This window comes from Flavobacterium sp. 245 (genome assembly GCF_004362055.1).
Taxonomy (GTDB): Bacteria; Bacteroidota; Bacteroidia; order Flavobacteriales; family Flavobacteriaceae; genus Flavobacterium.
In genome coordinates this window covers 1-230,686 of the sequence record NZ_SNXB01000007.1, presented here as the reverse complement: position 1 = coordinate 230,686, position 230,686 = coordinate 1, and the positions used below count along the sequence as shown (strand labels likewise).

Below are 230,686 nucleotides of genomic sequence, written 5' to 3'. Positions count from 1 at the left end.
TGAGAGCTTTTGTAGAATATGCTTTTCAAGAATTAAATAAAAAAGCCGATTTCAATGCAGGAATTGCAGTTGTACAGCCTATTGACAGAGGATTAGTGAATATGATTAATGATCAGGATGGTCTGTATACTTTATTCATGAAAGGTGTTAAAAAAGGTGAGGAAATTCAGGAAAAAGAATTAATTACAAATATTGTAAAAGCTGTTGATCCTTATGCTTCTTTTCAGGAATTTTTGGCTTTAGCCAAAGAAGAAGAATTAGAATTTATTATTTCTAATACAACTGAAGCTGGAATAGAATATATCGAGTCTGATAAGCCTTCTATGCAACCTCCAGTTTCTTTTCCTGCTAAATTAACCGTACTTTTGTATGAAAGATTTAAGCATTTTAATGGTGATAAATCGAAGGCGCTAACAATTATTCCTTGTGAATTAATTAATTATAATTCAGATACTTTAAAGGAAATTGTTTTGAAATATAGTGATGATTGGAATCTGGAAGCAGCATTCAAATCATGGTTAACAGATGATTGTTCTTTTCATAATACCTTAGTAGATAGAATTGTTCCGGGTTATCCAAAAGACCAAATTGAAGAATACAACAGTCAGCTTCTTTATAAAGATGATTTGATTGTAAGTGCCGAAAGTTTCTTTTTATGGGTAATTGAAGGAGATGATAAATTAAAAGCGAAACTTCCGTTTGAAAAAACAGATTTAGATGTGAAAATTGTGGCTGATATGCAGCCATACCGTACGCGAAAAGTTAGAATTTTGAATGGTGCGCACACTGCAATGGTTCCATTTTCATTGCTTTACGGAAATGAAACTGTAAAAGAAACTGTTGATAATGCTTTTACAGGCGAGTTTGTAAATAAAGCGGTTTTTGATGAAATCAATGAAACTCTAAATATGGATAAAGCGGAACTAGCAAGTTTCTCTGAAGAAATATTAGACCGTTTCAGAAATCCTTTCATCAAGCATTTATTGTCTTCTATTGCTTTAAATTCTATTTCTAAATTTAAAGTTCGTGTATTGCCAAGTTTAACGGATTATGTTGATGTTCACAAAAAACTGCCTGTTCATTTAACTTTTGCATTTGCGGCTTTAATTCGTTTTTATAAAGGAACTTGGAAAGGTGAAACTTTGCCAGTTCAAGACAGTGAAGATATTGTTTCGTTCTTTAACGGACTTTGGACGTCAGATGATTATAATAAAATAGCGAGATTGACTTTGCAAAATAAAAGTTTCTGGGATGAAGATTTGACTGAAATTCCTTCTCTTACAGAATCAATTGCCAAAGCTTTAGAAGAAATTGATGCCAATGGCGTAGAGCAGGGTTTCATCAATTTTCAAAAACAATTAAATTAAGAATTACATACAATAGTTATGGCAACTCAAAAAAAATTAATAAAAGTCAACCCAGCAGATAACGTAATTGTCGCTTTAACCGATTTGGTACAAAACGAACAAATTATGTTTGAAGGAACCACTGTCTCACCAACAACTGATGTTAAAGCAAAACATAAAATCGCAGAGAAAGATTTTTCAATTGGTAATGATATTATAATGTATGGTGTTTTGGTTGGAAAAGCTGCTAAACCTATAAAAAAAGGAGAAGTAATTACCACCGAAAATGTAAAACATCAAAGTGAAAAAGTTTTTGGTAAAAACGGAAATTTAGGTTGGACTCCACCAAATGTAGATCGTTGGAAAGATAAAACTTTCAACGGATACCACCGTACTGATGGACAAGTTGGAACCAAAAACGTTTGGTTGTTTTTTCCATTGGTTTTTTGCGAAAACAAAAATATCGAAAAACTGAAAGATATTTTTGAAAACGAATTAATGCCCAAAAAAGAAGTTTCTTATAAAAATTTGTTACGCTCTTTAATTGAAGAAAAAAGCGTAGAAGAAGTTTCGGATAAAAATTTAAATGAAAATCTTTTAGATAATGTCGAAGTAAAATTTATCAATCATCAAGGTGGTTGTGGAGGGATTCGACAAGATTCAGAATTGTTGGCAAAACTGCTTGCAGGATATGTGAACAACCCAAATGTTGCAGGTGCAACTGTTTTAAGTTTAGGTTGCCAAAATTTGCAAGTTGATATTTTTAAAAAGGCATTGAAAGAAATGAGTCCGAATAGTGATAAAGAAATTTTGATCTATGAGCAACAACAAATTGGAACTACTGATCAAATGTTTCAAATGGTGATTAAAGATTCTTATGAAGCCATTAAAAGAGCCAACAAAATTGAACGCAAACCTGCTCCTCTTTCAAAGCTAAGTATTGGTTTAGAATGTGGAGGGTCTGACGGATTTTCCGGAATTTCTGCTAATCCGGCATTAGGAATTGTTTCAGATATTTTTGCAGCTTTGGGAGGGAAAACAATTTTGGCAGAGTTTCCAGAATTATGTGGCGTTGAGCAAGAATTGATGAATAGATGTGTGGACGAAGAAAAAGCTGATAAGTTTTTAACTTTAATGAAAGCTTTTGAAAAATCAGTTGTAGATGCAGGTTCAGGGTTTGATATGAATCCATCTCCGGGAAACATCAAAGACGGATTAATTACAGATGCAATGAAATCTGCTGGCGCAGCTAAAAAAGGTGGAACCTCACCTGTTGTAGATGTTTTAGATTACGGAGAATATATTTCAAAACCAGGATTAAATCTTTTAAATACGCCAGGAAATGACGCAGAATGTACCACAGGATTGGTTGGATCGGGCGCAACAGTTGTTTTATTTACCACAGGTTTAGGAAATCCGATGGGAAATCCGATTGCACCCGTTGTAAAAATTTCTTCGAACACGGCATTAATTGATAGAATGTCTGATATTATCGATGTAAATGCCGGAACGGTGATTACTGGTGAAAAAACCATTACCGAGGTTGGAGCAGAAATAGTAGATTACATTATAGAATTGGCGAGCGGAAACGTGGAAACAAAAGCAGACCAGTTGAAACAAGATGTATTTATTCCTTGGAAAAGAGGAGTTTCTTTATAAGATAAAAAAAGGACACATACATGTAGAGACGCACAGCAGTGCGTCTCTTTTTTTTATATCATTTTTTCTGCATCGAATTACACGGACTTTTACTAATTATTGAATCGAGAAACAATTCTATAAACAGTAGCACAAGTAGTCACAATTATAAAATTCGTGCAATTCGAGGCTAACTTAAAGCACTATCTAAGAATAGCGATGGCTATTATGACTTTATCATTAATGGATTTTATATTTGCTTATATAACTTATAACGTAAAAAAAAAGACGCACTGCTGTGCGTCTCTAAATGTTGAAGATGTATCTTAAAAACTAAGAGCTGGTTCTTGACGACGATTTACGAATATGTAATTCTGGTGCGAGAACCACCTTTTTTTCGATTTTGATTGTATCAGTTTTGTCTACCTGTTCTAAGAAAACTCGGGCTGACATTTTTCCCATTTCAAGAGGTGATTGATCAACAGAAGTGATCGACAATTCCATAAATTTAGTAAAAGGTTCATTACTGAAACCTGCAACACAAAACTCTTTAGGAATGCTTATATTTCTTTCTTTAAGTACTTGAATGGCTCCTAAAGCGGCAAAATCACTGGCAGAAAATAAAGCGTCAGGAGGAGTATCCAATGCCAATAAAACATCAATAGCTTCTTTTCCAGCATCAACACTACTTTTAGTATGAATTACGTATTCTTCTTTAAAGGTCATTCCGTTGTCAAGCAATGCTTGTTTATAGCCTAAAAACCTGTTTTTGAAAATCTCAAGAGACTGATCTCCTGAAAAGTGTGCAATTGCACGGCAACCTTCATTTATTAAATGTTTGGTCGCCACATAACCACCTTTAAAGTCATTAATAGTTACAGAGCTTACTCCGTCAATATGTTTGCTTCTGTCAAAAAAGATTAGCGGAACGTTTTTTTCTAAAACATAATGAAAAGCACCGTTATTTTCGTCAGTCACATCAGTAACCGACATCATAATACCATCAACCTGAGCGTCAATTAACGTGTATAGATTTTCATTTTCTCTTTTTGGACTCTCGTGTGTTTGGCAAATAATGACCTGATAACCATGCGGATGAAGTTCTTCTTCAATTCCCCTGATAACAGATGCGAAAAAGTTGCTGTCAATACGAGGAACAATTACACCTATATTATTACTTCGTCCACTTTTTAATGCCAAAGCAAGTTTGTTTTGCTTATAGTTCATCGATGCAGCGGTTTTAATAACCAGATCCCTTGTGCTTTCTTTAATTTTAGGATTATTATTTAAAGCTCTGGAAACAGTAGCGGCAGTGATATTCAATTTCTTGGCAATATCATAAATGGTTATTTTTTCGCTCATTCAAAAAGGTTTTCAGAATTAATTTAAGACAAAAATACATTTTTTTTATATATATCAATATTTTTTGTTATCGATTACATAATTAATAACTAAAACGTTTGCAACTCTACAATAATAAAAAATTATGTGTTTTTTTACCATAAGTGTAATTATTATTGCAAATAAAAATTAAATATATAAATTATTTCTAAATAAATTTGTTCTGTAGAAACAAATTTTATACTTTCGTGTAATCGATTACATAATGCTAGGCGATTTGCTGGCTTGAATTATAAATTACTGCGTAAATGATTACAAATAAGAGTATAGCGTTAAAATCAATCTCATTTCTTGGAGCATTTTCTTTGCTGATACTATCATGCGGAAAACAAGTTTCGAGCGTTTCTGAAACGGATCCATGGAAAAAGATGGAATTAATTGTAAAAAGCATGCCAGAAACGCATTTTGCAAATAAGACGTATAATATAAATGATTTTGGAGCCATCGCAGACGGAAAAACGATGAACACGCTGGCTTTTGAAAAAGCAATTAAAGAATGCGCTGCAAATGGCGGAGGCAAAGTTTTAGTGCCAAACGGAAAATATTTAACAGGGCCAATTCATTTAGAAAGCAATGTTGATCTGCATTTAGAAGATAAGGCCGAAATTCTTTTTAGTACTAATTCTAAAGATTATCCTTTGATTCATACTTCATGGGAAGGAACAGAATTGATGAACCATTCGCCTCTTATTTCTGCAAGAAATAAAACGAATGTTGCGATAACCGGAAAAGGAATTTTAAACGGGCAAGCAAATAATACAAATTGGTGGCCATGGTGCGGCAGTAAAAGATATGGATGGGATAAAGGACAGCCATCACAGCACGACCCTTTAAATCGTGATAATTTAGTTGAAATGGCAGAAAAAGGTGTCCCGGTTGCCGAACGTATTTTTGGTGAAGGACATTATTTGCGCCCTAATTTTATTGAGTTTTTTGAATGTAATACGGTTCTAGTAAAAGATGTCACAGTTGTTAATGCGCCCTTTTGGATTTTGCATCCGCTAAAATCTAATAATGTAATTATTGATGGCGTGACTGTAAATAGTCACGGACCAAATAATGACGGCTGTGATCCTGAATATTCTCAAAATGTAATTATTAAAAACTGCACTTTTAATACCGGCGATGATTGTATTGCAATTAAATCGGGACGTGATGCTGATGGAAGAAGAGTTGGTATTCCGAGTAAAAATATCATTGTTCAAAATTGCAAAATGATTGACGGCCACGGTGGCGTTGTTATGGGAAGCGAAATAACGGCCGGTGTAAATAATGTTTATGTTGAAAATTGTGTAATGGACAGTCCAGAATTGGATCGTGCCATCAGAATCAAAACAAATTCGAAGCGTGGCGGCACTACCGAAGATATTTACGTTAGAAATATAGAAGTTGGAACCGTAAAAGAATGTGTTCTGAGAGTGACAATGTTCTATGATATATATGGAAGTCAGGTTGGAAATTATATTCCGACAATTAAAAATATCAGCCTTGAAAATGTAAAGGTTAAAAATGGAGGAAAATTTGGGATCTTAGCTGATGGCTACAAAGAATCACCAATTGAAAATATAACATTTAAAGATGTTACAATCACAAAAGTAGATTCGGTTTATTCTCTGAAAAATGTAAAAAAGGTAAATTTTATAAATACCTACATCAACGGAAAAAAGATGGAATCAATTAAAAATTAAACCACTTAACTACACTTTTAACCAAACCAATTTGTGAACTTTCAATAATTATCAAATGAAATAAAAAGCAGTTTTGTTTTTTTATTTTTCGAAAATCTTGGTTAGTAATGATTTGATAATTTTTTATGAAAGTTGTTTTTTGAAGTTGTTAAAAAAGGAGTTTGATCCAGTATCGAACTCCTTTCTTAACTAAAAATTAAAAGCTCAGAAATGAAAAATAAAATGTTGTTTTTATTGCTGCTTTTAAATGCTGTGACGGTTCAGAGCCAATACAGTATTGATACTTCATACACAGTTAAAAGTACTTACAATAAATTGATTAAAAAGTATCCTTTTATTACAATCGCTACAGAGAAAAAGGATAAAAACGTTACTCAGATAAATGATCTTGTTTATAATCAAATAGAAAACAGAGCATTGCATTTAGATGCTTATTTTTATACTCCAAAAAAAGCAAATCCAGCTGTTATTATGATACATGGCGGTGGTTGGAGATCTGGAAATAAAAGTCAGATGCAGATCATGGCGCAGGAAATTGCTTCAAAAGGGTATTCTTGTTTTCCGGTTGAGTACAGATTATCTTTAGAAGCAAAATATCCAGAAGCAGTTTATGATGTCAAAAATGCCATTAAGTTCATAAAAGATAATGCTAAGAAATTCCATGTTGATCCTAATAAAATTACGGTTTTAGGATGTTCCTCAGGTGGCCAAATGGCAGCTCTTATTGGCACAACAAATGAGAATACGGCTTTTGAAGATTCAAGTTTTAAAAGTAAATCTTCTTCAAAAGTTAATGCCATTATTGATATAGACGGAATTTTAGCTTTTAAGCATCCAGAATCTCAAGAAGGAGAAATGGCATCGTTTTGGTTAAAAGGAACTTATGAAGACAATCCTGATAACTGGAAAAAGGCATCAGCTCTAAGTCATACGGATAAAAATACGCCTCCGATTCTCTTTATAAACAGCAGTTTCGATAGATTTCATGCCGGAAGAGATGATATGATTGCGATTCTAAATCAGTATAAAATTTATAATGAAGTAAAAACGATTAAAGATTCTCCGCATTCATTCTGGTTTTTTCAGCCTTGGTTTGATGAGATGATGCGTTACACAATACCTTTTTTAGACAAAATATTTAAATAATAATAAAACGAATGAAAGCAAAAATTAAAATAGCAACCTTATTCCTGCTTGGTTTTACAGTTGCAAATGCTCAAAAATCTGAAGACAAAACGGCTAAAACGTACGCTGAAGTTTCGGCTAAAACAGATGGAAAATGGGAAGGTCGCAAGTACATTGGTGGCACAGTTTTTAAAAATGTTGACCGATTAAAACTGGCTCCAGAACACACAGATCACTCATTTGATATTCGTTACGAAGGTCCAGGATGGGAAAATAACCGTATTGGTTATCGTTTGTATTTAGATTGGAGAAATGCTATTGATATTTTCGGGAAGAAAACTTCTGATATAATTTTGCCAAAAGTGGGGCAGGACAATTTTGACTCTTATCACGAAATGAGCGATTGGGGAGCGGATATTTTGAAAGCCGGAAAAGGAATCGGAATAGGGTCTATTGACCGTTATTTAAATAATGAAAAACTACACTTTCGTGAAGTAGATTCGACAATTGCAACGGTTTCTAATAAAACCAACGAGTCTTCAGTAAAAGTAAATTATTATGGCTGGAAAACAGCTTCTGATAAAATTGATTTTACATCGACTTTGACTATTAAACCAGATGATCTTTATACAAAACATACGATTCAGGCTTCAAAAGAAATTAAAGGAATTTGTACTGGAATTGTAAAGCAAAAAAACACTGAATTGCTTAAAAAAGAAAGCAAAAATAAAAAATGGGCTTATTTAGCAACTTATGGCGAACAGTCTTTAGTTCCTGATAAACTTGGAATGGCAATTTTTTATGAAGTAAATACAATTGAAAATATTGCAGATACAGAATTGGATTATCTTTTAGTATTTAAACCATCAACAAAAGAAACGTCATTTTATCTTTTGGGAGCGTGGGAACAAGAAAAAAACGGAATTAAATCTCAGGCTGATTTCGTAAAGTACTTAGATGAAAAATTAGAGATTTTGAACAAAAAAGGTAAAATTTAAACATATTTTAAAATGGAAAATACTAGAAAACTTGCATATTTTACATCTTCAGTTGTGGCTTTTTTTATGCTTTTTGCAAGCTCAAAAGCAATTTCACAGGAAACAGCTGCTAAAGATATCGTGATTTCAAAGAATTCAAAATGGTCAGATAAAATGGCTTTGACTTTGATGAAACGACATCCTGAAGCGTATATGATTGACGACTCAAAAGCACCAAAATGGGATTATGTACATGGCTTGGTTCTACATGGTTTTGAAGAACTTTATAAAAAGAACCCAGATCCAAGATATCCAGTTTATGTAAAAGGTTATGTTGATGCATTGGTTCAAAATGACGGAACTATTAAATCATACGAATTGGATAAATACAATATCGACATGGTTGTTTCTGGCCGTTTGCTTTTTAATATTTACGAAACCACAAAAGAAGAAAAATATTTGAAAGCAATGCAATTGCTTCGCAAACAATTATCAGAACAACCAAGAACACCAGAAGGTGGATTTTGGCATAAAAATATTTATCCAAACCAAATGTGGCTTGACGGATTATACATGGGCGAACCATTCTACGCGCAATACACGGTTACTTTTGAAAACGGAAAATATTTAGACGATGTAGCAAAACAATTCGAAGAAATTCAGCTTCACGCAACAGATCCTAAAACAGGATTATTATATCATGGCTGGGATTCAAGCAAAAAAATGCCTTGGGCTAATAAAGAAACGGGAAATTCTCCAAACTTTTGGTCGAGAGCTTTAGGATGGTACGTTATGGCTCTTGTTGATGTTTTAGACTATTTCCCAAAAGAGCATCCAAAACACAAAGAATTAGTTGGATACCTTAATAATGCAGCGGCAAGTATTGCAAAATTTCAGGATAAATCTGGTTTGTGGTACCAAGTGACTGACAAAGTAGGAAAAGAAGGTAACTATCTAGAAGCTTCTGGATCTTCAATGTTTGCTTATGCTTTTGCAAAAGGAGCTAATAAAGGATATTTGCCTGCTAAATATAAAAAAATAGCCAACAAAGCTTTCGACGGATTAACAACAAAATTGATAAAAGTTGATGCTGATGGCGGTATTACTTTGACTCAGGCTTGCCAAGTTGCTGGTTTGGGCGGAACTCCCTACAGAGATGGTTCTTACGAATACTATGTAAAAGAGAAAAAGAAAGACAATGATCCAAAAGCTACTGGACCATTTATTTTAGCAGCTTTAGAACTAAACAGATAAGTTGCAATCCTAAACAAACCCGACAGGTTTTTAAAACCTGTCGGGTTTAATTTGAAAAGTTAATTATTTTACAAATGAAAAATATAAAATTCCTCTTTCTTTTATTATCAACCATGTCTGCACAACAAAATTTTTCGCAGGTTTGGGTGCCTGATAATGGAGACGGAACTTATACAAATCCGATCATACATGCTGATTACTCAGATCCAGATGTTGTAAGGGCAGGAGATGATTTTTATATGACGGCATCTTCGTTCAATTGTATTCCAGGATTACCAATTTTACATTCTAAAGATTTGGTAAACTGGAAAATCATTGGACATGCTCTTAGCAAACAAACGCCAACAGAAACGTTTGATAAAGTACAGCATGGAAACGGAGTTTGGGCACCGAGCATAAATTTTCATAATAATGAATTTTATATTTATTATCCAGATCCAGATTTTGGAATCTATATGATAAAAGCCAAAAAAGCAGAAGGACCTTGGTCTGAACCTGTTTTAGTTAAAGCCGGAACAGGACTTATTGACCCGAGTCCGTTATGGGATGATGATGGCAAAGTGTATTTAGTTCATGCTTTTGCAGGAAGTCGTGCAAAAATTAAAAGTTTGCTCGTCGTTTGCAGCATGAATGCGGAAGGAACAGCCACAAACAATGATGAAGTAATGGTTATTGATGGCCATGATGGCGAGGGAACAATTGAAGGACCAAAGTTTTATAAAAGAAATGGTTATTATTACATTTTTGCTCCTGCTGGAGGAGTTTCTACAGGCTGGCAGACGGTTTTAAGATCAAAAAACGTTTTTGGTCCGTATGAAAAGAAAAAAGTTTTAGAACAAGGAAAAACAGCTGTTAACGGTCCGCATCAAGGTGCTTGGGTGCAGACACAAACAGGTGAGGACTGGTTTATACATTTTCAGGATAAAGGAGCATACGGAAGAATAGTTCATCTACAACCAATGAAATGGGAAAATGATTGGCCAGTAATGGGGCAGGATTTTGACAAAAATGGAATTGGTGAACCTGTAACAACGTATAAAAAGCCAAATGTTGGCAAGAAATATCCAATTGAAACTCCAGCAGAATCGGATGAGTTTAATTTGCCAAAATTAGGATTACAGTGGCAATGGCAGGCTAATGCTCAAAATAATTGGGGATTTCCTACGAGTTTAGGATATTTTAATTTGTATTGTCTTCCAACAATTAAAGACAGCAAGAAAATTTTTGAAGCGCCAAATTTGCTTTTGCAGAAATTCCCTGCTGAAGAATTTACAGCAACTGCAAAAATAACTTTCAACACCCGATTAAATGGCGAAACCACTGGTTTGATTATTATGGGTTTAGATTACAGTTATTTGAATCTTAAAAATGATAATGGTAAATTGTACATAAATCAGAAAACTGGAACTTTTGATAAAAAAATAGAGGAGACTGAAACAGCTCCAATTTTGATTTCTAACAATACAATTTATTTGAGAGTTAAAATTAAAAAAGGAGGAATTTGCAGTTTTTACTACAGTTTAGATGATAAAAAATACCAAGCTATAGGAAATGACTTTACATCAAAAGAAGGAAAATGGATTGGAGCCAAAGTTGGTCTTTTTGCCTTGAGCGAAAAAATTACAAATGATTCTGGGAACGTTGCAGTAGATTGGTTTAGAATTACTAAATAAGATGAAAATGATTCAATTTAGAAAAACAATAGGGCTTCTTTTATTCGCATTAAGTTTTGGATTGAATGCGCAAAGTAATTATAAAAGCTGGCCGGATGTAATTCGTAAACATGATGCTTCGTGGTTTGCAACAGAAGAAGCCAAAAAAGTAGCAGAAAATGTTTTGCTTTATCAAAGAGATATTGGTGGATGGCCAAAAAATATTGCCATGCAGGATGAATTAACTGCAAAACAAAAAAAAGATTTAACGGCGCTTAAAAAAACGGCCATCGAAACGACAACAGACAATGGCGCAACCTGTCAGGAAATGCTTTTTATGTCTAGAATGTATGCGCAGGTAAAAGATGAAAGATATAAAGAATCGTTTTTAAAAGGGCTAAATTATTTATTAGAAGCACAATATAATAATGGTGGCTGGCCTCAGTTTTATCCGCTAAAAAAGGGGTATTACACGCATATTACCTACAATGATGATTCGATGGTAAATATTTTAAATGTGATGAAGCAAATTAGTGAAGAAACTGATTTCTATAGCATCAAACCATCAAAAGAGATTGTTCAACAAACCAAAAAAGCATTTGATAAAGGAATAGATTGTATTTTAAAAACACAATACAAACAAAATGGTGTTTTAACAGCATGGTGCGCCCAACATGACGAAGTTACTTTGGCTCCGGCAAATGCTCGTGCCTTTGAGCTGGCTTCATTAAGTGGCTACGAATCGACAAAAATTGTATTGCTTTTAATGTCAATTGAAAAACCTTCACGAGAAATTATAACGGCAGTAAAAAGTGCGGAAGAGTGGTTTGAAAAAACGAAAATCACCAATTTAGAAGAAAAAAGAATTCTAAACGACGACGGGAAAATTATAGATAAAAAAATGGTTCCAGCAACAAATGCTGGGCCAATTTGGGCGCGTTTTATGGATCTTGAAACTAATGAGCCATTTTTTTGTGACCGTGACGGGATCAAGAAAAAATCGTTGGATCAAATTGGTTCTGAAAGACGAAATGGATATTCTTGGTATTCTGATGCGCCAAAAGAAGTGTTGAAAAAATACCCTGCTTGGGCAGTTAAAAACGGAACAAAGGTTGCTGCTTCGGATAAAAAGAATGTTACGTTAATTACGGTGGCACAGGATGGTTCGGGTGATTTTACAAAAATTCAAGATGCCGTTTATGCGTGTCCGGCATTTCCCTATGAAAAAGTAACTATTTCAATCAAAAATGGAATTTACAATGAAAAAGTTAGAATTCCTGAATGGAATACCAATGTAGCTTTACAGGGAGAAAGCAAAGAAAAAACGATTATAACGTTTGATGATAATTTCTCAAAAATTAATTTAGGAAGAAACAGTACTTTTTATACGTATACAGTTTTGGTCGAAGGAGACGATTTTTCAGCATCAAATTTAACGATAAAAAATGCTTCGGGAGATAATGGGCAAGGTATTGCATTATCAATTGTTGCCAATCGTGCTAAAGTTTCAAATTGCCTGATTTTAGGAAATCAGGATACTTTATATCTCTCAGGAAAAGAGGCTAAACAGTATTTTGTAAATTGCTATATAGAAGGTACAACTGATTTTATTTTTGGAAGTGCAACGGCCTTGTTTGAAAACTGTGAAATTCACAGCATAAAAAATTCTTATATAACCGCAGCGTCAACACCAGAAGGAACTCCTTTCGGGTTTGTTTTTAAGAATTGTAAATTAACGGCTGAACCCTCTGCAGATGCCGTTTACCTAGGAAGACCTTGGCGTATTTTTGCTAAAACGGTTTTCTTAAATTGTGAATTAGGAAAACAAATCAGACCAGAAGGATGGGAAAATTGGTCAAAACCTGAAGCAGAAAAAAAAGCTTTTTATGCCGAATATAATTGTACTGGTGAAGGTTTTCAGCCTAAAAAAAGAGTATCATGGTCGCAGCAGTTAAGTAAAACTGAAGCTGAAAAATATACATTGGAAAATATTTTGAAAGATGACTTATCAAATTGGTATTCAAAATAAATTCCAATTTTCAAATGTAATTGCAATGAACTTAAAACACTTACTATTTTTATTGATTTCTACGTTTTCTTTTGCTCAAAACAGCGAATTTCCATCTTCAAAAGTGGATTCGATTGTTAAAAGGATTCAGTTGCCGGTCATTCCTGCCTATCAAATAAATGTTGTAAAACTAGGAGCAAAAGGAGATTCAATTTCAGATAGTAAACCTGCGTTTGATAAAGCAATGGCACTCTGCAAAAAAAATAATGGCGGAACGATTATAGTACCAAAAGGAACTTATAAATTAAATGGCCCAATTCATTTTGCAAGCAATGTAAATCTTAAAATAGAAAAGGGAGCGAAAATAAAATTTAGCGATAATCCAAATGATTATCTTCCAATGGTTTTAACAAGCTGGGAAGGGACGATGCTGTACAATTATAGTCCGCTAATTTATGCTTATAATTGTTCAAATATTGCCATAACAGGTGAAGGAACTATTGATGGAGAAGGAGGAAAAACGTGGAAAACTTTTAAAGAAAAAGAAGGAAAAGGAAAAGATTTAAGCCGTGAAATGAATCATAAAAGTGTTTCTTTAAAAGACAGAAAATTTGGAGACGGTTATTTCTTGCGTCCGCAGATGATTCAGTTTTTTAACTGCAAGAATATTTTAGTCGAAAATATTCGCATTGAAAATTCCCCTTTTTGGTGTCTTCATTTGCTTAAGTCACAAAGTATTACAGTTCGTGGTATTAGCTATAAATCTTTAAACCATAATAACGACGGAATTGATCCAGAATATGCAAAAGATGTTTTAATTGAAAATGTGACTTTTAATAATGGCGATGATAATGTTGCTATTAAAGCAGGAAGAGATCATGAAGGAAGAGCCAATACAGCAACACCAAGTGAAAATATCGTAATCAGAAACTGTAATTTTAAAGGACTTCATGGTGTTGTTATAGGCAGTGAAATGTCGGCTGGAGTTCAAAATGTCTTTGTCGAAAATTGTAAAACTATTGGTTATTTAAAACGAGGTATTTATTTGAAAACCAATGCTGATAGAGGTGGTTTTATTAAAAACATTTTTGTTCGAAATATTCAGTTAGATGAAGTTGAAGATTGTCTTTACATTACCGCTAACTATCATGGAGAAGGAAAAGGTTTTCAATCGGATATTTCGAATATTCATTTTTCGAATATAACCTGTAATAAGGCAACAGAATCTGGAATTGTAATTCAGGGATTTCCTGATAAAAAAATTCGAAATATCAGTTTGAATACTATCGAAATTAAGGAAGCAAAAAATGCAATTTCAAATGAGAATGCCGAAAATGTTTTAATGACAGATGTTTTTATAGGAAAGAGAGCGACAGTACCTTCGGCTGTTTCTAAAAATTAGTTTTTTGAATTCCAAATTTCCTAAGATTTATTGATAGAGGAGCACTGCAATGCGTCTACAAAAAGAGAATCTGTAAAATGAATATCTTAAAACCAAAAACTTACGACAATCCATAAAAAAAATAAGAAACCAAATGAAAAAACACATATTCTTAGCTTTATTTATCACCACTTTTTGTTTTGCACAAAAAACAACAGTTTATTGTATTGGAGATTCTACAATGGCTAATAAAAAAGATCCAGATCGTAATCCGGAACATGGTTGGGCTCAAGTATTACAGCCTTTTTTTACTGATAATATTATTGTTGTAAATAAAGCGGTAAATGGCCGAAGTACAAAGAGTTTTATAAATGAAAAACGTTGGGATTCTATTTGTAAAAAGCTCAAAAAAGGCGATTATGTTTTTATAGAATTTGGTCATAATGACGAAAAAATTGAGGATTCTACACGTTATACAAATCCTCATACTGCGTATCGATATAATTTAATTCGTTTTGTGAAAGAAACACGAGCAAAGGGCGCAACTCCAATATTACTGACTTCAATTGCAAGACGCAATTTTAACGAAAAAGGAGTTCTAGTCCCTACTCATGGTGATTATCCTTTAGAAACCAGATTGGTTGCACAAGAATATAAAGTGCCTTTTATTGATTTAGAATATTATACAGAATTGCTGGAACAATCTTATGGACCAGAAAAATCAAAACAATTGCATTTGCATTTTAAAGCTGGTGAGAACGGATATTATGATAAAGATAAAGCAGATGACACGCATCTTTCTTTAAAAGGAGCAACTGCAGTAGCACAGATTGTAATTGATCAAATCAAACTTCTAGAAGAATCTTCAATTGAAAAATTAAAAAAACAAATTAAATAAGGTTTCGTTAGCGGGTTAAATATTTTTGAGTTTTATGTTCTCCCGGTTCATAATTCTTCAAATCTCCTAATCTATAACTTTAAAAACTTTTGGTGGTAAAGTAAAATGGTATTTCAGAATACTTTTGCATTTTCAAATTATAGATGTTTGAATTGTAGAGATTTAAGAAAATAATTAAAATGCATTATTTCTTTAAATGCAGTCTCATGATTTTTATGAGGTATTGTTTTTTAAAATATTTAAAAGTTTTTTCTGTTAATTCGTTTAAATGCCGGATATTGAGGAATCAATATCCGGTATTTTTTTACTGCTCTTTCTTTAAGGAATTAATTTCTTCTGCAGAAACCTTTATTACAGTTCCATGGCGGGTTCCAGCAGGAAAACTAACTTGTTCTGAAATATCTTCCCAGCCTTTAGAAGTTTCTTTTACTGCACCATATTTTTTTTGTGTGTATTTGTCAAAATAAACAATCCAATTATTATCTACTTGTATTGCTGTAGGCCCCTCAGCCCAATAATCACCAGTAATTGCTTTGCTTGCTTGGCTATAAGGCCCAGTTAATTTTTCACTAGTAGCAACTTTAATGTTTTTCTTAACTGGATTGCGTGTTTCATCTTTTAAATACATAACAAATTGATTTCCTTGTCTGACTATAGAAGCATCAATTACATTAAATCCAGGTTCATATAATAATTTTGTTTTTGCAAACTTTTTAAAATCTTTAGTTGTGGTATAATAGATTCTATGATTATATCCTTTTTCTTCTTCAGATTTTGTTTCCAGAAATTTGTCTTCAATTGTAGAAGCCCAATAAATCATATAAATTTTTGCTTTTTCGTCATATGTAATTTCTGGTGCCCAAGTATTTCTGGCTTTTTTTTCATGAGCCATTACCGGAATAAATTCTTGTTTTGACCAATGAATTAAATCTTTTGAAGAAGCATATCCAATTCCTTTATCGGTCCAGCTTACCGTCCAGACCATATGATACAATCCATCTCCGCCTTTAATGACACATGGATCTCGCATTAATTTGTCTTTTCCTACTTCTGGTGTTAAAAATGAAGTGTCATTCTTTAAAGCTGTCCATTTATAGCCATCTTCGCTATAAGCCAAATGCAGTCCATCTTCGCCATTTCCTTTAAAATAGGTAAACACATATCCATCAGGTTTTAAGGTGTAATTGTTTGCGATAAGCCATTTTTCGCAAGCTTTTGGCCACGATGCATTTGTTCCTTTAACGCCTAAGCCAAAACCGTGGCCACCGTTTTCATACAAATGCATTTCTGCTAGAACTTTTTCTTTTTTTAGCGCTAAATAGTAATTAATACTGTTTTCTACAGGAACAGCTTTATCGTCTGTTGCATGCACTAAAAAGGTCTTTGGTGTTGAAGCTGTTACTTGTTTTTCGTTTGAATATTTTTCGGTTAATTCAGAGCCGGCATTTTTTCCTAATAAATTATCTTTAGAACCTTGATGGGTAACACCTTCCTGCATTGAAATTACAGGATAAATTAAAATCGAAAAATTTGGTTTGGCGCTGGTTGTGTCAGAAGGCGTATAAACTTTATCATTAAAATGTGTAGATAGAGTAGAAGCCAAATGACCTCCAGCAGAAAAGCCCATGATGCCAATTTTATTTGGATTCAGTTTCCACTTTGAAGCATTTCTTCTGACAAGTCTTACGGCTTCTTGCGCATCTTGAAGTGGCGCAACGGTTTTATTTTTCATGATTAAATCGCTCGGTAATCTATACTTTAAAACAAAAGCATTTATTCCTAAACTATTAAACCATTCGGCTACTTTGTAACCTTCTTTATTGATTGCCAGCATTCCGTAACCGCCACCGGGACAAATGATAACGGATGTTCCATTTGATTTTTCTGGATCAGCCAAATAAACAGTAAGGGTTGGCAATGTTACTTTTCGGACTCCTTCTGAAAGTTCGTTTTTGCGATCAACTTCTTCAAAATATTCTTTTGATACAATTTCATCTGGAATTTTATCCCATAACGGAATTTCTTTTTTCTGCGAAAGCGCCGGAATTGCGAGTGACAAAAAAATAAAAAGCAATGAAGCTTTCAGAGGGTTTAAATTATTTGATTTTTTCATAAAATTCTATTTCAACAATGCGCAATTGACCGGCCGCATCAACCGATGTTTTATCTTTATATAAATCTAATTCTTTTGTTGGATCTACTTCAACAATTTTTGAAAATCCATCTTTTTCAGTATTGGCACCAATTAATTCAATTGTGATTTTTTCGGCTAAAACGGGTTCCATCGGTATAGTGATATAGCCTAAACTTTGAGTTGTATTTCCTTTAAAAACTTCTTTTCCGTCCGCTAAAATTCGGATTGGGTAAATTTTTGTTCTCCAGCCTGTAAATTTTATGACAGCTTCATTAATTATTGATGGTTTTGCAAGCGTGTAAGTTATAGCTCCAGTAGCAATGTTTCCATCATTTCTCCACTCGGTTAATTCGTTGTCGTCATAACTTTTGTAGGTATCATTGCTGTTTGATGGTGAAACGGCATTTAAGATGTTTATAGGAATTCTTTTTTGTGTATAAGATGGTGTTTTTGGAGTTGGTCCGCGTTCTAAATTTGAAGGCAGATCTTTCCCCGGCAATTCTTCTGAAAGACCATTTACAGAATTTACAATTTTAGTTTCAAAGGACAATGCCGCCGATTTTAAACCATTTGAGTGTGCCGAAATCGTTACTTTTCCGGCTTTCGCCAATGACTGGATTAAAACTCGGTTAACACCATTTTCAACTGGAATTTCTTTAGAAAGAATATAATTTTTTGGACCCTGAGCAATACCGCCAAGCCAAGTTGCTGGACCGCTCATAGAAAACGAAATCATATTATTACTTACCGGACAGCGATTTCCGTCTTTATCAAGTACTTCAACTTCAATTAAGGCAGTATCAGCGCCATCGGCAAGTATTCCTTTTGGCTGAGCAATTAATTTTAATTTGATTTGAGATGGTGCGCTTGTAGTTATTTTTTCGTCTTGACTTGAAATGCTTCCATTTTCATCATAGCCAATGGCTTTTATTGTTCCCGATTTCCATTTTATATTTTCAAAAGTGAATAAAAAATCACTGCTTCTTTTTCCAAAACCTTGAGAAATTCCGTTTACAAAAAGCTCCACTTTCGGTGCTGTAGAAACTACGTAGATATTTTTAACAATGGTATCAGTGTAATTCCAATGCCCCATAATGTGCGTGCGTTGTTTCTCGATATCGACCCAGCCATCCCAAATAACTTGATGCGCCCAATAGCCATCTTTTGGAATACGCATAGCATCAACTTCACCGCTCGTTCTATAATTCGATTCGCCTCGATGATGCGTATTGGAATCAGAAAAAATAATGTTTACACCGCCAGAATTAACTCGTTTTCCAGTTCCGGGTCTTTCTTTGTAATAATCGTACCAGCGTACAATATTTTCAATAGCGTGTCGGTCTTGATTATGATTGTAATCTGTTGCTGGATTTCCGCGATATAAAGGTCCGTCGCCTTCTTTATGAAATGGCGGTGAAAACTCGTCCCAATATTTGCGCATGCCCTCGTCTCTTGAATATTCAGTAGCCCATAATGGTTTTCTTGCACTTTTATTAATGTAAAGCATTTCTCCACCATATTCTGCTTCTTGGCTGTCCAGCATTTCACGGGAACCAATAGCGCGTCCGCCAAAAGGATCATAAGTATCTCTTAGGCTTTTCATTTCGTGCATATGTGCTTCGCTGATCGATTCGTTGCCGCTTTCATAAAAAATAATACTCGGATTATTTCGATTATAAATAATGGCATCGCGCATTAAATTTACGCGTTGTTTCCAAGTATCTCCCTGAGCATCTTTTTCGGCGTCGCCGGCTGGCATTGCTTGCAATAATCCAACTCGATCACAAGATTCGATATCTTGTTTCCAAGGCGTAACATGCATCCATCGAACTAAATTTCCATTTCCTTCAACAATTAATTTATTGCTAAAGTCACTTAGCCATGCAGGAACTGACATCCCAATTGCAGGCCATTCATTGCTGGTTCTTTGTGCATAACCTTTTACTTGTAAAACTCTATCATTGAGCCAAAACTGACCTTCGGCGAAAGCTGTTTTTCTAAAACCGGTTTTAGTTGAAACTTCATCAACGATTTTTCCGTCAATTTTTAAAATGGTTTTTACGGTGTATAAATAACCATATCCCCAACTCCAAAAATGTAAATTATTAAGTAGAGAATTAGCTTTTAAAGTCTTCGTTTCATTTGGATAAATTGTTGTTTTTTCACCTGAAAATGAAGCTACTTTTTTACCTTCTAAATCTTCAACAACTACATTATATTCGATTGTTTTTGCCGATTCAAATTCGTTGCGGATTTCTGTTTCAGCATTAATAACGGCACTTTCGGACTGAATATCAATTTTTGAAGGATAAATATAAATTCCTGTAGTTTTTAGATTAGAATAGAGTGGAAGTGTCTGATATAATTTGCTGGTAATATGTAGAAAGACATTTTTTGGAATGCCGCCATAATTTGCATTAAAATTAATGTTATTCCATTGATAAGATGCGCCAGTTGCTTGTTCTTTGTATTTCCAGTCATTATCAATTCGTAGCGCAACAATATTTTCTTGTGGAAAAGGCTTAATTAAATTTGAAATATCAAAACCAAAAGCCATTACGCCATTTTCATGCATTCCAACTTTCTGACCGTTGATGTAGATGATCCCGGCTTGGCGAATTCCTTCAAATTCTAGGAAAATTTTTTGGTCTTTGATTCCTTTGGGAAGTTTAAACTTTTTTCGATACCAGACAATTCCCGTTGTAAGATGTTCAATATCTTTCTCAAAAGCTTCTTCCTGATTGTAGGCGTGCGGAAGCGTAATTTTTTTCCACGAATTATCATTAAAATCAAGAGACTCTGCATTTTTAGAGTCTCCTGTTTTTAGTTTCCAATCGGAATTGAAGTTGTATTTTTCTCTCTTAAATTCCTGAGAAAATATCGTAGTTTTAAAAAGAATTAAAACAAGAAATAAGAGTATTTTTTTCATTATTTCATTTTATAGATTTCAGAGCCAGCCAGTAAAAAACATCCTAAGCCATAATCTTCAAAATCAGGAATTTTATCATAAGATAAAGGCTGACCATCTTTAGGTTCTTTTCCAGTTGATTGTAAAAATCCTAAAAATCCGTTACTATGCAAACTTTCTGTAGTCATTGCGTTCCATGCTTTTTGAACTGCTGGCAAATAGGTTTCTTTTTTCAAAATACCACTGTTGATTCCGTATGCCATTCCGTAAACGAATAAAGCAGTTCCAGAGGTTTCTTTTTCGCCAAAATTTGTTGGATCATGTAAACTTACATTCCAGAATCCGTCAGGTCTCTGAATTGGCAATAAAGCGGCCGCCATAGCTTTTAAATCTTTCACATATTGCTCTCTGTGCGGAGCGTTTTCAGGAATAATGGTAAGCACTTTTGCTAAGGCACCAATTACCCAGCCATTTCCACGGCTCCAATAACAATCTTCACCATTTGGCTCTTTATATGGAGGATCAAAATCGGCATCACGCCACCATAAACCGTCTTTTGGGTTAAATAATCCGTTATCGCCGTGTTTGTTTCTTGAGTACATGTACATTTGATACATTTTTTCAAAATAGCGGTTGTCTTTTTCAAGAACTCCCATTTTTGCAAAAACAGGCATTCCCATTTGAATAGCGTCAATCCAAGACCAATCGTCTAATTGAGGCGTATTTAAAAGCATATTGATGTTTGCTTTTGTGTTTTTTAATTTTTTAGCCTCTGGCTCCAAATTGTACAAATCAATGTAGGTTTGTGCAGCACAGTAATTATCTGCATTACGAGTTGTGTTTCCTCCATTGAAGCCCCATTTGTGAAATTCGGACCATGAATAAGCATAATCATAATAAGCTTCTTTTGGGAAAATTTCGTGAAGCGCCATCAATCCTTCATAATACACACCTCGTGTCCAAATGTTGCTCGGGCGTTCTTTATTGGTAATAATTGTTTTTCCTGTTTCTGGCCATTTTTGCATAAAATAATCATTGGCTAAAATCATTTGTTTTAGAACTAATTTTTTATCAAATGGCTGTTGCGCGCTTATTGTACACGTATACAAAAAGCATATTGAGAAGAATAAAGCTAATTTTTTCATTTTTTGTATTCCTTAGTTAATAGTTAGTTTTGCTGTTTTAATGGTGTAATTGTTACGGGACCTAAAAGTCCAGAAGGCATTGGAGCCCATTTTGTGGCATCAAATTTTTTATAATCTTTGTCAACCATATTAATTTCATAGAAAATTTTCCATTCTTCGCCTTTTAATTCTTTGTCTCGAATTCGGTTTGCAGAAAGATTGGTAACCTGAATTTTCAAGATATTTTTCCCTGATTTTAATTTTCCGATATTTAATTGATAAGGAACCGACCATGCAGTGCCAATAAATTCCCCGTTTAACCAGACTTTTCCGCTTTCGCGGACATCTCCCAAGTTTAAAGCCCAATTTTCCGTCTTAGCATTCGGATTGTTAAACTCTAATGTATAAGTTGCTGATCCCGAAAACGCTTCGGCTTCTGGACTTAATTTTGTCCAAGATTCTAAATTTGAAATAGTCGCGCTTAGAGGTAATTGAGGTCCGCCTTTGTCGAAATTAATTTTCCAGTTTCCTTTTAACGGAATTGCATCTGCAATTGCTTCATAATAATTCCATTTTTTCTGCGAAGCTGTATTTTCGGTCTTTAAAAAATAAGATTCTCCAGGCGCTATTTTAATTTTAACCAATGTTGTGTTGGCCGATTTTTTTACAATTGCATTTCCAAATTCTCTGGTTAGTGGATTTAAAATCACAACTTCTTTATTTCCAGCTTGGATCGGAATAAAATCATCAATAGTTTTAGATGTGTGATTCACTAAATAGTAGATTTTTTCGCCGTCAACAGTTCTTCTTGTAAATTTTAAACCTGTATTTACAAGTGTTTCCGGATATATCTGCGCGCTTTCTAAAGTCGAGAATATGTCAGAAGCTGGTTTTACAATTTCGCTGTTTGCAGTTAAAAGATTCTGAAGTTCCTGTTCTTGTTTTTTATAATCATTAAAACCAGGAACAGATTCTGGAAGGCTTTCAAAAATGATATTTGCTCCCGCTTTTTTCAATTCAATCAGCTTTTGTAAGGTAGCAAGTGGCATTTTCTTTACTGGCGGAATTACTAAAGCTTTAAAAGTTGTCCCCGAAAGCTTAATTTGTCCGTCAACAACTTTAGCTTCAGCAATGAAATTATCAGAGATAAAATCTACGCCATAGCCTTTATTCATTAAGTTTTTAGTCGAATTATAGAAAGAAGTTGGATGAAGCCATTCTTGAAGTGAATGTATTTTGAATTCAAAAAACAAAGTTCCTTTTTGGTATTTGTCCCAAGTATCAAAAATTGGCCAATAAAGCAGGATTTCATTATCTGATTTACCTTGCTGTAACATTGACTGACAATTTGAAATATAAGAGAATAGAGAAGGAGCATCTTCCCAAATACTGTTATTGGCGTTGAAATTTACTGATGCGTAAAATTGCCATCCCGGCCAAGCAGCTCTTTCTGGCGAATAGGTAGAACCATGCAGAAAAATATGATTGATGCCACTCAGCATTAAATCTTCAGCTTCTGGTTTACATTGCGATAAAGCAGCTTTAAAGTGTTCTCTAAGCCAAGTAAAAGTCTCAGAAGAAACTAGATTTTTCCCAGAAATATGCGCAGCCGATGATGAAAATTTAAGCATAACCGGATCAGCATCGCCTGCACGAATGTCTTCTTTTTCTCTTCTAAATCCTGGAATGTCAAATGGCATAGAACCAAAAGTCTCACATTCTGGAATATCTGCAGCAGCGTATAAATCAATCAGATTTCCCGGTGATCCATGCGCCTGAAGTTTTGTTTTAAAGTTTTTTGAATTTGCCCATTGCGTCCACGGCTTGTCAAATTTATTCAGTAATAAATCGCCGATAGTTTGTCTGTAATCACTTCTAATGCGGTTGCCAATTTCACTGTCGGTTTCATTTAATAATAAAGGCAATTCTTTTTTTAAATCATAACCACGAAGTTTTTGAAATTCTTCGAAAAATTTAGGCGTAAAATCGGTTCCGTAAACTTCATAACTATCATTAAAAATGGCTCTTATTTTTCCTTCTCGCCCTTTAAAAGCATTATTAAACGGAACCACATAAGCATTTAATGCCTCCTCAGAATAATGGTCTAAAGTAAAACCGCTTCCGCCAGGCGCCGCTCTTTTTACTTGCTGTCCTGTTTTTCCGCTAAAAACAGCATACAAAGTATAATCTGTTTTTTTTGCTTTCCATTTTAATTTATTTGGTTCTGTCTGACCTGGAATTGAAATAGATTTTCCGTCAATACCTTTGTCTTTAATTTTCGTCTGATTCTTTTTTAACTGATCTGTTAAATTGATGTACGAACCGTCTTTTCCATAAGCAACTACATATAACAGATCCGCTGGATTTTTTTCTTTCTTATTTTCAACAGTAATATTTCGGTCAAATGTTTCGTCTTTTTTCAGCTCATATTTTTCAATAATCAGTTTTGTGGCAGCATTTTGTACTGTAACGTGTGATCCTCCGTATGGCCATCCTGTTCCTAAAACCATGTCAACCTGCATATGAAGGCTGTCGGCAACATGAATGGTGTAGTCCAGCATTTCCATCCATTTAGGAGAAAGATAATCAATGAAATTATTTTCTTCTCCTTTAACACCATATATAGGAGTAATTTCTACACCGCCAATTCCTGCATTATGAAAATCTGTAAGGCTTCTTTTTAAGTTTGGCTTATCGACTGCGCTTCCCATCCACCACCAGCGCGCCCATGGCTGATTTATATTCGTAGATTTTGGCCAAGGCGAATTTTTTTCCTGGGCTGATGAACTTAAAATCCAGCATAGGGACAAAATAAAAAGGCAGTTTGTTTTGGTTATTTTCATTACTTAAGGTTCAATAGTTTTATAAATGGGTTACTAAATTACTTACTTCAAATAACTATAGAATCATATAATAGTAACTTTTTTACTGGTTGTAATAAGGTAAAAGTATTAGTAGAAACTTAATTTGCTATCCTGTGGCGTCCTGTTTTATATCATTTTATTAAAAATCAAAAGAGTAATAATTTGTGGTATTTTTTTCTCAATTCGCATTTTTGACTTTAAATTACTATCAAATGCAAAAAAAATATTGAAGAAAATTTCAGATAATATATTTGTAGATTACACACTTATTCAGCCTTGTAAATCAGGCAGTTGAGGCGTTTTTGAGTTAAAAAAAACATAATTTTTTTTATAAGAACCTGAATGTTAACAGGATACTACAGGATGCTGTGCCCCCTTGTTCTAAATAAATTTGGATAAACTAATTAATTAACCAAATTTAACTTTTATGAAAAACAAATTTAGTCTTTTGCTGATTTTGGTCATGTTTGCGCTGTTGCAGACAGCAGGTTATGCGCAGAACAAAGTGGTTAAAGGTACAATCACTGATGCGGCAGGACTGCCTATACCAGGAGCAAATGTACTTGTTAAAGGAACAAAACAGGGAACAAGTACTGATTTTGATGGTAGATACTCTATCAGTGCAAATCCAGGACAAGTATTAGTTTTCTCGTCTACGGGTTCAAAAACTGTTGAAAAAACTGTTGGCACTTCTTCAGAAATTAATGTTAAGCTTGTTGAAGAAGTTTCTCAACTTAATGAAATTGTTGTTGTTGGTTATGGAACTGCGAAGAAATCGGACGTTACTGGATCAGTTTCAAGTATAAATGCACAGCAATTAATGAACAGACCTGTTTCAAGTGCAACTGAAGCACTACAGGGTAAAATTGCCGGAGTAGATATCACAACAAACGAACGCCCAGGATCTCTTGGTACCGTACGTATTCGTGGTAATCGCTCTTTAACAGCAAGTAATGATCCTTTGTATGTTGTAGATGGTGTGCCATTAATGTCTGCGTCTGCAATTGAAACGTTAAATCCAAGAGATATTGAATCGATGGATATTCTTAAAGATGCTTCGGCAACAGCGATCTACGGATCTCGTGGTGCAAATGGAGTTATCATTGTAACAACTAAACAAGGAAAAGCAGGCAGATTTACTTTAAATTATGCTGGTACAGTTACTACTTCTGAAATTGTTGACAGATCTCCATCAATGAGTGCATCTGATTTTATTACTTTCAGACGTTGGGCAGCATACAATCTTGATCCAACTAAATATGCTAATCCTGCTACACCGACTCTTGCAAATGATAAATTGATTTTTGACAGTGCATTAGATGGTCAAACATCGAGAGATAATGTATTAAAAGGTTGGTCAAGCGGTACATTTGATGCTTCTAAAGTAACCAATACAGACTGGACAGATTATGTAACTCAAGGAGGAGTTAGCACGGAGCATGTTATTAGTGCTAGTGGTGGTTCTGAAAAAGTAAATACTTATGGTTCTGTTGGTTATTTAGATAATCAGGGTACTCAAAAAGGACAATGGTACAAGCGTTATACAGCAAAACTGACTTCAAATATTACACCAGTTGATTGGTTTAAAATGACTGCTTCTTTTAATGTTTCATGGAGTGAGCAAGATTATGGTATGTCAACTTTAAGTGCAAGAAGCGGTACATCGCCAGATGCAATTTATGGTTCGGCTAAACAAATTTATAATATTGCTGTTCCTTATGATGCAAACGGTAATTTGATTATCAATCCGGGTGGTGAGTCAGGTGTTTATACTATTATGGATGAGTGGAATAAGAGTACACAACAATCGCAAACAATGCGTGTTTTAGCTAATTTTTCTGCTAATTTAGATTTTGGTAAAATGTCTAAATCATTAGAAGGACTTACATATAAATTAAATTTTGGACCAGATTTTCGTCATTGGAGAGAAGGTGTTTATATTGATGGAACATCATCTCTAAAAGTTAATTCAAACGGTAGTGCAGGTGTTAATTATGCTCGTCTTCAAAACCGTCGTGATTTTTCGTGGACTGTTGATAATATAATTAATTACGATCGTACCTTTGCTGCTAAGCATAAAGTTGGTGTAACTTTATTGCAAACTGCATCATCTTGGAATATTGAAAATTCTGCTATGAGTGCTAATAATATTCCTAAACCTTCGTTTTTATGGAATGCAATGGGTTCAGTAGATGCTACGAATGCGTCTAATAATGCACGTATGAGTTCAGGTCTTACAGAACGTGCTATTAGTTCTTATATGGCTCGTGCAAATTATGGTTATGATAATCGTTATTTATTAACGGTTTCAGGACGTTGGGATGGAGTTACGCAATTATCTGAAGGACATAAATGGGACTTTTTCCCTTCTGCAGCATTAGCGTGGCGTATCAACAATGAAGAATTCTTGAAAAATGTTGATTGGGTTAAAAATCTAAAACTTCGTTTAGGTGTTGGTACTTCAGGTAACTCTTCAGTTAATCCTTATGGAACACTAGGAAATATTAGTCAAATATTCCTTCCTTTTAATGGAATGAGTAATGTAATAGGTTTTACAACAAATGAGCCTTATTATACCGACAGTCAGGCTGGAATGCCTAATAAAAGCTTAGGTTGGGAAAAAACGACACAATACAATCTTGGTGTTGATTTTAGTTTCTTGAACAACAGAATTAGTGGTACGATAGATGCTTATAAATCCAATACAAATGACTTATTGTTAAGAGTAGATATACCGCCAGTATCTGGTTATCCTTATATTGTTTCAAATATTGGTGAGACAAAAAATCACGGGGTTGAGGTAACGCTTAATCTTATTCCAATTCAAACTGCTAGCGGATTTACATGGGAAACTAATTTAAATGGTGCATGGCAAAAAGATCAAATTGTTGGATTAGCAAATGGTAAACAGGATATGGTAGGTAATTCATGGTTTATTGGAGAATCTATCGCTGTTCGTTATGGTTACGATACTGAAGGTTTATGGCAAAACACTCCAGAAGATCTTGCTGAGATGGCTAAATGGAATGCTAACGGATATAAATTTACACCAGGTAACGTAAGACCTAAAGATCAAAATGGTGATTATAGAATGGATGGTACAGATCGTACAGTTATAGGCAACAGTAATCCTAACTGGACAATGGGATGGAATAACAATTTTACCTATAAAGGATTTGATTTAGGAATAAATCTTTATGGTCGTACAGGATATACTGCTTCTTTAGGAGGTGAAGCTTTGACAGCTCATGCTAATCAACGTGAAACTGATTACTGGACTCCGGATAATACGGATGCTGAATTTCAAAAACCAATTTTAGGTCAAGCAACTTCAGGTTCAGCAGATCCTTTTTCTGGACTTCTTGGTTTCCAAAAAGCTTCTTTCGTGAAAATTCGTAATATTTCTTTGGGTTATAATTTATCTAAAGATGTTGCAAATAAAGTTGGATTGGCAAACATGAAATTTTATGTTCAAGCTGTAAATCCAGGAAGTATTTATCAGTCTTTAGATTGGTATGATTTTGATACTGAAAAAACTTATTTCAATCGCAGTTTTGTTATGGGTGTTGAAGTTGGTTTTTAATAAATTAAGGCGAATTGAAGTATAACAATAAAAGTAAAAAAATGAATAATATAAAAAATATAGGAATCGGTCTTTTATTATTGACGGGGGTATTTTTTACTTCGTGTTCGGAAGACTTTCTAGACGAAGAACAAACAAATGCGTATTCCACAGCTTATTTTGATACACCTGAAGGTCTTCAGGCATTAACAGCATCTCTTTATGGTAATATTCGTTGGCATTTTGGTTTTGAATGGTCTTATGGAACTACACTGTATGGTACTGATGAGTTTACCAATGCAAACGACCTTACTAATGAAATGTGGAATACCTATGATAACCGTTTTGGCCCAGTAGGTGCATCAACTGCAACTGGAGCTGCAAATGGAAATGCAACTAATCCGAATGCCGTTTGGGATGAAATGTACTATGGTATTGCATCTGCTAATACTATTATCGCTAAAGCTGAAAATGTAATTCCAGATTTAAAAATCAGAAATCGTTGCTTAGCACATGCTTATTTTTTAAGAGGATTTAATTATTATAAACTAGTTGCGCAATATGGAGGCGTTGTTCTTCAAACTAAGCCTATTGAAGGAGTTGTTCGTAACTATCAGCGTGCTACAGAGGAGCAATGTTGGGAACAGGTTGTATCTGATTTCCGTCAAGCTTACAGTCTTTTTGAAGGTGAAGTTTTTACTTATGGAAAAGGAGTTACTTGGACAAAAGCAACTGCAGCTCACTTTTTAGCAAAAGCATTATTATTCCGTGCTTCAGAGCGTAATGATACTTGGAATGCAAAATACAAAGATGCAGATTTGAAGGAGGCTATTGATGCTTGTTCTTATGCAATTACAGCTCGTGGTCCATTAACCCCTAACTATAGCGATCTTTATGCAAATTGGACTGGAATTGACTGTCCAAATGAGCAATTGAACGAAATCTTAATGGCGGCTGGTCATAATGGTGACGCTGCAACAGTAGGTCGTTTCGGAAACCGTACGTACAACTATTTTGCTTCTCAATTTTCTAGTTATTCAGGTGGATGGGTAAGACGTGGTGTTTGGATTGGAAGTATGGACTTTCAGCGTTGCCGTCCAACAGAGTACACTTATGGAGTGTTTGATCACGTAAACGATGCTCGTATGTGGAAAACTTTTAGAACTGTTTATGGTGCTAATACTGTAATTGCGCCAAATCCTTCAGGAGTAAAAGTGGGAGATCCAGGAATTGTAATGATTTTAAATACTAAAAACGACAATACGTATAACGGTGCTAAATTTGGTGCTAGTGTTCAAGCTCCAACTTGGACAGATGCAGCTGGACGTTTGCCAGAATGGAATACAGGTGCAAGACAAACTCCTACTTCTGGAACTTTAGCAGTTAAAAAAGGACAATATGTGCCAAATTCTTTAGTGTTATATCAAAACGGAACTTATGTTGCTCCAACTTTCAAAAATCAGCCAATTTGTAACTTCTTTGCGGGTATTAATAAAACAGATTGTGGATCTCGTACTGCTGAAAGAGGTGATTCACACCGTGATGTAATTATGGCTCGTTTAGGTGAGACTTATTTGATACGCGCGGAATGTTATTCTCGTCTTAGTCAATATGGAAATGCAATGCAGGATATTAACGTAGTTAGAGCGAGAGCACAATGGAAGGCGGGAGAAAATAGATCATACTATAATGATGGTTCACAGGCATTTAAAGTTAATCCTTTAAATACAGGAACTTCGGCTACAGCTTTTACGGCTTCTAACTTAGATATGAATACGTATTATTTGTCTAATCCAACAATTGCGGTTACAACTGCAGCTTCAGATTTAAGATTGACTTCTTTTCCTAATAATTTACCAGCTGAAGACGAAGCGGTTATAGCTAAAGTTGGAGCTTCATCTGATAAAGAACGTGCAATCAACTTTATTCTTAACGAGTCTACTCGTGAGCTTTTAGGAGAATGGCAACGTTGGGAAACACTTTCTCGTACTGGAATGCTTATTAAACGTGCAAAAGCGTTTAATGCTGAAGCAGCTACAAATATTAAAGTTGGTAAACACGAACTTCGCCCAATTCCTCAAACATTCATTGATGGATTGTTGAATGATGATGGTTCTAATTTATCGCCAGCACAAAAAGCAGCTTGGCAAAATCCAGGTTACTAAACTTTTTTTAATTTTTGTTTTTGAAAACCGTCTCATTTTTGAGACGGTTTTTTTTTGTTTTCAGCACAAAACAATCGAAATGATAGTAGTAAAAAGTGCGTGTCAGCTTATTTTTGTAAAATAAAAATGCAATCGATTACATTTTTTAATTCGAATTGTCATAATTTTCAGATATTTGTTTTATATTCGATAAAAATTTTTGAATAAAATTATGGTATGTGAAAAAAAAATATTGTTTAATTCGCATATTCGTATTTAGAAGTTTCTCCATTAATTCCCTTTGAAAATCAATGCTTTGAAGGATTTTATGGTTAAAAAAATCTTAAATTGAACTTGTAAAACTCTGTAAGATAGAATAATACTAAATTACTTTACAGGACACTACAGGACAGTACGAAATTAACTTCTAAATAAATTTGAGTAACTAATTAATTAACCAAATTTAACTTTTATGAAAAACAAATTGAATGTGCTGTTGCTGATAGCCATGATTGCATTATTCCATGCATCTGGTTACGCACAGAACAAAGTAGTCAAAGGTACTATTAAAGATGCTGCAGGATTGCCAATTCCGGGTGTCAATGTACTCATCAAAGGAAGCCAGAATGGAGTAAGTACAGATCTGGATGGTAGTTACTCTATTAACGCTGCTACTGGAAATGTACTTGTTTACAGTTTTATCGGCTTTAAAAAACAAGAAATTACAGTAGGCCCGGCAGCTGTTTACAATGTCGTACTTAAAGAAGATGATAATTCTCTTGAAGAGGTAGTCGTTGTAGGTTACGGTGTAAAAAAGAAAAAGGATCTTACGGGTTCAATTGTAAGTGTGAATGCCGAAGAAATTGCATCTAGACCAGTTGTAAATGCGGTGCAAGCCATGCAAGGAAAAGCTGCGGGTGTAGATGTTTCTTCAAATGAGCGCCCAGGAAGTGTGGGAAGTATTACCATTCGTGGAGCTCGTTCTATTTCTGCTTCAAATGCACCGCTTTATGTAGTTGATGGTATTCCTTTAAATTCAAGATTGGTGACTGATCCTACTACAGGCAGAATTAGCGTTGATGCTAATTCAGGAGGTATCGACTTCTTAAATCCAACTGATATTGAAACAATCGACGTTTTAAAAGATGCTTCTGCAACTGCTATTTATGGTTCTCGTGGAGCAAATGGGGTTATCATTGTAACAACCAAAAAAGGTAAAAACGGAAAATTTACTTTAAACTATGATACGTCGATAATGACGGAAACGATTCATGAAAATGCACCAATGATGACGGCAGGAGAATATATTGAATTTCGTCGTTGGGGAAGATATTACTCTAATCCATCTGCTTTTCCTAAAGGAGATGCGCCAAATATCGAAAATGATAAATTGATTTTCTTAGCTTCTGCAGATCCTTCTGCTTGGGCAAATGTTGAAAAAGGATGGAGAGATGCAAATGGTAATCTTACTGCAACTTGGGATGGTTCTAAAGTGGCTACTACAGATTGGACAAAATTTGTAACTCGTACCGGAATTACGCAACAACATACAATTGGCGTAAGCGGTGGAACTGAAAAAATGAAGGCGTATGGTTCTTTTGGGTATTTAGACAATACTGGAACTTTATTTGGACAAAGCTATGTGCGTTACAGTGGTACTGCAAATGTTGATATTACTCCAACTAAATGGTTTTCAATGGGTGTGAGCCTTAATACTAGTTATGGTGTTAATGAATACGGACAATCAAACGTGGGAAGAACCGCAGTTACCAGTTCAACAGGAATTTATGCAACAGCCCGTACAAACCTTCCTTACGCAGTTCCTTATGACAGCAACGGAAACAGAATTGATAACCCAGGTGGAGATTCAACGATCAGAACGCCTGTTGATGAATATAAATTATCTCAGGATCAGCGTGTAACATTACGTGCTTTTGGTAGTTTGTATGCTCAGTTTGATTTAGGTGCGATTTCTTCAAAACTTGACGGATTAAAATACCGTATTAATTTTGGTCCAGATCTTACCTCTTATCGTGATGGAGTTTATTTAGATGGTAAGTCAGCGATTCGTTCTGGAACTAGTTTTGCTTCGCTTACAAACGAAAAATCAATTTCATATACTTTAGATAACTTGATTTTCTACAACAAAACATTTGGAAATCACAGTTTTGGCGGAACATTATTAATGAGCCAGACAGAATATCATAATGAGAACAGTTCAATGTCTGCAAATGATATTAAAAACCCTGAAAACAAATGGAATGCTTTAAATCCTGCGAATGTTACACTTGCTGGATATTCTTCTGGTTTGACTGATACAGGTTTATTGTCTTATATGGGAAGGGTAAATTATTCGTATTCAGATAAATATTTGTTTACTGCTTCTGGACGTTTTGATGGGGCTTCACAATTGGCGGCAGAAAACAGATGGGCATTTTTCCCAAGTGCTTCGGCTGCGTGGGTTATCAACAAAGAAAAATTCTTGGAAAATGTTTCTTGGATCAACCAATTAAAAATGAGAGTTGGTTATGGTGTTACCGGAAATGCTGCTGTTCCTGCATATGCAACACAGCCTCCATTAATTGGTATCGTATATCCTAACGGATCTGGTGTGGTTAACAATACGTCTTTAGGAAATGTTGATTTAGGCTGGGAGCAAACTGCTCAGTTTAACTATGGTATTGATTTCGCATTGTTTGGCAACAGAGTTTCAGGTGCTTTGGATTATTTTACAAGCAGAACAACTGATTTGTTATTAAAAAGCAGTGTGCCAACGGTTATTGGAGTTAAAGATACCTACCAAAACGTTGGAGAAACAGAAGGAAAAGGTGTTGAACTTACTTTGTCAACTGTAAACGTTACAACTAAGGATTTTGAGTGGACAACGAATATTAGTGCTTCTTATCAGCAAAATAAAATTGTATCGCTTCAAAATGGTACATTTGATGATATCAATAATAATTTATTTATTGGAGATTCTCAAAACGTAATTTATGGCTTCGAATCAAATGGAATTTGGAAACCTGAAGATGCAGCCGAAATGGCAAAATTTAATACCGCAGCAGGTTCAAATATTTTCTCTTTTGGTAATGCAAGACCAGTAGATCAAAATGGGGATTATAAAATAGATGCTAATAATGACCGTGTTATTATTGGTTCAAAAGATCCAAAATATATTTTGGGGATGACGAATACTTTTAGCTACAAAAACTTTGAATTATCATTCTTTGTATATGGACGTATGGGCTATTTATATGATACTTTAGGTGAAAATGAAGGAGCAAAAGGAAGCCAGAGATCAATTGATTATTATACAGATAATAATACAAATGCAGAATATCAAAAACCAATTTATTCAGCAGGTACGGGAGATCCTTATTACCCAATTTTAGGATATCGTAATGGTTCATTTTTGAAAATGCGAAATATTTCTCTAGGATATCATTTCGATAAAGAATTAGTGCAGAGCCTTGGACTTTCTAAATTGAGATTATACTGCCAGGCAACAAACCCAGGCATGATTTTCACAAAAGTAAAATGGACTGATTTGGATACGCAGACAACGGCGTCAAACAGAGGTATAACTTTAGGGTTAAATGTAGAATTCTAAATAATTAAAAAACATCATTATGAAAAATTATAAAAAACTATATATCAACTTAATGCTTGTTGCAGCACTGACTTTAGGAAGTTCTTGCAGCAAAGATTTTCTTGACGAAGAGTTGACAACGGCTTACAGTTCAGATTATTATAAAACCGAAGCTGGAATTCAGGCTTTGGCAGTAGGAACTTATTATCAAGTATTTGCTGCAGAATTTCAGGGAGAAGTACCGCTTACAGCAACAGAATCTGGAACCGATGAATTTCACGCTGGAGGTGACCCTTCAAACTGGATTTGGAACTCTTATTCTTCTGGTTTTAATGCTTTTGTAACAGTTTCTAATGCGAATACTGTTGCTGCAAATACACATTGGGATAATTTGTATATCGGAATTGGGAATGCAAATCAGTTAATTGAATCGGCAACAGATATTGTTTCAACAAATGATGCCATCAAGAAAACAGCTCTAGGCGAAGGTTACTTTTTAAGAGCTTTTAGTTATCTGCATTTAGTAAGTCAGTATGGCGCTGTTCCTTTAAAATTAAAAACAAGCTCTACAGTTGAATTAGAATTCACAAGAGCATCACCACAGGAAGTTTTAAATCAGGTAATTGCTGATTTTACTCAGGCTTATAACTTGTTAGGAAATGCGGGTGCTCCTGCAAAAATCACTAAAGATGCGGCAGCGCATTATTTAGCAAAAGCATATTTAACTCGTGCAAGTGAAATTAATGACGCTTGGAATGCAGCGACAAAAACAGCCGATTTACAGCAGGTTGTTACTTTATCTGATGAGGTAATTTCGCGTCACCCATTAGCAGCTAATTATGATAATTTATGGTCATATACAACTGCTGACGGTGCTAATGAAAAACTTCCGGAGTTAATTTTGTCAGCACAATTCAATGCAAGTCCATTAACAACGGGAGGAAATCAACAGCATTTGTATTTTCTTTCTACTTACGACCAATTGCCCCAAATGAAGCGTAACCTTGCCGGCGGAAGACCTTTTAGCCGTTTGGCGCCAACTTATTTTGTATATGATGCTTTTGATCATGTTAACGATTCTCGTTTCTGGAAAAGTTTCCAGACAAAAAGTATTGTCAATAATGCGTCAGGTGCTGTTTATAAAAATGGAGATTTAGGAATTATGTATATTGTAAATGCAGCTACAGATACACGCTTTGCAAAAACTAAAAATACAGATGCCATAATTTATCCAAAAACAGGAAAAACAATTCCAAGTGTGTATGTGGCGTATGCGGCAGATAAAGTTGGTCTAATGGCCGATGTAAGATTTCCTTCTTTAAGCAAATATATGGATGGAAACCGAATCGATTTGAGTAATATAAAAGGATCTCGTGATATTACATTGGCGCGTTCTGGCGAAACATATTTAATGGCTGCAGAAGCTAAAATTCGTCTGGCAAAAGCTGGAGGTGCTACATTTGCAGATGCATTGCCTTACATTAATACTGTTCGTACTCGTGCAGCTTATAAAGCGGGTGAAAACCGCGCTGCTTATGCTGATGGTTCAGCTGCATATACAACTACAGGACAAGCGGGAATTCCAATTTCTTATATTCCTGAAAATTCGTATTATGAGTCAAATAATATTGCAGTTTCAACTACAGCAACAAGTTTGACAATAAGCAGTGTTAATGCATTGCCAGCAGAAGACATGGCCGTAATTGCAAAATTAGGTTACGCAACTGATTATGACAGAATGCTTTGTTTGGTGCTTAATGAACGTACGAGAGAATTATGTGGAGAATTTCTTCGCTGGGAAGATTTAAGCCGTACTAAAACATTAGTTGCCAGAGCGAAAGCTTATAATATTGAGGCAAATGCAAATATTCAAGAATATCATAATCTGCGTCCACTTCCTCAGACTTTCCTTGATGGAGTTTACGCAAGCGGAAGACCTTTGACTGCAGCAGAAAAAGATGCTATGCAGAATCCAGGTTATTAATATCAAACTTATTTTTTGGTTTTTTATGTTAGGAACCGCCTCATTTTTTGAGGCGGTTTTTTTTATTATATAGCAGGGTACAACAGGATAGTTATCAGTTATTTAATAATTAGATTTGATCATCATTTTAAGGATATTGGTTTTCGTTAATATGGTAATGGTAAAATTAAGTGGTTTTGATTTTACGAAGGCAGTAACTTAAGGTTGCTGCCTTTTTTGGTTTTTACAATTCTTCAGTAAAACAGGGAAGCACAGGATACCGATATCGTTTTAGTGCTTTATCTTTAAAGTTTTAGTATTAAAATTATATTCCGAATGATTTATTTAAAGAAATTGCTGTTAATATTCATTGTTTTAGGATTAAAACTAACGGTCATTGCTCAGGTAAAACTGCCTGCTTTGGTTGGTGATAATATGGTTTTGCAGCAAAATTCCAAAGTGAATCTATGGGGATGGGCGTCTCCAAATGAAAAAATAAAAATCCAATTAGGCTGGCAGAATAATCCCGTTGACATTATTGCAAATACTGATGGAACTTGGAAAACGGCAGTCAATACCCCAAACGGAACCGAAAAGCAATATGATATTGTTATCGAAGCTTCAAATAAAATTATTCTTAAAAATATTTTGATTGGTGAAGTCTGGATATGTTCCGGACAATCGAATATGTATTTCCCTGTTGGAAAGGAAGAAGGAACTTGGAAAACGGGAGTAAAAAATTATGAAGAAGAGATTCAGGATGCAAATTTCCCTTCACTCCGATTATTTACTGTACAGACAAAAGCTTCTCAAAAGCCTTTAGATGATGTTACAGGAAATTGGAATGTTTGTTCTCCTTCAACTATTAAATCTTTTTCCGCTGTTGCTTATTTCTTTGGAAGAGATTTATGCCAAAATTTAAAAGTTCCAATCGGATTGATTTCAACTTCTTGGGGCGGAACAAAAGCCGAAGCTTGGACATCGCAAGCGGTTTTAGAAAGCAATCCGGATTTTCTGCCAATTTTGGAACAAGATGCAAAAAACGAAAAATTGTTTCAGGAAAAATTAGAAACATATTATGCTGATTTGAAAAAAGAAAGGTTAGGAAATAACAATGATATTTCTAAAACCGAATTGAAAAAACCTAAGAAAGAGGAAAATAAAACCTCGTATGTTTTATACAATGCAATGCTTCATCCAGTAATTAATTATACGATGAAAGGGGTAATTTGGTATCAAGGTGAAAGCAATGCAGAAAAAGCTTTTTTGTATAGAAGCCTTTTTCCAGCGATGGTAAAAAGTTGGAGAAGTGAGTGGAATCAAGGTGATTTTCCGTTTTATTTTGTTCAGATTGCACCACACAAAGGACAAAATCCGGATATTAGAGAAGCGCAGTTAATAGCCTCAAAAGTAATTCCAAACAGCGGAATAGTAGTTACAACCGATGTTGGAAATGCTACAAATATTCACCCAATTGACAAACAGACTGTTGGTTATCGTTTGGCTCTAATTGCAAAAGCAAAAACTTACGGAGAAGGTAAATTAGTATATTCAGGTCCGGTATATAATCATATGGAAATCAAAAAACAGCGCATACAGTTATTTTTTGATGATGTTCCTAACGGATTTAAAAAGAGCAATGAAGATTTAAAAGAATTTGAAATCGCAGGAACCGATAAAGTTTTTTATCCGGCAACGGCTAAAATTGATAAAAAAACAATTATAGTTTCTTCGCCAAATGTAAAAGAACCTGTTGCCGTTCGTTTTGCATGGAAAGCGGTTCCGGAACCAAATTTATTTAATACTGAAAATTTGCCGGCGTCGCCTTTTAGAACTGATGATTGGGTAACAGAAAATGAAAAGAAAAATTAGTTATAGTTTGCCATAAATGATAAAACTGATAAAAATAAAAAATCTGCTAATCTGCAGACTCTGCGAGAGAAAAAATAACGACAAAAAAATCAAATGAAAATTAAACCAAAATATCTTTTTTTAATCCTAATCGCTTCATTGTTCAGCGTAACAATGACAGCACAAAAAGACAATCAAAAAGATAAAAAACATATTGCGCCAAAACCATTATTTCGTGATCCGATTTATGATGGAGCCGCTGATCCAACAATTATTTGGAATGAAAAAGAGAAAAAATGGTTTATGTTTTATACCAATCGCCGTGCTAAAGATTCAACTGCAAAAGGAATAACTTGGGTTCACGGAACAAAAATTGGTATTGCCACTTCAGTAGATGGTGCAAAATGGACGTATAAAGATACTTGCAACATTAATTACAAATTAAAAGATGTGACGTATTGGGCGCCAGATGTCATCAAATACAAAAATAAATATCATATGTATTTGACAATTGTGCCCGGAATTTTCACCGATTGGTACCATCCGCGTTCTATTATTCATTTGACCAGTACAAATTTAATGGACTGGAAATTCGAATCAGAATTGAAATTAGCCTCAGAACGCTGTATTGACGCTTCGGTTTTTCAATTGCCTAACGGAACCTGGAGAATGTTTTACAATAATGAAAATGACGGTAAATCAATTTATTATGCAGACAGTAAAGATTTGTACAATTGGACAGACAGCGGAACGAAAATTGTAAAAGATAGAGGTGAAGGCCCAAAAGTTTTTGTTTGGAAAGGAAAAAACTGGATGATTTCTGATTCTTGGAGAGGTTTAAATGTTTATTCTTCAGAAGATTTTTTAAATTGGAATCGCCAAGAAAAAAATATTCTTCAAACTCCCGGAACTGGTGAAGATGATAAAGTAATTGGAGGTCATCCTGATGTAATTGTAAATGAAGGGAAAGCATATATTTTTTATTTCACACATCCTGGCAGAACTCCAGAGAATAAAGGCGTTGATAGTTATGAAACAAAAAGAAGTTCTATTCAAGTAGCAGAACTAGAATATATAAATGGCGAAATTATCAGCAACAGAGACAAGCAGGTTCAAATCAATTTAAAACACTAAAAAATGGCAAATAAAAATACAATTCGAAATGCTTTCAAAATGCAATTAAAACCAGGTTTTGAGGCTGAATACAAAAAAAGACATGACGAAATCTGGCCAGAATTATCGGCTTTGCTTTCAGAAACTGGAATACAGGATTACAGTATTTTTTTAGATGAAGAAACACTAGCCCTTTTTGCAGTTCAAAAAATAAGCCCAGATTTTGACTTCGATTATTTGCCAAATCATCCAATTGTAAAAAAATGGTGGGCCTACATGGGCGATATTATGGAAACAAACCCAGACAATTCGCCGGTTGCAATTGGCTTAAAAGAAGTTTTTCATTTGGATTAAACGATTGTTTTTTAACCTGAAACCTGAAACTTCAAACCTGAAACAAAAAGAAAAAAAATGAAAACAAAATATTATTTGTCAATAGCTTTTGCAACCGCAATTTTAGCAAGTTGCAATGCACAAAAAGTCACGTTAAAAAACACTTCTAATCTAGCAGTGCCTCAAAAAGCAATCAGCATAAAAAGAAGTCAAATTTCGGCAAAATATATTGCCAATAGTTTTCCTATTCTGATCACTAAAAAAGATACAATTCCCGCACAGCTGAATGATTTGGACGGTGACGGAAAGTGGGATGAACTTTTCTTGGTAACTGATTTTGCTCCAAACGAGAAGAAAACAGCAACATTAAGCTGGTCATTGAAAAATCCTAAATTTCCAATAAAAACAAGTGCAAGATTCGGAAAAAGAGAAGCGAAGGATTTGCCGGTTCAGCCAGCGACTGAGGAGGTTTTAATGGCTAATCAGGTGCATAAAAAATTAGGTTTCCAGAAATATCAGACGGATGGTCCAACTTGGGAAAATGATAAAGTTGGTTTCAGACATTATCTGGACGGCAGAAATTCAAAGGACGTCTTCGGAAAAAAGATCCCAGCCATTACACCAGAAAATGTTGGTATAAACAGCAAAGGCGCCGTTGAAGATAATTACCACGTAATGTACGATTGGGGAAGAGATATTTTTCCTGTTGGGAATTCTGCTGGTTTAGGCGGTTACGCCTTATTGATAAATGATAAAATCAATAGACTTGGAATTTTGACAAACGACACTTTGAATAACGTCGAAAAAACAACTTTCAAAATTGTGAGTGAAGGTCCGGTTAATTCGGTTTTAAGTTATAAATACCAAAACTGGAAAGCTTCTGGAAACGATTATCAAGTTCAGGAAACAACATCAATCTGGCCGGGAATGTACGGTTATGAAAACACTGTTTCCATCAGTGGACTTAAAGGTGGAGAAACTTTTCTTGCAGCAATTTCGAATTTGAATAATAAAAATCCGCTTCAGGTTGTTGAGGCTGGAGATTGGGTTTGCTTCATTCAGCATGATTATTTGACATACAATCGTGAATGGATTTTGGGAACAGCAATTTTGGTTCCGAAAAAATTATACAAAGGTTATATTGAAGCACCAAAAACAGGTCAGTTAACAGATTCTTATTTGGCTAAATTAACAATCGAAAACAATAAAAAAATCAGTTACTATGCGATTGCGGGCTGGGAACTGAGTGCCGATAAAAATTTTAAAGATGCCGCTTATTTCAGCAATTATGTAACCACTTTGGCAAAACAGCTTTCTGCCAAAATTGAGGTGAATGTTCAAAAGTAGTTTGATGGTTTTGGATACAATAATTTTTATTTTTAAATGATAAAAAACAAATCAAAGTAGCAGGTAAAGCAGATGAAAAATCAATATCTAAAGGGACTGATTTTAACGTTATTAATAGCAATTCTTATAGTAAATGCATCATTTATTATGAAGGACAACGATATTAATGAGGATAAACTTGCTCAAGATTTTACTAATGCAAATGGCCCGTCGCCCTTTATTTTATGGCAATGGATGAATGGCTGTGTGACCAAAGAAGGAATTACTTATGACTTGGAATCGTTTAAAAAAGCAGGAATAAAAAATGTCCAGCAATTTTTGGTAGGCGGATCTGAAGCGGACATTACAAATCCTAATATTACTATTTTGGGTGATCAATGGAATGATTTAATGAAATTTTCATTAGAGGAATGTGAAAGATTAGGAATAGATTTTGGAACTCATAACAGCCCCGGCTGGTCAGCAAGCGGCGCTCCAGGCCTAAAAGCTGAAGACGCTATGCAAAAACTGATTTGGTCCAAGACAGTCATTTCTGGCAAAACAGCTAAAGGAAGTGTGATTACAAAAGCGACAATAGAATCTAAATGGAATTTTTACAGAGATATTTGCTTGATTGCGGTACCAAAAGAAGCAAAAAATATAACTCAAGATAAAATTATAATTATCACGGAAGGTCTTGATAAAGATGGGCGATTAAATAAGAATTTACCTGATGGTCAATGGGAAATACTTCGATTTGGGCATACCACTACAGGTGCAATGAACATGACGGCTCCCGTTTCAGGACAGGGATTGGAAGTAGACAAAATGAGCCGGGATGCACTTGATAAATTTTGGGCGCTATATCCTGAAAAATTAATGGATTTAGCAGGCAAACATGCAGGAAAAACTTTCAAACGAATCGAAATAGATAGTTATGAAGCCGGATTTCAGGATTGGACTCCAAAAATGGCAACTGAGTTTAAAAACCGAAGAGGTTATGATTTACTTCCGTGGCTGTTAGTTAAAGCAGGTTATGTAGTCGATTCTAAAGACAGTACCGAACGTTTTAAGTATGATATGCAACGTACGATTAACGAATTATATGCTGATAACTATTATGGATATCTGGAGGAATTAATACATAAAATACCGGGCTTAGAATTTTTATGCGAGCCTTATGGTACGGGAAAGAAAAATTTTGATGAAACTGCTATTCGCGGTATTGGCGATATGGTCATGTGCGAATTTTGGACAAAACCTGCCACTTGGGGATGGGAAACTCTTTTGCCTGTTTCCAGTAATGCACATGTAAACGGTAAAAAAATTGTAGCAGCAGAAGCTTTTACCGGACAGCCACAATACGCTTTTCAGACTGATTTGGCCGATTTGAAAGCGACGGGAGATCAAGCATTTTGCGAAGGAGTAAATCTTTTTGTACTACATGCAAGCGCTCACCAGCCTTGGCCTCAAGTGAAACCAGGAATGACAATGGGATGGTGGGGAACACAATTTGGACCGTCGCAAACTTGGTGGGAACACGGAGCTGCGGAATGGATAGAATATGTATCGCGATGCCAACTGCTGCTTCAAAAAGGATTATTTGTCAGCGATTTATGTTATTTACAGCTCGAAAGACAAAAGAAAACCTTTATTCCGGAAGGTTATAAAGGAGATATCTGTAACGAAAAAGAGATATTGAATCGTTTCTCCGTTAAGGATAATAAAATCGTACTTCCAGACAGCATGACTTACAAAATACTGATCCTGCCAAATGATTGTAAACTAGAACCAAAACTGGCCCGTAAAATAGAAAAATTAGTTTTTGAAGGTGCTGTTATTGTAGGAAACGGTTTTACAGGAAGTCCCGGTCTAAATAAAGCGGTAGAAAATAATCTTGAAATAAAAGGCATCAATGAACGTTTGTTTGGTTCAGTTGAAGAAAAAAAATCAGAAAAAAAAGTACTGAACGTTGGCAAAGGCAAAGTTTACAGCGGTTATTCTGCGCAGGAAGCACTAGAATTAGAAAATATTTCAAAAGATGTCGAGCTTTTAAACAATGAAAAAGAGCTGAATTGGATTCATAGAAACGACAAAAATGAGGATTATTATTTTATTTCCAATCCTACAGCAATTGACAAATCATACCAAATAAATTTCAGAGTAAAAGATAGGATACCAGAACTTTGGGATCCTGTTACTGGAAAAATAAAAGATGTTCTAATTTGGTTAAATGATAAAAATAAAACTTCAATCAGAGTTGATTTAGAAGCCAATGGTTCCCGTTTTATTGTTTTTCGCAAAAAAAGTGATGCGCAGTCAAATGCTGTTAAAGAAATTTCCCTAAATGGAGAAGAATTAAAAACTAGTCTCCCTTTGACGGCAGACAATCAATTGATTTTAAATAAAAAAGGATCTTATAAAGTAAGTTTTACAAACAGCAAATCGACAGTTATTAAACAGAATAATGAGCCTGAAACTCTTTTTTTGAACGGCAATTGGAATGTTAGTTTTGAGGAAAATCGAGGAGCACCATCATCGGCTAATTTCGAAAAATTGATTTCCTGGCCGTTACATTCTGATTCTGGTATTCGCTTTTTTTCTGGAACCGCATCTTATAAAAAATCATTTCAGCTCAATTCAAAACAGCTTAAAAACAATAAGCGTGTATTTTTGGATTTAGGAATGGTTAAAAATACGGCTTCAATAACAGTAAATCAGAAAAAAGTAATTCTTATATGGAAACAGCCATTTACTGTAGATATAACCAATTATTGTAAATCAGGAGAAAATCTACTCGAGGTAGGTGTCACCAATCTTTGGCCCAATCGTATTATTGGTGATAAATACGAACCCGAAGATTGTGTTTGGGGCCCAATTCGTGATTTTCCCTATGTTAAACCTGCCCCTGTAATTGGAAGAAATCTGCAAGTAGTACCAGAGTGGGTCGTCAACAAAACGCAACGCCCAAGTAAAAACCGGATCACTTTCTGCACTGTTGGTTTTTTCGAAAGAGAGAGTCCATTATTAACTTCAGGATTAATTGGGCCCGTTAAAATTAGTATTGAAGATGTCTGGAATTTAAAAGAATAGAATATATAAAATTTAGAATGGACATACCAGACTACTAAATATATTATGAGCAAAAGTAAAATTTAAACTAACACACTAACCACATGAACTATAAATCAACCATTTTAGCAATGCTTGTGTTTGCATCATTTACAAATGCAAACGCTCAAAAAACAGATGCGACGGCACCATTGCATTTAATGCAGCCTGATTATCCAACACCATATGTTATTCCGCAAAAGGAAGATATAAAAGTGGTTTTAGACAGGGTTTATAATTTTTTAGATAAAAATTCGGCTTCAAAAATTGTCGATGCAAATACTAAAGCCGTTATTACAGATTATAAAAAAGGCAATCAAGATATTGTTTTTGAACCGGGTGCTTTCAGGCTGACTAGTTATGAGTGGGGTGTTACGTACGCCGGAATGCTTTTGGCTTCAAAAGCTACAGGTGAAAAATATTACGCTGATTATTCAAATAAAAGAATACAGCTAATTGCTGATATCGCCGAAAATTATAATGAAAAAAACATCAAGGATAAAGACATGCTTAAAACGCTGCATCCTGAAGCATTAGATTTTGCCGGTGCGCTTTGTGCAGCATTTATTAAAGCCAAAAAAGAAGGTTTAAAAGCCAATATTGATCCTCTGGTAAACAACTACATCGACTTTATTAGCAACAAACAATTTCGATTAAAAGACGGAACTTTAGCAAGAAACAGACCGCAGGACAATACACTTTGGTTAGATGATATGTTCATGAGCGTACCTGCATTGGCACAAATGGGAAGTTATACTGGAAATGCAAAATATTTTGACGATGCTGTAAAACAAGTCAATCAGTTTTCTGAAAGAATGTTTAATAGCCAAAAAGGCATTTATATGCACGGTTGGGTCGAATCAATGCCGGTTCATCCGCAGTTTCATTGGGCAAGAGCAAATGGCTGGGCAGTTATGACAATGGTTGAATTATTAGAAGTTTTGCCAAAAAATCATCCGGGTTATCCTCAAGTTTTGGCTCAATTGCAAAAACATATCGCTGGACTGGTTCAATATCAGGACGGAACAGGTTTTTGGCACCAATTGTTAGACAGAAATGATTCGTATTTAGAGACTTCCGCAACGGCAATTTATGCGTATTCTATTGCCAGAGCCATAAATCGTGGTTATGTTGATAAAATGACGTACGCTCCAGCAGTTTTATTGGCGTGGAATGCTGTAGCGACAAAAGTAAATGATAAAGGTCAAGTTGAAGGAACCTGCGTTGGAACCGGAATGGGTTTTGATCCTGCATTTTATTACTATCGTCCGGTAAATGTTTTTGCAGCTCACGGTTATGGTCCGGTTTTATTGGCCGGAGCCGAAGTTATTTTACTTTTAAAAGATAGTCAGTTTCAGATCAATGACAGTTCTATTCAATTGAAAATTGAAGGGAAAAATAACTTGCATAAGTAAGGCAGAGAGTTAAAAGTTAAGTGTTTGGTATTAGGTGTTAGCCGTTTATGCAACATTCGAATTAATCTCGCAAAGGCGCGAAGGCGCAAAGTTTTAAATTGAATTGCCTCTAGCTTTAGCGGGAGATAAAAATTAAGTAAAACTAAGTGGCTTTAGCTAAATTATTAAAAGTAAAAGGAAGCCTTGTGTCTTCGTGGCGAAATTAATTGCAGAAAAAAAACTTTGCGCCTTTGCGAGATTAATCGACAAAGAAATTAAAAAAAACTTATGAAATTAAAAAGATCCATAAACACGCTTTTTCTTTTTTGTACCCTAACATCATTTAGCCAGATTGGAACCCGATTTCCATCAGAAAAAAAGATTATTAAAGATCCCGTTACAGGTATCGATTTAATCTTTTTAACTACAAAATCGGCAGGAGATTCAAAAACATATCCAACACACCCACAATGGACTTCCGATGGAGAATGGCTAATTTTTAGAACTAAAAGAGCCAACGGGGATGCAATGGCCGTAAACGAGAAATCAGGTGTAATGGTTCAGGTAACCGAAGGCGGTTACACTGGAACATTATGCATGGCGCAAAAATCGATGAAATTGTATTTTATGCGAAAAGGCGATAGCGATAAAATGCAGATTATGGAAGTGAATCTGGAAGCCGTTTTTGCAGATAGTGAAAAAGGAAAGATGAAACCTGTGTCAGCTTATGAACGCGTTTGCGGAACAACAAATCCAGAAATGGGAGCGTCGGGTGACATGGCTTTGGATGCTGATGAAGACCGAGTTTATTTCAGAATAGGAAAAGAAGAAGCCGCAAGACATTTAGATCCGAATGTAAAAATTGAAAAGAGTTTTGGACCAAGAAATATGGGCGCGGGACCCGGTGGCATCAGCAGTATGAATATTAAAACCGGCGAAGTGAAACATGTAGTTTCAGTGCCATTTCAAGTTGGACATATTCAATCTAATATCTGGAATCCGGGTGAATTGGTTTTTTGTTGGGAAACCGGAGGAAAATCTCCACAACGCACTTGGACCGTAATGGCCGATGGATCAGGTTTACGACCTTTATATCCTGAATCTGATTTTGAATGGGTAACGCACGAAGTTGTAATTTCTAAAGATGAGGTGGCAATGGCAATTATGGGACATCGAAAAATTGATATTCAAAAAGAAGCTCCAGTTGAAGTTACTTCTAGTACCGAAGTTCGAAATCCTCAAAATCCGGGTCAGGAAAGCAATTGGGGAAACTCAGGAACGAGAGAAAAACCTACTGGCTTGGCAATTGTAAATTTAAGAACGCGCGAAATGATTATTGCCGGACAAACAAAAAGCGGCAGCGGTTTATGGCATGTTCACGGTTCTTCTGACGGAAGATGGGCAGTTGGTGATGACTTTTCAAGAAGTTTATATTTAATTGACAGAAAAACAAATGAAATGATGATGCTGACAACGGGACATAAAGAAACGGCTGCAGATCACGTTCATCCGACTTTTAACAGAGACGGAACAAAAATTGAAATTCAATCCGCGATGCTTTCTGAAGATAATAGAACACTGAATATCTGTATTGTAAATGTTCCAAAAGAATGGTTGAAAAGAAAGTGATTAGTAAAGAGTGATTAGTAAAGAGTGATTAGTAAAGAGTGATTAGTAAAAAGTGATTAGTAATTAGTAAAATGTTTAAGAAGAATTATTTGGTTTTGAGATGTTTAATTATCTGTATTTTCTTTGTAGGCAATATAGCTGTTTCCTTTGCGCAAGAATTAGGAAAAATGGATGCCATTTATTCTGGCACACCTTGGTTTGACCAAAACGGAAATATTGTAAGCGCACATGGCGCATGCATTTTAAAAGAAAAAGATACTTTTTATTTGTTTGGGGAAGCACACAGCGATACCAGCAATGCCTTTGTAGGATTTAATTGTTATTCTTCAAAAGATCTGTACAACTGGAAATTTGAGCGTCAGGCGCTTCCGGTACAGGAATCTGGAAAATTGGGACCAAATCGTGTTGGTGAACGAGTAAAAGTGATGAAATGCCCAAAAACAGAGGAGTTTATAATGTATATGCACGCCGATACTTTAACGTATAAAGATCAGTTTGTAGGTTATGCTGTTTCAAAAAACATTGAGGGACCATACACATTTAAAGGCCCGCTTTTATTTGACGGAAAACCAATCAAAAAATGGGATATGGGAACTTTTCAGGACACTGATAATTCGGGATATATTCTGGTCCACGGTGGTGAAATCTATAAATTAAGTGATGATTATAAATCGGTTACAGAAAAAGTAAATGAAAATATTACAACCGGATTTGAATCTCCGACGATGCTGAAAAAAGATAATCGATATTATTTTATTGGCTCGCATTTGACAAGTTGGGAGAAAAATGACAATTATTATTATACCTCAAATTCAATTAAAGGTCCTTGGGAATTTCAAGGTTTAATTGCACCAAAAGAAACGCTGACATGGAATTCGCAATCGACTTTTGTTTTGCCAATTCAAGGCTCAAAAGAAACTAAATATATGTTTATGGGCGATCGCTGGTCGTTTCCAAAGCAGGCATCTGCAGCAACTTATGTTTGGCAACTTTTGACAATTTCAGGAAAGTCACTTTCTATTCCAGTTTATCAGGAAACTTGGCAAATTGATGTGGAAACCGGAATTGCATCTGTACCAAAAAACAAGAATAAAATTCTGAAAAATACCAGTAAGGAAATTAAATATTCCGGAAAATGGAATCATACAGATAATGGAAATATGCAATTAGAAAGTAAATCGGATGACAAAAATGCTTCTTTTTCAATAAAATTCAAAGGCCAGCAAATTGGTTTTTCAAGTTTTGTGGGAACTGAAAATGGATACGCTAAAGTTGTTTTAACTGATGAAAAAGGAAAAATTGTAACGACTTCAATTGTTGATTTGTACAGTAAAAATGCAACTGAAACATTAGTTTACAAATCTCCAATTTTTAAAAAAGATAATTATATTTTGACAGTTTCCGGTACGGGAGAAAGACCAAATTGGTCGGATAAAAGAAAATCAAATTATGGAAGTACAGGATATTATATTTCTGTTACTCAAATTGAAATAAAGAAATAAAATAAAAATAAAAACAGTTTACGATGAAAAAGTTTTTGACTTTGGTTTTATGTGTTTTGGGAATTTCCCAAAGCTCATTTTCACAAAAATACAGCGCTGATAAATTTCCTGATGGAACCGAAATTCCGGTTTGGTTTAAAACCTACACGAAACTTCAATTGAAGGATTTAGGAAAAAAATACACAATAACTGATTTTGGCGTTAGCAAAGACAGCACAAAAGTGCAGACTGCTGCGATTCAGAAAGTGATTGATAAAGCAGCTGCAAATGGTGGTGGCGTAATTGTAATTCCGAAAGGAGTTTTCTTGAGCGGTGCTTTATTTTTCAAGCCAAAAACAGCTTTGTATGTCAGCGAAGGCGGGGTTTTAAAAGGTTCTGATGATATTGCCAATTATCCGATTATGCCATCAAGAATGGAAGGCCAAAATCTGGATTATTTCCCGGCTTTGGTAAACGCTTATGGCGTTGATAATTTTTCAATTTCAGGAAAAGGAACAATAAACGGAAATGGAAGAAAATATTGGGATGCTTTCTGGGCGCGCCGAAAAGAAAATCCAAAATGTACTAATCTTGAAGTTTCCAGACCAAGATTGGTTTTTGTATGGAATTCAAATAATGTACAATTTCAGGATGTCAAATTGATCAATTCTGGTTTTTGGACGAGCCATTTTTATAAATGCAATAACATAAAAATACTGGACACGTATATCTTTTCTCCACACAAAAAAGGCGATGCTCCAAGTACAGATGCAATTGATCTTGATATTTGCAGTAACGTACTTATAAAAGGCTCGAACATGTCTGTAAATGATGATGCTATAGCCTTAAAAGGAGGTAAAGGACCTTACGCAGATCAGGATAAAAATAATGGAGCAAACACGAACATTATCATTGAAGACTGTAAATTTGGCTATTGTCATTCGGCATTAACTAACGGAAGTGAAGCGATTCATAATCGAAACATAATTATGCGCAATTGCGAAGTTGATGGACCGTCAATATTGCTGCATCTTAAAATGAGACCTGATACACCACAGCTTTACGAGTTTATTAGACTTGAAGATATTAAAGGACAAACCAAAAATGGTCTGGCTATTTTAGCATGGAAACAGTTTTTTGATTTGAAAGGGCGTCCTGATGTTCCATTATCGTATGGAGATAATGTTACTTTAAAAAATATTGATCTTAAATGCGAAATGTTTTATAAAGTGGAAAACGACCCAAATGTTCGTTTATCTAATTTCACTTTCGAAAATCTAAAGATTGAATCTGCTAAAGCTGATATTGATAAAAGCTTGATAAAAGGAGTGACTTTTAAAAATGTTTATGTGAATAAAGTTTTAGTTGATTAGAAGGTTCTAAGGTACTTAGATTCTGAGGTTCTAGGTTTTTTTTTGTAAAAGTGCACAATGATATGGTTACCAACATTGTAGAGACGCACAGCAGTGCGTCTAACACAAAGTAACCTCAAAGCTTGTAAGGAATGACAAACCAGCGCGAACCAGTTTAATCGGTAAAATCCGCGACGCAATCAAATTTCCTATAATATAATTCTAAAATGAAAAAAATACTGCTATTAATTTTCTCGATTTCATCCATAAATGGTTTCTGCCAAAATAGAATTGCAACGGAATTCCTAATTTCAGATTCTAATAATGCAGTAAATATTTTCATCGACAAAAATACAGACCCCTTAATTGTTTGGGCGGTAAATGAATTTGCAGATGATGTCAAAGAATTAACCGGAAAACGACCAAAAATACTTCAGGCAAATTCATTTTCTAAGAACGGAATTTATATAGGAGAAGTTTCGGATAAACTGTTTAAAACGAGAAAAGAACAAAAAGAACTTTCTAATCAATGGGAGAAATTTTCCATCAAAAAAGAAAATGATAATCTTGTAATTGCGGGTTCTGATGTTCGCGGAACCGTTTATGCGATTTTTGAAATTACAGAACGTCTAGGCGTATCTCCGTGGAAATGGTGGGCAGATGTCCATCCCATAAAACAGGAAAAACTTTCCTTAAAACTTTCAGAGCAAAAAATAATTTCGTCGCCTTCAGTTCAATATCGAGGCATTTTTTTGAATGATGAAGATTGGGCATTACAGCCTTGGGCTGCCAAAACATTTGAACCAGAAACGGGAGATATTGGTCCCAAAACTTACGAGAAAATTTTTCAATTATTATTGCGCTTAAAAGCCAATACGATTTGGCCGGCGATGCATCCTTCAACAAAAGGCTTTTTTACAATTGCCGGAAATAAAGAAATGGCGCAGAAATATCATATCGTGATTGGTTCGTCTCATGCTGAACCGATGCTTCGAAATAATGTTGATGAATGGAAACCCAAAATCTACGGTGATTACAATTATTTTACGAATAAAACTCAAGTTGATAAATATTGGCAAGATCGTTTAGATGAGTTGAAAACGGCTCAAAATGAAACGATTATGACACTTGGAATGCGAGGCGTTCATGATAGCAAAATGGAAGGCGCAAAGGATTTGAACGAATCGATTTCAATGGTAGAGAAGATTATTGTGAACCAACGCGAAATGCTTTCCAATACTTTCAAAAAACCTTTGTCAGACATTCCGCAGGCTTTTGTTCCGTACAAAGAAGTTTTAGAATTATATGACAACGGACTTAAAGTTCCGAGTGATATTACTTTGGTTTGGCCTGATGATAACTACGGATACATTCGTCGTTTGAGCAATGAAGAAGAGCAAAAAAGAGTAGGAGGAAGCGGTGTTTATTATCACATTAGTTATTGGGGAAGGCCACACGATTATCTTTGGCTGAGCACGATGCAACCCGGTTTGATTTGGTACGAAATGAACAAAGCCTATCAAAACGGAGCAAAAAAAATGTGGATTGTAAATGTTGGTGACATAAAACCGGCAGAATATGACATAGAACTTTTTCTGGATATGGCTTGGGACGTCAACAGTATTAAATATGATGGTCTTAATCAATATATGAAAAACTGGGCTTCCAGAGAGTTTTCGCCAAAAATTGATGCCGAAGCAAGTGCGATTTTTGAAGAGTATTATCGTTTGGCATTTCTTAGAAAACCAGAATATATGGGTTGGAGTCAAACGGAGCCAACAACGCCGGTAAAACTATCCGATTTTTCAGAAAAAGAAATTTGGAGCCGAATAAAAGCTTACAATGTCCTTGTTGAGAAAGTGGACAGTCTTTCAGCATTTATTCCGCAGGAGCGAAAAGATGCCTGGTTTCAATTGGCTGTTTATCCAGTAAAAGGAGCCGCTTATATGAATCAAAAGTTTTTATACTGGAATTTGGCAGCAATTACTTCAGATGAAAAAGAAAAAGCAAAATACGAACTTTTGGCTTCAGAGGCTTTTCATAAAATTGAAGCACTTACTGATTTTTACAACACCAAATTAAGCGAAGGAAAATGGAATAAAATGATGTCGATGCATCCTAGAAATTTACCTGTTTTTGATTCGGTTAAAAAGCCTGAATCAGTTTTAAAAGTGCAAAAAGAAACCGCAAACAGAATTGCAATTCAGGCCAATGCATTTGTATCTCAAAAAGACTTTAAAAATTACAGTTGGAAAACAATCAACGGTTTAGGTTATAGCAATAATGCTATTACTTTATTCCCTTTAAGACAGCAGTATTTTAAAGAAGCAAAACCCGCTGTCGTTTATGAATTTGAAATCCAAAACGCAGGTGAATATGATATTGAGCTAAGAATATTGCCAACGCATGCCAATAATTTTGACCATGAAGTTGGAATTCAGGTTGATGGAAACACTTTGCAATCTTTTAAAACCAATACAAAAGACCGTGACAAAACCTGGAAAGAGAATGTTTTAAGAAACAGTGCAATTGTGAAACTTTCTGCTTTAAAAATGGAAAAAGGAAAACATAAAATCAAGATAGAGGTAAACCAGACCGGTATTGTGCTGGATCAGCTAGCAGTTTATCCGTCAAGCGAAGGAAGTTCTTACGAAATACCTCTAAAATAGGCATTAAATGATGAGTATGAAGCAGTAACAACTGTGAAAAATAAAAAATATTCAAAAAAAATAGATTTCTAAATTTTTGTAATCCGTTGATATAGAGATTCCAAGAAAACAGGTTAAATTATTATTAACTTAAATCGCCAAAACAGTTATAATTTTAACATTAAACGTGCGTTATAGTTCGAGCAAACATTTATTTTTGCGCCTTAATTTAACAAGTATAAGCATGAAAGATCTATTAGTAAAAATCAACGCCGAAATTGACACATTTAAAGCAGAAGCTGAATCTTTAACTGAAAAAGGTATCAAAGCTGCTGGACCAAGAGCTAGAAAAGCTACTTTAGAAATTGAAAAACTTTTAAAAGAATTCAGAAAAGTTTCTATCGAAGAATCAAAAAAATAATACATTTTGTATTTCAAAAACAAAAACCTCGTTTAAGTAATTTAAACGAGGTTTTTTTAGTTATGAATTATGAGTTATGAATTATAAGTTGATTTTGACTTTGTATTTAACTCATAATTTATAATTATTTCGGGGTTTCAATATAATCTTTCAAATTACAATCCTTCACTTTCTTAAGACTTTCTGCAACTGTTAATGCGTTTAAAGTGGCACCTTCTAAGCCTGTATGCGTGTGATCTTTTGGAAAAAATGCTTTTACTTTTTCTTTTCCAAAAGCTTCATATTTTAAAGCAACAATATCATTTAAATCGATAAACGGAACTTTTTCTTTTTCGGCTGCAACTTTGGACCAAATTACATAAGTATCGGTTCTGCGTTCCGCTTTGTCATTTGGCCATTCGTTTCTTGGCGTCAAACTCAAAACAATCGGAATAGCACCTTTTTCTTTGGCTTCTCTGATGAATTTCTCCATATACCACCCAAAAGTATGTACGATTTCTTTTGAACCGTCTGGACGCGTTACTTCTTGCGTTTCATCACCGTTTCCTTTTAAGGAGCCTCTGAATTTTTCTTTGTCAATATCACCGGCATCGTTATGTCCAAACTGAATAATAACGAAATTTCCTGGTTGTAATTGGTTTTTTACTTCGTCCCAAAGACCTTCATAAACAAAAGTTCTGGTGCTTCTGCCACCTCTTGCTTTATTGATTACTTCAATTCTCGTAGTGTCGCAATATTGCGGAAAAGGAACGCCCCAGCCAACTGCATCAGGATTATTGTTGTTATTGGCCATTGTGGAATCGCCTATTAAAAACACTTTTTTCTTTGGCGGAAGTACAATTTTTGGGTTTGGCAAAATGTAGTTTTTTAAAGAATTTTTGCTCGTTTTTAATTCATTAATAATAACAGAAGCCGATAGTACAGCGCCTTTTGCAGAAGTATGTGTATGATCTTTTTTGTAGAAATAAGTTCCGGTTACTTTTGCTTCGCCGAGTTTCTCCATTTCAACAGCCATTTTTTCATTCAAATTGATGAAAGTAATTTTTTCCTTTTCAGCAATTTGTCTTGCCCATAAACCGTATGATTTATCGTTTCTTGGAACTTTTCCTTCCTTCCAGTCGTTTCTCGGAATTGGCGAACAAATTATTGGAATGGCACCTTTTGATTTCGCTTCGCGAACTACTTTCTGAATGTACCAGCCGTAGCTGTGAACCGTTTCATGTTTTTTGGTAATGAGATTGTCGATTTCCTGTGTTTCATTTCCAATTCCTTTTATCGTTCCGCGTGCTCGAATCGTGTCATTAATTGGCCCGTCGTCATTATGTCCAAACTGAATCAAGACATAATCGCCCTTTTTAAGTTTATTCAAAACTTCAATCCATAAACCTTTGTCCTGAAAAGTTCTAGAGCTGGTACCGCCCAAAGCATGATTTTCAATATTGACTTTTGTAGTATCTAAAAATTGCCCAATATAATCTCCCCAGCCCCAAAGTCCCCCGGTTCCATCACCTTTGCCATTTTTTACGGTTGAATCGCCAACCATATAAACGGTGGGTTTATTATTTTGTTTGAATGTAAAATTGAAAAACAAGACTGCTAGAAATAAAGCAGAAAGTATTTTAATTGATTTCATATTTTGAATTGGTTGTTTGTTGGTGGTTGATAGTTGATAGTTGATAGTTGTTTGTTGATAGTTGATAGTTTTTTTGTTTTAAGACGCTAAAAACGCCTAGTTTGTCATTTCGATGAAGGAGAAATCCTCGCAAGTAGCTCGACAAAGATTGGCGATTTAGTTTGTCAAGCTACTTACGAGGATTTGCTATGTCAGTCGCTATCGTTCGAGTCTCCTTCGTCGAAATGAAACACTGTATGTTATAGGCAAAGATTAAAACCTGAAACTTGAAACCTGAAACTAAGAAAACTTAAAACTAAATCTTATCCCTAAAATCAAACCACAAATTCATCTTAATTCCGTCATCGCCACTTTTAATTCTGATGTTTGTTGGCTGACTTTGTGGGCCTTGCTGTTCTAAAGGTTTGAAATCTCTCATGGCCGGAATTTCATACATAAATGAAATATCACCTTCTGGAAATGCCGGTTGCGGATTACTTCCTGGAAAACCATTTTTAGGCAAATCAGGCGTAAATAATCTCAAGAATAAATTATCAGATTCGCTAAAAACCTTAAATGATGAAGCGCCTGCTTTTAGATTTGCTCCCAATAAATTCGCATGATAACCTTTAAATTCTGGATAAACTAGGTTTTCAAAACTTTCTCCCGTAATCGTATTGTTATAATCCTTCTCCCAAATTCCGTAAGTCGTTCCTTTAATTCTGTTTTTCCAAACATGATAAGGCCCTCTTCCAAACCATTTTATGCCAGTAACTTCTTTTTCAGGGAAACTGAAAGTAATTCCGAAAGAGTTGATTTTATCTTCAAAGAAAGCACCGTCGAATCCGTCTGCACCGTTTGCTCTTTCATTTTTTAAAACTATCATTTCCATTTTAAATCTTCCGTCTGGTTCCATTGTCCATTTGATAGAAGAGATGCCGCCAACGTATGAAACTGTACAAACCGATTTATCACCTTCCTGAGAAACCTGAATGTCTTTCAATTTAGCTTTCATTCCAATTGGGCGTGGCCCATTTGTTAACGGAATTGTTGCTGTTCCGTTTTTAACTGATGTAATTTCTCCATTCGAAGCGTTTAAAACAACTGTTACATTTCCTCCTTTTAAAGTAACGTCAGTTCCTGTTTTCACAGCCGATGCTTTTGCTTTTGTATTTTGAACCGCTAAAAATTTATTGGCATAAAATAAAGCTTTGTGAATAGGCCAAGTCCAAGTATAAATTTCTTTGCCAAACTGATCGTAAGCCGAAATTGATAAAACATCACCTTCAGAAAAATTATTAGGAACAGCAAACTGAATTTTGCGTGTTTCTCCTGGATCAATACTCGGAATCTCAATTTTCCCTCCGCTTATTTCTTTGGCAGTTCCAGTAGTATAAAGCACATTTTTATCCGATTGTAATACTTTGAATTCCATTTTGCAGGTATTCAAATTACTGAAAAGATAATCGTTTTTGATTAAGAATGAACCATCAAAACCTTCTGTAACTTGTTTTGGCTGAAACTGAATTGGCGCCCAAACTTCTTTTACCGTATAATAGCTTCCTTCTCTTTCACGATGCGGCCCTAAAATTCCGTCTGCAGCAAGAGAACCTTTCGAATCAAATTTTACATCGCCCGTCCAATCTGATCTTTTTACCGCTTCGTCTAACATCGCCCACATAAATCCTCCTGCAAAAAGCGGACTTTCTTTATAGCGGTTCCAGAAATCTTCCAGCGCAGCGCCATGTCCGTTATCATAAGTACCGTGCATAAATTCGGTTGGAAAAAATACATTTTCGCCGGCGTTAAAACGATGCATTCCAGTTAAGTAAGTCGGGTAGTGGTGCGTATCCCAGCCATTAAAATCGGCCCAAGGATGAATCACGATTCTCTTTTGTGGATCAAGATCTTCGAAAACTTTATCGGTGTCATAATTCCAGCCTCCTTCATTTCCGTTATCCCAAATAATTACAGATGCATGGTTAACATCGCGCGTGATCATTTCAGTCGCTAATTTCTTTCCTGTTTCTGTATCGTAAGAGTTTTGCCAGCCCGCCAATTCATTTAGAACAAAAAGACCAAGAGAATCACAAACTTCCAAGAAGTGCGTATCCGGCGGATAATGCCCACGAACGGCATTCATATTCATGTCTTTGATTAATTTCCCGTCCAGTTCACTAATGCGCTTGCTGGTGCTTCTTCCGCCTTCTGGCCAAAACGAGTGACGGTTAATTCCTTTCATAATGATTTTGGTGCCATTAAGATAAATTCCGTCTTGTTTTTTAAATTCTAAAGTCCTAAAACCAATTCGTTTGTCATATTGATGAACGGCAGTTCCGTTTTGTTTTAAAACAAGTTGCAACTCATATAAATTTGGATTTTCAGGATTCCAAGGTTTTATGTTTTTCCATTGTGCTGCAATAGTTTCTTTAGCCGTTTTTGCTTTAATTGGAAAAGTAAAAGTTTGGAAATTTTCTCCGTTTAAACCTATTAAAGTGGCTTCTAAAGTGGTATTTTTCGAAACGTTTTTCAAGTTAACATCTACTGTAATTGAACCGTCCATTTTTGGATTTACAGCAATATTTTCAATATGCGTTTTTGGTGAAACTTCTAACCAAACCGGACGATAAATACCGCCAAACAGCCACCAGTCCGCTCTTCTTTCTGCCGCATTTACTGATTTGTTTGCCGAATGTTTCCATACATGAACTTCTAAAGTATTTTTTGAACCATATTTCAGCAGTGATGAAATATCATACTTGAACTCATAAAAACCACCCTGATGAATCGCTCCAGCCAGTTTTCCGTTTACTTTTACTTCCGTATCCGTCATCGCACCACCAAAGGCAATTAAAACATCTTTGCCTTTATAATCAGTCGGAACTTCAAATTCATATTTGTATAAACCTTCTTCTTTGCTCGGTTCTTTTTGGTTCAATTCTTTGTACCAGCGACCATAGGTATATTCGCCAAAACCTTCTAATTCCCATTGCGACGGAACATTTATTTTTGACCAAGTTTTACTTTTGTTTCCGTCAGTACAATAAAAATCCCATTGCACAGGATGTTCAAAATCTTTTCCTGAAAGATAAACTTTATCGGTTTGTTGTGCATGACTGTTTTGGGTCAGAAAAAGCGAGAATGCAAGAATTGAGAGATTTTGGATAGTGTTTTTTAGTAGCATAGTAAAGTAATTCTTTGATGGTTAATTGCCATCGGGTTTAACAATTTCAAATCGGGCGCTCATAGGCAGTGTCCAGCTTGAAATGAAATTTGGTTTCTTCGGATTATAATCTGGTGTTTCTTTTTTGATATGTTTTTTTAGCGGAATATCAAGTTCACGAATGCCACTTAAAACGCAAAGCGCAATTTCGTTAGCTCCAAATCCATTAAAATGAGTATTGTCGTCTAATGCTTTTTCCTGTCCTGGAAAAGTATTGGCTGGATATTGTACAAAAGCTTTTCTTGAAGGTTCGTCGCCCCAAGTTTCATACAACTCGGTTGTCATTTTTGTAACATCAATTAAAGCGATATTATTTTTTTGAGCAACAGCTCGCATGGCTGCAGGAAATTCGCCGTGCGTTTCTTTTAATGTTCCATTTTCATTGAAAAATCGGCGTTGTGTTGGTGTTACTAAAACAGGAATTGCACCTTTTTCTTTAGCCGAGTTTACAAACTCAGTTAATAAAGTAGAATAGGAACCCCAAGCGCCATTGCCTTCACCTTTTATTTTTTCGTCATTATGACCAAATTCCACAAATAAATAATCTCCTTTTTTAATTAGGGAAAGTATTTTTTTTAAACGATTTGCACCTTTAAATGAACTTAGAGATGAACCAGAATACGCATAGTTTGCAACCACAACATTGCTGTCAAAATAATTGGTGATAAACTGTCCCCAGGAAGCCCAAGGTTCTACGTCCTGATCTGTAACAGTTGAATCTCCTGCGAGATAAACAACGGTTAAATTATCTTTTCGTGTGATTTTAATGCTTTGTATAGATGCTTCGCCAAGAAATTCAATTGTCAGTTTATGATCCCAGTTTAAAATTTCTTTTTCACGGTCCTTTAAACTGATATTTGTTTGATCGTCAATTTTGATATTTCTGACATTAACATTAAAAGTCTGCGTTATTTTTTGTCCTTTTTTTACCACTAATTCGTTAAGCATTAATCGTCTCGATTCTGCTTTTATTGTAACTTTTGAATCTTTTTCGGCGCTTCCCATTGTAACTTCAACCTGATAATTTCCCTCAGGAACTGCAGTTGAAAAGTAGGTTGGTTTTGTAATAGAAAATGAATTTGCATTGATTTTTACATTCGAAGCCGAATTAAAATCAAATCCATAACCTTTTGCATCAGTATAAGCTAAAGCATTGTTTATTAAAGTACTTTTTTTACTTTTTGTCGAATTTCCAAATACAAAAAACTTTGATTCGGTATCGTTTTTTATACTATCATTTTTAATTTCTGAAGAAGAATAAACTGCATTTTTGACAAGCAGATTAGAATGCATAGCAAAGAACTGATTCGGCATTGCCAAACAAATAACCATCGATAAGAAAGTACTGATTTTTACCAATTTTTTGAGATTTTAATTTATTTGATTTTCAAATCTAACGGTTCATTTTTGATATAGTATCCTGTACTATGATGTTAAAAAGAATTTAAAAATGCTAAAAATTAATATACTTTTTATATTTAACAAATCAGGAAGGTACAGGATAGTATACCACAAAAAAACAAAGAAATTGCATCATAATTATTGAATTGATAAAAAAAGTCGGTTTTAATTTTATTTAATTCTTATTTGGATTCAGCCATTTTTACTGCTTTATGAAAACAAAAAAACATTTTTTTACAAGGGTTTTAACTTTACTGCTTTTCTGTTCTGTCCTGACTTTTGGACAAAATAAAGAAGTTCGCAAACTGAATTATGCGCCGGAGGAAAATAGTTTTGTTTTAAAAAATGGAACTCGAAAATTCAATCGAGCATTGTATGGTTCGAATACCGGTTTTAGAGTTGAAACGGGTGATTTGCCTGAGTTTGCAATGTATATGCCGGGAATGGGCGGGAATTTTAAGCTCGGAATTGTGAACGGAAAAGAGAGTAAATGGATTACCCAAGCTTCTAAAATTGATACCAGATATATTTTAGGTACAATGCATTATACAATTGAAGATGCTATTTTAGGAAGTGGCAAATTATTTATTGATGTAGTGGCTTTAAAAGAAAAAGAAGGTTTTATTGTCAAAGTTTATGGAAATGCAGTTTCTAAGAGCAACAATATTATTTGGGCTTTTGGTGGCGCAACGGGAAAGAAATTCAGTCGTGATGGGGATATTGGTGCCGATCCGGAATCCGTATTTTATTTGCAACCTGATTATTGTCTTAATAATAAGTACACTTTACAAAAACAGTCATTTTTGCTGGAATATGGTTCTGAAAGCAACAAACAGAAAACAGGAAATAATAAAAGTTTAAATGGATTTTTTCCCGAATCGAAAGTGCTTTTAGCAAACGCAAAAAATCAAAATTCGCCTTTAGAATTATATAATTCAAGTGCAGAAAATTTGCCGGTAATTACAGGTAAAACAAACAGTATTTCTGAAAAAGCAATTTATTGGCTTTTTTCTCCAGAAGAATTAAAAACCGCTGTTTCTCAAATAGAAATCGCGTTACTCTATGAAAAATCGCTTCAGGAAACGCAGGTTTTAGCGAATAGAGTTAAAGTTAAAACTCCGGATCCTTATATCAATAATTTGGGAGCAGCGCTTGCAATTGCTTCTGACGGAATTTGGGAAAACCCAGCCTATCTTCATGGTGCAATTGCATGGAGGATGTACTTAAATGCCTGGCGTGGTGCTTATACCGCAGATCCGCTAGGATGGCACGACAGGGCGAAAACGCATTTTACAAGTTACAGCAATTCGCAGGTAACGTCGCCAGCAAATGGACCGATTGTTTTTGATGAAGAAAAAAATCTAGCACGTCAAAAAGAAGAAATAGGAACTTCAATGTTCAGCAGTGGCTATATTTCACGAAATCCAAATAAAAAGACGGTAGCGCATCATTATGATATGAATTTGGTTTTTATTGATCAAATGTTGCGTCATTTTAAATGGACGGGAGATATTACTTTTTTAAAGGAAATGTGGCCAACAATTGAACGACATTTAAATTGGGAAAAAAGAAATTTTGATCCTGACAACGATGGACTTTATGATGCGTATGCCACAATTTGGGCGAGCGACGCTTTGCAATACAGTGGTGGCGCTGTAATTCATTCTTCGGCTTATAATTATTATGCTAATAAAACGGTCGCTGAGCTGGCAAGAAAAATTCAAAAAGATCCAACGCCTTACGAAAATGAAGCGGCTAAAATTTTAAAAGCTTCAAATGAACAGCTTTGGCTTTCTAAAAAAGGAATTTTTGCTGAATATAAAGATGCTTTAGGAAACAGATTATTGCACGATTCTCCGGGAGTCTGGAGTATTTATCACACGATAGATTCAGAATTGTCAAATCCTTTTGAAAGTTATCAGATGCTGAATTATGTAAATAATCAGATACCGCATATTCCAATTGCTGCGGACGGTCTTGATAAGAAAGATCTTTATGTCATTAGTACCACAAATTGGCAGCCTTATACGTGGTCAATTAATAATGTGGCTTTGGCCGAACAATTGCATACTTCACTGGCTTTCTGGCAAGGTGGACAACCAGAAAAAGCATTTAAAATGTGGGAAAGTGTTTTGGTCGAAAGTATGTATTTGGGGGCTTCACCGGGTGGTTTTGAACAGCTTTTGTATCAGGATGCGATGCGTGGCGAATTGTATCGCGATTTTGCTGACCCAATTGGAATGGCCTCTCGAACTTTGGTTGAAGGACTTTTCGGAATTAAGCCTGATGCAGTTGAAGAAGTTTTGACAATCGAGCCTGGTTTTCCTAAAGAATGGGAAGAAGCTTCTTTAAAAGTTCCGGATATTTCGATTGCTTTCAACAGAAAAAACAGACAAGACAATTATCATATTGAAAATCATTTTGCGTCAAAAATGAATTTGAAATTAATTCTGAATGCCTATTATGACGGAATTGAAAGTATTAAAATAAACGGAAAAAATGTATCATGGAAAGCGATTCCGGAAAGCATTGGAAATCCAAAAATCAGTATTGAAGTTCCTTATAATGGGGTTTATAATATTGTTGTCAATTGGAAAATTGGCACTTTAGCAACTGTATTTACTCAACCGTCATACAATTCCGGCGATGCATTAAATATTCTTATAGGCAAAGGCGAAATTGTTTCAGTTTATGATCCGCAAGCTGTTTTGGGCGAAATTAAAAAATCGGAAAGAACTTTTCAATCAACTGTAAATGGCGAGGGAAACAAAACCTTTTTTATACAAGTAAAACAGGGTGATTTTTCTTGGTGGAAACCAATTGAATTTAATTTAAAAGGCAAATTAGAAGCAACGAAAGTTGCAAACTGGGATCTTCCTTTGGAGAAATCACAGCGTTCAGAAACTATTTCGCTTTCTTCTTATTTCAATGCAAAAGTTACAGACATTTTTGCAAACGAATATTTATCTCCAAGACCGCAGGCGGTAACTTTACAGCTTCCAAAACAAGGAATTGGAAATTGGTGTTATCCTAATATTTCGGTAAAAATTGACGATAAAGGGTTACGCGAAAAAGCAAAACAAACGGGTGAAATTAAAACATCAAATGGGATTCCGTTTAAAACGCCTTCAGATGAAAATCAGAAGAATATAATCTTTACTTCGATGTGGGATAATTATCCAAAAAGCATTGATATTCCGTTAAGTGGAAAGGCTTCGCAGGCTTATTTTATGCTTGCTGGAACAACAAACCCAATGCAAAGCCGAATTGCAAATGGAGAAATTACAATATATTACACCGACGGAACTTCAGAAGTTTTAGTATTAAAAAACCCAGAAAACTGGTGGCCAATCGAACAAGATTATTTTGTTGACGGATTAGCTTTTACGACTGATGCGCCCAAACCGCCAAGAGTTTATTTAAAAAACGGAGAAATTTCGAGAGATTTTAAAGATTTCACCGTCATAAAAGGATTTACAAATTATGGCGTTGATGGCGGTGCAGCAACAATTTTAGATTTGCCATTAGATAAAAATAAAACATTAAAAAGCCTAACGCTGAAAGCGATTGCCAATGATGTGGTGATCGGTTTAATGAGTGTTACTTTAATTAGATAATAATTTTAATTAGAAAATGTGTCAATTTGATAATTAGACAATTGTGGAATGTGAGATGTTAAATGTAAAACTAGCCTTCGACTCCGCTCAGGGTGACAGCTGTTTTTAAGAGAATCTTTTTCCTTTGTCAGGCTGCGCGAAGTCGAAGCCCTTTTGAACCTCAAACTTGAAATAAAAAATATAATTAATGAGTGCAAAACGGAATTGTTTTTTATACTTTTCTAAAGCTATCCTTGTAATAGGGATGTTAAGCTGTTTGCGCTCTTACGCTCAAATCAAAACGGATGGTTCTGATCAATTAGCTGAAAATTTGCAAAAAGCGGCACAAAATATAGTCCCAGATGTCGTCTACATACAAACCAGCAAAAATATTTATGAAACAGAGGAAGATGTTTGGTTCAAAGGATATGTTTTGGATGGGCAATATTTCACACCTTCAATGCGCAGTAAAATATTGTTTGTGCAGTTAATTGAAGATAAAACGGAAAATGTAGTTTGGGAGAAAAAGTATGAAATTGAAAATGGTTTTGTTGATGGGCATCTTTTTCTTGAAAATTCTTTACCAGAAGGAAATTATACGCTGGCTGGTTATAGCGCTTATTCGTTTCTGAAAGAACCCAAAGAATTTTATGCGCTGAAAAAAATAACAATTGTAAAAGCAATCAGCCAGAGAAAAAATGTAGGTTCTTCAGAAAAAGATAATGTGTTGCATTTTTCTACTTTTCCAGAAGGAGGGAAGCTGATTTCGGGGATTCAAAGTCGTTTAGGATTTAAAGCTGTAAATTTAAAAGGTTTGCCAGTAGCTGTTTCAGGTACTTTATTTGAAGATAATGTGCCTTTGCTAAAGTTTAAAAGCGGTCATGCGGGTATGGGGGCGATTAGTTTGACTCCTCTAAGAAATAAAAAATATCACATTCAATTAAATGAACCTGAGCTTGCGACAACTTTTACGATAGATACAATACATGCAATAGGTAAAGCGCTTAGTTTAATCAAAAACACTAATGAAGCTTTGGTTTTCAAGGTTTCGCAAAGTGATGTTTTGCAAGAAGAAAAGGTATACCTGCGATTACAAGTGCGTGGAATAGTTTATAGTATTGCTGTGGGAATGCTGAAAAAAGAATTAATGATTAAAATTCCTTTGAAAGAGATACCGAAAGGAATTGCAGAAGTGACACTTTTTAATAAAGATTTATTGCCAATAGCAGAAAGACTGGTATATGTAAATCTTGAGCAAAAGTTAACTATTAAACCGGAATTGGATAAGATCGATTACACTAAAAGAGAACGCGTAAATTTAAAAATAAAAGTAACGGATCAAAATGATCAGGCAGTAATAGCTCATTTAGGAGTAAGTATTTATGACGGTTTGTATCAAAATAAGCAAGATGCAAAAAATATTCAAAGTCATTTTTTGCTTTCCACACAGCTAAAAGGAAATATCTACAATCCGGCATATTATTTTGACGAAGAAAATAAAGATCGAAAAGAAACTTTAGATGTATTAATGCTTACTCAGGGATGGAGAAATTATGTTTGGAACGAAGAGAATTTAAGAGACTTCAGCAACACAATGACACCTATACTTTTTGATGAGGTAAAAGGTAAAGTTCAATTGGAAAAACCGGATAATAAACAATCCACAACAGCAACGCCAAAAGGAGTAGTTGTATTTGCAGCAGATGATGCCAAAGGTAAAGATCTTATAACTACAGATGAAGAGGGAAGTTTTACTATTACACCCGATCATTTGAAAAAAGGAGAAAATGGATATACATATCTTAAACTGATGGCCTTGCCAGAGCCTAAATATCTAATGAATGTAAAAAAGGTCACGTTTGAGCAAATTAATAAAAACCGAAAAAACAAAACTGTAATTTATCCTTTTCCAGAGATTGAAAAAGTACATACTGATGAAAGTTCGCCATTTTCTGAACGCGAAAAAGTAAATAAATTAAATGAAGTCTTGATTGTTGCAAAAAAGAAGATGTTTCGCGACAAGTATATTGGAAAACTGGATAGTTTAGCGAAACTTAATAATGATTATGTGTGTTCTTTAAATGTTTTAAATTGCCCCAACTGGGTAAAACATGGAGGAGAAATAACAAAACCAGTAGAAGGTAAACAGTACAAAATATTTACCGGCTCTGTTACTACAAATACGATTTATCATTATAGGGACTATACCGAAGATGAGTTATTAAAAATGTTCAATTTAGCCAGTGTAGAAGGTTATTATGGTAAAAAAGTGTTTTATGAAGCTGTTTATGATGATGTGACAATAACTGATTCGACTCCGGATTATCGTAATACTTTATTTTGGAAATCGGATCTAGTTACCAATCAGGAGGGAGAGGCTAACATAACTTTTTTCTGTTCAGATATTAAAAGTCTTTTTACGGGGACTATTGAAGGAGTGACAGGGGACGGTTTACTAGGAACTCAAAATTTCAATTTGTTAGTTAAAAAATAAAAATAAGATGTTTGCAGATTTATTATTGAGTTCAAAAAACTTCTCAAAAAAAGTAAAAAAAAGATGAAGAAAATAGTATTTATATTATTCATAATGGCTCTGGTTTCTTTTATTGGAAAAGAAGAATCGCGTTTTTCTTTAAAGGGAAAGACAAATAACTTGGAAAACGGAACAGTCCTCTATTTAAAAGATAATTTAACCGAAAAAATTATTGATTCGGCTATAATTACGGATAACCAGTTTTCATTTGCTATAAAAACAGCCAAGTTTCCTTTACGAGTTTTATTGTATAATAAATCATTTTCGCAGTGGAGGGATATTTGGCTTGAAAATAATCAAATGTTTTTTGATGCTTCGAAAGGTGATTTTAAAAATGCGAAAGTAACCGGTTCTGAATCCGAAAATTTATCTCAAAAACTTTATGAAAATATAGGTAGATTATCGTTTGAAGAAAAAAATGCACTTGAGAAAAAATTTGTAAAAGATCATCCAAACAGTATCGTTAGTGCTTTTATCTTATCTGTTTTTGTTGCAGACTGGGGCAAGGATTATTCAAAAGAATGTTACGATAGATTTTCTGAAGATATAAAAAAATCAGAGTACGGAAAAAGAATTTCAAACTACATCACGCTAAATCGTGATGTTAAAATAGGAGATCAATATTCCAACTTTGTAATGAAAGACAAAAATGGAAATCCAAAAGAATTTTCTCAATTAATTGGAAAAGTGACGCTGTTAGAGTTTTGGGCTTCTTGGTGTGGACCATGCAGAGAGGAAAATCCAAATTTAGTAAAAACGTACAAAAAATATAGATCAAATGGATTTGCAATAGTAGCAATTTCCTTAGACAAGGATGAGAAAAAATGGCTCGCCGCAATCGAAAAAGATGGGTTGCTATGGGATAACTTTTGTGATTTTGGGGTTTGGGAAAGCACACCTGCATTGATGTATGGTGTCTATGCAGTTCCTGAAAATTTTCTGATTGATAAAAATGGAAAAATTGTGGCAAGGAATATTAGAGGAGAAGAGCTAAATAAAAAATTAACTGAACTAGTAAATGATTAAAATATAGTTTGATATAATTGTCAAAACGCAATTGTAAAAAAAAAGCCTTTTGATTTTATAATCATTTGCATATATAATTTATTAAAATCTGAAAACATGAAAAAATACGTTGTTGTTGGTGTTTTATTATTTTCCATTCCCCTTTTCGCTCAAAAAATCGATCGAAAAGCATTGGTAAATCGTCACAATGTTCAAATTACGGCAATTGATACTTTAGCGTCTTTGACCGTTGGAAACGGCGCTTTTGCATTTACTGTTGATGCAACGGGACTGCAGACTTTTCCTAAAACATATCAAAATGGAATTCCCTTAGGAACGGAGTCGGAGTGGGGTTGGGATAGTTATAAAAACACAGAGAATTTTAAATTTTCTGAAACTTTAAAAGACTATCAGCAGTACGGAAGAAATGTTTCCTATACGGTACAGATAAAAGAGCCTAAAAGAAAAGTTGATGCCATAAATTGGTTTAGACAAAATCCGCATTTATTGCAATTAGGAAATTTAGGTTTTGAAATTTTGAAAAAAGACGGAAGTCAAGCAAAACCATCAGATATCAAATCGATTTCTCAAAAACTGAATTTATGGACGGGAGAAATTGAAAGTTATTTTGAGGTTGAAGGAACTCCTGTAACCGTAGTAACTGCTTCGCATCAAGAAAAAGATGCGATTGGCGTAAAAGTAAAATCAGATTTATTACAGCAAAAACGTTTAAAAATTAGTTTGAAAATTCCGTTTCCTACTGGAGATTGGGCAGATTTTGGAACCAAATACGAAGGGACACAAAACTATACAAGCACATTAAAGCAAAAATCAAAAACAGAAGCTGTTGTAACGCACGTTATGGATAGTATTTCATATAACGTTGATTTAATGTGGAAAGGAAATGCACAAATTAAAAAAGCGGCAGATCATTATTTTGTGGTCGAAGCTTCAAACACCAATACATTAGAATTGAGTTGTCTTTTTGCTTTGGCAGAAAATAAAACTGAAAATTCTTCTTTTGAAACTATTCAAAACAGCAGTATAAAAGGTTGGGAGAATTTCTGGAAAAGTGGTGCAGCCGTTGATTTTTCAGGAAGTACAGATCCGCGCGCAAAAGAGCTGGAGCGACGCGTTGTTCTTTCGCAGTATTTAACGAAGGTACAATGTACAGGAAAAGTACCGCCTCAAGAAACTGGTTTGACGTATAACAGCTGGTATGGAAAACCACATTTAGAAATGCATTGGTGGCACGGTGTTCATTTTGCTTTATGGAATCGCCCAGAATTGCTGGAAAAAAGTCTTCCGTGGTACCAAAAGGTTTTTGATAAAGCCAAAAACATAGCCAAAAGACAAGGTTTTGAAGGCGCAAGATGGCAAAAAATGACTGACCCTGATGGAAATGAAAGTCCATCATCTGTTGGTTCATTTTTGATTTGGCAACAACCACATTTTATAACTTATGCCGATTTAATTTACCGCGCAAAACCAACAGCCGCAACCTTGAAGTTATACAGTGAACGCGTTTTTGCAACCGCTGATTTTATGGCTTCGTTTGCTAATTATGATGCTAAAAACGATCGTTATGTTTTAGGTCCGGGTGTGATTCCAGCACAAGAACGCTTTAAGGCGATGGAAACTTTTAATCCAACTTATGAATTAGCATATTGGAACTGGGCATTGAAAACGGCAATTTCATGGAAGCATGGCTTAAACCAGAAAGTGCCTGAAAAATGGGAAACCGTTTTGGCTAAATTATCAAAACTTCCAGTTTCAGGCGATGTTTATCTGGCGACAGAAAGCGCAACGGATTCGTATACAAATCCAGAATTCAAAACAGATCATCCATCTGTTTTAGGAACTTTCGGAATGCTTCCTGAAACTTCTCTTTTGGATAAAAAAATCATGAAAAACACTTTTGACTTGGTTTGGAAAACTTGGTCTTGGGATAAAACCTGGGGTTGGGATTTCCCAATGACGGCCATGTCGGCGGCACGTTTGCAAATGCCGGAAAAAGCAATTGACGCTTTGTTTATGAATGTGACTACAAACACGTATTTAAAAAACGGACATAATTATCAAGCAGAAAGATTAACATTATATCTTCCAGGAAATGGCGGATTATTGACTGCAGTTGCTATGATGTGCGCCGGCTGGGACGATTCAACCGAAGAAAATCCAGGTTTCCCAAAAGACGGAACATGGAAAGTACAAAGCGAAGGATTTAAAAAGATGTTTTAGTTTTTTTGGTTTCTCGCAGATTTTACACATAAAGCGGATTTTTTTAATCTCGCAGAGGCGCAAAGTTTCATTTTAATTTTTCTTTGCGTCTTCGCGACTTTGCGAGATTAAAAAACAACATACTCACATTTTAAAATACAATATGAAAAATAATAAAAACTTTGTAGTAATACTGCTTTTCTTAAGCCTAAATATATTCAGTCAAAGGCAAATGGAAAATCTCGATCGAGGCGTTATTGCCGTCAAAGACAAAGGTCAGTTTTTTGTAGGCTGGCGCGTCTTAGGAACCGATCCTGATAATCTTTTTTTTAATTTGTACCGAAAAAGCGGTACTAAAAAAGCAGTTAAACTAAACGACAAACCCATTTCTGGAGCGACTAATTTTCTCGACACAAAAGCAAATGTTGAGGAAGAAAATACTTGGTTTGTAAAAACGGTTTTAAAAGGAAAAGAATCTGACGCAAAAGGAAGTTTTACGATTCCAGCTTCAAGCCCTGACAAAGATTATTTATCAATTGTATTAAAACCAATTGAAGGTTATACGGCAAATGATCTTTCGGTTGGAGATTTAGACGGTGACGGAAAATATGATTTGATTGTGCACATGACTGGAAAGGCACACGACAATTCGCATACAGGAATCACAGATCCGCCTATATTTCAGGCTTATACTTTAGAGGGGAAATTTTTATGGCAGATTAATTTAGGAAAAAATATTCGCGAAGGTGCGCATTATACGCAGTTTATGGTGTATGATTTGGATAGTGACGGAATTGCTGAATTGGTTTGTAAAACGGCTGATGGAACAACTGACAGTCAGAATAATGTTGTTGGAGATGCTTCAAAAGACTGGGTTGACCGAGATCCAAATTCGGGAACTTATGGGAAAATTTTGAAAGGACCAGAATACCTTTCTGTTTTTGATGGAAGAACAGGAAAGCTTGTTACAACTGTAGATTATATTGCCGAAAGAGGTGATCTTGCCGGCTGGGGAGGACATGGCGGAAGCGGTGGAAATGATACAAAAGGAAATAGAATTGATCGTTTTACTGCTTGTGTGGCTTATTTAGATGGAATTCATCCAAGCGTGGTAATGTGCCGTGGTTATTACGGAAGAACAGTTTTAGCAGCTTGGGATTTTAAGAACGGCAGATTGACTTCGAGATGGGTTTTTGACAGTAAAGATTCTGAAAATCCGTATTCAGGAATGGGAAACCATAATCTTACCGTTGCAGATGTTGACAATGACGGTAAAGACGAAATAATCTACGGATCAATGTGCGTGGATGATAACGGAAAAGGATTGTATACAACAGGTTTTAGACACGGAGATGCCATTCACGTTTCAGATTTAGATCCTGATCTTCCGGGCCTTGAAGTTTTTGGGATTCATGAAATTGAAAATGGCACAACGGGGCCAGGAGCTACCATTTTTGCAGCAAAAGACGGGGAAGTTTTGTTTACGGGTTCTCTAAATGAAGATGTTGGAAGAGGCGTTGCAGACAATATTGATCCTGAGTTAAGAGGAGCGCAATTTTGGTATTCAGGTTCGCCTGATTTATACGATATGAAAGGAAAAGTTGTTGGAAAAGCACCAAGCTCAATTAACTTTTTAATTTATTGGGATGGCGATACTTCAAGAGAAATTCTGAATTCAAATTATATTGATAAGTATAATAAAGGAAGATTGTTTACCGCGACGGGCGCAGTATCGAATAACGGAACAAAATCGACTCCGGCGCTTTCTGGAGATATTTTGGGCGATTGGCGTGAAGAATTAATTTTACGATCAGAAGACAATAAAGAATTGAGAATTTATTCGACGACAATTCCAACCAATGTAAGACAATATACTTTAATGCACGATCCGCAATACAGGTTGAGTATTGCCTGGCAAAATGTAGGTTATAATCAGCCTCCGCATACTAGTTTTTATATGGGAAAAGACATGAAGCCGGCGCCAAAACCGAATATTTCTTTGGTGGTTAAAAAATAGTTTTCTTTTAGGTGCTAAGATTCTGAGATACTGAGGTTCTAAGGATTTTTCGCAAAATGTTTTATTGTAGAGACGCACAGCAGTGCGTCTTTCGTATTTTATGAACGTATGATTTGTCATTTCGAGGAACGAGAAATCCTCGCAAGTAACTCCACAATCAAAATCGCCGATCTTTGTAGAGCTACTTGCGAGGATTTCTCGTTCCTCGAAATGACAAGCGATGCTAAAAAAAACTTAGAACCTCAGTATCTTAGAACCTTAGTCCCTTAGATAGAATTTCGATCAATAAAATTAAAAGGTACTTTCACTTCTCCTTTTTCTTTATTTAAAATCATACGAGCTGCGGTTTCACCCATAACGTTGAAGTCGGTTGACATTACGGTGATGCCTAATAATTCTTTTAGAGGCGTGTCGTTATAGGAGATTACCCCAATTTCTTTTCCTAAAATATATTCTTCATCGCGAATTTGTTTCATTAAATTCACCAAATCCGATTCTTCGATTGTAATAAATAAATCACCTTTTTTCAGAATCATATCGTCGTAAACTTCACTCAGAATCTCAAAATTGATTTCGTGCTCCACACAAAATTTTCTGAATCCGTGCAAAATCCTTCTCGGGTAAGGATAAACCGCTTTTTCAGGATAGACTAAAATAAGCCTTTTATATTTTGTGATTTTCGAAAGACCTTCTTTTAAAGCATTATAAATATCATTCTCAAAATCCTGATAAATTTTGATGATTTCGCCTTCCATTCCCAATTTGATATTGTCCATAATGACTAATTTCTCCTTTGGGATGCGTTCGATCGCTTTTACAACATCATCAGTAAAACTTAAATGTTTCAATTCGTCTGTTTTAAAGTGCGTTGTGATGACATAGTAATCATAAGCACCTTCAAATTTATCAAGAAGGTTTAAAAATAAGGTTTCGTCACAATGATAAATATGCAAATCAGTATGCGCATTTGCACCAACAGTATTGATAAATGAACTGTAGGTTTTCATTTTATAAGCGCTCAATTTATTGAATAGAAAAAGTACATTTACCTTCGATTCCAGCTTTGTTCGGGTAATATAATAGCCTTTTCCTCGAATAGAAGAAATGATTTTTCGCTCTTTTAAGATATTATAAGCCTTTTCGACAGTATCACGAGACATGTAAAACTCCTCGCTGAAACTGTTGATAGAAGGTATTTTTTGATTTATTTTCAGATTTCCGTTGGCAATATTCTGCAAAATTGAATCTACAATCTGCTTGTATTTTGGAACCCTTGAATCTTCATCAATTTTAATAAGTTTAATCATTTTGCAGGTATTGAAAATTATGCTGAAAAAATTACAAGCATAATTCTGAATTAAAATTTGGATATAAAGCTTTACTTAAAACCTGACAAAGTGCCGTAATTGCTACTTTTCTCACAAAATATCTCAAATTAAATAAGGCTAATTTTATGTTTTTGGAGATTTACGTAATTATTACAAATTGATGATATAATAATTACGAAATCGATTGCTAAAATAGAAATTTTAAATTTATTTTTCTACTTAAAAACCATTCTTCTTCGCAATATTCTTTGGTTTTAACATAAAACCTAAAATCATAAAGGATAGTACAGGACAGTTTTCTTTTTTACATTCTCTTATTTTACAAAACCAGATTAACTATCAATAACCACAAACTAAAATTATTAAATGGAATCATTACTCGGTATTATTTTTCACTCCATTGGAGGTTTCTCTTCGGGCAGTTTTTATATGCCTTTTAAGAAAGTAAAAAATTGGGCTTGGGAAAGCTACTGGCTTATAGGAGGTTTTTTCTCTTGGCTTATTGTACCGCCAATTGCTGCTTATTTAACTATTCCAAATTTTACTGAAATTATCGCGGCGGCTGCTCCATCAGTTAAAGCATTAGCATTTGTAATGGGATTGATTTGGGGAGTAGGAGGACTTACTTATGGTCTTGGAGTTCGTTATTTAGGAATGTCATTAGGAAACTCGATTACTTTAGGTTTCTGTTCTGCTTTCGGTGCTTTGATTCCACCAATCTATTATCATTTCAATGCCGTAGAAGGTAAAGAATCAATCAGTGATATGTTTGCGAATTCAGGCGGACAAATGGTTTTGGCTGGAGTATTAATATGTATTATAGGTATTGCAATTTTGGGAAAAGCAGGAATGCTTAAAGAAAAGGATTTTGCAACAGGCCATGAAGATAAAGACAAAGATTTTAGTCTGGTAAAAGGACTTATTATTGCCATAGTTTCTGGTATTTTAAGTTCGTTTTTCAACTTCGGAATTGAAGCCGCAAAACCAATGGCTGATGTTGCCAATGAGGCTTGGAAATTAGCAAATCCAAATCAAGGCGAGTTTTTATTCCAAAATAATGTAAGTTATATCATTATCCTTTGGGGTGGCTTGACAACTAACTTTATATGGTGTATTTATCTGAATTTCAAAAATAAAACCTTTAGCAATTATACTGATACCAAAACACCAATTTCAAAAAATATCTTGTTCTCAGCAATTGCAGGAACAATGTGGTTTTTGCAGTTTTTCTTTTATGGTATGGGGGAAAGCAAATTAGGCAATGGTGCAAGTTCTTGGATTTTGCACATGTCGACCATCATTTTGACAGCCAACTTCTGGGGATTTTATCTGAAAGAATGGACAGGAGTTTCTAAAAAGACAATGAGAACTTTTATGTGGGGAATTGGATTAATCATGCTTTCGATTGTTGTAGTCGGAATTGGTAATTCATTATAAATATAAACTAAAATCAAAACAACCAAATGTCGAATATAAATACAAATAATATGAATTTTAAGCATGTAAGCTATCTTTGGGATGACGCTAAAGCGGCAGCATTGGCAGGTGATGAAGTAGCGCTTTTTATTTATCGCTCTAATTTATTAGGAGCCGATTTAAGATTGACAAACTACGGAGGAGGAAACACTTCTGTAAAAATAACAGATAAAGATCCATTAACAGGCGAAAGCTCTGAAGTAATGTGGATTAAAGGTTCTGGTGGAGATATCGGGACATTAACAAAATCAGGCTGTGCAGCACTTTATTTAGACAGATTGCGCAATCTTGAAAATGTCTACAGAGGTATTGAGTTTGAAGATGAAATGGTAGAATTATTCAATCACTGTATTTTTGATTTAGCTTCAAAAGCGCCTTCTATTGATACGCCTTTACATGGTTTCTTGCCTTTCAAGCATATTGACCACTTGCACCCAGATGCTGCAATTGCAATCGCTGCTGCGAAAGACGGAGCAAAAATTACAGAAGAATTATTTGATGGCGAAATAGGCTGGGTTGGCTGGCAGCGCCCAGGTTTTGACCTTGGACTTCAATTAAGAAGCTGTTTGGAAGAAGCTGAGAAAAAAGGAAAAAAACTTCGCGGTATTATGCTAGGATCTCATGGTTTATTTACTTGGGGTGATACTGCATACGAAAGTTATATTAATACGCTGGAAGTAATCGAGAAATGCGCTGATTATCTTGAAAGCAATTACGGCAAAAAACGTCCCGTTTTTGGAGGCAAAAAAATTGAAAGTCTTCCAGAAGCGGATCGTAAATTAAAAGCAGCAAAAGTAGCGCCAATTTTAAGAGGTTTCTGTTCGTCAGAGCGTCAAATGATTGGACATTATACAGATGATGCAAGAGTTTTAGAATTCATTAATTCTAATGATCTTTCAAAATTAGCACCGCTTGGAACTTCTTGCCCGGATCACTTTTTAAGAACTAAAATCAGTCCGCTGGTTTTAGAATTAGATCCAAACGAAGATTTGTCTGATGTTGATGCAATTAAAGCAAAACTAACACCGGCATTTGAAGCGTATCGTGCAATGTACAAAGAGTATTACAATGCATGCAAAAAATCAAATTCACCTGCAATGCGTGACCCAAATCCGGTTGTGATTTTATATCCTGGAGTTGGTATGTTCACTTTTGCAAAAGATAAAACAATGGCGCGTTTGGCGTCAGAATATTATATCAATGCTGTAAACGTAATGAAAGGTGCTGAAGCAGTTTCAGAATATACTTCATTACCGCACCAAGAAGCATTTGATATTGAATATTGGTTATTGGAAGAAGCAAAATTACAACGTATGCCAAAACCAAAAGCATTGTCAGGAAGAGTTGCTGTAATTACAGGTTCTGCTGGCGGAATTGGTAAAGCTATCGCTAAGAAATTTGCGCAGGAAGGTGCTTGTGTGGTAATCAATGATATTAATGAAGAGCGCTTAGAATCGGCTAAGGCTGAGTTTGTAAAGTTGTTTGGTAAAGATGCTGTTTCAAGTACTTTATTGAATGTTACAGATCCTGACAGTACTGAAAAAGCATTCGATGAGGCTTCTCTAGCTTTTGGAGGTGCCGATATTGTGGTAAACAATGCCGGAATCAGTATTTCTAAATCTATTGCAGAACACACTTTAGAAGAGTGGGACAGATTGTATGATATCTTGGTAAAAGGACAATTTATTGTTTCTAAAGCTGGAATCGAAGTAATGCGCAAACAAGGTTTTGGTGGAGACATCGTAAACATTGTTTCTAAAAATGCAGTGGTAGCGGGTCCAAATAATCCTGGATACGGTTCAGCAAAAGCAGCTCAGGCGCATTTAACACGTTTAATGGCTGCAGAACTTGGGGCTGATAAAATTCGTGTAAACACAGTAAATCCTGATGCTGTAATTTCAGATTCAAATATCTGGTCTGGCGGATGGGCAGAAGGACGTGCAAAAGCATACGGGATAACAGTTGAGGAACTGCCTGCTTACTATGCAAAACGTACATTATTAAATGAAATTATATTGCCAGATGATATCGCAAATGCGTGTTTTGCTTTCGTTGGTGGTTTATTAGGTAAATCTACAGGAAATGCTCTAAACGTTGATGGTGGTGTAGGAATGGGCTTTTACAGATAGATTGTTTAGTTTTTTTAAGTTTAAAACAAAGGTGGTTTTTTGTAATCTAACGTTCGGGAATTTTCGAACGTTAGATTTTTTTAAAATTTAAGAATTAAAAAAAACGCAATAAAATAATTAAGATTAACCAAGAGCGCAATCGATATAATGTGTTACATTGTGCGCTATTAAAATAAAATGCTATGTTAATTGAATCAAACAATATTGCATCTCATAACGAGGGATTGCTGAAAAAACATCAAAACAAATTTGCTTTTACAGCATCAGAAATAGAAAATGCAGAATCGATTATTCAAAAATTAATTGATTTTCAAATCGCAATTCCTTCTTGGGCTTTAGGAACTGGAGGAACTAGATTTGGACGTTTTGCAGGTGGAGGAGAACCTCGTTCATTAGAAGAAAAAATTGAAGATGTAGGTTTGCTTCATAAATTAAACAATGCTTCTGGCGCGATTTCGCTTCATATTCCGTGGGATATACCAACAGATTATAACGCAATCAAAACGCTTGCAGCGCAGCACGGATTAAAGTTTGATGCCATGAATTCGAACACGTTTCAAGATCAGGCAAGTGCAGAACATACTTACAGATACGGTTCATTGCAAAACGTAAACAAAGCAGTTCGTAAACAAGCAATTGCGCACAATATCGAGGTTATTAAACACGGAATTGAATTAGGATCTGATTCATTAACAGTTTGGTTAGCTGATGGATCTAATTTTCCTGGACAATTAAACTTCCGCAAAGCTTACCAAAATACATTAGAAAGTTTAGAGGAAATCTACGATGCATTGCCTTCAAACTGGAAATTATTTTTAGAATACAAATGTGCTGAACCAAATTTCTACTCCACAACTGTGGCCGATTGGGGACAGTCATATTCATACGTTCAAAAATTAGGAGACAAAGCAAAAACGCTTGTTGATTTAGGTCATCATTTGCCAAATGCAAATATTGAGCAAATTGTTTCTATTTTGCTTATGGACAATAAATTAGGTGGTTTCCACTTTAACGATTCAAAATACGGAGACGATGATTTAACTGCTGGAGCTTTGAAACCTTATCAATTATTCTTGATTTTCAATGAATTAGTTGAAGGAATGGACGCAAGAGGCATGAATCATGCAAAAGATTTAGGCTGGATGATCGATGCTTCTCACAATATTAAAGACCCTTTAGAAGATTTATTACAATCTGTTGAAGCGATTATGATTGCTTATGCACAGGCACTTTCTGTTGACAGAAAAGCTTTAGAGCAGGCTCAGGAAGAGAATGATGTAGTTAAAGCACAGGAAATTCTTCAAAATGCTTTCCGTACAGATGTTCGTGCATTAGTTGCAGAAGCTCGTTTGCGTTCAGGAGCAGCTTTAAATCCAGTTGAATTGTACCGTAATCTTGCTGTTAGAAGTAATTTGATTGGTGAAAGAGGATTAAAAACAATGGCAACAGGATTGTAATAATTATGAGTTATGAATTATGAGTTATAAGTTGAAAAACTATTGTTTTTAATATCACTTCGTTGATTAAAAAAATAAAAAAGACTTCGCTTAACAACCCATGAATTTTTCGAACAAAAAGCATAACTCATAACTCATAATTCATAATTTATAATTAAAAAAAATGAATGTAGTTGCAATTTTTGATATTGGTAAAACAAACAAAAAGGTTTTTTTATTTGATGAAAATTATAAGATTGTTTGGGAAAAATCAGTAAATCTTGATGAAACCACAGATGAAGATGGTTTTCCCTGTGAAGATATTGATGTTCTAAAAAACTGGATACTCGACCGATTATCAGAAATAAAAGAACTGACCAACTATGTTTTAAAAGCAATCAATTTTAGTACATACGGCGCTAGTTTTGTGTATATTGACGAAAACGGAAAAGTTTTAACTCCTCTGTATAATTATTTGAAAGATTATCCAGAGGAATTAAAAAAAGGGTTTTACAGTACCTATAAAGGTGAAGAGAAATTTGCAGTCAAAACGGCTTCACCGGTTTTAGGAAGCCTGAATTCAGGAATGCAGATTTACAGACTTAAAGAAGAAAAACCAGCGCTTTTTGAAAAAGTAAAATATTGTCTTCATTTGCCCCAATATTTAAGTTTTCTTCTGACAAATGAGGCTTTCGCCGATATTACAAGCATTGGGTGTCATACTAATCTTTGGAATTTTAAAAAGATGAAGTACCACAAATGGCTTAAAAATGAAGGTATTTCAGCTAAAATTCCGCCTTTGCATTACGGAAAAGATGTCTTGAAAAAAGAAGGTGATTTAGCCATTGGAGTTGGTCTTCATGACAGTTCATCGGCAATAATTCCGTACACGATTAATTTTACGGAACCTTTCGTTTTATTATCGACCGGAACTTGGAGTATTTCACTAAATCCTTTCAATAATAAGCCTTTGACTTTTGACGAACTGAAGCAGGATTGTTTATGCTATATGCAATACACTGAAAAACCAGTAAAAGCCGCACGATTATTTTCGGGCAACGAACATGAAGTGCAGGCAAAAAGATTAGCTGCGCATTTTAATGTTCCGTTTGACACTTTTAAAGATGTTTATTTTGACAAAAAGATTGTAGCGACTTTACGATCACTCAATTTTCAGATTATTTATCCAAAGAAATATGATTTTGATATTCTAAAAGAATGTCCTTTTCAAAAAAGAGATCTTTCCTTATTTAAGGATTATGAAACGGCCTATCATCAATTGATGCTCGATCTTGTTGAACAACAGGTTTTTTCGACTAACTTAGTGATACACAATAGCCCTGTCAAGAAAATTTTTGTTGATGGAGGTTTCAGTAAAAATTCCATTTTTATGAATCTGCTGGCAGAAGCTTATCCTGATATTGAAGTATATGCGGCATCGATGGCGCAGGCGAGTGCATTAGGCGCAGCGCTTGCAATTCACGAAAACTGGAATCCAAAACCAATTCAGAATGATTTAATCGATTTGAAGTTTTATAAGCATTAGAATTTATTGATAAAGATTAATCTGGTATACGTACGAGATTACATTTTTAAGTTTTTTTATTCAGCAACGAAAATTTGCTCGCAAAGACGCAAGTCGCGAAGTTCTATTAAAAAGACTTAAAAAAGAAAAATCTTTGTGACTTTGCGACTTTGCGAGATTAAAAAGTCAAGGATAAATTAAAAAACTTTGTGATTTTGGTTGTTATACAGAATAGAATAAAATAATAAAAAATGAAAATTGGACTTTTTATACCGTGTTATGTCGATCAGTTTTACCCAAAAGTTGGAATAGCAACCTATGAACTTTTGCAAAAATTAGGTTGTGATGTTCATTTTCCAATGGGTCAGACCTGCTGTGGCCAGCCAATGGCAAACAGCGGTTATGAACATTTAACGAAAGGCTGTAACGCAAATTTTATCTCCAATTTTGCCGGATTTGACTACATTGTCTGTCCTTCAGGAAGCTGTGTTTTACATGTAAAAGAGCATTTACACGACGACAAATTAGAAATTGTAGCAACTGAAATGCGCAAAAAAGTCTTTGAACTGACAGAGTTTATTACCGATATTCTGAAAATAGATCACATACAAGGAAACTTTCCCTATAGAGTCGGAATGCATCAAAGTTGCCACGGTCAGCGTGGTTTGAAGCTTTCGCAAATGACCGAATTAAACGCACATTTTTTTTCAAAACCACAGCAGTTGCTTTATAAAATAAATGGACTGGATTTGGTTTCTTTATCCAGAAAAGACGAATGCTGTGGTTTTGGCGGAACTTTCTGCGTTACCGAAGAAGCCGTTTCTGTAAAAATGGGGCAAGACCGAATCAAAGATCATGAAAACCAAAATGTAGATTATATTACAGGTGGCGATATGTCATGCTTAATGCATTTAGAAGGAATTCTGAAAAGGCAAAAAAGCAATATAAAAACCATTCATATTGCTGAAATATTGAATACAATGTCAAGCGAAAAATAATTTTAAACACATAGAAACATAGGTTTCATTGTGTTTAAAAAGATAAAAAAAACGATTATATCATTTACACATAGCTATGTTTTTTTTAAAAAGTGAAACGCCTTTTTTTAAGCTGTAAAAACTATGTCTCTATGTGTTTAAACAAAATATGCCGCATGAAAAAAATAGCATTTTCTTTAACTCTTTTACTCTCAATCATTTTTTTATCGTTTAAGAAGAATCAATCTTCGGTAACTTTAGACGAAGTTGCCGTAAAAGCACCTTTTGAAATGCCAGCGATTAAAATCCCGAATTTCAGCAATTGTAAAGAATTTTCGATTGTAGATTTTGGCGCTGTAAAAGGAGATAAAAACAAAACATCTGAGGCAATTTCAAAAGCGATTTCAAAAGCCAATAAAGCTGGCGGAGGAATTGTTGTGATTCCGGAAGGAGAATGGCTGACCAAGAAAATTCATTTTAAAAGCAATGTAAATCTGCATTTGAATAAAGGTGCCGTTTTGCTTTTTTCTGAAGATCCAAAAGATTATCTGCCTGCCGTTCGTTCCACTTGGGAAGGATATGAATGTTACAATTATTCACCGCTGATTTATGCCTATCAATGTAAAAATATTGCTATTACAGGCGAAGGCGAATTAAAAGCAAAAATGGAGGTCTGGACCAAATGGTTTGCGCGTCCAAAAGCGCATATGGAAAGTTTGAAGAGATTATACTATTTGGCTTCCTATAAAAAACCTGTGGAAGAAAGACAAATGGTAAATGATACGGCAAATTTACGTCCTCATTTTATTCAGTTCAATCGTTGCCAAAATGTTTTAATGGATGGCGTTAAAATAACGAACAGTCCATTTTGGACGATTCATCCGTTTTTATCAAAAGATGTTGTAATCAGAAACCTTCATGTGTATGCCCACGGACATAATAATGATGGTGTTGATCCAGAGATGTCTCAAAACGTATTGATCGAAAATTGTGTTTTTGACCAAGGCGATGATGCGATTGCGATTAAATCGGGATGTGGTATAGATGCTTGGAACCTACACACACCTTCAAAAAATATTGTAATGCGCAATTGTACCGTAAAAAATGGTCATCAATTAGTAGCCATTGGAAGTGAACTTTCGGGCGGCATCGAAAATGTGTTTATTGATAACTGTACCGTTGTTGATGGCGCAAAACTAAATCATCTTTTGTACATTAAAACCAATGAAAGAAGAGGAGGTTTTGTAAACAATATTTATATGACAAACATTACATCGGGTAAAATTGACGCGGGAATTCTAGGTATAGAAACCGATGTTTTGTACCAATGGCGTGATCTAGTCCCAACGATTGAAAGACGCTTGACGCCAATAAAAAATGTACATCTAGAAAATATAAAAGCAACCAATGTGAAGTTTATTTCTAGAATTCAAGGTCAGAAAGAGCTTCCAGTAGAAAATATTTTCTTGACTAATGTAACTGCTGATAATGTCCAAGGAGAGAAAGCAATTCATGAAAATGTAGTGAATTTTGTCAGTAAAAATTAAGAGTAAAAACAAGCTCGTTTATAATAAACTTTTTAAAAGATGTCTTCAAAAAAAACAATAGAACATAGTGAAGCCGCCGCACGTTTTAATAAAGATGTTAAACGAGTAGACTGGCATGATGAAACGCTTTGGTTTGTGCGCGAAAAGCGTGATAAAGCCGCTTATCAAATTCAGGATTGGGAATTACTGCGTGAAACAGCTTCTAAAATCAAGAATAATGTGCTTTCTAATATTCACGATTATTTGATTGAATTTGAGGCAAATGCACAAAAAAACGGAATAAAAGTGCATTGGGCAGCCGATGCAAAAGAACATAACGAAATTGTGCATTCTATTTTGGTACAGCACAATGTACAGCAAATGGTGAAATCAAAGTCAATGCTTACAGAAGAATGCCATTTGAATGAATATTTAGCCGAAAATGGTGTCGAAGTTATCGATTCCGATTTAGGAGAATATATTGTACAGCTTCGTAAAGAACCGCCGAGTCATATTGTTTTGCCGGCAATTCATCTTAAAAAAGAAGATGTAAGCGAAACTTTTCATGAACATTTAGGTACCGAAAAAGGAAATTTTGACCCGCAATATTTAACCGAATCAGCGCGACACCAACTTCGTGATACTTTTTTAACCCGAAAAGCCGCTTTGACCGGAGTTAACTTCGCCATTGCTGAAACGGGTGAAATTGTAGTTTGTACCAATGAAGGAAATGCAGATATGGGCGCACATTTAGCAGATGTTCACATTGCCTGCATGGGATTTGAAAAACTGATTCCTAAAAGAGAACATTTAGGTGTTTTCTTGAGATTATTGGCTAGAAGTGCAACGGGACAGCCTATTACGACTTTTTCAAGCCATTTTAAAAAGCCAAGAGACGGCAAAGAAATTCATATTGTAATTGTTGATAACGGACGAAGCACACAATTAGGAAGAGAAGATTTTAGAAATTCGCTAAAATGCATTCGCTGTGGCGCGTGCATGAATACGTGTCCGGTTTACAGAAGAAGCGGTGGACATAGTTATCACAATGCTGTTGCAGGACCAATTGGCTCTATTTTGGCACCAAATCTCGACATGAGCAAAAATGCCGATTTGCCATTTGCTAGTACGCTTTGTGGCTCGTGTACCAATGTTTGTCCGGTAAAAATCGACATTCATGATCAACTATATAAATGGCGTCAGGTTTTGGTGAAGGAAGGATATACGCCAACATCAAAAACCATTGCAATGAAAACAATGGCAACCGTATTAGCCAATCCGACGGTTTTTAATATCGCTGGAAAATCGGGCCGATTTATAATGAAAAATGCTCCCGGTTTGGTCAATAATAAAATGAATAAATGGTACGATCAGCGCGAAATGCCTGCTGTTCCAGAAGAATCATTTAGAGATTGGTACAAGAAAAATTCAAGAGAAGCAAAAGAGAAAAACAATGAGCAGTAAAGCCGATATATTACGTAAAATAAAACAGAATCAGCCGGAATCTGTAACTGCTTTGCCAGACTTAAAAGTTTTAGGGTCTGAAAAGTTTGATGTTTTAGAAACGTATAAAACCGTACTGAAAAATATTGGTGGCAATCCTGTTGAAGTTTCAAATTATGATGAAGTGATTTCCTATATCAAAAAGCATTATGATATAGAAAAACGCTTTGTTACAACGCTTCCAGAACTTTCAGAAGTTGCAACTTTAGACTGGACAAATGACGATCCGCATTCGCTTAAAAATGTGGAATTGACTGTTATAAAAGCGCATTTTGGTGTTGCCGAAAACAGCGCACTTTGGGTTACTGATGATATTTTAGGACAGCGTGTTTCTCCTTTTATTGCACAATATTTGGCTATTATAGTAAACAAAGAAAATATTTATCCAACAATGCATCAGGCTTATGAAAAAATAGGAAATCAGGATTATGGCTTTGGAACTTTCATCGCCGGACCTTCAAAAACGGCTGATATTGAGCAGTCTTTGGTTTTAGGTGCGCATGGCGCGAGAGGTTTGATTGTTTTTTTATTGGGGTAAAATTTCTGCTCTAAAATATTATGAACTGTGTAAAGATCTTTTCGATTTTTATGCAGTTTTTTTGTTTTATCACATATAGAATCATTTCATTCTTTCTACTAATTATCGCATCGATAGCGCAGATTTGTAATCTGTGCCCGCAAAGAGAATCAATAAAGCTGATTGTTAATTATGATAAATTCTTCGCATCGATAGCGCAGATTTGCAAATCATGTTCATTTACTTTGTAAGGCTACATATGGTTTTATTTTATGTGATGTTGTTAGAGATTTTAAAAAAATCACTTCCAAGAAAATAGTTCAAACTATAATTGATGAGCCAGAGAGCAGAAGGGAATGGATGTTGGAGTATTTTCGGAAGGCCTGTGAAAATTTTAAAAACGAACAGAACTACAAAGTTTGGCAAAACGGTTATCATGCTGAACATATTTATAGCAACAAATTCATTAAACAAAAAATAGATTACATTCACAATAATCCTGTAAAAGACAGAATAGTAACTTTACCAGAAGACTATTATTTTAGTTCGGCACGAAATTATTCAGGTTTAGAAAATGATTTAGAGGTCGTTTTATTAGATTTGTTTTGAAAAAAACTTTAGTTTTTTAGAACGGCGAGAACAAATTAAAGGTTTTGATTTGCATTGTGTCCAACCTTTGTGGGCACAGATTGCAAATCTGCGCTAACGATTGTGGATAGATCTGCGTGATCGGATAACTATCGTAAATATTTGATAATGTTTAAAAAAAATGTATGACAAAACTAATTATTCGTTTTTTTCTAATATTGACAGCAAGTGTTGTTTTATTTAAGTTTAATTATTTGGATAATTATGACTTAATAATTGAATTTTTGTTAATCATTGGTTTAGTTTTAAACTACAGAAAAAATGAAAATACTGTTGAAGCTCTTTCTAACTATTTTTATTGGCCGATAATGATGTTTGTAATTTTTTTGTATACCAAGATTAGTCTTTTCAGTTTTATTGATGCGTTTATAATTCTTTTAGGTCTTAAAACGTTTATTTTATTTTTGAGTTATTTCAAATATAAAAAAGTAGCTGTTGTTAGTTCATATTTAAGCAAGATTTGGATTTTTACATTTTATTTGTATTTGACTGAAATTATGCTTAATAGCACTCATGGTTTTAAAAGTTTATTTTATTATATCGGAATAATTTCATCAATTGAAACGATCTTAATTATTTTGAAAAATAGAGAATGGAAATTAAATTGTATTAGTGTCTGGTAACCAGAAGACTATTGTTTTAGTTCGGCAAGAAATTATTCAGGTTTAGAAAATGATTTAGAGGTCGTTTTATTAGATTTGTTTTGAAAAAATCTTTAGTTTTTTAGAACGGCGAGAACAAATTAAAGGTTTTGATTTGCATTGTGTCCAACCTTTGTGGGCACAGATTGCAAATCTGCGCTAACGATTGAGGGGAAAATTTTAGTTTCAAAATATACTAAACTGTGTAAATATCTTTTTGACTTTGCGCCAGCAATTTAAAAACTAAAAAGCCATTTCCTTAAGAAATGGCTTTTGCTTCGGCTAAGTTTTTTGATCTGTATTTATTGAAAGTGATAAAAATAATAGTTACAATTACAAGTAGTGCAAAATCGGCAACTCCTAATAATAATTGTGTTTTTACTTCAAATAAATTAGCAAATCCATAGCTGAATATCGAACTGATCATGTACATCACACCGCCTGTAAGTCCGCTTGCGATTCCGGCATTTTTTGAAAAACGGCTTAGACAATATCCATAAATTATATTGAAAATAAAACCGCCGGCAATATGAATTCCGATTATAAAACCGATTAATGTATAAATGTTACTTCCAAAAGAAGCGGTAAAAATCATCAGCAATACTAACGTTATTTGAACGCCAAACGCAATGCTGACTTTTTGAACTAAAGGCTTTTTAATCAGCGATTTTGCAATTATACCGCCAGTCATTAATGAAAAACCAGAAAGCAACGAACTGTATCCTGTTGTAATTGCAGAATAACCCAAAACGCGTTCAATTATAAACGGACTCGATAAACTGTAAACGACAACCATTCCAAACGAAATTCCAATAATAACCAGACCTAAGGTAAAATCGGCCGTTTGAAGCATGCCTTTGTACGTTTGTGCAATTAATTTTAGTTTAAATGGATGATAATGTTTTAAGGATTCACCACTATAAATTAGTTCCAGAATTAAAAATACTAGCGACAAACCACCAAGGAAATAAAAGTTAGATCTCCAGCCAAAACTGTTTTGCAGATAACCGCCTAAAAACGGTGCCATAATAGGAGCACAAGCCCAAATGATGGAAAACATACTAATGTAACTTTTTAGTTTTTCGCCGGTGAACAAATCAACAAAATAAGCACGTTTTCCCACTACGATAAGTGCAATCGTAATTCCTTGAATAATTCGCATGGCATAAATCACATATATATTAGGAACTAATGCGATTACAAAACTGGTAAGCGAAAACAAGGCGAGCGACGCAAGACTGATTTTATAACGCCCAAAACTGTCTAATATGCTTCCTATAAAAAATTGGCTGATACCAACGCTGAACATAAACACTACCAGTGAAAACTGCACAGCCGAAGCTGAAACGTTCAAATCGTTTGCCATTGCGGGTAATGACGGTAAATAAATATCTGTAGCAAACCCAGATAGAGGGATCAATGCTAGGGCAAGTAGGGTACTAAATCCCTGATGGTTTTCTTGTAAAATTCTCATTTTTCTTTTTTTATTTGTTTTTAATGTGGTTCCATAGGATTTTTTAGACCGAACGGTCTAAAAAATGATAAAAAAAATATATTATAAAACATATTTTTTAAATTCGGTTTTGATGCTTTCCAGCACAATCATCATTTGGGAGTGATCGCCGGTAATTTTTTCACATAAAATAGCTCCTTCAATCATAGCAAAAGTTTTTATGCTAAAATGCTGTGCATTAATTGCTGCGTTTAATTCTTTATTATTTATTCCGTCTTCAACTAGGCTATAAAATCTTTTTTGGGCCGAAAAAATGGCTTTTTTTACATGCTCTTTTACAATTGGATTGGTATCATCGGCATCTGTTCCAAAGTTTAGTATGGGACAGCCGTCAATCATTGTTTCATCATTTCCGTAAACATCCAATAAATTGAAAAGTCTTTCCTGTGCCGATTTGCCTTTTGATACTGCAGTATCTAATTTGCTTGCAAGTCGAGTTCTAAGATAGAGAAAGGATTCAATACAGATTTCTTCTTTATTTTCAAAGTTCCCATAAATACCGCCTTTGGCAAGTTTTGTAACTTCCATTATGTCAGTGATAGAAGTACCCGCCATTCCTTTTTTATTAATAATAGGCGCCGATGCTTCTATGATAAATTGTCTGGTTCTTTCTGCTTTGCTCATGATCTTCTCATTTTGACACTGCAAATTTAGACCGTTCGGTCTTTATTTGCAATTATTTTAACTTTTTATTTTAAAATGGTAAAGCATTTTTATAAAAGTTATCTGATTTTTGAAGTCTTGATTTTTAATTTATATTTGTTTAATTAGATAGTTTTTTGATACAAATTTCAATAAAGGAAAATGGGATTAATTTATAAAGTTGAAAATGCAGCGCTCTTAAAAACAAGAAATGAGATTTTCAAAGAGGTAGGAATTCCTGCTTTATTGGCAAATGGTTTTGAGCCAGATCCTTATAAAACTTCGTGGCATGGCGAATATGACAGAAGCATTCGTGGATATATTTACCAATTTTCCAGAATCTCGCAAGAAAAATATCTTGAGCGAATTGAAATTTCAATTATTAGTGGTGAAAAATGGATTAAGATTTTTTTAAATATTTTCGAAGTAAAACCAAATTTAAGTTCGTTGTCTCTTTTGAAGGATTTTGACGGTCTTAAATTTAGCGAATTGGCTTTTAGAATGACTAAAATCCGATTACGAAGTGATGAGTACATGGGCCCGCCATTGTTTTATATGTTGTTTTTGCCAGAGCATAAATTAGGGAGTTTTTATACCAAATGGGGGTATAACAGAAAAACAGAAAAATTAAGGAAATTAATAAAATCTGATATGGAAAACATAGATGGTTTTATAGAAAGATGGCATCAATTATTTTTTCCTATTAAAATAGATTGGCAAGGGAATCTTAAATAATATTTTAGGGTGCTATAAAAGGTGTCTCGTCCTGAAAAAAGTTTATATGTATGCCAAAAAAGAAGTTAGAAATTTATATGCTACACGTGCACGAGCGAGATGCTCGCTCCAGCAGGGAAAAAACGTTCCAATATTTTATCAGCAAACCTGTATTAAAAATTAAAACGTAAGATTTAATCTTACACACCATTCATAAAATCAAAATTTTATGAATTGATTTTTGCAAAATTGCCATAAATAGGCTTATAATTGTGCTTTCTACACAAATTCACAAAAAAGCATACTATTTTGAAGTATTTTGTTCTGTATTTTATACTGCTGTTTGGTTTCACTTCGCTGAGTTTTGCGCAGGATAATCCGGTGAAATTTCTTGATATTTCTGATGGTTTGTCAAACAATTCGGTGACAACCATTTTTCAGGACAGCGATGGTTATCTTTGGTTTGGAACTTACGATGGGTTAAACCGTTACGACGGTTATAATTTTAAAGTTTTCCGAAACCGAATCAACGATAAAAAATCACTTTCCTTTAACGCCGTTTATAATATCGAAGGCGATTCTCAAAAAAACATTTGGGTGGGAGGGGCAAACGGAATCAGCATTTATAATAAATCGACAGCTGCATTTCATCCTGCGGAATATTTTTCATCTAACAAAAAGAAAATTCTAAACGATATTATTCACCAGATGCGCTCGGTTTCGGGCAATCTGTTTTTAGTTGCTTCTCAAAGTTTAGGATTAATCCGTTTTGAAAATGATTCTTTTGTAGGGAAACAAATTCCGCTTACTGTTTTGGGCAATAAAATCAGCATCAATAATTATGATGCCATTGCCATTCAGGAAGATCAAAAAAACAAGCATTCCTGGATTTATGTCCGCAATGTTGGGATCTGCAGTTACAGTTATCAGTCAAAAACTTTAAAAGCGGTTTTCTCCATTTCAAAAGAAGTAAAAGCAATGAAATTGGCTTCTGACGGTAATCTTTGGCTTGGAACTGATGAAGGACTTTTTCTTTTTAATACCAAAACAGGAGTAATTTCAGAAAACTATTTTTCAAATAAATGCAGCGTAACCGATATTCTTGTCGACAAGAAAAAGGAAATCTGGATTACGACAGACGGTTGTGGTATTTACAAAGTCATTGGAACAAATAAAAAAGCGATTCCGTACAATAGTGTAAATGAAAACCAGCTGGCAAAAAGTAATTCGGTTTGGAGTTTATACGAAGATAAAGACGGCAACAAATGGTTTGGTTCGCTTCGTGGCGGTATTAGTATGCTGAGCAACACGCCAAAATATTTTAAAAGCATTCGCTACAATGCTAAAAATCCTGCCGAGAACTTTATTTTATCGTTTTGCGAAGATGAAAAAAAGAATTTGTGGGTAGGAACAGATGGCGCCGGATTGAAATATTGGAACAGAAAAAATAATACGTACAGTAATTACGGCAATAAACTTTCAAGTCCGTTTATTACTGGAATTATTCGGGATAATAATAACGAAATCTGGCTTTCAACTTGGGCTGGAGGCGTCAACAAAATTAATCCGAAGAATAATTCGGTTACGCAATATTCGTGTTATAATCCGTTTACGAAACAAATTGAAAAAAACATCTGGTTTGTTTACAAAGATTCAAAAGCAAATATTTGGGCAAGCGCAACAAATGAAGGTGCGCTGTATTTTTTTGACAGAACAAAAAACAGTTTTGAGCTTTTTGACAAATCGGTTACCAACTTGCAATGTCTGACCGAAACCAGCGACGGAAAACTTTGGGGCGGAAATTATACAAGCTTGTTTTCGATTGAAAAAAAATCGAAGAAAATCAGTAAAGTTGCTATCGGAAATCCAATTAGATGCATTCACGAAGATAAAGACAAAAACCTTTGGCTGGGAACGCAGGAGGGAGGACTTTTATTATTTGACCGAAAAACGAATACGTTTAAAAGGTTGACGACAGATGATGGTTTGCCATCGAACACCATTTTAAGATTACTTGAAGATAAAGAAGGCAATCTCTGGATGAGTACGTATAATGGAGTCTGCAGATTTGATAAAAAGCGAAAAACCTTCCGTAATTTTTCTGTAAATGATGGTTTACAAAGCAATCAGTTTAGTTTTAATGCCGGAACTGAATTGTCTGACGGAGAATTTCTTTTTGGAGGAATCAACGGATTCAACATCTTTTTTCCTGAAGCAATCAAAGGATTTAATCAGAAGAATAATTTATTGCTGAGCGATTTTTATGTCAACAATCAAAGTATAGAAGAAAGCAAAGTGGAAGTTTCGGAACCAGATTCTGGAAATATGAAAAAGATTAGTCTGGATTATGATCAAACGGCTTTGTCACTAGAATTTGTGGCAATTGATTACAATAATGCGGACAAAATAAATTATGCTTATTTTTTAGAAGGCTGGGACCAGCAGTGGAATTATGTGGGTCAAGCCCGAAAAGCAAATTACTCCAGATTACCCGAAGGAAATTATACCTTTAAAGTAAAAACAACCAATTTTAAGGGAGGCTGGAACAAAGAAGTCAATCTTGTTTCCATTCAGGTTTTACCGCCTTGGTACAGAACTTGGTGGGCTTATACGCTGTATTTACTAGGCATTGCAGGTGCACTTTTTGTTTATTTGGATTATGAGAAAAATAAAGAAGCTTTAAAATATAAGGTCAAAATCGCCGAATTAGAAAGTAAAAAGGAAAAAGAAATTGCCGAGAAACAATCGTCAATGTTTACCTATATCTCACATGAGTTCAGGACGCCGCTTTCGCTGATTATTAATCCGCTTAAAAAAGCAGTTCAGAAGGAACGTGTAGAAAACGGATCTTCGGGAAGCGACTTGGCTATTGCACATCGAAATGCAAGACGTTTATTGAGTTTGGTTGATCAGCTTCTACTTTTTAGAAAAGCAGAAAATGATGCCGATTCATTGCGATTGTCGCCAATAAATGTCAATAAACTTTGCAACGAAGTGTATCAATGTTTTGTAAATCAAGCAAAAGATAAAAATATTAGGTACAATTTTAATATTCCCGATAATGAAATTGAGATTATTGGCGATTATGAGAAAATCGAAATTTCATTATTCAATTTAATGTCGAATGCTTTTAAATACACTCCAGTTGGCGGTGAAATTAGCTTGAAATTAACCGAAACAAACTCCGATGTTGAAATGGAAATTTCAGACAGCGGAGAAGGAATCGATAAAGCTGATATTGACGTTATATTCGAGAAATTCAGACAAATTAATTCAAAAGTGTCCATAAGTACCGGTTTTGGAATTGGACTTTTTATTGTGAAATATTTTGTAGACAAACACAAAGGAAAAGTAAGCTGCAGCAGTGAAATTGGAAAAGGAAGTAATTTTAAATTGACATTCTTAAAAGGAAGCAGTCATTTTGAAAACGCTGTTATTTCTAATGATGTGCAGCAGAGAAGCCAGCTGTTTGATGAACTTAATATTGATGATATCGAAGAGAATAATACTGCAAATAATCAGATGTCAGAAACTGATTTTCAAACGGTAATGCTTACCGATAAACGCACTGTTTTGATTATTGATGATAATGATGATATCAGAAATTATCTGATTAAATTGTTTTCAGAAAATTACATTGTTTACAGCGCTGAAAATGGGGAAGAAGGTTTAAAACTGACCAAAAAACATATGCCTGATTTGGTAATCAGTGATATTACAATGGAGCAGATGGATGGTCTTGAATTGTGCCGAAAAATAAAAGAAAGCAATGATTTGTCGCATATTCCGGTTATTTTATTAACGGCTTCAAAAAATCCAGAAACACATTTACAAGGAATCAACGATGGTGCCGATGATTATATCATGAAACCTTTTGATGATGATATTCTTGCGGCGCGTGTAGAATCGTTATTACGAAACCGAAGCAATCTCCGGACTTATTTCTTAGACAGTATTACGCTAAGAGAAAATACACAGAAAGTTCCGGCTGAATATCAGTTTATCTTGAAAAAGTGTATTGACATTGTAGAAGCCAATATTCATAAAAAAGATTTTACTATTAAGACCTTCGCTCAGGAAATGGGAATGAGCCACAGAACGCTTTATACAAAAATCAAGATTATTTCAGGTCAGACATTAAATGCTTTTATTCGATCACTTCGAATTCGAAGAGCGGCAATGTTGATGCTTACCGAAGATATGAATATTGCGCAGGCAAGTGCCGAAGTTGGTTTTGAAGATCCTAAATATTTTAGACAGCAGTTTGTGAAACTTTTTGGAATGACGCCTTCAGAATATATCAAAAAATACAAGAGCTCATTTAACTCCGATTTGAATATTATTGGTTAAATCTTTAAACACATAGAAACATAGATTTTATTTGGATAAAAAAGAATACAAAAAGAAACATGTTTCTAACACATAGCTATGTGCATTTAAATAAGTGAAACGCCTTTTTTTTTTAAGTTACTAAAACTATGTTTCTATGTGTTAAAATTAATTACGCTCAACAATTTCAGTTAAAAAATCATTTATCAGACTTTGCATTTTCTTAAAGACTCAATTGCATTTTGTAGCTGAGAGTGCTTTTTTTTGAAAAATTTCAAACGTTTTAGTCTTTAAATAAAGAATATTTCAACAATTGCAGAATCTTTAAAAATACATGGTTATTTTTTAAGACTATGTAAAATTTGATACAAAATAATAATTAATTACAATTTTGACCTCCTTTTTTTTCCATTTTACCCCTCCTTAGAAGTGTGTTTTAAACATTTCTTTGCACTTATAGTAATAGTTAAGTTGTATTACTGTGTAAAATTATAAGTGTTATTTTTTTGATAAGTTTTTTAATCTGTTTAAAGAATTGAGCCTTCTTTAAAATGTGATTGTAAGAGTTGGTTTTACGTATTTACTTATCCGGCCCGCGAAAAAAAACGCGGGCCAAAAAATAAAACTTTACTATTTAAGAGGAAAAAAAATAAAAAAAGAATATTAATCAAACTTTACTAACATGACAAAAACCAAACCACCGATTTTTAATTGTCTGTTTTCTTTACCAAAAAAGAAAGCAAGATCTAGCGCTTCAAAATTGAGTACAGCTCATTTATTGCAACATTCACTTTACTAATAAAACAAACGAACCGACCTAACCTTAAAAATTAAGAAATGAAAAAAAATATATTTTTATTTTTTCTTGCCCTTTTTGCCATCTTATTTACCGGATGTCAAAATAACGAATCAGATTTTGCTGCATCTGATAATCCTACAGTAGTAGTGGCGACTAAAGAAATTTATGGCGCGCCAAACAGAAAATTTGAAATCAAAGCGGCTCTTGCAGATGATTTAGGATTGAAAAGTGTTCAAATTCAGATTCCAGAATTATCGCTTGATAAAGTAATTGCATTCGGTACAGATCCTTTGTTAAAAAGCTATGATTTGAGCTATTTTTTCGAAGTTCCATCTACTAGAGGTACATCTGAAGCTTTCAAAATAAAATTGATCATTACAGACGTTTCTGGAAATGTTGTTAATGAAGAAATCAATTTACGTTTAGACGGAGAATTTGCTGCACCGTCAATCACGATGGTTTCACCAAAAGAAGGAGCAGTTATTTTGTTGTCAACAAGCAACAAAATGCCTTTAAATTTTGTAGTTAATGATGATTCAGGTATTGATTATGTTCAGGTGCAATGTGCTGCATTAGGAATTAATGAAACGGTTCAGTTAACAGGATCACCTCAGTCTTATACATTCAACAAAACATATACATTGCCAGTAACTGCTGCAGATTATGTTTTGACGATTACAGCTAAAGATAAATTTGCAATTCCGAATACAGGATCGCTAAATGTAAATATTGTGGCTACAAATGAATATCCAGCAATCTTTTTATGTGATCAGCCAAAAGGAACAAACCTTACTACTGATGCAGTTGGTGTGCCGATGTATTTCCACGAAAAAAACGGACAGGATTTCGAATTCAAATATTATGCGGATAAAGACAATAAAGAAGTTTATTTCTTAGGTCAAGAATCAGATTTTGCCCCACATTGTTTTGGTTTAAATCCTGCTGGAGAATTAGTTGATGATGTTGCTTCAACGCCAATTATTTTGCCAACAAAAGGTTACTATAAAATTAAAGTGAATCCGAATACTTTAAAATATACAGCTGAGAAATATACGCCTTCAAGCAAAGTATGGGTTGATATTGCTAACGGATTATGGCACGATGATGCTGCATTAAGAAAACCTTTCGTGAGTGTTTGCGGTGGCGGTATTAAAGATGCAAACTGGGATACTTGGAATGCTTGGGTTATGACGGGACTGCATTTGAGCAATAATTCGGCAAATCCTTATCAATTAGTTGGTGAATACACTTTAACAGGAACTTTAGAAGCAACTTTTACAGGCCAATGGTGGGATCCTTCTTGGAGATTAATCAAAAACGGAATCTGTACCATGTCGCCGGGAGAAAACGGAAATGCTAAATATCCTGCAGCTGCCGGAGTTTATAAAGTAGTTCTTGATACCGAGTTAGAAAGAGTATTTATAACAAAAAAATAGTGACGACTTTGTTGTGACATTTAATTAATAAAACAGCTTAATATGAAATTTAAATATATAGGATTTTTTATTGCCCTAATGTGTACTGCGGTATCATTTGGACAAATAAAAATAACAGGTACTGTTAAAGATAAAGGCGCAGTGCCAATTCCGGGAGTAAATTTACTTGTGAAAGGAACATCAACAACTACATCAACTGATTTTGATGGAAATTTTACAATCAGTGTTCCAAATAAAAATGCTCAGATCGAATTTTCTTTTGTTGGTTTTGCCAATAAAGTAATTTCAGTTGGAGATAAAACTTCTTTTGATGTTGTATTAGAAGAATCAAGTCAAGCCTTAGATGAAATTGTGGTTGTAGGTTATGCTGCTGTAAAAAAGAGCGATGTAACGAGTTCAATTTCTTCAGTAAAAGGAAAAGAACTTCAAACAATGACAGTAGGTAACGTAGCCGAGTCTTTGCAAGGGAAAGTATCTGGAGTTCAGGTTACTGGAGCTGGCGGACCTGGAGCGCAACCAAGAGTTTTGATTCGTGGTATTTCGACAGTAAACTTAAGTACAGATCCGCTTTATGTGGTAGATGGAATTCCGATGGGAACAAGCATCAACTTTTTGAGCAATAACGAAATTGAATCGATGGAAGTTTTAAAAGATGCTTCTGCGAGTGCAATTTATGGTTCTCGAGCTTCAAACGGAGTTATCTTGATTACGACTAAAAAAGGAAAAGCAGGTAAAACAAGATTCAACTTTGACATGAGTTCTGGTATGCAAATGATGAATAATCCATACAATATGGCTGATGCCGAAGGTTATGCAACAATGATGAATACGGCAAACAAGAATTCTGGTTATGCTGATTATTTGCCAAATCCTTCTCAATACAAAGGAAAAACAACAGATTGGTGGGACGCAGGAATTAGAAAAGCAAGCCCTGTAACCAATGCTTCTCTTGGAGTAACTGGAGGTTCTGAGAAACATACTTTCGCAGTAAGTTTGAACTATTACAACTCTGAATCGATGTATGAAGTTGGTGGTTGGGAAAGAATCACTATGAGAATTGCAAACGATTTTAAATTCTCTGATAAATTCTCTGCAGGAATTACTTTAAACCCTCGTTATGAAACGTATGGTTCGCCAGGAAACTGGGCAGATTTTGACAAAATTGATCCAATTACGCCAATTTACAAACCGGCTGATCAATTAAATGGTACAGAAAACGAATACAGCATTTATGCACGTTCTCCTTCGTATATCTGGAATCCAGTTGCGGCTGTAAAACGTTATGATGATTTTACAGATCAATACAACTTAAATACGAATGGTTATTTGCAATATGCTCCAATCAAAGGTTTAGTGATTCGTTCACAGGCTTCTGTTGAAGTTGGTGATATCGTAAGAAATAAATTTAGTCCAGACTTTGTTATTGATGCTGCACACGAAAAAGCAGAAATTAATAGTGTTGAAAAATGGAATACTACTGATGTTAACTGGTCTTGGCAAAATACAGTTACCTACACCAGAACATTCGCAGAAAAACACAATGCGTCTTTAATGATAGGTAATACAATGGAAGAATACAACCAAAGTAAGGTTTGGGGTTACGGAGAAGGAGTTCCAAACAACTCTGATTCGATGAGAGAATTAGATGCTGCTACTAAAAACCGTAACAGCAGTGGTAACCGTACGTCAAATTCTTTGATGTCTTATATTTCTCGTTTTTCTTATAACTATGACGGAAAATATTATTTTACAGGTACTTTCAGACGTGATGGTTCTTCAAAATTCATGGAAAACAACAAATGGGCAAATTTCCCTTCTGCATCGGTTTCATGGAGAATTTTGAACGAAGATTTTATGGAATCTACAAAAGATGTTTTGAGCGATCTTAGATTTAGAGCAGGTTGGGGTAAAGTAGGAAATCAGAACTTGCCAAGCGCAGTTTATCAGTCAAATATTGGGCAAGGGTTTTATCCTATCGGAAGTGATATTGTTGATACTTCTTATCCTTCTACAATGGCAAACAAAGACATTAAATGGGAAACTGTTGAAGATATTTCGTTTGGACTTGATTTCGGATTATGGAAAAATAAACTTTCTGGATCTTTAGAATATTACCAAAAGAAAACTAATGATATGCTTTTCTTAAAACAATTTCCAACTTATAGTGGTTTCCCTGGATATTCTACAATGTGGACAAACGTTGGTTCTATGAAATCTAATGGTGTTGATTTATTAGTTTCATATAAAGATAAAAAAGGCGATTTCTCTTATGGCGTCGATTTGACTTTTACAACTGTAAATGTAAAAATGTTGAACTTATCTGCTGATGGTGAAAAATTATACGGAGCAAGCAACAGAACGTTAACTGTTGAAGGAAATGAGCCTGGATATTTTTACGGATATGTTGCTGATGGATTGTTCCAAAATCAAACAGAATTGAATTCTCATACTGATGAGCACGGAACAAAGTTACAGCCTTATGCGCAAGTGGGTGATGTTCGTTTTAAAGATATTAATGGAGATGGAAAAATAGACGATAAAGACAGAACTAAAATTGGTACGCCTTGGGCTGATTATAACGTAGGACTTAATTTGACTTTTGCTTACAAACAATTTGATTTAGTAGCAAATTTCTATTCTAGCCTTGGAAATGATTTGGTTAACCAAAATATTTCAGATTTATACAATGGTGCAAGTTTGACAAACAAAGTAAGTGATTTGTCAGAAGTAGCATGGCACGGAGAAGGAACATCAAGCCGTATTCCTCGTTTGTCTAAAGATGATAATAACGAAAACTTTACTAAATTCTCATCTCTTTATGTTGAAGACGCTTCATATGTACGTATGAAAAACTTACAGGTAGGATTTTCATTTTACAACAAATTTGGTTTAGATAAATTAAGAATCTCATTGTCTGGACAAAATTTATGGACTTGGACAAAGTATTCAGGTGTTGATCCAGAAGTAGGGGGAGATGTTTTAGGATCAGGTTTTGCAGGATGGAATTATCCAGTACAGCCAACAATCTTGATGGGTCTTAATGTAGCATTTTAATAAAAACGATCATGAAAAAAATAATAGTATCAATAATCACTTTTTCTCTACTAGCAATTTCTTGCAGCGATTTTATTGAAAAAGAACAAAGAGGAACTCAAACCTTAGAGAATTACTTTCAAACGGCACAAGAGTGCGAAAATTATACCAATGAATTAACGCGCAGATTGTTAATTCCGAATGACTGGTGGACATTACTTGCACCGAGAGTAACTAACGAAATGTCGACTGATGATGCCTGGATGGGAAATACAGGACAAGATAGCGGTGCGCACAGACCATGTTCGCAATACATCATTACACCTGATAATATGGGTGATATGAACAGTATTTACACAGCGCATTATTATACCATTCAGTCGGCTAATCTTGGATTAGAAAAAATGGCTTTATCGCCAATTACTGAAGCTCAAAAAAACCAATATATGGGTGAATCTCTTTTTGTGAGAGCCTATTGTTATTATGAGTTGGTAAATCTTTTTGGAGGAGTTCCTGTATATACAAAATCTCTTGGAACAGGCGATTTGACTTTACAGCGCAGTTCGGCAGCAGATGTTTACAAACAAATTGAAGCTGACCTTAAAGAATCGGCTTCAAAATTAGAAACTATTCCAGTTAACAGACAAGGAAGAATAAACAAATGGGCCGCTTATGCATTATTGGCTCGTGTAACATTGTTCCAAGAAAAATGGGCTGATGCAAAACAATATTCAAACAAAGTTATTACGGAAGGTCCTTATGCACTTGAAGCCGATTTCTTGAATATTTGGAATGTAAACAATCATAACGGAGTGGAGTCAATTCTTGAAGCGCAGACTTCATCAGTACAGGATAAAAGTTTAGGTTCGATGCTTCCTACTTTAGCAGGAGCAAGAGGCGAAGACAAAAAGAATTTTCCAAGCAATGACGCTGCTGACGTTCTTGACGGTTGGGGATGGTGTATGCCAACAAGTGATTTAGAAAATGCTTATTTGTCTGAAAATGATGTAATCCGTCGCAGAAGTACTATTACAAAATGGGGTGAAGCAGCTTACGGTGATGAGGTTTTAAACCCAACGCACAAATTCAGCTTAAATGATAATAAATCAGGACGTATCTGTCGTAAATATTATATTCCAATTGCAACGCGCCGTTCATTAGATAAAAAAGATGGTCACTTGCCATTAAACATTCCGTTGATTCGTCTTGCTGAAATGTATTTGACAAGAGCCGAAGCAAGCTATCATACTGGCGGAGATGCTTTAGCAGATATCAACATCATTAGAGCACGTGTAAAATTAGATCCTAAAACAGGACTTTCAGGGCCAACTTTATTGAGACAAATTTATAAAGAACGTCGTTTAGAATTAGCTTTTGAAGGTATGCGTTTATATGATATTCGTCGTGAAAAAGATCCAACAACAGGAAGACCTGTAATTGAATCTTTGATGGGACCAAACGGAACTTTTGTTAAATACAACTTGAGTTCAACTGACCCTTATGAAACTACAAACTTGAGAGAACCTCAGGACAAAGGAATCAATTTCAATCCTGCTAAAAACTTATTATGGCCAATTCCTCAGTTGGAAATTGACTTAAGTGGCGGATTAATCACACAAAATCCTGGTTATTAAAATGAGATTTAATAACCAAAATAAAGTAAGTCTGCTGTGTGCAGGCTTACTTTTCGCAAGCACCATGTTTGTGAGCTGTGATTCTGAAAAATCAGATAATTCAGGTTCAGAAAGTACAGTGGCCGAATTGAATGTAAATCTGGACATGAACCTTCAGACTATGGAAAGTTTTGGAGCTTCTGATGCTTGGCAGTGTAATTTTATTGGAAAAAATTGGCCTTCTGATAAAAGAAATAAAATAGCCGATTTATTATTCAGCCGAGATGTTGATGCTGATGGAAATCCAAAAGGAATCGGCTTGTCATTATGGCGCTTTAATCTTGGAGCAGGAAGCACTGAACAAGGTGACGCAAGTGATATTACTGATGAATGGAGACGTACAGAATGCTTTACAACTGATGGTGTAAGTTATAATATGAATAAACAAGCCGGTCAGGTTTGGTTTATGAAAGCAGCAAGAGAGCGTGGTGTTGAAAAACTTTTGGCTTTCGCAAACAGCGCGCCAGTGTATTTGACGCAAAATGGAAAAGCGCACGCCAGCATTAAAGAATTTTATAATTTGAAAGATGGAAAAATGCCAGAATTGGCTGATTTCTGGGCAACTTCATTAGATAAATTAAAAACAGAACATGGTTTAATAATCGATTACGTGAGTCCGTTTAACGAACCACAATACGAATGGGACGGTTCTGGTCAGGAAGGTTCACCTGCTACAAATGCAAATATTTACAGTTTTGTAAATATTTTGTCTCTAAAATTGCAGTCAAAAGGACTTGGTGCTCAAATTGTTGTTGGAGAAGCTGGAGCTTATGAACCGCTTTACAAAACAGTTTCTGGAAAAGAAAGCAGATCAAATCAAATTGATTATTTCTTTGCATCAAATTCTGCTAAAAAAATCACAGGTTTAAGCAATGTAAAGAAAACCATTTCTGGACACAGCTATTGGCAAGCTTGGCCTTTAAGCGAAATGATTTCGTCAAGACAAGCTGCAGCTTCGAGAATTCAGTCTGTTGGTGGTGTTAGCCTTTGGTCTTCTGAATATTGCGTTTTAGAGAGTCCGGGAACAGCAGAATTACCAGGTGGAGCAGGTTCAGGAAGAGACTTAGGAATGCCTCTTGCACTTTGGACAGCCCGTATTATCAGTACTGATATTGCACTTGGAGGCGTAACTTCTTGGCAGTGGTGGACAGCAATAAGCCGTGGTGATTACAAAGACGGTTTAATTCATGTTGATGACAATGCAAGCAATGGAGCTGGAAATGCTGATTATTGTAAAAACGATGGTTTCATCAGAGATTCAAAAACATTATGGGCGTTAGGAAACTTTTCATTTTTCGTAAAACCGGGAATGGTAAGAGTTCAAATTCCAAGTGTTGATAATGCAACAGCTTTAAACGATGTCATGGTAACGGCTTACAAAGATGCAGCTACTAAAAAACTGGTAATTGTTGCAGTAAACATTAGCAAATCGGCGAAAGCCTATAAATTGAATCTTGCAGGAGGAGCTTTGGCTGATAATAAATTGACTCCTTATACAACTTCTGAAACTTTAAGTTTAAAAAAAGGAACTGCGGTTGATGCTGGTAGTTTAGAAATTCCAGCTAGGTCTGTGGTGACTTATGTGGGAACTTATAAATAAAGGTTCTGAGATGCTGAGGTACTAAGGTACTGAGGTTTTGAGAACGTAAAAACTTTGTCAAAGTTGTCTAAAATTAGTAGGATTACCACAATATTGTCATTCCGAGGAACGAGGAATCTCCACGAGTAGCTCGCCAAAGATTAGAGATCTAGATTATGGAGTTACTTGCGGAGATTTCTCCTTCGTCGAAATGACAATTTTGAGGATAATAGAAATAAAAAAATTAAATGAAAAAAGTATATATCTCACTTTTTCTGGTAATGAGTTCGCTGTCATTTGGACAACGAACTGCGGTTATCAGTACAGACAAAGTCGTTCAGACTATGGACGGTTTTGGAGGTTCTGATGCGTGGAGAACGCAGTTTGTGGGAAAAAATTGGCCCGAACAAAAAAAGAATGCCATTGCCGATTTGCTTTTCAGTCAAGAAATTGATGCTCAGGGAAATCCTAAAGGGATTGGACTTTCGATCTGGAGATTCAATCTTGGCGCTGGAAGTACAGAGCAAGGGGAAAACAGCAAAGTTTCAGACGAATGGAGAAGAAGCGAATGTTTCTTAAATGCTGACGGAACTTATGATTTTTCAAAACAAGAAGGGCAAAGATGGTTTTTGCAGGCAGCTAAAAAACGCGGCGTCGATAAATTCTTGATTTTTACCAATAGTCCGCCGGTTTATATGACAAACAATGGTTTGTCTTTTGCCTCTCAAAAGAATAAACTGAATCTAAAAGATGGTGCAATTCCAAAATTTGCCGATTTCTTAGTTCAAAGTATTCAAGGATTGGAGAAAAAAGAAGGAATAAAATTCGATTACGTTAGTCCGATAAACGAACCACAATGGGAATGGATGCCAAAACATGGTGATACGAACAGTCAGGAAGGAACTCCGGCAACCAATCAGGAAATTTATGATTTGACCAAATCACTTTCAGAAAAACTGAAAGCTAACAAAATGAATACTGAAATTGTAATTGCCGAAGCAGCACAGATTGATTATTTGTATGAAAATGTAAATAAAGAAAATCGCGACAATCAAATTGATTTCTTTTTTGGAAAGACAAAAACTAACGTTTCGAAATTCTCTAATGTAAAAAATGTGATTCTTGGCCATAGTTACTTTACAACGTGGCCTGTTGAAAAACAGGTTTTAAGCAGAAAATTAATTGCAGCAAACGTAAAACAGAATCCAGGTTTAAGATATTGGCAGTCTGAATATTGCATTTTAGAAAATCCGGGAGAAAATGAAATTCCGGGCGGTTCAGGCGGCGGAAGAGATTTAGGAATGCAGACGGCGCTATTTGTGGCACGCTTGATTCATAATGATATTGCGGTGGCAAATGCGGCTTCATGGCAATGGTGGACTTCTATTACACGAGTGGATTACAAAGACGGTTTGATTTATTTGGATGACGGAAAAAGCAAAGGCGGAACGGAGCCAAATTATGTGAGAAACGATGGAGAATTTCACGATTCAAAACTGCTTTGGGCTCTAGGAAATTATTCGCTTTTTGTTCGTCCAGGAATGCAGCGAGTTGATGTTCCAAATCAAAATGAATTAGATGCTGCAAATGATGTTATGTTGACAGCGTATAAAGATGTTCAAAACAAAAAATTAATTGTAGTTGCTGTAAACTGCGGAAAATCAGCTCAAAAATATAAGTTCGATTTATCAAAAGGAACTTTAAAAAACAATGAGTTTACTCCGTATATAACTTCTGAAACTTCCAATTTAAAAAGAAGTGATGTTCAGAAAATTGACAATCTAGAAATCCCTGCAAAATCAGTAGTGACGTTTGTGGGAGAATTACAAAATTAAAATTGTTTCAAGTTTCAGGTTTCAAGTTGATTCCGAAACCTGAAACTTGAAACCTGAAACAAAAAAATAATAAAACATGTTAACTAAAAAAAGCTTAATCCCCGTTTTACTCTTTTCATGTTTGTCTGCGAGCAGTCAAATATCGTTTGGAGATTCAAAAAAAATTAATGACAGCTGGAAGTTCAATCTTCAGGAAACTCCAGATGCAAAAAACACAACTTTTGACGACAGCAAATGGCAGCAAGTAAATGTGCCGCACGACTGGAGCGTAAAAGGACAATTGAGTCCAACTTTAGCGAGCTGTCAAGGATATTTGCCTGGTGGAATTGCTTGGTACAGAAAATCAATCAATATTCCGCAAAGCAAATCGGGTGAGAAAGTGTATTTGTATTTTGAGGGTGTTTACAACAGAAGCGAAGTTTTTATCAACGGACATTCATTAGGGAAACGTCCAAACGGATATATTTCTTTTGCTTATGATGCAACTCAATTCGTGAAATACGGTGGTGAAAACACTATTTCTGTTCGTGTCGATCACAGCCAAAGCGCCGATTCAAGATGGTACACAGGTTCAGGAATTTACAGAAACGTTTGGGTGGTGTATGCAAATCCGGTTCATATTGCACAATGGGGTGTTTATGCGTATCCAGAAGTTAAAAAAGGAGCAGGGACTTTGAATGTTGAGGTTGATGTAGAGAACGGTTCTTCTTCAAAATCATCTTTAACAGTTGTAAATGAATTGTTTTCAAAAGACGGAAAATCAGTAGCAAAATCAACCTCTAAAATTGATGTTGCAGCAAATCAAAACGGAAAAATTTCGGCTAAAATAAATGTCAAAAATCCACAATTATGGGATTTAGAAAATCCGAATTTATACGAGCTTAAAACAACAGTTTTAAAAGACGGAAAAGAAATTGACAAAACAGTAACTAAAACAGGTTTTAGAAATTTCACTTTTGATGCAAATAATGGTTTTGCGCTTAACGGAAAATGGATGAAAATGAAAGGTGTTTGTTTGCACCATGATGCCGGAGTTTTAGGAGCAGCTGTTCCAAGAGAAGTTTGGAAAACGAGATTAAAAACACTTAAAGAAATTGGTGTAAATGCCATCCGTACAAGTCATAATCCTCAAGCGCCAGATTTCTACGAACTTTGCGACGAATTAGGTTTATTGGTTTTAAACGAAGCTTATGACGAATGGGAATTTCCAAAACGTAAATGGCTGGAGGGCTGGAATTACGGAACTCCAGGTTTTGAAGGCTCATTTGACATTTTTAAAGATTACGCCGAAAAAGATTTGGAAGATTTTGTACGTCGAGACAGAAACCACCTTTCCGTTTTTGCATGGAGTATAGGAAATGAGGTTGATTATCCAAACGATCCGTACTCGCACCCAGTTTTAGATAAAGGTAAAGATGGTTTCGGCCAAGCGGCTTATGGAGGTTATAAACCAGATGCGCCAGATGCAATGCGTCTTGGAGTGATTGCAAAACGTTTAGTTGCAGCAGTTAAAAAATACGATAAATCGCGTCCTACAACAGCCGGATTGGCGGGTGTTGCAATGTCTAACGAAACGGAATATCCGGGAGCTTTAGATATTACAGGATACAATTACACAGAAAGTAAATACCAGACAGATCATAAAAAATATCCAAACAGAGTAATCTACGGAAGTGAAAATGTTCACGATATGGATCCTTGGTTAGCAGTAAAAAACAACAAACATATTTTCGGACAGTTCTTGTGGACAGGAATTGATTATTTGGGAGAATCTGGAAGATGGCCTTCAAGAGGATTTTATTCTGGTTTAGTTGATTTTGCTGGCGTTATCAAACCTCGTGGCTATTTCCGTCAGTCATTATGGTCAGATAAACCAATGGCATACGTGGGAACTTATCCGTTGACAAATGATAAAGATGTTTCTAAAGATGCGTGGGCAATCTGGAATTACGAGGCGGGACAAAAAATTCGTGTAGTTTGCTATACAAATGCGGCAAAAGCACGTTTAGAATTGAACGGAAAAGTAGTTGGCGAAACAAAATTATACGACGAAAAGACCGGAATTATTTACTGGGATATTCCATTTGCTTCAGGAAAACTGGAAGCAATTGGTTTAGATGCAAATGATAAAGAAGTAAGCCGTTATGCGATTGCTTCAACACAACAGCCAGTTGAATTGACAATTGCCGAAAAAGATATTACAATCAGTAAAGATAAAGGTGTTGCTAAAATCATGGTTCAGGTAAAAGATCAAAATGGTCTTCCGGTTATGCTTTCAGATAATGAAGTGACTTGTACCATCAGCGGTCCTGGAACTTTATTAGGACTTGAAGCTGGAAATAACAGCGACATGACTGATTATTCAGATAATATTCAAAGAGTTTTTCACGGACATATTGCAGCTTACGTTCAGGCGAATGGTGATGCACAGCCTATCAAAGTTACTTTTACAAGCCAATGGTTAAAACCTGTAGAAGTGATGATTAACGTGAAATAAGGCATTTTCTACAATAGAAAATTATTAGTTAGTTATTTTAAATTTTCAATTAACCTGTCTGCTTTATTGGTTAGTAGGCAGGTTAATTGTGCATTATAACAAAAAGTTTTATATATTTACAAGTGTAATATTCACATTTATTTAAGTCGAAAATGAAAATAAAAAATAGAATTGCCCTTGCTTTAGGAATTGTTTTGGTATCGGTTTCTTCAAATGCACAGACCAAAACATTTGGAAAAGAAGAATTTAAGCAATGGGCGCAAACACCGCCAATGGGCTGGAACAGCTGGGATTGTTACGGACCAACTGTAGAGGAACACGAAGTAAAAGCCAATGCCGATTATATGGCAAAAGAGCTTAAAAAATATGGATGGGAATATGTTATTGTTGATATCAGATGGTTTGTTGAAAATGACAAAGCGGGCGGTTACAACCAGACAGATCCGCGTTATGTAATGGATAAATTTGGAAGATATTTGCCGGCAGTCAACAGATTTCCTTCTGCAAAAGATGGACAAGGTTTTAAGCCTTTAGCCGATTATATTCATAAAAAAGGATTGAAATTCGGGATTCACATTATGCGTGGAGTTCCTAAAAAAGCGGTTGAAGAAAAACTGCCAATTAAAGGCACAAACGGAATTACAGCTGATCAAATTTACTCAACAGCATTACAGTGCGAATGGCTGAGAGACAATTACACTGTCGTGGCAGACAAACCTGGTGCGCAGGAATATTATGATTCTATATTTGAATTGTATGCGCAATGGGGTGTTGATTTTATTAAAATTGATGATTTGTCAAGACCTTATCATGAAGGTGAAATTAACTTGATTAGAAATGCAATCGACAAATGCGGACGCAAAATTGTTTTAAGTACTTCGCCGGGAGAAACGCCAATTTCTGCAGCACCGCACGTAACAACACACGCAAATATGTGGAGAATGGTTGACGATGTTTGGGATACTTGGCCACACATCACACATTTAATGGATGTTGCTCAAAAATGGTATCCTTACATCGCGCCGGGAACATGGCCAGATTGCGATATGATTCCGCTTGGGCGTATTTCAGTGCGTGGAGAACGCGGAGAAGATAGAATGACGCGATTGACAAAAGACGAGCAATATACTTTAATTACGTTTTTCAATATCTTTAAATCGCCTTTGTTTTTTGGAGGAGATTTGCCAAGCAATGACGCTTTTACACTTTCACTATTAACGAATAAAGAGGTTGTGAAAATGCACAATGAAAGTACAGCAGTAAAACAGCTTTTTCAGAAAGACGGTAAAATCGCTGTAACTTCAAAAAATGCAAAAGACGGAAGTGTTTATTTGGCTTTATTTAATATTTCAGATGCAACTTCAGAAAAAGTTTCGGTAAATCTTGCTGATCTAGGACTTTCTGGTTCAGTTGAAGTTTTAAATATGTGGACAGGTGAAAAATCTAAATTATCTTCAAAAGAAATTGCAGCAGATCTAAAAGCACACGCTTCAGTTTTATATCAATTAAAAGGTAAAAAATAATGAAAACATTTTTGCTTCGCTGTCTTTTTAGCCTGATTTTACTTTTCACGATTATTTTTATAACGTCGGGATTTGGCGTAAAGCCAATGGATGAAAAACCAGATAAAGTATATTTATTTGCGTATTCAACTTTAAAGAATAATGGCAAAAACGGACTTCATTTTGCATGGAGTACAGATCAGAAAAATTGGTTTTCAATTGGTCCGGAATTTAGTTTTCTGAAATCAGATTTTGGAAGCTGGGGTCCAACTGGAAAAAGCATGTCTGAACCTTTTTTGATTCGAGATAATGCTGGGCTTTTTCACTGTTTCTGGAGTGTAAAAGACAACGTTTTTGCACATTCTGAAAGTAAAGATTTAGTGAATTGGGGAAGACAAAATTATATTCAGGGAATGAAAAATTTTGTTGGCAAAGGCGAAGACAAATCGGTTATTCAAAATGTGCAGGTAAGTCAAAAAGAAGGTCAATATTTGGTACACTTCAGCGAAAGCGGAAAAAATTACTTCACTGCAACAAAAGATTTCAAAAATTACAGTCCGACAGCAATTGACGCAAGTGTTTCTTCACTTAAATTGAAAAGCGAAATCACTTTGCAAGGTGTGGTTTTGCAGGGAACATTGCATCAAGTTGACTGGAGTTTGGTCGATTCCATGATTAAAAACATGGAATCGGTTAAGTTTAGAGATAAAAAAGACAATACTTCTCCAAAGAGCGATAGTCTGCTATTTGCAGGCTTAAAACCAGTAAAAGCCGAAATTAAAATAGATGGTCAGCAGTCAAAAAAAATCAGCAATATGCTTACGGGAATTTTTTTCGAAGATATCAATTATGCTGCTGATGGCGGTTTGTATGGCGAACTGATTCAGAATCGTGATTTTGAATATGCACTTCACGATAAAAAAGAAAGAGACGAAAAATGGAATGCGACGATGGCTTGGAGTGGTGATTTTAAAATTGCTAAAGAAAATCCAATTCATACCAACAATCCAAATTATGCAATAATTACGAAAGGAAGTATCAGTAATTCTGGCTTTGACGGGATTGCAGTAAAAGCTAATGAGAAATACGATTTTAGTGTTTTTGCTAAAGGAACAAAAGCAACAGCTCGATTAAAATCTTCGAATGGAGAAATTTTAGCCGAAACAAGTTTTACGCCGACAGCTTCTTGGAAAAAATTGAATGTCGTTTTGAAAGTTTCAAAAACGGTAAATGATGCGCATTTAGAAATTAGCACCAATGGTGAAACTGCTGTTGATATGGTTTCGCTTTTTCCTCAGAAAACATTCAAAAACCGCAAAAACGGACTTCGTTTAGATCTTGCTGAAACCATTGCGGCTATGCATCCTAAATTTGTTCGTTTCCCAGGCGGATGCGTTGCACATGGCGATGGACTTCACAATATTTATAAATGGAAAAACACAATTGGTCCGCTTGAAAGCAGAATTCCAATGCGAAACATTTGGAATTATCATCAATCAATGGGATTAGGATATTTTGAGTATTTTCAGTTTTGCGAAGATTTAGGTGCAGAGGCGGTTCCGGTTTTAGCGGCTGGAGTTCCGTGCCAAAATTCATCTGATGGCGGTTCTGGACAGCAATTCGGAATCCCGATGGAAGATATGGACGAATACGTTCAGGATGTTTTAGATTTAATAGAATATGCTAACGGAAGTGCGAATACCGTTTGGGGTAAAAAACGTGCCGAAGCAGGTCATCCAAAGCCTTTCAACTTAAAATATATCGGAATTGGAAATGAAGATTTGATCAGTGATGTTTTCGAAGAGCGTTACAGAATGATTGTAAAAGCTGTTCAGCAAAAATATCCTGAAATTATTGTTATTGGAACCGTTGGACCATTTTTTGAAGGAACGGATTACAATGAAGGCTGGAGAATTGCTGATGATTTAAAATTGCCAATTGTTGATGAACATTATTATCAAACGCCGGGCTGGTTTATTAATAATCAGGATTTTTACGACAGCTATGATCGTTCAAAATCAAAAGTATATTTAGGAGAATATGCTTCGCGTGGCAATAAATTTTATAATGCATTGGCTGAAGCTTTGTATTTAACAGGAGTAGAGCGAAACGGCGATATCGTGACAATGGCTTCATACGCGCCTTTATTGGCAAGAGAAAAACACACACAATGGAATCCAGATTTGATTTACTTTACAGGAAATGAAGTAAAACCTACCGTAAATTATTTTGTGCAAAAACTGTACGGTCAAAATCCGGGTGATATTTATATTGAAAGATCGATTAAAACTTCAGAAAATGATGAAGTAAATAAGCGTATTGGAGTTTCTGTTGTCAAAGATCAAGCTTCTGGAGATGTGATTATAAAGTTAGTAAATGTGCTTCCTGTTGCCGTGACGCCTTCGATTGAAATATCAAACTTTTCGTTTTTAGAAAATGCTGATTATACACTATTAACGGGCAATCCAGAAAATACAACAGCGAGACCAACTACTGAGAAAATAACAATTAAAGACGCTTTTTCAAAAGAATTGCCTCCATATTCATTTGTTGTAATGCGCGCCAAAACAAAATAAACCGTATTGCTTTTAATTATATGTATTTGTAAAAAATATCAAACACATAGAAACATAGTTTTTTAGTTTTAATCCTAAAGAATTAAAAGAAAAAGACATTTTTCAAACATAGCTATGTTTATTTAAAATAAGTGAAACGCCTTTTACAGACAAAGAAAAACTATGTTTCTATGTGTTTAAAAATTGCGCTACAAAAAGAAAAAGCAGTAAATTAAAAAGAATAAAGAAATGAAAAAATTACAATTAACCCTTGTTGCACTAGTATCATTTTTTAGTGTTATACAAGCTCAGAATAATCAAAAAGGAATACCGCCGGTTATTGCCGAAAAAGATTTAACAGCTTATTTATTTGTTTATTTCACAGGAAATAAAGTCGAAGAAGAAGCGGTTCGTTACGCCGTAAGTGCAGATGGATACCATTATTATCACTTAAATGATAATAAACCAATTTTAGACAGTAAAGTAATCAGTTCTACCGGAGGGGTGCGTGATCCGCATATTTTGCGAGGTGACGACGGCAAAACTTTTTATATGGTTTTGACCGATATGACTTCGTCAAAAGGCTGGGACAGCAACCGTGCAATGATTTTGCTAAAAAGTACTGATTTGGTAAACTGGACGAGCAATGTTGTCAATATTCAAACTACTTTTCCAGGAAATGAAAACCTAAAACGCGTTTGGGCGCCACAGACTATTTATGATGCAAAAGCCGGAAAGTATTTAATTTATTTTAGTTTACAGCATGCCGGAGGACCGGATAAAATTTATTACGCTTACGCAAATAAAGATTTTACAGCTTTAGAAAGTGCTCCAAAATTACTGTTTGTTCCAAAGTCGGAAAGAGCTTGCATCGATGGTGATATTATTGAAAAAGACGGCGTGTATCATCTTTTTTATAAAACAGAAGGCGGAAAAGCAGGAATTAAAGTCGCTACAACAACTGATTTAACTTCTGGAAATTGGACAGAAAATGATAATTATCTGCAACAAACAAACGATGGCGTTGAAGGATCAAGTGTTTTCAAATTAAACAATTCTGACGATTATATTTTGATGTATGATGTTTACATGAAAGGGAAATATCAGTTTACAAGAAGTAAAGATTTAGAAAACTTTAGTGTGATTGATAATGAAATTTCAATGGACTTTAATCCGCGTCACGGTACTATTTTGCCAATTACCCGTTCTGAATTAAAACGATTAACAGCAAAATGGGGAACGCCGGCACAACTTCCAAAAATTAATAATAATCCGGTTTTAGAAGGTTATTATGCCGATCCTGAAATTCTATATTCAAACAAAACCAAAAAATATTACATTTATCCAACAAGCGACGGTTTTGACGGCTGGTCAGGCTATTATTTTAAAACATTTTCATCAGATAATTTAACCGACTGGAAAGACGAAGGAATTATAATCGACCTTAAAAAAGATGTTACTTGGGCAAACAGAAACGCGTGGGCGCCATGTATTGTGGAGAAAAAGATAAAAGGAAAATATAAGTATTTCTATTATTTTACGGCAGCTCAGAAAATTGGTGTGGCTTCGTCAGATAACCCGACTGGTCCATTTACAGACAGCGGAAAAGCTTTGGTAAGTACAAGACCAGAAGGCATAAAAGGTGGTCAGGAAATCGATCCAGATGTTTTCACAGACCCAAAAACCGGAAAAAGCTATTTGTATTGGGGCAACGGATATATGGCTGTAGCCGAATTAAACGATGACATGATTTCGATTAAAGGAGGCAGTACAAAAGTGATTAAAGTAGATAATACTTTCCGAGAAGGAACGTATGTAATTTACAGAAAAGGAACGTATTATTTCCTTTGGAGTGAAGACGATACGAGAAGCCCGAATTACAAAGTAAGATACGGAACTTCTAAATCACCGCTTGGACCAATTGAAATTCCGAAAAACAACATTGTAATTCAAGGAATTCCAGATCAGGGAATTTATGCTACCGGACATAATTCGGTTTTGCAAATTCCAAATAAAGATGAATGGTACATTACGTATCACCGTTTTTCATATCCAACCGGAATAAAAATGGGCGATGCAGGAGGTTTTCACCGCGAAGTCTGTATGGATAAATTAGAATTCAATGCTGATGGAAGCATTAAGCAGGTTGTTCCAACGCATACGGGAGTATCTGGTATAAAGTAGTTTTTTAAATACAAGTAAATCAAAAGAGCTGTCTCAGAAATGAGGCAGCTCTTTTGATTTAATTAAAAATTTTAAAAAGTCTTATTCTGTTATAAATAGAACTTTACTCCGCTGTATTTTTTATTTCGTAGTTATATGTTTACTAAATAGATTTTTGAAATTTCTATTTGTCTAACCTAAACTCACATAAAATTATGGCACATTTTTCAGAGCAAGTACATATAACTATCGGCAGTTTTACCCAAAATATTATCTATTATGATTTGAAGCTGTCGCAGAAAATGGCAGATCATCATTATTTTTCATTTGTCTGGCAATATACCGGCAAGGCAGTCATAAAACCGGCAGATCAGGCTAAAGCCATAAGAGATTATATTGGCAATGAAGTTATTTTTACCTTCAAAAGCCTGACGGGAATCAAACTGATGAGCAAAGGCATTATAACCGAATTGGCTTCGGTGGATCAAAACGGGAGCGCAGTCGGCCTTCACGTAAGCGGAACAAGCCACAGTATTGTATTGGATGATATGCCAAAATCAAGAACGTATCTTGAAAGAGGAATGGATGACATTGTTCTGGATATTTTGTCCGAAGGCCCGACGGAGTTCTATCAGCGAGATGCCATCAGGTCGACCTATATGAAGGAGTTTAATTATATGGCTCAGTATAATGAAACGAGTTTCAATTTTTTGAAGAGGCTGGCACAGCGTTACGGACAGTGGTTTTATTTTGACGGAATGCGCATGCAGTTCGGGCAAATCAAAAATTCCAAAATAAAGCTGATCAACGGAGCATCTCTTCACAGTTTCAAGATCCAAGCCAATATGAGTGCGCATAAAATCTCGCTGGCAGGTTATGACTATAACAAAGCTTCCAGCATAAAGAATTCCTCACTGCGAACTTCTGCTGGAAGCAAGGACAGTTTCGCATCGAATATAGCCTTCAATCAAGGAACCGTTGCCCAACCTGATCTGAACATCGGCGCCTACACCAACAATGCGCAGAACAAGGACGAAATAGACGAAATGGTTACACTGCAGACCGCAGGAAGCAATGCAAACAGCGTGTACTATAGCGGAATATCCTATTTCCCAATAGGACTCGGGCAGGTCTTTACAATTATCAACGACACAACCGAGCATCATCTTATCAGTATAGAAGCCACACACCACTCGGAAGTGCACGGCAATTATACCTGCGAATTCAAAGCCATTCCAGACGATGTCTCGGCACCGCACTATACAGATACAAAAGTTTTTGCCAAAGCCGAAATCCAGCCTGCAAGAATAAAAGACAACAATGATCCCGAAGGACTTGGGCGTGTAAGAGTTGAATTCTTTTGGGGAAATGGAGGTAGGACAAGCCAGTGGATCAGAATGATCCAGCCGCATACCGGAGGTGGAAAAGGATTTTATTTTATCCCAGAAATTGATGAAGAAGTATTGGTTGGTTTTGAAGGCGGAAATGCACAGTGTCCTTATGTGATGGGAGCGCATTATAATGGGCAAGCAAAAAGTGGCTATGCTACTGAAAAGAATGATTTAAAAGTATTGCAGACCAGAAGCGGTAACAGAATTATTTCTGATGATGCCACTGGCGATATTACAATAGAAAGCCAAAAAGGTCAAACGATAGCTGTAATTCATGGAGATGGAAACATCAGGTTTAAAGCACCAAAAAATATTGAATTAGAAGCTGGAGAAGACATTATTATGAATGCAGGAAGAGATATAAAAGTAGATGCTAAAGAGAATATTGAGATGGAAGCAGGAAATAACATTTCTCAAGAATCTGGAAATGACATCTTTATAAATGCGAATGGTAATATTGCGGAAAAATCAGATAATAGAACAGAAATTGTAGATAAAGATTTTAATAGAACCTCAGATACTTCGAACGAAATTGCCACAGAAGCCAGTCTTTACAGTCATCAAGAAAATATGACGATACAAAGTGGCAAGCAAGTTATAATTAATAGTGTAGAAAAATCTAATTTATTTTAAACTAAGGACATGGCAATTACAAAGAGAGCAAAAAATATTTCAATAAAAGTAGTCAATGCTTATCAATTAATTGTTGGCGGTAAACTCGAAAAAAGTGCCAACCAATTAAATTTTGAAGCAACAAAAGGTGATTTGAATTTGACAAGTGGTAAAAAAACAATAATTAGCGGTGAGAAAAAGTAGTATCAAAAAGTATAACATCTTATTATGTTTCATCATAATAATAGTAATAACTGTAGTAACAATAACAATGAGTTCATACATAGAAAAAAAATATGAGTGGTCGGCAGATATTTCGGCGCCAAGAGAATACCCGATAGAAGTATATACTGGAGCCGTCGGTGGTTATTTTTTTAGTCAGATGGGAGGTTTTACTAACGCTGGTTGGGGAAATGCTGGCAGTGTTAATTATATAAAAGCACCCTTGCCTGATAGATTTGATATGACATGGCTATCGTATGTAGACGATAAATTTTATGCAGGCGACTGGAAACTCCCTACCGAAAAAATACAGCAACTTTTTGAGGAGGGTTTTTATTCTAAAATAGGAGAAAAAGTCAGAATAGAACCTTATAAATATATAAATATAGGCTTTGCTCCAAAAGGAATGGTAATAGTTTGGGTTGCCGGAAATGGACGACAAGTTGAAGTAGCCCGATATCAGGCTCATGAAACGGTTATAGACCCTAAGCTTATTACCGAAAGTGAAAAGTATATGTTTAGAAAAAACTATGCTAAAGATGAACTTAATAATGATTTTGTAATTAGTAAAGATTTAAGAGGACAAATCCAACTACACGGTTATCCTGCTCCGGAAGCTTATGATGCGTATAGAGAAAAATACCTTTGGAAACCAAAGGTTATCTTGCCTGAAGGAAGCAAGATAACTTCAATGTATGTTAAAATGTGTAATGGTGAAATGGAAAACCCTTTTGATAGATCACTAGACATGGAATACAGGGCAATACCTTATGTTTTTCAAATATACTGGTCTATTGGCAGTGGCAAAAAAGAACAAGAGTTTGTCTCAAGAATAGCTTTCACTAGTAATACAGAGTTTTGGGCAAAATCGCACGAGAACAATGGAGAAGATGAGATTCCGGTAGATTTTGATAAAAACGAGATTAGAAATTTATTTAAAGAGCATATTGACAAAAATAAATCTGCTGAAATTGTTATAAAATTAAACCCTACAGAAGAAAATAGTAGAGATTGGAAGATGAATATGTATTTAGAGCAATCAGGTCAAAAATATAGCATTAATCAAATCTGCCATGATTCTGGAAAATACGACTAGTTATGAGCATAGTATTTGGAGATTATACTCCACCTAAAGTAGAAACAAGAAAAGATGATTTAGCCATCGGTATTTTTTTTGATGGTACCAACAATAATAAAAATAACACTAATGCTAAAGAGTATTATGATAAAAGGGCAAGAGGTGAGAAATTAACGCCCAAAGAAGAGATTTCGGCGAAAGCTTATGACCGATATGGGCGAATGGATGAAGACAGCAGTTATTATAATGCCTGGTCGAATGTGGCAAGGCTAAGTGATGCTTATCGTAAAGACCTGGCTGTTTATGTTGATGGTATTGGTACGGAGACCGAAAAAGCAGATTCCGTATTAGGGGCTGGTCTGGGTACCGGTTTTGTTTTAGAAGGTGCAGGAATACTGGGAAAAGTCGAGGAAGGCTGTAAAAAATTAGCCGACAAGATATTTAAACAAAGTAAAACGAAAGAAATACCTATACTTTATTTAGATGTTTTCGGGTTCAGTCGTGGAGCAGCCGCCGCTAGAGTTTTTATGGATGAAATTAGTAAAAAAGCGTATCCCTTGTCTGTTAACCGAAAAAATAAGGGAGGTGCTTTAGGGTATTATTTAGGAAAAAATAATATTAAGGTGGAATTAATAAAAGTGCGCTTTTTAGGACTTTTTGATACAGTATCTTCTTACTCATCCTTAATTGATGGAAAGCCTAACTTTGATGATGATACTAGCCAGCTGCCGTTAAACAATTTAGCAAAGGCAAAAACGGTAATGCATTTTACAGCTGAAAACGAACATCGTAATAATTTTTCGCTAACAAAAACAAGAGTAGGAAAAGAAAGAGAATTTCCGGGCGTACATTCCGACGTTGGAGGAAGCTATAATGATGGTGTTGAAATCGTAAAAGTGATCGACAAAAATTTTAAGGAAGAATTAAAAGAATATTCAGAAAAGCTGGTTAGCGAATCATGGTATTTAAAAGACCAGCTTGAAACTTCTCTTTTTGGTCCAAAATATGAGCTTAAGGGAACACGAAATTTAAAAAATACATACAGCTATATTCCTTTGCATTTTATGGCAGAATCATCTGTAGCACAAAATGTACCTTTTAATATGAAAAAATTAGAGATTGACAAATACAGTATTTCAAATGATGCCTTGCTTATGCGGGTAAAAAAGCGTTTGCGTGGTTATGTTTTTAAAGAAGAAAAACGGTACACTTTTAAATGGTTTGGAGATATTCACGAAAAGTATAAAGGGGTCAAATCTGGAGACAGTAACTTTGATACTTACCAGCAGGAACTGCAAGAACAGCAAGATTTACGAAAACTCCGTAATCAATATTTGCATTGGTCAGCAGATAATGGTTCTATTGGTATGGAGCCAGCAAAAAACAGGACACGCAAAACTTTCTAGATTGAACAATAATAAAAAATGATATGAAAATAGAACCGACAATGAAAATAATTGGAGATATAATTATTACTCAGGAAAAGAGAATGTCATTAATTTTTTAAATAAAAAAAATGATGCCTGTTTTGGCTTACAGTGAGACGGAATTCTTTATTTTGATCCTTTTAGCAATAGTGTGATAAATCATCGAACGGCAATAATAGTGGACGGAAAATCGTATAGTTTGAAAAAAGTAAGTGATGAAATTAGGAGAAAAGATGGTTCTATAATAATACTATTGACTACAAAAGAAATTCAAGAAATAGCCAATAAGACTTTTTACGGAGATGAACAATTTTGTCATATAGATTTCTTAACTTTAACAATAACCGAAGAATAAAAAAAGCTGTTTCTAATTATTTTTAGAAACAGCTTTTTTTAAATATAAATGAATTAAGCCTTAAGCCGTCTGATCGTCAGTTTCAGCATCAGGAGCATTTTTCTTTACAGATTCGATTCCGTTTTCTCTTGCGGCCACACTTTCGTACATTTCGCTAGATCCTATGATTTGCCCATTGCTGGCTTTTAAATTAAAATAAGGTTTGCCATTGCTGGATTCTTTTCTGTCGTAACGGCCATCATCTTGTGAGTTTGTTTTCACAGATTCGATTCCGTTAGTAGCGGCAGCTTTAGTAGTATAACCTTCACTTGTTAAAATCGTTTGTCCGTTTCCAGCTTTTAAATTGAATTGAAATTCTCCGTTGGCTCTTTTAGTAATTACAAATTTTCCCATGCAGTTTATTTTTAAGTTAACTAATTTATTTTGCTATAGATAAAAATACAAAACTTCAAGATATAAATGATATTGTAAGAAAAAATAATTGTTTTGAGATTGTTAAGTATGCATTCAATTTTTTAAACTTAAATGATTTTCCTGCTTTTAAGTTTATAATATTTTTTACTTTTAGGCTGTTAAAGAATCATCAGAAGTTTGTTTTGCTGATGAATAATTATTTTATGAAGGAAATCAGCGAAATTTTACAAGCTTATTCAGAAGCAAATGCAGCAGGAAAAAAAACAGCTTTGGCAACAGTTGTCAAGGTCGAAGGTTCTTCGTATAGACAGCCGGGCGCAAGAATGCTCGTTACTGAAGATGGTTTATTGACTGGCGCGATAAGCGGAGGCTGTCTTGAAGGCGATGCGCTCCGAAAAGCACTTCTTTCCATCAATCAAAAACAAAATAAATTAGTCACTTATAATACCAATAATGAAGACGATGCCGAAATAGGCCTTCAGCTGGGGTGCAATGGAATCGTTCATATTTTATTTGAATATATTGATCATGAATTGGAGAATAATCCAATTCTGCTTTTAAAACAATTAAAAGTAGAAAGAAGAGAAGCTGTAATTATCACGATTTTTTCCTTAAAAAGAGGAGCAGCACAAATAGGAACAAGCTTATTTTTTAGAAAAGACAGCCCTGTTTTACATCACAATAACAATGCATTAAATTTAATTTCGGATGCCAAAGAAGTGTTGCTGACGAAAAAAACGTCTGTAAAAAAACTTCAGGAAAATACAGAGTACGAAGCGTTGATTGAATATATACATCCGCCAGTATCGTTAGTAATTGCCGGTGCCGGAAATGATGTACAGCCATTGGTAAAAATGACAACTTTGTTAGGCTGGGAAGTAACTATTGGAGATGGGCGAAGCGCACACGCAACAAAAAAACGTTTCCCAGAAGCAAGTCAGGTTTTAGTTGTAAAACAAGATGATTTTTTAAATACTATCGTAATTGATGACCAAACCTATTTTGTTTTAATGACGCACAATTATAAATATGATTTGGGTGTTTTAAAATTATTATTGGAGACAGATTGCCGTTACATTGGAATTCTCGGTCCAAAATCAAAATTAAACCGAATGCTGGATGATCTTCAAATGGAAGGAATTTCGGTAAATGAAGAGCAATTACAAAGAATTCATAGTCCGATTGGTTTAGATATTGGCGCAGAAACTTCTGAGGAAATTGCTTTATCAATTGTTGCTGAAATAAAGGCTTTTGAATCTGGAAAAACAGGAACTTCTTTAAAATATAAGTCGGGTAAAATTCACGATGAAATTCATTATGGAATCTAAAAATAAAACGGGCATTGTCATTTTGGCAGCAGGCAATTCTTCTAGATTAGGACAGCCAAAACAGCTTCTTGGTTATAAAGATTCAACGCTTCTTAAAAACACAATTGCAGAAGCTTCTTTAGTTCCAGAAGTAAAAATTATTGTCGTTACAGGCGCTAATAATCATTTGATTGAAGAAGAACTTGATCCGTCGAGAATAAAAATTGTTTTTAATCCTGAATGGGAATCCGGAATGTCATCTTCAATCATTTACGGACTCAAAAAATTATTAGAATTATATCCAGAAAGCGAAAACTGCATTTTTGCAGTCTGTGATCAGCCTTATGTTTCAAGTTTAATTTTTGAAAATCTGATTGCAGAACATTATAAAACCGAAAAAGGAATTGCTGCTTCTGCCTATTCAGGAACGCTCGGAACACCGGTGCTTTTCAATAAAAAATACTTTAACGAATTATTAGAACTGGAAGGTCAAGAAGGCGCAAAAAAAATAATCAATACATTTTCAGATGATGTCGTTTCGGTTTTATTTGAAAAAGGAAATATTGATATCGATACTGAAGACGATTATAACAAACTCATGTCTGAGTTTTAGATGCTATCCGAATAGCAATCGGGACGAAGTTCTCTTCTGAAAAGAAATCAATTAAATCCTTTTAATCAATGGCAAAAGGCAAAAAATTATTGAATTGACTGTTGAGTCAAAGTTAAAACGCGCTCAATAGTTTCTTCGATTTCTTCAGAAGTAGTAAATTTTCCCAAACCAAAACGAATCGAACTCAAAGCATTTTCATCAGACAATCCCAAAGCTTTTAAAACATGTGAAGGCTCAGTTGTCACAGCGGAACAAGAAGAACCATTTGAAACAGAGATATTTCCCAAAGCCAAAACCAGTTGTTCTGAATTTACGCCTGGAAAACAGATATTTGTGGTATTGTAAATTCTTTCAGCAGTATCTCCGTTAACAAAAGAACCTTCAAATTGAAGTAAACCTTTTTCTAGTTGGTTTCTTAATTTTAAAATTCGGTCCTCATCACTTTTCATTTCGCTAAGTGCAATTTCGCTCGCTTTTCCTAAACCGATGATTCCTGGAACATTAAGAGTTCCACTGCGTAATTTTCGCTGTTGATCACCACCATGTAATTGCGAAGTCAGTTTAATTTTGGCTTTCGCCGAAACATAAAGTGCGCCTATGCCTTTGGGACCATAAAATTTATGTGCAGAAAAAGGCAAAAGATCAATTCCGAGCGCTGTTACATCAACAGGAATTTTTCCGACGGCCTGCGTTGCATCGCACATGAAAAGTGCATTTTTGGCATGAGCAAATTCAGAAATCATTTTTATATTTTGCTGAACGCCCGTTTCATTATTAGTCATCATAACGCAGACTAATAATGTTTTATCGGTTATAACTTCTTTTAAAATGGAAAGATCTAAAATACCATTTGAGGCAGTTGGCAAATAAGTAACGTCAAAACCTATAGTTTCCATAAATTGACAGGTTTTTAAAACAGCTTTATGTTCTGTAGAAACTGTGACAATATGTTTACGGTCTTGATTTATCAAACCTTTTATGGCCAGATTAATAGATTCTGTAGCGCCAGAAGTAAAAATAATTTCGTCTTCTTGTGCTCCAATTAAGTTTGCGGTTTGCCATGCAGCGTTTTCAACAGCTTCATTTACTGTCAATCCAGCAATATGACTGCTTGAAGCATTCGCATAAAAATCAGAAAAATAAGGAAGCATTACATCCAAGACTCGTTTATCAACACGTGTTGTGGCATTATTATCGAGATAGATGATTTGCTTTTGAGACATAATTTCTGGTTGATCTTGTAAAAGTAAAAAAAAAATAAACCTGTTGCATCCGTTTTTTTTAACCGCAAAGCACGCAAAGATTTTACTATAGAGGTTTTTACCATAAACGCAAAGTTCGCAAAGGTGGTATTGATATAGCTTTGCGTTCTTTGCGCTTATCTAGATAACTAAATTTAAAAATAACTTGCGGGCTTTGCGGTTAAATCACACCACGAGATTGTAATTATTCTAAATAAAGCTAATGTTTGAATTTTATAATTTTTTGTTCCTTAAGATTGTTAAATTTGTTAGAATAATAAAGGTGTTTTTGCTAATTTTAAAAATAGACTGAATGGCTTCTAAAAAAACAAATCAGAATAAAGTAACCAATGAAGATGCAAATTCTCGTAGGGACTTTATAAAAAAATCGGGACTTTTTACCGCTCTCGCTTTGGCACCGCCTTCATTGGTAATGGCCTCCGAGAATAAATGGGATGAAAAAATTGCTGAATATTTAGAAACAGTACCACTTTTTATTGAAGTAAATGGCAAAAAACACACTCTTAATATCGAACCAAGAACCACGCTTCTTGATTTGTTGAGAGAACAATTACAGCTTACAGGAACTAAAAAAGGCTGTGATCACGGACAATGCGGTGCGTGTACGGTTCATGTAAACGGAACCCGAATTTTGTCGTGCTTAACTTTAGCAACGATGCAGCAAAATGCTCAGGTCACTACAATCGAAGGGCTTTCAAAAGGAAAAAAACTCCACCCAATGCAGGAAGCCTTCATCAAAAATGATGGTTTTCAATGCGGTTATTGTACTCCTGGACAAATTATGTCTGGAATTGCCTGCATAAAAGAAGGTCATGCCAACAGCAGAGAAGAAATTAGAGAATACATGAGTGGCAATATCTGTAGATGCGGCGCTTATCATAATATAGTCGATGCTATTACCGAAGTAAAGGAAGGAGGGATGCTGTCATGAAAAATTTCCAAATAATTAAAGCATTGTCTCCGTCTTCGGCAGTTACAAGCGTCAGCAAAGAACCGTCTGCGAAGTTTATTGCCGGTGGTACAAATCTGGTTGATTTAATGAAAAAGAATGTTGTCGCACCAGATAAATTGGTTGACATCAATGGTTTGGATTTTAAGAAAATAGAATTTTTAAAAGGAAAAGTTTCGATTGGCGCTTTGGCAAAAAACAGTCAGGTTGCCGAAGATCCATCCATAAAAGAAAAACATCCTTTGTTGGCATTGGCTTTAGCGGCTGGTGCATCACAGCAAATCAGGCATATGGCAACAGTTGGCGGTAATATGTTGCAGAAAACGCGTTGTTCGTATTTTTATAATACTGATATGCCTTGCAACAAGCGAGTTCCTAAAAGCGGTTGTGGAGCGATTGGCGGTTCAAACAGAATGCACGCGATTTTTGGTGCTTCGGAAAGCTGTATTGCTGTTCATCCAAGTGATATGTGTGTGGCGCTGACTGCACTCGACGCAACGGTTTTGGTAGAAGGTCCAAAAGGAAAAAGACAAATTAAATTTATTGATTTTCATCGTTTGCCTGGAAATACACCAGAAAAAGACAATACACTTCTTGATAAAGAATTGATAACGTCAGTTGAAATTCCGGATAATAATTTCACGAAAAATGTTCATTATTTAAAGGTTCGTGATCGAAGCAGTTATGCTTTTGCATTAGTTTCTGTTGCTGTGGCTTTGGATATTCAAAATAATACAATTGTTAGCGCACGTCTTGCAATGGGCGGTGTAGCACACAAACCTTGGAGATTGACCGAATCTGAAGAGTTTTTGAAAGGAAAAATAATTTCTGAAACGATTTTTAAACAAGCAGCCGATTTGGCCATGAAAGGAGCTAAAAGTTACGGAGATAATGATTTTAAATTAACTCTGGGACCAAATGCCATTGTAGAAGCATTAACGATAGCATCATCTAAATAATTGAATTATGAGCAAGACAAGTAATATAAATAGAGTAGATGGATTTGCTAAAGTAACGGGTACTGCAACATATTCTGCTGAATATAAAACGGCGGGAGTTGTTTATGCCTGTTTGGTGGGAAGTACGATTGCAAAAGGAAAAATTAAAACGATTGACACTAAAAAAGCAGAATGGGCGCCGGGAGTTCTGGCGGTGATTACGCATTTAAATGTTGATAAACCTGTTGGCTATCAAAAAGCAAAAGACAAGCACAATTTTGGTCAGCCTTTGCAGATTTTTAAAGATGATTCGGTTTTGTATTATGATCAGCCAATTGCACTGGTTATTGCCGATACTTTTGAAAGAATGCAATATGCAGCGAGTTTAATTAAAGCCGATTATATAAAAGAAGAGCATTCGACTGAACTTAAAAAAGTGGCTGACAAAGAGAAAAAAGTAGAAACCGATAAAGGAAATGATTATCATCGCGGTGAACAGGATGGTTATAAAAATGCTGAGGTTGTTTTAGAGGCAGAATATACGATTCCGACCGAAGTTCATAATCCAATGGAATTGGCTAATATCATAGCAAAATGGGAAGGAAATAAGCCTATTGTATATACCAAAAGTCAAGGTGTTGAAGGAACAAGAAGAAGCATTGGTGAAGTTTTCGGAATTCCGCCTGCAGATGTTGAGGTAACTTCTGAATATCTTGGAGGTGCATTCGGAATGGGATTGCATACTTGGCCTTACGAAATTGCAGCATTAATTGGCGCAAAAAAATTAAATCGTCCAGTAAAATTAGTTTTGCATCGTGAACAAATGTTTACAAATGTAGGTTTTAGACCTTATACCATTCAGAAAATGGGTTTAGGGGCAACAAAAGCCGGAAAATTAACTGGCTTGACGCACGAAGCGGTTGCAATGACTTCGAGTTATGAAGATTTTATGGAAGGAACCGTAAATATGTCCCGATTTATTTATGATTGTTCCAATGTTTCAACACGATACAGAATTGTGCCTTTGGATACTTGCACGCCAATTTGGATGCGCGGTCCGGGCGAAGCGACAGGTTCATTTGCATTAGAATGTGCAATGGACGAAATGGCGTATAAATTAAATCTGGATCCAATTGAATTTAGAAAGCTTAATTATGCTGAGAAAGATTTGGAACAAAATAAACCTTGGAGCAGTAAATTTCTGTTAGAATGTTATGAGGGCGGCATGGAGCGCATTGGCTGGAAAAACCGTAAAAATGAACCGGGATCTGTTAAAGAAGGAAACTGGCTTGTAGGTTACGGAATGGGGACAGGAACTTTTGGATGTTATCGAAGCCCGACATCAGTAAAAGCAAAATTTTTGCCAGATGGAAATTTGGTACTGCAATGCAGCGTAAATGATATGGGACCTGGAACTGCAACTATGATGACAGCAATTGGCGCAGAAATTACAGGTTTGCCAGCTGAAAATGTAATTATAGAAATGGGAAAAAGCGGACTTCCAAAAGGTCCTACGCAAGGAGGATCTGCGACGACTTCGTCTGTGGGTTCTGCGGTGCACGATTCTTGTAATTTACTGGTAAGCAAAGCTGTTGGATTAGCTGCTGAAAATCCAATTTTTAAAGGAATTCCGATTACAGATTTGGCTTTTGAAAATGGTTTGATTTCATCTAAAAAAGACGGTTCTAAATCTATTGCATTGACATCTTTGTTGAGCGCAAATAAATTGGAAGTTTTGGAAGTTGAAAATCAGTCGAAAGGAAATGAAGAGGCGAAAAAATATTCAATTTACTCTTTTTCAGTTCATTTTGTAAAAGTATTAGTGAATCCGAATTTAGGAAAAATTAGATTAGCGCATGTGGTTTCCTGTGCAGATATTGGAAGGGTTATCAATCAAAAAACCTCGGCGGGGCAAATGTTTGGCGGTGCGGTAGGAGGAATCGGAATGGGGTTAATGGAAGCTTTAGAAATTGATCATCGTTTCGGGCGACCAATCAACAACAATTTTGCCGATTATCATGTTCCGGTAAATGCCGATATTGAAAAGCAGGAGGTGTTTTTTGTCAATAAAAAAGATCCAATCAGTAATCCAATGGGAACAAAAGGTCTTGGAGAAACAGCTTTAGTTGGAATGGCTCCAGCAATTGCAAATGCCGTTTTTAACGCGACCGGAAAACGTGTACGAGATTTACCAATTACATTGGATAAAATTATAGAAACCGTGAAGGTTTAAAAACAAAAAAGAGACATTGAAAAATGTCTCTTTTTTATTCCTATTTTCAAATATAGCCCTCGGTTTCAACGGGGGATACAGAGTTATTTTGATTGCGTCCCCGTGGTTGAAACCACGGGCTATGTTTTGCAAAAGATTGCATTTGCAAATGCAAAGAAAATTATCAAAATAAAAAGAGATAATAAAACACCTCTTTTTTAGGTTATTATTTATAGATATAGCCCGTGGTTTCAACCACGGGGAACGTATAGATACACAATAAAACGTAACACAATGAGCGTTTTTAGATATAAAAAAAAGAGACATTGAAAAATGTCTCTTTTTTTTATATCTAAAAACGCTTAATTACTTAACCGTAATAGGTAATTCAACTGTTGTTTTATCCCATCCAATAACCAAATTGGCTACATTACCTTGAGTGGTAAAAGCAATTGATAAAGCTTCAATTACATCAGAAACTGGTTTAACAGGAACTGAAACTCTTACAACATCTTTGCTTTCATCATAGGCATAACCACCCCATAAATCCAATTCTTTGTTGATAATGATCGTCCATTTGTCTTTTTCAGGAATAGCAAATAAGCTGTAATATCCAGCTGGAATATTTTTACCGCCAATAGTTACGGCTTTATAGAACTTAACTTCAGTGTTTTCGTTTGCACCAACTCTCCAAACTTCACCAAATTTCACGATATCACCAAAAATAACACGTCCTTTTACAGAAGGTCTTGAGTAAACAACTTTTACAACCGGACTAGGAGTGTCTGTTTTTTTGAATTTAACTGCTCTATTTGGGAAATAAGAAATATCAACCGGACTAGCGTCTAACGGAGAAAATTTCACCACATCTTGTGCATTAACTGAAAGAGCAGTAAACAATATAACTGCCAGTAAATAAATTTTTTTCATAGGATTACAATTTTTAGAATAACTACAAAGTAAGTTAATAATTAAGAAAAATCATGAAATTACAGTTTGTTTTTTGTTAATGAATTGATAATGGTTCTTGTAGTTTTATTGTTCGACGCATATTGATCAGATTAATTTTAGACATAGTTTGTGTCACCTTAAAAAAATAAGACCTTAATTAACGGGAATCTTCAAATATTCCCCTTTAAAACTTTGGTTCAGCGCCGTCATTTCGATTGGATCATTTGAACCGTCTGGAATAACTTCAATAGAAGCCTTTCCGTTAGCCATTCTGATGGATTCACTTCCTGTTGGCGTTCCTTGGTTTTTTAAAGTTTTTCCACCTTTCAAACATTGAAAATAAACACTTTCTTCATAATCCAAACAACGCAAATTATGATTGTCAATTGCGATTGCCGTTACTAAATAATTGCCGTTTTTTAGTTTTTCGGAAGATAATTGCAACGAAGAAGCTGCATCATTTTTATTGAAACGATAATTGACTTTTATGGTGTCAGAAACAGTTTTGCCATCTTTATTTTTTCCCACAGCAATTAAAGTGTTTTCGCCTTTTTTGAAATTAAGATCCCATGTTAAACCGCAGGCCGGGTAAACCGTACTATTTCTTTGTTTTTCGCCAAGATTTTTTCCATCGTGGAATAAAGTCACTTTTTCACAATTACTGAAAACACTTATTGTTCTTGGCGTATTTTCAGGACCTTGACGTTCTGTCCAAGTATGCGATTCAATGTAAGTAAAAGGCTCTTTTGCCCAATAACTTTTAAAAACATAATAGGCATCTTTTGGGTTTCCGTTTCGGTCTGTAAGCCCTTTTTGATTCATATACGGAATATCGTCTTCCGGACGCAACGGCGTTGCAAAATCCTTAAATGCCCATTGAATATTTCCCACAAACGATGGATCATTCTCGGATATATGCAAATGCCAGTCGAACAAATCAACTATATAATTTTCACTCCAGTCTCCAATTTGAGCAATGTTTGCCACTTTAGTTTGAACAATTGCTTCTTCCCAGCCTTCAGATTTTATAACATTTTCTCCAGTCACAGGATTTTCGCTGTGGCGCCCAACGTGACTGTCACCGCCATATTCAGCATGAATGAAATGTTTGTATTCTTTTTTGTAAACATCAATTGCTTTTTGGTAGCTTTTGTAACTTCCTGAATACCAGCCAGACCAGATAGAAGGAGAGAAGACATCGACAATATGCGAACCTTCATAATACTTTCTGATTGCTGTTTTTCTTGCCGGATCAAGTTTATGCGCAAGGTCATTTAATTCGGTTAAAAAGGCATTTGTTTTTTTATCATTATCGCCATCAGGAAAATCAGGAAGCCAGTTTATTTCATTTCCTAATGACCAAATAATAATGCTCGGATGATTATAATTTTGATTGATGATTTCTTCAAGCATATTTTTGGTGTTCGTTTTCCAAACATCATTTCCAATACCGCCACGGCACCAAGGCAATTCATCCCAAACTAATAAACCTAATTCGTCGCAGGCTTTATATACCTCAGGATCTTGCGGATAATGTGCCAATCGAACAAAATTTGCTCCCATCGCTTTTATCGATTTCATATCGGCCCAATGCTGTTCGTTTGTCATTGCAGCGCCAACTCCAGCTTGCTCTTCATGACGATGTGTACCGCGAATTATTAAACGTTTCCCGTTTAAATAGAACGGACCATGATCTTTAAATTCAAACCATCTGAAACCTGTCTTTTCAGAAACACTGTCTTTTATTTGATTTTTTTCTGATAAAACAGCAGTTATTGAATATAAATTTGGATGATCAGTATCCCAAAGTTCTGGGTTTTTGATGTTTTCAAAAGTAATTGCAGCAGTTTTGTCTGTAACCGAAATTGTTTTGCTTGCTACTTTCTTTCCTTTCGGATTTTTTAAAGTTACGCTTAACGATAAGCTTTTTGAATTATCCGAATTTACAATTGAAGAAACAATTTGAACCGAAGCTTTTTTTGCAGAAACTTCGGGTGTTGTAATCTTCAAATTGTCAATATGATTTTTGTATTTTGAAACAAACCAGACATCGCGCGTGATTCCTCCATAAATAAAGAAATCACTTTTTTGAGACGGAATAATTTCGATATCATAGCTGTTGTCAACACGAACAAAAATGTCATTATTTCCTTCTTTGATAAGGTTTGTAACATCGATAGAAAAACCAATGTAACCTCCAATGTGCGTTCCGGCTTCTTTACCGTTTACATACACTTTTGTCGTAACATTTGAACCTTCAAAGTATAAAGAATACACTTTGTTTTTATCGATTTGAGGAATAGCAAGTTTCTTTTGATACCAGCTGGCATCGCGTCTGTAACCTGGATTTAAGTCGGTTGCATCTTCGGCATTCCAAGTATGCGGCAAGTTTAGAGAAACCCAGTTTTGATTTTTTTGGGCTTCGCTAAGATTTGAAAGGTGGTTTTCTAAATAAAGCCAATCATTATTAATATTCAGCTTTGCCTGAGCAAAACTGGTGCTCAGACAAATCTGAAAAAAAACAAAAAGCGCAAATAATTGAAATGTATTATAGTGGTTTGGTCGGTTGTTCATAGATTATAAAGCTTTTTTTTAGGTTCAAAGGCTCAAAGAGGCAAAGGCTCAAAGGCTGAAAACCTTTGTCACTTTGTACCGCTGTGCCTTTGTTACTTTTTTCGTTACTTTCTTCTTAGTAATGCTTCAAGAAAATAGTAATCGGCATAAATTATTGGTTCGTCAATTTCGTCATGTTTTGGCCAGTTTCCGGTGCTGTGGTCGAGCACAAACGGGCCTTTAATATTGGCATCTAGAATGTATTTATCAGTTTGTACCGAAGCCATTAGTTTATCGGCGAAAGCCAAATAACTTTTATTTTTAGTATAAGTGTACAATTCATATAAACCAGATGCCATAACCATTGCAGCAGAAACATCACGAGGAGCATTTGGAATACTTGGATCTTTAAAATCCCAATACGGAATTCCATCCTCGGGTAGATTTTTATTAGTCATGAAAAATTTTGCAGTAGCTTCAGCTTGTTTTAAATAAGCGGGATCTTTTGTATATCGATACGACATTGTAAAACCGTAAACGGCCCAGCCTTGCCCGCGTGCCCAAACCGAATCATCATTATACCCCTGAAGCGTTGTTTTCTTTCTTACATTGCCCGTTTTGGGGGCATAATCAATAACATGATAACAGCTATTGTCCGCTCTAAATTGATTTTTCAAAGTGGTATTCGCATGTTTAATGGCAACGTCGCGGTATTTTGGATTTCCAGATAATTTTGAAGCTTCAAAAAGCAATTCAAGATTCATCATATTGTCAATAATAACTGGAAAATCCCAAATTTCTTTATTGAAATCCCAAGAACGAATTGAACCCACTTTTTCATTAAAACGGGTGCATAAAGTTTCTGCACCTTTAATAATTACAGCTTCATACTCTTTTTTGTTTTCGACTTTTAGCGCTTCTCCAAAACTGCAATACACTTTAAAACCTACGTCATGCGAATTACTGTTGAGGCTTTCTTTTTTACTGAAAGCAGTCCATTTTTGGGCTTGTTCTTTGTATTGAGAATCGCCTTTGAGTTTGTACAATTGCCAAAGGTTTCCGGCAAAAAAACCACTTGTCCAATCACGTGAAGGGACTTTCCTGATTTCATTGGTTTTGATATTCATGCTTCTCGGCATCGACATAGAATCGACCGGATAATCGAGCAGCATTTTATAGCGTGTTTCCAAAAGATTATTGGTCACAGGCGCTTTCTGTTTTGATTGAGTATTAATTCCGGATTTGCAAGCTGTTGTCAGCGTTGCAAACCCTAAAATTAAAGAAATGAAACTAACTTTATTCATACTAATTAATCTGCTTTTTTAATAACCAAAATTGTTTTGGTTTTAAAATTGAATTTCGAATTATGGCTTATTTAAACACCGGATGTAATTTTAACACATAGTGACTTGGTTGTCAGTACTTAATAATGTGTTTATGGTATTAAAAACACATTTTAATTATAGGCAATGACTTGTCATTTATTTTATTATTTAACCAAAATTTAAAATGTATTTTATGTGTTAAAATGTTTACACCCAGCAATTTAATCAATTATACTTGTTAATAACCTGAGTTTTTTGATTTTAAATTCGGATGCATAACCAGTTAAGTTCCCGGTAATGGCTATTTAAATCATTTTTGTTTGGATCAAAATCAGTGTAAGATTTTAAATTAGCGGGATCAAATAGCGCGACTAATAAAAATGATATTGGCAAAAACCATTTATATGATTTTATTTTTTGTTTTGTTAACATTCATTTTTTGGTTTTAAGGTTAATGTTAGATAAAGTAGAAAATTAAAAGACTCGTTCCTATTATGAGGACGACAAAAAAAATTTGAAGCAATAACAAGTTTCCTTTTTTTATTTTCATACGGCAAATGTAGATGCCGAAAACGATATAGAAATACAAAAAAGGGTATCTAAAAATACAGATACCCTTTTTAAGCCCTTAAAACAGTACGTTTTTTAAATTACCGCCGAAGATTTATAAAATTTATCGGCGTAGTGTGATGGAGTTTCGCCATACTTTTTCTGAAAGCATTTACTAAAGTATTTTGGATTATTGAAGCCAACTTTATAACTAACTTCTGATACAGTTAATTTATTTTGTTCCAATAATTTAGCGGCACGTTTTAATCTTATTTCGTGAATGAACTCGTTTGGTGTGCAGTTTGTCCAAGCTTTGATTTTTAAAAATAACATGGTTCGGCTTACGCCTAATTCTGAACAGAAAAATGGAATATCAAATTGTTCGTTCGAAATGTTTTCTTCAACAATTTTAAATGCTTTTTTCAAAAGTTCTTCATCTAAAGAAGAAACTGTTATTTCTGACGGAATAAAACTGTCTTCGGTTGAAAATTTGATTTTTAAACGTTCTTGCGTATTCAGTAAATTTTTCACACGAAGTCTGAATTCCATTAAGTTGAAAGGTTTGCTGATGTAATCATCGGCACCACTTTCTAAACCTTCAAATTTATAAACCAATGAAGATCTTGAAGTCAGTAAAATAACCGGAATATGACTTGTTTTGATGTTTTCCTTTATTTTGGAACAAAGCTCAGTTCCTACCATTTCAGGCATAATGACATCGCTGATAATCAAATTTGGCGTATATCTTAATGCTTTTTCAAAGGCAATTTTTCCGTTCTCAGCTTCAATAATGTTGTAATCTTTTTTGAGTAAGTTTTTCATGAACTTTCTCAAAACCTTGTGATCTTCTACAATCAGAACGGTTTGCTTTTCTTCGTTTACAATTAAATCTTCAATGTCTTCGTTTTCAATTGTTTCAGACGGTTCTAATTGCGCTTGATATTGCGCAATATCATCACTGATTTTGAAATCTGGAATAATTTCACTTTCTAAAAGATGTTCACGGCCAAGTGGCAGCGCAACTTTAAAAATAACACCTCCTGACGGTTTATTGGTAACATCAATTTTTCCTTTATGGAGCTCGACAATATTTTTTACAATCGAAAGCCCAATTCCGGTGCCTTTGTTGTAGTTTTTCTGAACTTGATTGTGCATCGGAATTTCAAAAAATAAATCAAAAATTTTATGAATGTATTCTTCCGAAATTCCAACTCCTGAATCTTCAACAGCAATAAAAAGATTTTCAGTATCGTTACTAATTTTAATGTTGATTGAACCGCCTTTTGGTGTGTATCTAAATGCATTAGAGATCAAATTGTAAAAAACACGTTCCAATTTGTATCGGTCAAAGTAGACCAGAATTTCTTCATTTGAAGTTTCAAAAGTATAATCATAACCGCCATCTTTGGCATATTCAATAAACGAGAGAAAGATTTCTTTGGTAAATTTTACAATATTTCCGTTTGCCGATTCAAGCGCAACTTGATGATTTTCAAGTTTTCTAAAATCCATTAAACGGTTGATTAGCCCCAAAAGATGATTTGCGCTTCCTTCAATAACTAAAAGCTTTTTATACATTTCATTTGTTCCGTTATAGTCGGCTAAAATTTGCTGTAACGGACCTAAAATCAAGGTTAATGGCGTTCTGAATTCATGCGAAATATTCGTAAAAAAGTCCAGTTTTAGTTTGTTGTTTTCTTCTATACGTTTGGTTTCCAGATATTCCAGCTCTAGTTTTTGTTTAAGTCTGGCTTTCGATTTCATAATCCAGATCAAACCGTATAAGCCTAAACCTATTACAATTCCGTATAACAAAAATGCCCAAATACTGCGCCATGGAGCTGGATTTACAATAACCGTTAAAGTTGTTGGAATTTTGTTCCAAACTCCGTCATTATTGGCACCGCGGACTTCAAAAGTGTACGTTCCCGGATTTTGAATGGCAAAATTGGCTTCACTGTTTTTGGTCGTCGTCCAGTTGTTTTCCAAACCTGTTAGGCGGTAACTGTATTGGTTATTTTTTGATCGAATATAATTTGGAATCGCAAAGTTTATCGAGAAATTGGCTTTGTCATAATCCAGCGTAATTGTATTTGTAAAACCGATGCTTTTTTCTAAAATTTCATTTTTATCATTTGCATGAATGGTTTCGTTTTTAATTTTCAAATCAGTAATTAAAACCTGCGGGGCGTATTGATTTAAGGAAATTTTTGAAGCATCGAAAAAAGTCGCTCCGGACGGACTTCCAAAATAAAATTGATTTGAAGCTAGTTTTAAAGCCGAATTATCGTTGAATTCATTACTCGCCAAACCATCTTTTTGATCATATATCAAAACCGATTTTTTAGCTTTATTGTATTTTATTATCCCTTGATTCGTGCTGATCCATAGATTTTTATAATCATCTTCTAAAATGGAATGAATAGAAGTAATAATTGTATTTCCTACTCTAAGATTGATTCGGTTGAATTTTTTTCCATCAAAATAATGCAGTCCTTTTGCTTTTGTTCCCACCCAGATTTTCTTTTCACTGTCTTGAAACAGAGTCAAAATATCATCGCCAGCTGAAGCAACATGATCGTAAAAGAAATGCTGAATTCCATATTTCTGCGTATTGAAATTCTTAAGCGGAATACGGTTTAAACCGTTTTGAGTTCCAACCCAAATGGAGTTTTGTTTGTCAACTAAAATAGTTCGTACAATGTTATTGGTTAAAAAAACTGGCTTAGTATTATCACTTCCTATATATTTAAACGTTTTATTTGCGGTATCATAACGAATTAATCCTTTTCCAAAGGTTCCAATCCATAAAATTGAACCTTCGGTTTTAAGCGAATAAACGCCGCTTTCTTTTAATGATTCGCTTAAATCTGGTGCAATTCTATTGTCTTCTATTCGTTTTGAAATGGTATTGTAAGCTGATAAACCTTTAGAAAAAGTCCCAATCCATAAAATATGATCATCTGAAAGACACATCGATTTTATATCGTTCTTGTTCGCTTGTCCGGTTTTGCTATTGATATAACTTATTGCTTCAGTATTTTTGTTGAAAATCGTAATACCGCCACCTTCAGTTCCAAAATAAACATTCTGATTTTTATCAGCTATAATCGAACTGACAACATCAAAACTCATCGGAATCTTTTTTGAGGTCTGATTATAATTGGAAAAATTCATATTTGAAATGTCCCAAAGATTCACGCCTTTGTAATAACAGCCAATCCAGATGGAACCTTTTTTATCCATAAAAATGGATTTCACTTTATCGATTCCGGTATTATTATTACTGCTGTTGAGTTTTTGCAGACTTTTATCTTGTCCTAAAATATAGATCCCATCATAAGCGCCAATCCACAGAGAGCCTTGATTGTCAATTACTAAAGATCGAATATCATTATTTATTTCGCGGTATTTTTCGACGTTTAAAAAGGATACAAAAGCTTTTTGCTTTTGGTCAAATTTCAAAAGCCCTTTGTTTTTTGTCCCAACCCATAAATCACCGTTTTTGTCCTCAATAACCGATTGAACAGTCAATAAATCAGTAGCATTAAATGGATAATTTTTAAACGAAAATTTTCCCGATTTTCTGCTTGTGAGCTGGCATAAACCTTTAGTAGTTCCAATCCATATTTCGCCTTTTCGAGTTTCTAAAATGCTCATAATATTATTGCTCGGAAGGGTAGAAGCATCAGTATCTGAATGAAAAACAGAGATAAACTTTGAAGTTTTTTTATTGTAAATCGTCAGTCCTTTTGAAGTTCCAAACCACATTTCACCGCCAATTTCTCTAATGCTCCAAACAGCATTATTGCTTATTGTATGATTGGTTGTAGTATGGAGATATCGTGTAAAACTGTCAGAAACTGGATTATAACAATTTAGCCCATTGTAAGTTCCAACCCAGATTTTTCCTGAATTGTCTTCTTCAATTGCCAGAATATCATTATTGCTGATAGAAGTTTTATCATTGACATCGTTCCTAAAAACTTTAAATCGGCTTCCATCGTATTTATTTAGACCATCCCGGGTACCGAACCACATCTGCCCAAACTTATCTTGATGAATAGCAATAACAGAACTCTGCGAAAGTCCGTCAGTTGTTGAAAAATTTTTAAGGCGGTATTTATTTTGGGAAAACGCATTTCCAAAAATAAGTACGGTTACAAGAAAAGCTATTTTGTATTTCATAGCGTTATTTTTAAAGGTTCAGAGAGGCAAAGGTTCAGATTTACAAAGAACTAACAAAGGAAAACCTTTTGCCTTTGTAGCTACGCCTTTGAACCTATTTTAAGCGTTGACTTAGTTGATAATCATATAACGATGGGATTTTTTCCATCGGTGTATTCAGAAATTCAATGTACGGATCGACGTCGTATTTGATTTCAAATTTCCTGTTTCCGTGTACGCCGATGATTCTAGCAAAAGCACCATCTTTCATTCCATACAATAAAACAGGTTTTGATGCATCAGGATTTTCGACCAGAACATTTAAGTTCCAAAATGTACTGAAAGGCCCATGAGACGGTTTCCAATATTCAGCTCCTCCGCCTCCAAATAAGGCATAACTATTATTTTTAGCCGTTTTTAGATGTACGGTGATATTATCAAACAAATTTTGGTGATTCGCTCCCGAATGTTGATCCAAAATCGGATCTGTAAATATTTCGCAGTTTTGATACACGTTTTTAGTTGCAAAAGTGTTGAAACTTAAAGGATGAACAGCCGAATTATATATTTTAAGATTCTTGACCAAAACATTATGAACACCGCCTAATGTCACTGTATAATGTGCCAAATGTGTACCGTCTGTTGTAACGTCTTGAATTGTAACGTTTGAAACTTCTTCGGCTAAAATACCACTGTCAGCATTTGTGATTTTTACATCTTTTACCCAGCTGTTAAACAAACGAGTTAAGAAAATCCCGTTGTTTCCCGGTTCGACATGATGCGCTACTCTAGGAATATCAGGAAATGTAAAACGAAGATGCTCAATTCCCACTTCGTTTAAATGTTTCCATTCAACCAATTGTGCTTGATAACTTGGTTTAACAGCGATTGTCAAAGGAGTTTTTAGGGTAATTTTAGAACCGGAAATTTTTAGAATTTCGACTTGCTGCCTGACAATAGGAAGTTTTGGAAACTGCCAATGATGCGAGCCCGGTTTTACATTAGCACCTTGATATAAATCTTTTATGATTTCGCCATTTTCACCGTCTTTATTAAACAATTGCAGTTCAACAATGTCTCCAGCTTTTAAATTTTTAATCTCTGAAACATTGATCGTAAATTCGCCCATTTTTCCAGAGCTTACTTTTGCTAAAACAACCGATTCAGGTTCGTATTTGTCTAAATAAGATTTTACGCGCTCGCCTGGAATTTGTGTCCAAATAAAACCTCCTGACCATGCGTATTGCGAAAAAGGCAAATCAATATTGTTTTCGTTTTCGCGTTGTCTTTTGTCAAAAGTGGTTAGATATTCGCGAAGTTCGGCTAGAGATTCAGGATTTTTAAGATACATCATCGGTCTAGGAAAGTAGATTTCAGTTCCGTTTTCGCCAGAACCAGCACCACGAAGTACAAAATTGCTTCTTTCAAGGTATAAAATATCACTCAGAATAATTCGGCCTTCCGGCAATTGCAAAATTACATTTCCATCAACTGTATTAGCTGCTTTTAAAGCTTTCAATAAAGCTTTAGAATCGTCTAAATCATCATTTGCTTTTACACCAAAATCAACTGCATTAATGATTTTTCCTTGAGAATCAGGGAGTGCACTTTCTCCAAAATGATAACCTGCAAAACTAAAATCAGGAAGGTAAGCTGTTTTTGGTTGTGTAATAATTTTAGGTAATTCCTGAGCCATTGTAATATTTACAACCAGACTGCAAAAGGTAAAAATGGCTGAACGAATCATGGTTTTTGGTGTTTTTTGGTTAGTTAGTTTTTTGTTTGTCGCTAAGACACTAAGGGGCAAAGTTTTTTATATTTCAGAAAGATTTCATCGCAATCTTGTCATTCCTAGGAACGAGGAATCTCCGCAAGTGACTCCGCAAGCTAAATCTTCAATCTTTGTAGCGTTTCTCGTGGAGATTCCTCGTTCCTAGGAATGACAAACTAGAATCAAAACTTTTGCGTCTTAGCGTCTTAGTGGCAAAACCTTTTATAAGGATCGCTTAATCCCTAATTCAAGTCCGCGTAACTCCGCCAAGCCTCGTAAACGGCCAATTGCAGAATAACCCGGATTTGTTTTTTTCTTTAAATCGTCCAGCATTTGGTGCCCGTGATCTGGGCGCATTGGCAATTTGCTGTTATTTCGTTTTTCAACTTCAAGAATCGCTTTTACGACTTCATACATATCAACATCGCCTTCAAGATGGTTTGCTTCATAAAAGCTTCCTTCTTCATCTCTTTGCGTGCTTCTTAAGTGAATAAAATTCATTTTGTCGCCATGACGTCTTACAATTCCTGGTAAATCATTATCGGCACGAACGCCATAAGACCCCGTACACATAGTAAATCCGTTTGATTGAGAAGGTGCTGCATTCATTAATTCAATCAAATCTTCTTCCGTACTTACTACTCTTGGCAAACCTAAAATCGGGTAGGGAGGATCGTCCGGATGAATGGCCATTAAAACGCCTTTGCTTTCGGCAACTGGAATGATTTCTTTTAAAAAGAAGAAAAGATTATCTTTTAAAGCTTGTCTGTCAATATGATTGTAAGCGCTTAATGTCACTAAGAAATCTTCGACTGAATAAGCTTCTTCGGCACCCGGAAGTCCAGCAAGAATGTTTTGCTGTAATTTTACTTTTTCTTCAGGAGTTATGGCTTCAAAATAGCTTTTGGCTTTTTGAATTTGTTCAGCCGAATATTCTTTTTCGGCTCCCGGTCTTTTCAAAATAAACAATTCAAACGCAGCAAAAGCATTAATGTCAAAACGCAATGCTTTTGAACCGTCTTCTACCGTATAAGCTAAATCTGTTCTTGACCAATCTAAAACAGGCATGAAATTATAACAAATGCATTTTATACCGCATAAAGCTAAATTTCGAATGCTTTCTTTATAATTTTCAATGTATTGAAGATAATTTCCTGTTTGTTTTTTAATGTCTTCATGCACCGGAACACTTTCAACAACTGACCAAGTCAAACCTGAAGCACCTTTTTTTGGATCGCCGTCCTGATGTTCAATTTCTACTTTTCGTTTAATGATTTCTTCAATGCTCCAAACTTCTCCGTTTGGAATGTGATGCAAAGCGGTTACAATTCCGGTTGCTCCCGTTTGTGCAATATCTTGTAAAGAAACAGGGTCATTTGGTCCGAACCAGCGTAATGTTTGTTCCATTTTAATATGTTTTTGATTTATTCCTGCAAGGTTTTCAAAACCTTGTAGGTATTTTTTAATTTATGTAAACGTATATTTTTAGACCTACAAGGTTTTGAAAACCTTGCAGGAACTCGAAAGGTCTTAAATACTCGCAGCAGCAAAACCGCCATCCACTTTTAATACTGTTCCTGTTACGAATTTTGACATGTCGCTGCATAAGTATAAAAGCGCGCCGTTAATATCTTCAGGTTTTCCAAATCTTCCCATTGGAGTCTGGCCAATAATTTTTTCGCCTCTCGGTGTCAATTTTCCTTCTGGAGTAAGCAGTAAAGCGCGGTTTTGTTCGCCAATAAAGAATCCCGGCGAAATGGCATTTACACGAATTCCCTCGCCGTATTTTGAAGCCAGTTCAACCGCCATCCACTGTGTGAAATTATCTATTGCTGCTTTTGAAGCCGAATAACCTACAACTCTAGTTAGCGGTCTTTGCGCAGATGCCGATGAAATATTGATAATGTTTCCTGATTTCTGCTTTGCAAAAAGTTCTGAAAAAACCTGAGAAGGCAACATTGTCCCGATAATATTTAAGTCGATAACCTGTTGTAAATCTTCCGTTTTCATATCATAAACCGCTTGATCTGGCTGAATAGTAGCGCCCGGCATATTTCCGCCGGCAGCATTAATTAAAATATCCAGACGGCCATATTTTTCAACAATATAATCTTTGATTTTTTCTACCTCTTCTTTATTTAAAACATTGGCTTGTACTGCAAAAGCTTGTCCGCCATTCTGTTCGATATTTTTTGCGGTTCTTTCTGCTTTTTCAAGTGATTGAGAAACGATTCCGACAATAACGCCCTGTTCAGCCAAAACGTTAGCAAAGTTGCTTCCTAATACGCCGGCACCGCCTGTTATAAGTGCAATTTTTCCTTTTAAATTAAATAGTGAGTCCATATAAATTATGATTGTTTTCTTAAAGTCTGAATAGTGTCCAGTACTTTTTTAGTTTCATTTTCGATTGTCGCATAATCACCTTCAATCATGCGTTTTTTTGTGATCAGTTTGCTGCCGAGTCCAACAGCAGCTACACCGGCAGAAAACCAACTTTCGATGCTAGCATGCGTCGTATCTACACCTCCGGTTACCATAAAGGTTAAATTAGGAAAAACATCTTTGATACTGCTCATGAAGTCCGGACCAAGAATATTTCCGGGAAAAAGCTTGATAAATGAAACACCAGCATTTTCTGCAGCGATAATTTCAGTAGGCGTCATGCATCCAGGTGCGTAAAGTGTCTTTTTGCTTTTTAAGAAAGTGGCAACTTCAGGAACAAAACCTGGGCTAATGAAAAAGTCTGCACCACCCTCATGAAAATCCTTAGCTTGGGATTCGTTTTTTATTGTTCCGATTCCTAAAAGCATTTCGGGCATTTCTGCATTTCTGATTTGTACCATTTTTTTGAAATTCACTAAAGCTTCTGAACCGCGATTAGTATATTCTACAGCTCTTATTCCTGCATTATATAAAGCGCGAAGCACTTCAATGCTGATATTCTCATCTGAATTGAAATATAAAGGGAGCATTCCCTGTTGCGCAATAATTTCTATTGAATTTTGAATGGAACTCATATTTAGATTTTTACTTTAAAAACAAGTTTTTTCAGTAAACCTTCGCCAATCATTGCAGCATGAACGTCTTCTGGAAACAAAATGGCAAACTGTTTTTCCTGCAATTGAAAAAACATATCGGGTTTATCGTGAAAAAAACGAACGTCTTTTTCGTCATTATAATCCCCATTTGGGCTTACACATTTTTCTCTAGGTTTCCATGCATACGTTTCTGGGCCTTTGACTAAAATTTGAATGTCAATGTTTTTATCGTGGCATTCAAAACCTTTAATACTTTCTTCTTTGGTTGTTCCTTGACCTGCAATTACGATTAGCTTCAATCCTTCTGAAATTTCCAAAACTCCTTCTTCGAGTTTGCTGATGTCATTTTGATTTACATAATCAAAAGCCTTTTTGAAATTTGGATGCAGACTGTGATATTTTGCCGCATTATGTAATGAATCTACTATCATTTTATTTAGTTTTTTGAGGTGTTTTTTATTTAATTGATTGTTTAGATGAAATATTTTAATTTGTTGGTTTTTAGTTGTTTATGCTGTTTGTTGTCATGTTGATGACTATAACCGATTTTTATTGCTAGTTTAAACAATTGAAGCTGTATTCATTATATTGTACAAAGATTTAAAGTTTTTATTTAAATAAAATGCCAAAATAAGCTGGTTTTTAATTTATTAATTTTTTATTTATATTTAATTTACTTTAAATTTTTGAACGATTAAAACGGAAAATAAATACGAGAAACAGCTTTTGTTTTTATCATTTGTGTATTTTTGCGTGTACGCACACGGTATTTTACAAATGTATATAAAAAGTTAAGTAAAACAACTTATATTTGATGAAAATAATAATAATTTTACGTGGCTAATAAATATTTTTAACTTAAAAATCAGCGATATCATAACGATAAAAGAAATAGCAGCACTAGCAAATATATCACCTGGAACGGTTGACAGAATCATCCATAACCGCGGACAAGTTGCTCAGGAAAATGTAGACAAAGTAAATGCCATTATTGAACAATATGGTTACAAACGAAATATTCTTGCGAGTAATCTGGCATTGAATAAGAAGTTTCGTATAGCTGTTTTTTTGCCTAAATATGAAAATCTTGAATATTGGAAAAGTCAGATTTCTGGAGTAGAAAAAGCAGCAACCGAATTTGTGAAATTCGGGATTGCGCTGGATTATTTTTTTTACGATTTTAATAAAGAATCTTTTCAGAAAGAGATTGAAAAAGTAATTAAGTTTGATTGTGACGGACTGCTTTTTGCGCCTATTTTTTATGAAGACTCGGTTCGGTTTTTGAAAGAATATGAAAAGAAAGATATTCCAGTTGTGATGATCGATTCTAATATTTCAGAAGAAAACAAGCATGCATATGTTGGTCAGGACGCTTTTCAGAGCGGTTATCTGGCTGGACGACTGATTAGTTTTGCAGTAAAAAATGAAAGGCAGGTTTTGATTTTTAAAATAGCCAGAGAGATTGAAAGTACATCAGTTTATCTGCAGCGAATTGACGGATTCTATTCGTATTTTAAAGATCATGATGAACTTACCAATTTTAAATTTTCTGAAATTACTATTAAAGATTCGGGAATCGATCAGCTATGTCTAGAAATGTTTAAAGGCATTAACAGCGTTTTTGTTCCCAATTCAAGAGCTTATATCGTGGCCCGATTTTTAGAAGAAAATAATATAAAAGGAGTTCGCATTATTGGGTTCGATTTATTAAAAGATAACATAGAATACCTAAACAAAGGCATAATTGATTTCCTTATTAATCAGAGACCCGAGGAGCAAGGATATATGGGAATTAATTACTTGTACAAGAAATTAGTACTTAAAGAAACGGTTGAAGCTGTTCATTATATTCCCCTAGAAATTATTCTGAAAGAGAATTATTTTCCTTCGAAAGTTAAGTAAAAACACAATCTTGTCATTTCGAGGTACGAGAAATCTCCGCAAGTGGCTCTACAAAGATTGGCGACTTTCTTTACGGAGCTACTTGCGGAGATTGCTTCACCAGTTCGCTATAGCTTGTGTTCTCGTTCCTCGAAATAACAAACTTTATTGTTATATATTGTCAGGCTGAGCGAAGTCGAAGCCCTCGCAAAGTAAATTTCCAATCACAATGACCAATCTGTGTCGATTCACTAGTGTGATTTCTCCTTTCAGTCGAAATGATAAAAATGGATAAATTATTTCTTCACTTTAACAACAAGTGGATTATTTATTTTCTCAGCAAAAGAAGTCAAATATGTTTCCCATTCTTGTTTGGTTTGAAACGGACTTCCTTTTTTCCATCCAAAACCAGTATAGTAAATTGCTTTCCCGTTTTTGAGCGAGATATTTCCGTACAGATTGCTTAATTCTTTTTCATTTGTAACGTGATTGTCAAAACTTGTCATGGTATTTTTTGGAGCCACTAATCCCATTCCAATTTCAGAATCATCAATTGGTTCCCAATAACTTAGCCACCCATTTTTTAAATTAGTGCTAGTAGTTCCTTTTTTATCGTGAAGTGTAATTCCAACAGCAATATTTTTACTTCCTGTAATAGTTGTTTCATAACGCGAAAGATAACTTCCGAAATCGAGACTGATTAATTTTGATTCGGTTATCTTGTTTCCTTTTGCATCCCAGTCGGCATAAGTCAAAATAAAACTCGTTCTGATTGGTCCTGTTGTAATGGTTTTCCAGCTGATAAAATTCTTCGAAAAATAATATTTTCCATCTACGTTTACAGCAATTCCACCAATTCCGCGACTATCTCCAACCTGAAAATTATCCAAACCTTCGCCAGTATCTTTATGATAAGTTCCTTTTCCCGTAGTCATTTTATCGTACCATTTGTTGATAATAGGATAATCGACTCTTTTTAGCCATGCATCTATTCCGCTCGTTAAAGTACCTCCAGGAACCTTGTCTTCAACCATTTTTTGAGCAACAGGGCCATAAGTCCTAAAAGCAACTTTGTTGTTTTCCCATGCATAATCATCTGTTCGTTCTGGCACAAAACGCGAATAACAGTTTGCTATTTGTGATGCTGAAGGATTGGTTCCTACTAAAACTTCAAAATTCTGTTTTGACTTTGCTTTGATTTTTGGCTGAAATAAAAGCACATCCATAGTTCCGTCGCCGTCATTATCGACCGTCTGCGTTTCTAAAAGGGAATTCGCAACAATATCTTTAACAATATAATTTTCAAGCTTTGCAGTAGCAGGCAAGCCAAGTATTTTTTTAGTTAGTTCAACAGTTTCAAATTCTCTGTCAGTCGCTAAAGTATTGGTAATTGTAATCGTTTTATTTTGAGAATAAAGGGCGAAGTTACTTGCCAGAATGGCGGTTAGTAAAAGATTTTTTTTCACAATTTGTAATTTTTATTTTTCGGTCTGTTAATAAAGTTGAAGTCATAAAGATACGTTGCAAATCGTAATTGCTGATACATTAGTAGGTATAAAAATGTACAAATTTCTGTTAATTTGTTATTGCCCGTGCTTTTGGGATTTATTTTAATTTGTACTTTACATTTTATATTAAAAAGCATAAAAAGAGTATGGAAGTTAAATGTATTATTTTCGATTGTGATGGAGTTTTAGTTGATACAGAAAAAATTGGCAATGGAATTTTGCTCGAAATGGCATCAGAATATGGTTTTGATATGAAAATTGAGGATGCCTACCGCAATTTTAACGGCCGGAATTTAAAGGATTGTTTCAGACATATTGAAGAAGCAATTGATCAAAAACTTCCTGAAAATTTTGAAGAAGACTACCGTCAAAAAAGCTTTGAAGCTTTCAAAACTCAGGTTAAACCTATGGAGGGCGTTGTTGATTTTATTGAAAAATTGAAGATTCCGTATTGTGTAGCATCCAGCGGACCGGTTGAAAAAATAAGACTCAATCTTGAAGTGGCTGGTTTGCTTGACAAATTTGAAAATAAAATATTTAGTTCGTACCAAATCAACAGCTGGAAACCAGAGCCAGGAATATTTTTGTATGCAGCAAAAGAAATGGGTTTTAAGGTTGAAGATTCTATCGTTTTGGAAGACAGCAAAGCGGGTGTAAAAGCCGGAATTAGCGGTGGATTTAAAGTGTACGGTTTTGCAAATGGATATAACAATTCAGATTTAGAAGAAGAAGGCGCGATACTTTTTAATAATTATGAAGAGCTGCGCTCTTTGCTGAAGATTTAGATTTTTTTTAACCGCTAAGTTTGCTATGATTAGAAAAAATAAAACCACAGATTAAAGGATTTATGCAGATTTAAAAAAATCATTTTAATCCTTTTAATCTGTGGCAAAAAACGTTGCTCCTGATAGCTGTCGGGATTGTGTAAACCTTTGCGAACTTAGCGGTTAAGCCCTAAACAAAGCAATAAAAATTATTATTCCGTAACAATACGGTAAAGATACTTCAGGTTTTAATGCCTAAAATTGTGCAGTTATTTTAAACGCCCCAAAATCTGATTTCCATTATGAATTTTAAAACTTTTCTCCACTATAAAAGCTGGTTTGTTGCATTCTTTTTTATTCTCTTCAATTATACTATTTCAGCACAAAAAACTAAGAATCTAGAAGGTGTTCAAGTCGCTTTTTTATCTGATGTTCATTTGCAGGATTTGTTCGGAACATTCTCAGATAACGATTTTAAAGGAATTTTGAATACCAAAACCGGAAAATATGCGTTAATAAGAACGATGGCTTCGCAGTTACATTCGACGAGAATTTTCAATGAAAATTATTTTGCCTTCATCGCCGCTCTTGAAGATATTGCAAAAAGAAAGATAAAATACGTTGCGCTTCCAGGCGATTATACTGATGACGGACAGCCAATACACGTGCGTGGATTGCAGAAAATTTTAGATCAGTACAAAAAAAAATATGATATTGAATTTTTTATAACCACCGGAAACCATGATCCGGTTGGACCATTTGCTCAGGAATCGGGTAAAGAAGATTTTTTAGGAAAAGAAGGAAAAAGCCAACCCATTTTTAGCAAAGACGGCATGTATAAGCCAAACATGAATATCGAACAGCCAGTTGTCATAACAGCCGATATTGCTAAAATGGGTTATTTTGGCATTACAGAAGATCTTAAAAATTTCGGTTTTTATCCAAATAAAAAATACAAGTTTTGGTCGACTCCTTTCGCTAATTACACTTCCCAGAATTACGATTTTAAAAAAGCCGTTGAAGGTTCACAATTATCTAAAAGAGTCTATAATGTTGAACCTGGATTTGAGGTTCCAGATGTAAGTTATGTCGTAGAACCAATCGACGGACTGTGGTTAATGGCGATTGACGGGAATGTCTATATTCCGAAGAAAATCGATGGCGATCCTAAAGATTCTAAAAGTTATTCGGAAGCGAGTACCGGTTATAATAATGTCCTTTCTAATAAAAAACATCTTATAAAATGGGTTCAGGATATTTCGGCGGAAGCCAAACTTCGCGGAAAAACTTTAGTTGCTTTCAGCCATTTTCCGATGATTGATTTTAATGATGACGCTTCCGCAGAAATTAAAGAATTATTAGGTCCTAACAAATGGCAGTTGAACAGAGTGCCAGTGGAAGAAGTAGCACAGGTTTTTGCCGATGCCGGATTGAAAATTCATTTTGGAGGCCATATGCATATCAACGATACAGGAATGCGCACGACGGCAAAGGGGAATACTTTAGTCAATATTCAAACGCCTTCACTTGCTGCTTATATTCCGGCTTATAAATTATTGACGATCAAAAAAGATAATCTTGTCGACATTCAAACGATTACAATTGATGATGTTCCAAGATTCGATGAGCTTTTTGATTTGTATAAATTGGAATATCAGTTTTTAGAAAGTCAAAACACAAAGGACATTTGGAATATTGCTATTCTGAAAACTAAAAATTACCATGATTTTACCGATTTCCATTTGAAAGAATTGGTGCGTCTTCGTTTTTTAAAAGACGATTGGCCTTCTGATTTTGCTTCTTTTATTCTGACTGTTTCGGCTCGGGATTTATTGGTTTTAGCAACTATCGAATCCAATAAAGATTTTGATTTTATTCTGAAAAACAAAGCACAGTTTCAAAGAGAATGGAGCGAGGCCGAAGCAAAATCGGAGCAAATATTGATTCAAAATAACCTTAAAAAAGAAGATTTCAATTGGACAGGAAATGACCTTTTAATTGATTTTTACCGTTTTAGAAGTGCCGATGAATTGGCTCTTGCCGATGTTGGTTTGGAAAGAGCAAAACAATATAGAGCGTTGTCGAAAATGTTGTTAGAAAGTAAAGATGCTTCAAACGATACACTTTTGAAAAAACAGATGAAATTATTTTTTACCATCTTCAATAAATTTATGCATGAAGTTCCGGCAGATCATTTTACTGTTGATTTGAAAAGTGGTGAGGTTAAAAGTTTGAAGTGATTTAACCGCAAAGAGCGCTAAGATTTACGCAGAGCACGCTATGTTTTTTTAATCTCGCAAAGACGCAGAGTCGCAAAGTTTTTATAATCTTTGTGACGCTGCGTCTTTGCGAGCAGATTTAAGCAACAAAGTCCGCAAAGCTTTATAGATTTATCTTTATGTTTATTGGGTACAACTAATATAAAAAAACCTTGCGTTCTTTGTGGTTAAAGTCTAATCATTTCACACTTTATTTAAAAATATAGTCCCTACAGGAAAATTTAATTTGGACATATATTTTTCCTACCAATATTTTACTTCTAACGGAGTTTACCTCGGAGAGGTTTTATATTGGTAGAAAATTTTAGAATAACATTTATAAATTGTCCCGTAGGACTAAATTAAAATTCCAAGTTCCAACAAGTATTAATTGATTTTAACCGCAAACAACGATAAGATTTACGCAAAGCACGCAAAGTTTTCTTTTAATCTCGCAAAGACGCAGAGTCGCAAAGTTTTTATAATCTTTGCGACTCTGCGTCTTTGCGAGCAAATTTAAGCAACAAAGTCCGCAAAGCTTTATCCATTTAGCTTTGCGAACTTTGCTTTTACTGAGCACATCTAAGGTAAAAAACCTTGCGTTCTTTGCGGTTAAAAATTTAAGGAGCAGTTGTTACCGGATCAACTCTCACATAAGTTCCATCATCATATTTAATTTGATAAGGAGAACTAAAGAAAGTGCTCGGTAAATAATAATCGGTTGAGATAATTTGTGCGCCTGATTTTTTTGCCGCCTCAAAATGCGAATAATCATTTGCTCTGGCTTCTTTAGTGTCTGAATCGGCGCGTGTTCTTATTAAATACCCTTTTTTAACTAAATCAGCAATTGTTGGATCTTCAGAATTATTTTTAAATAGCCACGCAGCTTCTGGTTTTCCAGGTTCAGCATTTATAAAAACGGCGCGTCCTTTCAAAGCCGGATGATTTAATGCGTACAAATCTCTTTTTGCGCCGTTGTTATCTAAAATGAACAAAAACTTTCCTTTAGCCTCTTTCAATGTTGGCCAATTATTGTTTAAAACAGCTTCTTCAAGTGTTTTGTATTTTCCTCGAACCATATCTGGCGTGATTAATTTATTTCCTAAACCTTTACGAAGTTCTTTGTCTAAAGCATCAAAAAGTTCAGGTGTAAATTTCTCCGCTTTTGTTCCCAAGTAGCTATCATCGTCTTTTGGTTCTAAAGTAATAAACACCGGAACATGATCAGGATTTGCATTCGACCATTTTTTAAGTTCGGCAAGACAGCTTTGAAGCGTATAGCAGGAAGTTCTAAAGTCGATATCAATCATATGAAAAACTTTAAAACCTGGTTTTTTCATTTCCCCATTTGGGTCGTAAGCTTCTTGTGATTTTGCAATGTCAAGTCCTTTTGGATGTGCAAATTTTCCGCCTTGAACATCGCCTTGAACATCAATTTCCAAGTTTCGCAAACCTTTATTTAATTGGTCTGTAATACTGATATGAGTGTACTGCAGTCCTTTTAGCGAACGCGAAGTATCTTTTGCCTGAATCGTATTGTATAAATCAGTTTCAATAGCGTGGCGGTAGCTGTTGTGTGAACCAATAACTTGTATTTGGTTGATTTTTAAAGTGTCATTTTGCGCATGACTTAATTGAAAAGTTCCAGCAAATAATAATGTAAACAAAATTTGTTTCATGATTTTGAATGAAATTTAGGATTATTGAAGTATGGAGACGCAGCAAAAGAGAATTGCTTTTTTTAGAGGTTACTAAAGTAAACCTGGCACTCGATTTTTGTGTTAGCTAAACGAAAAGAAATCGCAAATCAAATGTCATTTTTGCTTGAAAATAGTAGTATTAATAAAACAATTGGATTCGAAATTTAATTTAAAGATAACTTTCAGGCAAAAAGTATTGGTATTGTATTTTATTATTTTACATCACCAAACACTACCAGAAAATACCATGAAGAACCCTGAAATTTTTGAACAGACGTATACCCAATACTGGAAAAAACTAAACGCTTTTTCGTATACGATTACTCAGGATAAAGACTTGGCTCAGAATATAGTGCAGGATGTTTTTATTGATTTATGGGAACGCAAAGACGATTTGAACATCAATGCAATTGAACCGTATTTATTTCGCGCGGTAAAAAATCAGGTTTTTAAGCATTATCAAAATAATAGGTTTGACAAGACGATTCTGGAAGATCAGTTTGAAGATTACATTATTGACAATTTTGCGTCAATTGATCCAGAATTAATGGATTTGCTTTATGCCGCATTAGATAAACTTCCGGAGAAAAGAAAAGAAGTTTTATTGATGTATAAATTTCAAGATATGTCGATTGATCAGATTGCAGACGAACTTGGAATTTCGAAACAAACGGTGAAAAACCAAATTTCATCGGCTATAAAACAATTGCGTGAAGGCTTGAAAGACTTGGCGTGGCTGGCACCTTTCATCATTTTACATAAAAACTTTTAAGATAACTTTCTGTTGATGTTTTCATAATATTTCCAGATAGTACGATTTCAAGATTCTGGTACTTACTTGTAATAACAAGCCTTTTAATTAAATCGGTTTTTTTAAACACATAGAAACATAGTCCGGATGGCTATTTGGATTCTTTTCGAGAAAAGGAGATTTAAAAACTAGTTTTTACACATAGCAAAACACAAACTGCTATGATTATTAATGCAAGTGAAACGCCTTTAATAAGTAAGTAAAACTATGTTTCTATGTGTTGAAATAATTACACAAAGTAGTATGATAAAAAGAATTAAACATAGTTTAGAACATCTTGTCGATAAAAGTTCACGAGATAAAACTTCAATTGCCGAGGAAAATCTGCTAAATGATTTTGCTTTTACGCAGTATCAAAAATCGAAATGGGACGACCTTTCGATGGGCAATTCTGAAGAAGTTTCGCAAGATATCTATGATAACATTCAGTTTCGAATAGGAAAAAAGAAAACCTTTATTCCTTACTTAAAATATATAGCTGCTGCCAGTATTCTTATTCTTGCCGGTTTAGGCTTTTGGCTTAAACCTGAAATTGCTGTCGAAAAGCAATTATCGTTTAAAACGTCATCGATTCCCAAATCTATCCAATTAAGTGACGGCTCGAAAATTTATCTGGCAGCAAACTCATTATTTCAATATCCTGAAAAATTTGAGGGAGATGAAAGAAAGGTGACTCTTTTAAAAGGAAATGCATTTTTTGAAATTGCTAAAGACAAAAAACATCCTTTTATAATTACTTCAAGAGAAATCAAAACTAGAGTAGTAGGGACTTCATTTCACATTCAGTTATCAAAATCAAAATGTGAAGTGATTGTGGTAACAGGAAAAGTGAATGTGAGTTCGAAAGGGCAGAGTGTAGATTTGGTTCCGAATGACGAAGCTTTATTCGAATCAAATAAACTGACCAAACAATTGGCAGACAAATCGCTTTTAGTGAATTGGTACACCACCGATGTGACACTAAATCAAACTACGCTTAAACAGGTTATTACCATTTTACAATATAAATACGGCGTTTCATTTCAGTACGATAATGAACGTGTATTAGCAACGCCTTTAACGGTGTTCATCAAGAAAGACGCAACATTAGAGAATGTTTTAGAGCAAATTAATTATATCACAAACCTAAAATTCAAAGTTTATGGCGAAATAGTAAAAGTGGATTAAAACAAAAAAGCAGTTGCTGAGAACAACTGCCTTTGAATAAATTAAGTATCGTAAAAAACCAATAACTTAAATCATGTATTTTAAAACTTCTTATTTAAATCTAAAGAGTCTTTTCTTTTTAGTTCTGGCTTTACTGACCTTACAGACAGGTTATAGTAAAACTTTAGTAAAAAAATCAAATTTAGAAAATAAAATAGAAAAAGCAACTCTTGTTTCTATATTTTCAAAATTAAGCCAGCAGACCGATTATAAATTCAGTTACGGACAAGCTGTAATTGCTGATAACACAACCTATACTGTAAATTTTGCAGGCGAAACAGTTTCGGCAATTTTGAATGATCTTTCAAAAAAAGCAAACTTCAATTACAACATTAACGGAAAATTAGTTTTGATTCAGAAAACAGCTTCGCCAAAAGTGGCAACAAACATAGCTGTAGATAGAGTGAAAGTAAAAGGTAAAGTAATTGATGAAAATAAACTGCCAATTCCGGGAGCGACAATTACCGAAACAAGCTCATCAAACAGCGCTGTTTCTAATTTTGATGGTGAATTTGAAATTACTGTTGGAGAAGGAAAAACAATCGAAGTATCTTATTTAGGATACAAAACTAAAGTTGTTGCTGTACAAAAAGGTTTTATGACCATTCAGCTAGAGCCAAATACGGCTGAATTAAGTGAAGTTTTAGTAGTTGGTTACGGAAAACAGTCTAAAAAAGATGTAACTGGAGCCGTTACACAGCTTGAAGCAGCAAGTTTTAAGCAAGGTGTAAATATTTCTGTGGATAATTTAATGCAGGGAAAAATTGCCGGAGTTCGTGTAGTTAATACAAGCGGTGAGCCTGGTGCAGGTGTAAACGTTACCATCAGAGGAGTTGGATCTATCAGAAGCGGGAGTACACCTTTATTTGTTGTAGATGGCGTGCCTTTGTCAAATGATGATGTTAGTCCGTCTGGAAGTAATGTTGGTTTTGGAAATTCATCGGCTAAAAATCCATTGAACTTTTTGAACACAAGCGATATTGAGTCGATTACGGTTTTAAAAGATGCTTCGGCAGCGGCAATTTATGGTGCGAGAGGATCAAACGGAGTTGTTTTGGTTACGACTAAAAAAGGATCAAAAGGCGAAGGAACTTTAACTTTTGATTCGTACACAGGAGTTTCGACTGTAGCTAATAAATTAGACGTTTTAAATGCAGATCAATATAGAAAAGCGATTAAAGATCCAGCGTTTGATCACGGTGGAAATACAGATTGGCAAGATGTAATTTACAGAACAGCAATTACTACAAATAATTCACTTGCTTTTTCAAAACAAACAGAAACAGGAAATTATTATGCTTCTGTAGCGCAAATGAATCAGGAAGGGATTATCAGAACTAGTAATTTCAAACGTATGTCGGGGAGAATTAATGCTGCTGAATCGTTTTTGGATAACAAACGTTTGAAAGTAAAAATGAACCTTACAGCAAGTGAAACTAAAGATGACGGCGTACCTACAAGTGATGACGGAGGTTCTAACGGACAGCTAATTGTACATACTTTAATGGCAAACCCAACAAGACCGGTTTTTGATTCAAAAGGAAATTACACGAACTTTAATATGAATGCGCACTACAATCCGGCTTATTTATTGAGCATTTATGATGATGTAACACGCACGTTGAGAGTTTTAGGAAATTTAGAAGCTTCGTTAAGAATTGTCGACGGATTAGAATATAAATTAAACATTGGTTTTGACCGTTCGGCAGCGGAAAGAAACACGACTATTTTTCCAAACTTAACCGACTTAAATCCGAAAGGGAAATATGTTCAGAATAATTTGGATTCAAGAAATTCATTAGTAGAACATTATTTGACTTATAACTTGAATTTAGACAAACATAAAATTGAAGCTTTAGGCGGATTTTCATATCAAAAATTTGAAAGATCTGGAACAGCTTTCAGTGTTGACGGAATTTCAAATCAAGGAGTGGGTGTGCCTCCTTCGGTAAATCCTGGTTTTGCAGGAACGCAATCTGGCGTTTCAGGATATGCACAAGAAAATGAGCTTCAGTCTTATTTTGGAAGAGTAAATTATACTTTCAACAATAAATACCTTTTGACGGCTTCGATGAGAGCGGACGGTTCGACTCGTTTTGGAGAAAACAACAAATACGGTTATTTTCCGTCAGCTGCTTTGGGATGGAATATCTCTAAAGAAAAATTCTTAGAAGATGTAACTGCAATAGATAACTTAAAATTAAGAGCAAGCTGGGGACAAACAGGAAATCAGGAAGTTGAGAACAAAATTACGCAGGCAAGTTATTCACTTTCTGGAGCTGATGGATATTATTTATACAGCGATTTAAATTTGGTTAACGGAGTTTCAGTAAACAGAACACCAAATCCTGATTTAAAATGGGAAGTTGTGACGCAATATAATTTAGGTTTAGATTTCAATTTGTGGAAAGATAAATTGTACGGAACTTTTGATTACTTCAACAAAACAACAACCGATGCGATTTTGAATGTTCCGTCGCAGGCTTTGAGTCCAACAACTACAATTTGGACCAATATTGACGGGAAAATTATCAATAAAGGTTTTGAATTTATGTTAGGCTCAAAATTAATTGATCACAAAGATTTTTCTTGGAACATTGATATGAATGGTGCGACTTTGAATAACAAAATTGAAGATTTGCCAGTTTCAGAAATTTTGACAGGAACGATTTCAGGACCTGGACAATCTGGGGTTAATGCGAATATTTACAAAAGTGGTTACGCGGCGGGATCTTTCTATTTATTACAACATATTGGTTTTGATGCAAATGGTGGTAATATTTTTAAAGATCAAAATGGAGATGGTAAAATTGATAATAGCGACAGAATTATTATTGAAGGAGCGCTTCCAACTTTTTACTACGGATTTAATAGTGATATGCGATACAAAAACTTTACGTTTTCATTCTCTATCATTGGCCAGACAGGAGGTTATTTATTGAATAATACGGGATTGAATGCATTAAATATAAACAACTTAGCTTCTGACCGAAATGTAGCAACAGGATATTATGAATCGGGAGCAAACCCAACAAATTCGCCAATTTTATCTACTCTTTTCTTAGAGAAATCTGATTTTATCCGATTAAATACGGCTCGTGTAGGTTACAATTTTGACCTGAAAGGAATCAACTGGATTAACGGATTGACATTGTATGTAACAGGACAAAACTTAATTACGATCACAAATTATTCAGGTTACGATCCATTAATCAACAGTCCAAAATCAAACGGAGGAAACCAGTCAATAGGTATTGATTATGCTGCTTACCCAACTTCTAGAACGTTCAGTTTTGGAGCAACTTTAAAACTATAATTTATTATGAAGACAAATACATTTTTTAGTATAAAATTAATCACATTGTTCTCGTTTATATGGCTGTTTGCCAGCTGTACAGATCTTGATGAAGTTGTTTTAGACGAGGTTTTGGGAGACAATGCATCAAATCCTGCCGGAGCACTTGCGGCAGCTTATGACCGATTAGGAGACGGAACTTTTGTAGATCATGGCGGTGTTTTCTCTTTGCAGGAATATACAACAGATGAGGCTATTTTGCCAACACGTGGAAGTGACTGGGGTGATGGAGGAAAATGGAGAGATATGCATGAGTTTACCTGGAAATCTGATAATGCGATTGTGGGTGACAACTGGAATAAATTGACAAACGGAATTACGCGTTCGTTAACTGCAATTCAGTCGGTTGAAGAAAGTTCAATTCCGGAGAAGAAATTGTTTTTAGCAGAAGCTAAAGGACTTTTAGCGTACTATTTATATACGACGTTAGATTTATACGGACAAGCGCCTTTTAGAGATCCGATGAATCCAAATGCGCCTTTGCAGATTTTAAAAGCAGATACTCAAATCGATAAATTGATTACAGATGTTGAGGCTTTAATTCCAGATTTGGCCAATATGGGAGAACAGCAAACACACAATGGACGTTTTACTAAAGAAGCTGCTTATGGTTTCTTAGCAACAATGTATTTGAATCGTGCTGTTTTTAAAGATCGTTTTAATGCAACTTCTAATTTTAATTTTAACGAAGCGGCAGTTTCAGGAGGCGGAACCGATATGGATCGTGTAATTTATTATACTTCATTGTTGATCAATTCTGGGAAATACTCATTAGAAAGCGATTATTTTAAAAACTTTGCAAGAGATAATAACAAAGGAAAAGAGCTTATTTTTGCGATTTCTCAAAAGATAGATTACATCCGTAATGGTTCAAACAGTTTTGCTTATGTGTGTATGGAACGTAACCAGAGAACTTCTGCAGCAAACAGAGGAACAAATGCAGCGTGTACAACACCGGAGTTTTTTGCAACATGGGACGGAAATCACGACGATCCAAGATTTCAGCAAAAATACCAATATGCAGACGGAACATGGTTTAAAAACGACGGCACAGATGTGAGCGTTCCAGCAACCGATATTGTTCCTAAAAGTGCTAATTTACCTTGGTTTCATTTCAATAGAGGAATCGAGTATGGACCTCAATACGGACCAATTTTATTATCGTCAGGTTCTTTAGAAATGATCAACGGACGTATTAAAGTTTCGCCTTTATTTATGGAAAAAAGCACAACTACAAGAATGGATTTTACTCCGTCATTAACATTTAAAAATCCAGCTCAGGCGGTTTTTGCTCAAAATGAAATTAATCAGGGTGCTCGTATTTTTAAATATGAATTTGATCCTGAGGGAGGAAATGGAAACAGTAATGTTGATATTCCGTTATACCGTTTAGGTGGAATTTACACAATGAGAGCCGAAGCTTACTTTAGAAAAGGAAGTGCAGGATTAGCAATGGACGATTTAAACAAATTACGTACAAGCAGAAAGAGAGAAGCTTTGTTTGGAAGTGTACCAGGAAAAGCGCTTACATCGCTTGATGCGACGCAATTATATAATGAAATTGGTTTCGAATTGTATTGGGAATTATACAGAAGACCACAAATGATTCGTTTTGGAAAGTTTGATTTGCCAGGAACTGCTAAAGTGGCTTCACAACCTTTTAGAAGAGTATTTCCAATTCCGCAGTCAACGATTGACGTAACGAAACAATTTACACAAAATCAAGGTTATAACTAAGTTGTGTTAGTTAGTTTATTTTTTTATTTATTTTTTATTAGAAAAGCCTGTCTTGAAAAAGACAGGCTTCTATTTTTTTAGTTTGCAAGTTTCAAGTTTCAAGTTTCAAAGTTTCAAGTTTCAAAGTTTCAAAGTTTCAAGTTTCAGGTTTGAAGTTTTCTATTCATTGTGAATTAAACCACAAAGTGCGCAAAGGTTTCACAAAGTTTTATTTTCCTTGCGTGCATTGCGAAACCTTTGCGCGTTTTGCAGTTAAAACTGAAACCTGAAAACTGAAACCTGAAACTTGAAACTTCAAAACCTGAAACTTTAAAACAAATCAAATATTAAAAAAACTTTGTTCATATAAATCCCAGACGCTTCCGCTGCTTACAGCTTCTTTCATTTGCGCCATAATAATGTTGTCGCCGTCACAACGCATATTAATCATTCCGTATTTAATTCTGGTGCTTCCGTCGGCAGTTGAACGAGCGAGCTCGGTGGAGAAAACTAAAGGCCTTTTTGATTTTGTATATTTTCCGGCACAGCCAATAGCATCTGCACGCGGATGTGAATAGGTTTCATTATCGCCCGATGAAATTACTGTTGCATAAGGGTTTACTTTTGCCATAAAATCGGTTGTAAATTCAGATGCTCCATGATGGCAGGATTTTGCCACGTCAACTTCAAACGGATTTGCCGTATTATAATGTTCTAATAAATGGTCTTCGGCAGGAATATTCAAATCGCCTCCGTATAAAAAAGAACGGTTCCCGTAAGTTATTTTCAAAACAAGACTGTGTCCATTTATAGTATGTGCTTCATCATCAAAATATTTATAAACGGTTTTATTATCGATTTTTGAAGTTACTGGTCCCAAAATCTCAATGGAGAAATTCTTGTTATTAATGAGTTTAGGCGGAATTGTACTGTTGTGATCCAGACGTTCAAAATTTGTCAATCGCCCTTGACTCGTAGCAGTGTTGACCGCATTCAGAAATTTTTCCTGTAAATCAAGCATACCGCCTTTAACTTGGAGTGCATTAAATTCAGCCAAGGTATTGAACGAAGTTTCCAGATAATTTTCGCCGTTATGTTTTGATTTCTTTCCTAATTCGGTATTGTATTCTGTTTTTGGAAAATTGATTTTTTTATTGTTGAATTTTGCAATGCCGTTATGATAAATGGTGCCAATGGTATAATGGCTGTCGTTAATAATATCAATTAATCCTTGGTAATGATCTTTATCAAAATGGCTGATAAAGATATAATCAAGATGTACTTTTTTGTTTTTGTCAAAATAATATTTGTACTGCCACTTACTCAAATAATGACTTAAATTATCATTTGGACCTCCGTCAATAATTATTTTAAGTCCGTTTTCGTCATTTCCAACTTCAAGCAATGCGCCGTCGCCTTGACCGACATCAACATAAAAACATTTTAAAGCTGCCGAAAGTCCTAAACAGGTTTTATCGATCCAGCTTTCTTTTCCAAAGGCTAAAATCTTTTGCCAACTGTTAGTTTCTTCTGGTAAAATTTTGACAAATGATCCCATTAAGATTGTATTGTTTTTTCCCTTTGGTTTTCCATCAGTTCCAATGCTTTTATAAACATCGGCATAAAGACTAATTACTACTTTATAATTATCTGCCATACTATTTAGATTAAGATTTAAAGACTTTAACTTATTTAAAAATTAATATACCGTTTTTTCATCTATATTTACATGTAAATATATGTAAATCAGGTATATAAATATTTTGTTCTTTGAAAAAAGTAGTTTTAGGAGTTCATTTTTGTAGTATTTTTTGGTTTCAAATTATAATTTGAAACCATTATTACCCCCTAAATGTAATCCGTCTTTACCAATTTAGATAATTTTGAGCTCAATCAAAATTACAGTTGATAACTGTTGGTAAATAAGAAGTTACTCTTCTAACAGAGAGAGGTACATCAATTTTTATTTATCGCAAAATCTATTAGTTAAGAAACCAAATTATAAACAAATTAAAGAATCAAATTATGAAAAAGTATCACTTATTATTCGTTGTTTTTTTGTTTTCGCTGACGATTTCAGCGCAAAGTCAAGGCTCATTTTTGCTTAATTTGTACGGAGGTTATACCTTTTCCGACAAAGTAGATTTTGATTCTTCATACGCACGTGTGGAAGACGGTTTTGAGTACGGCGGAGGTTTGGAATATTTTATTTTGGACAACCAATCAGTTGAATTAAAATATAATAGGCTTGATACTAACATGCCTTTATATACAAAGGTGCCATTAACTGGTTTTCCTGCAGGTAGTCAAGTTAATGCCGGAGATGATAAAGGTGCGATCAATTATGTATTAGTAGATTATACGTATTATTTTGGGTCAAGTTCTCAAAAAGCGCTTCCGTTTTTAGGAGCTGGAGCAGGGATCGCAATTCTGGAAACACCACGAAGCGGGAGTGGAACTTATTTTGCATGGGAAATTAAAGGTGGTGTAAAAATAAAAACTGATTCACCATTTTCAATTAATATTAATGCTTATTTGCAATCTATGTCGGCAGCTGTTGGCTATGATTACTATTGGGATTACTATTGGGGGCCTTTGGCAGTTACTGATTATGCCTCAACTTTTCAATTTGGTTTAGGAGCTGTTTTAAGTTATGATTTTAAAAAATAAAATCGCGATAAATCATTTATAATAATCCTTAAAATTTAAAACATGAAAAAAGTAGTTTTATTAGCTCTTGTACTTTTTTCTGCACATTCATTTGCTCAATCGAGTTTAAAAGAAGATGTAGAAGTTATACAATCGATTTATGGCAAGTCTAAAGCCGATTTGGTTAGACAATACATGAATTTGTCAGAACCTCAGGCAACAGAGTTTCAAAAGATATATGATGAATATGAAGTTTCGCGTAAAGCATTAGGACTGCAAAAAGTGCAAATAATAAATGATTACGGAAACAATTATGCAACACTTGATGATCCAAAAGCGGCATCGTTGACAGAAGCAAGCTTAAAAAACGTCACCGATTATGATAAATTGTTGACCAAAACCTATGGCAAAGTCAAAAAAGCAATTGGCGGACGCAATGCAGCAAAATTTGTTCAGCTTGAGCAATATCTGCAAGTTACAATAAGAGGCGAGATTCAAAATTCAATTCCTTTTATTGATGAAATTGATAAAACAAAAATCAATAGTAAAATATAATATTTAAAAGCGATAATTCAGATAACGAATTATCGCTTTATTGTTTTTTACTAGCTTTTCAATTGATTAATTTTTAGCGGAATAACATTGTTATTTTGTAAAAATAGTAAGAGATGCTATAAGACTTAAACGGTATTCGAGAAGTATTTTTGATTGGAGTTTTATGCTAACTTTTTTCTGTATAATCTCAATATTAAATAACATTCAAAACTAATACTATCATGATACATCAAATTGACACAACAGATAATGTAGTCGCATTTAGAGCATTGGCAGAAGTAACAAAAGATGATTTTTTAAAAGTGGTCGTTCCAGCAGTTGAACACTTGGTGAATCAGACTAACGAAATCAATTTTTTGTTAGTTCTCGATACTGATCTTGAAAATTTTACAGCAGGAGCATGGCTTGAAGATGCATTGCTCGGATTAAAACATTTAGGAAAATGGAACCGCGCTGCAATAATTACAGATTCCGAAGAAATTATTACGTTCACAAACGGTTTCAGTTTTGTAGTTCCTGGAGAATTCCACGGATTTAAAAAAGAAAACTTCAATAAAGCTTTGAATTGGGTTGAAGGAAATATAAATCTTTCTTGATTTTTGTTTCAGGTTTCAGGTTTAAAGTTTCAAGGCCGTTGTGAAATTAACCGCAAAGTTCGCAAGGTTTTTCATCAAGTTTTATGTTTACAAACGCGAAGTTCGCAAAGCTTTGCGTCCTTCGCGTTTGTAAACACAATTTGAACAAAAAAACCTTGCGAACTTTGCGGTTAAAAAGCAGCCCAAGCCAAGTCTCTTTTCAACTTGAAACTTGAAACCTGAAACCTGAAACTTGAAACAAAGCAACCTCTTAATGATTATATTCAATCCCGCTGCTATCTGTTTTTTCTTTTTTTTCTTTGTATGATTTTGAGATTTGTTTGTAACATGCTGAGGTTAACAATGGCAATGCCAGACTACCAACAACCGCAGCAGATTTGTTATGTCCGGTTTTTTTCAGAACTGCACCAACTAACAAGGCGCCAAGTCCTGCGCAAACTAAATTTTTTACTGATAATTTTGACGCCGGATTTGGCGTTATTCCGTGTAATAAAGGATCTATAAAATTCAAATTTTCCATAATTATAATAATTTATTTGTTTAAACTTATTTGTATCTAATTTCGATTATTTTTCAGTGTCTATATCACTTTCGATTTTTTCAATTTCTGCTTTTTCTTTTTTAATTGCTTGTCTGAGCAAAGCAAAAAGACTCATGTAAATATTTGCCATAAAAACCAGCGAGAATCCTGCCAAAATGTAGCCACGCCAGTCATTTAACAAAAGTTTATAATCGCAAAGCACTAAAAAGGCAATTGTGACATAATGACTGAAACAGTATTCGCAAGTAAAGAGATAAAATATCTTTCTTGAGAAAATTGTTCGATCAAATTTTGAATGCTTGACACACCATTCTCTAGGTTCCTTAAAAATTTCCTCATGTGTAACGGTCCAGCTTACACAAGCAATTGGAACAGCTAAAACAAAAAGCCAGATAATTTGTGAAGTCAAATCCATATTCAAAAGATTGATTATTCTCTTGGATGATTTTCGGGAAAATGTTCTGCGTCAAAATCATCTAAATCTTTAGTGTCATCATCATCCAGATCACCATCTTCTTCTAAATCATTATCCAAATCCAAATCAGGATCATAATCTTCGTCAATATCGTTTTTTCGATCATCATTTGTAATGGCATCATCTTCATTTACAATACGTTCCTGATTCGGGATATTTTCAGCACGTATGGTATTGCTTTCATAATCAGCTACATGATGTTGCGGATCTCCAATAAATTCTTCTTGATATTGATAAGGATCTTCGTCTCTGGCATAATTATCATTGTCTACTAATGTATTTTGATCGATATAATCTGGATCACTTTCGCCAAATTCATAATGGTCTTGCGGTTTTAAATCTTGTTTGAATTGATCTTCATTTGAAGTTCCGTCAACAAGAATATTTTGATCGATATAATCAGGATCGTTCTGATAATTATCTAAGTTGTGCTCGTTTTTCATAACGTTTCTCTTTTAAGTTATTCAATTAAAAGTTTGTGTTTTACAAATTTACCAAGCAAATCAAAGGGAAGCCTTACATGATAGATAATTATAGTTGCATAATTAACAGTTACTTACATTACAATCCCTTTTATAAGAAATAGAAACTCAGTAGAAAAGTATGAGTTATTGTATTGTTACAGAATAGATTATAAGTAATATTTTACATTTTTGTAATGAATTATAACTCTCAGTTATATTGTATTATAAAGATTGTAAGAAAAAAAAGAAGGTTTTGCTTAATATTGCGTTTGAGCTTTTTTTTTTAAAGAATTAGCTTAAAAAAAATTCCCGAAATCATTTTACCTACTATTTTTATGTTCCTTACAATTACTTCAACTCACGTTCATTTTTGCTATCGCAAAGAGAGATGGAATTATGCTTTCGATGAAATAATCGAACTCGGCTTAATTCGAAAAAAGAAAAATTATTTTCTAATAAATGCGATTTTTATCGCTGTCACAGCAAGCGCCTATTATTGTATGCTTTTTACAAAAACGGCTGATCTTAATTATATTATTCCGGCCCTTTTAGCCTTTACCGTTCTTACCATTTTACGATTTCATAATCCGGCAGAATTTGATTATTATGTTTTGGTCCGTGATTGTTATCAAAAGGAAATAATCGTAAAAATTAGGAGCAAAGATAAAAATAAGATTGGCAAACAAATTGACGAATTTTTTAATCTTCAGTTTGAGCGCATGACAATGCAAACCGCATAATTTTTTTAATATTTGCAAATGAGAATTTTTGGAATTCCCCAATACGAATTAGCCTTTATCGTTATTGCAATCGTTTATGGGTTTATTATAACTGTGAAAAAAAAATAACGGAAAAACGGCTTCATCAACTTCTGCGATTGAAGCTGTAGTAGAATACATTTTAAATTCGGTTTAGTTGCAATACTAAAATTTAGTATTGGGCTATATTCGCTAAACCAGATCCCAAATCAAAAATATGGCCACCTCAATTAAAAATAAAATTAAAAGCATACGTGAATTAAAAAACTACACTCAAGAATATATGGCAGAACAACTTGGTGTGACCCAGGCAGGTTACAGTAAAATTGAAAAAGGTAAAACTGTTTTATCATTTGAGAAACTAGTTGAAATTGCCCGTATTTTAGAAGTCAGTGTAGAAGATATAATAAGTTTTGATAGTGAAAGATACTTTAACAGCTTTAATAAAGTAATAGGAAACAACAACGGAAGCATCTTAATTAATACAGAACAAAATACGGCGACATTAAAACTGCTTTACGAAGATAAAATCACGCTCTTGGAAAAACTGCTCGCTAAAACAGAATCTGAACTGGAACGCTATAAAGAAAAATACGGTCCGCTTTAGTTTTTTGAAAGTTTAAAATACAGTAATAAATATTTAAAGCAATTATTCATAAGAGTAAAAGTAAAAATGACGTCCAGATTTTAGTTCAATTTTTTGGGTTAAAATATATAATTAGAAGGGCGTAAAATCTAAAATTGTTTTTGCTGTGATTCTAATTCTGAAATAATCAGTCCTTTCATTGTGGTGTGCACATAATCTTTTGCTTCAGCGTATGAGAGCAAATATTTTCTTGTAATGTATTGTAAATGAATTGGGAACGTATTTAGGATATTATCGTAGTAAAGATCTAATTGTTTTTCATCGGGCAATTCAAATTTAAGCTTAATTTGAAATCTTCGCAGTAAAGCCGTATCAATACTATTGAAAAAATTAGTGGCACAGATTAAAAGGCAATTTGCTGGAAAATAGTCAATTAATTGAATAATGGTATTTACCAGACGTTTCATTTCGGCAACATCTTTATCATCATTTTCTCGGCTTTTGGCAATTTGGTCAAATTCATCTAAAAACAAAACGGCATTTTCTCTCGCCGCTTTATCAAAAAGCGCTTTTACATTTTTAGACGTTTCACCAATTCTCGCATTTATAATAGTGCTGAGGTTTACAATAATAATTTCTTTTTTCAAAGCCGTTGCAATCGCTTTTGCGGTCGTAGTTTTGCCACAACCAGAATGACCGTGAAGCAAAATTTTATTGTCAACCGGAAGATTGTATTTTTTTAATTCTTCAATATATTTATGCTCCTTGATAGTCTGTTCTAAAATTGCCCTATTTTCTTCGCTGAAAAAAAGATTTTCAATCGCAATTTTTTCGGTGTCGTGTATGGTAAGTTCGTGTAGATTCATCTGAAAATTATTTGGCACAAAATTAAAGTTTATTCTGCAATATTTTCATTCCAAATTTCTTTGCCTAAAAACCGATTTCCAAAGATCGAAGTTCCTATTCGGACCAAATTTGAACCTTCGGCTATAGCCAACTCCAAATCCTGAGACATTCCCATGGAAAGTTTTAAATCATGGATTCCGTCAATTTTAGCAGCATAAATTTCATCACGTATTTCTCGTAATAATCGGAGTGAAGGTCGCATTTTTTCTTTTTCAACATCTAATAAACCAATGGTCATTAAACCTTTAATATTCAGAGATTCATACTTTTTAATTTTATTTATAAAAGAAATCACTTCAGACGGAGGAAGGCCAAATTTGCTTTCCTCAAAAGAAGTATTGACCTGAATATAAATGTCGAGATTTCTGCCTTCCTTCCGCAGTTGTTTATTTAATTCTTCAGCGAGATTAAGACGATCAATTGATTGAATACAAGTGGCGTATTTTAGGACATCTTTTATTTTATTAGTTTGTAAATGTCCAATAAAATGGCGCTCAATATTCCGTTTTTTTAAATCAGCATCTTTATCGCGAAGTTCCTGCATTTTGTTTTCGCCAATGAGGTTTTCGCCAGCTTCTATCGCAATATTGATTTTCTCTGCGGAAACAGTTTTGGTTGCCAATAAAAGTTTCACATCCGTTGAATTTCTGCCCGAAAGTTTGCAGGCATTTTCGATACGATTGCGAACCTGTTTCAAATTAAAAATAATGTCCTCTTTCATACGTACAAAATTACGATTAACTGGTTGGGACAAAAGATCCAGTTTTTATTATTTGATGCGGTCCAGTTTTCAGGCGCAATTTTCAACTAGACCAGTAATCGCATATAAATCAAAAAACTGGATGAGCTGGAAAATTGAAAGTCGCAATAAATTTGCAGTACTAAAGAACACTAAAAAAAAAAATTTTTTAAACATATAATTATGAAAGTAGCAGTATGGGATACTTATGTGACCCGAAAAGACGGTAAAATTATGCATTTTGATATTTTGGTTGATGAAAATACTGATAATGCTGATCAGGTTTTTGAATTCGGAAGAACTTATCTTAAATCAGTTGCACAGGAAGGACAGCCTTTAACATCAAAAGAATGTAATTTTTGCCATATTGAGAAAGCACCAATTGAAATTGAAAATCAGATTAGAGAAAACGGTTTTTCTATAATTGAAATGGAAAACTGTAATTAACTAATTTTTAAGGCATAAAGGCTGTAAATGTGGGGATTTCAGTCTTTATGCTATAAATTAATGGTTATAAAAGTTTAGAAAGAGCTATAATGCCTTCTTCCATTTGCTGTTCAGTTAGTGAAGCATAACCAAGCCTTAAGCCAGAAACAGGAGTCTTGAAACTGAATTTTTCTGGACTCATTATTTTAATTCCTTTCTGAAGTAAATTTTCACAAACTGCTTGCAGATCAACTTCTGATTTTGGAACAATCCAAAAAGCCAGTCCGCCTTCAGGTTTTATATAGGTAATTTTATCTTGAAGATGTTGCTGACAAAGCTTTTCAAAATAATCTCTTTTAGATTTATAAATTAAATTCGCTTTTTTCAGATGCCGTTTTATTTGACCTTCATTGATTAGATTTAAAACAGCTTCTTCCATTATATTATCGCCTTGAACATCGATTATTTTTCGGTGTTTTGCCACTTTTTCGATGTTTGCAATCGAAGTAGCAAGATAACCAATACGCAGTGCCGGCGCGACAATTTTGCTTAGTGTACCAATATAAACGAAATTTTGAATGTTGCCATAACTGGAAATAGGAAGAATAGGGCGCTGTCCAAAATGAAATTCGTTATCATAATCATCTTCTATAATTGTGAAACCATATTGATTAGATAATGCAACGAGCTTTAATCTTTTCATGAGGCTCATGGTAACAGTAGTAGGAAACTGGTGGTGTGGTGTTACGTAAATTGCTTTTATTGTCTTGTATTTTTTGAGGTAGTTTTCTACTTCATTAATGCTAAGACCATCGTTTTCGACATTTACAGGAAGCAAAGTGGCGCCTGCATTTTCAAAAGTTTCCCACGCAGGTTTGTAACCTGGATTTTCGACCATAACAAAATCTCCTTTTGAAAAAAGACAATGCGAAGTCAGGTACATTGCCATTTGGCTTCCTCGTGTTATGCAAATTTGATCTGCTGCAATATTGAGTCCTCTTTTAAAATTCAGCATTTGAACTATTGCTTTCCTAAATTCAATATCACCAAGTTCGTTGCTGTAACCCATTATTTGCCAGCGCGATTTTCTGTTGAATATTTCTCTGTAAGCGCGTGCCAAATCATTCATGGGAGCCAAGCGGCTATCAGGAAGTCCGTCATCAAAAACGAGATGATGCTTTAATTCATCTTTATTTATTACTGCTTTCTTTTCAGATTTTGCTGTGATGATTTTACTTTGTAATGCTGCAATAAAAGTTCCTTTTCTGTCTATTGTTATGAGCCAGCCTTCAGCAATTAAAACATCTAAAGCTTCAACAACCGTATTTCGGTTTACATTCAATAATTCGGCAAGCTTTCGGCTTCCAGGTAAAGCGTTCCCAGCAGTTAAGTTTCCAGATTGTATGGCGTTTATGATAGCATCAGCAATTTGCAGATACAGCGCTTTATCTGATTTTTTGTCTAATTGAATTTGGAGTTGCCAAGGACGTAACATCTGGACCAGCTTTTTTAATTAAAAAATGATTAAAAGGCAGTCCAAATTTACAATAATTTTAAATGTTAAAACTCAGATTGTCGTAGTATTAACAATTTACTTCTTTTTCAGTTTTAGTTTGAAAAAATCAATCGTTCTTGTCCATGATAAAGTTGCTGCAGCTTCATCATATCTAGGCGTTGTATTATTATGAAAACCATGATTGACTCCTGCATAAAAATAAGCTGTATTTTCGACTTTATTTTTTGTAAGCACTTCTTCAAAGGCTGGCCAGCCGTCATTTACACGTGTGTCAAGACCTGCATAGTGCAACATTAAAGGAGTAGTTATTTTTTCTGCTTCGTCTGTGGTTGGTTGTCCTCCATAATAGGGAACCGCAGCAGATAAAGAGGGTATTTTTACTGCCATCATATTTGAAATCCAGCCTCCAAAACAAAACCCAACAACACCCACGTAACCGTTACAGTCTTTGTGTGATTTAAGGTATTCGTATGCCGCAATAAAATCTTCGAGCATTTCTTCACGAGTTCGTTTCTTTTGCAATTCTCTTCCCGCATCATCATTGCCTGGATAACCGCCCAGTGGTGAAAGTGCGTCTGGTGCAAGCGTAATGAAACCTTCAACAGCAGCTCTTCTTCCAACATCTTCAATATAAGGGTTTAAACCTCGGTTTTCATGAACAACAATAATTCCCGGCAATTTCTTTCTAGTTTCAGATGGCTGTGACAAAAGACCTTTAATGCTTCCGCCACCTTTTGGAGAATCATAATTTATATAGCCTGTTTTTAGTCGCGGATCTGTGGGTTGAACAAGAATACTGTCGACATAATTAGGTGTCATAAAACTTAAAAGCGATGGAAGCGTCAATGTTCCAACCGCGAAGATGGATAATTTCTCAATAAATAAACGGCGGTCAATTTTATTGTGTGCATAATCATCATACAAGTCAAATACTTCTTGACTTATATCTTCTTTGGTTAGTTTCTCCATAGCTTTTTAATTTTAAATCTAATTTAGAAAATAAAATGATTACTTGTAAAATGATTTCAATTTATATAAGTTTTTGAAATAGAAAACACATTTTCAGCGTTATAAGAAATAATTCTATAAGTTTTGAAAGAAATTATGTAATAGAACATAATTGTTATTTCAGAACTTTGAGTAACATAACCCAAACTGTTTTTTAATTTTAAATAATCAAATAAGATGAAAAATACAACCTGCCTTGCCGCATTTTCTGCTTTACTTTTAATGTCTTTTAGTTGTAGTTGTTCCAATGATAAAGATTCACCCGCAGATCCAGGAACAGTAACTGATCCTGTAGAAACAAATGCTCCAAATAGCGCTTACACACCTGCCTTTACAGGCCAGACCCGTATTAGCGGAATTAAAACAAATACCAGTTACGAAGGTGTTGTTGTTACAAGTACTTTAGCAAGTCCGTGGGGCGTGAAAATGCTTCCTGACGGCCGACTTTTAGTTACTGAAAAAGCCGGACAAATGCGCATTGTCACAACAGCTGGAGTTGTCAGCAGTCCAATTACTGGAATCCCTGCTGTTAATGCTTCGGGCCAAGGAGGTTTGCTGGGTTTATGTCTTGATCCTGAATTTGCATCAAATAAAATGATTTACTGGGTTTTTTCTGAAGCCACAACAGGTGGAAATAATACGGCTGTAGCCAAAGGAAAACTCTCAACCGATGAAAAAACAATTGAAGGAGCAACGGTAATTTATCGTGCAAAACCTGCAAATCCAAGTAATCTTCATTATGGAGGCCGAATTCTTTTTGATAAAACTGGAAATCTTGTCGTGAGTACAGGTGAACGTTCGGTTTTAGAAACGAGACCATTGGCACAGTCTGTTTCTTCAGGTCTTGGAAAAGTTGTAAGATTAACAAAAGAAGGTCAGCCGGCATCTGGAAATCCTGTTTTTGCAGGAAGTGGTGCGCTGGCAGAATTATATTCAATTGGGCATAGAAATCCTCAAGGATTGGCACTTCATCCTGTTACTGGTGAAATTTGGGAAAGCGAACATGGTCCGCGTGGCGGAGATGAAATAAACCGATTAAAAGCTGGAGCAAATTTTGGCTGGCCAACAATTACATACGGAATTGAGTACAGCGGTGAAAAAGTAGGTGCGGGAATTCAGCAGCAAAGCGGAATGGAACAGCCTGTTTATTATTGGGATCCAGTAGTTTCGCCAAGCGGTATGACGTTTTATAGCGGTAATCGAGTGCCAGAATGGGAAAACAATTTATTTATAGGAGCGTTGAGCGGTATGCACATTGTTAGACTTGCAATTGATAATAATAAAGTCGTAGGAGAAGAACGATTATTGGTTTCAGAAAATCAACGTTTCAGAGATATTACACAAGGAAATGACGGCGCACTCTATGCGGTTACGGACCAAGGCCGACTCTATAAAATAGACAAGAAATAAAAACGTAAAGCGTTGCTGAGAATAAAAAATCAGCAGCGTTTTTTAATGCAAAATCTTTTTTTTGAAATAAAGTATTTGAGATTTGTAAATTTTATTACTTTTACTAAATCGATTTAGGAATGTTTTTATTTTACTTTACATGAAAAAGATATTATTTAGTTGCCTGTTTATTTTTATTGTAAATCTGTTTACAAATGCACAAGAATTAAAATCACCGGATGGAAATTTGAAGATGGAATTTCATTTAGATACAGCTGGAAGTCCTGTCTATTCGTTGGATTTTAAAGGAAAAGAAGTGTTGAAGCAAAGTAAAATGGGATTTATTTTGAAATCAGATATTTTGCTGAATAAAGATTTTAAGATTGTTGATACTCAATATCAGTCGGAAAACAGTGTTTGGAAACCAGTTCTTGGAGAACAAAAAGAAATCAGGAACCATTATAATGAAGTGAAAGTTTCATTAGAGCAGGCAAAAAGCAAAAGAAAGCTGATAATTTGTTTTCGTTTGTTTAATGACGGATTAGGTTTTCGATATGAATTTCCTGTTCAGGAAAATTTGCGTCATTTTATAATTCAGGAAGAAACAACCGAGTTTAATCTAACCGGAGATCATAAACTTTTTTGGATTCCTGGCGATTATGATACAAATGAATACAGTTATACTACTTCAAAAATATCTGAAATGCAAGCTTTAGTTTATGATGCCGTACATGTACCGTTAGCCGCGCAAAGTGCAATCAAAAATTTAGCGACACAGACCCCGCTGATGATGAAGACCAATGAGGGACTTTATATTAATATTCACGAAGCCGCTTTAAAAAATTATCCGGCAATGTGCCTGAATGTAAATTACAAAACTTTTTCATTAAGTTCACATCTTGTTCCAGATGCAGTAGGCAATAAAGGATATATTCAGACAGGAAGTTTTACGCCGTGGAGAACAGTTGTTGTCAGCGACGATGCCCGAAACATATTGACTTCAAAAATGATATTGAATCTTAATGAGCCTTGCAGCTTTGAAGATATTTCATGGATTAAACCCGTGAAATATATTGGTGTATGGTGGGAATATTTTACAGGCGGAGGATCGACTTGGGCCTATTCTGATAATCAGGATGTAGTAATTGGCAAGACCGATTTTTCTAAGCTGAAACCAAATAATACACACGGAGCAAATACCAATCATGTTAAAGAATATATTGATTTTGCATCTTCAAATGGTTTTGATGCTGTTTTGGTTGAAGGATGGAACGAAGGTTGGGAAGATAATACGGCTTTTAAAAAAGAGCATATTTACAGTTTTACGAAAGCATATCCAGATTTTGATGTTAAAGAACTAAGCGAATATGCAAAGCAAAAAAAGGTAAAGATTATTATGCATCATGAAACTACATCTTCTGCTTCTGAATATGAAAGACAATTAAATGATGCCTTGAATTTTATGACGGACAATAATTATAATGCTGTTAAAACCGGATATGTAGGGCCAATTATTCCAAGAGGCGAACATCATGATGGACAGCAAATGGTAAATCACTATACTTATGTGGCAACTGAAGCTGCTAAACATAAAATAATGCTGGATTCGCACGAAGCGGTTCGTCCTACTGGTTTGCACAGAACGTATCCAAACTGGTTTGCACAGGAATCAGCACGTGGTACCGAGTTTGAATCAATGGAAGGAATTCATCCTGACCACACTACCATTTTGCCATTTACTAGATTGATGGGTGGTCCAATGGATTATACGCCAGGAATTTTTCAGGGAGATTTATCAATTTATGGAACGAAGAAAAATAAGCTGAGCACTACACTGGCAAAACAGTTAGCATTGTATGTAACAATGTACAGCCCTTTACAAATGGCAGCCGATTTGCCTGAAAATTATATCCGATTTAAAGATGCTTTTCAGTTTATTAAAGACGTTGCTTTGGATTGGGATGAAACCTATATTCTGGAAGCGGAACCTGGGGATTTTATAACTATTGCAAGAAAAACAAAAGGAAAGCAAGAATGGTTTGTGGGAAGCATTACAGATGAAAATTCACGTACTGCTTTGATTGACTTTAGTTTTCTTCCAACAGGAAAATCATTTACAGCAACTATTTATGAAGACGGCAAAACAGCTGATTATAAAACAAATCCGCAGTCGTATAACATTCGAAAAGTAACCGTAAACAGCAAAAGTAAATTAAAACAAAAGTTAGCTTCTAGCGGGGGAGTGGCCATTTCGATAAAATAAAATTTTTTTTAAAAAAATCAGATATGAATACAATAAATTATCCATTACAATTTGAACCAATTCTGAAAGAAAGAATTTGGGGCGGAGAAAAATTAAAAACGCTTCTTAATAAACCAATTGTTTCTGCTATTACAGGCGAAAGCTGGGAATTATCAACAGTAGAAGGCGATGTAAGTATTGTGGTAAACGGTGATTTAAAAGGAAAATCTTTAACAGAATTAATTGAAGATGCTCCAAACGAAATTTTAGGAACTGCCGTTTATGCCCGATTTGGAAAACAATTTCCATTACTTTTCAAGTATTGAGATGCCAGAGAAGATCTTTCAATTCAGGTCCATCCAAATGATAAATTGGCCAAAGAACGTCATAATTCATTTGGAAAAACTGAAATGTGGTACGTAATGCAAGCTGATACAGATGCCCGAATTATTGTTGGCTTTAAAGAAGATTCAAGCAAAGAAGAATATCTGGAAAATCTAAACAATAAAACATTGGTTTCGATTTTAGATGATGTAAAAGCTAAAGCGGGCGATGTTTTTTTTCTGGAAACAGGAACAGTTCACGCTATAGGAGCAGGTTTGGTTGTGGCCGAAATTCAGCAGACCTCAGACATAACCTATCGTTTATACGATTTTGACAGAACAGATGCAGAAGGAAACAAACGTGAATTGCATGTAGATTTGGCATTAGACGCCATTAATTACAATAAAGTTTATACGTATAAAAATTACGAGAAAATTGAAAATAAAGCGAATGTTATTGTCGATTGTCCATATTTTACCACGAATATCATTCCGCTTGATGGAGAAGTTGATTTTACTAAAACAGGGGAAACTTTTACCGTTTACATGTGCACAGAAGGCGGTTTTAAAATTGAAATCGACGGTGAAATTTATTCTTATATAAAAGGAGACACAATTTTAATTCCGGCAGCCGTAAAAACCTTTACTGTAAAGGGAACAGCTTCAATTTTAGAAGTATTTATCTCATAAAAAAATTGGGTTTAATTTCCGTCATAAAAAATTAATATAACATGTAATCCTTGTAAATACTGAGGATTATATGTTATATTAACTCTAAAAAAACGATTTACTCAAAAAAATATTTACAAAATCGTTTTAGTAATTGTTTTTAATATATATTTGTGACATAATTAACAACAGCTTAATAAATAATCAACCCGCTAAATGAAAAAAATTACTATTAAAGATATTGCTACAGAAGCTGAAGTTTCTATATCTACGGTATCTTTTGTGATTAATGGAAAAGGGGAGAAAATGGGAATCAGTGCTGCTGTTATTAAAAAAGTTCAGGACGTTGCTGAAAATCTTAATTACAGGCCAAGTATGATTGCGACCAGTTTAAGAACTGGAAAAACAAGATCAATTGGATTAATAGTAGAAGATATTTCGAATCAGTTTTTTTCTGATTTGGCGCGCGTGATTGAAGATGAAGCTAAAAATATTGATTACCGAGTTTTTTATTGCAGTACGGGTGATGATGATGAACGCTCAGAAGAATTGATTCACAGTTTATTGCAGGCAAATGTTGATGGTTTTATTATTACACCAACTCAAAATTTGGAAGAGAAAATCGATCTTCTTTTAAAACTGAAAAAACCAGTTGTATTAATTGATAGATATTTTCCGGGACAGCGAGTGAGCCATGTAGTAATGGATAATTATGAAGCATCAAACTCGGCAACAAAATTTCTAATTAACAAAGGCTGTAAAAATATTGCTGTTGTCAATAATACTTCTGAAATGGTTCAGATGAAATTAAGGGAAGACGGCTACAGAGATGCTTTAAAAGAAAACGGAGTTTATAATGAAGCGCTTGTTCTTCATATTGATTACCACAGTAATGAAGAAACTAGAATTAAAGCAATTGTGAATTTTTTTCAAGAAAATCCAAACATTGATGCGGTTTTGTTTTTAGCGAATTACATGGGACTTGCGGGTCTTCAGGCTTTTAGAGGAATGGGAATCAGTATTCCAGGGGATATTTCGGTAATTAGTTTTGATGATCATGATAGTTTTAAATTACATACACCAACAATTACGGTTATTGCACAGCCAATTGAAGATATTGCAATTAAATCAATACAATTGCTAATGAGCCAGATGACCGATATGGAAGCATTTAAAGTTGAAAAAAGTCTGAAAAAAGGAAACTTGATTATTAGAGAATCGGTTTAATTATTAAGCTGATAATGAATAAAAAAAAAGAAAACGTTTTCGTTTTTTTTTACCTGTTTTACTAAATCGTTTTAGTAAAATTTTAGAAAAATGAATCCGGGCAGAATTTATTTTTTAGATATAAAATATTGATTTTTTGGAGAGTAGCAAAAAATTGAAAAAAGATAGTATTTAAAGGTGGAGATCTTTAAGTGCCATATTACAATTGAGTTCGAATTTATTATTAATTATTAAAAAACAATCACGTTAAAACAAACAAAAATCAAAACAAATAACCAAAAAAAATGCTTATGAAACGAATTTTAGCAGTGTTAGCAATGGTATTGTTAAGCAGTCTTGGAGCTGTAGCACAAAACCGATTAATAACAGGCATAGTTAATGATGCAGAGAACAAGGGAATTGTTGCTGCATCCATTGAGGTTCAAGGAAAACCATTTAGCGCAGTTACTGATGCTGAAGGGAGATTTAAAATGAATGTTCCAGAAGGTAAAGTTACGCTTAATGTATCTTCTATAGGTTTTGTATCAAAATCAGTGGTACTTCAGGAAAACGAAAACAAAATTTCGGTTGTATTAATCGAAAATGCACAAGAGTTAAAAGATGTTGTCGTGACTTCGTTTGGAGTTAAAAAACAAAAGAAAAGTTTGGGTTACGCAGTTGGAGAACTGAAAGGTGACGAGCTTACAAAAAACAAAGAAATTAATTTAGGAAATGCGCTTCAGGGAAAAATTGCTGGGGTTAACGTTTCTGCACCAGTTACAGGTCCGTCTGGATCAAGCCGTGTAGTAATTCGTGGAGCAACTTCTGCTTCTGGATTAAATCAGCCTTTGTATGTTGTAGATGGTATTCCAATTGATAACAGCCAACAAGGAAATGCGAATATGTGGGGTGGAGCTGATAAAGGTGATGGTATGTCATCTTTCAATCCAGACGATATCGCTTCTATGTCAGTATTAAAAGGTAGTGCCGCTTCTGCACTTTATGGGTACAGAGGATCAAATGGTGTTATCTTGATTACGACAAAAAAAGGTAAAAACGGAACTGGCTTAGGAGTAGATTTCAGTACAAATTCGACTTTCAACACACCAGCAAGCCTTTTGAACTGGCAAGATCAATACGGAGCTGGAGCACCTGTAAATGGTGTTGCAACAAGATTCAGCGATTTACAGGAACTTAGAGATTCTTACTATTTTGCATGGGGAGATAAATATGACGGAACGCCTTCTCTTTCGCTTGACGGAAAAACAAGACCTTACCAAGCATATGGAAAAGATAATGTTGAAAATTTCTACAGAAACGGATATTCTTTCAGCAATACATTAGCAGTTTCTGGAGGAAATGAAACGACTAATTTCAGATTATCTTTCGGAAATACTAAAGATGAGTCTATTATGCCGGGAACAAATTTCGCAAGAAACAACGTGGCATTAAGCTTAAATTCGGCTCCAAATGCAAAAATTAGTGTAGAGACTAACGCTCAGTATATTACAGAGAAAAGTCATAACAGACCGTATTTGAATGATTCTCCTAGAAATCCTTCGTTCCCAACCACTTTCCTTACGCCAGGAACAGACATCAGATGGCTAAGTAATGGTTATGACGAAAATGGAGGCGAGGCAGACTATTTTGGTGCAAACACGTATCATACAAATCCATATTTTGCAACTCAAGAGCCTTTAAATGATGATCTTAGAAAACGTTTCATTGGTTCTGCAAAAGTAAATTATAACATTACAGAAAAAATTTATGCTAAAGGTGTTATTGGTATTGATGATATTAATTACGAATATACTGAAATCGAGCCTACTGGAATAAACTATAATCCTGGTGGATCTTATGAAAACAGAGTAGAAGGCCGTACAGAGTACAATGCTTCTGGTTATTTAGGATACAAAGGCGATATTGCAAAAAATCTTTCTTTAGATGCTTTCATTGGAGCAAACCGTCAACACAATAGATACAGCGGTATTAAAATGAAAGGAAATAATTTTATTGTTCCGTTCAAATATTTCTACGGAAATACACAACCTGATAAAACAGAAAAATTGTTTTCTGAAAGTGAAGTAAACTCGTTGTTTTATTCGGCAGATATTGGATATAAAGATTTCTTATATGTTAGTTTAACAGGTCGTGAAGATTGGTTTTCAACTTTAGATCCATCAAACAACAGTACTTTTTACCCATCTGTAAGTTCAAGTTTTATTTATTCTGAAGTTATTGATTTGCCAGAATGGATGTCATACGGAAAATTCAGAGCAGGCTGGGGTAACGTAGGTGGAGCTTTGCCAGATGCTTATGCACTGTCATTAACTTACACTGCGCCAGACGGACAGACAGATTCTCAAGGACAACCAATTTTAGGTGTTAATGGAGAAACAGTTCCAAATAAATTTTTGAAACCTTATAATGTTAGTACAATCGAATTTGGTTTTGAAAATACGTTCTTCAATAACAGATTAAGTACAGATTTGACTTTTTACCAAAAAAGAACAACAAACGATATTGCTGATGCTGATATTTCTCAAGCCTCTGGTTACAGAACAACTAAAATCAACGTTGGAGAAATCCTAAATAAAGGGGTGGAATTTGCTGCGAATGTAAAAGCAATTAAAACACCAAGTTTCTCTTGGAGCATTGGATATAATTTTGCGTACAATGACAGTGAGGTAGTTAGTCTTTCTGATAAGATTACAACAAAATCATTAGAAGGAAACAGAGACTCTAGAGCTTCTGTAGTTTTAGAAAAAGGACAACCTTTTGGTGTAATCAAAGCGTATGATTATTTAAGAGATGCTAGCGGAAACATTGTTCTTGATACAAATGGAAAATTCATGAGAGGAAATCTAATCATTGCGGGTCAAGGTGTTGCACCAACTTCAATGGGACTTTCAAATGATTTCTCTTATAAAAACTTTACACTTTCAGTTTTTGTTGATGCTAAATTTGGAGGCGAAATCTATTCGGCTACAAATCAGTTAGGAACACGTTACGGATTATCAGAAATCACGCTTCCAGGACGTGAAAGCGGAATTGCAGTATCTGGTAAAGATGTGAATGGAAATGCTGTAAACACAACAGTTTCGGCTTACGATTACTGGAGAAGCTACAGTGATGTAACGTCAAATTTTGTTTACGATGCTGACTTTGTTAAGCTTAGAGCGATTTCTTTTGCTTACAATTTCCCAAAAGCATATTTGCAAAAAACACCATTTCAATCTATCAGTTTAGCATTTTCTGCTCATAACTTATGGACTATTTATGACAAAGTGCCTAACATCGATCCTGAGTCTAACTATTCTAACAGTAATGCTCAAGGTCTTGAAAGAGCTTCTATGCCTTTGACAAGAAATTATGGCTTAACGCTTAATGTCAAATTCTAATCATAAAAATTGAAAGATGAAAAATAGATATATAAAAATATTTTGTATCGCAATTGTTAGTGCAATGACATTAACAGGCTGCGACAAAGGATTCGAAGAAATGAATACGAATCCAAATGCTTTGACTGATCCGGCTGTAAAATCAATGTTCACACTTGCTGAAATTTATGTTGATGGTCAGGATTATTCAAACACTAGAGGAAACAATGCATACGCGGCTCAAATCGTGCAACACTTTTCTTCATTAGGAGGACCGGGTTCAAAATACACCTATTCTTCTGAATATTCGGGTTCTCTTTTTGGTGAATCATATGGAAAAGGACTGAATCAAATTTTTCAATTGATGTCGGTTATTAAAGATGCTCCAGAAAACACAAATGCAATTCAGGCATGCCGAATCATGAAAGTTTTCTTGTTCCAAAAATTGACAGATACTTATGGTGAGATTCCTTATTTCGAAGCAGGAAAAGGATATAACGGAAATATTTTTGCCCCAAAATATGACACACAAGAAGCGATCTACAATGACCTTTTGAAAGAATTAGACGAAGCTGGAGATGCTTTAGATGCAAATAAAGCATTTGTAGGCAACGCCGATTTGTACTACCAAAGTGATGTTGCAAAATGGAAAAAACTTGCTAATTCTTTAATGTTAAGAGTAGCAATGCGTTTGTCTAAAGTTAACCCTGCAAAAGCAAAACAATATGTTGAAAAAGCAGTTGCAAAAGGTGTTTTTACTTCAAATGATGATAGTCTTGTTTTGAAACATGATGCAGGACCACAGGGAGTTAAAACAAATCCAATTACGTCATCTTGGGTTAGAAATGATTTGAACGGAGGAGATGCAAATACAAAATACAGCAAAACCTTTATTGATTTATTGAAAAACACAAATGATCCTCGTTTACGTATTTATGCAAAACTAGAAGCGACAGGAAACAATAATCCTGCAAGCCAGCAAGGTCTTGCAAATGATGCAAAGGAATTTCCTGGAGGAGACAAAAAACTGTTTTCAGATCCAAATACTTCTACAGTATTGCGTTTAGACGCTCCAACTTTAATTATGTCATATGCCGAAGTTAAATTTATCTTGGCAGAAGCAGCAGTAAAAGGATGGAATGTTGGCGGAACAGCACAAAAATTATACGAAGACGGTGTTAGAGCTGCGATGGAAGTTTTAGTGATTTTTGGAGACAAAGTACCTGCTGTTTCACTTGCTGAATACAACACTTATATAACGGCAAATCCGTTTAAAGCTGCCGGAACTGAGGCACAAAAAATTGAGCAGATTATTACTCAAAAATGGATTGTATTGTTATTTAATGGTTTTGAAGCATTTTCTGAATACAGAAGAACTGGATATCCAGTTTTAGTTCCTGTAAATGATCCTGCTGGAGAAACTAAAGGAACAATTCCGAGAAGATTAATTTATGATCAGTCAGAATTAATTACAAACGCTGCAAATTATAAAGAAGCAATTTCGCGCCAAGGGTTGGATTTAATGACAACCAGAATTTGGTGGGATAAGCAATAAGTTTTTAAATATTGGTTAGTTAGTTGAATTAAGCCGGGTAGGAATACCTGTACCTCCCGGCTTATTTTTTATTTCTATTTTGATTTTCATTAAATTAGAAGAGTTTTGTCAGCCATTTATTCGCCAGTTTTCAAAATCATTTTTTTCGCAGACGATACAATGCGTATGCTGAAAAAGATGAGATTATTTTCAAAAGAATATAATAGGATGATAATGATTTTTTAAGAAAGATGAATCTAAAAATCAGAAATCTACAATCTAAAATAAATCAAAGCTTGGCAGCCGTAAAAAGGGAAATTATTTCTGGATATTTTGTTAGTTACTTTTATTCTAAAATGCAAACCTAAAAGAGAAGCGCAATTGCGGTCAATTGCACTTCTCACTCTGCCGGCGATCAATTGGAGTCGATAATAATTTAGTATTCAGTTAAAATGAAACATTTAAAGAGAGTTTATTGGTTTTTGAGCATTTTTGCGGCAAGTTTTTTATCTGCCGCATATGCTCAAAATATAGATATAAAAACGGGTTGGCAATTCCGTGAAACAAAAACTGCAAAATGGTTTCCGGCGACAGTTCCCGGTGAAGTCCATACTGATTTGTTGAATAATAAAACAATTCCAGATCCATTTTACAGAGACAATGAAAAAAAACTGGTTTGGATTGAGAAAAAAGATTGGGAATACAAAACCACTTTTCAAGTAACTTCAACGATATTAAAAAAGAAAAATGCCGAATTAGTTTTTGATGGACTAGATACATACGCAACTGTTTATCTGAATAATAAAGAAGTTTTGAAAGCAGATAATATGTTTCGTCAGTGGCGGGTTGATGTCAAAAAACTTTTGAAATCTGGAAATAATGATTTGGTTATCGTTTTCAAATCGGCACAAAATGTAGTTGATTCTTTGGCAAAAAAAGACCTTCCTTTTGTAATTCCAGATAATCCTCGTGCTTATGTGCGTAAAGCGCAATATCATTTTGGCTGGGATTGGGGACCAAAATTCACTACTTGTGGTATTTGGAAAACACCGCGTTTAGAAGTTTATGATAAAAAAACGCCCGAGAAACCGTATATTTTGGATCGTAAAATTGAATTAGTACAACAGCCGGATAATCTTGGAAAAACTTTCTTTTTTAAAATTGATGGAAAGCCGGTTTACATGAAAGGGGCAAATTATATTCCGTCAGATGCTTTTCTTTCGCGAGTAACTAAAAAGGAATACGAAAAAGTAATTGGTATGGCAAAAGATGCCAATATGAACATGCTTCGTGTTTGGGGTGGTGGTATTTATGAAGATGATTATTTTTATGATTTATGTGATAAAAACGGAATTTACGTTTGGCAGGATTTTATGTTCGCCGGAACAATGGTGCCGGGAGATGACGCTTTTTTTGACAATGTAAAAAAAGAAGTGCAATATCAGGTAAAACGCCTTCGCCATCATAAGAGTATTGTTTTATGGTGTGGCAACAACGAAGCCGATGAAGCTTTTAAAAACTGGGGCTGGCAAAAAAGCATGAATATGTCTAAACAAGATTCGACTCGTTTATGGAAAGATTATGTTCGCTTGTTTCAAGACAGTATTCCAAAATGGGTGAAAGAGGTAGACAATAAACGTCCGTATATTAGTTCTTCGCCACGATTTCACTGGTCAAGACCTGAAAGTCTAACAGAAGGCGACAGCCACTATTGGGGAACTTGGTGGGGATTAGAAGATGTAGAAGCGGTTCAGAAAAAAACAGGCCGTTTTGTGAGTGAATACGGAATGCAGGCAATGCCAAATTATTCTTCAATGGAAAGAATTACGTTGCCGGAAGACCGATATTTATATTCCGATATTTTAGAAGCGCATCAAAAAGCGGGTAAAGGATTCATGAAATTAGATTCGTATTTGAACCGCTATTTCATCGATTCAACCAAAATAAAAAAGATGAATGTTGAGGATTATACCTATCTCACACAATGTCTGCAATATTATTCTCTGAAAAATATTATCGGAATTCATCGTTCAAAAGTGCCTTATAATATGGGAACTTTGGTTTGGCAGCTTAATGATTGCTGGCCGGTAGCAAGCTGGAGCGTGACCGATTATTATGACCGTCAGCCAAAAGCCGCTTGGTACGCCATGAAAGAAGCCTACAGAGATGATAAAACACCAGAAATAGATTTAACACGTCCGATTGATTTAAAATTGGAAGACCCAAAAATTACTTGGGAAATAAAAGGAAATGAAGTAGTTTTAAAAGCATCGAAGTTAGCTAAATATGTAAATGTTTCCATAAAAGGCTATACAGGAAAATGGAGCGATAATTATTTCGATTTAAAACCAGGAGAAGAAAAAATAATCACGTTTGAAGGCAAAATTGAGAAACCAGTTTTGAAAGTTTATTCGCTTTATGAGGTTTTACAAAGATACTAAGGTTCTAAGTTACTAAGATTCTAAGTTTTTTTGAGAAAGAGACAAAGAGACAAAGAGACAAAGAGACAAAGTGACAAAGTGACAAAGATTTTCTGTAGAGGCGCACAGCAGTGCGTCTCCTCAAAGTTTTAAAGTTCTAAAATAAAAAAATATCGGCGTAAATCAGTTTAATCCGCTTCATCAGTGGGCAATTACGCAAGTCATAATAAAAAGAATATATGTTTACAAAATATACCAAAATAGCTTTTAGCGGTATTTTCGCTTTAAACTTGTTTTTTGCAAATCCTGTTGATGCGCAGAAAAACAAAGCAAACCAAAATAATGTAGATTACACAAAGTATGTAAATCCGTTGATTGGATCAGCAGGCCACGGTCACGTTTTTGTTGGGGCGAATGTTCCTTTTGGAGCCATTCAATTAGGTCCTGTAAATATATTTGAAGGCTGGGATTGGTGCAGTGGTTATAATTATGCAAGCAACACTGTTTTAGGCTTTACGCATACGCATTTGAGCGGTACGGGAATTGGCGATTTAAACGATATACTGTTGCTTCCAGTTTCAGGAAAAGTGCCTTTGTTTAAAGGGACAAAAGAAGATATGGTAAATGGTTATGGTTCTTATTTTTCTCATGAAAATGAAGTAAGCAAACCAGGATACTACAGTGTTTTATTGGATAAGTATAAAATCAAAGCCGAACTAACCGCCAGTGAAAGAGTGGGGTTTCATAAATACACTTTTAATGCTGCCAATGATAATCACGTTTTATTAGATCTTGCTGACGGAATTGGATGGGATAAACCAGTAAAAACATTTATCAAAAAGATAAATGAAACTACACTTGCTGGTTATCGTTTTTCAGCTGGCTGGGCGGCAGATCAGCGCGTTTACTTTACAATCGAATTTTCTGAACCAATTTCGAATTTGGCTCTATACGATGATAAAACTGCTGTAAATGGAAATGAAGGCGAAGGTTTGAAAATGAAGGCAGTTATCGATTTTGCAACTTTAAAAAACAAACAGGTTTTGGTAAAGGTTGGAATTTCGCCAGTAAGTTATGAGAATGCTTCCGCGAATATAAAAGCCGAGATTCCGAATTGGGATTTTGATCAAACGGTTAAAACAGCTGCTTCAAAATGGAACAAAGAGCTAAATAAAATCCAGATTACTGGAAATGATAAAACAATGAAAGTTTTTTATACTTCTTTGTATCACACCATGTTTGCGCCTTCAATTTTTAATGATGTCAATGGAGATTATAGAGGAACAGATAAAAAAGTGTACGAAAAAGCAAATTTTACAAATTACACGACTTTCTCACTTTGGGATACTTACCGCGGACTTCATCCTTTATATACTATTACGCAGCCAGATAAAATTAATGATATTGTAAAATCATTTTTGGCAATTTACCAGCAACAAGGAAGATTACCGGTTTGGCATTTAATGGGCAATGAAACCAATACAATGAACGGAAATCATTCGATCGCTGTAATTGCGGACGCCTACTTAAAAGGATATCGCGATTATGATGTGGCTTTGGCCTACGAAGCAATGAAAAAAACAGCCATGCAAACACGTGACGGAATGGATTATGTTCAAAAATTAGAATATATTCCTGCGGATAAAATGCTGGAAACTGTCGGGAATGCTTTAGAATATGCTATTGATGATTATTGCATTGCACAAGTGGCAAAATCTTTAAATAAGACTGAAGATTATAATTACTTTATAAAAAGAGCCAATTTGTACAAACTTTATTTTGATAAAGAAACACAGTTTATGCGCGGTAAATTGACTGACGGAAATTGGAGAACACCATTTAATCCGCTTTCATCGGCGCACCGTAAAGATGATTATGTCGAAGGAAATGCGTGGCAATATACGTGGCTAGTGCCACAAGATCCTTATGGTTTAATTGAATTATTTGGAAGCGAAAGCAAATTTTTGGCTAAATTAGATTCACTTTTTCTAATTACAGATAAAGTAGAAGGGGAAGAAATTTCTCCAGATATTAGCGGTTTAATCGGTCAATATGCGCAAGGAAATGAACCAAATCATCATATTCCGTACTTGTATGCATTTGCTGGACAGCCATGGAAAACGGCAAAATTAATTCGTGAAATCGACGATAAATTCTACTCAACAAAACCAGACGGATTGTGCGGTAATGAAGATTTAGGACAAATGTCGGCTTGGTATGTTTTATCTTCAATGGGATTTTATTCGGTTAATCCTGCAAATGGAGTTTACGTTTTAGGAAGTCCGTTTGTAAATTCGGCAGTAATTCATCATAAAGCCGGAATTTCATTTTCAATAAAAGCAATTGATAACAGCGCAACTAATATCTATATTCAAAAAGCAGAATACAATGGAAAACCTTATACAAAATCGTATATCACACAAGATATGATTGTAAAAGGAGGAGAATTGAAATTGTTTATGGGGAGCAAACCATCTGCAACTTTTGGAGTAAAGAAATCGGATAGACCTCTTTAGAGCGTTTTCAGTTTTCAGTTACAGTTTTCAGACAAGGTTTTGAGATCTTGCAGGTATAGAATCACTTATTCTTGAGTCACAGTTTTTAGCTTAAAGCGTATTGCCTAAAGCTTAAAGCATATAAAATATAATTATGAAAATAAAGAGTTTAATTTTTTTAGGATTGATGCATTGTTTTGTTGCCGCAAATGCACAGGTTAAACCATTAGATCCAGCAGAATATGTAAATCCGTTAATGGGAACACAATCGTTGCACAGTCTATCTAACGGAAATACTTATCCAGCAATCTGCAGACCTTGGGGAATGAATTTCTGGACGCCGCAAACCGGAAAAATGGGTGATGGATGGGCCTATATTTATACGGCCGAGAAAATTAGAGGGTTTAAACAAACGCATCAGCCATCGCCTTGGATGAACGATTACGGACAGTTTTCGATTATGCCCGTAACGGGTAAATTGGCTTTCGCGGAAGCGGATAGAGCAAGCTGGTTCAGTCATAAAGCAGAAGTCTCAAAACCATATTATTACAGCGTTTATTTGGCTGATTATGATGTAAAGACAGAAATTACAGCAACAGAAAGAGCGGCACATTTTCAAATTACATTTCCAGAAAATGAGCAGTCTTCGATTGTAATTGATGCTTTTGATAAAGGTTCATACATAAAAATTATTCCTTCAGAAAACAAAATTATTGGTTATACAACGCGTAACAGCGGAGGTGTTCCAACTAATTTTAAAAATTATTTTGTTTTAGTTTTCGATAAACCTTTTGCATCAAATTCGACTTGGAACGATGCAGGCTTGCAAAAAGAAAAATTAGAATTGCAGGATAATCACGCAGGAGCAGTTGTAAGTTTTAAAACTAAAAAAGGAGAAATTGTCAATGTAAAAGTGGCTTCCTCTTTTATAAGTCCAGAACAGGCTGCACTTAATTTAAAAGAATTAGGAAATGCTTCTTTTAATGAAACAGTTGCGGCTTCTAAAAAAGAATGGAATAAAGTTTTAGGTAAATTGACAGCAGAAAGCAGTAACGAAGAACAATTACAGACATTTTATTCCTGTTTGTACCGTGCAGCTTGTTTTCCTCAAAAACAATATGAAATAAACGCCAAAGGAGAAATTGTACATTACAGTCCGTATAATGGGAATGTTTTGCCAGGATATATGTATGCGGGAACTGGTTTTTGGGATACTTTCCGAGCGTTATATCCGCTATTGAATTTGGTTTATCCTTCAATAAATAAAGAAATGCAGGAAGGTTTGATCAACGATTATAAAGAAGGCGGGTTTTTACCAGAATGGTCAAGTCCTGGATTTAGAAATGTAATGGTTGGGAATAATTCGGCTTCTGTAGTTTCTGAGGCTTACATTAAAGGATTACGTGGTTATGATATCAATACGTTGTATGAAGCTTTACTTCACGGAGCAAATAATGAAGGTCCATTAGAAGCTGTTGGAAGAAAAGGAGTTTCTTATTACAATACACTTGGTTACGTTCCTTATGATGTAAAAATTAACGAGAATGCGGCTAGGACTTTAGAATATGCCTACGATGATTTTGCGATTTGGAAATTGGCGAAAGCCTTAAATCGCCCGAAGAAAGAAATCAGTTTATTCGAAAAACGAATGCTGAATTACAAAAATCTCTATAATCCGTCAATTGGCTGGATGAGCGGTCGTAATAAAGACGGAAGTTTCCCTGCGAATTTTAATCCGTTTAAATGGGGAGATGCTTTTACAGAAGGAAATGCATTGCATTACAGCTGGAGTGTTTTTCATGATATTCAAGGTTTGATTGATTTAATGGGTGGCCAGAAAAAATTTACTGAAAAATTAGATGCCGTTTTTACAACGCCTCCAATTTTTGACGACAGTTATTATGGCGCTGTTATTCATGAAATTCGCGAAATGCAGATCATGAATATGGGACAATATGCGCACGGAAATCAGCCAATTCAGCATATGATTTATTTGTACAATTATGCAGGCGAACCGTGGAAAACACAATATTGGTCAAGAGAAGTGATGAATCGTTTATACAAACCAACTCCTGACGGTTATTGTGGCGATGAAGACAACGGGCAGACTTCGGCTTGGTATATTTTCTCTGCGATGGGATTTTATCCGGTTTGTCCAGCAACAGACGAATATGTTTTGGGCGCGCCATTGTTTAAAAAGCTGACTTTGAATCTAGAAAACGGAAAACAGCTTATTATCAACGCTTCAAAAAATTCGGAAACCAATAAATATGTAAAGGATTTAAAATGGAACAACGCTTCATATTCAAAAAATTTCATCAATCATTTTGAAGTTTTAAAAGGCGGTGAATTAAATTTCGATATGTCGGCAGAGCCTAATTTGCAAAGAGGAACTTCTAAAGACGCTTTTCCATATTCTTACTCAACTTCAAAATAATAGTATGCAGTCACGTAGAAAATTTATAAAAAATACAGGCATTTTTTCAGCAGGATTATTAGCACTTCAAACTGATGTTTTTGCAATGAAATCAGACAGTTTTAATTTTGCTCTTAAAGATTTTATCAGCAAAAGGCCTCCTTTAAAAGAAAGAAAATTTACCAGTCCAGCCATTGAAGCGGCAATTGTCCGAATCAAAAAGCAAATTGCAAATCCAGAATTGGCTTGGCTGTTTGAAAATTGTTTTCCAAATACTTTAGACACTACAGTCGATTTTGAAATTATCGACGGAAAACCAGATACCTATGTAATTACTGGTGATATTGATGCAATGTGGCTTCGTGATAGTACAGCGCAGATCTGGCCGTATATTCCGTTTGTAAAAGAAGATAAAAAACTGGCTGAATTAGTAAAAGGTGTTATCAACCGCCAGATGAAGTGTATTCTGCTTGACCCGTATGCGAATGCTTTTTATAAAGATTTTACCAAGATAAGCGAATGGAAAAATGATATGACTAAAATGCAGCCTGGAATTCACGAACGTAAATGGGAAATTGACAGTTTGTGTTACCCAATTAGGCTCGCGCACGGCTACTGGGCAGCAACAGGAGACATAAGTTTATTTGACAATAAATGGAAAGAAGCGATGCTTTTAGTATTGCAGACATTTAAAGAACAACAACGCTTTAACGGAAAAGGACCTTACAGTTTTCAAAGAGAAACAGCTTGGGCCACAGATGGCGTTCCGTTGAGCGGTTACGGTTATCCTGTAAAACCTTGCGGATTAATCGTTTCGACTTTTAGACCGAGCGATGACAGCACTTTATTTGGTTATTTGATTCCGAGCAATATGTTTGCGATTGAAGTTTTGGGTTATTTAATCGAAATTTTCTCGTTGCCAGCTTTATTAGACAAAGATTTAGTTGCCAAAGCTACTGAATTAAGAGCTCAGGTTCAAAAAGGATTAGAAGAAAACGGAATTATTGAGCATCCAAAATTTGGAAAAATAATTGCTTTTGAAGTAAACGGATATGGCAGTTTTCATATGATGGATGATGCAAATGTTCCTTCTTTATTATCACTTCCATATTTAGGAGCAATTGCGCCAGACAGTCCGCTTTATTTGAATACGCGTAAAGTGGTTCTTTCAGAAAATAATCCATTTTTCTACAAAGGAAAAGCAGGTGAAGGAATTGGAGGACCCCACACCGGAGCCGATACGATTTGGCCAATGAGTATTGTGTTGAGAGCCATTACAAGTGTTGATGAAAATGAGATAAAAGCCTGTATAAGCAATTTGATTAAAACCAATGCAGATACTGGTTTCATGCACGAATCTTTTCATAAAGACGATGTTGCAAAATTTACCCGAAAATGGTTTGCATGGGCCAATACACTTTTTGGTGAAATGATTGTGCATACCAGCATTCACTATCCGCAGATTTTAAAAGACAAGAACATCTAAAATAAAAATAAAAAATATACCATTACAGATTATTTACTCTCAAAATGGTTCAAAATACAAAAGAATGAATATAGAATATGCCGTTGGAATTGACATAGGAGGAACACATATTACCGCTGCAATTATTGATCTTGCAAGCATGAAAGTAATTGATTTTTCGCTGCATAAAGAAACGTTTAACTCCAATTTGCCTGTAAAAGAGGTTATGTCTATTTGGGAAAAAGTAATTCGAACTTCGGTTAAAAATTCAAAAGTTGAAGCAATAAAAGGACTTACAATCTGCATGCCTGGGCCATTTGACTACACTAACGGACTTTGCTGGATAAAAGACCAGTCAAAATACGAGCATTTTTACGGACTTAACGTGCGTTATTTATTTCAGGGAACTTTAAATCTTTCAAGCGAATTTCCTATTCTTTTTGAAAATGACGCTGTTTGTTTTGGAAAAGGAGAAGTTTTTAAAGATGGTGAAAATCTTTCTAAAAAAGTGATGGCAGTGACGCTTGGTACCGGACTTGGAGCTTGTTTTATTGATAAAGGAATTTCGGTTTCAACAGGTGAATTTGTTCCTGCCGATGGCGAAATTTACAATTTGGCATTTAAAGACGGAATGGCTGAAGATTATGTTTCTGCACGAGGGCTTTTGGCCAATTACAAAACGTTGGCAGGAAAAACAATAAACAACGGGTTAGAACTCTATAATCTTGCTTTAAACGGTGACGAAATCGCAAAAAAAGTTTTTGTAGAAATGGGAGAAGATTTAGCAGAAGTAGTAATTCCTTGGCTGAAAAAATTTGGCGCAGACCGATTTATTATTGGCGGAAAAATTGCAAATGCCAGTGAATTTTTCTTGGATGCTTTCAATAAAAGAATAAAAGAATCAGGAATTGAAATTAATGTTTCTGTTTCTACAGATAATGAAATTGCAGCTCTATTAGGTGCTGCAAGTATGTTGTATAAAGCATAGTTTTTCTAAATTTACAGTAGAGATAAATTTTGCTACTCCTTATGGGTATTGAGAGTTGCTAAAAAATATAAGTTATGACAAATCGCAGGAATTTTATAAAAACAACCGCAATTGCTTCAGTAGCTGTTGCATTGCAGTCTTTTCAATCTAATTCGGAAAAAGAAGAAAAGGCAATTTCTAAAAAAGGAAAGAAACCAATTGTGCTTTCTACATGGCGATTTGGAATACCTGCAAATGAAGCAGCCTGGGAAATTTTGAAGAAGAACGGCAAAGCTTTAGATGCAGTTGAAGCCGGCGTAAAAGTTCCAGAAGCTGATCCAAAAGAAAGAAGTGTTGGTTACGGTGGACGCCCAGACAGAGACGGACGCGTAACGCTGGACGCCTGTATTATGGACGAAAATGCCAATATTGGTTCTGTTGCCTGTCTGGAATATATAAAACATCCTATTTCTGTTGCGAGAGCCGTAATGGAAAAAACGCCTCACGTTATGCTTGTTGGTGATGGTGCTCTGCAATTTGCATTGGAACAGGGTTTTAAAAAAGAAAATCTGCTATTAGAAGAGTCAGAAAAAGAATGGAAAGAATGGCTGAAAGACAGCAAATACAAGCCAATTGCTAATATTGAAAACCACGATACGATAGGAATGATTGCTTTAGATGCAGACGGAAATCTTTCTGGTGCATGCACAACAAGCGGTATGGCATTTAAAATGCACGGACGCGTTGGTGATTCGCCAATTATTGGAGCAGGTTTATATGTCGATAACGAAATTGGCGCAGCAACTGCAACTGGCCACGGAGAAGAAGTGATCAGAATTTCAGGCTGTCATTTGGTTGTCGAATTGATGCGTCAGGGAAAATCGCCTCAAAAAGCCTGTGAAGAAGCTGTAGCCAGAATTGTGAAATTAACCAAAAACAGAAATAAAGATTTAAAAGATATTCAGGTTGGGTTTATTGCGCTAAACAAAAATGGCGAATATGGTTCGTACTGTGTTCAAGGCGGTTTTAATTATGCGGTTTATGATGAAACAGGAAACCGTTTAATAGATGCGGATTATTTCTTGAAATAACAATCTGTTGTGTGTAATTGTGTGAACAAATAGAAACATAGATTTTTATGTTAAAAAAGATGAGAAAAAAAACCGTTTCTTTCACATAGTCAACTATGTTTGTTTTAAATAAGTGAAACGCCTTTTTTACGCACTCAAAATCTATGTTTCTATGTGTTTTAAAAAAAATAATCATTCGTCACCTGAATTTTCCGTTGTCGAAGGTACTTTTTTCCGAATGCTCGTACTTAAGTAAAAAAACAATCTTATGGTGTGATTCATATCATATTGATATCCAGAATATTTTTGCTGATAAACATTCATATACCCAAAATCATAACTCCATTTTGGGTTGATTGTTTGTTTTATTCCAATAAAAAACCGATTCTGATCAAAGGTATTGTAGACAGCTTCTTTGCCAAATTGTAAAAGAATTTCATCGGAAAGTACCATCTGAGGCCATGATTTTTTATCAGAAATTCGGAAAGTAAAACTCATTAAATACCGAACTCTATTAGTAAAACGCCAATCTCCGGTGGGTTCATCGTTAACAATTTTTTCTTGCCATCGCTGTTCATTTCTAATTCGTTGCAAAATACTCACATTGCCCACTTTAGCATTTAACTGCGCCTGCTGGTAAATCCTGTTTTCGTCAGCAAAAGTACTCCAGTCTGGATTTGAAGGTGCCAGCCACATATGTGCATATCCTGCATTTATTGACACGTTTGAGTTGGGTATATAGCTGAATCCTCCTCTTATAAAGTAAAAACTGGGATCAGACACAAAATCGTTTCGACGAATGTGAAAATCTCCAATAACAGCCCAGTGATCAGCAAATTTCGTTACCGTATTGATAGAAACCCAGGTTTGAAGCTGTTGATTGATTTCTTTTTTTTGATCGGTTTGTGCTATCGCCAATATTGGGAATAGAAGGATTAAAGTTCGAGTAAAAGTGTTCTTCATATATAGTACGATAGAAATTAGTGTAATCAGTCAATTTCTTTTTAATATATAAAAGGCAGTAATTCAAAACAATATAAAGTAAATGTAGTCTTTTTTTATGAAAATTATATTGTTTATGAAAATGTAATTTGTTTAATATTAGTGCTTTAAGTGTGGTTTTTAAAGTGGTTTTTAATTAGGTTTTATAGTAATATCGGTATCAATTTCTGATAAATTAAATGTCTTTAAATGTGTATTTGTTTTTCAATAAAAGCTATATTCGCTTTTCCTTTATTAAGAAAAATAAGGTGTTTTAAAAATTAAAAACTCTCAAATAATCAAAGCGAATGCGTAAATTTTTACTAATTATCCTAATAGCTGTAGCTTTTCAAAGCTGTAATTTTGGAACTAACGGAACACAGAAAAATGAAAGTATTGAATCAAGTAAGGTTCAGGAAATTAAACTTTTAAATGATAAATTATTCAAAGCAATAATGAATAATGATATTCCTGGAGTAAAAGCGCTGATGTCAGATAAATTGCTTTCAGTAGTAAATTCTGATGTAGATAAATTAGTTGGTAAAATAAGCAATGATTATAAAACGGATAGCTATAAAATTGTAGATCAATACTATGTTTTAAATACAGCTGTAGATATTCCTAATACTTTGATATCTGGTGTTTCGGGTGATAATGATTATGTTATAAATTACAAAGCTTTAAACAAAGAGATGTACACCGTATTATTAATGCCCAATACAGAATACAATCATGTATTGATAACAGTAATTTATGGTAAGTACGGCAACGAGTGGAAGATAAATATTTTACAGTTTGGGCAATATACTTTATTGAAAAAAACAGCACCTGATTATTATAATATGGCGCAGGAAAGTTATAAAAAAGGGTATTTAATTGATGCGGTTAATTATATCAGTTTGGCTAAAGAATGCTTAAAACCAGCTAGTGAATTCTTTAAATATCAGAAAGAGCAGGAAATAAACGATTTTAGCGATAAAGTATTTAATGAAGCGGGCTCAAAATTTACTTTGCCCTTGACATTAGAAAATATTGAAAGCAAACCTAAAGTATTTCGAATTTTTCCTCAAATGACTAAAGACGGTTTTATGCCAGAGATTTGTTATGTTTCTAACATTAAATTGTCTGATACTGTTGCTTTGAAAGTTGAAAATGATAAAGTTAAAATTGAAACAGCTAAATTATTCAATGGAATTGATAAAGGAAAAACTAAGATTTTTTATGGGGCCTATAATGAGATACCTGATGGAAAAAAAGAAGTTATGCAATACCGATTTATTGAGGTAATCAAGAAAGTAAAAGAAGTTAAGACAAAGTAAAAAGAGCGGAGTAAATAAAGTAGAAAAAGAATTACTGTACCTTTATTATATTGCTGTCGTTTTAAATGGACTTGCAATTTATAATTACAGAAAAACGAGTTAAAAAAATCGTACCTATTAAGGATTTAAAGCAGGAAAATTACTAAATTAACATCGCATTCCAATCTGCTGTTTAACCTAAATCCTTGTTATTTTTATGATTAAGAAAATTTTTAGCCTTGCCATTGTTATTAGTTTGTTCCTTGCCTGCAGTAAAACAGATGATGACAAACCAGAAGAAAAAATAAGTCCAAAAGTAGTTTCTTTTGATACCAGCCAAAATTCGTCTTTAATGTTTCAGGACGATGAAGCTTTAGAAGTGATGACTTCAGAGTCCAGAACTTACAGTATAAGTCAAGTTATACGAATAAAACCAATCGACGAAAAAACAATTGAAGTTTCTAATTTTGCTCCATTTGACATTGAAGATGCCGTTATTTTAGCCACAATTGAAGGCAATACACAGGTACAGCTTTTCAAAATAAAAAAAATTAGAGCGCACGCCACACAAAAAATGAAGTATCCTTTTGTTGACGGGATTTCTTCATTTCTAGACGCTGAAAACAAAAAAGTAGATCTTTCACAATATAAAACAACGGGAGTTTCGCCAGATAAAATTGCATTTGATTTTACGGGAGAAAACGAAACCATTTTAAAGCTTAAAAAACTGAAAGCATTAAAATGGACAATTAAATATCATAATTATGATCCAAATAATGACCCAAATAATAATTGGATGCCTACAACAGCCAAGGATATTCGTCGTTTTTCTGGATTGATGCTTAATATGGGAATCGTTTTTGTTTCGGATAAATTCAAAGAGGCTTTTTTAAATGAGCAGATTATCGGCAATGATGGAAAGACAGCGCTGACTTTGGCAGAAAAAGAAAAGGCTTATAATGATATTTTAAATCATGCCCGTTTTAATTGTGGCAAAGTGGATAAAGTTTCAGGTTTAGGAGGCGGAGCAACATTAGGATATGCCGAACATATATTGCATGATTTTATCAGTATCAATGCCGGTGATATTACTTCGCATGAAATTGGGCATTGCGTTGGCTTTAATCATGATTCAAATATGACGTATCCAAAAACGATCAATAATGTCAGTACCGGAATCAGCCCTGTTATGTCAAGAATAAACAAGGATTTTTTTGCTGGCGGATTATTTATCGTAAATCTTCAGAATTATTATAAGCTTTCTGATTTTCAGTAATTAGTAGTTAGTAAATAGTAAATAGTAAATAGTAAATAGTAATTAGTAGTTAGGTGCAAGCAAATGCTAAACAATATGAGGAATTTGATTATAGTTTTTTTATTTTTTTTATCACACTCCATCTTTTGTCAGAATCAAGAAACTCAATTAAAAGAAGCTTTTTCAAAAAAATCAGATTCATTACTACTTAAGTTTTTTAGCTCTTGGCAAAATGGATTAATGACAAATAACGTTAATACGCAAAATAATACTTTAAAAATTGTAAATAACATATTTGAAGATATTTACTCTAATGAAGTAAATCATTCCCAACTTGAAAGGGATAAATATATATTAATTGATACTCGAAAATTAATAATAGATATTGTAAAGGAAGACTCAGGAACTAACGACTTGATAAAAAGTATTTACCAATTAGAGCAATCTAAAAACATCAATAATAAAGAAGACAAATTAAACAGTTTGTGTTATGAACTTAAAGAGAAAGCTAAAAGTGCTAAAATTGATACTTTGAATAATTTTAATCCAACTTATAAAAATCATAAAGTTTTATATTTAGATAATAATTATAATAATATCTTTCAAACTTTTTTAGTTGAATATGGTAAATATGAAGATAGAGAGAGGTTTTTAAGGAACAAAATAAAAGACTTTTTCTCTAACGGTCGTCGTTTTTCGCCCAATGATAGAATTAATAAAATCATACTTTTTGCTTCTATGAAATTTGCTGTTGTGGAATGGGATGATGGTTATTGCAATGGAGAAAGATATTATCTTTTGAATAATCATAATTGGAAACCTTTATCATACTCATATGAAGAATGTGAATAGAATTGCCTGTACCTAACACACGCTACAAGCAATTTGGGGATTTGGCTTAATGGAAAATTTAGTTTGTATTTGGAAGATTTGGCAAATCCGAAAGATAACGCTGATTTAATCCCAAACTGCTTGTAGCGCGAGAACGTTAGTAAACATTAAACAGTAATTAGAATAGAAAACTGCTAATCTGAATTTATAATTAGATTGGCGGTTTTTAAATTACTATTCAAAAATTTTAGGTTTGGAATCAAAAAGATATGATTTAGGATAGGAGCTTATAATATTGTTTTCTTTATCTAAAGTTATGTATATAATTCCATAGGCAACAAGATATTTTTCTGTTGTATTTTCTTTAAATCCTAGATAAATAATACGTTGCCTTAAAGCATTTGTGATATTCTCTCCTTTTTGATTGAAAAAATCGTACCGCATTGCTCTTTCTTTTACAGGCGGATACGTGGCATCTTCAACTAAATATAAGCCTTCCGAAATCTCATGTATTTTAGTTTCAACTTTAGATGTTTGGATTATAGTATTGCCGTTGTAATCTATAATATATTGATTGTCATAAATGGGATTTCTCCAATCTTCATAACTTCTTTTTACAATAAGCTGTCCATATTTATTAAAGGTACTGATTGTGTTTTTGATATCTGGAAGTGTTTTAATGGTTTCCAGTTTTTCATTTATAATTTTAAAAATTCTAGTTTCATGTCGGGGCAATGGTTCGCCATAATAGTTATACTTCTGTTCTTCCTTTGTTATTTCTAAAACAATACAATGCCCCTTGTAAAAATTACTGTACGGAATAAAATTGCTTTCTATTCTCTGTCCATTTTTGCCAAAAAAACCATTGTTATAAGTGAAAATTTTACTTTCAGATGATGGAAGGCCAATTAGTCTTTTGAAGTCTTTTGGAACAAGTTGTGTTTTGCCATTATAAACGAGAATGTATTTTCCTTTTCTTTTGTTTTTAACCAAATAATTGTTGGGATTCCAATATTCAACAATACTGTCTTTTGTTGCTAATACTTCTTTTCCGGTAATTTGATCAATCAAAACAGAGATAAGTTTTTTCTTCTCAAAATAATAATTCAAATGCGGATTATATCTATGGTCAAAATCGTTTGTGTATTTTAAGGCGGTCAAGAAATTTCCTTGATTATTGACCAGAGCATATTTTCCATTTCTGGAAGCATACCCGTATTCTTCGGTCAAACCTGTTCTAATATTTTCATTTGTCAGTTCATTTGTTCCTGCAAAATTGTATTCATCAATAAAATGCAACTCCTTCATTAAGTCCAAAATATGGTATTCACCATGAATACTGTTATTATCACGAACGTTTTTGTTTTTTATAGGAGTTTGATTTTTACTCGCTGCTTTTTCAAGAACGGTATGAATGGAAAGATTATGATTTGTTAGAGATACATATTTATATTCTTCAGATTTTTCCCCTTCAGGTCCAATAAAAACATAACCATTTTGTGTTTTTAATATAGACAGATAGCTGTTGACGACTTTAAGATCTCCTGTTTTTGGTAAATCTTGAGAAAAACACCAAAATGATTTTATTAGCAAAATAAGCAATACAATTTTTTTCATAAATTCTCTTTTATAATAAGGTAGACTTTTTTATAAAAAGGTTGGAACGAATGTATGATTTTAATTTTTTTTATCAAAAACGCATAAATAGAGGGGGTAAATTTGTCCAGAACTGCTCTCCATACTAAAATGCCCCTTTTAGTATATCTAAATGGCCCTCATGTCTTTTAGCTGATTATCTAAATTTGTCTTCCAGAATTTGTCATTCCTTATTTATTTTAAGGTGTGCGTTTTTAAAATTTGGTTAGTGTTAGGAGTGTTCTTTTTTATGATTTTGTTATAAAGAAATGCCTTAAGCCAATTTGGAATGACAATTTTTTCAATTTCCAATATTAAAATTTAGACAATCAAAAATAGTTAGATGAAGAAAATTTTTTTAGCAGCTGCTCTCTTTTTAAGTGCACAAATTAATTTTGCACAAACCAACGAATGGGAAAATCCTCAAATATTAGACAGAGGAAAAGAATTAGGACGTAGTTCGTTTCTTTTGTTTGGCAATGCAGATGAAGTAAAGGAAAACAATCCTAAAAAATCGGCATTGTACCAAAGTTTAAATGGACTTTGGAAATTTGATATTGTAAAAACCCCGTCGCAAAGACCAACGAATTTTTTCGAACCTGGCCTTGATGTCAGCAAGTGGAAAGAGATTCAGGTGCCTTCAAACTGGGAATTACAAGGATATGATATTCCTATTTATACTAATATTACGTATCCGTTTCCTAAAAATCCTCCTTTTATAGCTGGCGATTATAATCCTGTAGCAAGTTATAGACGCAATTTTACAGTTGCTGATTCTTGGAACGATAAAGAAATTATACTTCATTTTGGTTCTATTTCAGGTTATGCAAGAGTTTTTTTAAACGGAAAAGAAGTCGGGATGACAAAAGCGTCAAAAACTCCGGCTGAATTTAATATTACCTCTTTTTTAAAGAAAGGAGAAAACTTAATTGCAGTTCAGGTTTTTCGCTGGCATGACGGAAGTTATTTAGAAGATCAGGATTTCTGGAGATTAAGCGGTATTGAACGTGATGTTTATTTGCAGGCAATGCCTAAAACTGCCGTTTGGGATTATTTTGTAAAAAGTGATTTGGACAATCAATATAAAAACGGAATCTTCAATCTAGATGTTACTTTGAAATATTTTGAAAACAACAAAATAAAAAATCCATCTGTTAAAGTTGAATTGTTTGATAAAGAAGGAAAAACTGTTTATTCTGAAAGTAAAAAAGTAAATGCTAAAGAGCAGAAAATCAGCTTTTCAAAAACTATTGAAAGTGTAAAACAATGGAATGCCGAAACGCCAAACTTGTATCGTTATACCATTTCATTATTAGATAATAAAGGAAATTTACTTGAAGCTGTTTCTAAAAAAACAGGTTTTAGAAAAGTAGAAATCAAAGATGCACAGCTTTTAGTTAATGGAAAAGCGGTGATGGTTAAAGGAGTAAATATTCACGAACATGATGATGTAAACGGCCACGTGCCAAGTCCTGAATTAATGCTGAAAGATCTTCAGTTAATGAAGGAATTTAATATCAATGCGATCAGAATGAGTCATTATCCGCATGATACACATTTTTATGATTTATGTGACGAATATGGTTTTTATGTAGTTGATGAAGCGAATATTGAATCGCATGCAATGGGTGCTGAATGGCAAAACTGGTTTGACCAGAAAAAACATCCTGCGTACTTGCCAGAGTGGGCGCCGGCGCATTTAGATCGTATAAAAAGAATGTTTGAATTTGATAAAAATCATCCTTCAATTATTATCTGGTCTTTAGGAAATGAGTGCGGAAACGGCCTTGTTTTTTATGATGCTTATGATTGGTTGAAACAAGTCGATTCAACTCGTCCTGTTCAATTTGAGCAAGCAGGTGAAAATAGAAATACAGATATTGTTTGCCCAATGTATCCAGGAATTAAGAGCATGAAAAGTTATGCCGCTGCAGATAAAAAACGTCCTTACATTATGTGTGAATACGCGCACGCAATGGGTAACAGTGGTGGAAATTTTCAAGAATATTGGGATATCATCAACAGCAGCAAACACATGCAGGGCGGTTTTATTTGGGATTGGGTGGACCAAGGAATAAAAACTAAAGATGCGAATGGAAAAACATTTTGGGCATATGGTGGTGATTTAGGAGCTTCAAACCTGCAAAATGACGAAAACGGCTGTGCTGACGGAGTTATTTTCTCAAACAGAACTCCAAAACCAGCTTTAAGCGAAATTAAAAAAGTATATCAAAATATTCATTTTCAGTTTAATAATGAATCTGATTTGACGGTTACCAATCTTTATAATTTTACCAATCTTTCTGATTTTAATTTTAAATGGGAATTGGTTAAAAATGGCGCAATAGCAAAAGCAGGAACATTTAATTTAGATGTTGCACCGGCAGAAAGCAAAAAAATCGCTTTAAATCTAGATGCAATCGATGCTGATTCAGAGTATTTTGTAAATGTTTATGCGGTTTCAAAAAACGATGCACCTTTGGTAGCTAAAGGACATGAATTTGCTAGAGAACAATTTGCAATAGGAAAAGGCTCTTATTTTAAAAATAATGAAAGTGCAAAAAGCGCATCAAAACTAAAATATACAGTTAAAAACAATATCGTTTCTTTTGAAACCGAAAGTATTACAGGAGAATTTGATCTTCAAAAAGGAGAAATCTTAAAATACAATTTGAAGAATAATTCAGATGCCATTTTCACGAATTTCCCAACTCCATATTTCTGGCGCGCTCCAACAGACAATGATTTTGGAAGCAATATGGAAAATAAATTAGTAGTCTGGAAAGAAGCTTCAAAAAACGCAACAACGGTAAGTGTTGTTTTAGACAAAAAATCTTCTGACGGTTTATTGATTAAAGCAGTTTATAAATTGGCAACAATTGATGTTCCATACACGGTAGATTATTTGATTCAGAATAATGGTGCAATAAAAGTTACGGCTTCTATTGATTTAGCTGGAAAAGAATTGCCTGAAATGCCACGTTTTGGAATGCGTGCACAATTAAACGGAACTTTCGATAATTTGAGTTATTATGGAAGAGGTCCGTGGGAAAATTATTCTGATAGAAATTCGGCAGCTTTTATTGGCGAATACTCAGATAAGGTTATAAATCAGTACACTAAAAGTTATATTCGTCCTCAAGAAGGCGGCTATAAAACCGATGTTCGCTGGCTGGCTTTAAAAAATGCAAAAGGCCAAGGAATTAAAATTGAAGGATTGCAGCCTCTTGGTTTTAGTGCATTGAATATTTCAACAGAAATGCTGGATCCAGGGAAAACAAAGGCGCAACGCCATCCATCAGACTTGGATTTAGATTCTAAAGAAGCGGTTTATCTGCATTTAGATTACAGACAAAGAGGTGTAGGAGGAGATGACAGCTGGGGACGTTTGCCACATGATCAATATCGTTTAACAGATAAACAATATACTTACTCTTATGCAATTTCATTGGTTAATTAATAAGAATTGAATGTATTTATTTTTTTACAAGAAAAACCTATGATTTATTTTCATAGGTTTTTTTTAAGATTAATTTAATAATTGTATTTTTCACACGAATAATTTATAATTCTGATTTTTTTAAAGAAAATAAAATATTTCGATCAAAATAAAATATAATTAATCTCAAATCCGAAATTTTGAAAAACCGAATAGTATTATTTTTAGCACTTTTAGCCTGTTTTGCAGTCCGTTCGCAGACTGTAGGGAGCACTATTCCAAAATTTGGTCAAAAAAAATACGATATTGGTTATCTCGGAATTAAAAACGGCCTCGCAAATAATGCCGTAACCTCAGTTTATAAAGACAAGAGAGGTTTAATGTGGTTTGGAACTTATGACGGAATCAGCCGATATGACGGTTATAATTTTTTAAGTTTCAGAAATGAGCCAAATGATGCTAATTCGTTAGTAAATAACAGAATTGTAAGCATTTGCGGTACTCAAAATGAAATTTGGATTGGAACAAAAGGTGGTATCAGTGTTTACGATTATCTTAGAAATAAGTTCATTACAAAAAGTTACATAAATGCCAAGACTTCTAAAAGTGAAAAGATTGATTTTGTAGTCAATCAAATTCGGGATTATAAATCCAAAATGTATATCGCAACTGCCGGAAAAGGTTTGCTTTATACTGCAGGAGAACAAGAAAAGATTATTCAGATGCCACTTTTAGAAAACGGAAAACTGCAATGGGATTTTCACGTACAAGAAATGGATTTTGATAATTCTGGCAAATTGTGGTGTTCTGTTGCCGGAGTTGGACTAGTGGCTATGGAACCTGGAGCAAAAAGACTTACCGTTGTTTTTGAGAGTTCTGTAGGCAGTGGTTGTATTTTATACGACACGTTTTCAAATATTTGGTTAGCGGCTGAGGGAGGACTTTTAAAATACAATACAAAAAATAAAACGCACAAATTTTACGCCAATCAGGAAATTCAATATCCCATTTCTGATTTGATGTTTAAGGCTTCCGCCAATGAACTTTGGATTGCTACAAACGGAAATGGAGTTGTTAAATACAATTACAACAAAGATTCTTTTTCGCTTTTAAATGCTTGTCTTGATGATGAAAAACTCAACAGCAACGCTATTTCATCGCTTTATTTAGACAATGAAAATAGAGTTTGGATTGGAACTTTAAGAGGAGGAGTTAATACGATCGAAGAAACAAAAAGTCCATTTGTGACGATTTCGAAAAACGACAAATCAAAAAATACACTTCCTAGCGATTTTATTCTTTCATTATGCGAACAAGATTCAGAAAATCTTTGGATTGGTACAGATGGTGCGGGTGCTAGTTTGTGGAACAGAAAAACAAATACATTTACTAATTATTCGTACAATTCAAATAATCCAAGTTCGCTTAGTAATAATTTCGTTTCTGTTATTTTAAAAGATGCGAAAGGAACTTGGTTTGGAACCTATGGTGGAGGAGTTTGTCTCTTTAACGCGCAAACCCATAATTTCAAGAAATACAATCTTTTTAGTCCAAAACTTAAAGCAGTTCAAAAAAATATTTGGGTATTATTTCGAAATAAAAATAATGAACTGTGGGCCGCTTCGCCAGACGAAGAAGGTTTGTACCGATACAATGAGCAAAAAGATCAATTTGATTTTGTAGACGCAAAAATTCGCGGTATCATTTCGATGGCAGAGGATAAGAGCAATCTTTGGATTGGAAATTTTTCGAAGTTATTTCAGCTTGATCCTAAAACTATGAAACGACGCGAAATCGACGTGAAATATCCTGTTCGATCTATTGTATCGCATTCAGATACAAAAATGCTTGTGGGTACAGAAGGGGGAGGATTGATGCTTTTTAATCCGAAAACTTTTGAACGAAAATTTCTGACGCAGCGAAATGGCCTTCCAAATAATTCGATTTTAAATATTGTCCGCGATAAACAAGGCGCTTATTGGTGCAGCACGTACAACGGAATATTTGTATATAATGTCGACACCGGAAAAATAACAAGTTATCATGATGCTGACGGACTTCAAAGTAATCAGTTTAATTATAATGCGGCATTGCAACTTTCTACCGGAGAAATCGTATTTGGCGGGATTAAAGGATTTAATATTATTGATACCAAAGTCAACAGTCAGGCTCATGCTTTTCCAAAGCTGGCTATAACTTCTATTAAAGTAAACAATAAAGTTTTTGATCAGGCTGGTTTAGGCGCATTTGGCATTCAGAAATTAAAACTGTCCTATGACGAATCGATGCTGAATATCGATTTTGCTGCGTTAGAATACAGTCTTCCAGAGAAAATTTCGTATGCTTATTTTTTAGAAGGATGGGATTCGCAGTGGCATTATGTTGACAATATAAGAAGCGCAAATTATTCCAGAATTACAGAAGGTGATTATGTGCTGAAAATAAAATCGACAAATGCAGAAGGCATTTGGAATACAAAATCCATTTCGATGCCTATTACCATATTGCCACCGTGGTACAGAAGTGGCTGGGCTTATTTCTTTTATTTTATTGTATTTGTACTTGCTATTTATGTGGTAGATAAATATCAGCGTGAACAGGCGAAGCTTAAATATGAAGTTCGGCTTTCTCAGGATTTGGCAAAGCAGGAAAAAGAACTCAACGAGAAAAAAATAACTTTTTTCACTAATATTTCTCATGAATTCAGATCGCCATTGACGATGATTATTAATCCCTTGAAAGATATTATTTATGGTGCTGAACAGCAGATCGATCCTGCAGCTATTGAAATGGTGTACAGCAATTCAAGAAGACTGTTGAGTTTAGTTGATCAGTTGCTTCTTTTTAGAAAAACCGAAACCGAAACGGGAAAACTAAAAGTGGGACAAATTGATATCGTTGAATTATGCAAAGAGGTTTTCAGTTGTTTTGTGCATCACGCAAAATCAAAAAAAATAGATTATAGTTTTAGTATTTCCGAAGAAAAATTGATGGCTTACGTAGATCGGGAAAAAATAGAAATGGCTTTATTTAATTTGATTTCCAATGCTTTAAAGTTTACTGAAAAAGAAAATGGAAAAGTCGCTGTCAATTTGAGATGCACAGAAAATGAGATAATTATAAATGTTATTGATAACGGAGAAGGAGTTGTAGATGCGGATAAAGACAAAATCTTTAATTTGTTTTATCAGTCGGGCAAAAACATCAAAAATAACCGTAAAGGATTTGGTATTGGATTGTATCTCGTAAAACAATTTATAGAACAGCATCATGGAAACGTAAGTTGTCGTGATAACGAAAACGGAGGTTCTGTTTTTGAAATTAAGCTGCTTCTTGGCAAAGAACATTTTGGAGATATTGAAATACGCGAAGATTTAAGTGACCGAACTTTATTTTTGGATGAAGCTTTAGAAGATACTGTAATTCGTGAAAATGTCTTGCCGACAGTCGAAGAACCAGAAAACGTGCACGAATTGATTAAGGATGCAAAAAGTATTTTAATTGTAGATGACAATGTTCAGATTAGAAATTATTTGAAACGAATATTAGCGCCTAAATACCATGTCACCGCGGCTGAAAATGCTGAAATGGCTTTGTCTATTGTTAAAAAAGTACAGCCGGATTTAATTATTTCTGATGTTGTAATGGGAGAAATGAACGGCGTTGCATTTTGCAAACACATAAAAACAGATCCTGACCTAAAACATATTCCCGTAATACTTTTAACAGGAGGAACGTCTGAAGATGTGAAATTGAAAGGAGCGGAAGTTGGCGCTGATGATTACATTACAAAACCATTTGATAATGATTATTTATTAGCACGAATTAATGGAATTTTGACGCGTCGTGATAGTGAACAGAATTATCTGCTTAATTCGGTTACAAAAAATGTTGCTGGAGCAAAGCTGTCAGACGAGGATAAAAAACTGCTTGACAGAATTATTGAACTCATTGATTCTAATTTAGATGTTGACAATTTTAATATAAAAGATCTCGCAAGTGAATTAGGAATGAGCCATTCTTTGGTTTACAAAAAAATCAAGAAAATCACTGGCAAATCGGTTTTAGAATTTACGCGTAATGTCCGTCTTCGAAAAGTCGCAACATTATTGATTACAACCGATTTACAAATAAGCCAAGCCGCATCAATTGCTGGCTTTGGAGATATAAAATATTTCAGAAAACATTTTCAGCAGTTTTATAATTTGAATCCTTCAGAGTTTAAAAAGAAATACCAAAATGTGAAGGATAACAAATACATTCTGAATGAAAGTTTTTGGAAGTCAACATAGAAAAAAGAAGAAAGAAGTAAGAAAAAAGAAAAAAGAAAATATAAAAAGAAAAAAGAAAATATATGAGTCATCGTTTTAAAAATGCTGTTTTAGCAGTGTTTATTTGTCTGCTAGCTCTGAATGTTCAAGCACAATCTAAGAAACCCGAAAAAGATTCTCCTGAAAAAGTTCGGGAGTTTTTTGTGGCTTCTTTGGTAAAAATTAGCGATCCGGTATTAACCGCTCTAAGTAATAATCAACTTAAAACTTTGATGCCAGTTGAAAAATCGCCAGGCGCGTGGGATGACAGAAAGCATGTAACGTATTTAGAAGCTTTTGGAAGAACGCTTTCGGGAATGGCTCCGTGGCTGGAATTAGGTTCAGATAATACTTCCGAAGGAAAATTAAGAGCAAAGTATATCGCTTTGGCACAAAAATCAATTCATAATGCAACTGATCCAAATGCAGCTGATTTTATGAATTTTGTAAATGACAAACAACCTTTAGTTGATGCCGCTTTTTTTGCTCAAGCTTTGATGCGTGCGCCAAAACAGCTTTGGGAACCGCTTGATGCCGCTACAAAAGAAAATGTAATTAAAGCCTTAAAATCAACTCGAAAAATTGAACCTTATCACAGTAATTGGCTTCTTTTTGCCGGAATCATCGAAGCTGCGATTATTAAATTTGATAAAGATGAAGATGCAAACCGATTGATTTATGCTTTATCAGAACATAAAAAATGGTATCTGGGTGATGGAACTTATGGCGACGGACCTGATTTTCATTGGGATTATTACAACAGTTTTGTAATTCACCCAATGCAATTGGATATTTTAAACGTGTTGAAAGATAAAAATAATGAGTACAAAAAAGACTTTGAAACTGAGCTAAACAGAGCCCGAAGATATGCGGCAATTCAGGAACGACTAATTTCTCCTGATGGCACGTATCCGCCAATCGGAAGATCATTGGCGTATCGTTTTGGCGCTTTCCAGCTTTTGTCTCAGATTGCACTTTGGAAAGAATTGCCTAAAGAAGTTGCTCCGGCACAAGTTCGTTCGGCACTTTATTTTATGATTAATAATCAAATAAATGCCAAAGAAACTTTTGATAAAAATGGCTGGCTTCAGATTGGGTTATACGGTCATCAGCCAAATATTGGCGAAGGCTATATTTCAACTGGAAGTTTGTATTTGTGTACCGAAGCTTTTTTAGTTCTCGGTCTGCCAGCAACAGATCCGTTCTGGGCTGATGCTTATCAACCTTGGACTCAAAAGAAAATATGGTCAGGGCAGGAAATTCCAATTGACCACGCTTCAAAATAATTAAACGCTTAATCTTATTATAATTATGTATTTTAAAAAACCATTTTTTATTGCATTGACTGCTGTTTCAATTGCAGTTGTTGGCTGTAAAAGCAGTGCTGTAAAACAAGAAGTTGCAATAAAAGAATCAAAAAAAGATGTTATTGCCATTATCGATAAAGTAAACAACCGCTGGCAAAGTTCGCATCCCGAATTTGGAAATTCTTTTTGGCATGTTTCGGCGTATCATACCGGAAATATGGAAGCTTATAAGGTAACTAAAAACAAAAAATATTTGGATTATTCGATGGCTTGGGCGGAGAAAAATCAATGGATGGGAGCCAAATCAACGGATAAATCAGAATGGAAATACAATTACGGAGAAACAGATAAACATGTATTATTTGGCGATTGGCAGATTTGTTTCCAGACTTATATTGATTTATACAATTTTACAGGAAAAAACGATCCGCATAAAATTGCCCGCGCAAAAGAAGTTATGGAATATGAAATGAGCACTCCAGCAAATGATTACTGGTGGTGGGTTGACGGATTGTATATGGTAATGCCGGTAATGACAAAGCTCTATAAGGTTACTGGAAATGAAATGTATTTAGAAAAACTGCATTCTTATTTGCAATATGCCGACAGTATTATGTACGATTCGGAATCGAAATTATATTTCCGTGATGCCAAATATGTTTATCCAAAACATAAAAGTGCCAATGGCAAAAAAGATTTCTGGGCAAGAGGTGACGGGTGGATTTTTGCTGGTTACGCTAAGATTATTCAGGATTTGCCAAAATCGGCTAAACATAGAAATGAATATATAAGCTGTTTTAAAGATATGGCTAAAGCATTGGCGGAAGCACAACAAAAAGAAGGCTATTGGACAAGAAGTATTTTGGATCCTGAACATGCTCCGGGGCCTGAAACAAGCGGAACAGCTTTTTTTACATACGGCTTTATGTGGGGAATCAACAATGGAATTTTGGATAAAAAAACCTATTTGCCAGTTGCCGAAAAATCTTGGAATTACTTAACCACTTTCGCGCTTCAGGCAGATGGAACTGTGGGCTATGTACAGCCTATTGGTGAAAAAGCAATTCCGGGACAAGTAGTTGATAAAAATTCTACAGCCGATTTCGGTGTCGGAGCTTTTTTATTGGCAGCTTCAGAAATGTATCGCTTTGTGAAATAGTTTTCGGTAAACAATTTTAAAAAATCGGCTTATTTTCTTCAATGAAATTAAGCCGATTTTTTTGCCAAAATGCTCAGAAAAAAAGATTTTAGCATTATAAATTCTAATAAAAGTAAAAAAGGATTTTTGCCGTTCAACTTCAATAGTATTGCTTTTTTAAAAATGAATTCTTCGAGTATTTGTACAAAATGTTGTGCTTCCTGCAAATATCAATTGCGATAAAAACAGAATATATATTTATGAATTTTTGAATTATGCTGTGATTTTTTTTAGGAATATCTTAAAAACGTAGTGTTTTTGCGGTCAGATACTAATTTGCCCCTTCTTTATTATCATATTTCCCCCCTTTTAAACAACAGTGTTCTGCTAGATTTGTAGCTCAAATTGAATGCTGTAATTTATACAGATGAGATTTAAACCAAACTAATTATTTAACCAAAATTACAACCAAGAAAATGAAAAACTTTATTAGGAAGATGAAGACTCCTGATTATGTATCTGGATTTGATTTTAAAAAGAAACTTGCCATTTTTTGTGTGCTGGTTTCATTAACTCAAGTACAGGTATTCGCAGGGGAAACTTCGGGAACAAATGCGCTGGAAAAAATTGAACAGCAAGACGGAATAAGCGGGCAAGTTAAAGATCAAAAAGGAGTGCCGCTTCCAGGAGCTACAGTTTCGATTAAAGGAACAAAGATTAGTACAATTACAGATTTTGACGGAAAATTCAATTTAAAAGGAGATCAGAATGCAATATTAGTGGTGTCTTTTATTGGTTTTGTGACTCAGGAAGTTCAAGTAAATAATAAAACAAATATTACAGTTCAGCTTGTTGAAGACGCTGCTTCATTGAATGAAGTTGTGGTAGTTGGATACGGTAAAATGAAAAAAAGCGATTTAACAGGAGCAATTGTTCAGGTTAAACCAGAATCTTTAGCCAATCAAAACCCAAATACTGTTCAGGATTTATTAAGAGGAGTTCCAGGTTTAAAAGTGGGTTATTCAGCTGATGCAAAAGGAGGAGGTTCTTTGCAGATTCGTGGACAGACTTCTGTTTATTCTGATGGAGGTCATAATTCACCGCTTATTATTTTAGACGGAATGCAATTTTACGGAGAGCTTTCAGAAATTAATCCTGATGATGTTGGTCAGATAGATGTCTTGAAAGATGCATCAGCAACAGCTGTATACGGTTCTAAAGCGGCAGCAGGGGTTATCGTTATTTCGACGAAAAAAGGAAAAACCGGTAAGCCTATTATTAATCTAACGACAAACATGACGATTGTCAATGAAAGCGCTTATCGTAATGTGTATTCTCCAGAAGGATATGTAAAATATCGTGAAGATTGGGAGACTGCTAAATCGTATGGTACAAATACAGCAACTGGAAATTATGAGGCATATGTTACTGGAACTGCTGCTGGTAAAGCAGGGTATTTCTCAAACCCTAACCAATTAGCTCAATATGGTATAACTCAGGCACAATGGTTAGCCTATCAGCCAGCGGCTCAAATTCAAGGAAAAAGTATAAATGAAGTTTGGGGAAATCGTTTAGGGATTACTGATGCTACACTTTTGAAAAATTTTGCAGCAGGAACTACGCACGATTGGTATGGCAGTACTTTTAGAACAGGGATAAATCGCGATAATAATTTAAGTGTTTCTGGAGCAAGTGATAAAGTAAATTATTATATGTCTTTGGGGTATTTAACATCAGAAGGGGCAATTCAGGGTAATGATTATTCAGCAGTTCGTGCGAATATGAAAGTAGATGCCAAAATTACAAACTGGCTTGAATTTGGTGCAAACGTAAATTTTCAGGATCGTTCAGACGGAGATATTTCTGTTGGTACCGGTACAAATTATTGGGATGCCAATATGTTAAGAAATAGCCCGTTTGCTAATTTTAAAGAAGCTAACGGCGATTATGCGAGACAACCAATGGGACCAACTATTGGAGGATATAATTACTACTACGATCGTCAATATATGGACCTTGAAAAAGGGTACACAGTGTTGAATACCATTTTCAATACTAAAGTAACTTTACCTTTAGATATTACCTATACATTTAATGCTTCACCGCGTTATGAATTCTTTTACAACCGTTATTTTCAGTCAGCAGGTAATAAAAACTGGAACGCTGCTACTATCGGAGTAGACAGAGGAAATGGTAAAAAATTCACTTGGAATATAAATAATACTATAGCTTGGGATCATACATTTGCTGGGAAACATCATATTATAGCCACTTTTGTTCAGGAAGCGGAAGATCTTAAAACATGGTCAGATATTGTTTATGCACGTAATATTCAGCCTTCAGATGCTTTAGGATTTCACAATACTGCAAATGCAACACTTTTAAACAGCTCGTTTTCTACAACAGATACACATCAGACAGCTGATGGCTTAATGGGAAGACTTTTCTATTCGTATGATAATCGTTATATGATCACAGCAACGATACGTCGTGATGGATATTCAGCATTTGGAGCTACTTATCCGTATGCAACTTTTCCTTCTGTTGCAGGTGGATGGAGCTTTAATAAAGAAAGCTGGTTCAATTGGGATGCTATGAGTACAGGTAAATTACGCCTTTCTTGGGGTAAAAATGGAAACAGATCTCTTGCTGATCCCTATTTAGCTTTGGCAAATTTAGGTTCAGGTACAGGAGCAACAATGGGATACATAGATGCTTCGGGAAAAATTGTCGACATGAAGTATTTAGCTATTGACCGTATGGCAAATCCAAATTTGCAATGGGAAAAAACAGAAGCAACAAATATTGGTCTTGACCTTGGTTTCTTAAATGACAAAATTACAAGTACAATCGATATTTACAGATCAGTTACTCACGATATGATCATGAGTCAGCGTTTGCCTGGTTTCTCTGGATTTTCATCAATCGCAACTAATCTTGGAGAGGTTGAAAATAAAGGTATTGAGATAAGTCTTAATACTATAAACATCAAAAAACCAAATTTTGAATGGACTACAATGGTTGCTTTTTCATACAACAAGAATACCATCAATAAATTGTATGGGAATATGGAAGATGTTAAAGATGCCAATGGTAACGTAATTGGAACTAAAGAGGCAGATGACAAAACGAATGGATGGTTTATTGGAAAATCTATTTCTCAAATCTGGGATTATAAAGTAACTGGAATCTGGCAAAAAGATGAAGCTGTAGAAGCTGCAAAATACGGACAGCGTCCAGGTGATCCAAAAGTTGAAAATAGCTATACTGCTGACGATGTGAATGGAAAACCAACTTATAATGACAAAGACAAACAATTTTTAGGACAGACAGCACCTCCAATCAACTGGTCGCTTCGTAATGAATTTAAAATTTATAAAAACTGGGATTTAGCAATCAATATGTATTCGTACATGGGGCACAAATCGCTTGACGGACGTTACATGAATACGTATAACGATGGTAGTTTGTATACAAATAACTACAACCCATTTGTAAATCCATATTGGACAATTGATAATCCAACCAATGACTGGGCACGTCTTGATGCAAGAGGACCTGCAGGAGCCGGAACAGCAAAATTATACGATCGCAGTTTTATTCGTTTAGACAATATTTCGTTGGCATATTCACTTCCTAAAGATCTTATTGATCGTTTGCATGTGAGAAATTTCAAAATCTATGCTTCGGTTCAGAACGCAGCAACATGGTCTGCATCTGGCGAATGGAAATATTACGGAGACCCAGAAACAGGGGGACTTGCTACGCGAATGTTTAATTTAGGTTTTAACGTTTCACTTTAATAATTACAACAATGAAAAAATATATAAAAAATAAAATCTCAACACTTGTACCTTTAGTGGCGCTTACTGCCCTTTTGGTTTCTTGTTCAAAGGATTTTCTGGAGCCTGACCCGCTTTCGTTTTACGAACCAGAAACTACATTTAGTACCGAATCTGGGTTACAGGCAGTTTTAGCAATTGCTGATAAAGGGTTGCGTAATAATTATATCCATTATAATGCGGCTTCAAACAGTGTGCCTATCGGTACAGAATATGTTTTCTCTGATATGGCAAAATATGGAAAAACAGATAATACCAGTACTATTTCTGATTTTGCGAATACTATGGTACCTACCATGAGTTACAAAACAGCTACAAACGATGATTTTTACTTTGGATATTATTGGGATGAAGGTTATACAGGTATCAAATACGCTAATACCGTATTGACCTATATTGATAACGTGACAAGTTTAACTCAGGAAGTTAAGAATAAATATATTGGTCAGGCTTATTTTCACAGAGCTTACCGTTATCTTAATTTAGTATATCAATTTGGAGATGTTCCATTAATTACAAAAATTTTGGAAGTTCCAAAGCAGAGTTATTATTCGACTAAAAAAGAAGCGATCATTGAAATGATTACAGCAGATATGGAAAAAGCTGTAGAATGGGTTCCAGAGCAGTCAAAACTTGCTTATGTAGGTTTGGTGAACAAAGGAGCATGCCGTCAATTATTGATTAAGTGCTATTTGGCTTCAGGCAGATTTAAAGATGCAGAAAATCAGGCAGATTTATTAATCAATCAATCTGGTTATTCTTTAATGCAGGCTAATTTTGGAACGTTTGATCCAGGAGGAAATCCAACAACTTGGACTATTAGCAGAAATGTAATCTGGGATTTACACAGACCTGAAAATAAAGTTATTGCTGGTAATAGAGAAGCTATTTTGGTGATGCCAAATGGTGGAGTACAATCATTTTTACCGTTTGCCTCAATGAGAATTTTTGGACCAAACTGGAATTCTGCAACTGTAACAACACCTGATGGTAAACAAGCAGCAAATCGTTTCGCCTCAAACAATACGGCTAATTATCAAGCGAAATATGATTATGCAAGAGCATTAGGACGTGGAATTGCTACAATTAGTGCATCTTATTATTCACAACGCCCAATGTGGGTTGTAAACGGTATTGAGGATAGGCAAGATCTTAGACATAATAGCACAGTTGGTAACTGGGTGAATATGACAGATCTTAAATACAGTGATAAGAGTTCAACATTCTATCAGCAAAATTTCAGATTGAAAAATGGTAACACACTATTATCAAAAGATACACTTCGTGAATGGTTTGATTTCCCATTGTATAAAATCTATCTGCATGATGTTGTAAATGAAACTAATCCAAGTGCAACTGATTTTCAAGGAGCTAGTACTGGAAGTACTGCACACTGGTACTTATACCGTTTAGCTGAAACTTATTTATTAAGAGCAGAAGCACGTTTTTACCAAGGAAATGTTGGTGGAGCAACTCAGGATGTGAATACCATCAGAGCCAGAGCAGGTGCAGCACAAATGTACGGTCAGGTGACTATTGGAGATATTTGTGCCGAAAGAGGTAGAGAACTTTACCTTGAAGAATGGAGAAATGTCGAATTAAAACGTATCTCGCACTGTCTCGCACTCAGCGGAAAACCAGATGAATGGGGTCAGACATACAGTAAAACCAATTGGGACAAACAATCTGGAACCGATGCAGCCGGAGGAAGTTACTGGTACCAGCGTATTTCACACTATACCCTTTACAACAAATATCCGAGTGGAATTGTGGTGCCAAATGGTACTAAATTCTATACAATGGACAAACGTAACAACTATTGGCCAATTCCAAACAGTGCTATAACGGCAAACATCAAAGGAAAATTAAGTCAGAACTACGGTTATGATGGTTATGATCCTAACGTCAAGGTTTGGGATAAATGGCAGGATGCTGTTGCAGATGAAACAAAACTTTAATTAAAAAAATATCAGAACTGCAGTAATTTGAATTGTTTTCTTTTACTGCAGTTTCAAGATATTTTGAACCTCTTTTTTTTTTTTTAGATAGTAATTATTATTGGAATTGACTGCTAAAGTATTATCCCTAATTGTTTATGGGATAATGCTGGTAGTCATTAAAAATATAAATTTTGTATCCTAAAAAAATCCCATAATGCAGAAAGAATTCTCTTGAATTTTTTACTGTACACTATAATTCATGAATAAATTTCAATACAATTTTGCCTGTTAATAAACGCGAGAGAAATTCAAAATTTCTTAAGTAAATAATTTTGTCGGTTACCAATGAAAGCATTAAACAAAAATTTTAAAATAATTTTTAAAACAGATATTTCATATGAAAAAACTATACACATTTTTATTATTCTGGTTATCGGTTTTTGTATTCAATATACATGCACAAGCACCTACTTTGCCTGTTAAAGCAAATTTAGCCACAACATTAAATGGTTCTAAAACCTTTACAAATGCTGTGAGTTCAGATATTATATCATTTCCATTGTCCAATCAAACTGAATTTACCTTAGAAGTAAAAGGCAAAGTCAATTCAGCTGTTGGAAGAGGACTAGATGTTGAGGTAAAAAATACAATTGGCCTCGGATTTAGAACATCTTTAGATAAAACAACCTTTAATAATACCACAATATTGTCAATACCAGATAATTTAAGCACTTCTGTAGATAATGCTCAAGAACAAACCTATAGATATGCCGTAAAAGATGGTGTTGTCAATATTTATCAGGACGGGCATTATTTAACTTCTAAAACACTCGATTTTTTAAATGATAGTTCAGGAGGAACGATAGCGTACGGAACAGATAATTTATTAGGAAGATGGGCAGGAGTTACCGGAAATAATTCAGGAATGCCTACTGCTTATGGATGGGCAAATACCGTTGCAACACTTCCGTGGAATACAGCAAATTCGACCTCTGGCGTTAGATATTTGGACGTAACTTCCGGACATACATTTGAATCAGATAACTCCGTTTACAGCGGAAGAATAATGTATATTCGTTGGGATAATGCAAGCTACTCAGCTTCAACATATAGCTATCCTGTTAAACTGGAACAAGGTTTGAGATATGAATTTTCATGGATTTACGAATACATTTCTAATGCTGCTCCCGGAGCCAAATTGAATGTAGCAATATCATCAGGCGCTGACGGATCTGGTGTTATAGCTTCTAAAACATTTACAACTGGTAATGCTAACAAATTAAGAAAAGGGGATTTATCTTTTGTTTCCAATTTAGATGGTAATTATTACTTGACAATAACAGGTGATTACGGGCTTATGGCTATTGCCGATTTAAAACTTAAATCTTCAAATTTAATCAATAACTGGGACGGACTTTTTAATGATAATGCAGGAACTCCGGCCGCTTATGGCTGGACAAATGTTACATCTCCAACCATTTTTACTACGGCAAACGGTACGAGCGGCACACGATTTATGGATGTAACTACCGGTCATACATTTGAATCCGATAATTCAGTTTATAGCGGAAGATTAATGTACATCAGATGGGATAGTACCGCACTTCAAAATTCAGTTTATTCTTTTCCAGTAACATTAGAAGCAACAAAAGGCTATCAGTTTTCATGGATTTACGAATATATTTCAAATTTAGCTCCCGGTTCTCAAATGACAGTAAGCGTTTCTACAGCTGCAAATGGCGGAGGAACAGTTTTGGCAACGGCAAGTTTTGTAACAGGAGCCGCTAATAAATTAAGAAAAGGAAATTTGGCATTTCAATCCCTAACTGCTGGTACTTATTATGTCAACGTCACCGGAGCCAAAGCACTTTTTGGAATTGGTGATTTAAAAATTCAGAGTCAGCAGACAGCAAATATTGTAATTGGTAAAAATTACGCAACAGGAGCTGTAGATATGTCAGTAACTTCAGTAACTTTTGAGAATGTAGCTTACGCGCCAGTAAAAGTTATTAGTCCGTCGTTGCAAACTTTAAATATTTCAACCAACACAAGCGTTGCGGCTTACACAAAATCAAAAGTAGTTTTAAGCGGAACGGCTTCTTTATATCTTAAAAACGGGAATAATCCTTTAATTAATTCGACAGTAAACTTAACTTCTGCAGATAACCGTTTGTATTTTGAAAATGTCAAACCGAGCGACGTAATCAGTTCACAATTACAATATGTTTCAATAAACGGAGCTCTTGCAAGTAATGGTACAAATGCAAATGTTACAAATTATGGCTCAGGAACAGTGGTTTCTCCATATTCAGTAAGCGAGCAGCCATTGCAGGTTTTTACAGAAGAAAATTATGCAGGTTCGTCTCAACAATATGCCACCGTAACTACATTTGATAATTTAGGATCTTTTAATAATGCCATCAAATCATTTAAATTGAAAAAAGGATACATGGCAACTTTTGCTTCAAGTGCAGATGGGTCAGGTTATAGCAGAGTTTATATTGCAGAAAATGAAGATCTTGAAGTTCCAACTTTACCACTTAATTTAAAAGGAACAATTTCATTTATCAGAACGATGAGATGGCACCAAGTCACTAAAAAAGGACTTGCCGGTGGAAGCACAGAGGCCATCAATTCGACGAATATTACATGGTATTACAATTGGAACACAGGAATGGATACCACACCAAACGTAGAATATGTTCCGATTCGCCAAACGCAATATTGGCCGTCATTTACCCCAGCATATACAAAAGAAGGCTACACGCATTTCTTAGGATTTAATGAGCCAGACCACACAGATCAGGCCAATATGACTGTTGAGGCAGCGATAAGTTCATGGCCAGGTCTTTTGAAATCAGGTTTACGTGTAGGTTCTCCGGCAACGTCAGATCCATACAATCCTTGGATGGCAAATTTTATGACACAGGCTGAGGCAAATAATTATCGAATAGATTATGTTGCGCTGCATTGTTATTGGTATAAAACGGCGGCACAATGGAAAAGCGATTTACAATACATCTATGACAAATACAAAAGACCGATCTGGATTACAGAATGGAATATTGGAGCAAACTGGACAGCTAATAATTTTCCAGATGATGTTAATACACTTACAGATGCAAATGCAACGAAACACAAAAATGATTTAGCAGCGATTTTAACTGTTTTAGAAAGTGCCGATTATGTAGAACGTTATTCTATATACAATTGGGTACAAGATGCCAGAGCAATGTATGTTACTATCAATGATGCTTTTAAAACAAGAAATCCAAATTGGCAAAATTATGTTTGGTTGCAAACAGCACCAGTAATTGCGAGTACATCAACTGATTATACGGTTTTAACTCCCGCTGGACAATATTATGCTAAAAATGCATCGGCGAAAGCCTATAATTCAGCCAAAGAATACATTCCGACATGGAAAACAAAAGTAGAAACATTGAGTTACACTCTGTCAGCAGATTATAAAAATATTACTGTAAAATGGACAGGATTCAATCAGGAATTAGTCAATAAATATGTTCTTGAAAGAAAGCTGACAGGTGAAAGCGCGTTTTCAGTTTTCTATGAATCAACAGATTACAATATTATCCAAAAAATTGATGTGGTTCATACACATGCCGAATACAGAATTAAGGTTGTGGGCAAAGACAATGTTGAATCAGCATATTCTGCGACATTGGTTTACGATCAGCCTGCAATTCCTGCAATTCCAACAAACTTTACAGGTACAGCAGTATCGTCATCAGCAATCAATTTAAAATGGACGCTAGTATCTGGAGCTGAATCTTATAAAATTAAAAGATCAACAACTGTTAACGGTACTTACGATATCATAAATGCATATGTAAAAGACAGCATTTTTGGAGACACTAATTTAGAAGCAAATAAAGATTACTTCTATAAAATTGCGTCAGAAAATGCAGGGGGCGAAAGTCTTTATTCTGCAGCATTACAGGTTAAAACATTGACAACATCAGGTTTAACCGCCAAAAGTACCAATACATTGTCTTTGAGTTCAATAGAAGAAGAATCTGTTGAAACAATCAGCGTTTTTCCAAATCCAACAACTGGTCATTTTGATGTTATTTTGCCAACCGATGAAGAAGCTGGAACAATTACAATTTACACTTCAGATGGTAAAGTAATTTCAACAGGGAATTATGGAAATACAAACAGCAAAATTCATTTGAATATTGAAAATCAACCTCCGGGAATTTATCTGATAAAGATGCAATCACATCCAGATATATCGCTCAGAATTATTAAAAAATAAAAAATCGCATACAAATAAAGGTTGGTTTTAATTAGTGTAGAAATGATGAGGGGGGTCTTTCGGGATCCCTTATCATATTACGAAAACGCATTAGAACTTTCTGAAATTAATCGGGATTAAAAGAGATTTAAAATGAGATTTATTGGTAAGTTTTTGGCATTAGGAATTGTCTTAATGCTGCTTTTTAGTTTTGTCAGGTATAAACAAAAAATTTCAGCTTCAGAAGATTATAAATTGATGTGGAGTGATGAATTTACAAAAAACGGAGCTCCGGATGAAAAGAATTGGAATTACGAATCGGGTTTTGTACGAAATCAAGAAGATCAGTGGTATCAAAAGGAAAATGCCTATTGCAAGGATGGTTTTTTGATTATTGAAGCCAAAAAAGAAAACAGAGCGAATCCGAATTTTATTTCTAAAAATCATCGTGACTGGAAAAAACAAAGAGATTCTATAAAAGTCACTTCTTCATGTTTAATTACGCAGGGAAAGCATTCTTGGCAGTATGGCCGATTCGAAATGCGGGCTAAAATTCCGGTAAAAAACGGAATGTGGCCGGCCTTTTGGACGTTGGGCATTGAAGGAAACTGGCCTGCAAATGGAGAAATTGACATTATGGAATATTATACAGGGAAAATTCTAGCAAATGCCGCTTGGAAATCAAATAAGCCAGATGTTGCTTGGGATAGTCAAACAGTAAAATTGAGTGATTTTAAAGATAATTCATGGGCAGATAAATTTCACATTTGGCGAATGGACTGGGATGCCGATTGGATTAGATTATATGTCGACGATCAGTTATTAAATGAGATTAATGTAAAAGAAGCTAACCAAAATTCAGATCAAAAAATACTTCCGTTTCAACAACCGCATTATATATTGGTCAATCTGGCTGTTGGAGGCATAAATGGCGGGGAATTTACATCAGATAGTTTTCCGTCAAAATACATCATAGATTATATCAGAGTTTATCAAAAAAATATTTAAAATGAGATTACAATATTCGATTATTATAAGTTTTATCAGCATCTTAATATACGGTCAAAATAAAGAATTTACGCCAGGAAAACAATGGAAAGACACTGATGGAGTTCATATTAACGCCCACGGTGGCGGAATTCTGTTTGATGCAGGAACGTATTATTGGTATGGCGAATACAAAACGAGCGGAAAGTCCGGAAATACATCTTTAATTGGTTTCAGCTGTTATTCGTCTAAAGATTTATACAATTGGAAAAACGAGGGAATTGTACTGAAAACAGAAGAAAATCCGAATTCTGAAATAGCAAAAGGATGCGTGATGGAGCGCCCAAAAGTTATTTTCAACAAAAAAACGGGTAAATACATAATGTGGTTTCATTTGGAACTTAAAGGTCAGGGATATAATGCAGCAAAGGCAGCAGTTGCAATAAGCGACAATCCAAAAGGTCCTTTTAAGTTTATTAAATCATATCGTCCAAATAAAGGTATATGGCCGATGGATTATAAAGAGGAATTTAAAACCGCTTCCGCAAATGAAAGTCAATTGAAATCATGGAGTCCTGAATGGCTGACAGCTATTAACAACGGTCTGCTTGTTCGCAGAGATTTTAATAAAGGCCAAATGTCCAGAGATATGACCGTTTATGTTGACGATAACGAAAAAGCATATTTAATTCATTCTTCTGAAGATAATTTAACGCTTCACATTTCAGAACTTACAGTTGATTATTTAGATTTTACTGAAAAATGGACCAGAATGGCGCCTGCAGGTCATAATGAAGCACCAGCTATTTTTAAAAAAGACGGTATTTACTATATGATAACTTCTGGTTGTACGGGCTGGGATCCTAACGAGGCTCGTTCTTTTTCATCTAAATCGGTTTTAGGGCCATGGAAATCATTAGGAAATCCATGTGTGGGTGAGGATTCAGCTTTGACTTTTCATTCTCAAAGCACTTATATTTTACCTGTTTCGGAAAAAAAAGACCAATTTATTTTCATGGCAGACCGCTGGAAACCTGAAAACCCTATTGACGGAAGTTACATTTGGTTACCCTTAACAATTACCAGCGAAAAACCTATTTTGAAATGGGCTGATAAATGGAATTTGAGCGTTTTTACAGAAAACCAATAAATACAGTTTTATATCTGTAAATTTATAAATTAGGAGTTGCTAACACAGCATATTATTTTAAAAATTATGAAAATGAAAACGCAGCAAAATTGTTTTAAACAGAAATCACGTTTTGTTTTTTCTATGTTTATATGTTTTTTATATTTTTCAACGGCACATGCTCAAAAAAAGAGACCAATTAAAGAAGCTGTTCCTTTAGATTCAATTAGATTAAGCGACCCGGCTATTTTAGCAGATAAGAAAACCAATATGTACTATATGACCGGTACAGGCGGGTTACTCTGGAAGAGCAAAGATTTAAAATTATGGAGTGGTCCTAATGAAATTGCCAAAACAGATGCAAATTCCTGGATGGGACCAAACCCCATGATTTGGGCAGCAGAATTACATGAGTTTAAAAATAAGTATTACTACTTCGCGACTTTTACAAATAGAGAAAAAATAATAGATACAGTTGCTGGTAATAGTATTGAGCGTCGTGCGAGTCATATTTTGGTTAGTGATAATGCGTATGGTCCTTATATACCTATGAAAGATTATATTTATTTGCCTGCTAATAAACCCACACTTGATGGCACATTTTGGATTGATAAGAATGGAAAACCATATATGATCTATTGTTATGAATGGTTGCAAAATGGTAACGGAACTATTGAAAAAATAGAGCTTAAACCAGATTTGAGTGGTTCAATAGGACAAGGAAAATTACTTTTTAAAGCAAGTGATTCTCCTTGGAGCAGAGAAAAAGATAGTAAAGGTAACGACAAACCGAATAAAGTTACCGATGGGCCTTACTTGTTTAAAACAGGCACTGGGCGTTTAGGAATGATTTGGACTAGCTGGATTTATGATGTTTATACACAGGGAGTAGCCTATTCTAAAAGCGGTACGTTGGACGGTCCATGGATTCAGGAGAAAGACCCAATTACACCTCCAAATTTTGGTCATGGAATGTTATTTAAAACATTTGAAGGCAAATGGTTGATGTCAGTTCACAGCCATAGAAAAGTTGAAGGTAGAACGGTTAGAATCCCGAAATTTTTTGAAATTGATTTATCTGGAGATAAATTAGTAGTTATAAAACCTTATTTGCCATAAAATTTGATCTGAAATGTTTTTTAGTAGTTGATAATAATAAATTTATAAAAAATTTCATGAACAGAAAATTCGTTTTTACAATTACATGCTGTCTTTGTTTGATTCTGCAAACGATATCTCAAGAAAAATCTCCAATTAATAACACCGAAAAATACAAGCAATTTGGTCTTGTTTGGGGTTTAATGAAATATCATCATTCTGAAATTAGCAAAGGAAAATACAATTGGGACGAAAAATTTGTTGAAAATTTTAGTACACTAGAAGCTATCAATACACAAGAAAATCTCAATCAGCTTTTGCTGAATTTTATTTTATCAGTTGAACCAAGTAAAATAAAGAAAGCTAATGATACCAATGATTTATTCAAAAAAAATCTTGATTATGATTGGATAGAAACATATGCATCAAACGAAAAACTGTATAATTCTTTAAAACAATTAAAAGAAAATGCAATTATTAGTGATTATTATGTTTCAAATAAATCACTCACTAAAATCCCAACATTTCAAAACGAAAAAGGATTTAAATCATTTGACTATAAAATTAAAAGTCACAGGTTATTAGAACTCTTTAGTTTTTGGAATGCGATTCAATATCATTATGTGAATAAATATTTGATGGATAAAAACTGGTTGAGCCAATTAGATTATTTTGTTGATGATTTTTCAAATGGTACAAATCAGCTTAAATATGAATTAGCAAAAACCAGATTAATTGTTGCGCTTAATGATTCTCATTCCTATTATTTTGCCAAACCAGTAGTAGATTCTATCTTAAAGTTTAAACCTCCATTTGGGGTAAATAGAGTTAATGATACTTTAGTAATTAGTTGGGTATTAAATAAATTAGCAAAAAAAGATGATTTGAAATTAGGCGATTTGATTGTTGAAGTTGATGGTATGGATATTAAATCATTCAGCAAACAAAAAATAAGTGCTTTATTTTCTTCATCAAATGACGCTTATTTGAAAAAATGGGATGAAAGATGGCTAATGATGAATACAAAAGACAGCGTCAAGGTAAAAATTAAGCGAGAAAATTCGGTTACATTCAAATATATTCATCTTTATAAAACTATTGAAGATAAGGATTATTCTTCTTTGCCCTTTTTTCGAATAGAAAAAGAATGGCAGCTTATAGATAATAATATCGGCTATATCAATTTAAAAACGATTTCCAAAGATCAAATTAAAAAGGCTTTTGAAGAATTTTCTACTACCGATGGAATTATAATTGATTTAAGAAATTATCCTAAAAATATTTCTGGAGATGATGTTGCCCAGTATATTTATCCAGAGAGGGAAAAATTTATTAAAGTGCTTTTTGCAATGGTAAACAGACCTTCATTGGCAAATTATGACGAACCTTCAATAAGCATTATTAAAGATCCTTTCAAAAGCGGAAGCAGCAACTCAAAATATTATAATAAAAAAATAATTTTATTAGTCAATCATTATACTCAAAGCAAGGCAGAATTTATTGGAATGGCAATTCAAGCTTCACCAAATTGTTTTACTGTTGGTGAGCAAACTGCTGGTTCTGTTTTGAATATTGCTGTTTTTAAGATGCCGGATGGAACCGACGTTAGTTTCACTAGTATGGGAGCATTTTATCCAGATGGAACAAGTGCTCAAAGAAAGGGTTTGAAAATAGATTCCTTTGTAAAAGAAAATACTTCAAATTTTATTATGGACCAATATATAATTGAAGGAATTAAACAAATAAAGTCTAAAAGTCTCTAGCAAAATAGTTGCAGCAACTTTAAAAGTGTTTTTTTTACACTTTTATTTAATAACTTGCTTACCGCATTTTAAATAATTCAAAATGATATTGTTTAAGTTATTAAATATAATTGCCGACTATCTAAAAACCAAACCATAATGATTAGAAAAAAGAGATTTATTACGACCATAATTTTAGTTCATTTAGTATTAATTGGCTGTGTTTTAAAAGTAACCGCGCAGAATAAATTAATTGAACGAAAACAGTTTTTTAATTCTGATTGGAAATTTTCTTTAGGAGATGCGACTGAAAATAGTCAGTCCAATTTGGATGACAGTAATTGGAGAAAATTAAATGTACCGCACGATTGGAGCATCGAAGGAAAATCAGAAAAAGATAATCCGAGTGGTGGAGACGGCGGTTTTTATCCAATGGGAAAGGGATGGTACAGAAAAACATTTAAAGTGCCTAGTGAATGGAATGGATATAAGGTTTCCATTTATTTTGAAGGCGTTTATATGAATTCGGAAGTATTTGTTAATGGACAATCGGTTGGAGTGCAGCCTTATGGATATACTTCTTTTGAGTATGATCTTTCGCCTTATCTAAAATACGGAGAACAAAATACAATCGCGGTTAAGGTCGACAATTCACAACAAAAAAACTGCAGATGGTATAGTGGTTCAGGCATTTATCGCAATGTATGGCTTATGGTGAAAAACTTGGTTCACGTTAAAACTTGGGGTGTTGCCGTTACTACTTTAGAAATTGAAAATAATAAAGCAAAGGTTGAGGTAAAAACTGTTGTAAAAAATCAAACTGCATTTCCGCAAAATGTAATACTTTCTACAGCGGTCAAAAATGTTATTGGTAAAAAACCTCCTTTTTCTGAAAGCAAATTAGCTTTAGAACCAGATGAAGAAAAAGAAATCACACAAATCTTTACAGTTGAAAATCCAAAATTATGGTCAATTGAAACGCCGAATTTATATGAAGTAAAATCAGTAATCAAAACGGCGACAAGAATCCTGGATGTTTCAAAAACGGACTTCGGAATCAGAACAATTAATTTTAGTGCTGTAAACGGATTTTTATTAAACGGAAAAAGCATAAAATTAAATGGAGGCTGCGTCCATCACGATAACGGTGCATTAGGAGCTACTGCTTATGACCGTGCCGAGGAAAGAAAAGTAGAATTACTTAAAACCGCCGGTTTTAACGCTGTACGAACTTCTCATAATCCGCCTTCTGAAGCTTTTTTAAATGCTTGTGATCGATTAGGTCTTCTTGTAATTGATGAATCTTTTGATGGTTGGCGAGAGCAAAAAAACAAATATGATTATGCCAGCATTTTTGATAAATGGTGGAAACACGATGTTGAATCTATGGTTTTGAGAGATCGCAATCATCCTTCAATAATTATTTGGAGCATCGGAAATGAAATTATCGAAAGAACAAAACCAGAAGCATTTGAAACGGCAAAGATGCTGGCAAATGCTATTCGCAACATAGACCCAACGCGCCCCGTCACATCGGCAATGACAACTTGGAATCAAGGTTGGGACATTTTTGATCCTTTAATGGCTGAACATGATGTTGCGGGATATAATTATCAGCTTCATCATGCCGAATCAGATCATGAAAGAGTGCCTTCTAGAATCATTATTCAAACAGAATCGTATCCGAAAGATGCTTTCGCAAATTGGAATTTGGTTCAAAAACACAATTATATTTTGGGCGATTTTGTCTGGACTGCAATGGATTATTTAGGTGAATCTGGAATTGGACGTTATATATATCCAGGTGAGCAGGAAGGGGAACACTGGACAGCAAATCTATATCCTTGGCACGGCGCTTATTGTGGAGATGTTGATTTGACTGGCTGGAGAAAACCAATTTCGCATTATAGAAGTATGCTTTATAATGAAAATGAAAAAATATATCTGGCCGTTCGAGAGCCAAATCCAGACAGGGGTGCAATAAAACTGACATCTTGGGCAGTTTGGCCAACTTGGGAAAGCTGGACTTGGCCTAATCAGGAAGGAAAAAATATTGAAGTCGAAGTCTATTCAAAATATCCAAAAGTAAGATTGTATCTGAATGGAAAAAATCTCGGCGAAAAGGAAACTGGCATAGCTCAGGAATTCAAAGCTACATTTACAATTCCATATGAAAAAGGAGAATTGAAAGCCGTTGGTTTGTTAATTGGCAAAGAAACGGAATCAGTTGTATTAAAGACGTCGGGAGAATCGGCTAAAATAAAATTAACAGCTGATCGCAAAACAATAAAAGCTGATGATCAAGATTTAGTTTATGTGACTGTTGAAATTACTGACAATAAAGGCATTTTGAATCCAAATGCTCAAAATCAGCTTAGTTTTAAAATTTCAGGCGGAACAATTGCGGGAGTTGATAGTGCTGATTTAAAAGACGCTGATTTACATATTGCAAATTCTCGAAAAGCTTGGCATGGTCGTGCTTTGATTATTATAAAAAGTAATAAGGAAGGTGTTATAAATCTTGAAGTGACTTCGCAAGGATTAATTAAAAGTAGTATCAAGATTCAATCAGTCTTGAAAAAATAGAATTTATATTAAAGTATTACAAAGTTTTTAAAAATGAATAAATTAAGAGCATTTTTGTTTTTAGCGGTTATTTTCGGTCAATCTTTATTTTCACAGCAAAAGGAAAATACCGGTAATGTATTTCAGATAAAAAATCCTGATTTTAACATCAGTCCCTATACAGGAATGACAAAACAGCATTGGAAAGATGCTGCCCTTTATTTGTTAGAAGGCGCGTTCAGCTACGTTCATTCAATTGATGATCCGATGAAATTCCCGAAACAAGAGGGAAAAAGTTATCCATCAAATGAAAATCAAGTTCCAACTGAAAAATTAGAAGGTCTTTGCAGAACTTTGTTTATTGCTTCTCCTTTATTAAAAGAGAATCCAAATTTAGTAATCAACAACATTAAAGTTGCCGATTATTATCGTTATCAAATTGGCAAATTAACCGATCCTACAAGCGCATCATATATTGAACCTCGAGGAAAAAATGGAGGACCAAGCCAAAAATTAGTTGAATTTGGAGCTTTAGCACTTTCGTTGATGACAAACTCTGATGTTTTGTGGAAACCACTTCCGCAGTCACAAAAAGACGATCTGGCCAAAATAATGCTAAGCTACGGCGATGGCCCAACTGTTGATTCGAACTGGAAATTTTTCAACATTTTTGTATTGAGTTTTTTCAAAGAACAAGGATATCATGTTAATGAAAAACTTCTTGTTGAATATTTAGAAAAGTCACTGAAACATTATCGAGGCAATGGCTGGTACAATGATGCCCCAGCTTTTGATTATTACAGTATGTGGGCCTTCCAAATGTATGGAACAATTTGGTCGGAGTTTTTTGGAAAAAAATATTATCCTGAATTTGCGGCGAAGTTTGCTGTAAATTTTAATGATTTACAATATAATTATCCTTATTTATTTAGCAAAGATGGTGAAATGATTATGTGGGGAAGAAGTATCAGTTATAGAACTGGTGCAGTCGTTCCTTTTCCGTTGATGGGATTTCAAAATGATCCAAATACAAATTATGGATGGATGCGCAGAATTTCATCGGGTGTTATAAAACAGTTTTTAACGCATCCTGATTTTATGAAAGACAATGTTCCTACACTTGGCTTTTATGGTGAATTTGAGCCAGCGGTTCAAAATTATAGCTGTCGCGGAAGTGTATATTGGATGGGAAAAATCTTTTTAGGTTTATTGGTACCTGATAATAACCCGTTTTGGAACAGTAAAGAAAATAATGGAGATTGGGATACTAAGTTTAAAAAAGATGAAGTTTACAATAAATATCAAGGTGATTCACAAATCCTTATTACTGATTATCCTAATATTGGCGCTTCAGAAGTAAGAGCATGGTGTCATGAAAAAGTAAGCAGTGATTGGCAGAAATTCAGATCAACAGAAAACTATAACAGATTATCCTACAACAGCGCTTTCCCATGGCAGGCCGATGGCAATAATGGCGAAGTAGCAATGAACTATGTCATTAAAAACAAAAAAGAGCAATGGGAAGCTTTTAGATTATATACTTTTAAAAAGTTTGAAAACGGTATTTATTACAGAAATGCAGTTTTAGAAACGGACGAAAACATACAGTTTAATCTAGCCGATATTCCTTTGCCCAACGGAATTTTAAGAGTAGATAAAAATAATAGCGACAAGGCAGTTTCAATGCGTTTAGGTCATTATGCACTCCCAAAATTAGATAAAGAAATTATTACAACTAAAAAGAAGATTGAAGGACATGAAGTCACAATTATCGATAATGGAAAATATCAACTGGCTGTAGTTGCACTTTTAGGGTGGAATAAGTCTGAAATTATAAATGCGAAAGGATTGCATCCAGAAAGCAATGAAAGTACAGTGATAAATGTTGTAGCCAATTCTGAACCAAATAAATCTAATATTTTTTCAGTTTTGATGCTTTGGAAAAAATCGGGTGAAAAATGGAAGAATAAAGAACTGATTCCTTTAAAAATTCAAGAGAAAAACGGAATTGTTAGCTTAGAATTTAATAACGGAATAAAGAAATTGATTAATTTTAATGAAAAATAGCTAAATAGCGTATTCAGTACGATCAGATTATATTAACCCATTTAATAATATCTAATGAATTGACATATGAATAAGTTATATTTTCTTCTATGCCTTTTTTGTTGTGCTAGTACTTATGGGCAATCTGCACAAGACAAACAATTAGAAAATAAATTGGATGAACTACTTTCCTCTAGATTTGGTAAATCGGAACCCGGTTGCGAAGTATTGGTTGCAAAAAAAGGAAAGGTCGTTTATAAAAGAGCATTTGGAAGCGCAAACCTTGAATTAAACGTGCCCATTACGCCTGAAATGGTTTTTAAACTGGGATCTATAACAAAACAATTTACAGCTGTAGCAATTTTACAATTAGTAGAGCAGGGTAAAATTTCTTTGCAGGACAGCCTGCAGAAATTTGTTGTCGATTTTCCATCAAATTCCAAAACGATAACTATTGAAAATCTATTGACCCATACCTCAGGAATAAAAGATTATATGCAGATTGATTATCAGGAATCTAATTTAGAAAGGAGAGATTTTGATCCAAAGGAACTTATAGATCGCTTTAAAAATTATCCTTTAGAATTTGAGCCTGGAACGAAATACAAGTACAGTAATTCGGGCTATTTTCTGCTGGGATATATTATTGAAAAAGTATCAGGCAAAAGTTATAAAGCATATGTGCAGGAAAACATCTTAAAACCTTTAGATTTAAATAATATCTATTTTGACAATTCGAATAATCTTATTCCCAACCGAGTTAGCGGCTACCGAAAAGAGGGAACTACATTTAAAAATGCTGATTACTGGAGTATGACTATTGCATATGCTGCAGGAGAATTAATTTCAAATGTTGAAGATTTGTTTAAATGGAACAAGGGATTATATTCTTATAAAATCCTTAAAAAAGAAACCCTAGAAAAAGCATTTGTACCTTTTAAATTAAAAGATGGAAGTGCTACAGAATATGGTTATGGCTGGATATTAAAAAATCTAAATGGTATAAAATCAATAGAGCACGGCGGAGCCATAACAGGGTTTCTGACTAACGAAATCTACTATCCCGAAGAAGATGTATTTGTTGCTGCATTATTTAATTGTGAATGTGCTCCGAAAGATGAATTATCAGTTGATATTGCTAGTCTTGCATTGGGAAAAACATTCCAAAATGAAGTAAAAGTAGATCCTTCAGTATTAAATGAATATGTAGGTATTTATAGATTATCGATAGATACTAAAAGAACCATAACAATCAAAAAAGAAAATGAGTATTTAATTGCTGAAATTTCAGGACAAGGGACTGTTCCATTAATTTTTCAATCTGATACAAAATTCCAGTTTAGGAATATTCTGGGGGCAGAATGTGAGTTTATAAAGGAAAATGGGAAGGTTACAAAATTTAATGTACGTCAAAATGGGAATTTTGAATGGAAGAAAAATCCGTAGACACCTTAAGGTAAAAATAAGGTAAGAAATGGGAGTGATAAGGAACTTGCTTCAAAAAAAATATGAAGAGATAAAAGGAATTATTGTGATAGAATTTAAATTGGGAAAAGAAAGACGATTATAAATTATAATAAAATTATTCAGCTTTTTTGTTATTGAACAAATGTTAAAAACAATGTTTCTATTTCTTTGTCAGATAACTTCTGTTATATTTTGTAGATATAATTTTAAAAGAATATAAATAACAAAAAGAATGTTCTAAGAGTAAATTTAGTTTTTTTTATGGGTTGATTTTTTAAAAATCTTTACTTGTGGTAGTTAGGTAAAAAGGCACTGTGGTTGTCTATAAAGCAATATTTGAGGTGATTTGAATACCACTTAATTTTAGCTGAGTAAGTTTGTTTTATTCGATTTTTTTTATGTTAATTTGCTTTAACAAATGTTTAAAGTAAATTATTTTTATGCTTTCTGAGATACAAAACCTTCACGATGTTTGGGAAACCAATCGTACACTTAAAAGCACTAACCAGCATCAAATTTCTTTTGATGATCTTACGAATTCAATTATCAGTACAGGACCATTTTCGTTCTATATAATTGATTTTTTTGATATGTCACTCTCACATATCAGTCCTTCTTTGTTTACCATGCACGGCTTTGACCCAGAAACTATTACTTTTAATGATGTTTTGGGTGCAATTCATCCAGAAGATATTGATTTTGTAATAAAAGCCGAAGCCTTTTTGACCAAATTCTTTCATGAAAATATTGGACGTGAAAAACTTTTAACTTATAAAATTAGCTACAGTCACAGATGCCGACTGGAAAATGGCGAATATGCTTTATTCAATCATCAAGCATTAATGTTGACTATGGATGATAATGGAGGTTATGGAAAATCGTTAAACATTCATACTCGTATTGATCATTTGAGCAGTTTTAATACGTATAAAATATCACTTATTGGTTTAAATGACGAACCCTCATTTATGAATTTGAGTCTTGATGAAATTAATAATGAATCTGCCGAATTTTCTAAAAGAGAAATTGATATTATTAAGTTGATCGGGAATGGTTTAAATAATACTGAAATTGCTGAAAAACTTTTCATCAGCCCTTTGACAGTAAAGAAACACCGCAATAATATATTGGCAAAATCCAATTCTAAAAACACCGCAGAACTTATTAAAAACTGTATTCTTCAAGGTGTAATTTAATTATTTTTCATACTCAAAAATACTCCTTTTGGGGTATTTTTTTGGCTCTATACATCATCTACTTTTGTGGAGCAACCTTTTATTATTTAGACTTAAAAAAAACGAATGCCTCAAAAATTACCTACCTACTATTTTCTTAATTATTGTCTTTTTTTTATCTGCTGTTCTGTTTTTTCGCAGACAGAAATTTCTAGATCAAATTTTGTTTTCACAGATTTTAAGCCACGTGTAGAGAAGGGGTATTTGACTTCGGCAGGCACAAACATTCTTTTTAATGCATCAAATGATTCTGTTTATTCTATTCAGAAAAAAGATGGAATAGTAAAATGGAAAATGCGAAACGAGGAGAAATCAAAAGCTTGCTTTTATCTGCACGGCAATACTTTTTTTAACGGACAATATGCAAACGGTGTTTTCAGAGCAGCACAATTTAATCTGGAAACAGGAGCTAAAATTAATGAACTTCCTTTTCAATCAATTTCTAAGCAACCTTATTTTTTAAATGATGTTATGTATGGAACAGTACTGGCTGATGGCGGAAAGTTTATGGCCTACGATCTAAAACAAAATAAAGTAATCTGGGAAATTAATATTGGTTATGGTGTTGAAAACCAGCCTGTTTTTTTTAAAGATAAAATCGCAGTAAACGCCGAAGACGATAATTGGTTTGAAGTAGATTATAATGGTAAGTTGTTAAATACAAAAGCTAAGACTAATTTTTTCTTAGATACAATTCCGGTTTTTGTTCGAAAATATAAATTCCTAACGCATGATGGATCCGAAATTACTCGGGATTTTTTAAAGAAAAACAAGTTGTCAAATGCTGAATATAAAATTAAAACCAGCACCAGCAATACTTTTTTATTGAGTGAAAACAAGCTTTTAATCCTTGGTAACAACAAAAAGAAAATACTGGAATTGGATTTGGAAACAATAGTTCCTTCAACTGATTCTTATCCTGATGCTTACAGTGAAATTTTACAAACTAATGCAGAAAATATTTGGTTTTATTACCAAAATCATTTAGTAAACTACGACTTTAAGAACAAGAAAATAGCCAGAAAAGTTGATCTGACTAAATGGAATCCCCAGCAAATAATTTTAGAAGAAAGAACAATTTGGTTGCTCTCTAATGAAGACGGACAAATGTACACTTTAGATTTTGAGCCTGATGAAAAAACGGCCATAAGGCTTGAATATAAAGCTAAAATGGATTTTGAACGACACAGATGCGAGGTGCCAGATCAGGAAAAAATCAAATTGATCAAAGCGGCCCAGGAAAAATATAATAAGAAAACAAAATAACAAATAACCCCCTAAAATTTTTTAATCAATGAAGAGAACTCTACTTTTTTTTATAACATTATTCTGTTGTGCAGTCAGTGCCCAGAACAAACCTAATGTTAAAAAAGACATTAAATTATTCTATAAACCGCCTTCGCAAGTCAGCGGATTTACATTAGTAACCGTGAATCTTTCGTATGCAGTAGTAAATGTGTTTGGTGAAATTCAAATTCAAGCAGAGGCAAAATGTTCTAATAATTTAGAATATCAGTATAAAGGCAGGCAATTTACTTTTTCAGGTAATGAGGTTCCTGTTCGTTCTGTAGTTGTTCGTGATCCTATTATAAAGGTAGTAGTTACGGGGCCAAATAATTTCAGAAAAGAAATGAAGCTCTGGATTCTTGGTTTAGGAGCAAACGCTTTTGGAGATTCTAGTCCTATAAAAGATGCTAAAACACCAGAGGAAAAAGATCCTTCAAATTATAATGTTGAAATTATTGGAGTTGAAAGTGTTTCTTATAATGGTTTGTCTTCACTTATTAATGAAATCGAAAGCAAACTAAGAGAAGAAAAAAAACTAAAAGAACTTCAGGGATTTATTGAAAATGGGGATAATGCCTTGAATAGAGAGAATTTTTCTGAGGCCGAGAATAACTATAAAGCAATATTACGACTTGATAAAGATAATGCTTATGCTAAAACGCAGCTGGAAAAAATTAGACAGCGTGTTGAAAAGTTAAGTTCTAAAAAAAGATACGATGATGCCATGAATGCGGCTCAGGCTGAAGAGGCAAGAGGTAATTATGACAATGCTTCTAGATTATATGAGGAGGCAAGTAAGGAAGATGTCAATAATGGTTATGCTAAAAATCAATCAGACAGAGTGAATGACCTCAAAGAAAGAAAAGTAAAAGAAGCGGAAGATAAAGCTAAAGCAATAAAAGAAAAAATAGAAAAGGAAGAGAAGGCAAATACTGAAGCTTACGAAAAGAAAGAAGCGGAAAAAAAGAAATTTCAAGCAGAACGAGATCGAATTGCTGACGAACTTTTACAAGCAAGAAAAGATAGTATTGCTGATAGTCTTGATAGACAAGATCGGGAAAAAGTGCTTGAAGAAGCTAAAAAGTTAAGAGAAGAACAAGAAGAAAGAGAAAAAGCACAAGAAAAAGCAGACGAAGATGAACTTAAAAAAGAAGCTTTAGAACGCCGTTCTGAAGATGATGAGCAAATAAGTGCTATAGAAGAAATAATGCAAGACGATCCAATTAAGTATACAGAATATTTGGACATTGCATGGGATCTTAGGGAAAAGGCAGATAATATTAAACCGTATGATGAATTAGAACTTAAAAAAGAATGGTGGGATAATAATACTTACATTCAAAATTTTGCTGATGATTTATATGAACCTCAAATTAGGCAAAATCATGAAAATTACATGAAAAAAAGTGCTGAAGCAAAAGCGGCTTATTACACTGCAAAAAATGGATATATGGATGCAATGCAATATGTAGATAAAGGTTCAAAGGATCAAAAATGGCTTTTGAATCAAATAGAATATTGCAACAAAAGAATTGATTCGTATGAATCTAATTATAAAACGGATTTCAATTCTGAAAATCTTAGGATTAAACAAAAGAATTATATGAAATCTATGGCCGAGGCTAATAGAATGTCAGACAACAGACAAAAGGCGGCACTTGCATATGACATTCTTGCAACTAGTCCAGAAGATCAAAATCAATATTTGACTAAAAAATATGATTTGTATGGCAGAATGGAAAATGCGCATCAGCAATATTTGGCCGACGCGGCAGTTGCTGGAGTTTCACAATCTGTGGTCCTTGATATGTGGACTAATGGAAAATCTGTTGATGAGAGCGGTAAAAATTTCATGTTTAATTTTTATTCGGGCATAGAATATAATTCAGTGCCAATTTTAATGAATAAAACCTCCGATCAAAATACGCCAATAACAACCACAGAAGATTTAACTGCTGCGGTTGCTAACATTGGCGTAAACATATGGTTTTACAGATCAAAATATTTTGATGTTAATTTAGGAACTTCAGCAGGTTATGGTGTTTATCCTATGGAAGGCATAAAAGTGAGTTATCTGCATTATAATGCCAAAGTAAATTTAGATTTTGGATATGAGTGGTTTAAAGTTGCTACATTATTTCAATATTTAGGCAGATCTGGTTCACAAGAAATTGATTATGATGTTTCTTCAGCAAATGCTTATGGCTCAACAGTGGCAACAAATACAATCGGAAAAGGAGAATTTGATTATAGTATTATGAGAGTAGGAGCTGGGCTTAAACTATTTGGCAGGATGGATAAATACTCGAATCTTACGGTAATGCTGAATGTTGATAAACCAAGTTTCTACGATTTTGATTTTTTTGAGAAGCCTCTTTATATGTACAGTTTAACGTATAGTTCTGCTGATTTCGGTATTGGTTTTGAATTTTCTAATAATTATGTTATTGCGGGAGTCAAAGAATATTCCTTGCCAGATCCTAAAAGCACGCCTTATTATTCAATTAAATTATTTTACGAATTTTCTTTACTTTAAATTATAAACATGAAAAACTATACTAAAATTAAATATTTTGTTTCATTATCTTTTTTATTATTAATATTGGGTTGTAATGCAGAATCTTATGTTGAAGGAGAAGGTTTTTTAACTGAAACCGAAGGAAAGGTTGAAAATGGAAAAGGATCGCTTACCATTTATACAAATAGTCCTTTTGCATGCTCAAGCGGACTTTCTGTCTATGTTGATGATGAATCAAAAGCTACTTTAAGAGAGCACAAAATAAGCGGAACCCCAAACTGTGGAGAAAAAAGCAATAGCGCAGTTACACTTTTGCTGACTGCGGGATCGCACAAAATTCAGGTAAAAGGAGGCGGTTCTGTCTTTTGTCCTAGTTATAAAGTGACATACGTTACGATAGAAAAAGGAAGATGTCTTATACTGCAATTAGGTTAAATTCAAACGGTAATTATTTCTCAAAAATTTAAAACTAAAACTTTACTATTTTAAAAATGAAAAAAAGATCATTATATGCAACAACTTTATTGTTGCTTCTTATAACAATGAGCAGTTTCGTATTAAAAAACAACGCCAATGAGCAAGTAATGATTTACGGATTAGTGTACTCTAATAGATGTAATACAGAAACATACGAATTTTTCAGTCATAAGTTAGTTGATGCCAGCAATTATTATCAGGAAGAAAAAGACTTGGAAACGACTTTAAAGAGTAAATATCCTAATGCAAAGAGAATTCGTGTTGGTTCTTCAAAATTTGATTTTGGAAAGTCAGCATCGAACATGTGTGTTATTAAATGGGCAAAAGAGAATAATAATTGTGGCTATGATGTAGTCTCTGTGCATTTTGGCACAACTGAAGCCGATGCTTTAAATAGAGCAATTAAGCATAAAAATTTATGGGCAGGAAGCAATGCCAGTTATACAATTTTAATGCAAAAATATTGGTAGTATTAAAAAGGTGCAGTTACATAATTGTACCTTTTTTTATTAAGCTAATAAGGAGATATTGCTGTGGTAGGTTTTAACCTTGTTCTTAATTTCTGAAAACAACAAAATCCTGTAGAAACAAATGTATTTCTGTAAATTTTTCGGCAAAAAAAAGCACTCTAAAATTAGATTTGTTTGAATTAAAAAAAAATAATTGTTTATATTTCAATGAAATAACTAAAAAACCAATTAAACTAAAACTATGAAAAAACTATTTACTCTTTGTGTTTTAATATTAGCACTAAAATTAACAGCCCAAACTAAAAGTTCTGGTGATTATTCAGTTACGATTAGCAATGTAACTACAGCTCAGTCAAGCGGTGAAATGTTTGGTGTAAGCTATAGTAGGCTTAATTATAAAGGCAATTATATAATTTACAAAAAAGGAGCAAAAATTGCTAGTCAAGAATTTTCTGCACTTAAAGGTAAAAATGTAACAACTGTAAATATTAGTTTTGATGATAGTTCGGGTAATACGGTTACCTATGATCATGAAACTAAGCTGTATGAATTTATGGGTGAAGAAAAGAATTTAGGCAACTCAAAAAAAACGGAGGATGTTATTTTAAACAGTATATTGTATTATGCCGAATTGATGTTTAAATAGGAATAGTTTTTAAATAAAAAAGATACTTAGTTGAGTGTTTCAGTACTTTCCATTCTTAAACAATGTTCTGTTCCGAGATAAAAAGGGTTGCCATGTTTTTCAGACCAAAATCCATCTAGAAAATCTTTGGTAACGCAGCGATAAACAGCAACTCCTTTGTAGATTTTATGATCGTCACCTTTATAACTAAAGTTGATTACCAGAATATCGTCTTTAAAGAAACCGGAACCTTTTTGCTTTTGTGTGCCGTTAATAAGCCAGTTTGCAATAATTCGATTGTTTTTGTCTAAGGATAAAGTCAAAATCCCTTTATAGCTGATTTCGTTGTTTTCTTCCTGATTACTTCCTGATATGGAATACTTACCTATTAGATCTAATGAAGTCATTGTATATAGACAATTTAATAATTGAGATTTTGATTTGTGTGAAAAAAATTTTTGAGCAAATATATGAAGATATATTAACTTAGTTAACAGTAATGAATTGATAGCAACAGACCTTATTTTTGATGATGAAGCAAAATTGAAAAGTATTCAAATGACAAAAGAAGTAATAGATAGTTTGAATTAATACTTATATATATTAGATATACTATTACACTATAATATATAGGAGCAATATTTAACCCGCCAGATTTCATAATCTGGCGGGATTGTTTTTTTCTATACATATATAAGTATTTAGTGCATCTGATCGGGGGCGGGAGTTTTTAATAAGGAACTGCTTCCAGAAGAAAATTATTGTTTTTCCATAAGGGATGATCATTTTCCGTCAAGAAAAAGGAAGACTTTGCGCCTTGGCGTCTTTGCGAGAACCCAATATAGCAAGATAAAATCCAGTTTTGCGCCTTTGCGGATACAGGCCCAAAGAGAAAACACTCTTGTGTCTTTGCGTAAAACCACCTAAAAAGACCAAATTCCAGAAAAGTCCAAAAAAACTTTGCGTTATAAAAACCCACATACCAGCGACTTATAAAAAAGATTGAAATTATATGATAAAAACCCTTGGAAATGCAAATAAAGGTGCTACTTTTGCACCCGCAACAACGACAAACGTTCACTGAAACACTGACAAGCAAACGAATTAAGAGAAACGAAAGTTTTGAAAAATAATTCAAAAAAAGCTTGTGGGATTTGAAAACGGATATTACATTTGCACCCCGCAAAACACGGAAAGTTCCTTGAGAGATTGAAAGAAAAACGAGAAAAATGAGACGAAAGAAAAGTTTCAAAATATTTCAAGTTTTTCTTGCGAGAAACAAAAAGAAGTTTTAGTTTTGCACCCGCTTTGAAACACAAGCGAAATTGAAAAAGAAACATACGTTCGTAGACATATTGAATTGACAGCCGTCTCGTTTTACAACGAGACAAAAGAATAAAGAGTAAGATAATCGAGAGATTAAGAAATGAACCGATAGAGACTGATTCGAATAATAATTAGTTCTAAGCAATTAGAACAGACAATATACGATGAAGAGTTTGATCCTGGCTCAGGATGAACGCTAGCGGCAGGCTTAACACATGCAAGTCGAGGGGTAGAAGTCTTCGGACTTTGAGACCGGCGCACGGGTGCGTAACGCGTATGCAATCTGCCTTTCACAGAGGGATAGCCCAGAGAAATTTGGATTAATACCTCATAGTATTATAGAATGGCATCATTTTATAATTAAAGTCACAACGGTGAAAGATGAGCATGCGTCCCATTAGCTAGTTGGCAAGGTAACGGCTTACCAAGGCTACGATGGGTAGGGGTCCTGAGA

142 protein-coding genes, 1 rRNA gene and 2 pseudogenes (1 of these 145 cut by a window edge) are annotated in these 230,686 nt (G+C 34.6%); 110 read left to right on the top strand and 35 right to left on the bottom strand.

Features of this window, described 5'->3' with window-relative positions:
• Both EV145_RS15025 and EV145_RS15020 read left to right on the top strand, forming a co-directional pair.
• Positions 1–1,367, top strand: partial view of a tagaturonate reductase gene (locus EV145_RS15025; protein ID WP_133526019.1) — the 3' portion only. Its footprint begins 82 nt before the window's first position; only the last 1,367 of its 1,449 coding nucleotides appear in the window; the start codon falls outside the window, past its left edge; the stop codon is at positions 1,365–1,367.
• Between the two features lie 18 nt (positions 1,368–1,385).
• Positions 1,386–3,005: a UxaA family hydrolase gene (locus tag EV145_RS15020; protein WP_133526018.1), complete on the top strand. Its 1,620-nt coding sequence runs from the start codon at positions 1,386–1,388 to the stop codon at positions 3,003–3,005.
• A 312-nt stretch (positions 3,006–3,317) separates the two neighbouring features.
• On the opposite strand, the gene EV145_RS15015 is transcribed toward EV145_RS15020, so the two are convergent.
• On the bottom strand, positions 3,318–4,346 hold the full coding sequence (locus EV145_RS15015; RefSeq protein ID WP_133526017.1) for a LacI family DNA-binding transcriptional regulator: 1,029 nt from the start codon (positions 4,344–4,346) through the stop codon (positions 3,318–3,320).
• Positions 4,347–4,633: 287 nt separating this feature from the next.
• Between EV145_RS15015 and EV145_RS15010 the strand changes: the two genes are divergently transcribed.
• The 8 genes from EV145_RS15010 (at position 4,634) to EV145_RS14975 (ending at position 15,368) form a co-directional block, all read left to right on the top strand.
• Positions 4,634–6,073, top strand: coding sequence for a glycoside hydrolase family 28 protein (locus EV145_RS15010; protein ID WP_133526016.1), 1,440 nt, complete (start codon positions 4,634–4,636; stop codon positions 6,071–6,073).
• A 210-nt stretch (positions 6,074–6,283) separates the two neighbouring features.
• Positions 6,284–7,219 (top strand): alpha/beta hydrolase, encoded by a 936-nt coding sequence (locus EV145_RS15005; protein WP_133526015.1) that lies wholly within the window; start codon positions 6,284–6,286, stop codon positions 7,217–7,219.
• A gap of 11 nt (positions 7,220–7,230) precedes the next feature.
• Positions 7,231–8,196 carry a DUF4861 family protein gene (locus EV145_RS15000; protein WP_133526014.1) on the top strand — a complete coding sequence of 322 codons (966 nt, stop codon included), beginning with the start codon at positions 7,231–7,233 and terminating at the stop codon, positions 8,194–8,196.
• Between the two features lie 12 nt (positions 8,197–8,208).
• Positions 8,209–9,429 (top strand): glycoside hydrolase family 105 protein, encoded by a 1,221-nt coding sequence (locus EV145_RS14995; RefSeq protein ID WP_133526013.1) that lies wholly within the window; start codon positions 8,209–8,211, stop codon positions 9,427–9,429.
• A gap of 74 nt (positions 9,430–9,503) precedes the next feature.
• Positions 9,504–11,102, top strand: a complete 1,599-nt coding sequence (locus EV145_RS14990) for a glycoside hydrolase 43 family protein (protein ID WP_133526012.1) — start codon at positions 9,504–9,506, stop codon at positions 11,100–11,102.
• A gap of 7 nt (positions 11,103–11,109) precedes the next feature.
• Positions 11,110–13,110 carry a pectate lyase gene (gene pelA / locus EV145_RS14985; RefSeq protein ID WP_133526011.1) on the top strand — a complete coding sequence of 667 codons (2,001 nt, stop codon included), beginning with the start codon at positions 11,110–11,112 and terminating at the stop codon, positions 13,108–13,110.
• Positions 13,082–14,491 (top strand): glycoside hydrolase family 28 protein, encoded by a 1,410-nt coding sequence (locus EV145_RS14980; protein ID WP_243739268.1) that lies wholly within the window; start codon positions 13,082–13,084, stop codon positions 14,489–14,491. The genes pelA and EV145_RS14980 overlap by 29 nt, the downstream gene beginning before the upstream one ends.
• A 133-nt stretch (positions 14,492–14,624) precedes the next feature.
• Positions 14,625–15,368, top strand: coding sequence for a rhamnogalacturonan acetylesterase (locus EV145_RS14975; protein ID WP_133526010.1), 744 nt, complete (start codon positions 14,625–14,627; stop codon positions 15,366–15,368).
• Positions 15,369–15,672: 304 nt separating this feature from the next.
• Here EV145_RS14975 and EV145_RS14970 read toward each other — a convergent pair whose 3' ends face one another.
• The 4 genes from EV145_RS14970 to EV145_RS14955 are packed head-to-tail and all read right to left on the bottom strand — an operon-like array spanning position 15,673 to position 24,377.
• Positions 15,673–17,481 (bottom strand): alpha/beta hydrolase fold domain-containing protein, encoded by a 1,809-nt coding sequence (locus EV145_RS14970; protein WP_133526009.1) that lies wholly within the window; start codon positions 17,479–17,481, stop codon positions 15,673–15,675.
• Complete coding sequence (locus EV145_RS14965; protein ID WP_133526008.1) at positions 17,465–20,431, bottom strand: glycoside hydrolase family 2 protein; 2,967 nt, start codon at positions 20,429–20,431, stop codon at positions 17,465–17,467. Before EV145_RS14965 ends, EV145_RS14970 begins: the two co-directional genes overlap by 17 nt.
• Positions 20,431–21,555 (bottom strand): glycoside hydrolase family 88 protein, encoded by a 1,125-nt coding sequence (locus EV145_RS14960; protein WP_133526007.1) that lies wholly within the window; start codon positions 21,553–21,555, stop codon positions 20,431–20,433. Before EV145_RS14960 ends, EV145_RS14965 begins: the two co-directional genes overlap by 1 nt.
• A 23-nt stretch (positions 21,556–21,578) precedes the next feature.
• Positions 21,579–24,377, bottom strand: coding sequence for a glycosyl hydrolase (locus EV145_RS14955; protein WP_133526006.1), 2,799 nt, complete (start codon positions 24,375–24,377; stop codon positions 21,579–21,581).
• A gap of 448 nt (positions 24,378–24,825) precedes the next feature.
• Between EV145_RS14955 and EV145_RS14950 the strand changes: the two genes are divergently transcribed.
• The 15 genes from EV145_RS14950 (at position 24,826) to EV145_RS14880 (ending at position 52,315) form a co-directional block, all read left to right on the top strand.
• Entirely contained in the window at positions 24,826–27,981 is a 3,156-nt protein-coding gene (locus tag EV145_RS14950; RefSeq protein ID WP_133526005.1) for a SusC/RagA family TonB-linked outer membrane protein, read from the top strand.
• Between the two features lie 41 nt (positions 27,982–28,022).
• Positions 28,023–30,125 carry a RagB/SusD family nutrient uptake outer membrane protein gene (locus tag EV145_RS14945; RefSeq protein WP_133526004.1) on the top strand — a complete coding sequence of 701 codons (2,103 nt, stop codon included), beginning with the start codon at positions 28,023–28,025 and terminating at the stop codon, positions 30,123–30,125.
• 451 nt (positions 30,126–30,576) lie between these two features.
• Positions 30,577–33,714: a SusC/RagA family TonB-linked outer membrane protein gene (locus EV145_RS14940; RefSeq protein ID WP_133526003.1), complete on the top strand. Its 3,138-nt coding sequence runs from the start codon at positions 30,577–30,579 to the stop codon at positions 33,712–33,714.
• 19 nt (positions 33,715–33,733) lie between these two features.
• Entirely contained in the window at positions 33,734–35,677 is a 1,944-nt protein-coding gene (locus tag EV145_RS14935; protein WP_133526002.1) for a RagB/SusD family nutrient uptake outer membrane protein, read from the top strand.
• A gap of 315 nt (positions 35,678–35,992) precedes the next feature.
• Positions 35,993–37,528 (top strand): sialate O-acetylesterase, encoded by a 1,536-nt coding sequence (locus EV145_RS14930; protein WP_133526001.1) that lies wholly within the window; start codon positions 35,993–35,995, stop codon positions 37,526–37,528.
• 93 nt (positions 37,529–37,621) lie between these two features.
• Positions 37,622–38,641: a family 43 glycosylhydrolase gene (locus EV145_RS14925; protein ID WP_133526000.1), complete on the top strand. Its 1,020-nt coding sequence runs from the start codon at positions 37,622–37,624 to the stop codon at positions 38,639–38,641.
• A 3-nt stretch (positions 38,642–38,644) separates the two neighbouring features.
• A complete protein-coding gene (gene rhaM, locus EV145_RS14920; RefSeq protein WP_133525999.1) occupies positions 38,645–38,974 on the top strand; it encodes an L-rhamnose mutarotase in 330 nt (109 codons plus the stop codon).
• A gap of 57 nt (positions 38,975–39,031) precedes the next feature.
• Complete coding sequence (locus tag EV145_RS14915; protein ID WP_133525998.1) at positions 39,032–40,300, top strand: DUF4861 domain-containing protein; 1,269 nt, start codon at positions 39,032–39,034, stop codon at positions 40,298–40,300.
• A gap of 72 nt (positions 40,301–40,372) precedes the next feature.
• Positions 40,373–43,372 carry a glycosyl hydrolase gene (locus EV145_RS14910; RefSeq protein WP_133525997.1) on the top strand — a complete coding sequence of 1,000 codons (3,000 nt, stop codon included), beginning with the start codon at positions 40,373–40,375 and terminating at the stop codon, positions 43,370–43,372.
• An 83-nt stretch (positions 43,373–43,455) separates the two neighbouring features.
• A complete protein-coding gene (locus EV145_RS14905) occupies positions 43,456–44,805 on the top strand; it encodes a glycoside hydrolase family 105 protein (protein WP_133525996.1) in 1,350 nt (449 codons plus the stop codon).
• Positions 44,806–45,072: 267 nt separating this feature from the next.
• The gene (locus tag EV145_RS14900; RefSeq protein ID WP_133525995.1) at positions 45,073–46,413 is read left to right on the top strand and encodes a hypothetical protein; all 1,341 of its coding nucleotides are present in this window, start codon (positions 45,073–45,075) and stop codon (positions 46,411–46,413) included.
• A gap of 71 nt (positions 46,414–46,484) precedes the next feature.
• The gene (locus EV145_RS14895; protein ID WP_133525994.1) at positions 46,485–47,915 is read left to right on the top strand and encodes a family 43 glycosylhydrolase; all 1,431 of its coding nucleotides are present in this window, start codon (positions 46,485–46,487) and stop codon (positions 47,913–47,915) included.
• Positions 47,916–47,938: 23 nt separating this feature from the next.
• Positions 47,939–49,267, top strand: a complete 1,329-nt coding sequence (locus EV145_RS14890) for a glycoside hydrolase family 28 protein (RefSeq protein WP_133525993.1) — start codon at positions 47,939–47,941, stop codon at positions 49,265–49,267.
• A 206-nt stretch (positions 49,268–49,473) separates the two neighbouring features.
• Complete coding sequence (locus tag EV145_RS14885; protein WP_133525992.1) at positions 49,474–51,915, top strand: glycosyl hydrolase 115 family protein; 2,442 nt, start codon at positions 49,474–49,476, stop codon at positions 51,913–51,915.
• Positions 51,916–52,138: 223 nt separating this feature from the next.
• Complete coding sequence (locus EV145_RS14880) at positions 52,139–52,315, top strand: histone H1 (protein ID WP_026729959.1); 177 nt, start codon at positions 52,139–52,141, stop codon at positions 52,313–52,315.
• A gap of 124 nt (positions 52,316–52,439) precedes the next feature.
• Here the strand turns inward: EV145_RS14880 and EV145_RS14875 are convergent, their stop codons facing one another.
• From EV145_RS14875 to EV145_RS14865, 3 genes are all read right to left on the bottom strand, one after another.
• Positions 52,440–53,948, bottom strand: a complete 1,509-nt coding sequence (locus EV145_RS14875; RefSeq protein ID WP_133525991.1) for a rhamnogalacturonan acetylesterase — start codon at positions 53,946–53,948, stop codon at positions 52,440–52,442.
• Positions 53,949–54,243: 295 nt separating this feature from the next.
• A complete protein-coding gene (locus EV145_RS14870; RefSeq protein ID WP_133525990.1) occupies positions 54,244–57,111 on the bottom strand; it encodes a glycoside hydrolase family 2 TIM barrel-domain containing protein in 2,868 nt (955 codons plus the stop codon).
• A gap of 21 nt (positions 57,112–57,132) precedes the next feature.
• Positions 57,133–58,509, bottom strand: a complete 1,377-nt coding sequence (locus EV145_RS14865) for a rhamnogalacturonan acetylesterase (RefSeq protein ID WP_133525989.1) — start codon at positions 58,507–58,509, stop codon at positions 57,133–57,135.
• 254 nt (positions 58,510–58,763) lie between these two features.
• Here EV145_RS14865 and EV145_RS14860 point away from each other — a divergent pair, with 254 nt between their 5' ends.
• From EV145_RS14860 to EV145_RS14840, 5 genes are all read left to right on the top strand, one after another.
• On the top strand, positions 58,764–62,168 hold the full coding sequence (locus tag EV145_RS14860) for a DUF4450 domain-containing protein (RefSeq protein ID WP_133525988.1): 3,405 nt from the start codon (positions 58,764–58,766) through the stop codon (positions 62,166–62,168).
• A gap of 187 nt (positions 62,169–62,355) precedes the next feature.
• A complete protein-coding gene (locus EV145_RS14855; RefSeq protein ID WP_133525987.1) occupies positions 62,356–64,641 on the top strand; it encodes a hypothetical protein in 2,286 nt (761 codons plus the stop codon).
• Positions 64,642–64,704: 63 nt separating this feature from the next.
• The gene (locus EV145_RS14850) at positions 64,705–65,706 is read left to right on the top strand and encodes a TlpA disulfide reductase family protein (protein WP_133525986.1); all 1,002 of its coding nucleotides are present in this window, start codon (positions 64,705–64,707) and stop codon (positions 65,704–65,706) included.
• A 96-nt stretch (positions 65,707–65,802) separates the two neighbouring features.
• A complete protein-coding gene (locus EV145_RS14845; RefSeq protein WP_133525985.1) occupies positions 65,803–67,926 on the top strand; it encodes a hypothetical protein in 2,124 nt (707 codons plus the stop codon).
• A gap of 142 nt (positions 67,927–68,068) precedes the next feature.
• Positions 68,069–69,922, top strand: a complete 1,854-nt coding sequence (locus tag EV145_RS14840) for a rhamnogalacturonan lyase (protein ID WP_133525984.1) — start codon at positions 68,069–68,071, stop codon at positions 69,920–69,922.
• 266 nt (positions 69,923–70,188) lie between these two features.
• Here the strand turns inward: EV145_RS14840 and EV145_RS14835 are convergent, their stop codons facing one another.
• Positions 70,189–71,229: a GntR family transcriptional regulator gene (locus EV145_RS14835; RefSeq protein WP_035651106.1), complete on the bottom strand. Its 1,041-nt coding sequence runs from the start codon at positions 71,227–71,229 to the stop codon at positions 70,189–70,191.
• Positions 71,230–71,616: 387 nt separating this feature from the next.
• Between EV145_RS14835 and rhaT the strand changes: the two genes are divergently transcribed.
• The 10 genes and pseudogenes from rhaT to EV145_RS14785 all read left to right on the top strand — a co-directional run bounded on the left by rhaT (position 71,617) and on the right by EV145_RS14785 (position 83,610).
• A complete protein-coding gene (rhaT, locus tag EV145_RS14830; RefSeq protein WP_133525983.1) occupies positions 71,617–72,687 on the top strand; it encodes an L-rhamnose/proton symporter RhaT in 1,071 nt (356 codons plus the stop codon).
• A gap of 26 nt (positions 72,688–72,713) precedes the next feature.
• Complete coding sequence (locus EV145_RS14825; RefSeq protein WP_133525982.1) at positions 72,714–74,855, top strand: bifunctional aldolase/short-chain dehydrogenase; 2,142 nt, start codon at positions 72,714–72,716, stop codon at positions 74,853–74,855.
• 182 nt (positions 74,856–75,037) lie between these two features.
• On the top strand, positions 75,038–76,312 hold the full coding sequence (locus EV145_RS14820; protein ID WP_133525981.1) for a TIM barrel protein: 1,275 nt from the start codon (positions 75,038–75,040) through the stop codon (positions 76,310–76,312).
• Positions 76,313–76,475: 163 nt separating this feature from the next.
• Positions 76,476–77,837, top strand: a complete 1,362-nt coding sequence (locus EV145_RS14815) for an FGGY-family carbohydrate kinase (RefSeq protein ID WP_133525980.1) — start codon at positions 76,476–76,478, stop codon at positions 77,835–77,837.
• 230 nt (positions 77,838–78,067) lie between these two features.
• A complete protein-coding gene (locus tag EV145_RS14810; protein ID WP_133525979.1) occupies positions 78,068–78,814 on the top strand; it encodes a (Fe-S)-binding protein in 747 nt (248 codons plus the stop codon).
• Between the two features lie 155 nt (positions 78,815–78,969).
• The gene (locus EV145_RS14805; RefSeq protein WP_133525978.1) at positions 78,970–80,340 is read left to right on the top strand and encodes a glycoside hydrolase family 28 protein; all 1,371 of its coding nucleotides are present in this window, start codon (positions 78,970–78,972) and stop codon (positions 80,338–80,340) included.
• A gap of 39 nt (positions 80,341–80,379) precedes the next feature.
• Entirely contained in the window at positions 80,380–81,783 is a 1,404-nt protein-coding gene (locus EV145_RS14800; RefSeq protein WP_133525977.1) for a lactate utilization protein B, read from the top strand.
• Positions 81,773–82,360 (top strand): lactate utilization protein C, encoded by a 588-nt coding sequence (locus tag EV145_RS14795; protein ID WP_133525976.1) that lies wholly within the window; start codon positions 81,773–81,775, stop codon positions 82,358–82,360. The genes EV145_RS14800 and EV145_RS14795 overlap by 11 nt, the downstream gene beginning before the upstream one ends.
• 204 nt (positions 82,361–82,564) lie before the next feature.
• Positions 82,565–82,948 (top strand): annotated as a pseudogene (locus EV145_RS14790) (transposase); the annotation flags it as partial.
• A 164-nt stretch (positions 82,949–83,112) separates the two neighbouring features.
• A complete protein-coding gene (locus EV145_RS14785; protein WP_133525975.1) occupies positions 83,113–83,610 on the top strand; it encodes a hypothetical protein in 498 nt (165 codons plus the stop codon).
• A 277-nt stretch (positions 83,611–83,887) separates the two neighbouring features.
• On the opposite strand, the gene EV145_RS14775 is transcribed toward EV145_RS14785, so the two are convergent.
• Together EV145_RS14775 and EV145_RS14770 are read right to left on the bottom strand one after the other, a co-directional pair.
• Entirely contained in the window at positions 83,888–85,102 is a 1,215-nt protein-coding gene (locus EV145_RS14775; RefSeq protein WP_133525974.1) for an MFS transporter, read from the bottom strand.
• A gap of 81 nt (positions 85,103–85,183) precedes the next feature.
• Positions 85,184–85,765: a TetR/AcrR family transcriptional regulator gene (locus tag EV145_RS14770; RefSeq protein ID WP_133525973.1), complete on the bottom strand. Its 582-nt coding sequence runs from the start codon at positions 85,763–85,765 to the stop codon at positions 85,184–85,186.
• A 180-nt stretch (positions 85,766–85,945) separates the two neighbouring features.
• On the opposite strand from EV145_RS14770, the gene EV145_RS14765 reads away from it, so the two are divergent.
• The 16 genes from EV145_RS14765 to EV145_RS22545 all read left to right on the top strand — a co-directional run bounded on the left by EV145_RS14765 (position 85,946) and on the right by EV145_RS22545 (position 114,983).
• Positions 85,946–86,518, top strand: a complete 573-nt coding sequence (locus tag EV145_RS14765; protein WP_133525972.1) for a hypothetical protein — start codon at positions 85,946–85,948, stop codon at positions 86,516–86,518.
• 288 nt (positions 86,519–86,806) lie between these two features.
• Positions 86,807–90,847, top strand: a complete 4,041-nt coding sequence (locus EV145_RS14760; protein ID WP_133525971.1) for a hybrid sensor histidine kinase/response regulator transcription factor — start codon at positions 86,807–86,809, stop codon at positions 90,845–90,847.
• An 816-nt stretch (positions 90,848–91,663) separates the two neighbouring features.
• A complete protein-coding gene (locus EV145_RS14755) occupies positions 91,664–93,061 on the top strand; it encodes a hypothetical protein (RefSeq protein WP_133525970.1) in 1,398 nt (465 codons plus the stop codon).
• Between the two features lie 42 nt (positions 93,062–93,103).
• Positions 93,104–96,115 (top strand): SusC/RagA family TonB-linked outer membrane protein, encoded by a 3,012-nt coding sequence (locus tag EV145_RS14750; RefSeq protein ID WP_133525969.1) that lies wholly within the window; start codon positions 93,104–93,106, stop codon positions 96,113–96,115.
• An 11-nt stretch (positions 96,116–96,126) separates the two neighbouring features.
• Positions 96,127–97,728 (top strand): RagB/SusD family nutrient uptake outer membrane protein, encoded by a 1,602-nt coding sequence (locus tag EV145_RS14745; RefSeq protein WP_133525968.1) that lies wholly within the window; start codon positions 96,127–96,129, stop codon positions 97,726–97,728.
• A gap of 1 nt (position 97,729) precedes the next feature.
• Positions 97,730–99,367 (top strand): glycoside hydrolase, encoded by a 1,638-nt coding sequence (locus EV145_RS14740; RefSeq protein WP_133525967.1) that lies wholly within the window; start codon positions 97,730–97,732, stop codon positions 99,365–99,367.
• Between the two features lie 227 nt (positions 99,368–99,594).
• Positions 99,595–101,181, top strand: a complete 1,587-nt coding sequence (locus EV145_RS14735; RefSeq protein WP_133525966.1) for a glycoside hydrolase — start codon at positions 99,595–99,597, stop codon at positions 101,179–101,181.
• 76 nt (positions 101,182–101,257) lie between these two features.
• Positions 101,258–103,678, top strand: coding sequence for a sugar-binding domain-containing protein (locus EV145_RS14730; RefSeq protein ID WP_133525965.1), 2,421 nt, complete (start codon positions 101,258–101,260; stop codon positions 103,676–103,678).
• 152 nt (positions 103,679–103,830) lie between these two features.
• A complete protein-coding gene (locus EV145_RS14725) occupies positions 103,831–105,201 on the top strand; it encodes a glycoside hydrolase family 27 protein (protein ID WP_133525964.1) in 1,371 nt (456 codons plus the stop codon).
• Positions 105,201–107,756, top strand: a complete 2,556-nt coding sequence (locus EV145_RS14720) for an alpha-L-arabinofuranosidase C-terminal domain-containing protein (protein ID WP_133525963.1) — start codon at positions 105,201–105,203, stop codon at positions 107,754–107,756. The genes EV145_RS14725 and EV145_RS14720 overlap by 1 nt, the downstream gene beginning before the upstream one ends.
• Positions 107,757–107,984: 228 nt before the next feature.
• Complete coding sequence (locus EV145_RS14715; RefSeq protein WP_133525962.1) at positions 107,985–109,919, top strand: family 43 glycosylhydrolase; 1,935 nt, start codon at positions 107,985–107,987, stop codon at positions 109,917–109,919.
• 194 nt (positions 109,920–110,113) lie between these two features.
• Positions 110,114–111,922: a type VI secretion system Vgr family protein gene (locus EV145_RS14710; protein ID WP_133525961.1), complete on the top strand. Its 1,809-nt coding sequence runs from the start codon at positions 110,114–110,116 to the stop codon at positions 111,920–111,922.
• A 9-nt stretch (positions 111,923–111,931) separates the two neighbouring features.
• Positions 111,932–112,105: a hypothetical protein gene (locus EV145_RS22435; protein WP_166638465.1), complete on the top strand. Its 174-nt coding sequence runs from the start codon at positions 111,932–111,934 to the stop codon at positions 112,103–112,105.
• Positions 112,106–112,172: 67 nt separating this feature from the next.
• A complete protein-coding gene (locus tag EV145_RS14705; RefSeq protein WP_133525960.1) occupies positions 112,173–113,219 on the top strand; it encodes a DUF2931 family protein in 1,047 nt (348 codons plus the stop codon).
• 2 nt (positions 113,220–113,221) lie between these two features.
• Entirely contained in the window at positions 113,222–114,607 is a 1,386-nt protein-coding gene (locus EV145_RS14700) for a T6SS phospholipase effector Tle1-like catalytic domain-containing protein (protein ID WP_133525959.1), read from the top strand.
• Positions 114,608–114,779: 172 nt separating this feature from the next.
• Positions 114,780–114,983, top strand: coding sequence for a hypothetical protein (locus tag EV145_RS22545; RefSeq protein ID WP_208110908.1), 204 nt, complete (start codon positions 114,780–114,782; stop codon positions 114,981–114,983).
• A gap of 60 nt (positions 114,984–115,043) precedes the next feature.
• Here EV145_RS22545 and EV145_RS14695 read toward each other — a convergent pair whose 3' ends face one another.
• Positions 115,044–115,376, bottom strand: a complete 333-nt coding sequence (locus EV145_RS14695; RefSeq protein ID WP_133525958.1) for a YegP family protein — start codon at positions 115,374–115,376, stop codon at positions 115,044–115,046.
• 224 nt (positions 115,377–115,600) lie between these two features.
• Here EV145_RS14695 and EV145_RS14690 point away from each other — a divergent pair, with 224 nt between their 5' ends.
• Positions 115,601–116,725, top strand: a complete 1,125-nt coding sequence (locus EV145_RS14690; RefSeq protein ID WP_133525957.1) for an XdhC family protein — start codon at positions 115,601–115,603, stop codon at positions 116,723–116,725.
• The gene (locus EV145_RS14685; protein WP_133525956.1) at positions 116,703–117,317 is read left to right on the top strand and encodes an NTP transferase domain-containing protein; all 615 of its coding nucleotides are present in this window, start codon (positions 116,703–116,705) and stop codon (positions 117,315–117,317) included. Before EV145_RS14690 ends, EV145_RS14685 begins: the two co-directional genes overlap by 23 nt.
• Positions 117,318–117,403: 86 nt before the next feature.
• On the opposite strand, the gene EV145_RS14680 is transcribed toward EV145_RS14685, so the two are convergent.
• Positions 117,404–118,540: a cysteine desulfurase family protein gene (locus EV145_RS14680; RefSeq protein WP_133525955.1), complete on the bottom strand. Its 1,137-nt coding sequence runs from the start codon at positions 118,538–118,540 to the stop codon at positions 117,404–117,406.
• 331 nt (positions 118,541–118,871) lie between these two features.
• On the opposite strand from EV145_RS14680, the gene EV145_RS14675 reads away from it, so the two are divergent.
• The 3 genes from EV145_RS14675 to EV145_RS14665 are packed head-to-tail and all read left to right on the top strand — an operon-like array spanning position 118,872 to position 122,699.
• Positions 118,872–119,510 carry a (2Fe-2S)-binding protein gene (locus tag EV145_RS14675; protein WP_133525954.1) on the top strand — a complete coding sequence of 213 codons (639 nt, stop codon included), beginning with the start codon at positions 118,872–118,874 and terminating at the stop codon, positions 119,508–119,510.
• Complete coding sequence (locus EV145_RS14670) at positions 119,507–120,487, top strand: FAD binding domain-containing protein (protein ID WP_133525953.1); 981 nt, start codon at positions 119,507–119,509, stop codon at positions 120,485–120,487. Before EV145_RS14675 ends, EV145_RS14670 begins: the two co-directional genes overlap by 4 nt.
• A gap of 7 nt (positions 120,488–120,494) precedes the next feature.
• On the top strand, positions 120,495–122,699 hold the full coding sequence (locus tag EV145_RS14665) for a xanthine dehydrogenase family protein molybdopterin-binding subunit (RefSeq protein WP_133525952.1): 2,205 nt from the start codon (positions 120,495–120,497) through the stop codon (positions 122,697–122,699).
• A gap of 345 nt (positions 122,700–123,044) precedes the next feature.
• Here the strand turns inward: EV145_RS14665 and EV145_RS14660 are convergent, their stop codons facing one another.
• The 9 genes from EV145_RS14660 to EV145_RS14620 all read right to left on the bottom strand — a co-directional run bounded on the left by EV145_RS14660 (position 123,045) and on the right by EV145_RS14620 (position 137,463).
• Positions 123,045–123,608, bottom strand: a complete 564-nt coding sequence (locus EV145_RS14660; protein ID WP_133525951.1) for a DUF2911 domain-containing protein — start codon at positions 123,606–123,608, stop codon at positions 123,045–123,047.
• 174 nt (positions 123,609–123,782) lie between these two features.
• A complete protein-coding gene (locus EV145_RS14655) occupies positions 123,783–126,203 on the bottom strand; it encodes a glycoside hydrolase family 2 protein (RefSeq protein WP_133525950.1) in 2,421 nt (806 codons plus the stop codon).
• A 104-nt stretch (positions 126,204–126,307) separates the two neighbouring features.
• On the bottom strand, positions 126,308–127,486 hold the full coding sequence (locus EV145_RS14650) for a glycoside hydrolase family 88 protein (RefSeq protein ID WP_133525949.1): 1,179 nt from the start codon (positions 127,484–127,486) through the stop codon (positions 126,308–126,310).
• A gap of 666 nt (positions 127,487–128,152) precedes the next feature.
• Positions 128,153–132,244, bottom strand: coding sequence for a two-component regulator propeller domain-containing protein (locus EV145_RS14645; protein WP_133525948.1), 4,092 nt, complete (start codon positions 132,242–132,244; stop codon positions 128,153–128,155).
• 94 nt (positions 132,245–132,338) lie between these two features.
• Entirely contained in the window at positions 132,339–133,970 is a 1,632-nt protein-coding gene (locus tag EV145_RS14640) for a hypothetical protein (RefSeq protein WP_133525947.1), read from the bottom strand.
• Between the two features lie 246 nt (positions 133,971–134,216).
• Positions 134,217–135,401, bottom strand: a complete 1,185-nt coding sequence (uxuA, locus tag EV145_RS14635; RefSeq protein ID WP_133525946.1) for a mannonate dehydratase — start codon at positions 135,399–135,401, stop codon at positions 134,217–134,219.
• Between the two features lie 123 nt (positions 135,402–135,524).
• A complete protein-coding gene (locus EV145_RS14630) occupies positions 135,525–136,337 on the bottom strand; it encodes an SDR family oxidoreductase (protein ID WP_133525945.1) in 813 nt (270 codons plus the stop codon).
• Between the two features lie 5 nt (positions 136,338–136,342).
• The gene (locus tag EV145_RS14625; protein WP_133525944.1) at positions 136,343–137,011 is read right to left on the bottom strand and encodes a bifunctional 4-hydroxy-2-oxoglutarate aldolase/2-dehydro-3-deoxy-phosphogluconate aldolase; all 669 of its coding nucleotides are present in this window, start codon (positions 137,009–137,011) and stop codon (positions 136,343–136,345) included.
• 2 nt (positions 137,012–137,013) lie between these two features.
• A complete protein-coding gene (locus EV145_RS14620; RefSeq protein WP_133525943.1) occupies positions 137,014–137,463 on the bottom strand; it encodes a YhcH/YjgK/YiaL family protein in 450 nt (149 codons plus the stop codon).
• Positions 137,464–137,839: 376 nt separating this feature from the next.
• On the opposite strand from EV145_RS14620, the gene EV145_RS14615 reads away from it, so the two are divergent.
• Positions 137,840–138,934 carry a LacI family DNA-binding transcriptional regulator gene (locus EV145_RS14615; protein ID WP_317128125.1) on the top strand — a complete coding sequence of 365 codons (1,095 nt, stop codon included), beginning with the start codon at positions 137,840–137,842 and terminating at the stop codon, positions 138,932–138,934.
• Positions 138,935–139,209: 275 nt separating this feature from the next.
• On the opposite strand, the gene EV145_RS14610 is transcribed toward EV145_RS14615, so the two are convergent.
• A complete protein-coding gene (locus EV145_RS14610) occupies positions 139,210–140,379 on the bottom strand; it encodes a DUF4861 family protein (RefSeq protein WP_133525941.1) in 1,170 nt (389 codons plus the stop codon).
• Positions 140,380–140,567: 188 nt separating this feature from the next.
• Here EV145_RS14610 and EV145_RS14605 point away from each other — a divergent pair, with 188 nt between their 5' ends.
• Together EV145_RS14605 and EV145_RS14600 are read left to right on the top strand one after the other, a co-directional pair.
• Complete coding sequence (locus EV145_RS14605) at positions 140,568–141,206, top strand: HAD family hydrolase (RefSeq protein ID WP_133525940.1); 639 nt, start codon at positions 140,568–140,570, stop codon at positions 141,204–141,206.
• Positions 141,207–141,487: 281 nt separating this feature from the next.
• On the top strand, positions 141,488–143,425 hold the full coding sequence (locus EV145_RS14600) for a metallophosphoesterase family protein (protein ID WP_133525939.1): 1,938 nt from the start codon (positions 141,488–141,490) through the stop codon (positions 143,423–143,425).
• Between the two features lie 638 nt (positions 143,426–144,063).
• Here the strand turns inward: EV145_RS14600 and EV145_RS14595 are convergent.
• Positions 144,064–145,122, bottom strand: coding sequence for a phosphatidylinositol-specific phospholipase C1-like protein (locus EV145_RS14595; protein WP_133525938.1), 1,059 nt, complete (start codon positions 145,120–145,122; stop codon positions 144,064–144,066).
• 268 nt (positions 145,123–145,390) lie between these two features.
• Here EV145_RS14595 and EV145_RS14590 point away from each other — a divergent pair, with 268 nt between their 5' ends.
• The 4 genes from EV145_RS14590 (at position 145,391) to EV145_RS14575 (ending at position 152,252) form a co-directional block, all read left to right on the top strand.
• Entirely contained in the window at positions 145,391–145,915 is a 525-nt protein-coding gene (locus EV145_RS14590; protein ID WP_133525937.1) for an RNA polymerase sigma-70 factor, read from the top strand.
• A gap of 282 nt (positions 145,916–146,197) precedes the next feature.
• Entirely contained in the window at positions 146,198–147,121 is a 924-nt protein-coding gene (locus EV145_RS14585) for a FecR family protein (protein WP_133525936.1), read from the top strand.
• A 73-nt stretch (positions 147,122–147,194) separates the two neighbouring features.
• Positions 147,195–150,476 (top strand): SusC/RagA family TonB-linked outer membrane protein, encoded by a 3,282-nt coding sequence (locus EV145_RS14580; protein ID WP_133525935.1) that lies wholly within the window; start codon positions 147,195–147,197, stop codon positions 150,474–150,476.
• A gap of 6 nt (positions 150,477–150,482) precedes the next feature.
• A complete protein-coding gene (locus EV145_RS14575; RefSeq protein ID WP_133525934.1) occupies positions 150,483–152,252 on the top strand; it encodes a RagB/SusD family nutrient uptake outer membrane protein in 1,770 nt (589 codons plus the stop codon).
• A gap of 319 nt (positions 152,253–152,571) precedes the next feature.
• Here the strand turns inward: EV145_RS14575 and EV145_RS14570 are convergent, their stop codons facing one another.
• Positions 152,572–153,888 (bottom strand): ComEC/Rec2 family competence protein, encoded by a 1,317-nt coding sequence (locus EV145_RS14570; protein WP_133525933.1) that lies wholly within the window; start codon positions 153,886–153,888, stop codon positions 152,572–152,574.
• A gap of 368 nt (positions 153,889–154,256) precedes the next feature.
• On the opposite strand from EV145_RS14570, the gene EV145_RS14565 reads away from it, so the two are divergent.
• The 3 genes from EV145_RS14565 to EV145_RS14555 all read left to right on the top strand — a co-directional run bounded on the left by EV145_RS14565 (position 154,257) and on the right by EV145_RS14555 (position 156,031).
• Positions 154,257–154,901, top strand: coding sequence for an outer membrane beta-barrel protein (locus EV145_RS14565; protein ID WP_133525932.1), 645 nt, complete (start codon positions 154,257–154,259; stop codon positions 154,899–154,901).
• A 42-nt stretch (positions 154,902–154,943) separates the two neighbouring features.
• Complete coding sequence (locus EV145_RS14560; protein ID WP_133525931.1) at positions 154,944–155,435, top strand: hypothetical protein; 492 nt, start codon at positions 154,944–154,946, stop codon at positions 155,433–155,435.
• Positions 155,436–155,656: 221 nt separating this feature from the next.
• Complete coding sequence (locus EV145_RS14555) at positions 155,657–156,031, top strand: STAS/SEC14 domain-containing protein (RefSeq protein WP_133525930.1); 375 nt, start codon at positions 155,657–155,659, stop codon at positions 156,029–156,031.
• 250 nt (positions 156,032–156,281) lie between these two features.
• Here the strand turns inward: EV145_RS14555 and EV145_RS14550 are convergent, their stop codons facing one another.
• From EV145_RS14550 to EV145_RS14540, 3 genes are read right to left on the bottom strand one after another with little or no spacing between them, the layout of a single operon-like run.
• A complete protein-coding gene (locus tag EV145_RS14550) occupies positions 156,282–156,551 on the bottom strand; it encodes a PrgI family protein (RefSeq protein WP_133525929.1) in 270 nt (89 codons plus the stop codon).
• A gap of 46 nt (positions 156,552–156,597) precedes the next feature.
• A complete protein-coding gene (locus EV145_RS14545) occupies positions 156,598–156,987 on the bottom strand; it encodes a hypothetical protein (protein ID WP_133525928.1) in 390 nt (129 codons plus the stop codon).
• Between the two features lie 14 nt (positions 156,988–157,001).
• Positions 157,002–157,490, bottom strand: coding sequence for a hypothetical protein (locus EV145_RS14540; protein WP_133525927.1), 489 nt, complete (start codon positions 157,488–157,490; stop codon positions 157,002–157,004).
• A 356-nt stretch (positions 157,491–157,846) separates the two neighbouring features.
• Here EV145_RS14540 and EV145_RS14535 point away from each other — a divergent pair, with 356 nt between their 5' ends.
• Positions 157,847–158,251 (top strand): hypothetical protein, encoded by a 405-nt coding sequence (locus tag EV145_RS14535; RefSeq protein WP_133525926.1) that lies wholly within the window; start codon positions 157,847–157,849, stop codon positions 158,249–158,251.
• A 235-nt stretch (positions 158,252–158,486) separates the two neighbouring features.
• On the top strand, positions 158,487–158,876 hold the full coding sequence (locus EV145_RS14530) for a helix-turn-helix transcriptional regulator (RefSeq protein WP_133525925.1): 390 nt from the start codon (positions 158,487–158,489) through the stop codon (positions 158,874–158,876).
• A gap of 128 nt (positions 158,877–159,004) precedes the next feature.
• Here EV145_RS14530 and EV145_RS14525 read toward each other — a convergent pair whose 3' ends face one another.
• Both EV145_RS14525 and EV145_RS14520 read right to left on the bottom strand, forming a co-directional pair.
• Positions 159,005–159,721: an AAA family ATPase gene (locus EV145_RS14525; RefSeq protein ID WP_133525924.1), complete on the bottom strand. Its 717-nt coding sequence runs from the start codon at positions 159,719–159,721 to the stop codon at positions 159,005–159,007.
• A gap of 29 nt (positions 159,722–159,750) precedes the next feature.
• The gene (locus EV145_RS14520; protein ID WP_133525923.1) at positions 159,751–160,482 is read right to left on the bottom strand and encodes a YggS family pyridoxal phosphate-dependent enzyme; all 732 of its coding nucleotides are present in this window, start codon (positions 160,480–160,482) and stop codon (positions 159,751–159,753) included.
• A gap of 201 nt (positions 160,483–160,683) precedes the next feature.
• Between EV145_RS14520 and EV145_RS14515 the strand changes: the two genes are divergently transcribed.
• Positions 160,684–160,947 (top strand): DUF2024 family protein, encoded by a 264-nt coding sequence (locus tag EV145_RS14515; protein ID WP_133525922.1) that lies wholly within the window; start codon positions 160,684–160,686, stop codon positions 160,945–160,947.
• Between the two features lie 64 nt (positions 160,948–161,011).
• Here the strand turns inward: EV145_RS14515 and EV145_RS14510 are convergent, their stop codons facing one another.
• Positions 161,012–162,421 (bottom strand): PLP-dependent aminotransferase family protein, encoded by a 1,410-nt coding sequence (locus EV145_RS14510; RefSeq protein WP_133525921.1) that lies wholly within the window; start codon positions 162,419–162,421, stop codon positions 161,012–161,014.
• A 96-nt stretch (positions 162,422–162,517) separates the two neighbouring features.
• Complete coding sequence (locus EV145_RS14505) at positions 162,518–163,411, bottom strand: dienelactone hydrolase family protein (protein ID WP_133525920.1); 894 nt, start codon at positions 163,409–163,411, stop codon at positions 162,518–162,520.
• A 216-nt stretch (positions 163,412–163,627) separates the two neighbouring features.
• Here EV145_RS14505 and EV145_RS14500 point away from each other — a divergent pair, with 216 nt between their 5' ends.
• The 12 genes and pseudogenes from EV145_RS14500 to EV145_RS14445 all read left to right on the top strand — a co-directional run bounded on the left by EV145_RS14500 (position 163,628) and on the right by EV145_RS14445 (position 185,047).
• Entirely contained in the window at positions 163,628–164,860 is a 1,233-nt protein-coding gene (locus tag EV145_RS14500) for a PQQ-dependent sugar dehydrogenase (protein WP_133525919.1), read from the top strand.
• Between the two features lie 139 nt (positions 164,861–164,999).
• A complete protein-coding gene (locus EV145_RS14495) occupies positions 165,000–167,102 on the top strand; it encodes a glycoside hydrolase family 97 protein (protein ID WP_133525918.1) in 2,103 nt (700 codons plus the stop codon).
• A 23-nt stretch (positions 167,103–167,125) separates the two neighbouring features.
• Positions 167,126–168,094: pseudogene (locus EV145_RS14490) on the top strand (type I phosphomannose isomerase catalytic subunit).
• Positions 168,095–168,289: 195 nt separating this feature from the next.
• Positions 168,290–169,300, top strand: a complete 1,011-nt coding sequence (locus EV145_RS14485) for a LacI family DNA-binding transcriptional regulator (protein ID WP_133525917.1) — start codon at positions 168,290–168,292, stop codon at positions 169,298–169,300.
• 290 nt (positions 169,301–169,590) lie between these two features.
• Positions 169,591–172,680 (top strand): SusC/RagA family TonB-linked outer membrane protein, encoded by a 3,090-nt coding sequence (locus EV145_RS14480; protein ID WP_243739267.1) that lies wholly within the window; start codon positions 169,591–169,593, stop codon positions 172,678–172,680.
• 16 nt (positions 172,681–172,696) lie between these two features.
• Positions 172,697–174,214 (top strand): SusD/RagB family nutrient-binding outer membrane lipoprotein, encoded by a 1,518-nt coding sequence (locus tag EV145_RS14475; RefSeq protein WP_133525915.1) that lies wholly within the window; start codon positions 172,697–172,699, stop codon positions 174,212–174,214.
• A 431-nt stretch (positions 174,215–174,645) separates the two neighbouring features.
• Complete coding sequence (locus EV145_RS14470; RefSeq protein ID WP_133525914.1) at positions 174,646–176,634, top strand: beta-mannosidase; 1,989 nt, start codon at positions 174,646–174,648, stop codon at positions 176,632–176,634.
• A gap of 218 nt (positions 176,635–176,852) precedes the next feature.
• Complete coding sequence (locus EV145_RS14465) at positions 176,853–179,129, top strand: GH92 family glycosyl hydrolase (RefSeq protein WP_133525913.1); 2,277 nt, start codon at positions 176,853–176,855, stop codon at positions 179,127–179,129.
• 133 nt (positions 179,130–179,262) lie between these two features.
• Entirely contained in the window at positions 179,263–181,545 is a 2,283-nt protein-coding gene (locus tag EV145_RS14460) for a GH92 family glycosyl hydrolase (protein ID WP_133525912.1), read from the top strand.
• A gap of 4 nt (positions 181,546–181,549) precedes the next feature.
• The gene (locus EV145_RS14455; RefSeq protein ID WP_133525911.1) at positions 181,550–183,010 is read left to right on the top strand and encodes a glycoside hydrolase family 125 protein; all 1,461 of its coding nucleotides are present in this window, start codon (positions 181,550–181,552) and stop codon (positions 183,008–183,010) included.
• A gap of 64 nt (positions 183,011–183,074) precedes the next feature.
• The gene (locus EV145_RS14450; protein WP_133525910.1) at positions 183,075–183,977 is read left to right on the top strand and encodes an ROK family protein; all 903 of its coding nucleotides are present in this window, start codon (positions 183,075–183,077) and stop codon (positions 183,975–183,977) included.
• A 74-nt stretch (positions 183,978–184,051) separates the two neighbouring features.
• A complete protein-coding gene (locus EV145_RS14445) occupies positions 184,052–185,047 on the top strand; it encodes an isoaspartyl peptidase/L-asparaginase family protein (RefSeq protein WP_133525909.1) in 996 nt (331 codons plus the stop codon).
• A gap of 171 nt (positions 185,048–185,218) precedes the next feature.
• Here EV145_RS14445 and EV145_RS14440 read toward each other — a convergent pair whose 3' ends face one another.
• Complete coding sequence (locus EV145_RS14440; RefSeq protein WP_133525908.1) at positions 185,219–185,989, bottom strand: DUF2490 domain-containing protein; 771 nt, start codon at positions 185,987–185,989, stop codon at positions 185,219–185,221.
• A 326-nt stretch (positions 185,990–186,315) separates the two neighbouring features.
• Between EV145_RS14440 and EV145_RS14435 the strand changes: the two genes are divergently transcribed.
• The 3 genes from EV145_RS14435 (at position 186,316) to EV145_RS14425 (ending at position 189,412) form a co-directional block, all read left to right on the top strand.
• Complete coding sequence (locus EV145_RS14435) at positions 186,316–187,326, top strand: hypothetical protein (RefSeq protein WP_133525907.1); 1,011 nt, start codon at positions 186,316–186,318, stop codon at positions 187,324–187,326.
• Positions 187,327–187,522: 196 nt separating this feature from the next.
• Entirely contained in the window at positions 187,523–188,581 is a 1,059-nt protein-coding gene (locus tag EV145_RS14430) for a hypothetical protein (RefSeq protein ID WP_133525906.1), read from the top strand.
• A 75-nt stretch (positions 188,582–188,656) separates the two neighbouring features.
• Positions 188,657–189,412, top strand: a complete 756-nt coding sequence (locus EV145_RS14425) for a hypothetical protein (RefSeq protein ID WP_133525905.1) — start codon at positions 188,657–188,659, stop codon at positions 189,410–189,412.
• Between the two features lie 213 nt (positions 189,413–189,625).
• On the opposite strand, the gene EV145_RS14420 is transcribed toward EV145_RS14425, so the two are convergent.
• On the bottom strand, positions 189,626–191,008 hold the full coding sequence (locus EV145_RS14420) for a hypothetical protein (protein ID WP_133525904.1): 1,383 nt from the start codon (positions 191,006–191,008) through the stop codon (positions 189,626–189,628).
• A 361-nt stretch (positions 191,009–191,369) separates the two neighbouring features.
• Between EV145_RS14420 and EV145_RS14415 the strand changes: the two genes are divergently transcribed.
• The 20 genes from EV145_RS14415 (at position 191,370) to EV145_RS14320 (ending at position 228,927) form a co-directional block, all read left to right on the top strand.
• A complete protein-coding gene (locus EV145_RS14415) occupies positions 191,370–194,486 on the top strand; it encodes a glycoside hydrolase family 2 TIM barrel-domain containing protein (protein ID WP_133525903.1) in 3,117 nt (1,038 codons plus the stop codon).
• Positions 194,487–194,665: 179 nt separating this feature from the next.
• The gene (locus EV145_RS14410) at positions 194,666–198,757 is read left to right on the top strand and encodes a two-component regulator propeller domain-containing protein (RefSeq protein ID WP_133525902.1); all 4,092 of its coding nucleotides are present in this window, start codon (positions 194,666–194,668) and stop codon (positions 198,755–198,757) included.
• 62 nt (positions 198,758–198,819) lie between these two features.
• A complete protein-coding gene (locus EV145_RS14405) occupies positions 198,820–200,061 on the top strand; it encodes a DUF2264 domain-containing protein (protein WP_133525901.1) in 1,242 nt (413 codons plus the stop codon).
• A 25-nt stretch (positions 200,062–200,086) separates the two neighbouring features.
• Positions 200,087–201,241, top strand: coding sequence for a glycoside hydrolase family 88 protein (locus EV145_RS14400; RefSeq protein WP_133525900.1), 1,155 nt, complete (start codon positions 200,087–200,089; stop codon positions 201,239–201,241).
• Between the two features lie 455 nt (positions 201,242–201,696).
• A complete protein-coding gene (locus tag EV145_RS14395; protein ID WP_133525899.1) occupies positions 201,697–205,023 on the top strand; it encodes a SusC/RagA family TonB-linked outer membrane protein in 3,327 nt (1,108 codons plus the stop codon).
• Between the two features lie 11 nt (positions 205,024–205,034).
• Positions 205,035–207,020: a RagB/SusD family nutrient uptake outer membrane protein gene (locus tag EV145_RS14390; protein WP_133525898.1), complete on the top strand. Its 1,986-nt coding sequence runs from the start codon at positions 205,035–205,037 to the stop codon at positions 207,018–207,020.
• 379 nt (positions 207,021–207,399) lie between these two features.
• Positions 207,400–211,281 carry a glycosyl hydrolase gene (locus EV145_RS14385; protein ID WP_133525897.1) on the top strand — a complete coding sequence of 1,294 codons (3,882 nt, stop codon included), beginning with the start codon at positions 207,400–207,402 and terminating at the stop codon, positions 211,279–211,281.
• A gap of 132 nt (positions 211,282–211,413) precedes the next feature.
• The gene (locus tag EV145_RS14380; RefSeq protein WP_133525896.1) at positions 211,414–212,268 is read left to right on the top strand and encodes a family 16 glycosylhydrolase; all 855 of its coding nucleotides are present in this window, start codon (positions 211,414–211,416) and stop codon (positions 212,266–212,268) included.
• A 1-nt stretch (position 212,269) separates the two neighbouring features.
• The gene (locus EV145_RS14375; protein ID WP_133525895.1) at positions 212,270–213,397 is read left to right on the top strand and encodes a glycoside hydrolase family 43 protein; all 1,128 of its coding nucleotides are present in this window, start codon (positions 212,270–212,272) and stop codon (positions 213,395–213,397) included.
• A 72-nt stretch (positions 213,398–213,469) separates the two neighbouring features.
• Positions 213,470–214,495: a glycoside hydrolase family 43 protein gene (locus EV145_RS14370; RefSeq protein WP_208110907.1), complete on the top strand. Its 1,026-nt coding sequence runs from the start codon at positions 213,470–213,472 to the stop codon at positions 214,493–214,495.
• Positions 214,496–214,551: 56 nt separating this feature from the next.
• Positions 214,552–216,237: a S41 family peptidase gene (locus tag EV145_RS14365; RefSeq protein ID WP_133525894.1), complete on the top strand. Its 1,686-nt coding sequence runs from the start codon at positions 214,552–214,554 to the stop codon at positions 216,235–216,237.
• Between the two features lie 138 nt (positions 216,238–216,375).
• Positions 216,376–218,802: a sugar-binding domain-containing protein gene (locus tag EV145_RS14360; RefSeq protein ID WP_133525893.1), complete on the top strand. Its 2,427-nt coding sequence runs from the start codon at positions 216,376–216,378 to the stop codon at positions 218,800–218,802.
• 33 nt (positions 218,803–218,835) lie between these two features.
• Positions 218,836–220,848: a DUF2264 domain-containing protein gene (locus EV145_RS14355; RefSeq protein ID WP_133525892.1), complete on the top strand. Its 2,013-nt coding sequence runs from the start codon at positions 218,836–218,838 to the stop codon at positions 220,846–220,848.
• Positions 220,849–220,914: 66 nt separating this feature from the next.
• Complete coding sequence (locus EV145_RS14350) at positions 220,915–222,273, top strand: serine hydrolase domain-containing protein (protein ID WP_133525891.1); 1,359 nt, start codon at positions 220,915–220,917, stop codon at positions 222,271–222,273.
• 461 nt (positions 222,274–222,734) lie between these two features.
• Positions 222,735–223,490, top strand: a complete 756-nt coding sequence (locus tag EV145_RS14345; RefSeq protein WP_133525890.1) for a LuxR C-terminal-related transcriptional regulator — start codon at positions 222,735–222,737, stop codon at positions 223,488–223,490.
• 105 nt (positions 223,491–223,595) lie between these two features.
• Positions 223,596–224,795: a PQQ-binding-like beta-propeller repeat protein gene (locus tag EV145_RS14340; protein ID WP_133525889.1), complete on the top strand. Its 1,200-nt coding sequence runs from the start codon at positions 223,596–223,598 to the stop codon at positions 224,793–224,795.
• Between the two features lie 28 nt (positions 224,796–224,823).
• Complete coding sequence (locus EV145_RS14335) at positions 224,824–227,352, top strand: hypothetical protein (protein ID WP_133525888.1); 2,529 nt, start codon at positions 224,824–224,826, stop codon at positions 227,350–227,352.
• Between the two features lie 9 nt (positions 227,353–227,361).
• Complete coding sequence (locus tag EV145_RS14330; RefSeq protein WP_133525887.1) at positions 227,362–227,769, top strand: hypothetical protein; 408 nt, start codon at positions 227,362–227,364, stop codon at positions 227,767–227,769.
• 56 nt (positions 227,770–227,825) lie between these two features.
• On the top strand, positions 227,826–228,281 hold the full coding sequence (locus EV145_RS14325; RefSeq protein WP_133525886.1) for a hypothetical protein: 456 nt from the start codon (positions 227,826–227,828) through the stop codon (positions 228,279–228,281).
• 241 nt (positions 228,282–228,522) lie between these two features.
• Entirely contained in the window at positions 228,523–228,927 is a 405-nt protein-coding gene (locus tag EV145_RS14320) for a hypothetical protein (protein WP_133525885.1), read from the top strand.
• Between the two features lie 26 nt (positions 228,928–228,953).
• Here the strand turns inward: EV145_RS14320 and EV145_RS14315 are convergent, their stop codons facing one another.
• Positions 228,954–229,313 carry a hypothetical protein gene (locus EV145_RS14315; protein WP_133525884.1) on the bottom strand — a complete coding sequence of 120 codons (360 nt, stop codon included), beginning with the start codon at positions 229,311–229,313 and terminating at the stop codon, positions 228,954–228,956.
• 1,080 nt (positions 229,314–230,393) lie between these two features.
• Between EV145_RS14315 and EV145_RS14310 the strand changes: the two genes are divergently transcribed.
• A 16S ribosomal RNA gene (locus EV145_RS14310) occupies positions 230,394–230,686 on the top strand; the annotation flags it as partial.

Excerpts from the sequence above, each read along its gene's own strand:
- EV145_RS14855 (WP_133525987.1), top strand. The coding sequence starts at position 62,356 with ATGAGTGCAAAACGGAATTGTTTTTTATACTTTTCTAAAGCTATCCTT.
- EV145_RS14330 (WP_133525887.1), top strand. The coding sequence starts at position 227,362 with ATGAAAAACTATACTAAAATTAAATATTTTGTTTCATTATCTTTTTTA.
- EV145_RS14990 (WP_133526012.1), top strand. The coding sequence starts at position 9,504 with ATGAAAAATATAAAATTCCTCTTTCTTTTATTATCAACCATGTCTGCA.
- EV145_RS14835 (WP_035651106.1), bottom strand. The coding sequence starts at position 71,229 with ATGATTAAACTTATTAAAATTGATGAAGATTCAAGGGTTCCAAAATAC.
- EV145_RS14415 (WP_133525903.1), top strand. The coding sequence starts at position 191,370 with ATGAAGAAAATTTTTTTAGCAGCTGCTCTCTTTTTAAGTGCACAAATT.
- EV145_RS14595 (WP_133525938.1), bottom strand. The coding sequence starts at position 145,122 with ATGAAACAAATTTTGTTTACATTATTATTTGCTGGAACTTTTCAATTA.
- EV145_RS14675 (WP_133525954.1), top strand. The coding sequence starts at position 118,872 with ATGGCTTCTAAAAAAACAAATCAGAATAAAGTAACCAATGAAGATGCA.
- EV145_RS14870 (WP_133525990.1), bottom strand. The coding sequence starts at position 57,111 with ATGCTACTAAAAAACACTATCCAAAATCTCTCAATTCTTGCATTCTCG.
- EV145_RS14485 (WP_133525917.1), top strand. The coding sequence starts at position 168,290 with ATGAAAAAAATTACTATTAAAGATATTGCTACAGAAGCTGAAGTTTCT.
- EV145_RS14435 (WP_133525907.1), top strand. The coding sequence starts at position 186,316 with ATGCGTAAATTTTTACTAATTATCCTAATAGCTGTAGCTTTTCAAAGC.
- EV145_RS14805 (WP_133525978.1), top strand. The coding sequence starts at position 78,970 with ATGAAAAAAATAGCATTTTCTTTAACTCTTTTACTCTCAATCATTTTT.
- EV145_RS15010 (WP_133526016.1), top strand. The coding sequence starts at position 4,634 with ATGATTACAAATAAGAGTATAGCGTTAAAATCAATCTCATTTCTTGGA.
- EV145_RS14425 (WP_133525905.1), top strand. The coding sequence starts at position 188,657 with ATGAGGAATTTGATTATAGTTTTTTTATTTTTTTTATCACACTCCATC.
- EV145_RS14955 (WP_133526006.1), bottom strand. The coding sequence starts at position 24,377 with ATGAAAATAACCAAAACAAACTGCCTTTTTATTTTGTCCCTATGCTGG.
- rhaM (WP_133525999.1), top strand. The coding sequence starts at position 38,645 with ATGGCAAATAAAAATACAATTCGAAATGCTTTCAAAATGCAATTAAAA.
- EV145_RS14720 (WP_133525963.1), top strand. The coding sequence starts at position 105,201 with ATGAAAACATTTTTGCTTCGCTGTCTTTTTAGCCTGATTTTACTTTTC.
- EV145_RS22435 (WP_166638465.1), top strand. The coding sequence starts at position 111,932 with ATGGCAATTACAAAGAGAGCAAAAAATATTTCAATAAAAGTAGTCAAT.
- EV145_RS14775 (WP_133525974.1), bottom strand. The coding sequence starts at position 85,102 with ATGAGAATTTTACAAGAAAACCATCAGGGATTTAGTACCCTACTTGCC.
- EV145_RS14650 (WP_133525949.1), bottom strand. The coding sequence starts at position 127,486 with ATGAATAAAGTTAGTTTCATTTCTTTAATTTTAGGGTTTGCAACGCTG.
- EV145_RS14910 (WP_133525997.1), top strand. The coding sequence starts at position 40,373 with ATGAAAAATCAATATCTAAAGGGACTGATTTTAACGTTATTAATAGCA.
- EV145_RS14700 (WP_133525959.1), top strand. The coding sequence starts at position 113,222 with ATGAGCATAGTATTTGGAGATTATACTCCACCTAAAGTAGAAACAAGA.
- EV145_RS14670 (WP_133525953.1), top strand. The coding sequence starts at position 119,507 with ATGAAAAATTTCCAAATAATTAAAGCATTGTCTCCGTCTTCGGCAGTT.
- EV145_RS14875 (WP_133525991.1), bottom strand. The coding sequence starts at position 53,948 with ATGAAATCAATTAAAATACTTTCTGCTTTATTTCTAGCAGTCTTGTTT.
- EV145_RS14380 (WP_133525896.1), top strand. The coding sequence starts at position 211,414 with ATGAGATTTATTGGTAAGTTTTTGGCATTAGGAATTGTCTTAATGCTG.
- EV145_RS14690 (WP_133525957.1), top strand. The coding sequence starts at position 115,601 with ATGAAGGAAATCAGCGAAATTTTACAAGCTTATTCAGAAGCAAATGCA.
- EV145_RS14395 (WP_133525899.1), top strand. The coding sequence starts at position 201,697 with ATGAAAAACTTTATTAGGAAGATGAAGACTCCTGATTATGTATCTGGA.
- EV145_RS14845 (WP_133525985.1), top strand. The coding sequence starts at position 65,803 with ATGAAAAAATACGTTGTTGTTGGTGTTTTATTATTTTCCATTCCCCTT.
- EV145_RS14350 (WP_133525891.1), top strand. The coding sequence starts at position 220,915 with ATGAATAAGTTATATTTTCTTCTATGCCTTTTTTGTTGTGCTAGTACT.
- EV145_RS14660 (WP_133525951.1), bottom strand. The coding sequence starts at position 123,608 with ATGAAAAAAATTTATTTACTGGCAGTTATATTGTTTACTGCTCTTTCA.
- EV145_RS14715 (WP_133525962.1), top strand. The coding sequence starts at position 107,985 with ATGAAAAAATTACAATTAACCCTTGTTGCACTAGTATCATTTTTTAGT.
- EV145_RS14335 (WP_133525888.1), top strand. The coding sequence starts at position 224,824 with ATGAAGAGAACTCTACTTTTTTTTATAACATTATTCTGTTGTGCAGTC.
- EV145_RS14800 (WP_133525977.1), top strand. The coding sequence starts at position 80,380 with ATGTCTTCAAAAAAAACAATAGAACATAGTGAAGCCGCCGCACGTTTT.
- EV145_RS14825 (WP_133525982.1), top strand. The coding sequence starts at position 72,714 with ATGTCGAATATAAATACAAATAATATGAATTTTAAGCATGTAAGCTAT.
- EV145_RS14895 (WP_133525994.1), top strand. The coding sequence starts at position 46,485 with ATGTTTAAGAAGAATTATTTGGTTTTGAGATGTTTAATTATCTGTATT.
- EV145_RS14355 (WP_133525892.1), top strand. The coding sequence starts at position 218,836 with ATGAATAAATTAAGAGCATTTTTGTTTTTAGCGGTTATTTTCGGTCAA.
- EV145_RS14925 (WP_133526000.1), top strand. The coding sequence starts at position 37,622 with ATGAAAATTAAACCAAAATATCTTTTTTTAATCCTAATCGCTTCATTG.
- EV145_RS14820 (WP_133525981.1), top strand. The coding sequence starts at position 75,038 with ATGTTAATTGAATCAAACAATATTGCATCTCATAACGAGGGATTGCTG.
- EV145_RS14390 (WP_133525898.1), top strand. The coding sequence starts at position 205,035 with ATGAAAAAATATATAAAAAATAAAATCTCAACACTTGTACCTTTAGTG.
- EV145_RS14765 (WP_133525972.1), top strand. The coding sequence starts at position 85,946 with ATGGGATTAATTTATAAAGTTGAAAATGCAGCGCTCTTAAAAACAAGA.
- EV145_RS14475 (WP_133525915.1), top strand. The coding sequence starts at position 172,697 with ATGAAAAATAGATATATAAAAATATTTTGTATCGCAATTGTTAGTGCA.
- EV145_RS14580 (WP_133525935.1), top strand. The coding sequence starts at position 147,195 with ATGTATTTTAAAACTTCTTATTTAAATCTAAAGAGTCTTTTCTTTTTA.
- EV145_RS14555 (WP_133525930.1), top strand. The coding sequence starts at position 155,657 with ATGATACATCAAATTGACACAACAGATAATGTAGTCGCATTTAGAGCA.
- EV145_RS14340 (WP_133525889.1), top strand. The coding sequence starts at position 223,596 with ATGCCTCAAAAATTACCTACCTACTATTTTCTTAATTATTGTCTTTTT.
- EV145_RS15015 (WP_133526017.1), bottom strand. The coding sequence starts at position 4,346 with ATGAGCGAAAAAATAACCATTTATGATATTGCCAAGAAATTGAATATC.
- EV145_RS14840 (WP_133525984.1), top strand. The coding sequence starts at position 68,069 with ATGAAAAATAATAAAAACTTTGTAGTAATACTGCTTTTCTTAAGCCTA.
- EV145_RS15000 (WP_133526014.1), top strand. The coding sequence starts at position 7,231 with ATGAAAGCAAAAATTAAAATAGCAACCTTATTCCTGCTTGGTTTTACA.
- EV145_RS14960 (WP_133526007.1), bottom strand. The coding sequence starts at position 21,555 with ATGAAAAAATTAGCTTTATTCTTCTCAATATGCTTTTTGTATACGTGT.
- EV145_RS14590 (WP_133525937.1), top strand. The coding sequence starts at position 145,391 with ATGAAGAACCCTGAAATTTTTGAACAGACGTATACCCAATACTGGAAA.
- EV145_RS14445 (WP_133525909.1), top strand. The coding sequence starts at position 184,052 with ATGACAAATCGCAGGAATTTTATAAAAACAACCGCAATTGCTTCAGTA.
- pelA (WP_133526011.1), top strand. The coding sequence starts at position 11,110 with ATGATTCAATTTAGAAAAACAATAGGGCTTCTTTTATTCGCATTAAGT.
- uxuA (WP_133525946.1), bottom strand. The coding sequence starts at position 135,401 with ATGGAACAAACATTACGCTGGTTCGGACCAAATGACCCTGTTTCTTTA.
- EV145_RS14980 (WP_243739268.1), top strand. The coding sequence starts at position 13,082 with ATGACTTATCAAATTGGTATTCAAAATAAATTCCAATTTTCAAATGTA.
- EV145_RS14320 (WP_133525885.1), top strand. The coding sequence starts at position 228,523 with ATGAAAAAACTATTTACTCTTTGTGTTTTAATATTAGCACTAAAATTA.
- EV145_RS14600 (WP_133525939.1), top strand. The coding sequence starts at position 141,488 with ATGAATTTTAAAACTTTTCTCCACTATAAAAGCTGGTTTGTTGCATTC.
- EV145_RS14455 (WP_133525911.1), top strand. The coding sequence starts at position 181,550 with ATGCAGTCACGTAGAAAATTTATAAAAAATACAGGCATTTTTTCAGCA.
- EV145_RS14995 (WP_133526013.1), top strand. The coding sequence starts at position 8,209 with ATGGAAAATACTAGAAAACTTGCATATTTTACATCTTCAGTTGTGGCT.
- EV145_RS14735 (WP_133525966.1), top strand. The coding sequence starts at position 99,595 with ATGAAAAAAGTATATATCTCACTTTTTCTGGTAATGAGTTCGCTGTCA.
- EV145_RS14365 (WP_133525894.1), top strand. The coding sequence starts at position 214,552 with ATGAACAGAAAATTCGTTTTTACAATTACATGCTGTCTTTGTTTGATT.
- EV145_RS14680 (WP_133525955.1), bottom strand. The coding sequence starts at position 118,540 with ATGTCTCAAAAGCAAATCATCTATCTCGATAATAATGCCACAACACGT.
- EV145_RS14795 (WP_133525976.1), top strand. The coding sequence starts at position 81,773 with ATGAGCAGTAAAGCCGATATATTACGTAAAATAAAACAGAATCAGCCG.
- EV145_RS14575 (WP_133525934.1), top strand. The coding sequence starts at position 150,483 with ATGAAGACAAATACATTTTTTAGTATAAAATTAATCACATTGTTCTCG.
- EV145_RS14560 (WP_133525931.1), top strand. The coding sequence starts at position 154,944 with ATGAAAAAAGTAGTTTTATTAGCTCTTGTACTTTTTTCTGCACATTCA.
- EV145_RS14565 (WP_133525932.1), top strand. The coding sequence starts at position 154,257 with ATGAAAAAGTATCACTTATTATTCGTTGTTTTTTTGTTTTCGCTGACG.
- EV145_RS14915 (WP_133525998.1), top strand. The coding sequence starts at position 39,032 with ATGAAAACAAAATATTATTTGTCAATAGCTTTTGCAACCGCAATTTTA.
- EV145_RS14640 (WP_133525947.1), bottom strand. The coding sequence starts at position 133,970 with ATGATTCGTTCAGCCATTTTTACCTTTTGCAGTCTGGTTGTAAATATT.
- EV145_RS14730 (WP_133525965.1), top strand. The coding sequence starts at position 101,258 with ATGTTAACTAAAAAAAGCTTAATCCCCGTTTTACTCTTTTCATGTTTG.
- EV145_RS14620 (WP_133525943.1), bottom strand. The coding sequence starts at position 137,463 with ATGATAGTAGATTCATTACATAATGCGGCAAAATATCACAGTCTGCAT.
- EV145_RS14505 (WP_133525920.1), bottom strand. The coding sequence starts at position 163,411 with ATGGAGAAACTAACCAAAGAAGATATAAGTCAAGAAGTATTTGACTTG.
- EV145_RS14540 (WP_133525927.1), bottom strand. The coding sequence starts at position 157,490 with ATGAAAAACGAGCACAACTTAGATAATTATCAGAACGATCCTGATTAT.
- EV145_RS14480 (WP_243739267.1), top strand. The coding sequence starts at position 169,591 with ATGAAACGAATTTTAGCAGTGTTAGCAATGGTATTGTTAAGCAGTCTT.
- EV145_RS14450 (WP_133525910.1), top strand. The coding sequence starts at position 183,075 with ATGAATATAGAATATGCCGTTGGAATTGACATAGGAGGAACACATATT.
- EV145_RS14420 (WP_133525904.1), bottom strand. The coding sequence starts at position 191,008 with ATGAAAAAAATTGTATTGCTTATTTTGCTAATAAAATCATTTTGGTGT.
- EV145_RS14695 (WP_133525958.1), bottom strand. The coding sequence starts at position 115,376 with ATGGGAAAATTTGTAATTACTAAAAGAGCCAACGGAGAATTTCAATTC.
- EV145_RS14515 (WP_133525922.1), top strand. The coding sequence starts at position 160,684 with ATGAAAGTAGCAGTATGGGATACTTATGTGACCCGAAAAGACGGTAAA.
- EV145_RS14665 (WP_133525952.1), top strand. The coding sequence starts at position 120,495 with ATGAGCAAGACAAGTAATATAAATAGAGTAGATGGATTTGCTAAAGTA.
- EV145_RS14585 (WP_133525936.1), top strand. The coding sequence starts at position 146,198 with ATGATAAAAAGAATTAAACATAGTTTAGAACATCTTGTCGATAAAAGT.
- EV145_RS14440 (WP_133525908.1), bottom strand. The coding sequence starts at position 185,989 with ATGAAGAACACTTTTACTCGAACTTTAATCCTTCTATTCCCAATATTG.
- EV145_RS14495 (WP_133525918.1), top strand. The coding sequence starts at position 165,000 with ATGAAAAAGATATTATTTAGTTGCCTGTTTATTTTTATTGTAAATCTG.
- EV145_RS14430 (WP_133525906.1), top strand. The coding sequence starts at position 187,523 with ATGATTAAGAAAATTTTTAGCCTTGCCATTGTTATTAGTTTGTTCCTT.
- EV145_RS14755 (WP_133525970.1), top strand. The coding sequence starts at position 91,664 with ATGAAAAAAAATATATTTTTATTTTTTCTTGCCCTTTTTGCCATCTTA.
- EV145_RS14745 (WP_133525968.1), top strand. The coding sequence starts at position 96,127 with ATGAAAAAAATAATAGTATCAATAATCACTTTTTCTCTACTAGCAATT.
- rhaT (WP_133525983.1), top strand. The coding sequence starts at position 71,617 with ATGGAATCATTACTCGGTATTATTTTTCACTCCATTGGAGGTTTCTCT.
- EV145_RS14375 (WP_133525895.1), top strand. The coding sequence starts at position 212,270 with ATGAGATTACAATATTCGATTATTATAAGTTTTATCAGCATCTTAATA.
- EV145_RS14965 (WP_133526008.1), bottom strand. The coding sequence starts at position 20,431 with ATGAAAAAAATACTCTTATTTCTTGTTTTAATTCTTTTTAAAACTACG.
- EV145_RS14550 (WP_133525929.1), bottom strand. The coding sequence starts at position 156,551 with ATGGAAAATTTGAATTTTATAGATCCTTTATTACACGGAATAACGCCA.
- EV145_RS14655 (WP_133525950.1), bottom strand. The coding sequence starts at position 126,203 with ATGAACAACCGACCAAACCACTATAATACATTTCAATTATTTGCGCTT.
- EV145_RS14315 (WP_133525884.1), bottom strand. The coding sequence starts at position 229,313 with ATGACTTCATTAGATCTAATAGGTAAGTATTCCATATCAGGAAGTAAT.
- EV145_RS14385 (WP_133525897.1), top strand. The coding sequence starts at position 207,400 with ATGAAAAAACTATACACATTTTTATTATTCTGGTTATCGGTTTTTGTA.
- EV145_RS14900 (WP_133525995.1), top strand. The coding sequence starts at position 45,073 with ATGAAATTAAAAAGATCCATAAACACGCTTTTTCTTTTTTGTACCCTA.
- EV145_RS14465 (WP_133525913.1), top strand. The coding sequence starts at position 176,853 with ATGTTTACAAAATATACCAAAATAGCTTTTAGCGGTATTTTCGCTTTA.
- EV145_RS14940 (WP_133526003.1), top strand. The coding sequence starts at position 30,577 with ATGAAAAACAAATTGAATGTGCTGTTGCTGATAGCCATGATTGCATTA.
- EV145_RS14935 (WP_133526002.1), top strand. The coding sequence starts at position 33,734 with ATGAAAAATTATAAAAAACTATATATCAACTTAATGCTTGTTGCAGCA.
- EV145_RS14750 (WP_133525969.1), top strand. The coding sequence starts at position 93,104 with ATGAAATTTAAATATATAGGATTTTTTATTGCCCTAATGTGTACTGCG.
- EV145_RS14460 (WP_133525912.1), top strand. The coding sequence starts at position 179,263 with ATGAAAATAAAGAGTTTAATTTTTTTAGGATTGATGCATTGTTTTGTT.
- EV145_RS14905 (WP_133525996.1), top strand. The coding sequence starts at position 43,456 with ATGAACTATAAATCAACCATTTTAGCAATGCTTGTGTTTGCATCATTT.
- EV145_RS14705 (WP_133525960.1), top strand. The coding sequence starts at position 112,173 with ATGAGTTCATACATAGAAAAAAAATATGAGTGGTCGGCAGATATTTCG.
- EV145_RS14810 (WP_133525979.1), top strand. The coding sequence starts at position 78,068 with ATGAAAATTGGACTTTTTATACCGTGTTATGTCGATCAGTTTTACCCA.
- EV145_RS14545 (WP_133525928.1), bottom strand. The coding sequence starts at position 156,987 with ATGGATTTGACTTCACAAATTATCTGGCTTTTTGTTTTAGCTGTTCCA.
- EV145_RS14405 (WP_133525901.1), top strand. The coding sequence starts at position 198,820 with ATGAGTCATCGTTTTAAAAATGCTGTTTTAGCAGTGTTTATTTGTCTG.
- EV145_RS14850 (WP_133525986.1), top strand. The coding sequence starts at position 64,705 with ATGAAGAAAATAGTATTTATATTATTCATAATGGCTCTGGTTTCTTTT.
- EV145_RS14860 (WP_133525988.1), top strand. The coding sequence starts at position 58,764 with ATGAAAACAAAAAAACATTTTTTTACAAGGGTTTTAACTTTACTGCTT.
- EV145_RS15005 (WP_133526015.1), top strand. The coding sequence starts at position 6,284 with ATGAAAAATAAAATGTTGTTTTTATTGCTGCTTTTAAATGCTGTGACG.
- EV145_RS14970 (WP_133526009.1), bottom strand. The coding sequence starts at position 17,481 with ATGAAAAAATCAAATAATTTAAACCCTCTGAAAGCTTCATTGCTTTTT.
- EV145_RS14740 (WP_133525967.1), top strand. The coding sequence starts at position 97,730 with ATGAGATTTAATAACCAAAATAAAGTAAGTCTGCTGTGTGCAGGCTTA.
- EV145_RS14890 (WP_133525993.1), top strand. The coding sequence starts at position 47,939 with ATGAAAAAGTTTTTGACTTTGGTTTTATGTGTTTTGGGAATTTCCCAA.
- EV145_RS14520 (WP_133525923.1), bottom strand. The coding sequence starts at position 160,482 with ATGAAAGAGGACATTATTTTTAATTTGAAACAGGTTCGCAATCGTATC.
- EV145_RS14345 (WP_133525890.1), top strand. The coding sequence starts at position 222,735 with ATGCTTTCTGAGATACAAAACCTTCACGATGTTTGGGAAACCAATCGT.
- EV145_RS14950 (WP_133526005.1), top strand. The coding sequence starts at position 24,826 with ATGAAAAACAAATTTAGTCTTTTGCTGATTTTGGTCATGTTTGCGCTG.
- EV145_RS14645 (WP_133525948.1), bottom strand. The coding sequence starts at position 132,244 with ATGAAATACAAAATAGCTTTTCTTGTAACCGTACTTATTTTTGGAAAT.
- EV145_RS14525 (WP_133525924.1), bottom strand. The coding sequence starts at position 159,721 with ATGAATCTACACGAACTTACCATACACGACACCGAAAAAATTGCGATT.
- EV145_RS14630 (WP_133525945.1), bottom strand. The coding sequence starts at position 136,337 with ATGGACTCACTATTTAATTTAAAAGGAAAAATTGCACTTATAACAGGC.
- EV145_RS14930 (WP_133526001.1), top strand. The coding sequence starts at position 35,993 with ATGATTTATTTAAAGAAATTGCTGTTAATATTCATTGTTTTAGGATTA.
- EV145_RS14400 (WP_133525900.1), top strand. The coding sequence starts at position 200,087 with ATGTATTTTAAAAAACCATTTTTTATTGCATTGACTGCTGTTTCAATT.
- EV145_RS14570 (WP_133525933.1), bottom strand. The coding sequence starts at position 153,888 with ATGGCAGATAATTATAAAGTAGTAATTAGTCTTTATGCCGATGTTTAT.
- EV145_RS14530 (WP_133525925.1), top strand. The coding sequence starts at position 158,487 with ATGGCCACCTCAATTAAAAATAAAATTAAAAGCATACGTGAATTAAAA.
- EV145_RS14535 (WP_133525926.1), top strand. The coding sequence starts at position 157,847 with ATGTTCCTTACAATTACTTCAACTCACGTTCATTTTTGCTATCGCAAA.
- EV145_RS14770 (WP_133525973.1), bottom strand. The coding sequence starts at position 85,765 with ATGAGCAAAGCAGAAAGAACCAGACAATTTATCATAGAAGCATCGGCG.
- EV145_RS15020 (WP_133526018.1), top strand. The coding sequence starts at position 1,386 with ATGGCAACTCAAAAAAAATTAATAAAAGTCAACCCAGCAGATAACGTA.
- EV145_RS14885 (WP_133525992.1), top strand. The coding sequence starts at position 49,474 with ATGAAAAAAATACTGCTATTAATTTTCTCGATTTCATCCATAAATGGT.
- EV145_RS14510 (WP_133525921.1), bottom strand. The coding sequence starts at position 162,421 with ATGTTACGTCCTTGGCAACTCCAAATTCAATTAGACAAAAAATCAGAT.
- EV145_RS14625 (WP_133525944.1), bottom strand. The coding sequence starts at position 137,011 with ATGAGTTCCATTCAAAATTCAATAGAAATTATTGCGCAACAGGGAATG.
- EV145_RS14975 (WP_133526010.1), top strand. The coding sequence starts at position 14,625 with ATGAAAAAACACATATTCTTAGCTTTATTTATCACCACTTTTTGTTTT.
- EV145_RS14725 (WP_133525964.1), top strand. The coding sequence starts at position 103,831 with ATGAAAATAAAAAATAGAATTGCCCTTGCTTTAGGAATTGTTTTGGTA.
- EV145_RS14605 (WP_133525940.1), top strand. The coding sequence starts at position 140,568 with ATGGAAGTTAAATGTATTATTTTCGATTGTGATGGAGTTTTAGTTGAT.
- EV145_RS14500 (WP_133525919.1), top strand. The coding sequence starts at position 163,628 with ATGAAAAATACAACCTGCCTTGCCGCATTTTCTGCTTTACTTTTAATG.
- EV145_RS14785 (WP_133525975.1), top strand. The coding sequence starts at position 83,113 with ATGACAAAACTAATTATTCGTTTTTTTCTAATATTGACAGCAAGTGTT.
- EV145_RS14815 (WP_133525980.1), top strand. The coding sequence starts at position 76,476 with ATGAATGTAGTTGCAATTTTTGATATTGGTAAAACAAACAAAAAGGTT.
- EV145_RS14470 (WP_133525914.1), top strand. The coding sequence starts at position 174,646 with ATGAAACATTTAAAGAGAGTTTATTGGTTTTTGAGCATTTTTGCGGCA.
- EV145_RS14710 (WP_133525961.1), top strand. The coding sequence starts at position 110,114 with ATGGCACATTTTTCAGAGCAAGTACATATAACTATCGGCAGTTTTACC.
- EV145_RS14945 (WP_133526004.1), top strand. The coding sequence starts at position 28,023 with ATGAATAATATAAAAAATATAGGAATCGGTCTTTTATTATTGACGGGG.
- EV145_RS14325 (WP_133525886.1), top strand. The coding sequence starts at position 227,826 with ATGAAAAAAAGATCATTATATGCAACAACTTTATTGTTGCTTCTTATA.
- EV145_RS14685 (WP_133525956.1), top strand. The coding sequence starts at position 116,703 with ATGAAATTCATTATGGAATCTAAAAATAAAACGGGCATTGTCATTTTG.
- EV145_RS14360 (WP_133525893.1), top strand. The coding sequence starts at position 216,376 with ATGATTAGAAAAAAGAGATTTATTACGACCATAATTTTAGTTCATTTA.
- EV145_RS14370 (WP_208110907.1), top strand. The coding sequence starts at position 213,470 with ATGAAAACGCAGCAAAATTGTTTTAAACAGAAATCACGTTTTGTTTTT.
- EV145_RS14880 (WP_026729959.1), top strand. The coding sequence starts at position 52,139 with ATGAAAGATCTATTAGTAAAAATCAACGCCGAAATTGACACATTTAAA.